Genomic DNA, 230,686 nt, shown 5'->3' with positions numbered 1-230,686 from the left:
TCTTGCTCGCCCTCCTGGCCCTGAGCGGTTGCCAGACGGCACCGCAGAAAGGCCTGACCCCGGCGCAAATTGCCGTGCTCAAACAGCAAGGCTTCGAATTGACTGACGATGGCTGGGCCTTCGGTCTGTCGGGCAAGGTGTTGTTTGGCAGCGATGTGGAAAGCCTTAACCCTGCCAGCACCGAGATCGTCGAGCGAATTGGCAAGGCGCTGCTAGGGGCCGGTATCGAGCGGGTGCGGGTCGACGGACATACCGACGCATCGGGATCCCAAGCCTATAACGAACAACTGTCGATACGTCGGGCCGACAGCGTGAGCAAGGTGTTGATCGGCGTCGGCATGCGCCAAGAAAACGTTCAATCGCGCGGTCTTGGTAGCAGCAAGCCAGTCGCTTCCAACGACACGGTCGAGGGCCGCACCGAAAACCGCCGCGTCGCCATCGTGGTCATCGCCGACTAGTCGGCGAACACCATCTCCCGGCTGTCGCCCATCAGCAGTGGCTGATTCTGTTCAGTCACTTCGCGAATGTAATCCCACAACAGCGTAATCCGCTTGAGCTTGCGCAAGTCCTCCCGGCAATACATCCAGAACTGCCGGGTGACGGTGATTTCCTCCGGCAACACTGGCAACAGCCGTGGGTCCTGGGCGGCGAGGAAGCACGGCAGGATCGCCAGCGAGCGGCCTTGCTGGGCCGCGACGAACTGCGCGATCACGCTGGTGCTGCGCAGGTGGGCGTGGGCGCCGGGCAGGACGTTGGCCAGGTAGAGCAGCTCGGAGCTGAACGCCAGGTCGTCCACGTAGCTGATGAATGAATGCTTGCTCAGGTCCGCCGGGCGCTGGATAGGTGGGTGGTTGTCCAGGTATGGCTGGGTAGCGTAGAGCTGCAGCCGGTAGTCGCACAGTTTGCAGCACACGTATGGGCCGTGTTCGGGACGTTCGAGGGCGATGACGATGTCGGCCTCGCGCTTGGACAGGCTGATGAAGTGCGGCAGCGGCAGGATGTCTACCGAAATGGCCGGGTAGGCGTCGACGAAGTGGCTCAGCTGCGGAGTGATGAAGAAGCTGCCGAAGCCTTCGGTGCAACCCATGCGCACGTGGCCGGACAGTGCGACCCCCGATCCTGAAACCTGTTCGCAGGCCATGTGCAGGGTGCTTTCGATCGATTCGGCGTAACCCAGCAGGCGCTGGCCTTCGGCGGTCAGGACAAAACCGTTGGTCCGGGATTTTTCGAACAGCAGCGTGCCCAACGAGGCTTCCAGCGAACTGATGCGTCGCGACACCGTGGTGTAGTCGACGGCCAGGCGTTTGGCGGCCGTGCTGGCCTTGCGAGTGCGGGCCACTTCGAGGAAGAACTTGAGGTCGTCCCAATTCAGCGACCCCAGGGAGGTGATGTTTTTTTGCATGATGGACCGGCTTTTATGTGCATTCTTATTAGAAGTTTGCACATCTATACTCCAAAAACCGTCTCATCACCAACGTGCTCCTGCATCTTGGTCTTTGCTGAACCAGCGCTCTCTATAAGAACAATCCCGGAGGCCAGCATGAATGTTTCCCTTACGCCCAGCGACACTGCCCTGCAAACCGTCAAACTGTTGATCGACGGCGAATGGGTTGAATCCCAGTCCAGCGAATGGCACGACATCGTCAACCCGGCTACCCAGCAGGTGCTGGCGAAAGTCCCGTTCGCCACGGCCTCGGAAGTCGATGCCGCCATTGCCGCCGCCCAGCGTGCCTTCCAGACTTGGAAACTGACCCCCATCGGTGCGCGGATGCGCATCATGCTCAAGCTCCAGGCGTTGATCCGCGAGCATTCCAAGCGCATCGCCACCGTATTGAGCGCCGAGCAGGGCAAGACCATCGCGGACGCCGAGGGTGATATTTTCCGTGGCCTGGAAGTGGTCGAGCACGCCTGCTCTATCGGCACCCTGCAGATGGGTGAGTTCGCCGAGAACGTCGCCGGTGGCGTCGATACCTACACCCTGCGCCAGCCGATCGGTGTGTGTGCGGGCATTACCCCGTTCAACTTCCCGGCGATGATTCCGCTGTGGATGTTCCCGATGGCTATCGCCTGCGGCAACACCTTCGTGCTCAAGCCCTCGGAGCAGGACCCGCTGTCGACCATGCTGCTGGTGGAACTGGCCATCGAGGCCGGCGTGCCAGCCGGTGTGCTCAACGTGGTGCATGGTGGCAAGGACGTGGTGGATGCGCTCTGCACCCACAAGGACATCAAGGCGGTTTCCTTCGTCGGCTCGACGGCCGTCGGCACCCACGTGTACGAGTTGGCGGGGCGTCATGGCAAGCGCGTGCAGTCGATGATGGGCGCCAAGAACCACGCGGTGGTGCTGCCTGATGCCAATCGCGAGCAAACCCTCAACGCCTTGGTCGGCGCCGGTTTCGGCGCGGCGGGCCAGCGCTGCATGGCCACTTCCGTGGTGGTGATGGTGGGCGCGGCCAAACAGTGGCTGCCGGAACTCAAGGCCCTGGCACAGAAGCTCAAGGTCAACGCCGGCAGCGAGCCGGGCACGGACGTCGGCCCGGTGATTTCCAAGCGGGCCAAGGCGCGGATTCTCGAGTTGATCGAGAGTGGCGTGCAGCAAGGTGCGAAGCTGGAACTCGATGGCCGTGGCGTCAGCGTGCCGGGCTTCGAGCAAGGCAACTTCGTCGGCCCGACCCTGTTTTCCGGCGTGACCACCGACATGCGCATCTACACCGAAGAAATCTTCGGTCCGGTGCTGGTGGTGCTGGAAGTCGACACCCTGGACGAGGCGATTGCCCTGGTCAATGCCAACCCGTTTGGCAACGGCACCGGCCTGTTCACCCAGAGTGGCGCGGCGGCGCGCAAGTTCCAGAGCGAAATCGACGTCGGCCAGGTGGGCATCAACATCCCGATTCCGGTCCCCGTGCCATTTTTCAGCTTCACCGGTTCCCGCGGTTCGAAGCTCGGCGACCTCGGTCCATACGGCAAACAGGTGGTGCAGTTCTACACTCAAACCAAGACCGTTACCGCGCGCTGGTTCGATGATGACAGCGTCAACGACGGTGTGAACACCACCATCAACCTGCGTTAAGGAGCCGGACATGAAGATCGCATTTATCGGCCTGGGCAACATGGGGGCGCCCATGGCGCGCAACCTGCTCAAGGCCGGCCATTCGTTGAATCTGTTCGACCTGAACCAGACGGTATTGGCCGAGCTGGCGGCGCTGGGCGGCACGATCAGCGCATCGCCGCGCGATGCGGCCCAGGGCGCCGGGTTGGTGATCACCATGTTGCCGGCCGCCGCCCATGTACGCAGTGTCTGGCTGGGTGAAGATGGCGTGTTGGCCGGTATCGCCGCCGGCACGCCGGCTGTGGATTGCAGCACCATCGATCCACAAACCGCCCGCGACGTGGCGGCTGCCGCTGCGAAACAAGGGGTGGCGATGGCCGATGCGCCGGTCTCCGGTGGCACCGGTGGTGCGGCTGCGGGCACGTTGACTTTCATGGTTGGCGCCACGGCCGAGTTGTTCGCCACCTTGCAACCGGTGCTGGCGCAAATGGGCCGCAATATCGTGCACTGTGGTGAAGTGGGCACCGGGCAGATCGCCAAGATCTGCAACAACCTGCTGCTGGGTATTTCCATGGTCGGCGTCAGCGAAGCCATGGCCCTGGGCGATGCCTTGGGGATCGACACCCAAGTGCTGGCCGGCATCATCAATAGTTCTACGGGCCGTTGCTGGAGTTCGGACACCTACAACCCATGGCCCGGCGTGATCGAAACGGCACCGGCGTCCCGTGGCTACACGGGTGGCTTTGGCGCCGACCTGATGCTCAAGGACCTGGGCCTGGCGACCGAAGCCGCGCGGCAGGCCCATCAGCCGGTGGTGCTGGGGGCGGTGGCGCAGCAGTTGTATCAGGCGATGAGCCAGCGGGGCGAGGGCGGCAAGGACTTTTCGGCGATTGTTAACAGCTATCGCAAGCCGCAGTAAGGCCCGCTTTGGATTGTGCCGAGGAGCTTTTGTGGCGAGGGGATTTATCCCCGCTGGGTCGCGAAGCGGCCCCAAAACAGTCAGTTCTATTCATCTGGCACACCGAGGCGTCAGATTTCAGGGCCGCTTCGCGACCCAACGGGGATAAATCCCCTCGCCACAGGGGCTGCATTTCCAGAAGTTGTTTCCGAGAGACCATGTCGGGTGGTCTCTCGGTTTTTTGCTTCAGGCAAACACGAAATACTTGCGCACGGTCTCGACTACTTCCCAAGTGCCTTTCATGCCTGGTTCGATGACGAAGATGTCACCGGCCCGCAGATGGATCGGCTCCATGCCTTCCGGGGTGATGATGCAGTAGCCTTCCTGGAAGTGGCAGTACTCCCATTTCACATACTCCACATACCATTTGCCGGGTGTGCAGATCCAGGTGCCCATGATCTTGCTGCCGTCTTCGCTGGTGTAGGCGTTGAGGTTGACGGTATGCGGGTCGCCTTCGAGTTTTTCCCATTTGCAGGCGTCGAGTACGGGCAGTGGATGGGTGTCGCGCAGGACGGTGATGGGTGCGGTCATGTGAGCTCCGAAAGGGGGCAGAAGAGAACAGCACCCTACCGCGCGACATGAGCGAGTAGATGCCTGTGGTCGACACCGGCCTATCCAGAAGCGCGCATCAGTCGGCCAGATGCCGGGCCAGGGCCCTGGCGTAGGCCGGCAAACCTTCGAAGTTGCGGGCGCATAACAGCAACGCCCGATGGGTCCAGGACTCTTGCAGCGACACACATTGATACGAAGGCTCGGGCGGGCGCCGTTCGACGGCCGCCTTCGGCACGATGGCGATGCCTGCACCATGGGCCACCATGCGAATCATGCCGTCGAAACCATCGGCGCGAATGCGGATTCGCATGCGCGAGCCGATGTGCAGTGCCTGTTCTTCCAGGTAAATCGCCAAGGCACTGGATGCGTTCAGGCCAACGTAGTCGTGGCTGAGGGTCTCGCTGAAACGTACGGCTCGCCCGTCAGCCAGGGGGTGCCCGGTCGGTAGGATCAACACCAGTGGATCGTCGCGAAACGGCCAGGCTTGAAGGCCATCGGTGTCCACTGCGTCGGAAACGATCCCCAGGTCTGCCGCGCCCTGGCGCAGCGCGTGGGTGATCCGTGAGCTGGGCAGTTCCTGCAGGTCGATGTCGAGGTTGGGGTGGGTGTTGAGGAAGCCGGCCAGCAGTTCGGGCAGGTACTCGGTCATGGCGCTGGTGTTGCACAGCAGCCGCACCCGGCCTTTGACGCCCTTGGCATATTCGGCCATGTCCTGTTGCAGGCGTTCGGCTTGTTGCAGCAGGACCCGGGCGTGCTCGGCCAGGGCTTTGCCGGCCGGAGTGGGGGTTACACCTCGCCGTCCGCGTTCAAGCAGGTCGATGCCCACGGAGGCTTCCATGGCACGGACTCGCGCACTGGCCGCGGCCAGGGACAAATGGCTGCGGGCCGCACCGGCGGTGATGTTGCCGGTGTCGAGGATGTTCAGGTAGAGGCGCAGGTCGGTGAGGTCGAAGTGCATGAGGGGGCCCCTCTCAAATTCTGCGGTGTTTGGTATGCCGCCTTCGCGAGCAAGCCCGCTCCCACAGTTTGAAATGCATCCCCTGTGGGAGCGGGCTTGCTCGCGAAGGCGCCAGTAGCACCAAAAAGTTTCAGCCTCTTGCCAGAAGAGAGGCAGCCTCAGTATATGGCAGATTTCAAAACCAAGGCCCAGGGTGCACGATAGCCCCATGGACACACTCATCGCTTTCTATCAAAACCTCGGCCTGGCCCTTTCCCTGCTGGTTATCGGCACCTTCCTGCTGGCTGGTACCGTCAAAGGGGTGATCGGCCTCGGCTTGCCGACCATTTCCATGGGCTTGCTCGGGCTGGCTATGGCTCCGGCGCAGGCTGCGGCGTTGCTCATCATCCCGGCAACCTTGACCAATCTCTGGCAACTGGCTTTTGGTGGCCATCTACAAGCCCTGATCCGGCGCCTGTGGCCGTTGCTGCTGGCGATTTTCCTCGGCACCGGTCTCGGTACGTTGTGGATCGGCATGACGGGCGGCGCTTGGGTGGTGCGGGCCTTGGGCGGGGCGTTGGTGCTGTATGCATTGAGTGGGTTGTTGCTGCCAACGCTGCGGGTCGGCACGGATGCTGAGCGGTGGCTCGCCCCGTTCTGCGGTTTGCTCACCGGCATCATTACCGCCGCCACGGGCGTGTTCGTCATTCCGGCGGTGCCCTACCTGCAAGCGCTGAGCTTGAACAAGGATGAGCTGGTGCAAGCCTTGGGGCTGTCATTCACCGTATCGACACTGGCCCTGGCCGCCGGCCTGCTATGGCGCGGCGCCTTGGGGGCTGGCGAATTGAGTGCTTCGATGCTGACGTTGGTGCCGGCGCTGCTGGGGATGTGGCTGGGGCAATGGCTGCGTCAGCGGATCAGCGCCGTGTTGTTCAAACGGGTATTTTTCATTGGCCTCGGCGTGCTCGGCGGCCATTTGCTGATCAGCGGCTAGCCGAGGACGGGCTGAGCATGTCGACGCGGCGGATCTCGAAGTCGCGCTCCAGGTAATCCATGCGTTGCTCGAAGAACTGCTTCATGTGCGGCAGGTTCGAATGCACATCCAGGTGCGCCTGGGACGCCCAGATCTCGTAAAAGATAAACAGCGTCGGGTCTTGCTGGTCCCGCAGCATGTGGTACTCGATGCAGCCGGGCTCGGCGCGGCTCGGTTCGACGTAGGCGCGAAACAGCGCTTCGAAGGCTTCGGCTTTTTCCGGACGGGTCTTGGCGTGCAGGATGAAACCGTGCTGTTCACTCATGGGGCTGGCTCCTGAAATAAAAAGTGCCTAAGAGCCTACGGCAATAATCGGTCTATCATTCGTGCGTATAGGTCAAATGAGTTTTGCCGTTGCGGTGCTTATTCCGCGCGACGCTCATCGCTACGCTGCCGCCATCGTTTTCAACCTTTCCATTCGGCGGCCATTCAAATGGCTTGCGCCGTGGAACCCGATGAGGCTCCCCATGAAAAAAGTCCTGTTGCTCAATGGCGGCAAACAATTCGCCCACTCCGACGGTCGCTACAACGCCACCCTCCACGACACGGCGGTCAGCGTGCTGGACCGTGGCGGTTTCGATGTCAAAACCACCTTCATCGACGGTGGCTACGACATCAAGGAGGAGGTCGCCAAGTTCCTCTGGGCCGACGTGATCATTTACCAGATGCCAGGTTGGTGGATGGGCGCGCCGTGGACCGTGAAAAAATACATCGACGAAGTCTTCACCGAAGGCCATGGCAGCCTCTACGCCAGCGACGGTCGGACCCGTTCCGATGCATCGCAGAAATACGGCAGCGGCGGCCTGATTCACGGCAAGCAGTACATGTTGTCCCTGACCTGGAACGCCCCGCAGCAAGCCTTCGACGACCCGACCGACTTCTTCGAAGCCAAGGGTGTGGATGCGGTGTACTTCCCGTTCCACAAGGCCAACCAGTTCCTCGGCATGACCGGCCTGCCGACCTTCCTGTGCGTGGACGTGATGAAGCGCCCGAACATCGAGGCCGATGTGGCGCGCTATGAGCAGCATTTGATGGAGGTGTTCGGCCTGAAGGCGTGACCTGTCTTTTGCTACGTATCCCGATACTATCTGTTTGGTCCGGGGGCATGGTTTCCTGTGGCGAGGGGATTTATCCCCGCTCGTCTGCGAAGCAGACGCCAGGGCTGCCGACGCAGCTATTCAGCTGTACCACGCTCTTAACTCAGGTCCGCTTCGCGGCCCAGCGGGGATAAATCCCCTCGCCACAAGAACTCAGCCGACAGGGGGATACGTGAAAGCCAGATCCGACGAATTGCAGATTTTCGTCTGCGTGATCGAGTGCGGGTCTATCTCCGCTGCCGCCGAGCAGGTCGGGCAGACGCCGTCGGCCGTCAGCCGCACGTTGTCGCGCCTGGAGGCCAAGCTCGAGACCACGCTGATCAACCGCACCACGCGGCGCATGGACCTGACCGAAGAGGGCAAGTATTTCTTCGAGCAGGCCAAGGGGATCCTCGACCAGATGGACGACCTGGAAGAGCGCCTGTCGTCCCGTCAGAAGAACCCTGCGGGACGGTTGCGGATCAACGCGGCCTCGCCGTTCATGCTGCATGCCATCGTCCCGCACATCGAAGAATTCCGCAGGCTCTACCCGGACATCCAGCTCGAACTCAACAGCAACGATCTGATCATCGACCTGCTGGAGCAAAGCACCGACATCGCCATTCGCATCGGCACCCTCAGCGACTCGACCCTCCATGCCCGCGCCCTGGGCTGCAGCCCGTTGCACATCCTGGCCAGTCCGGCCTATTTGAAGCAGCACGGCACACCGACAAGCGTCGCCGAACTGACGGACCATGCGCTGCTGGGCTTTGCCCAGAACGAGGGGCTCAACCAGTGGCCGCTGCGTCATGTGCACGGCGATCGCTGGGCGATCCAGCCAGCCATCAGCGCTTCCAGCGGCGAAACCGTGCGCCACCTGGCGCTGCAAGGGCAGGGCATTGCCTGCCTGTCGGATTTCATGACCCGCGAAGATATCCAGACCGGTCGGTTGAAGGTCCTACTGGCCGACGCCAACAGCGGATATCGCCAACCGATCAATGCCGTGTACTACCGCAACTCCCAACTGGCGCTGCGGATCCAGTGCTTCCTGGACTTCATCCAGGGCAAGCTTGCCGAATACGCCTCGCGAGAATTCAAGGGCTGATTCGTGACTTCAAGGCAAGAGTGATTTGGGCAATGTGGACTGTTTCGCCAAGGAACGCTCCTCGATACTCGTTCAATCAATGATGCAGCCAAGAGGTTTTCCATGAACGTATTCGTCACCGGCGCTGCCGGTTTTATCGGCGGCTCCATCGCCACCGGCCTGGTACGCGCCGGGCATCACGTCACCGGTCTGGTGCGCAACCCCGAACAGGCGAGCGAACTGACCGCGCTGGGCATCCAGCCGGTCATTGGCACCCTGGAAGACAGTGCGCTGCTCACCGCGCTGGCACGTGCCGCCGACGCCGTGATCAATGCTGCCAGCAGCGACCATCGCGGTGCGGTCGAAGCCTTGATCGAAGGGCTCAAAGGTTCGAACAAAGTGTTGTTGCACACCAGCGGTTCGAGCATCGTCGGCGACGCTTCGGGCGGTCGTTCCAGCGAGGACATCTACTACGAAAACAAGCTGCCGCAACCGACCGCCGACAAGGCTGCCCGCGTCGCGATCGACAACCTGGTCCTGGCGGCGGCGAAGCAAGGCGTGAACTCGGCGGTGATCTGCAACACCTTGATCTACGGCCACAGCCTGGGCGTCAAGCGTGACAGCGTGCAACTGCCGCGGCTGCTCAAGCAGGCGCGTAAAAGTGGGGTGGTGCGGCATGTGGGGGCGGGGCAGAACATCTGGTCCAACGTGCACATCGAGGATGTGATCGAGCTGTACAAACTGGCCCTGACCCGCAACCAGCCGGGCACGTTCTACTTCGTCGAAAGTGGCGAAGCCTCGTTCATCGACATGACCACCGCCATGGCCCGCGCCTTGAAGCTTGGCGAACCGCAGGATTGGCCGTTGGCCGATGCCGAAGCCGAGTGGGGCTATGAAATGGCCAACTATGGCCTGGGCTCCAACAGCCGGGTACGAGGCAAGAATGCCCGTGAGTTGCTCGGTTGGGCGCCCAAGCGCACTTCGGTGGTGGAGTGGATTCTTAACGAAATGGTGTAAATCGAGGCCCGATCGACGGGCGCGAAGGTGACCCTGTGGCGAGGGGATTTATCCCCGCTGGGCTGCGTAGCAGCCCCAAAAGCAGTAGGGCCGCTGCGCGCCCCAGCGGGGATAAATCCCCTCGCCACAAGATGTTCACCCAGGATCTTCGCCAGCCATCAGTCGGGGTGCACACCCGCGCGCTTGAGCATTTGCTTGCAGCGCTCGGACAGGTGGAACACCCGCAGGTGCTTGTCGGCCTTGGCGTAGCGCTCGCGCAGAGTCTTGAGCGCGGCAATGGCCGAGTAGTCGACGAAGCGCAAGTGACGGCAATCGAGGGTCACCAAGGCCGGGTCGTTGGCCGGGTCGAACTGGTTGAGGAACGGCGTCGTCGAGGCGAAGAACAGCGTGCCGTGCAAGCGATAGAGTTTGCTGCCATCGGCTTCCAGGTGCATGTCGGCGTACAGCTCCCGGGCCTGTTGCCAGGCGAAGTTGAGCGCCGCGATGACGATGCCGCAGAGCACCGCGACGGCCAGGTCGGTGAATACCGTGATGACAGTCACCGCGATGATGACCAGCACATCGTTTGCCGGCACCTTGTTGACCACCCGCAACGAGGCCCAGGCAAACGTCTGCTGTGACACCACGAACATCACACCCACCAGCGCCGCCAGCGGGATACGCTCGATCAGCGGCGACAGGAACAACACGAACAGCAACACCATCACTCCAGCCACCACACCCGACAGCCGCCCGCGCCCGCCCGAACTGAGGTTGATCATCGTCTGGCCGATCATGGCGCAACCGCCCATGCCGCCGAACAGGCCGGAGGCGATGTTGGCCGCGCCCAACGCCACGCATTCACGGTCCGGGTAACCACGGCTCTCGGTGATTTCATCGGTCAGGTTCAGGGTCAGCAGGGTTTCCAGCAAACCGACCATCGCCATGATCACCGCATAGGGCGCGACGATCTGCAAAGTCTCGAGGTTCCAGGGAATGTCCGGCAGGGCAAAGGCTGGCAAACCGCCGGCGATGTGAGCCATGTCGCCCAGGGTCCGGGTCGGCAGGCCGAGCAGGTCGACCGCCAGGCCAACACCGAGGATGGCTACCAGGGCCGGTGGCACGCTACGGGTCAGGCGTGGCAGTAGATAGACGATAGCCATGGTCAACGCCACCAGGCCGGCCATCAGGTACAGCGCCGAGCCGCTCAGCCAAGTGTCGCCGTTCTTGAAGTGTTCCAGTTGCGCCAGCGCAATGACGATCGCCAGGCCGTTGACGAAGCCGAGCATCACCGGATGCGGGACCATGCGCACCAGCTTGCCCAACCGCAACAACCCGAACGCCATCATGATCAGCCCACCCAGCAGCACGGTCGCCAGCAGATACTGCACGCCGTGCTGCACCACCAGCGCAACGATCACCACGGCCATCGACCCCGCCGCGCCTGACACCATCCCGGGCCTGCCGCCAAACAACGCGGTCAGCGTGCAGAGGATGAACGCGCCATACAGCCCCATCAACGGGTTGAGGTGGGCCACCAGGGCGAAGGCGATGCACTCGGGGAGCAAGGCGAAAGAAGTGGTGAGGCCGGCGAGGGCGTCGGCGCGAAGGCGTGCTGGTTTCATGGTTTACCTGAACTGGGCGCCGGTGGAGCGTCGGCTGCCGGGGAGTGGTGCAAAAAAACAGGGGGCGATGGTACGGAATTGAGTGCGGAGCGGCCAGCGGTCTGTGGCGAGGGGATTTATCCCCGATGGGCTGCGCAGCGGCCCTAGGGCATTGGCTCAATCTTACTGGACACCGAGTTGCCTGGTTTGGGGCTGCTTCGCAGCCCATCGGGGATAAATCCCCTCACCACAGGAGGTCAATTGCGGGATGAAAGTCCGGGGGGGGGATTTTCATAGCCGCTGCTTCGCGATGTCCGTCAGCGACAAATTTTATCTGTGAGCGAAAATTACTTTCAGTGAGTTTGAAGATTTCTCCTCGAAATGATTTATGAGTTTCACAACACATCGACGTGACCCCATTCGAGGAGTAACGCATGGCACCTGCTTTCGGTTATTGGCTATTGGTCTACGCGGCCATCGCGATCATTGCGCTGATCGTTCTGATCGCCCGGTATCGGCTCAATCCGTTCATCGTGATTACCCTGGTGTCCATTGGCCTGGCGTTACTGGCCGGGATGCCGCCGTCAGGTGTGGTGGGCGCATACGAGGCGGGTGTCGGCAAGACGCTGGGGCACATCGCGCTGGTGGTGGCCTTGGGCACGATGCTCGGCAAGATGATGGCCGAGTCCGGCGGGGCGGAGCGAATGGCACAGACGCTGATCGAGCGTTTCGGCGAGCGCAATGCCCATTGGGCGATGGTGTGCATCGCGTTCCTGGTCGGGCTGCCGTTGTTTTTCGAAGTCGGTTTTGTGCTGCTGGTGCCCATCGCGTTCACCATTGCCCGCCGCGTCGGCGTGTCGATCCTCATGGTCGGGCTGCCGATGGTCGCCGGGCTTTCGGTGGTCCACGCGCTTGTTCCTCCGCACCCGGCGGCGATGCTGGCAGTGCAGGCGTTCCAGGCCTCGGTGGGGCAGACCTTGCTGTATGCGATCCTGATTGGCATCCCCACCGCGATCATCGCCGGGCCCCTGTACGCCAAATTCATCGTGCCGCGCATCCAATTGGCGGCCGACAATCCGCTGGAGCGACAATTTCTCGAGCGCGAGCCGCGGGCCAACCTGCCAGGTTTCGGCGTGACCCTGGGGACGATCCTGCTGCCGGTGATCCTGATGCTGATCGGTGGCTGGGCCAACCTGATCTCTACACCGGGCAGTGGTTTCAACCAGTTCCTGTTGTTCATCGGCAACTCGGTGATCGCCCTGTTGCTGGCGACCATCCTGAGCTTCTGGACGCTTGGCCTGGCCCAGGGCTTCAGCCGTGAATCGATCCTCAAGTTCACCAACGAATGCCTGGCCCCGACGGCCAGCATCACCTTGCTGGTGGGCGCGGGTGGCGGTTTGAACCGGATCTTGGTGGATGCCGGTGTCACGCAACAGATCGTTGGCCTGGCCCAGGAATTCCAGCTGTCGCCGCTGGTCATGGGCTGGTTGTTCGCCGCCCTGATGCGTGTCGCCACGGGCTCGGCCACGGTGGCGATGACCACCGCCTCGGGCATTGTCGCGCCGGTGGCGATCGGCCTGGGTTATCCCCATCCCGAACTGCTGGTACTGGCCACCGGGGCCGGCTCGGTGATCTTTTCCCACGTCAATGACGGCGGCTTCTGGCTGATCAAGGAATACTTCAATATGACCGTTGCCCAAACCTTCAAGACCTGGACGGTATTGGAAACGCTGATCTCCGTGGTCGCGTTCGCCTTGACCCTCGGGCTTTCGCGCTTGCTCTGAGCGCACCGCAACGCCACAGGAGCCGCCATGGACATCCTCTACCAGATCCGCTCCCGCCAGGATTCTTTCAGCGCTGGCGAAGGAAGAATCGCCCGGCTGATGCTCGACGACGTAGGCTTTGCCGCCTCCGCCAGCCTCGATGAACTGGCCCAACGGGCCGAAGTCAGCAGCGCCACGCTGTCGCGTTTCGCCCGCACCGTCGGCTGCCGCGACCTTCGCGACTTGCGCCTGCAACTGGCCCAGGCCAGCGGCGTTGGCAGCCGTTTCCTCGATCCGGCCGGGGCGCCGGAACAATCGGCGTTTTATGGGCAGATCGTCGGCGATATCGAGTCGACCTTGCGCCAGCATCTGTCGGGGTTCGAAGAGTCGCGGTTTGGCGATGCGGTACGGATGATCGGCAAGGCACGGATGGTTCATGCATTCGGCCTCGGTGGTTGGTCGGCCTTGTGCAGTGAGGAGTTGCAGGTGCGGCTGGTGCGTTTCGGCTACCCGATTGCCGCGTGCCGCGACCCAGTGATGATGCGCATCACGGCCACGTCCCTGAGTGAACATCACCTGGTCATTGCCTGCTCGCTCACCGGCATCACCCCGGAATTGCTCGGCGCGGTGGAATTGGCCCGCAGCTACGGCGCGGCGATCCTGGCCATCACCCGCGCCGAATCGCCGCTGGCCCGACTGGCGGATGTGGTGCTGCCCCTGCAAGGCGCCGAAACCTCGTTCATCTATAAACCCACGGCGGCGCGCTACGGCATGCTGCTGGCCATCGACGTGCTCGCCACCGAGCTGGCGTTGGCTCACCCTGAAGACAATCAAGAGCGCCTGCGGCGGGTCAAGCTCGCTCTGGACGATTACCGCGGCGGCGACGATGACTTGCCGCTGGGAGACTGACATGCCCTACGACACCCTTATCCGCAACGCACTGGTCATCGATGGCCGGGACTGCCCCGGCTACAACGCCGACGTGGCGATTCGCGCCGGTCGCATCGAGCGCATCGGTGACCTGGGCGATGCCCCGGCGCTTGAAGAAATCGACGCCGCCGGCCGCGTGTTGGCGCCGGGCTTCATCGATGTGCACACCCACGACGACACGGTGGTCATTCGCCAGCCGCAAATGCTGCCCAAGCTCAGCCAGGGTGTGACCACGGTCATCGTCGGCAACTGCGGCATCAGCGCCGCACCGGTCAGCCTGCGGGGCGATCCGCCGGACCCGATGAACCTGCTTGGCAGCGCCCAGGCGTTCGCCTACCCACGTTTCGCGGATTATCGCGGGGCGGTGGAAGCGGCCATGCCGGCGGTCAACGTCGCCGCATTGGTGGGCCACACGGCGTTGCGCAGTAACCACATGGACGATTTGTTGCGCACCGCCAGCGTCGGAGAAATCGCCGCCATGCGCCAGCAGTTGCGCGAAAGCCTGGAAGCCGGCGCACTTGGCCTGTCCACCGGGCTGGCCTATGCCAACGCATTTTCGGCCTCCACCGACGAAGTCATGCAGTTGAGCGAAGAGTTGAAGGCCTTCGGTGCGATCTACACCACCCACCTGCGCAGCGAATTCGAGCCGGTGCTCGAAGCCATGGACGAAGCGTTTCGCATTGGCCGCCACGCGCAAAGCCCGGTGATCATTTCTCACCTCAAGTGCGCGGGTGCCGGTAACTGGGGGCGTAGTCCACAGGTGTTAGCGGCGTTGGAAAACGCTGCAAAAAACCATCCGGTCGGCTGCGACTGTTATCCCTACGCGGCCAGCTCCTCGACCCTGGACCTCAAGCAGGTGACCGATGCCCATCGCATCACCATCACCTGGTCGACCCCGCATCCGCACGTGGGTGGTCGCGATCTCGCCGACATCGCCGGCGAGTGGGGCGTGTCGTTGCTGGACGCAGCGCGTCGCCTGCAACCGGCCGGCGCGGTGTACTACGGCATGGATGAAAGCGACGTACGACGCATCCTCGCCCATCCGTTGTCGATGGTCGGTTCCGACGGTTTGCCCGAGGACCCGTTTCCCCATCCGCGCTTGTGGGGCGCCTTTCCACGGGTGCTGGGACATTTCAGTCGCGATATCGGGCTTTTTCCGTTGCATACCGCCGTGCACAAAATGACCGGCCTGTCGGCAGCGCGTTTTGGCTTGAAGGATCGGGGGGAAATTCGTGAGGGGCACTGGGCGGACCTGGTGTTGTTCAACCCGCAAACCATCCGCGACGTCGCCGATTTCAACCAGCCACAACGAGCCGCCGAAGGCATCGACGGGGTGTGGGTCAACGGTGTCCTGAGTTATGGCGAGGGGCAGGCGAATGGGCGCAGGGCAGGGCGGTTCCTGGCGCGCGAAGGCGATCTGCGCCAAGGGTTCGGCCCATCGGATAGCGTTTGAGGAAGGGCCGGGTGGCTGAATTTATTTTTAATTGACGCCACAATAATGGCACTTCGATACTAAAGAACCCGGGGCCTAAGCCGAAGCACTAGGGTCAACCCATCTACACTGGGTCTTTTCAGCCAGGGAGCAACCCATGAGCTTCGGTAAAACCACTCCGATCCTGCGGATCTTCGATGAAGCCAAGACGTTGGCGTTCTATGTCGATTTCCTGGGGTTTACCGTCGACTGGCAACATCGTTTCGGCGACGACTACCCGCTGTACCTGCAAGTCTCCCGTGGGGACTGCGTGCTGCACCTGTCCGAACACCATGGTGATTGCACACCGGGCTCGGCGCTGCGGATCGAGACCGATGAGCTGGAAGCCTTCCAGGCACAACTGCTCGCCAAGCAATACCCCTTCGCCCGCCCGCAAATCCAGGCCATGCCCTGGGGGAGCCAGGACATGGCGGTGATCGATCCGTTTGGCAATCGGTTGGTGTTTACCAATGCGATCTGTGTGTAGCAGCGACTGTTCGGGGTCGAGATGATCAATCCGTGGAGCGCATGAATGACGGATTGATCATCTCCTGGTTGGAGCGCTCATGACGGCTAGGGAATGGAGTATCGGCCTAACGATTGGTTGTATTTGTTAAGCCGGAACAGCAGTTCCCGTCCACGTTGTATCGTCGCCCGGGTGGCGTGGATCTCACGTTGTATTTCCGCGCGGCGTAGTGTGCGGGCCCCCGTCTTATTGGTCATCCGGTCCAGGGTTCGATTCAGGGATCCTTTTGCACCGGGGGCATAGAATTCCTCCACGCCGAGGGTATCGAATGCCGTGTTTATGGCGTTGGAGTCATGCTCCAGATTGTCATCGAGCTTCAGTAACGCGTCGTTCAATCGTTCGATTTTCTGTCCCGGGACACCATTCGAGTTTTTGGTTGCCTGGGTAGACGCTTCGAAGTTCGGAATCCACGCGCCCGGGATCCGAAGGCCCTTTGTCAGGATAAAACTGGTCACCAACAACGATATTTTTTTTTGTCCTTTGGAGGTGCGTGGGTTCAGATCGTTCATGGCCTTATGGGACTTCCTGATCAGGTCATAGGAGGCGGTCCTGCCGTCATGCTCTATCTCCTCGGGGTCCAGTCGGCTGACCTGTGGATAGATCGATTCCGGCAGGTGCCGTGTTGCCTCTATTTTGCTGGCGACTGCGTGAATCGCTTGAGAGCTGCCGCACATGGCGGCCAGTGCTGCGACCCATCCGCCAGGCGCTGCCAGCACGCCGGCCCCGAGCGAGACCAGGTTATTGAGTGCGTTGTAGGCGTAGGTTTGAAAAACCCTTTTGGTGATGTCCTTTGTGCGCATGCTGTTGTAGAGCTGATAGTTCAGCGTGCCGACCCGGTTGTTCACCTCGGCCAGAATACCCGGGTAGGCGGCTATTTCGGCCTTGAGGTCATTGAATTCTTCTCTGTCGTGGCCGTTCGGATCGGTGTAGCGCAACGGGTTGTTTCCCACCATGCGATACAAGTTCAAGCCGTCGACCGCCCCCGCCGGATCTGGGCTGATCCAGCGTTGCAACCATGGCGCGTAGTAGCGGTGCCCGTAGTAATACAGGCCGCTGGCGTCGCGTTCCTTGCCGGAGTAGCGAATGGTCCGGTAGTCGGCCTCCACGGCCGAGCGGGAGGCCGCCCAGGCAGTTCCACCATAGGGCAAGTAGCTTTCCTGGCTGATCAGCCAACCCTCATCGTCGAGCTCCAATGAGCTGGAACCCAGATGGTCTTCTAGGCTGTAGCGCAGTTGGTCGGTGGCGATGCCGGATGGCCGGCCTTCAGTCCAGTTCAGGTAACGGACGTTGCAGCGGCCGGCTTGCAGGGTGATGACTTCCAGGCGCTCGTTGTATCGGGTGCGGATCTCCAGGCCCGGCAGATAGCGGACCTCCCGGGTGTGAGTCACCGCCGACGCATAGGTCGTTTGTATCTTGCGCACTCGTTGACCCGCGCTGTCGTAGCCATAGCGCTCGATGTCATCGCGCCCGTCTTCGCGGCGGACCAAGACCACGCTGGCGAGTTGGTTGCGGGTATTCCATTCCAGCGTTTGGCCCGGGGATAACAGCTGCAGATTGCCGTGGGCATCGAAGTCCGCCGTCACGTCGGGCATCGAGTGGCCCTTGTTCCAGGACAGGAGACGATTGCTGGTCGCGGCAATGTTCAGTGTCCGGGTGTAGTGGTTCCGGTCACGAACGTGGCGCAGTTCGATCAGGTTACCCCCCGCGTCGTACTCGTAGTGCTCGGTAAACTTGAACAGTTGCCGAGCGTCGAACGGTGTTCGGCTGAAGGCGGGAATATCGGGGTTGCTGGTCAGTCCCGCCGCTTCGCGGCCCGTCGAGCTGCTCAACTGATAGAGGCTGTCGTAGGTGAATGTGCTGATGGCTTCGACCCGCTGGTTACTGCCGAACTGCACCGGTTGGGCGCGGTCCTCGATTTGCGTCACGTTCCCCACTGCGTCGTAGGTGTAGTGCAGGTCTTGCAAGGTGCTGGCAGACACTGTTGCATTGAGCGAGGTCAGTCGACCATTGGCTGGATCGAACACGGCGCGACTGACCACGCCATTGCCGGCAACCTGGGATTCGACCTGGCCAAAGGCGTTGTAGACCAGATCCTTCACGATGACTTTCTCGGTCGCCGCGTCTTTTAATTTCAGGCTCACGGACTTGAGCTGGCCTGCGACATCAAATGAATAACGTTGCTGGTGCTGGGCGGCGTCGAGTTGCACGATAGGCTCTGCGAGGGCGTCGTAGCGCCAGCGCGTCGTGTAGCCCTGCCCCTGTTCCAGCAAGGCATCGCGAGCTTTCTCATCGACGGGCCAGTCCGGCTGGGTGACATCGACGAGGAAGTGCCGGGTTTGCTCCAGAGGTTTGCCGCAGAGCGCATACCCATTGATGAGCAGGCTACCTGCGCTGTCATCGTGACGGATCAGTACACCACACAGGTTTCGCGCTGCCGACTCTGGCGAACTGTCGCCGTAGCGCAGGCATTCGACTCGACGCGGATCTTGACCAGGCACTTGCTCGTGGATGACGGTCGGCCTCAGTTGATCATCGTAGGTGGTCCGCCATTGGGTGCCGCGCTGATCCCAGCTGCGCCGGATCTGTCCCGCAGCGCCAGGCAGGGTCAGGCGCCAGCCGGCGTCGACACTGTTCACCAGCAGTGGTTTGCCGGAAAAGCTGTAGACCGTGGTCAGATTGGCCTCAGATGTGTTGCCGGACTGCCGAGGATCCCACTGCGCAACTTGCCTGCCGCTCGTGTCGTGGCGTTGGCGAGTAATGCGCGCTTGGGCGGCTTCGTCTGCGCTACGCCGGCAATAAGCGACCTGTCGCACGGGCCGGCCTCGGCTGTCGACAACGCTGATCGTCGGCGTCTTGCGATGAAGGCGTGGGTTCATGCTTCACCTCCGGTGGCCGTGGTTTGTTCGGACATGTCTTCTTCCAGTGTGTCGTTCTCGTCCTCGTCCAGGGTGTACCAGGCATGGCGGGTACACCGCCGCATAGGGCTGCGACCCTCCTGTGCGGCAAGACATGTGCGGGTGGGGCGGCCCAGCGCATCGTAGAACTGCCGGTCGCAATGACCGAACTGGCGCAGGGACTCGTCGTTGATGCGGTGAGGCTGATCGGCGAAGTAAGGGCGGTAGCGGCGGATCGGCAAACCCTTGTTGTTGTATTCCACCCGTTCGCTGACACGCCAGCGTTTAGCGGCGGTCTGCTCCAGTGGCTTGCCGTCCTTGAGTGTCAGTGCTCCCTGCGCATTGACGACGTAGGCCATGCCCGGTTCGACCTGCTGCTTGCTTTGCAGTGTTCGACCGAAACCATCGAAGCAGGTCATGGCGATGCGGATTTGTTGCTGCTCGTCGTCGGGATAACGGTCGGCGACCAGTACGGCGAGGTGCACCGGCTCACGGGTTGAAGCCTCGATCTGGTTCTTCAGTTTTACATCGTCGGCAGGCGGTACTTGCAGAGCCGACAACCGGGTTCGAGCCGACGCGCGGATATGCCCGCTGGGCAGCAGGTCACGGTTGGCCACGCACCGTGCCAGCCAGTCGGTGTCGGCCAATGCGGCGTCCGATACGCAACCCATCCAGCTGAAGGGCGCGTAATAGAAGGCGCTGGCGGCGTGCTGCAGGGCGTCCTTGCTCTGATTGATCGCTTGCGTCGGACTGTCGAATAACGACCGCTTGAACTGCTCGATGGGTTTGAAACCGATCGGCGCGTTGTTCTCGTTACCGTAAAACGTCGTGGCCAGGACTTGGCCGAAAGCATCGACGAGGCCTTCCTGTACGTTGCCGTTGGGATCGCTAATGCGCCGTGGCAGCAGTGAGCGGTAATCGTGGATCGCCCGGGTGACACAACCATCGGGTCGCTTGAACGCGGTGATAAAACAATGGCAGTTGTCGTAGCTGCACTCGGTCACGCCATGGCTTTCACTCGCTTGCAGGGTCTGGATTTTGTAGAAACCTTGCAAGGGCGCGTAGGTCGCGAAGCCACCTTTGACGGACCAGAGTTTTTTCAGCGATGGGGCCGCCGGCAGGAAGCTGTCCATGCGGTGATAGCCGAGCCTTTCCAGCAGTCTGCCCTTGGGGCGGGCGTCCTGCGGCAACAGATGAAAGGCTTTGAGGGCGGTTTCGTCCAGCTCGGCGCTCTCCAGATGGTCGGCCAGGGCTTCGAAGTGAGCGATGCCGTCCGGCAGGGTTTCTGCGGTTGTGGCGTCCTTGTAGCGTTGCACGGACAGACCCGTAAGCATGCTTTGGGTTTCCCAGGTGCTTTCCCGGGTGAGTTCGATGAGTGTCTCATACGTCATATCTTGCATGGCCAACCCGCCGGCTTCAGGGGCCTTGGGGCGTTCCTGCGCATTGGTCCGCTGGCGATAGGGCAAGCCCAGGCGCCAACCCTGAGGGGCTTGCAGATGGATGAATTCGGCGCGGGTTTCGTTCAGGTAGTAGACCTGTTGCGCCGGATCATGGGCGTCGCGCCACCATTGCTGTTGGTCGGCATCGCTGAACGGCGGGGTGTCGCTGGCGGTTTTGCGGCGGGCGTAATGAACGTTGACGCTGTGAGTCAGCGCGCCAAACAGGTCGTGCTGCAGATTGAAGGTGTGCTGGCATTGCGGGTCGTCGCTCAGGCCTTCGTACTGATAGCTGATGGACTCCAACAGCAATGGCAACATCCGGGCATAGCGTTGTTTGCCTCCGGGTGCCTGGAGCAAACGTATCGCGTAGCGGTTTTCCTGGACCGAATACAACGTCTGGCTGTTCAGGTGAGGATCGATTGCGAAGACCTCGCTTCGCAGCAAATGACCGCTCAGGGCGCGGGACATTTCCAGAGTCGTCGCTGCGCTGGGCGGGGCCATGGGCGTGTCATTGCCGGTCTCGGGCTGGTACTGGCAAGGCAGGGTCTTGCCCAATGGCACGGCCAGTGGGTCGACTCGGCTGCAACCGATTCGAGGCAGGTCCAGCGCTTGCCCGGTGTGAAACCAGGTTTTGGTCAGGCAAGGCGCGCTGAAGCCTGATGGGCCGGCGTCGTCAGGGGTGGTTTCAGTGTCGCTTTGCAACAGCAGGCCAAAGCCACGAAATTCCCGTTCGGCACCGTCGTAGTAGCCTTGGCGGTAAGCGAATGTCTGCGACAGACGATTGCCGGTAATCTCGTCCACCTGGGTCTGGCTCGAAACCAGGTGCAGGACCAGTGGCACATGACAGGCAGGGGACGTGTCGGTGGCTGATCTTTCGGCTTTTTCATCCAGCCATTCCTGCGCCGAGCTGCGGTAGCCGATGCTGTTGGCGGCGCCCATATTGTTATTGGTGCCGGTGAGCAGATACGGTTTTTCCCTGACGAAGTCGTAGCGCCAATGTTGTTGGGGGTTCATGTGCGGCGCACTCAGGATCAGGCTGGAACAGCCGAGCCCTTGCAGGTCGGCGATACTCACCTGGCACAAGCGGTCGTAGCGCAGACCCGGTGGCCAGGGCAGCGCGACCGGAGGACTGAAGCCATTGCCGCCGCGGTTCATGAAGATCAGCGCCTGATCGGCTTGCAGGTAGATCAGGTCGGCGGCGCCGGAGCCATCCAGGTCCGCCAGGCGGATCCGCGCGGCGTCGAAGTTCTCGTAGGCAAGGCCCGGCGAGCCCAGCACGATGCCTCTGCCGAAGCGTCCACGGCCCAGGTTGGGCCAGCACTTCACTTCGTCATGACGAATACGCACCAGGTGCGGCTCTCCACTGCCCAGCATGTCGCTGAAGGCCACCAGCTCGCTGGGTGATGAGCTGAGCAGCGCCAGGGCGTCGTCATCTTCGTCACGGGGCACTTCTCGCGCTGGCGCAAACCCCTGTTCGCGCTGATTGGCGTACAGGCGCACGCTGCGTGGGCCGATCAACGCCAAGTCACTGAGACCGGCGCCCATCAGGTCGGCCAACTGCCCTTGTGGCTGGAAAAACTCCGCAGGGAACGCCTTGAACGTGGCGAAGTTCGACCAGTCTCGATTGGGGCCCAGGGAGAAAAAACCGCTCAACCCTGGCTCGGCAATGACCCAGTCCAAGCGACCATCGCCGGTCAGGTCACTCAGTGACTGGCCCATGGGTTTGACAGGATCGGCCACGGGAATGCGCGGCAACGACCGCCATTGGCCGTAAGCCACTTCATTGCTTTGGGCCTTGGCCCGAATGGGTTCGCGGTAATACCAACCGGCATCGCTTCGACAGAGCACGCCCGGCAGACCTTCGCCGTACAGGTCCACCAGTTGATAGCCTTGCGCTTCGTTGAGCGGTGGCATGTTGTGCCAGGATTGGGGTTCGAACGGGGGCTTGAACTCGCTGTAGCTGAACTCCACAGGAGGACGATTGGCAATGGTCGGCGAGTCGTCGAACGCTTGGTCATGGGCTGCGATCAGGTGGTGATAGCCCAGGGGCGTCTGGCGGTATTCGAGTAACAGGCGGCGCACCAGAACGGGGGGCTCTCCCAACTCATCGGGAAAACGGTGAAACATCAACACCTGGTGGCACAACCGTTGTGTGCGGAGCTCAAAGCCGTAGGCGAAGCTGGAAAATGCATCGCTGCGGGTTTGCCACTGCTGGCCTTCATAGCGTGGTTGCTGCGAGTACTCCGTGCTGCGCTCGCCATAGTCGAACAGCAATTCGAAGTGCCATTGCACCGGCTTCAACCGTTCGCTGGTCCACGAATAGAGGTTCGCATCGGCCGCGAAATTGCCATAGCTCACCCGGCTCAGGTAGCGCTGGGCCGTTGCGTCTGCCTGGTATTGGTAGAGGATGTGCTCGCCGTGGGCGTTCAGGCTTTCTTCCAGCAACCATTCGCCTACCCGACTCGCATCCTTGGGATCGGCCCGGCGCGATGCAGGATTTTTTCCGAACACATGGAGGCTGCCATCGGCGCCGTGTATCAGCCAGAAACCCGCTTTGTCATGGTCCGATGCCCAGCGCTCAATGCGGTCGAAGCTGCTTTCAATGCTCGGGAAGTGGCGCGTCACTGTATAGGCCTCGTCCAGCTCCAGCGTGTTGTAGCGGTCGATGCGGGTTGAGCGGATGACGCCTTGTGGATCTCGTTCGGGCAACCACACGACGCCGCTTGGGCCGAGGATCTCGTCATCTTCGGTGTAGGCCGGTACACCGTGGCTGGTGCGGCGAGCCACGCAGGGGAGTGACAGCCCCCAGCCGATGCCGAACACGCTATTGCCGGCCGAGCTGGTGTACCCCAGCGACAAGGAGGGCGCAAAGCCGCGCCCCGGCGAAATCGGCAGGGCGATCTCATAGGACGCCGTGCCGTGGGCGCCGATGGTGCCCCAGCCTTTGCCAATGCTCTGGATGGCGCCGCCGCCCTTGGGCAGCGCTGGCGTGTTCACAGGCAATGCATTGGGCTCAGTCATAGCGAACCTCCACCGGCCCTGGCCGTGTAGCTCACATGCACGATGATGTCGGTCAGGGATTCAAGCAGATCCTTTTGTGCTTCGGGGTTTGGGAAGGTCAGGCACCAGGTGGAGATCGCCCCGGTGTATTCGAAAGGCAGATAGCGTTCATCGTTGAAAGCCAGGGTGAACAGGCCGTTATCGTCGACCCCGGTGGAAAGCGCAATCTGTTGGTTGGCGCGGCGGCTTTCCAGGGCCGGGCCCTCTGCCGACAGGAACACTTTGCTGGCGGTCTGGGTCAACGTGGCCCGGATGTTTTCATACGGGCCGACGATGGTCGGCAAGGAGACGCTGATGGTTTTGATGCGTCGCAGGTAATGCTGCTGATCCTTGTAGTCGTCTTCGAACAGCTCGTGGGTCAGCTCGAATTCGCACTTTCCCGCCATCAGGTCGGCGTGAAGCTGTGCCCAGTCTTTGTTGATCGTGCTGGTCGCGGTTTTGCTCTTCAACTGGCGCAGCGATACTGTCTTGCGAATTTCCAGCTCGCGGGCGTTGGCTCGCAAGTATTCGGCCTGCATGTTCAACAGGTTCAGCTTCAATTGCTCGCCCGCGCCGAGCCCTCGATAGGTGGCGTTCCAGTTGCCGGGTTGAATGAAGCGCCTGTTGAAGTCCGCCAGTTCATACTGCCAGCAGGCTTCGGCGGCCAGGCACAGTGCCAGTGTCGCGTCGTAGGCTTGGCGGTAGAGTGTGGCAAATTGGCTGTTCAGCCATTGGTACAGTTGCGTTTTGGTAAAGCGCTTGCGGAAAAAGTCGTAGTTGGCCTTGGCCTGGTTCAGGCTCGATTCGGCCAGGCGTAGCTGCAGGCGCGTGGCCGTTTCCTGCTCGGCGAAATGCCCCAGTTGCGCATCGATCTGGTTCAGTTCCAGCAAAGCCTGATGGCGAGCCAGGATCCACTCTTCCCGGCGACGACTGAACTGTGCCGTACGGTCGAGATGGGCTGCCGAGGTCCGATGAGAGACGGCGGCGCCTTGGGCGAGGGCAGTGGTCGCGTGCAGCGCACCCTCCCAGCGACAGCCGCCATTGCTGAAACCGAAAATGTTGGGCGTCACCATGAGGCCGCCAGCCACGACCTGGGCGCGGGATACATCGAGCTCGAATGCGCCGCTGCGCAGGTAGAGGTGACTGGCCTGCCGCTCGGCCTCACTGATACCTTGCTCCAGCAAGTGATGGTAGTGGCTGGCCCGGTTCTGGATGATCGCTTTACTGGCCAACAGCGCCTGGCGGTTATGGCGATCGACGTTCAGTGCCTGGCGTTGCAGGTCGACGGAGATTTTCGCCAGGTCCCAGACTTGCTGTTGTTGAAGCTCCTGCAATTGCGCCTGTTCCTTGCGTTCGATCAGCGAAAGCAGCGTGGCGCCGAACTGGCTGAGGCTTTCAACCGCACCCAGGGCCTGGCTGTGCATGACCGTGAAACGATAGTGCGCATGGTTTATATCTGGCAGTCCTTGCGCGGCATTGCCCGGGATGTTCAGGGGGGTGGCGCCGGGTAAGGCGCGAGGGTCCAGCGGGGCCGCGAATATCGGCAAGTGCAGCGGTTTGCCGGCGATGTCGAGGTTATGCCGCAGGTTGTACAAGCGACTTTCGGTAATGTCCCAGCGCTTGAGCAGCTCGGGGTTGAACGGCAAGCGCAACTGCGGACTGTCGATGCTCGGCAACGTGGGCTGTGAACTGTCTTTGCGAATCAGCAACGTGGGGGTGGCGCTTGAGCGAGCCAGTGAGCGTTCAAATGTGCGCAGGTGGCGGTTGGTTGTTTCGCTCAACGTCTGCAGGCTGACGGTGTTCCACTGATCGACCGGTTGCACGACCGGCCGTGGGCCCAGCAGGTCCAGTGCTCGCACGTACCATAGCTTCGCCTCGCTAAGGCTATCGGCGGTCTGCTCGCGGTAGGCGGCGTCGCCACGATTGATCAGGATGTCCAGGTAAAGAAAGTACAGCGCCTTGCGAAAGTGCACCGGATGACTGAGGGCAATCTGGTGCGGGTCATGGGGGGCCTGATCGGCATAGGCAGAGGTGTGAGTGCCGACCAGCGGGACACTCTTCCAACACTCATCACGCCCACGCCCCGGATCGAAGACATAGCGCAGCCAGCGTTCGGCCTCCTCGTAGCGGTGCTCGCTGCTCAACCGTTCGGCGACCAGCCACGGTACGTAGAGGAATAGCTCCGTGAAGTAACGACCATAAGGCCCGTGGAAGTCCATCCGCGCGCTGGGAGCACCTGGCAAGACGGGTTCCGGCAGGTGTTGCGTCTCCCAATCGAACAGTTCATCCAGGCTGTTTTCGGTTCGCCGGATCAGTTCTGCGGCGAACACGGTGTTCAACCTGATCGGCTGGCGTGGTTGGTCTTTGGCGTCGCTGTCACTGATCGCGGAGTTGGAAAAATCCAGCAATTGGCTGGTGCCCAGGCTTGATGTCACATAGGTGATGTCGGGTGTGAGGCGCTTGGCAGGAGGATCCTGGTCCAAGCGGATACCCGTTTCCGTTGCTGTTTCAACGCTCGCTTCTTTGGTGTTCCGGTGAGCGTTAGTGGCTGCGGCCTCGGTTTGTTCGCTGTAGTAAACATCGGTGACAGGCAGCTTGCCTTGTGCACCGGCGTAAACATCAGTGACCGGAGACTCTTCTTTCGTTTGCAGGGGCACCTTGGCCTGAATGCGGTGGGCACTGCTGTCCAGGAGCGCTTGCTCAGCGCTTGGGTACTGCAGGTACTTTTTGGCCCCTGGTGCTTTTGTTGTGTCTGAACGCTCAACTTCGTGGCTGAGGTTTTTATCGATGCAAGTCGTTTCAATGAAAATGAAGCGGCTGGCCGAGTCAGTCTGGGAGCCCCTGACACACAACGCGAGGAAGAGAAAATGCTGCGAGCCTTTGCGCTGGTGTGTTGCAACGCTACCCAACAGCGGCTTGATGGCCTGTACGTCCTTGTCGCGCAACGCTGTGTCCTGGCAATAACCTTGCAGGCAAACACGCGGAGTACTCCAACTGCCATCCTGTTTTCTGTAACACAAGCTCAGGCGCAACAGCGGCGCGCTCGGGCCAGGCTGGGCGGTGCTGGAGTTCGTGTGGGCAATGCGGGTGGCCGGATCCTGATGGATGCATTCGGCCCATATGACGAACAAGCGATTGTTGAACCAGACCGGACGTACCGAGTGTTCGGCGGCACTGTCGGGGATAGGCACGTCGGCCTTTTCCCAGTCGGACCAGGCGTATGGGGCCGGCGGGTCAAGTTTGGCTGGGGTGGCGGGCGGTTGCGGCGGGGGACCGTCGAGGGGGCGTTGAGCCATGTCCAGGGAGCGCCAGAAGTAGGTGTTTTCGGACCTTGATTTGGCAATGAAGTAATAGGTGCTGTTGGCAAAGTCCTCGCCGTCGACGTAGCCATTGAGAATATTCAGGTTGGCGACTTCTTCGAGTCGGTTCAGGTAGGCCAGGACTGCCGACTGAACCGCTTCGGGTTGGAGTCGATGCTGGTTGAGGTCGTTTTCCAGTTGTCGGAAGTTGTCGCTCTTGTTGGTCCTGAGCGATGGCTCCAGATACGTGGCGGGAAAGTAGAGCAGCTTTTGATGGGCCGCCCAGGTCGGGTACTGATGCATCTCGTTGCGCCACGTGCGCAGGTGTTCGGCGGTTATGTCGTTCGAGTCGTAACCGGGCTCCATGTTCATCAGGATGCGATGGATGTATTGCTGCAGGCTGGCGATGGCACACGCCACAGGCGTGGTGGGTACATCCTGGCTGACCAGGACGTCGAGCAGCCAGTATTCGTAGAGGTCCTGGGCCGTCTTGAGCTTCAGGTTCCTTGTCTTGGCGTTATTGGGCACGACCTTGTTCAGGTAGAACGCCAACTGTGCGTCGCGCAGGCTTTCATCGAGCTGCTTTTTAAGGGCAACGGTCATATTCAATCCTTGAATGTCGAAGAGGGTGTGGATGTCAGTGACAGGCCGCGATCAGTGCTTCACCGACGGTCTTCCAGTCCGTGGTCGCGCTGTCGGCGTTCAGTGCGGTTGCCTTGAGCAAGAGGCTGGCCGACAGTCCGGTGCTTTTGCAGCAGGCCTGGCAACGCATGACCCAATCCACGGCTTCCATTGATGTGGCGCGTTCGTGCTGCAATTGCGCGGTCAGGCAGCTCACTTCGTCGGTGCTCCAACCCAGCAGCCTGGCCAGCAGGCGGTTGGCATCCTCTTCCGGGTCCTGCGTTCGTTGGTTGGCAAGGTGCAAGTAATGCAACAGGCTTTCTTCTGACTGCGCGTGATGGCGAGTGCAGTGGCTGAAGCGTTCGAGCAGGTACAGCATGTGCGGCGTCAACGTTCCCGAACTCTTGGAAGCCAGCCACTTTGGCTTGTTCAACAACTGCTGGAGCGTGCTGCTGCCCAGGTGCAACCCATGGCAGGCCTGGGCCGCGCGAAGCACCGTCGCCAACAGAGACGGCATTTTCCCCGGCGAGGCCTTGATGGCCTCGACAATCGCCAGGGCGCTGGTGTCGGCCATTTGCAGCACGGCGGGCACATATTCGGCGGACATGTCCGCCATGTCGTGCAGCAGGGTTTCCACCAGGCGTCGCTCATCGCCAAGGTTGGCGTCTGCCAGCAGTGTCGCCAGTCGCTTTTCCAGGTTCTGATTCAGCGGCAGGTCATTTTCCGCGCTGTCGAACAGGCGACACCATTGCAGCACATCACGGTTGTTTTGCCTGAGCCAGTCGACGGCCCAATCCAATGCCATCAGCACATCGAGCATGTCGGGGCTCGGGGATTTATACGTGCGCAGTGACCCGGTCACCAAGGTCTTGCAGAAATGTTCCCCGCCCAATAAATGGGCCAGTTCTGTGCACTCCAAGGGCGTGAGCCCGAACATCCGCGCGATACGGGCCTGGCGATAGAGTGACGAGACAGTGGATAAATCATGTTTCAACGGCGAAAGGTGTTTCTCGGTCTGCTTGGCCAGCAACAGCAGCGAATCCTGTGTGATGGGAAGTCCAAGGCCGGCACTGAGATAGCTGAGGGGCTTGAGGTCCGTCGTGGCAAGGTCTTCAACCTGAGGGTGTTCAAGCAGTTCAGTACGATTGAACACTTGGTCGAACAACGGAGTCCGCTCACCACAAGCATGGGTCGGTATGTCATGCAGTAGCGAAGCAAATTCTTCAGGCGCGATGCCATGGCGCTGATTCAGGTACCGATAGACCCCCAGTGTGCGCAAGGTATTGGTGTTGAGCGCCATCGTTGTGCTGCCTTCGGCACGCAGGGCACTGACGATCAGCGTATCCAGTTCGGCAACGGGGATACCGGTCCAGCGGTGCAGTCGGATCATTCGCTGCAAGCGGGCCAGACGTTCACGGGATACGTTGGTAAAGGTCTTCGCTGAATCGAGGAACGCCACGGCTGGCGTCGAGGCCGGCCAGTTGATGTAGGCGGCCCCATAATTGGAATGATTGGAGGATGGGCTGTTGGTTGACGGGCGAGGGCGGTAGCTGCCTTGCGCCAGCAGTTGTTCCAACTGGTCGGTCGTCAGCCCGGTGCGTGCCTTGAAGAACTCGGGATCATCCAGCAGGTTGATATTTTCAATGCCATAGCTTTTCCTCAGGACGCCGATGTTGGCATCTAGACCGGGCGGCTCGACCAGGAGTTTCTGTTGCTCTGGACTGAGCCCGGACAGCAGTTTTTGCGCCTCGATACGCGATTGCGAAACGACCCCGTAAACGGTGTCGCCTGGGGCAAACGGCAACTTCAGGCTCACCCAATAATTCAACTCGCCGAGGGCCGGTTTGCCTGCGCCCAGCCCAAGCAGGCACTGGTGATGATGCAGGTCGTAGGGCAGGGAGAAGGGGTAGTGTTCGCTGGCCAGTACTTCGTGGACGGTCTTGCCGGTGGTTGCCAGGTGCGCCTTGATCTGGCTGCGCAAGGTTTCATTGACGATACCGAGCATCGGTTGTGCAACGAAAGCACTCTGCCGATTGATCTCTAACCCTTTGAGATCCGGTCGACGTTGTTCCAAGGTGATTTTGTCGGCGGACGGGGAGGCTTTTTCCAACTGCCCGGCAAACAGATACAGCGCCCGCAGATAGGCCACGGGGGAATCGAATGCGGCGATATCGCCTTCCTTGCAGAACTGGTCCCAGTTCTCGTTGAACAGCACCTGATAGCGAGTGGACTCCGATAGCGTGTTCGAGCCCAGGCTGCGGCGCACGCGCCGGCTGGTGTTGCTGGAGGATATTTGCTGCTCCTGATACAGGCGACTGATCTGGCGGGCATAACACGCCGCGTTATCGTAGACCTGCCCGGCATCGATGTCCGTGTGCTTGCCGAGCTCAAGGGCGAACTGCGCCTTGCCCATGCGCATGATGTCGAATACCGATTCCAGTCCCATGCGCTGCAAGGCGGTTCTGACATCGGTGTGGGTATTGTCTTTGCCGATGGGGGCTTCGATGAGCCTGTTCAACAAAGAGTCGTCGCTTACGTCCATGTGTCGTCCATCTCCTGTTCGAACGAAATGTTCGGGTTCAGGAAACGTACAGGAGCGCGCAATAAAAGGCGGTAGGACGAGGGCGGAGGATTTGTACGAAAGGGCGATGCGTTGCTTGTTTCTGCTCGCCAGGGCAATGCACCGTGGCTGGACAAAGTGGTCGGTTCTGACCTAGCCTGCAATCAATGATTGCATTGATTGCGGAGGCATTATGGCCAGCATCACTATTCGAAACCTTGATGATCAAATCAAGGAGCAACTGCGTATCGCGGCGGCTCACAACGGCCATTCCATGGAGGAGGAGGCTCGTCTGATCTTGGGGCGAGCATTGGCGACGGTCAGCCCTGCGGGAGGATTGGGGAGTCGCATCAAAAACAGGTTTAGTGCCTTAGGGGGCGTTGAGCTGGATCTGCCTTCACGTGACGAACGAGCCAGGGCGGTGGATCTTTCTGAATGATATTGCTCGATACCAACGTTATTTCAGAGTTCATGCGTGCCGAGCCGGACGCGAACGTCCTGGCCTGGGTCGATTCGCAGCCGGCCATGGATCTGGTCATTTGCGCGGTCACGGTCGCTGAGATTTTTCATGGCATTGCCCGGCTGCCGTTGGGCAAGCGCAAGCAAAAACTCCAGTCCCATGCCATGGCAATGTTCGAAGAGGATTTTGCCGGCAGGATCCTGCCCTTCGATGCTCACGCAGCTGTTGAGTACGCAACCCTCGTTGCATCGTGCGAGGCCAAGGGGAGGGCGGCGAGCATGGCCGATGCGCAAATTGCAGCTATTTGCCGTGTTCACGGCGCTCTGATTGCAACTCGCAATACCAAGGATTTCGAGTTTCCAGGTGTTGAGGTTATCAACCCCTGGAACGCCTGAGTCATGGCCTCACGTCAAGCGCTCATTCCCCGCCGGAAACGAGCGCTTGTCAGGCTCAAACCCTGAAGTGACTCACCATCATCTGCAACTGATTCCCCAACCGCGCCAGTTCAACGCTGGAAGCGGCGGTTTCTTCGCTGGCGGCGGCGGTCTGTTCGGAGACGTCGCGCACGTTGATGATGCTGCGGCTGATTTCCTCGGCGACGGCGCTTTGCTGTTCGGCGGCAGCGGCGATCTGCTGGTTCATCGACTGGATGTTCGACACTGTGCGGGTGATGTTGCCCAGTGATTCCCCAGCCTTGCGAGTCAGGGCCACGCTGCTGTCGGTGAGGCTGCGACTGTTGTTCATCACGGCCGCCACTTGCTGGGTGCCATTTTGCAAGCCGGCCACCAGGCCTTCGATTTCCTCGGTGGATTTCTGCGTGCGTTGGGCCAGGCCACGGACTTCGTCGGCCACCACGGCGAAACCACGGCCGGCTTCACCGGCGCGGGCCGCTTCGATAGCCGCGTTGAGGGCCAGCAGGTTGGTCTGCTCGGCCACGGCCTTGATCACGTCCATGACGCTGCCGATCTTGTCGCTTTCCTGTTGCAGCACGGTCATGGCGTCGGTGGAACGAACCACCTCGCTGGCCAGGCGTTCGATCTGAGCGATGGCTTCGCTGACCACCTTGTCACCGGCACGGGCTTCGCCATCAGCGGCGGCGGCTGCCTGGGAGGCTTCTTCGGCGTTGCGTGCCACTTCCTGGACCGTGGCGGTCATCTCGTGCATGGCGGTCGCAACCTGGTCGGTCTCGACTTTCTGGTTGTTGACCCCGGCGCTGGTCTGCTCGGTCACGGCAGACAGTTCTTCGGCGGCGCTGGCGATCTGGGTCACGCCATCGCGGATGCCGCTGATCAGGTCGCGCAGGGTCACGCCCATGCGCGCGATGCCTTGTTGCAGCACGCCCAGTTCATCGCGGCGGGTGACGATGACCGTGTGCGACAGGTCGCCGCTGGCGATGCGTTCGACCACGGCCAGGGTTTCGCGCAGCGGACGGGTAATCTGGCGCGTGATGATCACGGCCGCAATGATGCCCATCAGCAGCGCCAGCAAGGTGCTGGTTAGTTGCAGGGTGCGCGCCTGGGCACTTTCGGCGTCGCGTCGGTCGAGCTGGATCTGATACAGCTGTTCGCTCAGGGAAACGATGCTCGCGCCCTGGTCAGTCATTTCCTTGCGCGCCTGGACCACATCGGCGGTGGCCAGCTTGAAGGCCTGCAAGGCGCTGCGGTATTGGCCCAGGGCGTTTTCCAACTGACGCAGTTCATTCTGGCGGGTGCTGGCGAAATGCTCATTCAGCGGCTGGAGCGAAGCGATGGCGGCGTCCAATTGGACAACGGCCTTGCGTTCGGTATCAGCGTTGCTGTTGGCGGTGTAGCCGCGCACTTCATAGCGGGCCAGCATGAAGGCCTGCTTGGCCTGGGTGATGGCCTGGAACTGCGCGAAGCGCTCATCGCTGAGGGCCATTTGCCGCACGTCGGAATCGATGGTCTCGATCAGCTTGTAGGCGATCTCGGCGTTCGTGCCCATGGCGTCACGGGCGGTGTTGCCGGTGCGATAGGCACTGCGCATTTTATTCAGGGACACCTGATAGGCGCTGATGACTGCGCTCTGCTCCTTGAGCAGCCTGACGTTTTCCGGGCTCTTGAAGCTGCTGAGCAGGGCGTTTTGTTGCGCCACGAAACCATCGAGGGTGGTTTGCACATTTTGTGCGGCGGTCTCGTCACCGTTGGTCAGCATGTATTGCAGACGCGTGACACGCAGTTTGGTCAGGCCGGCGTTGAGTTGGGTGATGTCGCTCATCCAGTTGCTACGGTCGATCAGACCGCCCAGGCTGGTCCAACTGGTCAGGGCCAGCAGGCAGGTCAGTACCAGCACCAGGCCGAAGCCCAGGCCCAATTTCATGTTGACGCTAATGTTGCCAAACCAGCTGTTCATCAATTCCTCCAGGAACGTTGTGCTGCTTATCGTTGGTACGCTGGAAGATTGTTGTTGTTAAGAGCCAGCAAGAGCATGTAACAGGGCTATATCGGCGACGGGTTCGATATCTGTAAGTTTTTTTCCGGGCATCAGGATGGCGCTGAGTATTCAGGCGCGCGTCGGTCAGTCATCAAGCTTTTTTTCACATCGGTTTCACTGCCTGCCTACGTTGGCCTCTCTACTGTCGCGCCATCGAATGATTGGGTGGATGCCGTCGGGGCGGCTTGATGTGGAACTGAGACTGAGCCTTTTCGGCCTGACGCGCTCGATCGATACGCGCCGGTTTTCCCGTTACCGAAACGCCGTGGTCGTGCTGGCGTCGGCGCTGCTGGTCATCCCGTTGACTCTCTGGCTGCTCAGCCCGGCGGCGGTGCCGGACCTGGCACATGGCAATGTCGCTGGCGCCCGGGCCTTGGCCGATGGCTGGGCCAAGGGCGAGATGATCGTGCTGGTGCGCCATGTCGAGCGCTGCGATCACTCCAAGGCCGCGTGCCTGAGCGATCGTGAAGGCATCACTGACCGGGCCCGTGCCGTTGCGGTGGGCCTCGGTGCCCGCTTCGAACAACTGGGCCTGGACAACGCCGACCTCTACAACAGCCCGTTGGTGCGTGCGACCCAGACGGCGGGGTACATGTTCAACAAGGTGAGCAGCGGTGACGATTGGCTGATCAATTGCCGGCATGACCTTCTGCGTAATGCCCTGGCCCATAAAGTGGCCGGGCGCAACCTGATCCTGGTCACCCACAGCGAATGCATGCAAGCGATGGAAACCGCGCTCCAGCGTCCGACCTCGGCGTTTGGCTACGGGGCTTCGTTGTTCGTTTCCACCGCCCAGCCACAAGCGCCACGGCTGCTCGGATTTATCGAGGCGTCTGACTGGCGCTCGATGACTTTTCCGTAACTCCTCCCACGATTAGGACCGCCCATGCTGACGTCTGCTCGCGCCCGTTTCTACGGATTCAACCTCGGAATTCCACTGGTCTGTGCGGTCGTGGTGTTCTTGCTGTTCGACCTGACCCGCATCGATATCGCCATCAGCGATCTTTTCTACGATCCGTTGCACCAGGTGTTTCCGTTGGAGCACGTACGACTGTTCGAGCAAATCACCCACAAATGGGCGAGGGTCATCCCGAACTGGACCGGCGAGGCGGCCATCGTCGGTGCGCTGCTGTCGTTTTTCTGGCCGATCTTCAAACCGCAAACGCGCCCTGGACTGCTTCGCCTATTGGATAAAACCCGACTGAGCAAGCCTCTACGTTTTGCCCACGAGCACCGTCGCGATTTTCTCTACGTGGTCTTTGCCTTTTCCCTCAGCACCGGGGTGATCCATTACCTCAAGGGCCATACCAGCGTGTATTGCCCGGTGGAAACCACCCAATACGCTGGCAAGATCGAGCACAAGGAATGGTTCCAGAATTTCAATCTTTTGAAAGTCGCCGGTGACGGGCGCTGCTGGCCAGGCGGCCATGCGTCTGGCGGCTTCACGATGTTGGCGTTGTATTTCGTTGCCCGCCGTTACCGTTGGCGTCATTCCAAAGCCTTGATGCATGGGGCGCTGGCCTTGGGGTTCGTCTACGGCACGACGCGGGTCTTGCAGGGTTGGCACTACATGTCGCACACGTTCTGGGCGGGGATTTTCGTCTGGTTGAGTTGTTGGCTGATGGCGTTGCTGTTTTATGGGCGAGCGGCCCTGGAGCAGCCAGTGTTGAAACCAGCGCAAGCGCCGGTGGCGCCTGTCTTGCCTGCGTTGGGCAACGCACGTTCGTCAAGCTGAATGCCAGGCAAAAAAAAGCCCGCTGGGAGAGCGGGCTAAAACCTTAGTTTCTTGAATGAGCGAGGCGACTGTACCCAATCACGCGGGGGCGTGGGGTGAAGAAAAGTTCATGAGGTCGCTTCCTTGCCAGACCTCATGCCTAGATTCTTCTCACCTGAGATCAAACCGATCCAGGTTCATCACCTTGACCCACGCGGCGATGAAGTCGTTGACGAACTGCTCCTTCGCATCCGCGCTGGCATAGACTTCGGCCAATGCCCGGAGCTGGGCGTTGGAGCCGAAGACCAGGTCGACGCGAGTGCCGGTCCATTTGACCTGGCCGGTCTTGCGGTCACGGGCTTCGAAGGTTTCCTGGGTGTCGGAGAGCGGTTTCCATTCCACGCCCATGTCGAGCAGGTTGACGAAGAAATCGTTGGTCAACGCTCCTGGCCGTTGGGTAAAGACACCATGCGCAGTGTGGCCGACGTTGGTATCCAGTACCCGCAGACCACCGATCAATGCCGTCATCTGCGGTGCGCTGAGGGTCAGCAATTGTGCCTTGTCGATCAACAGTGCTTCGGCGGACACGCGGTACCGGCCCTTGAGGTAGTTGCGAAAGCCATCGGCGATGGGCTCGAGAAAGCCGAACGACTCGACATCCGTCTGCTCCTGGCTCGCGTCCATGCGTCCCGGCGAGAACGGTACCGTCACGTTGAGTCCGGCATTTTTCGCCGCCTGTTCGATGCCAGCACTGCCGCCCAGCACGATCAGGTCCGCCAGGGAGATTTTCTTGCCACCGGACTGGGCACTGTTGAACTCGTCGCGGACCTTTTCCAGGGTCGCCAGCACTTGAACCAGTTGGTCCGGCTGGTTGGCCGGCCAATCCTTCTGCGGGGCCAGGCGCAGGCGGCCACCGTTGGCGCCGCCGCGCTTGTCGGAACCGCGGAAGGTGGAAGCCGCAGCCCACGCAGTAGACACCAGCTGTGAAACCGACAGGCCCGAGGCCAGCAGCTTGCCCTTGAGGGCGCTGACGTCGCTGTCGTTGACCAGGGCATGGTCGACCGGCGGGATAGGGTCTTGCCACAGCAGTTCTTCATTCGGCAGTTCCGGGCCCAGATAGCGCGAGAGTGGGCCCATGTCACGGTGGATCAGCTTGAACCAGGCGCGGGCGAAGGCGTCGGCCAATTGGTCCGGGTTCTCCAGGAAACGCCGCGAGATCTTTTCGTAGATCGGGTCGAAGCGCAGCGCCAGATCGGTGGTCAGCATGGTGGGGTTACGCCGTTTGGACGGGTCATGGGCATCGGGGATGATGCCCGCGCCTGCGCCATTTTTTGGTGTCCATTGGTGCGCACCGGCCGGACTCTTGGTCAATTCCCACTCAAAGCCAAACAGGTTTTCCAGGTAATTATTGCTCCAGCGGGTGGGCGTGGTGGTCCAGGTCACTTCCAGGCCGCTGGTGATGGTGTCGGCGCCTTTGCCGGTGCCGAAAGTGTTCTTCCAGCCCAGGCCTTGCTGTTCCAGGCCGGCGGCCTCGGGCTCGGCACCGACGTTGTCGGCGGGCCCGGCGCCGTGGGTCTTGCCGAAGGCGTGGCCGCCAGCAATCAATGCTACGGTTTCTTCGTCGTTCATCGCCATGCGGCCGAAGGTTTCGCGAATATCCAGCCCGGCAGCAACCGGGTCCGGCTGGCCCTCGGGGCCTTCCGGGTTGACATAGATCAGCCCCATCTGCACGGCGGCCAGCGGGTTCTCCAGGTTGCGCCCCAGGTCGGTACGGCTTTCTTCGTTGCCAGGTTCGGCCACCAATTGGCCTTCGCCGGGCTCCTGCATGGCGGCTTTATCCGGTTTGCCGTAGCGGACATCGCCCCCCAGCCATTTGTTTTCGGAGCCCCAATAGACATCTTCATCCGGTTCCCAGACGTCGGCGCGACCACCGGAAAAACCGAAGGTCTTGAAGCCCATGGATTCCAGCGCGACGTTGCCGGTAAGGACGATCAGGTCGGCCCAGGAAATGTTGCGGCCATACTTCTGCTTGATCGGCCACAGCAACCGACGGGCCTTGTCGAGGCTGACGTTGTCCGGCCAGCTGTTGAGCGGGGCAAACCGCTGCTGGCCGGAGCCTGCGCCACCGCGCCCGTCACCGGTGCGATAGGTGCCGGCACTGTGCCAGGCCATGCGGACAAAGAGCGGTCCGTAGTGGCCGAAATCCGCCGGCCACCAGTCCTGGGAGTCGGTCATCAGCGCCCGCAGATCTTCCTTCAGGGCTTGAAAATCCAGGCTTTTGAAGGCTTGGGTGTAGTTGAAGTCCTCGCCCATGGGGTCGGACAGCGAGGAGTGCTGGTGCAGGATTTTCAGATTCAGTTGGTTCGGCCACCAGTCGCGGTTGGTCGTGCCGCCGCCGGCGGCGTGATTGAACGGACATTTCGATTCGTTTGCCATGAGGAGCTACCTTTGGTCGTATTCATCCAGCTATCCAGCCCGGCCGGGTCCCGAATAGCGACAGGCGAAATAAATGACACAGGGCGCAGGGCTCACAGTTCGCTCAACTGATCGTCATGACCACGCGGCAACGCGAGAGTGCGGTCTAGCTGCCAGTACGGTGGCCCACGGCAAGCCCAGTACGTTCTGAACGCTTCATATCTGTTTGTCAGGTTTCACGGGCCGGATTACACCAGCCTGAATTCAGGCTAGTCCCGCTTTGGCAGATAGCTAATAGGCGCAGTATTAACGGTCGATAGGGATAATCTTTTATCGAGGCCCAACGGCGAGGCAGATGATATGAATGGCGCCTGTCGTGACGGACCCAATAATGAACAAATACCCGCGCAGCACGGCCTTCCACGAAGCGGGTCATGCCCTGGCCTTCTGGTGGAACGGCCAACCGATAAAACGCATCACTGTGCGTACCAAGGTCGAGGCCTGCGCGGGGCCCCTGTTCGACCTGCGCGGCAATCCGCAATACGCAGAAGGGTTGGTCGAAGCTGACTACCTTGTCCCACGTCCCGCCTTCGACGCGCCGGGGATCGCTGAATACCTGCCCTCGATGGTCGATGCCATTGAGCGTGACCTGCTCCATTGCTTCGCGGGGCCCGTGGCCGAAGCGGTCTACCGGCACCGCAGGTCCGACCGGCTGATCAGGGGTAGCGGCCGGGGAGACCTGGACCGTGGGCAGGAGTTGATCAGCCTGCTGCCACCGCGCAAGCTGCTCGACGCCCAAGCCCTGGCCATCGCCCGTTGCAGCCGCTTGATACATCGGTACTGGCCGGCTGTCAGCGCCGTGGCGGGCTTTCTGCAAGAGCACGGCACGGTTGAGGGGAGCGCCGTCACAGCGCTGCTGTGCGAGATGACCGGGGAGCGACCGATGTTGCTTGGCCATCAAGTGGCAAGCCTCGACTCGTGATCAAGGCGTTGCCACCGGCCCTATCCGATACGGATGAAAGCCACTGCTCGCTAGCGCTTCACCGTTTCCTCGAGAGAGAAGCGCCCCAGTGGGTTTTGTTGGAAGTGCTCGATGTTCTTGCGCGAAATATTGATGTACGGGCTGTAGTAGAGATCGATCCAGTTGACGTCCTGCTTGGCGATCGCCTGAAGGTCGGTATACATCTGCTTGCGCTTGGTCGGGTCCACTTCGACCCTCGCGGCCGCGACCAGATCCTTGACCTTGTCGTTCTTGTAGCGGGTCATGTAATTCATGTTGGTGTCATGTCCCAGCACGAAGGTGGTCTTCTGGTCCGGGTCGAGGATGTCGTTGGTCCAGTACATCACGGACAGATCGTAATTGCCGTCGATCAGCATTTGCCAACTCTGGGTTGGGTCGACTTTCTGCAACGTGGCTGTCACGCCAACCGCTGCGAGCTGTTGCTGGACCAGCACGGCGATCTGCTCGTCGGCTTCATTGCCCGCATTGACCACATAGTTGAGCTTCAGGCCCGAGGCGCCTGCATCCGCCAGCATTTTCCGGGCTTTTTCCGGGTCGTACGGGCGCTGCAGATTATCGGCATTGTGATAAAGCGCTCCTTTAGGGATGTAGGAATAAGCCACCTGGCCATGGCCGAACGTCACGGTGTCGACCAGGGATTTTTTGTTGATCGCAAAGTCCAGGGCCTGACGCACTTCAGGCTTGCCCAGCAGTCCGTGCTCATGGTTGATCAGCAGATGATCCTCACGGGTGGAGGGATCCATGTGCACGACCAGGTTGGGATCTTTCTTCAAGGTTTCGACGCGCGAGAAGGGCACGAAGATCGCCGAATCCAGTTCACCGGCCTGTACCTTCAACATCCGCGTATTGTCATCCGGGATGGAGATCCATTCCACGCCATCCAGGCTCACCTTGTCGGCCTGCCAGAAGTTGGGGTTCTTCTCCAGCACCACGCGATCACCGCGTAGCCACTCCTTGACGATAAAGGCGCCGGAGGCAACGGGGTCTTGGGCGTAGGCTTCCTCACCCATTTTTTCCATGGCCTTTTGCGACAGGATGGAGACGTTGGGCAACGCCAGCTGCGCGAGGAAGGGTACTGAAGGGCTCGTGAGTGTCACCACCAGTGTCTGCGGGTCGGGTGCTTGGGCCTTGTCGATAATCTTGTAGGAGTCGCTCCACAGCGACCCTTTGTTGTCGCGAATGCGCAATAGACTGAACGCTGCATCGCTGGCGGTAATCGGTGAGCCGTCGGAGAACTTGGCCGAGCGTAGTTTGAAGGTATAGGTCAGGCCATCGTCGGAAACGTGCCAGCTTTCGGCCAGCCCCGGTACCAGCTTGGTGCCGGTGTTGTCGACGCGCACCAATACGTCGTAAACATTGGAGAACACCCAGTTATCACGGTTCTGCGCGCTTTTGATCGGGTCGAACGTCGTACTTTCTTCACGGCAACCGATGGTCAGCACGCTTGCTGCCTGGGCGACACCGGCCGCCAGTGTACAAACGGTCAACGTCGCGGCGGTCAGCAACTTCAAATGTTTCGATCGCATGGTCAACTCCCTATTGATGAATGTTTTTTAGAGCAATGGCTCTCCGAGCACACAGCTATAGCGATGCCCACTGATGTCATGGACGGGGGGCGGCGCTTTTGCGCAGATGGGTTGTGCATACCGGCAACGCGGGTGAAAAGCGCAGCCGGATGGAAGGTTCAGGGGGCTGGGTGGCTCGCCAGGCAGGGGTTCGCTCAGCAACGATCGAGTCGGGTCGATGTGTGGAATGGACTGAATCAGCGCGACGGTATAGGGATGCCGCGGGCTGCTGAACACGGCCTCCGTGGGGCCTTGCTCGACGATCTCGCCGAGGTACATCACGGCGACCCGATCACATAGCCGTCGAACGATCGCCAGGTCATGGGCAATGAACAGAATCGCCAGGTTCATGCGCTGCCGCAGCTCCAGCAGCAGGTTGATGATCTGTCCCTGGATGGAAACGTCCAGCGCGGCCACGCATTCATCGGCGATGATCAACCGTGGCTCGATGGCCAGTGCCCGAGCGATTCCCACACGTTGGCATTGACCGCCACTCAACGAACCCGGTTTGCGGTTGGCCAGCTCCGGCCGCAGGCCGACCAGGGTCAGCAATTCATCGACCCGATGGCGAATCAGCGATGCAGGGATCGCACATCGCACTCTCAGCACTTCAGCCAGGGTGTCGCCAATGCTCAATCGCGGATTGAGAGCGGTAAAAGGATCCTGGAAAATCATCGCGGTTTCGTGGCGCAGTCGCTCGATGTCGATTCGCTTGCCTTGAACCATATCCACGCCATCGAACAGGATTTGTCCGGCGCTGACTTCAGTGAGGCGCAAGATGGCCCGGCCCAGGGTGCTCTTGCCGCTGCCCGACTCACCCACCAGCCCAAGCACTTCCCCGGTGGCCAGACTCAGCGACACACCGTTGACGGCTTTCACCCATTGCCTGTGGATCCCGAACGGACCACTGCCAGGGGCGGCGAAGCGCACCTGTAGATCCTTGACTTGCAACAGGGTCATGACGAGGCCCCCTCAGGCAGCGGGTAATGGCAGGCGATTCGGTGTGTCTCGGTCGTGACTTGCATCTGTGGCAACAGCCGCGTGCACTGGCTGCCCTGCTGAAGGCAACGTGGATTGAAGCGGCAACCGGTGGGCAGCGCATCCAGCAGAGGCGGCTGGCCAGCGATGGTTTTGAGCATGGCATGGCCGGTGCTGGTAGCCGGTTGGCAGTCGATCAGGGCCGCCGTATAGGGATGTCGGGGATGAGCCAGCAGATCAAGCTTGGTGCCGTGCTCGCAGAGCCGACCGGCGTACATCACCGCGATCGAGTCACAGGTCTGGGCGACGACTCCCAGGTCGTGGGTGATCATGATGATTGACAGGCCACGCTGGTCGCGCAAATCCAGGAGCAGGCGCAGGATCTGTGCCTGTACCGTGACATCCAGGGCGGTAGTCGGCTCATCGGCGATCAGCACCTGGGGGTTGCAACCTAATGCCACGGCGATCATGGCGCGTTGACGCATGCCACCGGAAAACTCATGGGGATAACTGTCGACCCGCCGTAGCGGATCGGGAATGCCCACCTGGCGTAACACATCAATGGCCTTCGCCCGTGCTTCGCGTTTGGACGCCCCCTGATGCAGGCGTATGCCCTCGCCGATCTGTTCGCCGATACGCATCAACGGGTCAAGATGACTGCCGGGATTCTGAAAGATCATCCCCAGCCGCCGACCTCGTATGCCCCGCATGCCGGCTTCATCCAGCGACAGCAGGTCCTCACCGGCAAGGCGCACGGCCTTGCCCTGGACCCGGAGGTTTGAAGAGGGTAGCAAGCGCATCAAGGCCCGGCAGGCCATCGTCTTGCCTGAGCCGCTTTCACCCACCAGACCGAGGATTTCGCCTTCGGCCAGGTCAAATGACACACGATCCACCAGCGTGACTTCGCCCTCACCGTGGCCGGCGATCACACTGAGGTCCTCGACGTGCAACACCGGTGTGCTCATGGACGCTCTCCGAGGTGCTCGGCGACACCGTCGGCCAGTAGACTGAAGCCCATGGCCAGGGTGACGATCGCCAGTCCCGGGAAGGTGCAGATCCACCAGGCATTGGTGATAAAACTCTGGCCCTCGGCGACCATCGTGCCCCACTCGGCGGTGGGTGGCTGAACCCCCAGGCCGAGGTAGCTGACCGCCGCGCCATTGAGCAGTACCAGCACCGCGTCGGACATGGAGAACACGATCGAACCGAACATGGCATTGGGCAACAGGTGCCGAAACAGAATGCGTCCATGACCGAAGCCCAGGCTTTTTGCTGCCAAGGCGAAATCGCTTTCCTTGAGCACCAGAACCTGCGAACGGATCAGCCGTGCATAGGACACCCAACCCACCAAAGCCATCGCGATATAAAAGCTGCCCAGGCCGGGGCCGAGGATGGCCATGATCGCCAACATCAGCACCAGGAAGGGGAAGGCCAGGATAATATCGATCAGGCGCATGCAGATCGTGTCGAACCGGCCACCGATATAGCCGGCCAAGGCGCCGACGCAAGTGCCGATCAAGAACGGGAAAATCACCCCGATCACGGAAATCTGCAAGTCGATGCGCGCGCCCCAGATCACTCGGGAAAGAACGTCGCGGCCGAAATTATCCGTGCCGAACGGATGGGCCAGGCTCGGCCCCAGCAGGCGGATATCGGTGTTCTGGGCAATCGGATCGAAGGGCGCGACCCAGGGGGCGAAGAGTGCGAGCAACAGCCAGCCAAACAGAATCGCCAGGCCCAGCACGGTGGCCGGGCGACCGTTGCGCAAGCCGAAACGCAGCGCAAGACGCCAGGTAGGACTGAGAGTCTGGCCGCTCATCGCATGTTCACCCGCGGATCAATCATCACGGTCAGCACATCGGCGAGGAAATTGACCGTGACGGTGGCGAGGGCCAGCACCATGGCCACGCCCTGGACCACCATGTAGTCACGGGTAAAGATGCCGCGTACCAGCAATTGGCCGATGCCGGGAATGGCAAACAGACTTTCGATGACCACCGTGCCGCTGATCAACCAGCCGATGTTCACCGCCAGCAGGTTGACCGCCGGCACCAGGGAGTTGGGTAGCACATGCCGATGAAATATCGCCCGCTCGGACAAGCCCCGGGCCCGTGCGGCGGTGGCATGATCGGCTTGTAGCTCCATGAGCATGCTGGCGCGCAGATTGCGCACCAGAACGGCGGAGAGTGCCAAGGCAATGGTCAGGCACGGCAAAATCATGTGGTGCAGTTTGTCCCATCCTGTACGTCCATAGCCTGAGACCGGGAACAGCCCCAACTGCACGCTGAGCAGCAGGATCAACATGATGCCTAGCCAAAACGCCGGCATGCCAAGCCCTGCCGTGGTGAACAGGCGAATCAGGTGATCCGGCCAGCCGCCCTTGTTGCGCGCCGCCACCGTTGCCAGCGGCACGGCAATCAGCAGCGCCAACAGTACGCTGCCGAGCACCAGGAACAGGGTTGGCTCAATGCGGGTGCTGATCAACGTCAAGGCATCGACTTTGTAGAGCAGCGATTGGCCGAGATCGCCTTTGAGCAGGTTCTTGAGAAAGTAGAAGTACTGCATCCACAGCGGCTGGTCGAGACCGTACTGGGCACGAATCCTGATCAGCGCCTCCGGTGTGCTGCGCGAGCCCAGCAGTGCCCGGGCGGGATCCCCGGGGATTGAGCGCACGAGCACAAAGGTGATCATGCTGATGCCAAACAGCACCGGCAATAGCTGTAGCGGGCGCGACAGTATGAAACGGTAGCGCGCCAGGTTCATGGGCTAGTTCCGATGGCTGTGCAGGAAATCCAGCAGGACTGGGAAATAGGCTTGGGGCTCTTCGTAGAACGGCATGTGGCTGCTGTTGGGGAACACATTCAGTTGTACATCCTTGAGCGCCATTTTCATGCGCATTGCGCAGGCTGGCGTCAGTTCATCATGTTGACCGGTGGTGATCAGCACAGGCATTTCGAAGCCGGCCATCTGCTCGATGCGATTCCAGTCCTTGAGATTGCCGGTATAGAGAAATTCGTTGGGGCCCTGCATGGTCATGTAGGGCCCCATGTTCCAGTCGCCCAGGGAGCGTGTCACCGGTGCTGGCCACTCGTCCAGACGGCAGACATGGCGATAGTTGAGCAGGGTGATGGCCGCCTGGTATTGCGGATGATCCAGGGTGCCCAAGGCTTCATGGCGCTGCATCATCGCGACGGTCTCACTGCCCAGGGCCGCCCGCAGACGCTCGAGCTCCAGGGACAGGTGAGGGATATCGCCGGCGGTATTTTCCAGGATTAGGGTTTTCAGCGACTGGGGGTGATGAATGGCGTACTCGATCGCCAGCCAGCCACCCCAGGAGTGCCCCAGCAGGTGCACTTTGCCCAGGTCGAGGGCTTGGCGGACGGTCTCTACCTCCGCCACATAACGGGTGATGTCCCACAGGGATTCGTCAGTAGGCCTGGCCGAGGCACCGGTACCCAACTGATCGAAAGCGATGACCCGCAAGCCTTTTTCCTTGAGCCAGCCGTGGCTGTCACGCAGATAATCGCAAGGCAATCCCGGGCCGCCATTGAGACACAACAGCACCTCATCGCCGTCGCCAAAGCCATAGGCCACCAGATGATGACCATCGACTTCCAGGTCGTACCGCTGGTCCGGCTCGATCTCACGCCACATCATTGCTCTCCTGCTCAGGTGCCGCCCTTTGGCTAAACCTTACCGAGGAAGCTACGTGCCCATAAGCTAGCAATTCTTATAGGTTTGATCTGGCATTCCCTCGCTCAGGCGTGGCATTCTACTTGCACGATTTCAGGATTGAAATTAATAGGGAGCTGAATGGATGCAGGCCAAGCTGTCTGACTTCAATACCCGTCTTTTGTCTGGCAGGAGCCTGGACGAGCAGATGGATAACGCCCTGGGAATGGTCCAGGCGTTAGGCTTTGACGCATTGGTGTACGACTACAGTCCGGTGCCGCTGGATCATGATGGGGCACTGATTACCCCGACTGTGCTGAAGTTGCGCAATACTCCCCGTGATTGGCACTCGCTCTGGTGTGAAGAAGGTTATTACCAGATCGACCCCGTCCAGCATCTGGCAATCAATGCCATTTCTCCTTTTGTCTGGTCCTATCGACCGGAGGCCGACACGGTACTGCAGCCGTTCATCGGCCAGAGCCATGCGCCGGTGGTGAGCTATCTGCAGGATTCGCGCATGACCTGTGGCGTGACGGTGCCGATGCATTTGCCCAAAGGCGGCTTTGCGACATTGACCGGGCTGCGCGCCGATACGAAGGGGAGCACCCTGCAGGAGGTCCGGCAAACGCTGGGCGACTTCAGCCTGATTTCCCATGCCCTGCAAGAGGCGGCTTTTCCGCTGCTCGTCAAGGAAGCCCGCACATGCCCGGTGCGCCTGACCAAACGCGAGCGTGAGTGCTTGAGATTAGCCGCTGAGGGGTTGACGGCAGCGGACATCGCCAGGCAACTGAATCGCTCCTTGGCCACCATCACCCTCCACCTGACTTCTGCAATGCACAAGCTCGGCGCCAGGAATCGGGTCCAGGCCGTGGTCAGGGCAGTGCATTATCGCTTGCTCGATAGCTGAAGTCGGGCAAAAACCTATCTGTTTCTCTAGTTATTTCGCCGGCCAGTCCCCGGTATCGTGTGCCGCAGGGTTTCTAGGAGGCGGCACGAAATGGATCTTCCCGTAACACACGAAGGCTTTGCGCCTTTCGGTCCGTATCAGACCTGGTATCGCGTCACTGGCGATTTCAGCAGTGGCCGTACGCCGCTGCTGATCCTGCATGGCGGCCCGGGCTGTACACACGATTATGTCGATGCCTTCAAGGATATTGCCAACAGTGGCTATCCGGTGGTTCATTACGACCAACTGGGTAATGGGCGTTCCACTCATCTTCCGGAAAAAGACCCCTCGTTCTGGAACGTGGCGCTCTTTCTCGATGAGTTGGAGAACCTGCTGGATCATCTGGGCATTCGTGACAATTACGCACTTTTGGGGCAATCCTGGGGCGGCATGTTGGCCAGCGAACATGCGGTACTCCAGCCTGCGGGCTTGCGCGCGTTGGTCATCGCCAACTCCCCGGCGGACATGTCCACCTGGCTCCTTGAAGTCAATCGCTTGCGCCAGCTTCTACCCATTGAGGTGCAGCAAACACTGCTCAAGCACGAGCGGGCTGGAACCTTGACGTCTACCGAGTACTTTGAGGCCGCTCGGGTTTTCTACGACCGTCATGTCTGCCGTATCACGCCCTGGCCCGACGAAGTCGCCCGTACCTTTGCCCAGATCGATGCCGATCCTACCGTTTATCACGCCATGAATGGCCCCACCGAGTTCCATGTGATCGGCAGCATGAAGGACTGGTCCATCACCGATCGCTTGCCTCGCGTCAGGGTGCCGACCCTGTTGATTTCAGGCCGATACGATGAAGCGACGCCGTTGGTGGTCAAGCCCTATGTGGATCATGTTCCCGACATTCGCTGGGCGTTGTTCGAACACTCCAGCCATATGCCCCATATCGAGGAGCGGATGGCTTGCATGGGAACTGTGGTGAGTTTCCTGGATGAGTGTTTGTAGGCCGTCTGCGCAATCCGAGCCGTCGTTTTTGTTGTTGTTTTCGACGCGTCCTGTGAGACGCGTCTCTTTTTTTGAAAGGAAAATTCCGCTCTCTTGAACCGAAAGCGATATGCAGGGTTTGGTATGCGCGCATTGCTGTGCATGCCCGCTGTCATTTCTGTATCGAGGGATCGAACATGTCCGTATTTGCCTTAGGGACGAGCTAGTTGTTGCGTCGCTGTGTTTTCTGGCGATGAGCGTTGCTGTCGCTGCGTCAACCCCTGGTGACACTCATGTAGGACCGTTGGCTTTTCAGCGGCTGTGTTCCTACATTTGATGAGCCGATATCAACGGGTTCGAACCAGCCGCCCATTCGGCACATCGTCATGACTGGAGAAGCGCCCTCGCCACGAAAGATGAAGACGACTTGGCACGACCCAACCCTGGCAGGCTCTTCAGCAAGCCCCTTTTTTATGCTTCCCTAGCGGTCATATTCTCTTTTCGCAGATTCCTAGGCCGTGCAGACCCCCAACCGCAGCGCTCTAATCACCCAACTCACCACCAATCCCGATGACATCACCGCACGCGCATCGCTCTATCGCGACCTGCTCGACAGCGGGGAGGCGTCACTGGAAGGTCTACGTGTCGCGGCGGGCCTGGGCGATCCGGCGGCTAACGTGGTGATGGCTCACCTGAACACCACGGCCCATACAAATCGCCCTGGCCCTTTGTTGTCGCAACTGCGTGGCCTGCCGGTAGACCATCTGGAGTTGAACAACGCCGAGCCGCAGTGGTGTGACGCCCTGGCCGGGCTGCCCTTGCGCACGTTGGTGCTCAACAGCCCGAGGTTTATCTGCGGCCCGCAGATGTGGCAGCGTTTGCCCGCCAATGCCCTCGAAACCTTGGAGGTCAGCAACTTTTCCCGCGACGACAACGCCAACTGCCTCCCGTCGCCCACACGCTTGCGCCGGCTGAAGTTGCAAACCTACGGTGAGGACTTCGACGACGGTTTTCTCCGTCAACTGAGCGATAGCCCGTTGCAGGAATTGTCGTTGAACCGTTGCGATGAGATGACCGACGACGGCCTTCGCGCACTGTCACGCCTCGAGTTGCGATCCCTGACGTTGCAACGGGTGGGTGAATTGACGTCCCGTGGCATGGCGCACCTGGCAAGTCACCCCCTCGAACAATTGTCCCTCAGTGGCAGCGGCGCAATCCTCGACGATCCGTCCTGGCTTCGCGACCTGACGGGGTTGCGCTCGTTGAGTCTGGATGATTGTTACGCAAGCGAGAGCGTGTTGCAGGCGATTCGGGAGCTGCCTCTTGAAAGGCTTTCGCTCCAATCTGCGTTCATCTGCGAAGACGATCTGGAAATACTGGAAGGCATGCCGCTTGCGGACCTGGACCTCAAGTGCCTACGACAGGTGATCGAGCGGCTCGACGTGCTGCACGGGTTTCCACTGAAGCGGCTGGGACTTTCCGATGTGCAAGGTGTCTGCGCAGATACGTTGAGCGACCTTCGCGGTCTGGAGTTGGAGTCCCTGGACCTGTCCTTGAACGACATCACCTGGAAGGAACTGAAACAACTGGCCGGGCTACCGCTGAAGCGGCTCAATCTGAGTTTTTGCCGAGGCGTCGACGGCAAGGTTTTGCGCAAGCTCGCCGAGTTGGGATTGCCGTTGGAACAACTTGAAATAAGTGGTCTGGACCTGCGCGATAGCGACCTTGCCTGCCTGCGGGATCTGCCGTTGCAGCGCCTGGGCCTGTATGACAGCCCATGGCTCACCGACGCCGGCGTGGCCCACCTCGCGCGTATGCCGTTGCAAGACCTGACGCTCGGCGCTGACCCAGGGGAATCACAAATCACCTCGGCCGTGGTGACGGTGCTGGAGCGATTGCCGTTGCGCACATTGTGGTTGCCTAACTGTGCCGGAATCGATGCAGGCGGTTGGGATCGTTTGGCCAGGTTGCCAGCTCAAGTAACGGGGCCCGGTATCTGATGCGCTGATAGGAATAGGCAATGTTCCAAGGCGAACCGGCATAGGTGAGCCCGTTTTCGATAGCTACCATGGCCTTGTACCTACAGATGGGAACCTCGCCATGCACAGCAGAAAAACCTTATTCATCACGGGCGTGAGCAGTGGCTTGGGCAACGCCCTGGCGCAAGAAGCACTCGCAGCGGGCCACCGTGTCATCGGTACCGTGCGCAGTGAGGCGGCGTTACAGGCCTTCGAAGCGCTCGCCACGGAGCGGGCCCGTGGCGTGATCCTGGATGTCACCGAGTTCGACCGGATCGACAGCGTCGTGGCGGCGACAGAAGCCACTCACGGTCCGGTCGATGTCCTGGTCAACAATGCCGGCTACGGTCATGAAGGCATCTTCGAAGAGTCGCCGCTGGAGGAGATGCGTCGTCAGTTCGACGTCAACGTATTTGGCGCGGTGGCGGTGACCAAGGCCTTCGTGCCGTACTTTCGCAAACGCCGTGCCGGTCATATCCTCAATATCACCTCCATGGGCGGCACCATCACCATGCCAGGTATCTCCTACTACTGCGCGAGCAAGTTTGCGCTCGAAGGGATCTCCGATACGCTGAGCCAGGAACTGCGACCGTTCAACATCTTCGTCACCGCCGTGGCGCCTGGCTCGTTTCGTACTGACTGGGCGGGGCGTTCAATGCAGCGCACGCCGCGCAGCATTGCCGACTACGACGCCAGTTTCGACCCGGTGCGTAAAGCGCGGGAAGAGAAAAGCGGCAAGCAACTGGGCGACCCGCGGAAAGCGGCGCAAGCAATGTTGCAGATCATCGCCAGCCCGACGCCACCTGCACACTTGCTGCTGGGCAGTGATGCACTGAACTTGGTACGCGACAAACTCAGTCGTGCCGCCAGTGAAATCGATCAATGGGAAGCGCTGAGCCGTTCGACTGACGGTTGAACGGCCAGCAAAAGGGGCATCAATGACTCAGGCCTCAAACACATCGACCATGGTGCAGTTGATGGAGCAGCTCGCGCCGGTGGAGGGCTACAACCTCAGCGCGCTGGACGACGTCCGCTTTCTGCGTTCCAACCGGCCACTGACGCGCACGCCGGTCTTGTACGACCCGGGCATCGTCATCCTCTGCCAGGGGCGCAAGCGCGGTTATCTGGGGGATGACGTCTATGTGTATGACGCTCAGCACTATCTGGTGGTGTCCGTTCCCGTGCCCTTCACCATGGAGACCGACGCCAGCGCTGCCGAGCCGATGCTGGCGATCTACATGCGGCTCGACTTTCAATTGGCCAGCGAGTTGATACTGCAAGTCGATGAGGTGCTGGGCCCAAGCGATGCCCTGCCCAAGGGCATGTATGCCTCACCCATGGACGATTTGCTGCGCGCCTCGACCCTGCGTTTTCTTGAAGCCATGAGTCGCCCGGGCGAAGCGCAAATACTCGGGCCATCGCTGGTACGAGAAATCTACTACCGCATCCTCACCGGCGAGCAGGGCGGCTCACTGCGTGCCGCACTCAATCGCCAGGGGCACTTCGGCAAGATCACTCGCGTGATCCGCAAAATCCACAGCTGTTACCAGCAGCGCCTGGACGTCGAGTCGCTGGCTCACGAAGCCGGCATGAGCGTGCCCAACTTTCACCGGCACTTTCGCGGCGTGACCGACTCTTCGCCCATGCAGTACTTGAAGTCGACGCGCCTGCACCAGGCACGCCTGCTGATGCTGCGCAACGCCATGAGTGCTTCGGCGGCGGCGTTCAGCGTGGGTTACGAAAGCGCCTCGCAATTCAGTCGCGAATTCAAACGCTTCTTTGGCCGCACGCCTCAGGCCGAGATTGAGTGGATGAAGGCGACCTATGCGTTGCCGGCGCCCGTTGCACCGTCGATGTATGTTTCGTCGCACTAGCGGTCGGGCGATTTATTGCGTCGATGGCTGGCAGGGACGGTAAACCCGATCCTTCAGGCACAAAAAAAGGCACTTGCGATAATCGCTAAGTGCCCTTTTTGGAACGCTAGGCGCAGTGAAGAATTCTTTCCACTTCCTTATGGATCTGTTCCCCTTTCGCAATCTCTGCTGTACGTAAATCATACGCAGTCTGCAAGTTCAGCCAAAACTGCGCTGACGTGTCCAGTGCTGCTGCCAGGCGCAAGGCCACATCCGCACTGACGCTACGGCGCATCAATACGATGTCATTTACGGTGGGGGCAGACACGTGCAAAGCCCTCGCGAGCGCAGCGGCCGTAAGGCCAAGCGGTTCCAGATACTCTTCCTTGAGAATTTCTCCAGGGTGGACGGGCCTCATGTCGTTCTTAAACATGGCTCACCTCAGTGATAATCTACGATCTCTACAGCGCCGTGTACCAGGGACACTCTATAAGGTGGCCCTACGGTTTCTCCAGTAATGGCGTTATACATAGAGTCTATGGTCACTTACAGCATTATTTCCCCTCTTGTTGCATCAAGGCTTTGCGTAGCTTCCCCGGTGACAGGCCAAACATGCTCTGAAAGTGTCGAATAAAATGCGGCGCATCCGCGAAGCCACATTCAAAGGCGATCTCGCCGATCTGGCGATCGGAACTCACGAGCAACCATCTGCCGAACCTGAGTCGGACCTGGCGGTAGAACTGGGCCGGGCTGTTGTTGGTTTCAGCGACGAACAGGCGTTCCAATTGCCGCTTGCTGGTGCCGACCAGATGCGCAATGGCCTCAATATCCAGGGGTTGGGCCATGTGTTTTTCCATCAACATCACGGCTTCGTGCAGCCGACGGTTGGAGGAGCTGGCGTAGCCGAGCGCCTTGCGTCGGTCGACGAAACTGTTGGACGTGTTCTTCGCCACCGTCATCTGATGCACGACTTTGCCCGCACGATCCGGTCCGCAATGCAGGCCGATCAGGTGAAGGGCCAATTCGATCACTGACACGCCGCCCGCGCAGGTGATCCGGTCCTGGTCGATCAGAAAGTCCCTGTTGATGACAAAGCGCAACGACGGAAACAGCCGCTTCCAGTCGTCGCCATGGTAGGCGTGGACACACGCCGTTCGCCCCTCCATCAGGCCATGTCGCGCGAGCACGAAGCTGCCGGTGCACAGGCCGATCAACGGCACCTGTGCCGCCGCGGCCTGGTGAAGGAACGCGGGATAGGTTTTCGGCACCGCCTCGATGGAGTCGAGCAGTCCACCAATCACCACGATGTAGTCGAAACGCGTCGGGTCAGCGAGTTCACTGTCGATCGGCACGTCCAGTCCGCTACTGGAAATGACTCTTTGCCCGGGCGTGCCAAGTACTTTCCATTGGCAGCGGATGGGGCGGCTTTGATCACCGGTATCGGCGGCGTGCCGCAAGGCATCGGTCAGGCCTGAGAGTGAGAGCAAGGGGAAGCGGGGCCATAACATGATGCCAATAGACAGCTCGGCGGTGCCGCGGCGGATGGGCGGGTGACGCGCCTGCCCATGATCGAGCCCGTCCACGAGGCTTTCCTGGGGTGTCCCGTTCTCTGCACCGCCAGAATGTCGCAAATGTTCAATCATTCGTGCAAAGCATCCAACCAGTTATAGCGCCGGTCCCACTACGATGGGGCCATGCGAAACGTTCTGCTGCCACAATAAAAACTATCGAGGAGCATCCGATGAAGACGTCCAAGGTTCAGCATTTTTCCAGTATTTGTACCGGTTTTCTGGTGTGCGTTCTGGCTGCGGCACCGGTGTTCGCATTGGAGACAGTAGAGCCGGGAAGCCTGACCATCGCCTTCAGTGGTGATATGCCGGGGACAGGGTATCAAGATAGCCGGATGGTCGGCTATGACGGTGAAATCCTTCAACAAATTTCCGAAAAGCTGGGGCTCAAGGTCAAGCCGGCATTGATGGAGTGGTCGGGGACGATTGCGTCGGTGCAGTCCAAGCGGGTGGATGTCATGGCAGGCACCATGGGCTGGACCGAGCAACGCTCGAAAATCATGGCCTTGAGCGATCCTATCCACTACTTCAAGAACGGCATCACCCAGACAGACAAGACCAACTGGAACAGCCTCAAGGATTTGCAAGGCAAGAAGGTCGGGACCATCACCGGCTTTTCGTTCATCCCTGAGATGCGCAAGATCGAGGGCCTGCAAGTCGCCCTGTACGACACGTCCGACGCGGCCGTTCGCGATCTGCTCGCCGGACGTATCGATGCGGTGATCGGCGATCCACCGGTCATGCAATACGCCATTTCCCGCAATGAGCAATGGCATCTGCATTTCAACGCCTTTGTCGACAACGATCCGAATTTCCCACTGTTGACGGGCTTGGGTCAGGTGGTATTCGGCTTCAACAAGGCCAGTCCGGAACTGGTGACGGCGGTCAATGCGCAGATTCAGACGCTCTGGAAAAACTGTGAGATGCGCAAGATCGGCGCTCGCTACGGCCTGACCCAGGACGTCTGGTTCATGCCCGAAGGCAAGGACTTGCGGCTCGGCGTCGATCGCCCGGCAGGCTGGACGTTACCTGGCTGCAAATAAGTGTGTGAGGCGATGGGGCGGACTCCTGCGGAGGTACCGATTCATCGCCACGCCTACAACAAAAAGAGGTTAGCCGAAATGTCGAACCCGTCTGACGCCGCGTTGCTGCGCGTGCACGAACTACACAAGAACTATGGCGACCTGGAAGTGCTCAAGGGCATCAGCCTGGAGTTGAAGCCCGGTGAGACCCTGTCGCTTATTGGCCCGAGCGGATCTGGAAAGTCCACCTGTCTGCGTTGCATCAATTACCTGGAAAAACCTACTCGTGGCGAGATCTGGCTGGGGGACGAGCTGATCGGGCAGGTCAAGGACGGTCAGCGTTCGCGTCTGATGAGTGACCGGGAGATGGCCCCGCAGCGCCGCGAGATCGCCATGGTGTTCCAGTTGTTCTACCTCTGGCCGCACTTGAACGTGCGCGATAACGTCGCCCTCGGTCCCATCAAGGCCCAGGGTATGCCGCGCAAGCAGGCGTATGAGTTGGCCGACGCGATGTTGGAAAAGGTCCATCTGCGGCACAAGGCCGAATCTTATCCCGAGCAATTGTCGGGTGGGCAGCAACAGCGGGTCGCCATCGCCCGGGCCTTGGCTCAGCAACCGAAAGTGATTCTGTTCGACGAACCGACCTCGGCGTTGGATCCCGAGTTGGTGGGCGAAGTGCTGGCAGTGATTCGCGAGCTAGCGGAAGAGGGCCGCAGCATGATCATGGTCACCCACGAAGTGCGGTTTGCCCGCGATGTGGCGGATCGGGTGATCTTCATGGACGGTGGGCGCATTGTCGAACAGGGGCCGTCGGCGCAAGTCATCGACAGCCCTCGTCACGAACGTACCCGCAGCTTTCTTGGGCGTATGGCTGTGGAGAGCGCTTGATGGCGAATCTGGAAGCTTTCCTCGGGCTGTTGCCCTTGCTGTTGAACGGCGCAATGAGTGCGCTGGAAATTGCCCTCTGCACCTTGGTGCTGGCCAGCGCCGGTGGCCTGGTGCTGGCGGTTTTACTGACGTTCAGCCGATCGCGACTGGTGCACGGCGCCATTGCCTGTTTCATCGAGTGGATGCGCAATGTGCCCGCGCTGGCGCACCTGTTTCTGATCTACTTTGGGCTGTCCTACCTGGGCATCAATTTGCCCGCGTGGCTGGCGGCCATCGTCGGCTTGAGTCTGGTGGGCAGCGCAGTGCTGGCCGATACTTTCCGCGCCGGCTTGCAATCGTTGCACGTCGGTCAGCATGAAGCCGGGCAGGCCATCGGCCTGAGCCGTATGCAGATTCTGCGCTACATCCTCTTGCCCCAGGCCCTGCGCGTTGCGTTGCCGGCGTATGCCAACTATGTCACCCAACTGATCAAGGATACGTCCATCGCCTCGGCCATTGCCGTGCCGGAAATCATGTTCCTGGCCCGCAATCTGGTGACCTCCACGTTCCAGACCTCGCTGATTTATCTGGCGGTGATGTGCATCTATGCAGCGATGATCCTGCCAATCGGCGCGGGATTCATCCGACTTGAACGTCATCTGGGGGCGGCGCGATGATCGGTTTTTTCCAGCAATACCCGGAGTACTGGAGCGACTGGGTCGCTCGCCTGCTGCTCGGCGCACGGGTCAGCGCCGAGTTGTCCCTGACAGGCTTCGCCCTGGCGGCGCTGTTGGGCGCGTTACTGGCCTGGGCGATGAGGAGTCCCAGCGCATTGCTCAAGCGTCTGGCCGTGTTTTTCATCCAGGGGATGCGTGCGGTGCCGCTTCTGGCGTTGCTGCTGGCGCTGTACTTCACCTTGCCCAGCCTCGGGCTGACGTTGTCCGGTTACTGGGCCGGCGCCATCGGTTTGGGGTTGCAGGGCAGCGCCTACGTCGCGGAGATCCTGCGCGGAGGACTGGATTCCTTGCATCGAGGCCAACGTGAGGCGGCCATCGCCACCGGCCTGACGCCATTGCAAGCCTTCACCGCAGTGATCTTTCCGCAAGCCATTCGCGGCATGCTGCCGCCGTTGCTCAATGCCTACGTGTCGATCCTGAAGGACAGCTCCCTGTGTGCCCTGATCGCCACCGATGAGTTGATGCTGGCGGCCAGGGCCATCGCCTCCGAGTCCTTTTTGCCCATGCATATTTTCCTGCTGGTGGGGCTGTTCTATTTCGTCATCGCTTTCCCTCTTTCTCTGTTGTCGCGAGCGCTGGAAGTACGATTTTCTCGCGGACGCAAAACCATTCGAGGTTGAACACATGAGCATCATGGATCGAACCGCTTCCCACAGCATTGGCCAGTTGCGGCAAGCACTGGATTCCGGAACGCTGACTAGCGAGTCCCTGGTTTGCGCGCAACTGGAGCGGATCGAGCGCTTCAACGGGCAACTCAATGCTTATGTCGAGGCCTATCCTCAGCGCGCGCTCGGTGCCGCCATCGCAGCCGATCGGCAGCGGGCCGCAGGTATCGACCTGGGCCCGTTGCATGGCATTCCGGTTGCGATCAAGGATTTGTTCGAGATCGACGGCAAGGCCATAACCGGTGGTTCGCTGGCGCAGACGCCGCGTATCTCGCGGCTCACCGCCACGGCGGTCCAGCGCCTGGAGCGCGCCGGTGCGATCATTATGGGCAAGACCCACACCGTCGAATTCGCTTTCGGCGGATGGGGCACCAATGCGGTGATGGGCACGCCGTGGAACCCATGGGATCGCGACGTGCATCGTGCTCCAGGGGGTTCCAGCAGTGGTTCAGCGGTGGCCGTGGCCGGCGGGTTGGCAAGCGCGGCATTGGGCACCGACACCGGCGGCTCGGTGCGGATTCCTGCGGGCATGTGTGGTCTGGTTGGGTTGAAAACCACGCGTGGGTTGGTCAGCCGTCACGGTTTGATTGAGTTGTGCCCATCGCTGGATTCGGTGGGGCCGATTACGCACACCGTCGAAGACGCTGCGTGGATGCTTGACGCGCTGCTGGGGCCGGACCCGCTGGACCCGGTCTCGGCCAAATCGCCAGTTTTCAGCGCCGCAGCAGGCTTGAATCTTCCGGTGGCCGGTCTGCGCATCTGGGTGCTGCCACAGGCCGAGCGCGTACACATCGCGCCTGGCGTATTGGCAGCCTATGACCGGGGGCTGGAGCAATTGGCCGCACTGGGCATGCACCTGGTCGAACAGCCACTACCGACTTCGCTGGAACAATGCATGCGCGTCGCCGGTGGCCTTATGAGCGCCGAAGGCTACGCCAGCCTTGGCAGTTTGTTCGAGCGCGATGATCTGCGCTTCGATCCTCATGTGCAGCGTCGGGTGCTGAGCGGACGCTCCGTCGGCGCGGCGGCTTATATCAATTTGCACAACCAGCGACGCGTTGCCCGTCGAGCCATGGACGAGGCCATGTCCAATGTCGATGCCTGTGCGTTTCCGACCAACGCCATTGGCAGTGTGCCGTTGAGTCAGGTCGATGAGTACGGGACGCCGCTGGCCCTGCTCGGCCGTTTCGCCAACCTGCTCAATCTCTGTTCAGTGGCGCTGCCGGTGGGCTTCGACGAGCAACACATGCCGGTCTCGATGCAGATCGTCGGTCGCGCTTTCGCCGAACCATTGGTCCTGCGGATCGCCCACGCCTATCAGCAAGTCAGTGATTGGCACCTACAGCGGCCTGTAGGTTGGGACCTGTCGGACAGGGTGGTGGCGTAATACGGTTGATCGGCGGCACAGCCCCTTAACTTTCTCATTTCATGGATTAAACCCGATGGCAACGATTCAACGTTTTCAGAGCAACGCGCGGATGTCCGGCGTGGTCAGTCACGGCGATCTGCTCTACCTCTCCGGCCAAGTGCCCACTGATCTACAGTCTGGCATCGAAGAGCAGACACAGCAGGTGCTGGCCAAGATCGAAGCCTTGTTGGCGTTGGCGGGCAGCGACAAGGGGCAGCTTTTGAGCGCACAGATCTGGCTCAAAGACATTGACCGTGATTTCGCTCCGATGAATTCGGTGTGGGACGCGTGGCTACCACCCGGTAGCGCTCCGGCACGGGCCACTGTTCAGGCAAATCTGGCGCGGCCTGATGTGCTGGTCGAGATCATGGTTATAGCCGTGAAACCTGCTGCTGGTGTTTGAGAGGGCAGGGCCGACTCTTTCTTTCAGGCCTCAAAGGGGGATTTGGGTGGTCGACAAGACCTGACGCAACCCCATGAACGAGCGAATCTGGCGAACCCCGGGCAGGTAAAGCAATTGCTCGGCGTGGAGCCGGTTGAAGCTGTTGCTGTCCTTGGTTCGTATCAACATGAAGTAGTCGAACTCCCCTGTCACCACATGGCATTCCATGCAGCCGGACACCTTTTGCGCCGCGGCTTCGAAGGCTGCGAAGGATTCCGGCGTCGAGCGGTCCAGCACCACGCCGATCAACACCACCATTCCTGCATCGAGCGCTTGATTGTCCAGCAACGCGACAATGCCCTTGATCAGGCCCACTTGCTTGAGGCGTTCGACGCGTCGCAGGCAGGCCGGCGCGCTCAGCTTCACCTTCTCGGCGAGCGCCACGTTGGAGATAGAGGCGTCTCGCTGCAGGGTCTTGAGAATGGCGCGGTCGGTCCGGTCCAGCGGGTGCGGTTCTGCGCCTTGGGTGCCGGGTTTCTTGTGGTTGTTTGTTGCGTTCATATTGGCCTACGAACAATAAAAATATGTTTTAAATGCTGGATGGTGATTTATGTTTCTTTAATTGATTGAAACTTGCAACACATATTTTTGGCTTTGTTCTTAATATTGAACTCATCGAAGCCCCTCTGAAAGAACCTGGAACGCAGCCTTTTTTTGCCTTTCGGTCTGGCGCTTGGATATCCATAAACAAGGAGCAGAGTCATGAACCTGAATCGTTTCAAACGTTATCCGCTGACCTTCGGTCCTTCTCCTATCACGCCCTTGAAACGCCTCAGCGAACACCTGGGCGGCAAGGTCGAGTTGTATGCCAAACGTGAAGACTGCAACAGTGGCCTGGCCTTCGGCGGCAACAAGACGCGCAAGCTCGAATACCTGGTTCCCGAGGCTCTTGAGCAGGGTTGCGACACCCTGGTGTCCATCGGTGGGATCCAGTCGAACCAGACCCGCCAGGTCGCTGCCGTCGCCGCGCACCTGGGCATGAAGTGTGTGCTGGTCCAGGAAAACTGGGTGAACTACTCCGATGCGGTGTATGACCGCGTAGGCAATATCGAGATGTCTCGCATCATGGGCGCGGACGTACGACTGGACGCTGCGGGGTTCGACATCGGCATCCGGCCCAGTTGGGAGAAGGCCATGAACGATGTGCTGGAGCGCGGTGGCAAGCCGTTCCCGATACCGGCGGGTTGTTCCGAACATCCCTACGGTGGCCTTGGGTTCGTCGGCTTTGCCGAGGAAGTGCGGGAGCAGGAAAAACAGCTGGGGTTCAAGTTCGACTACATCGTGGTCTGCTCCGTGACCGGCAGTACCCAGGCCGGCATGGTCGTCGGTTTCGCCGCGGACGGCCGTTCGAAGAACGTTATCGGCATCGATGCCTCGGCCAAGCCAGAGCAAACCAAGGCACAGATCCTGCGCATCGCCCGGCACACCGCTGAGTTGGTGGACCTGGGGCGCGAGATCACCGAAGACGACGTGGTGCTCGATACACGCTTCGCCTACCCCGAATATGGTTTGCCCAACGAAGGTACGCTGGAAGCCATTCGTCTGTGCGGCAGCCTTGAAGGTGTGTTGACCGACCCTGTGTATGAAGGCAAATCCATGCACGGGATGATCGAAATGGTCCGCCGTGGCGAATTCCCCGAAGGCTCGAAAGTGCTTTACGCACATCTGGGCGGGGCACCTGCGTTGAACGCCTACAGTTTCCTGTTCCGCAATGGCTGATCAGCGCCAGTAACCTGTAGCAGCAGGCTTGCTCATGAAGCGGTGGGTCGGTCGGCATCAATGTTGATGTCGCGGCCTCATCGCCGCCCGGAGCAAGCTGCTCCTACCAAGCTGCCGGGAATACCGCCATGCATGCGATATCGCAATCCGCAGTCTGGATCAAGGAACCTTCGGCGGATGCCGGAGTGGTCATCGTTACCAGCGCTGCGTTGCCCAAATACATGATCGACAAGCTGCACGTAGCGATAGATGACTGGGACCAGGTGGCTTATCTGGCCGTCCAGCAATCCGAGGCGTTGATGGTCGACTGGTTGCGGGGCGGGTCTGGCCCTGAGCAATCTGTTGGGGCGGACGCGTGTTATGCCAGCCAACTGTTGCGCGCTGTCGCCCACGGCAGTTTTTTACTGGGTGTCGGAGTCGGCACGGTTCTCGGCTTGAACTGGCTGGGGTCCGTGCACGGTCACCCGTTACGCATCGTCGAGCTGGGAACGATAGGCTCATCCACCGCAGCGATGGATCAACAGGTAGAGCAAGTGCTCTCGGCAACCCGCAGTCTGGCGAAAAGCGTGCTGCAGGCGTACGGCCTCATTTAGCCGGTGTCCGCGCCAATTCGCCTGTTGAATCAACCGCTCCAAACAACAAAGGCAACGCCTATGAGCCAAGCTGCCGACTGTCGTACCAAGGCCCTGAAGTGGATGCGCGAGCCTTCAAATTGCACAAGTATCGTGGTCATCGCGTGTGGGCTTGATAGCGACCATATTGATTTGATCCATCAGGGCTTCAGCTGTTTTGACAATGTGGCACTGATCCATGTCGATACGGCGGCCCCGGTGCCTGGCCAGCTCGCTGAAGTGCGAGTGGCCAAGGGTGACTACTGTTTTGTCGTGCTCGGTGAACTGGATGAGCGGTTATTACACGACCTTTCCATCAGTCCGCCCTGCATCTACCCGATTGCTTCGGACGGGGCGGCCGAACGTTCGGTCATTGCCGCGGTAGAACAGGTGAAAAGCCTCGCCCGAGTGAACCGTTCGCACCACCTTGAAGTGTTACCCGACACCTGCAGGAGTTGCTCATGAGCCGGTCCGATAGCCAGGCCCAATTGCCGGGCCAGACAGATGAAGATGCACAGGAAATGGCCGAGTGGCAGGAGGCGTTGCTGTCCGTCATCGCCCACGGCGGCGCGGTTCGGGCAAAACAGATCCTCGACATGCTGGTGACCGTGGCCAGCACTTCCAGGATCGGTTGGCGGCCCAGCCACGGCACGCCCTATATCAATACGATCAGCGTCGAGCAGCAGCCGGTGTTTCCGGGCGACCTGGCGCTGGAAGAGCGACTGGCTTCGATCATGCGTTGGAACGCGCTGGTCATGGTCGCCAGGGCCAACCAGGCCTATGGGGAACTGGGTGGCCACATTGCCAGTTATGCCAGCGCTGCGGATTTGTTCGAGGTGGGCTTCAACCACTTCTTCAAGGCGCGCACCGACACCCGTGGCGCAGACCTGGTGTTCTATCAACCGCACTCGGCGCCGGGCGTCTATGCACGGGCCTTTCTGGAAGGACGCCTCGAGGAACAGGACCTGCAGCATTATCGGCAAGAGATCGGCGCACGTGCCAATGGCGCCCGGGGTTTGTCGAGCTACCCGCACCCGTGGTTGATGCCGGACTTCTGGCAGTTCCCGACCGGATCGATGGGCATCGGTCCGATCAGTTCGATCTACCAGGCGCGGTTCATGCGTTACCTGCAGCACCGTGGTTTGCAGGACACCAGCGGGCGCACTGTGTGGGGGGTATTCGGCGACGGTGAAATGGATGAGCCGGAAAGCATGTCGGCACTGACCCTGGCGGCGCGTGAAGGGCTGGATAATCTGGTGTGGGTGGTCAACTGCAACCTGCAGCGCCTGGACGGTCCGGTGCGTGGCAACGGTCGCATCATCGATGAGCTGGAGGCGCTGTTCGGCGGGGCCGGCTGGAACGTCATCAAACTGGTCTGGGGTTCCGACTGGGACGGATTGTTTGCCCGGGATAAAGACGGCGCGCTGGTCCGTGCATTGTCGGCCACGGTCGACGGCCAGTTCCAGACGTTCGCGGCCAAGGATGGGCGCTTCAACCGCGAGCATTTCTTCGGCCAGGACGAAGCCCTGGCGCATTTGGCCCAAGGCTTGACCGATGAACAGATCGATCGCCTCAAGCGGGGTGGTCATGACCTGGTGAAAATCTTTGCCGCGTACCAAAGCGCAATGCTCGAGGGCAAGAAGCCTACGGTGATCCTGGCCCAGACCAAGAAGGGTTTCGGCATGGGCGACGCCGGGCAGGGCAAGATGACCGTGCACCAGCAGAAGAAACTCGACAAGGACGCCTTGATCGCCTTCCGTAACCGCTTCAATTTGCCGTTGACCGATGAACAGGCCGCCTCGCTGAGCTTCTTCAAACCCAGCGACGACAGTGCCGAAATGCGTTACCTGCATGAACGTCGCCGGGCGTTGGGCGGGTACATGCCGTCGCGGCCCACCACTTCGGCGTCGTTGGCTGTGCCTGACGTCAACAGCTACGCCGGGTTTGCCCTCACCTCCGAAGGCAAGGAAATGTCCACCACCATGGCCTTTGTGCGCATGCTCAGCGGTTTGCTGCGGGACAAGCAACTGGGGCCGCGAATCGTACCGATCGTGGCGGATGAAGCGCGTACTTTCGGCATGGCCAGCCTGTTCAAGCAGATCGGCATCTACTCCAGCGTGGGGCAGCGTTATGAGCCGGAAGACATTGGTTCGATCCTGAGTTATCGAGAAGCCCTGGACGGGCAGATTCTCGAAGAGGGCATCAGCGAGGCCGGCGCCATCAGTTCCTGGGTGGCTGCCGCGACCAGCTACTCGGTGCATGGCCTGCCGATGTTGCCGTTCTACATCTACTACTCGATGTTCGGCTTCCAGCGCATCGGCGACCTGATCTGGGCCGCGGCCGATCAGCGCGCTCGCGGGTTCCTGCTCGGCGCCACCGCGGGGCGTACCACGCTGGGCGGCGAAGGTTTGCAGCACCAGGATGGCAACAGCCATTTGATGGCGTCGATGGTGCCCAACTGCCGTGCTTACGACCCGGCGTTCGCCAGTGAGTTTGCGGTAATCCTGGATCACGGCATGCGCCAGATGCTGGAGCGTCAGGTCGACGAGTTTTACTACGTCACGTTGATGAACGAGAACTACCCGCAGCCAAGTCTTGCCGACGGTGTCGAGCAGGCGATCATCAAGGGCATGTATCGGTTCGCCCGGCATGAAGGCAAAGACGCGCGCGGCAGCGTCCGCCTGTTGGGCTCTGGCGCGATCCTGCTCGAAGTGATCGCGGCGGCCGAGTTGTTGGCCCGCGATTGGAATATCGGCAGCGAAGTCTGGAGCGTCACCAGCTTCACCGAACTGGCTCGGGATGCACGGGAAGTGGAGCGCTGGAATCGCCTGCACCCCGGACAACCCGCGAAATGCAGTCATGTTCAAGAATGCCTCGACGACTCGGCGCCGATCATTGCCTGTACCGATTACGTGCGGGCCTTGCCTCAGTTGATCGCCAGTTACCTCGATGCCCGTTACACCGTGCTCGGCACCGATGGGTTTGGCCGTAGTGATACCCGCAACCAGTTGCGCAGGTTCTTCGAAGTGGACCGTCACCAGATTGTCTTGAGTGCGCTGACCTCACTGGTGCATGAGGGGCGCCTGGACGCCAGTGTCTGTGCCGAGGCGATTGCGCGTTACGCCATTGACGTTGACGCAGTAGTCCCTTGGGACGCTTGAAACCGGCTTCAGACAGAATCGAATTTTCAGGAAATGGTCATGAAGAATGTGCATGAAGTTCGAATGCCCGACATCGGCGATGCCAAGGATGTCGGGGTCATTGAAATCCTGGTCAGCGCGGGCGATACGGTGCTCGAAGGACAGGCCCTGATCATCGTCGAGACCGACAAGGCGTCCATGGAGATTCCTTCGCCGCAAACGGGGGTGTTGCAATCGTTGACGGTCAAGCTGGATGACAAGGTCAGCGAAGGATCGTCGATCGCCTTTATCGAGATTGATCGGCCATTGTCAGTGCTTTCACAACCGGATGTCGCACCTGTAGCCGAAGCCGTTGCAACCTGCGCCGAACCCGAGCGGGTCGTTGCGCCCCCATCGCCAACTGAAACCAATGGTTCACTAACGGACTTGCCGCTGGCATCGCCCTCGGTGCGCAAGTTCTCTCGGGAGCTGGGTGTTTCGCTCAGGGCCATTCAGGGCACGGGAGCGCGTCATCGCATCACTAAGGATGATGTCCTGGCCCATGTAAAAGGGGTGCTGACCGCCCAGGCGCCGGCGGCCAATTCTCAGCCGTTGGGTGGTTTATTACCTTGGCCGGCGGTTGATTTCGCCAAATATGGGCCGGTGGAAAGCAAGACGCTGTCCCGGATCAAGAAAATCAGCGGCGCTAACTTGCACCGAAACTGGGTGATGATTCCTCACGTTACCAATCATGACGATGCGGATATCACATTGCTGGAACAGTTCCGTGTGCAGATGAACCAGGAAAAAGCGCAAGGAGGAATAAAGATCACGTTGTTGGCCTTGTTGATGAAAGCCTGTGCGGCGGCGCTGAAAAAGTTTCCGGAGTTCAATGCCAGCCTCAATGGCGATCAACTGGTGTTTAAGCGTTACTTCCATATCGGGTTTGCCGCCGATACGCCGCAAGGGTTGGTCGTCCCTGTGATCAAGGATGTCGACCAGAAAGGCGTGCTGGCGATTGCGCAGGAAATGTCAGCGCTTGCCGAGAAGGCTCGTGCAGGTAAGTTGAGCGTTAGCGACATGAGTGGCGGCTGCTTTTCCATCTCATCGTTGGGCGGGATTGGCGGGACCTATTTCACGCCGATTATCAATGCGCCCGAGGTCGCCATATTGGGGGTGGGTAAAAGCAGGGAAAGACTGGCGATGGAAGATGGGCAAGTGGTCACGCGGAAGATTCTGCCATTGAGCCTGAGTTGGGATCATCGCGTGATCGATGGCGCCGCCGCCGGGCGTTTCAATGCCTATCTGGGCAGTGTGCTGGCGGATTACCGCAGGCTTGTCTTGTAGTATGAAAGTGACGGTTTGGTTGACCCGTTTACCTTCAACGCCGGGGCGTGAGTGCGTGAACACCCTATCCCCGGCGATTCGTAGATACTCATTACCTCAACTGCCCTCGCCGACAGCCAGAATGGTTGCCACCAAGGCCTGAGCACGGGGCACCAGCGTGTCCAGTTCCAGATATTCACGATCGGTGTGGACCTTGCCACCCACCGGCCCGAGGCCGCACAGGGTGGGAATGCCCAGGCTGGCGGTGAATCCGGAGTCGGCGCAACCGCCGGTGAACTCGCCTTCGACGCTGAAACCCAGCGCCAGCGCTTGTTGTTGATAGATGCGCAGCAGCCGTTCGCTGTGATGGGCTTCCATCGGTAGAAAGGTTGTCGCTTCCTTGAGGATGGCGCTGGTGCCGATCAGTTCTTCTTCTGCGACGATGGCCAGGATTGCGCTAAGGATCTGATCCCAGTGCTTGAGTTCGATGAAGCGCACGTCCAGCCGCGCGCAGGCGCTGGGTGCGACGGTGTTGCTGGACGTGCCACCGGATATCAGGCCAACGTTAGTGGTGATGCCTGCCGAGTAGTCGGTCAAGGCATGGAGCTTGACGATCTTGCGTGCCAGGGTCTCGATGGCGCTGGCTCCGTCGGCATGATTGACCCCGGCATGCGCCGCGCGGCCGCTGACTTCGATGATCAGCGTGGCACCGCCTTTGCGTGCGCTGACCACGTTGCCGCTGGCTCGGCCGGGTTCGGTATTGAGCACGGCACGCGCGCCACGGGCGGCTTTTTCGATATGGGTCCTGGCGCTGCCGGAACCGATTTCTTCGTCACCGGTGTACAGAACCTGTACCGGATAGGGCAACTGACCGGCGCGTTTGAGAGCCTTGAGGGCGAAGCAATTGAGCACCAGGCCGCCTTTCATGTCGGCGACGCCGGGGCCATAGGCGAGGTTGGCGTCGCGGCTGTAGCCGCGAGTCGTGGCGGTGCCTTTGGGAAACACCGTGTCGCGATGGCCGAGCAACAGCACCGGATTTCCTGCGGCGCCCGGCACTTCGGCGAGCATCACGTCGCCAAAACCATCGACCGGCATGCGCTTGAGCGGGATGCCGTCGGCTTCCAGTTCAGCCGCGAGCAGCGCGCCCACAGCGTCGACGCCGGCCTTGTCATAGCTATTGGAGTCGGTGTCGACGATACGCTGCAGCAGCGCTTCCATGGCTGGGCGCTGGTCGGCGAGCCAGTCCAGCGCCTGTTGTGGATTGGCACTCATTGCGCCTGCTCCCGTAACTGATGTTCCTGGGTCAGGCGCGCCGCGTCGTTGCCCAGGTCCCAGAATAGCCCTGCCATGATTTGCAGGCTTTCCTTGACCACCGGTGCCAGCAAGTGCTCGTTCGGCGCATGTTGTGAGCAGGCCGGGTACGAGTGCGGCACCCACAGGGTTGGCAGGCCGAGCACGTCCGCGAACACATCGTTGGGCAGCGAGCCACCGAGGTTTGGCAGCAGCGCAGGTTTTTTGCCGGTGGTCTGGGCCAAGGAGCTGAGTGCCCAACTGACCCACGGGCTTTGCGGATCCAGCCGAGTGGCATGCATCACATCGATGCGGCTTTGCCTGACCTCGACATTGCTGAAGCCGTGAGCATCCAGGTGGGCACGAACAGCCGGGATAAAGGTCGTGTAGTCGCTGTTCACCACGAAGCGGATATGGCAGTGGGCATTGGCTTTACCCGGGATCGCATGCACGGGGGCGTCCGGGTTGCCGGTCTTGAAGGCGATGACGTCGAGGGTGTTCCAGCCGAACACCTTTTCGCTCAGCGAGAGCTGCGGGTTACCCCAGTTGGCGTCGATTTCCGGATCGCCCGGCCCGCCACCCACGTCAATATCCGCCAGTGCCTGGCGAACCGGCTCCGGCAGTGTCTCGGGCTGCAGGCCTGCGACTTTCACCCGACCGTGTTCATCGACCATGCTCGCGATGGCATTGGCCAGAATGATGCCAGGGTTAGCCAGCAATCCGCCCCAGTTGCCAGAGTGATGGGCGCCCTCGCGCAAATTGACCACCAGCTCGAAGTTGAACACCCCACGTGAACCCAGAAAAATCGTCGGTCGTGATGCCGCCAGGCGCGGGCCGTCCGAGGCGATGAAAATATCCGCCGCGAGCTCTTTGCTGTGCGCGGCACAGAACGCATTCAAGCCCGGCGAGCCTTCTTCTTCGCCCATTTCCAGCAGCAGCTTGACGTTGAAACCCAACTTGCCGTCGCGAGCCTTGAGCGTTTGTTCCAGCGCGGTCAGGTTGATCAGGTGCTGGCCTTTGTTATCCGCCGTGCCACGGCCGTACCAGCGATCGCCTTCGACCGTGACCTGCCACGGCGACAGGCCTTCACGCCATTGCGCTTCATAGCCGCGCACCACATCACCGTGGCCGTAGCTGAGCACGGTCGGCAGCGCCGGGTGCTCAATGCGTGTGGCGATCATGAACGGGCCCCGCTCTGCCACCGGGTTGTCATAGATTTTGACGCTGAAGCCCATCGCCTCGACGTGGGGGGTGATGAAGTCATTGAGGTAGCGATACAACTCGGGCTGGCTGTCCGCTGCCTGGCTTTCGGTGGGCAAGGCGACGCTGCGTTCGAGCAGATTGAAAAATGCGCCGTTGTTAAATTGCTCTGTGGTGTTGCTGATGGCCAGTGAGCGACTCATGAGTGGACAAGCTCCAGTGTTTGGGCAGGATTGTCGTGAAGGTGGCAACGCACGTTGCCCCCGATAATCGAATCATTGGCCGGGTAGGCCGTTTTGCAGGGTGCGAAGCAGCTCGGGCAGCGCGGGTGGAAGGCGCAACCGGACGGCGGCGACATCGGATTGGGGAAGGTGCCGTGCAGGCCGATTTCGGGAATGCCCAGGCGCGGATCGGGCGTGAGCACCGAATCCAGCAAGGCGCGGGTATAAGGGTGGCCGGGTTTGGCGAACAGCGATTCGCGAGTGCGTTCTTCGACGATGCGCCCCAGGTACATCACCGCGACCCGGTCGGCGAGGTGTTCGATGACCGCGAGGTTGTGGCTGATCAGCAGATAGGTCAGGCCGAATTCGCGCTTGAGGTCTTGCAGCAGGTTGAGAATCTGCGCCTGCACCGACACATCCAGTGCCGATGTGGGCTCGTCGCAAATCAACACATCGGGGCGCATGATCAGCGCCCGTGCGATCGCGACCCGCTGACGTTGGCCGCCGGACAGCTGGCTCGGGTAGCTGTCGATCACCCGCTTGGGCAGGCCGACCACATCGAGCATCTCTTCGGTCTTCTTGCGGCGCTCGGCAGGGTTGCCGATGTCATGCACGATCAGCGGCAGGGTAATGATTTCGCGCAGGGTCTTGCGTGGGTTCAGCGAGGAATACGGATCCTGGAATATCGGCTGAATGTGCCGGGACATTTCCTTGCGATCAGTCGCCGCCAGATGTTTGCCATTGACCAGCACATCGCCGCTGGTAGGCGGCAACAGGCCGAGCAGTAGTTTTGCCAGGGTACTTTTTCCGCAACCGGACTCACCTACCAGGCCGAGGGTCTCGCCACGCATCAGGCGCAGGGAAACGCCATCCACGGCCTTCAGGGTGGCGGCGGGTTTGAAAAAGCCCTTGTTGATCCGAAACTCGCGACGGATGTCACACAGCTCCAAAGCGATGTCTTTTTTCATGACCATGCACTCTTCTGATGGCGAATCGGTGCTGGGTCCGGAGCGGCGAACAGGCAGCGCGCCATGTGTCCGTTCTGCTCGACTTCGGGGATGTCTTGCGCACAGGCCGGTATCGCCTGAGCGCAACGATTGCGGAACGCGCAACCTTGCTGTTCGCCAACCAGGCTTGGCACCAGGCCTGGAATCGAACCCAGCGCCTCACCCGGTTTGGTCCGGCCAGGGATAGGAATACTGGCCAGCAGACCACGGGTATACGGGTGCTGCGGGTTCTCGAACAGTTGCAGGGCAGGGGCCGTCTCGACGATTTCCCCGGCATACATCACGGCGACCCGATCGGCGATCCGTGCCACCAGCCCAAGGTCGTGGGTGATGAAGATCACCGCCAGGCCGAGTTCTTTCTGGATATCGCGGATCAAGCGCAGGATCTGTGCCTGGATGGTCACGTCCAATGCAGTGGTGGGCTCATCGGCGATGATCAGGTCCGGTTCGCACATCAACGCCATGGCAATGATCACCCGCTGGCGCAAGCCGCCCGAAAGCTGATGCGGATACTGACGCAAGCGCTCGGTGGCATTGCTGATACCGACTTTCTCCAGCATCTGCGCGGCGCGAGCCAGGGCATCCTTGCGGGACACCTTGCGATGCTGAATCAGCACTTCGCTGAGCTGATCGCCAATGCTGTAGGCCGGGTTCAGCGAGGTCATCGGTTCCTGGAAGATCATCGCCAGACGGTTGCCGCGCAGGTCGCACATGCGCCGCTCGCTCTGGCCCAGCATGTCGATACCGTCCAGGGTCAGCCGGGATGCAGTGCGTTTGGCCTTGCGTGGCAACAGGTCCATCAGCGCCAGCGAGGTCAGGGATTTGCCGCAGCCGGACTCGCCGACGATGCACAACATTTCACCGCGCTCGACTTCAAAGTTCAGACCGCGCACTGCATGCAGCATGTCATCCGGCGTCGGGCTGTTGCCCATGGGGATATCCACGCGCAGGTTTTCTACATGGAGTAGTGCCATGTTCAGTACCTTCTATCAGTTACGGCCGTCGGGCAGGATCAGATCGCGCAGGCCATCGCCGACCAGGTTGATGCCCAGCACCAGAATCATCAGGGCGACACCGGGAATGGCGATGACCCACGGGGAAAAGAACATGTAGGGTTTGCCTTCGGCGATCATCAAACCCCAGGACGGTGTCGGCGGCTGCACACCCACGCCGAGGAATGACAACGCCGACTCCAGGAGGATCGCGTGGGCCATTTCCAGCGTCGCGACGACGATCAGCGCACCGACCAGATTGGGCAGGATTTCGCTGACCAGAATGCGCAGGGTCGAGCAGCCAAGCGCCTGGGCCGAGGCCACATATTCAGCATCGCGAATCTGTTGCACCGAAGCCCTGACCACCACCGCGAAGCGATCCCATAACAGGCAGCCGAGCAGCACGATCACCACTTTCAACGAGCCGCCCATCAGCGAGGCCGAGGCCAGCGCGACCATCACGACCGGCATCGCCAGCCGGGTGGTGATCAGGTAGCTGATAAGCGCATCGACCTTGCCGCCGTAGTAACCGGCCAACAGCCCCATGACGGTGCCGATAAAGCCGGAAATCAGCGCCGCCGCAATGCCGATGAACAGCGAGATACGTGCGCCGTAGAGCAGTCGCGACAGGTAGTCACGGCCCAGCTTGTCGGTTCCCAGGGGGTATTCCCAGGTGCCGTTGGCCATCCATGCCGGCGGTTTCATACGCAGCATCACGTCTTGCGCATAAGGGTCGTAAGGTGCCAGCCACGGCGCGAACAATGCACCGGCGAAGATGATCAGCAACAACACCGCGCCGATGGCGAAACCCCGATGACGGAAGCTCTTGCCAAGTACTCGGCTCAGGCTGCTCGGTGGTGGCAGGTAGTCATTGATCGCGAGGGTCGTGGGGGTGCTCATGTAAACCTCCTAGCGCACGCGAATGCGCGGGTCGAGCAGTGCGTTGAGCACATCGGCCAGCAAGGTGAGGATGATGTAGATCACCGCAATCAGCAGGACCACGGCCTGTACCACCGGAAAGTCATCACGGGCGATGGCGTCCCAGGCAAGCTGTCCGATGCCTTGCAGGGAGAACACGGTTTCGATCACGACCGAACCGCCGAGCATGAAGCCAAACTCCACCGCCGCCAGTGCGACGACCGGAATCAAGGCATTGCGCAGTGCATGCTTGAACAACACGCGGGCAGGGCGCAGGCCCTTGGCGCGCGCGGTGCGGATGTAATCGGAGCTGAGCACATCAAGCATGCCTGCGCGCGTCAGGCGCATGATCGCCGGAGTCGCGTAGTAGCCCAAGGCAATGGCCGGCATGACGAAGTGCAGCATGGTCGAGTTACCGGATACCGGCAGCCACTTGAGCGTCACCGCAAACACCACGATCAACATCAGCGCAAACCAGAAACTGGGCATTGCCTGACCCAGCACCGCAATGCTCAAGGCCAGTCGGTCAACCCAGGTGTCGCGTTTGACCGCAGCCAGCACGCCCAGTGGAATCGCCACCAGCAAGGCGATACCCAGCGCCATGGCGCCTAGCCCGAGGGTAATCGGCAAGCGGCTGGCGACGAGGTTGTAGACCGATTCCTGAAAGAAAAAAGAGTTGCCCAGGTCCAGCTGCAACAAATCTCCCAGCCAGTTGAAGTACTGGGTCGGTAGCGGTTTGTTCAAACCGTACTGCACGCGGATCTGTTCGATCTGTTCGCTGGTGGCTTCCGGCCCACCAATAGCCGTGGCCAGGTCGCCGGACAGATGCAAAAGCGAAAAGCTGATCACCGACACGGTAATGGCAACGCAAACAGCGATGCCCAGACGGCGCAGAAGGAATCCAAGCATGGCAAGTTTCCTCGTATCCAATGGATGACAGGTGTGAGGACGTGTCCGTGGTGCGGCTTAGTCCACACCACGGCACTTCTCGATCAATCCGCTCGGTTGCGGATTACTTCCAGCTGGACTGAACGAAACGCGGCAGCTCATCCGGGTACGACGTGAACGCGAGTTCGGAGGTGTAGGCGTAGTTCATCGAGTAGTTGAACAGCGGCGCCCAGTACGCCTGTTCGCTGATGCGTTGCAGCGCCTTGCGGTAGTTGTCCTTGCGCAGTTGCGGGTCGAGGGCGTTGTCAGCGGTCTGCAACCAGCTCTGGACTTGCGGGTCCTTGATGTTGTCGTCCGGATTGCCCTTGAACCAGGTGCCGGCCGATGCCGAGGTGTCGAGGATCGAGAACGAGCCCCAGGCTTGAAACGACATGGGCACCTTGCCGCCACGTTGCTGATCGCGCAGTGCGGCGTACTTCAAGAAGCGCAGCTTGGCGTTGATGCCCACGGCACGTAGGTTGCCGATGATGGCTTCGACGTAATCACGGTCGCGATAAGCGAAGATTTCTGTCTCGAAGCCATTTGGGTAACCGGCTTCGGCGAGCAGTGCCTTGGCCTTGGCCGGGTCGTAGTCGTAGACCGTGGCCGCAGTGGTATCGCAGCCGAACTGGCCTGGATAACAGGCAACCTGCAAGGGTTTGGCTTCGCCACCCACCATTTGCGTGGCCAGTGCATTGCGGTTGATCGCATGGTTGATGGCCTGACGCACCTTGAGGTTCTTCATCGGCGAGTTTTCAGTGGAGGTGCCCCGGGCATCGAGAATCAGGAAGCCGATGCGCATGGTTTCGCCGCTGGTCACGGTCAGGTTCGGCATACCTCTAAGGTCGACGGCCTGATCCGAGGTCACACGCCAAGTCCAGTCGACACCGTCGGTCATCAACTCGGCCAGGCGGGTTTCTGCATCCGGAATCACCCGGAACTTGAGATGGCCGATATGGGGCTTGCCTTGAGGGCTGTCCGGAAAGTAGTCCTTATTGATCTCCATGGTCACGCCTTCGCCAGCCACCACCGACGTCGCTTTATATGGCCCGGTACCCACTGGCTTGCGGCTGAATTCGGCCAGGCCGACCTTTTCGAAGTACTGCTTGGGGAACATCGGGACGGCGTTGGACAGATATTCCAGCGCCGGAGGGAAAGGCTTCTTCAAATACAGGCGGACGCTGTAGTCGCCGGTTTTTTCGGCGCCCTTGATCCAGTCTACGTTTTGCACGGTAACGACTTTCGCTTCGGGCGACACCACGTAGTTGAGGGTGAACACCACGTCGTCGGCGGTGAAGGCGTCGCCGTTGTGAAATTTGACGCCTTTGCGCAGCTCAAAATCGATGGTGGTGTCGTCGACCTGTTTCCAACTGCTGGCCAGCATGGGTTTGTATTCGCCATTGCTGGGGTCGCGGTAGATCAGGTTGTCCCAGATCAGCCGGCCGAGAATCACACCTTCGCGTAAATCGTTGTGATAGGGGCTGATGTTTTCAGGTTCGCTGTCGGAAGCGTAAACCAGGGTGTCGTTGGCTTTACCGGCATGCGCCGGAAAACTGCTGATGAGGCCCAACAGCGCAATGCTGCAGGCGAAACCTTTGATGCCCATGCCGTCGTCTCCGTTGGCGAGAGTGGTTGAATCAAAGGGCAGCGAATCGCAAATGCGTAAAGGAGGGGGAGAAGCTCAGGTCATGTTTTTGGTCTAGACACGAATGTAGGGAAAGGCTATCAATGCCACAAGAATAATATTTCGATACTTGCGTTGCCGAAAAGGCAATCCTTGGGGGCGCCGATGCAGTTGTATGGTGTGCAGTCCACGGCACTGCGTTATTTCCTGGAGGTAGCGCGATGCGGATCGATCAGCGAAGCCTCCGTGCGCTTGAACGTTGCAGCGTCAGCGGTGAGCCGACAAATCGCCAAGCTTGAGTTGGCCCTGGACGCCAGCCTGTTTGAGCGTCGGGCCAGAGGCATGGTGCTCAGCGAGGCGGGGGCGCGATTGGCGGCCTATGCGCGCAAGTCGCAGCTTGAGGCCGAGCAGGTGGTACTGGAAATTACCGAGCTGCATGGCTTGCAGCGAGGCCATGTGCATGTGGCCTGTTCGGAAGGATTTGCTCTGGAATACATGCCCAGGAGCATCAGCGCGTTCAGGCGCGAGTACCAGGGCATCCATTTCACCTTGGAGGTTTGTGCACCCGCCGAAGCGACCGAGAAAGTGCGCTCCGGCGAAGCCGATCTGGCGATGACCTTCAGCCTGACGCCGCAAAAGGAAATCAAGGTCGAACATGTCCTGAGCGGGGCGATTTTTGCCGTGGTCGCCAACTCCCATCCCTTGGCCGAGCGTGAAGCGGTCAGCCTCGCAGAGCTACAACCCTGGCCCATTGCGTTACCCAAGGCCGACACGACGATACGGCAACTGTTCGATATCTGTTGCGGCGTACAGGGGTTGTTGTTCGACCCTGTGTTGACCACCAACTACGTTGCCGCGCTCTATAGCTTCGTCCGCGAGGAAGGCGTCATCAGCCTGGCCAGCGAGATGACCTTGCAAAAGCAGGTGGCGGACAAGGCCCTGCGCTGCATACCGATCCTCGACGAAGGCATGCAGGCACGACGCATCGAACTGCAAAGCATGGCTGGCCGCAATCTACCGGCCGCGGTTTCTGCGTTCAGGGATTTTTTGATTGCTGATTTGGGGAAGGCGAAGGGGCGTTGAAAGGGTGGGGTTGCTTGAGGGTTTGGGTTGGTGGGCATCTGGATGCAAGTATCGTTGAAGCCTCGAGCTTATTGGGTTTCAGGCACAAAAAAAGACGTCCGTGGACGTCATTGTGGTTTCAGCTCCATAGGTGGATTCGCCTATCTGTCGGGTTCCGTGTGGGTTCTGCGCGCAACGATATCAAGGGTTGCTGAAAAGTCGCTGAGACATGGAATTATTCACATGAATCCACAACAACTCTCAGCGACATTCTGATCTCCAGATACAGCGAAGCCCGCACTGGGCGGGCTTCTCTGGGATTTCAATTGGTGGAGCCGGGGGGATTTGAACCCCCGTCCGCCAGTACTCCGCTGTCGGTACTACATGCGTAGCCGTGTCTATTAAGTTAACCCTCAGCGACCCGACGGGCAGGGTGCTTTGGGCGAGTTGTGTAAGTTTTAGCCGCTTCGTCCACAACGTACTGCACGGCGATTCTGTTCTATATGACAATCACTTTGGGTTTACAGACATCCCCTGGTGATTGCTGGGCCCGAAGGCGCCAGAAGTGTTTTAGGCAGCAAACGCCATTTGGTCGTTCGAAGCTTCAACACCGTAGGTTTCGTCATTGGCAACTATAGGAAGTTGCAACAGTGGATTTACGAGTTCTGTTACCAACTCGGCATGCACCTAAAGTTTCGCAACCGGCGTCGAATCCTAAACGGCCCCGAGCCTGGCGCTTCTTGAAGCTGTTGAAGCGGCAAGCAGCTGCAGTGTACGCCAATCCGCGTCCGAGGCCAACCCGAAGGTTGGCCCACGGCGGTCAGGAGCTTTTACCGTCTTTGCTGACCTTCTGGATCTCCTGGATGGTCTGGGTGGTTTCGGAGATGCATTTTTCGGTGCCTTCCTTGGTGTTCAGGGCTTGATGGGCCTTGGCTTGCTGGATGCTGGCCTCGACTTTAGCCTCGATATCCGAGCCCTGATACTGGGTCTTCGCGTTCTCAAGGGTTTTCAGGTTGGTATCACAGAGATCGGCGGCAAACGAAGACGACGCCAGCATCGAGGCAGTAACGAACAGACCGAGCAGTACAGAGCGTTTCATGTGTCTCTCCTTGAACCGAGGGCTCAGGCTTCGCTGGCCATCAGTACTACCAATTTGAGGGAGGTCCCGCATTTGCGGGACTTGATCAATGGACTGCCGGCGTTCGTCAGGGTTCTATTTTTCTTTATCGCGTCCTGGCCTGGGTCACCCGATCCACCAGGTAGACCAGCCCGTGGTAGTCAATGGCACCGTATTGCGTAAGACCGATCTCACATGTACGGCTCGTAGATATCCCTTCGCTGCAATGCTGCACCGCGTCCTTGAGCGTACGCAGCGAATGGGCATTCAGCTCCGGCGTGGTGAAGCCCTTGTCGCCAGCGAAACCGCAGCAATGAATGCCTTCCGGAATGACCACGTTCTTGCTGCACTTGCGCGCCAGATCGATCAGCGCCTGGCTTTCGCCAAGGTGCTGTGTGCTGCACGTGACGTGCACCGCGATGGGCGCCTCTTGGGGGGTGAAGTCGAGACGATCCATCAAATGGGTGCGAATGAAGCGCACCGGGTCGTACAGGTCCAGTCGTACATCGCCAAGGTCCTGGACCAGTCGCAATGTGCAGGGACTGGTGTCGCAGTAGATCGGATCGAGCCCGCCGCGGCTGGCGTGCAGCAGTGCGCCGATCAGTTCCTGGCGCTTGTGTTCGGCCTGTTCTACGTAGCCTTTGGAGGCAAAAGGCTGGCCGCAGCAGAGGCTGTCCACGTTGTCGGGAAAGACGACCTGGTAGCCTGCCTTTTCCAGCAGCCGTTGGGTTTTTTCGTACAGCGACATTTGCTCTTTATCCCCTGCCGCCGGGCCCATCACCCGCGACACGCATGCTGCCAGGTAGACCACTCTGGGGCGTTCGTCGGATACCGCAGGGCTGAAGCGGATGGCCTTTTCCGGCTGGGGCATGGCGTTGCTCCACTGCGGAACCTGGCCTTTGGACAGACGCGTCAACGAGGCCGACAGTTTCGCCAGGCGGGGCGCGCCTAGCAGCATGCGCGCACCGTTGGCGACGTGCAGGGCAAAGCGTGCGCCTTGCAACGTGGTGGCGAAATTTCCTTCAATCCAGTCGGCAGTTTTCGTCTTCGTCGCGTCACGGCTGCGCAGCTTTTTCACCAGCTCGCCGGTATTGATGCCTACCGGGCAACGTTGTGCGCACAAACCTGTGGCGGCGCAGGTATCGATGCCCTGGTATTGGTAGGCGCGTTCCAGTTCGGTGGTGTCGGTGCCGGCGCGTTTCTTCGCCTGGATATCCCGCCAGATCACGATGCGCTGGCGCGGGCTCAAGGTCAGGTCCTTGGAAGGGCACACCGGCTCGCAGAAACCGCACTCGATGCACTTATCCACGATCTCATCGGCGGCCGGCAGCGGTTTGAGGTGCTTGAGGTGGATCTGCGGGTCTTCGCTGAGTACCACGTCCGGGTTGAGGATGCCGTTGGGATCGAGCAGGCGTTTGAGTTGCCACATCAATTGATAGGCATCGCTGCCCCATTCCAGCTCGACGAACGGTGCCATGTTGCGCCCGGTGCCGTGTTCGGCTTTCAGCGAGCCGCCGAACTCCACCGCCACCAACTGTGCGACGTCATCCATGAACGCCTGGTAGCGTGCGACTTCTTCTGGGTTGTTGAAGCCTTGGGTGAAGACGAAGTGCAGATTGCCTTCCAGTGCGTGTCCGAAAAGGATCGCTTCGTCGTAGTGATGTTTGTCGAACAGCTCGATCAGGCGGTTTACGCCGATGGCCAGTTGTTCCACCGGAAAGGTCACGTCTTCGATGATTACAGTGGTGCCGGTTTTGCGTACCGCGCCCACGGCTGGGAAGGTGTCTTTACGGATCGCCCAGAGCCGGGCGTTTTCCCGTGGGTCTTCGGTAAAGTCGACCTGTTTTTCCACTGGGAAGCCGGCCAGCGAGGCCATGATTCGGGTCAGCTGCTCTTGTAGCAACGACGAGGAGGCAGCGCGGGATTCGATCAGCAGGGCGCAGGCATTTATCGACAGGTGCTGTACGAAATCCGGCATGCCTGGCTTGTCCTGCACCGAGCGCAGGCTGCGGCGGTCCAGCAGTTCCACGGCCGAGACCGGCTGGCTTTTCAGCACGGTGACGGCGTTGCAGCAGGTTTCCACATCCGGGAAGACGATCAATGCCGAGGCTTTGTTCGGGTGGTCGATGACCGTGTTGTAGGTCACCGCGCTGATAAAACCGAGGGTACCTTCGGAGCCCACCAGCAGGTGGCTCAAGATATCCACAGGCTCGTCAAAATCCACCAGGGCATTGAGTGATAGGCCGGTGGTATTTTTCAGACGGTATTTGTGGCGAATTCGTGCAGCCAATTCGGTGTTGGCGCGGGTTTCGCGACCCAGAGTGGCCAGGCGTTCCAGCAGTTCGCCATGACTTGTACGAAAAGCCGCCACGCTGGCTTCGTCTTCGGTATCCAGACGCGTGCCATCGGCCAGTACCAGGCGGATGCCGGCCAAGGTGTGGTAGGTGTTCTGCGCGGTGCCGCAGCACATGCCGCTGGCGTTGTTGGCGACAATACCGCCGATCTTGCAGGCGTTGATCGAGGCTGGATCAGGGCCGATCTTGCGCCCGAACGGCGCCAGCCAGGCGTTGGCCTGGGCGCCGATCACGCCGGGCTGCAAGCGGATCTGCGTGCCTTGTTCGCGAATCTCACGGCCGTTCCAGTTATCCCCAAGCACAATCAGCACCGAATCGCTGATGGCTTGCCCGGACAGGCTGGTGCCGGCGGCGCGGAAGGTGACCGGGACCTGGTCCCGTTGGGCCAGTTTCAGCAGGGCGATCACTTCATCTTCGGACTCGACCCGTACCACCAGTTTCGGAATCAGCCGATAGAAACTGGCGTCGGTGCCGAAAGCCAAAGTCGACAGCGGATCGTCGAAACGTCGTGTTTGCGGAATCAGTTGCTGTGCATCACGCAGGAAAGAGGCCGGAAGGGTCATTGGTCCTCCAGAATCAAAACCACCAGATCCTTCGGACCATGGGCACCGTAGGCCAGGACTTGTTCGATGTCGGCGGTCTTCGACGGGCCGGACACCAGCAGGGCGTTGGTGGGCATGCCTTGGGCCCATTCGAATTCCTGTTGCACTTCATAGAAGTTGTCGCGGATTTCGCTGGCCTTGAGCAGAGCGAAATGTACGGGTGGCACCAGGCTCATCAGTCGCGGCTCCTCCCGCGTTGGCCAAAGAATCAGGCTACCGGTGGCGGCGATGGCGCCGAGGGTTCCGGTCAGGCTGGCCGGGGTGTCATTGAATAACTCGGCCTTCCATTCCTCTACCGGGCGGTTGTAGGCCTTGAGAGTTGGCAGGTCTGGATTGTTCGCCCAGAACTGTGTGATTTTTTGCCCGTGCGGCGTGGTCGGGGCGATGAGCAGGCTCGGCAGCTGGCGGTCACGCAGCAACTGCGCCAGCAGCGCGGGCCAGCCGTCACCGGACGTCAGATGGATTTCGGTGTGCACCGCCTCCATCAGCTTGCGCAATTGCGGGATGCGTTCTTCGGGCGCATAGCGGTAGGTTTGCGTCACCAGGTCGACATCGAAGTTGTCGGCAACCGGTGTGGCTCCGGTCAGGCTTTTACGCAGCTTGGCGAGGATATTGTCCTTGGCGCTCATCAACGGTCTCCCTGCTGGTTCAGGTGTTCGCGGGCCAGGTCATGCAATGAGCGGGCGGCGGGTTTGGGGGCGCTGTGGTTCTGGGTCCATGGGCCGACGTTTTTAGGCGTCAGGGCGCGCAAGCGCGTGGCGAGGAAACCGAACAACCGATACAGCCGCGGCGAACTGTTGAGCCGGGCCCAGGCATTCCAGATGAAGCGTTCCTTGGGTGAGTATTTGCTGCCCTGGCCGCGCATCACTGGGTTCGGGCTGTCCGGCGCCTTGACGTTTTCTTCTCGTAGCCGCCGCAGCAAAGCCGGGATTGGGATTTTTACCGGACACACCTCACCGCAGGCGCCGCACAGCGAAGACGCGCTCGGGTGGTCCGGTACCTTGGCCAGGCCGACCATGTGCGGCGTGATGATTTTTCCGATAGGCCCCGGGTAAACCTCGCCGTAGGCATGACCGCCGATTCGGGTATAGACCGGGCAATGATTCATACAAGCGCCGCAGCGGATGCAGTTCAGGGTCTGGCGCAGTTCGCTGTCGGCAAACGCCTGGCTGCGACCGTTGTCCAGCAGCACCAGGTGAACCTCTTGGGGGCCATCCAGTTCGTCAGGCTTGCGCGGGCCGGAGATCATGTTGACGTAAGTGGTGATCGGCTGGCCGAGGGCCGAGCGGGTCAGCAGTGAAAGCAGTGGCACGACATCGCGCAGGTTTTCCACGACTTTTTCGATGCCGGTCACGGCGATGTGCACCGGCGGTACGGTGGTGGACATCCGCCCGTTGCCTTCGTTTTCCACCAGCAGCAGCGTGCCGGTTTCGGCCACGGCGAAGTTGACGCCCGAGACGCCGATATCAGCCTCGAAGAATTTCTGCCGCAATACCTTGCGACCGATCTGAATGAGTTGGTCGACGTCCTTGGTGTACTCCACGCCGAGTTTGTCGTGGAACAAGGACGCGACCTGACCGGCGTTCTTGTGGATCGCCGGCATAATGATGTGTGAAGGCTTCTCGTGGTCGAGCTGGACGATGTACTCCCCCATGTCGGACTCGAGACATTCAATGTCCCGCACCTCGAGGAAATGGTTCATCTCCATCTCTTCGCTGACCATCGATTTGCCCTTGATCACTTGCCGCGCCTCGTGAGCCCGGATGATCGAGAGGACGATGCCATTGGCCTCGTCCACCGTCTCCGCCCAGTGCACGTTCACACCGTTGCGGGTCAGGTTGGTTTCAAGTTGCTCGAGCAGGTCGGGCAGCTTGGATAACGCACGGGCGCGGACAGCATTGCCCAGCACCCGCAGGTGTTCTCTTTCGTGGGCATCGCTGAAGGACGTTGCCCGCTTGGTCATCAGTGAATCCATCGCGCTGCGAAAGTTGTTTCGCAGTTGCGTGTCGTCCAAAGCCTTGTGGGCCCGGGCGCGAAAATCTTCCTGCACCTCAATGGTCGGGATCAGCGTCGGCGTGCTCATGCTGCACCTCCGGTACGCTGCCAGAGGAAACTCGCCAGATGCTGACCGCGTAACGCCTCCTGTTGTTTTTCCAGCGCGCCGTTGATGTTCATCAAGCAGCCGCAGTCGGCGCTGACGACCTGATGCGCGCCGGATTCCTTCAGCGCTCGGGTCTTGTCGGCCACCATCGCACCGGAAATATCCGGCATGCGCACGCTGAACGTCCCACCAAAGCCACAGCATTCACTTTCATGGCTGTGCTCGACGCGCTCCACGTTGCGCAGCTGTGCCAACAACGCACGGCCATGCAGGTGGGTATTCATTTCACGCCGTGCCGAGCAGGACGTGTGCAGCGCGATTTTTACCGGTTTGCCGCTGTCCTGAAGCTGCACCTTGCAGACAAACAGCAGGAATTCGGCCAGTTCATAGGTCCGGGCCGCCAGGGCCTGGACTTGCTTGAGCGTCTCCGGCTCGTCCTTGAACAAGTCAGCGTAATGCTCGCGCAGCATGCCGGCGCAGGAACCCGAGGGCACCACCACCGGATAATCTTCGGCAAACAAGGCCAGTTGCGCCCGCGCCACCGTCCGCGCCTGCTCGGTGTAGCCCGAGGTGTAGGCCGGTTGGCCGCAGCAACTTTGCCCTTGCGGGTAGTCCACCCGGATCCCTTCGCGCTCCAGCAGATGAATCGCATCCATCCCCGCTTCGGGATAGAACAGATCCACCACGCACGTTCCGAACAGGTAGACCCGACGAGGTTTCTCGCTGGGGTACTGCCGAGGCTCGGGCAATGGTGGGGCGACGCGGGTCGCGTTGGGTACGGCGTTGTAAAAAAGCTCGCTCATCAGGCGTGTCTCCGGGTGGTCCCGGTTATCCGTCCGCTGAGGCCGCTGAATATAGCCAGGAAATCTTTCAGCAGCCTTGCAGACCCGGTTGTGAATAGCTGACGCCGAATCACGGTTCGGCGTCGGTTTTTCCAATATTTCGTGTAGGACTTAATGAACCAGCATGCCGGTAAACCAGTAGGCCTGGGCCAACGTGATCAGACCGACAATCGTTGCAAAGAATAGGCTGTGTTTGAGGGTGAAACGGAACAGATCCGATTCCTTGCCCACCAGCCCGGTCGCAGCGCAAGCCACGGCGATCGATTGTGGCGAAATCATCTTGCCGGTCACGCCGCCACTGGTGTTCGCCGCGACGAGCAAGGTGTCGTTGACCCCGATCTGGTGCGCGGTGGTGGCTTGCAGCGAGCTGAACAGCGCGTTGGACGAAGTATCGGAACCGGTCAGGAACACACCCAGCCAACCCAGGAACGGCGAGAAGAACGGGAACGCCGCGCCTGTGCCGGCCAACACCAGGGCCATGGTCGACGACATACCCGAGAAGTTGGTAACGAAGGCGAACGCCAGCACCATACCGATGGACAGGATCGGCCAGCGCAGTTCGAAAAAGGTCTCTTTAAAAGTGGTAAGACCAGTTTTGATGTTGATCTTCAGCACCAGCATCGAGATCAGCGCGGAGAAGAAAATCGCCGTGCCGGTAGCGGAAACTGGATCAAGCTTGAAGACCGCCGGAATGGCTGTCGGATTGACCACGATCGGCGCGACCTTGATCACCATCTGGTCCAGGTGCGGGATGGCGAAGTTGAACACCCAGCCGTACATGGACCCGCCTGCGGCGAACATCGCCTTGAACGGTTTCAGGGTCCAGATCGTCACCAGCACGGTCAGGATCAGGAACGGCGACCAGGCCTTGATGATTTCCCCCAGGCTGTAGGGCGAAGCCACGGTGCTGCGCGGCTGGCCGAAACCGCCGGCGCTGGCGGTAACCGCTGCGCTGGACGTGGCGCCGGCAATCTGCGCGCCGGCGGTGCGCTTGGGCTGCCAGACTTTCAGGAACAGGGTCAGGGAAATCAGGCTGGCCAGGGCCGAGGTGATGTCCGGCAGTTCCGGGCCGATGAAGTTGGAGGTGAAGTACTGGGTGACGGCGAAGCTCAAGCCGGCAACCAATGCTGCCGGCCAGGTTTCCCGCACGCCGCGCAGGCCGTCCATCATGAACACCAGCCAGAACGGCACGAACAGCGACAGCAGTGGCAACTGGCGACCGGTCATGGCGCCGATCTTGAAGGCGTCGATCCCAGTGACCTGGCCGGCCACGATAATTGGAATGCCCAGCGCGCCGAACGCCACCGGGGCAGTGTTGGCGATCAGGCACAGGCCCGCGGCGTACAGGGGGTTGAAGCCCAGGCCGACCAACAGCGCGGCAGTGATTGCCACCGGTGCACCGAAACCGGCGGCGCCTTCCAGGAATGCGCCGAAGCAAAAACCGATCAACAGCACTTGCAGGCGTTGGTCATCGGTAATCGACAGCACCGAGCTGCGAATCACCTCGAACTGGCCACTCTTGACCGTCAGTTTGTAGAGGAACACGGCGGCGACAATGATCCAGGCGATGGGCCACAGGCCATAGGCAAAACCATAGCCGGCGGCGGCAAAGGCCATGTCTGCCGGCATGTTGAACGCAAAAATCGCCACCGCGATGGCCAGGGCCAAGGTGATGCTGCCGGCCACGTGCCCCTTGAGGCGAAACACCGCCAGGGCCAGGAAGAAAAACACGATGGGAATAACGGCCGCGAGTGCGGACAAGCCGAGGCTGCCGAGCGGGCTGTAGAGCTGTTGCCAGGTTTGCATGGTGGGTGGGCCCCTAATTGTTGTTGGTCAGGCACTGTCAGCGTTTTTGGTTAATTGGTAATACCAATTTACAATCGCCGTTGGCTAGGGTAAAAGCCTTGGTTGTCGTGTGTCAATTTGCCGCCCTGAAACTTTCGTCGAATAAGCGGTGCAGATGGCATCTGATCCGTTGATGCAAACGGTTTTTGATGGGTGTGGATAAGCCTCGGATGGGCCAGAATAGAGAGCCCGGCGAGCCGTCGGGATCGTGGAGAATCGAGTTATGGGGTTTGATCAGATTCGTCAGCGCCGTTTGTCTGACGATATTGTCGAGCGACTTGAAGGAATGATCCTCGAGGGCACGTTGAAGTCCGGTGAGCGGTTGCCGGCTGAGCGGGCTCTGGCTGAACAATTCGGCGTGTCACGCCCTTCGTTGCGCGAGGCGATCCAGAAACTGGCGGCCAAGGGCCTGCTGGTCAGCCGCCAGGGCGGCGGCAATTATGTGGTGGAGTCGCTGGGTTCGACGTTCAGTGATCCGCTGTTGCAATTGCTGGAAAGCAATCCCGAGGCACAGCGTGACTTGCTGGAGTTTCGCCATACGCTGGAGGCGTCCTGTGCCTACTACGCGGCGCTACGGGCTACGGATGTGGATCGCGAGCGACTGACGGCGGCTTTCGATGAGCTGCAGGATTGCTACTCGCGGCACGACGAGGTGAGCCGGGCGGAGGAGGGCGCGGCGGATGCCCGGTTTCACCTGGCGATTGCCGAAGCCAGTCACAACGCGGTATTGCTGCACACCATTCGTGGGTTGTTCGACCTGCTCAAGCGCAACGTGGTGACCAACATCGGCGGTATGTACAAGCAGCGCAGTGAAACCCGCGACATGCTGATCAGTCAGCACCGAGAGTTGTATCAAGCCATTATGGATGGGCACGCCGAGCAGGCGCGGGAAGTGTCCAGCCGGCATATCTTGTATGTGCAGGAGGTCTTGGAAGAGGTGCGCCAGGAAGTGCAGCGGGTGGCGCGGGCGGAGCGGCGTAAAGGCATGTAGCTGTGGGTTCTTGGAGTGAATGCGGAACCTGTGGGAGCGAGCCTGCTCGCGAAGCGGTGTGTCTGGCACATCAATGTTGGATGTGACACCGTCATCGCGAGCAGGCTCGCTCCCACACTAGATGCTGTAGAGCGGGCTAGTCTTCCTTGCCCTTGTTGCGCACCGCGCGCTGCAACTCGCGACCGGCGTCGCGTTCGCGTTCGGTATCGCGCTTGTCGTATTCCTTCTTGCCCTTGCCCAGCGCAATTTCGCACTTGATCAAGTGCTTGCTCCAGTACAGTGACGTACAGACGCAGGCGTAGCCTTTCTGCTGCACGGACGCGAAGAGTTTTTCCAGCTCGCGCTTGTTGAGCAGCAGTTTGCGCGAGCGCACCGGGTCGGCGATCACGTGGGTGCTGGCGGTGGTCAGCGGCGTGATATGACTGCCCAGCAGCCAGGCTTCGCCGTCCTTGAGCAGCACATAACTGTCGACCAGTTGCGCCTTGCCGGCACGCAAGCTCTTTACTTCCCAGCCGGCCAGGACCATGCCAGCCTCGAAACGTTGTTCGATGAAGTAATCGTGTCGCGCCTTTTTATTTTGCGCGATGGTCCCTGTGGGGTGTTTCTTCTGTTTAGCCATAGGGGCGGCATTATAGGCAGTTGCGTGCGTGTCGGCTACGGTGAAGCTGCGTGCTTGAGCACGTTGAGTGAATCCCGGACAATGCGGCCTCTTTTTTGAACGCTTGGGCGTGATCACGATGTCGACAGACAAGGTTTCTGTCCACGGCAGTTGGGCTAGCCGTTGGGTCTTCATACTCGCGGCGACCGGTTCTGCCGTGGGGCTGGGTAGTATCTGGAAGTTTCCGTACATGGTCGGCGTCTACGGTGGCGGCGCCTTCGTACTGATGTTCCTGGCGTGCATTGCGCTCATCGGCGCTCCGGTGATGCTGGCTGAAACCCTGATTGGTCGGCGGGCCCGGCAAAGCCCGGCCAATGCCCTGAAGGTGCTGGCGGTGGAAGCGGGGCATTCGACCAAATGGTCGTGGGGCGCCTTCGCCGGGATGATCACGGCGCTGTTGATCCTGTCTTTCTATAGCGTGGTCGGTGGCTGGTCGCTGGACTACATCATCGACATGGGGCGCGGGGACTTCCAGGGGGCCACGCCGGATCAGGTGGGCGCCTACTTCGGCAACGTGATCTCCGATCCCTGGAGGCTGACCCTCTGGCACACGATCTTCATGGTGCTCTCGGCGGTGGTGATTGCCCGGGGCGTGGTCGCCGGGCTTGAGCGCAGCCTGCGGATCATGATGCCGTTGCTGTTCGTGATGATCCTGGTGCTGCTGGGCTACAGCATGACCACTGGGCATTTCATGGAAGGCGTGCATTTCATGTTCGACTTCCAGCCAGAGAAAGTCCTGGATGGCCTGTTACCGGCGATGGGGCACGCGTTTTTCTCCCTGAGCGTCGGGGTCGGCTCGATCATGATTTACGGCGCCTACATGCCCAAGAACGCATCCTTGACCCGGACCGTCTTTGGCGTTGCACTGCTGGATACCTTCGTGTCGCTGTTGGCGGGCGTGGCATTGTTTCCGATTGTGTTCGCCGCCGGCCTGAACCCGAGCGAGGGGCCGGGGTTGATGTTTGTCAGCCTGCCCTTCGCTTTCGGCAGCATGGCCTTCGGCCAATTGATGGGCGTGGTGTTTTTTGTCCTGGTGGCCATCGCGGCCTGGAGTTCGGCCATTTCCCTGCTGGAGCCCATGGTGGCCTACTTGGTTGAACGGACCCGTATCAGTCGCGCCTGGGTGACCTTCTGGTTGGCTTTTACCTGCTGGTTTGTCGGCCTGGGCACGGTGTTTTCCTTCAATATATGGAAGCAAGCGAAGTTTTTCGTGAACGAAGGCGGGCTGTTTCATCTCTACCAGTGGGGCGCAACCGAAGGGCTGGATTTCTTCGGCGTGATTGATTTCTTCACATCACGGATCATGCTGCCATTGGGTGGTTTATGTTTCGTGGTGTTTGCAGGATGGGTGATGGGGCGTGAGGCGGTGCGTGATGAACTGTCGCTGCGCAGCCCGGTTTTGTTTGCCTTGAGCCTGTTCTTGATGCGCTATGTGGCGCCCATCGGCATTCTCGTAGTGTTTGCCGCCCAGCTGTGGAAGTGACGCTTACATGACGACACATATTCAACGCTCGGCCTTGCTGCCCTACCCGGCGCAGGCGCTGTATGACCTGGTCAACGATGTGGCGAGCTATCCGGAGTTCCTGCCGTGGTGCGCATCCGCCGAGGTGCTGGAGAGCTCCGAAACTCATATGCGCGCCAGCCTCAACATTGCCAAGAGCGGTTTGAGCCAGCGTTTCGTCACGCGCAATACGCTGGTGCCTGGGCAATCCATTGAGATGAACCTGGAAGAGGGGCCCTTCAATCAGCTCCACGGCGTCTGGGTGTTCAAGCCTCTGGGCGATAAGGCCTGCAAGATCAGCCTGGACCTGTCGTTCGACTACGCCGGCCCATTGGTGCGTGCAACGTTGGGGCCGCTGTTCAATCAGGCCGCCAACACCCTGGTTGACGCGTTCTGCCAGCGGGCCAAGCAGAATGCAGAGCTCAAGCGTTGATTGAGATAGAAGTGGTGTATGCCAGTGTCGACCGCCAGGTCTTGCGCACATTTGCCGTGCCGCAAGGCACGAGTGTTCGCGCAGCGCTGAAGGCATCGGGTATTACTGATGCATTCCCCGAGCTGGATCTGGCGACCTGCCCGGTGGGGATTTTTGGCAAGGTGGTCGCCGATCCTGATCGGCAGGTAGTCCAGGCGGCTGATCGGCTGGAGATTTATCGACCTTTGCTGGCCGATCCTAAAGAAATTCGTCGATTGCGGGCGGCCAAGGCTGCTCAAGCGCGCCAATCCGATCAGTAACCCGCTTGAATCGCAGGCAATAAAAAACCCGGCATGCCGGGTTTTTTTACGTCGCGGTTTATTGCGGCGAGGTATCCAGAGGTTCTGGCGTCGGGACTGGTACGGTCTCGACTTTGTCCACGTCCTTCTGGATCTGGTCCAGCAACGAACCTGGCTTGGCCGGTTTTTCCGGTTTCTGCTGTTCGGCGTTCTGGGTCGGCTCGGTAACGGTAGTGCCGCTGTCCTTGCCCATGATGGCCTCGTCGCGGCTCACGCCGGGCATGAAATCGCCCGACAGGCTGACGAGTTGGTCGTTAGCGTTGAAAATGACGCTGATGCGTTCCTGTTGGCGCTCGCCGCCACCTGGCTGCAAACTGTACAGATAATCCCAGCGATCGGCGTGGAACGTGTCGGTCAACAGAGGGTTACCCATGATAAACCGTACTTGCCGGCGGGTCATTCCCGGGCGTAACTGGTCTATCATGTCCTGCGTGACGACATTGCCCTGCTGGATGTCGATTTTGTAAACCCCGGGGAATGAACAACCGGCGAGTGCGAGCAGTCCCACAAAGGTGAAACTGGTTAGCAAGAGCTTGGTGTTTTGCATCGGTGGGCGACTTCCACTATCTTGGCTGGGACAACGTAAACGCCGATCATACCCGCATTAAGAGAAGCTGCGAAGCAGCATCGCGAGAAAGCTGACCATGGTTGAAAATAGCGAACTACGCAAAGCCGGCCTCAAAGTGACCCTGCCACGGGTCAAGATTCTACAAATGCTCGATTCCGCCGAGCAACGCCACATGAGTGCCGAGGACGTCTACAAGGCGCTGATGGAGGCTGGTGAGGACGTCGGTCTGGCCACGGTTTACCGTGTTCTGACCCAGTTCGAGGCAGCTGGCCTTGTGGTGCGGCACAACTTCGACGGAGGCCACGCGGTCTTCGAACTGGACGACGGCAAGCATCACGACCATATGGTCAACGTCGAGACCAGTGAAGTGATCGAATTCTTCGACGAAGAAATCGAGCGGCTGCAGAAAGCAATTGTCGACAAGTATGGCTTCGAGATGGTTGATCACAACCTCGTGCTGTATGTACGTAAGAAAAAGTAAGCATGTCGCGCGGACTTAAGGTTCGCGAAACGAACGAAGGCGACCCTAGGGTCGCCTTCGTGCTTTCTGCCGTTCTCAGATTTTCGCGGTAACGACCATTTTTTTCGCGTGGGCCAGGGATTCCTTGGTGAGGTCGATACCTCCGAGCATTCGCGCCACCTCTTCCACGCGCTCATTTTTGTTGAGTTTGGACACAGCGGTGCGAGTGGCGTCCTCGCCACGCACCTTGTGCACAAACAAATGCTGGTGTCCCTGGGCGGCGACCTGGGGTAAGTGAGTAACGGTCAGCACTTGGCCACGCTCACCCAGTCGGCGCAGCAGTTGGCCGACAATTTCCGCGGTTGGGCCGCCGATGCCTACGTCCACTTCGTCGAATACCAGCGTCGGCACGCGAGAGGTTTGTGCGGTGATGACCTGGATGGCCAGGCTGATTCGTGACAATTCGCCGCCGGAGGCGACTTTGGCCAGGGCCTTGAGTGGTTGCCCGGGGTTGGCGCTGACCAGCAGTTCTACTTGCTCAAGTCCATTGGGCTGGAGCTCGTCGCCGGCGTTGGGGCGCAATTCGATGGTGAAGCGCCCGCCGGGCATACCCAGGCGCTGGATTTCCTGCTCCACGGCGTTGGCCAGCGCTGTGGCGGCCTGCCGTCGCAGTTCACTGAGTTCCTTGGCCTTTTCCTGGTAATGACGGGCATAAGAAGCCAGTTCGTCCCCCAGGCGTTCGATGGATTCATCGTTGGCGTTCAGGGTTTCCAGCTCTTCCAGTAGCCGCTGTTGGAGTTCGGCAACATCGGTCGGCTGGATGCGGTGCTTGCGCGCCAGCGTATAGATGGTGTCCAGGCGTTCTTCCAGGTACTGCAGGCGTGCCGGGTCGGCATCGAAATGGTCGAGGAAGCGGTTCAGCTCCCCGACGGCCTCTTCGACCTGGATCTGCGCGCTCGTCAGCAGGTTGGTCGCTTCGTTCAACGCGCCCACCGAATTGTTCACGCTGGAGAGTCGGTTCAGGCTCGCTGTCAGTGCATTGAGCACATTGCCCGAATCGCTCTCGCTGCATTGTTCGACCACTTGTCGGCAAATGCCCAGCAGGGTTTCGGCGTTGGTCAGGTTCTTGTGTTCCTGCTCCAGCTCTTCCAGTTCATTTTCACCCAGTGCCAGGTTCTCCAGCTCTTCGAGCTGGTAGCTCAGCAACTGGTGACGGGCACGCTGTTCGTCGCCAGAGTTGGAGAGTCGATCCAGTTCCTGTCGGGTCTGGCGCCAGCGTTGGGCCGCCAGTTGGACCTGTCGTGCCAGATCCGTGGCGCCGGCGTACTCATCCAGCAAGCGGCGGTGGGTGTCGGTCTTGAGCAGGGATTGGTGTTCGTGCTGGCTGTGAATGTCGATCAGCAGCTCACCGAGGGCCTTGAGATCGCCCAAGGGGCAGGGCGTGCCGTTGATGTAGCCTCGGGAGCGGCCTTCGGCGGTGATGACCCGGCGAAGGATGCACAGGCCGTCGGTGTCCAGGTCGCGCTCGGCCAGCCAGGCGCTGGCCTCGGGGATGTCGATCAGGTCGAACGTCGCCAGGATGTCGGCCTTGTCTGCTCCGGGGCGCACTACGCCACTGTCGGCGCGGTCGCCCAGCGTCAGGCCCAGGGCATCGAGCATGATCGACTTGCCCGCGCCGGTTTCACCGGTGATCACGCTCATGCCTCGGTCAAGTTCGAGGTCGAGATGTTCGACGATGGCGTAGTTGTGTACGGACAGGTGCACCAGCATAAGGCCGCTCCCAGGCTTTAGGTCTGGTTATTTATACAGTGTTTTGTTTCGGCCTGACAATGCCCTCGCTTAGCTCGATTTGCTTGGGCGGAGGGTTTTCTTAGCGCTGCGAGGAATGACTATGCAGCTGTTTTTTGTAAGGTTAATTCGTCAAATGGCCCTTGAAGCTGGAAAACCCGACCCCATATACCGGGGCAGAAGCGCGAGTCGAGCTCGCGGACGAAGTTGAGAGGAGAAATCTATGGCTGACGAACAGACGCAGGATACGCAAAATCTAGACGCCAACCAGGCTTCCCAGGATTCCGGTGAAGACCTGGCGGCACGTGTACAAGTGCTCGAGGAGCAACTGGCCGGTGCGCAGGATCAGGCGTTGCGTGTAGCAGCCGACCTGCAGAATGTCCGCCGTCGCGCCGAGCAAGATGTAGAGAAGGCTCATAAATTCGCCTTGGAGCGTTTCGCCGGCGACCTGCTGCCGATCATCGACAGCCTGGAGCGCGGCCTGGAACTGTCCAACCCGGATGACGAAAACATCCGTCCGATGCGCGAAGGCATCGAGCTGACCCTGAAAATGTTCCAGGACACCCTCAAGCGTTATCAGCTCGAAGCCCTCGATCCGCATGGCGAACCCTTCAATGCCGAGCACCATCAGGCCATGGCGATGCAGGAAAGTGCCGACGTCGAGCCGAACAGTGTCCTGAAGGTTTTCCAGAAGGGTTACCTGCTTAACGGTCGTCTGCTGCGCCCGGCCATGGTCGTGGTCAGCAAGACGCCTGCACCGGTTTCGCCTTCTATTGATGAGCAGGCTTGAAATCGGTCGTAGTGGCCCCATCTATTAAGTCAAGCGTTTAAGTGCTACCGCAGTTAGCCACCACTGCTGCGGCAACAAAATCCAAGTTCCGGGAGAGTTAACATGGGCAAGATTATCGGCATCGACCTGGGGACCACCAACTCGTGCGTCTCCGTGCTGGAAAACGGCAAGGCCAAAGTTATCGAGAACGCTGAAGGCGCGCGTACCACGCCGTCGATCATCGCTTACGCCAACGATGGCGAGATTCTGGTTGGCCAGTCGGCCAAGCGTCAGGCAGTGACCAATCCGCATAACACCCTGTACGCGGTGAAGCGTCTGATCGGTCGCAAGTTCGACGAAGAAGTCGTTCAGAAAGACATCAAGATGGTGCCTTACAAAATCGCCAAGGCTGACAATGGTGACGCCTGGGTTGAAGTGAACGGCCAGAAAATGGCTCCGCCACAGATCTCGGCTGAAATCCTCAAGAAAATGAAGAAGACCGCTGAGGATTATCTCGGCGAAGCAGTGACCGAAGCGGTCATCACCGTTCCTGCGTACTTCAACGACAGCCAGCGCCAGGCGACCAAAGACGCCGGCCGCATCGCGGGCCTGGACGTAAAACGTATCATCAACGAACCGACCGCAGCCGCTCTGGCCTACGGTATGGACAAGGCCAAGGGCGATCACACCGTGATCGTTTATGACCTGGGTGGCGGTACCTTCGACGTTTCCGTGATCGAGATTGCTGAAGTTGACGGCGAGCACCAGTTCGAAGTGCTGGCGACCAACGGCGACACTTTCCTCGGTGGTGAAGACTTCGACATTCGCCTGATCGACTACCTCGTCGACGAGTTCAAGAAAGAAAGCGGCATGAACCTCAAGGGTGACCCGCTGGCGATGCAGCGCCTGAAAGAAGCCGCTGAAAAAGCCAAGATCGAACTGTCCTCGAGCCAGTCGACCGACGTGAACCTGCCGTACATCACCGCAGATGCCACCGGTCCTAAGCACCTGAACGTAAAAATCTCCCGCGCCAAGCTTGAAGCGCTGGTGGAAGACCTGGTTCAGCGCACCATCGAACCTTGCCGCATTGCGATGAAAGATGCCGGTATCGACGTTGGTTCGATCAACGACGTGATCCTGGTTGGCGGCCAGACCCGTATGCCGCTGGTTCAGAAGCTGGTCACCGACTTCTTCGGCAAAGAAGCGCGTAAGGACGTGAACCCGGACGAAGCCGTTGCCATGGGTGCTGCCATCCAGGGCGCCGTTCTGGCTGGCGACGTGAAGGACGTCCTGCTGCTCGACGTCAGCCCGCTGACCCTGGGTATCGAAACCATGGGCGGTGTGATGACCGCGTTGATCGAGAAAAACACCACGATTCCTACCAAGAAATCCCAGGTGTTCTCGACTGCCGACGACAACCAGAGCGCCGTGACCATCCACGTGCTGCAAGGTGAGCGCAAGCAGGCTGCCCAGAACAAATCCCTGGGCAAGTTCGACCTGGCCGAGATTCCACCGGCTCCACGTGGCGTGCCACAAATCGAAGTGACCTTCGACATCGACGCCAACGGCATCCTGCACGTCGGCGCGAAAGACAAGGCCACCGGCAAGACCCAGTCGATCGTGATCAAGGCCAACTCCGGTCTGTCCGAGGAAGAAATTCAGCAGATGGTTCGCGATGCTGAAGTCAACGCCGAGGAAGACCGCAAGTTCGAAGAGCTGGCTAGCGCCCGCAACCAGGGCGACGCCCTGGTGCACTCGACCCGCAAGATGATCGCCGATGCTGGCGAGAAAGTGACCGCGGAAGAGAAAACCGCTATCGAAGCGGCTGTGGTTGCCCTTGAGGCTGCCGTAAAAGGCGACGACAAGGCTGCCATCGAGGCGAAGATCGAAGAGTTGTCCAAGGTCTCCGCTCCAGTGGCCCAGAAGATGTACGCCGAGCAGGCTCAGCCCGCTGAAGGCGCAGCTGCCCAAGGCGACTCGGCCGAAAAAGCCGATGACGTCGTTGACGCTGAGTTCGAAGAAGTGAAAGACCACAAGTAATCGCTTGTTGGTCGGCCGGTTGACTGCATTTGTGCGGTGACTGGTAGGATGTCGCCGCGCGGGGGCTTGCTCCCGCGTTGGCGTGTCTGGAGCTAATGAATTTTTACAGCATGCGACAGTGTTCGGATGTTGGCGGTGTGTTCGGGAATGCTCCTGCTTTCCGGCGATGGACGCCGCGTTTTGGCCGGGTCCCTGGCTGAAAGATATGGATTTGTAGGAGAAGTTGCGCAGGCACTTCTCCTGCAAGCCCAAGACCAGGATCGTTGAATTGACGTGAGTTGGGTCCGGGCCTGTATTGGGGCTCAACGAGTTTGGCAAGGCTCAGGAGAGGTTCGCCGAACGTCCTATAAGAGTGCAAAGACTAATGGCAAAGCGTGACTTTTACGAAGTATTGGGTGTCGAGCGGGGGGCCAGCGAGGCAGACCTGAAAAAGGCTTATCGTCGCCTGGCGATGAAGCACCACCCGGACCGTAATCCCGGCGACAAAGCGTCGGAAGAGATGTTCAAGGAGGCCAACGAGGCCTACGAAGTACTGTCCGATTCCAGCAAGCGCGCGGCTTACGACCAGTACGGTCATGCCGGTGTCGACCCAAGCATGGGCGGCGGCGGTGCCGGTTTTGGCGGTCAGAATTTCTCCGATATTTTTGGCGATGTGTTCAGCGATTTCTTCGGTGGCGGTCGCGGCGGTGCCCGTGGCGGCGCCCAACGTGGCAGTGACCTGCGCTACACATTGGAGTTGGACCTGGAAGAGGCGGTGCGCGGTACTACCGTGAATATCCGTGTTCCGACGCTGGTCAATTGCAAGCCGTGCGATGGCTCGGGGGCCAAGAAGGGCTCCTCGCCTGTTACGTGCCCAACCTGCGGCGGCATCGGTCAGGTCCGCATGCAGCAGGGCTTCTTCTCGGTGCAGCAGACCTGCCCGCGTTGCCATGGCCAGGGCAAGATCATTTCCGACCCGTGCGACTCCTGCCACGGCGAAGGGCGTGTCGAAGAGTACAAGACGCTGTCGGTGAAAGTGCCGGCCGGTGTCGATACCGGTGACCGCATTCGTCTGTCCGGCGAAGGCGAGGCGGGTGCCCAGGGTGGTCCGACTGGTGATCTGTACGTTGTGATCAATGTGCGTGAGCACGCGATTTTCCAACGCGACGGCAAGCATCTGTTCTGCGAAGTGCCGATCAGTTTTGTCGATGCTGCCTTGGGTGGTGAGCTTGAGATCCCGACCCTCGACGGTCGCGTCAAGTTGAAAATCCCCGAGGGTACGCAAACCGGCAAGCAGTTCCGGATTCGCGGCAAGGGCGTTGCGCCAGTGCGTGGTGGCGGCGCGGGTGACCTGATGTGCCGCGTGGCGGTGGAGACTCCGGTCAACCTGAGTCGGCGCCAGCGTGAGTTGCTGGAGGAGTTTCGCAGCTCGCTGGCCGATGACAACAGTCACTCCCCGAAAACCACCGGCTGGTTCGAAGGCGTGAAGCGCTTCTTCGGCGACCTGTAAGGAGTTGGCATGCGACGTATAGCTGTGATGGGCGCTGCGGGGCGCATGGGTAAGGCGCTGGTCGAAGCGGTACAGCAGCGCTCGCCGCTCTCCGGCCTGACGGCGGCCATCGTTCGTCCCGACAGTACGCTGGTAGGGGCTGATGCTGGCGAGCTGGCCTCGCTGGGGCGTATCGGTGTGCCGATGTCCGGCGGCCTGGAGAAGGTGCTCGACGAGTTCGATGTGCTGATCGACTTCACCCTGCCGGACGTGATGCTGAAAAACCTCGCGATTTGCCGCAAGCATGGCAAGGCCATGGTGATCGGCACCACGGGGCTGGATGCCGCGCAAAAGCAGCTGCTGGCCGAGGCGGGTAAAGACATTCCGATCGTGTTCGCGGCGAACTTCAGCGTGGGTGTGAACCTGTCGCTGAAGCTGCTGGAGATGACGGCCCGGGTCTTGGGTGACGATGCGGATATCGAAATCATCGAGGCGCATCACCGCCACAAGATCGATGCGCCTTCAGGAACGGCCTTGCGCATGGGCGAGGTGATTGCCGATACGCTGGGTCGCGATCTGCAGGAAGTGGCCGTGTATGGGCGCCAGGGGCATACCGGTGCTCGTGAGCGCGATACTATCGGTTTCGCTACTGTGCGCGGCGGCGATGTGGTGGGCGATCATACCGTGCTGTTCGCCACTGAGGGCGAGCGCCTGGAAATCACCCACAAGGCGTCGAGCCGGATGACCTTCGCCAAGGGTGCCGTACGTGCTGCGCTGTGGCTGGATGGCCGCGAGCCAGGTTTGTACGACATGCAGGACGTGCTCGACCTGCGTTGATGCCATTGAACGCGGGGTTCAGGTTATACTGAGCCCCGTTTTACACCGCTTCGCGACGGCCTGTCGCATTCCCCTGCCTTTAAGGCTCATTAGCGGTGGACCAAAAAAGCCTTTTTCTGTAAGCTACAGCTTTAGTGTGTCCACTAAAAGCGCGCAGAATAATTCAGTGAAGAAGCGGGGTGACGTGTCCATACGTCACTCCGCTTTTTTACAACCTGCGATCGCCCTTTCAGGCTTTATTTACGGGAGGTCTTCTTGACTAAGCCAGCCATACTCGCCCTTGCTGATGGCAGCATTTTTCGCGGCGAAGCCATTGGAGCCGACGGCCAGACCGTTGGTGAGGTGGTGTTTAACACCGCAATGACCGGCTATCAGGAAATTCTTACCGATCCTTCCTACGCCCAGCAAATCGTTACCCTGACTTACCCACACATCGGCAACACGGGCACCACGCCGGAAGATGCCGAGTCTGATCGTGTCTGGTCCGCCGGCCTGGTCATTCGTGACTTGCCGCTGGTAGCGAGCAACTGGCGTAACACGATGTCCCTGTCCGATTACCTGAAAGCCAACAACGTTGTGGCGATCGCCGGTATCGACACCCGTCGCCTGACCCGCATCCTTCGGGAAAAAGGCGCGCAGAACGGCTGCATCATGGCCGGTGACAACATTTCCGAAGAGGCCGCTATCGCCGCCGCCCAGGGCTTCCCGGGTCTCAAGGGCATGGACCTGGCGAAAGTCGTCAGCACCAAGAAACAGTACGAATGGCGCTCCACGGTCTGGGACCTGAAGACCGACAGTCACGCGACGATCGAGGCTTCCGAGCTGCCATACCACGTGGTTGCGTACGACTACGGCGTCAAGCTGAACATCCTGCGCATGTTGGTCGAGCGCGGTTGCCGCGTGACCGTGGTGCCGGCGCAAACCCCGGCCGCCGACGTCCTGGCCCTCAAGCCCGATGGCGTGTTCCTGTCCAACGGCCCTGGTGACCCCGAGCCTTGCGACTACGCGATCCAAGCGATCAAGGACGTGCTGGAAACCGAGATCCCGGTATTCGGTATCTGCCTCGGCCACCAGTTGCTGGCCCTCGCCTCGGGCGCCAAGACCTTGAAGATGGGTCATGGCCACCACGGTGCCAACCACCCGGTGCAGGACCTGGACACTGGCGTGGTAATGATCACCAGCCAGAACCACGGTTTTGCGGTAGATGAAGCGACCCTGCCAGCCAACGTGCGTGCGATCCATAAGTCGTTGTTCGATGGCACGCTGCAGGGCATCGAGCGTACCGACAAGAGCGCGTTCAGCTTCCAGGGCCACCCTGAAGCCAGCCCGGGCCCGAACGATGTGGCGCCGCTGTTCGATCGCTTCATCAATGAGATGGCCAAGCGACGCTGACCGCGTGAAGCCCGAGGGCGGCCCCGAGTGCGGCGGCCCCCTCGGGCGCTTCAAAGATTGTTCGACGGCCTAGCCGACTGACCTGCGGATTTGAGTGACAAACCCATGCCAAAACGTACAGACATAAAAAGCATCCTGATTCTCGGCGCTGGCCCGATCGTGATCGGCCAGGCCTGCGAATTCGACTACTCCGGCGCCCAGGCCTGTAAAGCCCTGCGCGAAGAGGGCTACCGCGTCATCCTGGTGAACTCCAACCCGGCCACCATCATGACCGACCCGGCCATGGCCGACGCCACCTACATCGAGCCGATCAAGTGGCAGACCGTTGCCAAGATCATCGAGAAAGAGCGCCCGGACGCACTGCTGCCGACCATGGGTGGCCAGACCGCGCTGAACTGCGCCCTGGACCTGGAGCGCGAAGGCGTCCTGGAGAAGTTCGGTGTGGAAATGATCGGCGCCAACGCCGACACCATCGACAAGGCCGAAGACCGTTCGCGCTTCGACAAGGCGATGAAATCCATCGGCCTGGACTGCCCACGCTCGGGTATCGCCCACAGCATGGAAGAGGCCAATGCGGTCCTGGAACGCCTGGGCTTCCCATGCATCATCCGTCCATCCTTCACCATGGGCGGCACCGGTGGCGGCATTGCTTACAACCGTGAAGAATTCGAAGAAATCTGCGCCCGTGGCCTGGACCTGTCGCCGACCAAAGAGCTGCTGATCGACGAATCCCTGATCGGCTGGAAAGAATATGAAATGGAAGTTGTCCGCGACAAAAAGGACAACTGCATCATCGTCTGCTCCATCGAGAACTTTGACCCGATGGGCGTGCACACCGGTGACTCGATCACCGTCGCGCCGGCCCAGACCCTGACCGACAAGGAATACCAGATCCTGCGTAACGCCTCCCTGGCGGTATTGCGCGAGATTGGCGTGGAAACCGGCGGCTCCAACGTCCAGTTCGGCATCTGCCCGAACACCGGTCGCATGGTGGTCATCGAGATGAACCCACGGGTGTCCCGTTCGTCGGCCCTGGCCTCCAAGGCCACCGGTTTCCCGATTGCCAAGGTCGCTGCCAAGCTGGCCGTGGGCTACACCCTGGACGAGCTGTCGAACGACATCACCGGTGGCAAGACCCCGGCGTCCTTCGAACCGTCCATCGACTACGTCGTTACCAAGCTGCCACGCTTCGCCTTCGAGAAGTTCGCCAAGGCCGACGCCCGCCTGACCACCCAAATGAAGTCGGTCGGTGAAGTCATGGCCATCGGCCGGACCTTCCAGGAATCCCTGCAGAAAGCGCTTCGCGGCCTGGAAGTGGGCGTTTGCGGCCTCGATCCGAAGCTGGACCTGAATGATCCGGAAAGCATGAGCGTGCTCAAGCGCGAGCTGACCGTGCCGGGCGCCGAACGTATCTGGTACGTGGCCGATGCCTTCCGCGCCGGCATGACCGTCGAGCAGATCTTCGGCATGAACATGATCGACCCTTGGTTCCTGGTGCAGATCGAAGATCTGATCAAGGAAGAAGAGAAGGTCAAGACCCTGGGCATGTCCAGCATCGACCGCGACACGATGTTCCGCCTCAAGCGCAAAGGCTTCTCCGATATGCGCCTGGCCAAGCTGCTGGGTGTGACCGAGAAGAGCCTGCGCGCTCATCGCCACAAGCTGGAAGTGTTCCCGGTCTACAAGCGCGTCGACACCTGCGCGGCCGAGTTCGCCACCGACACTGCTTACCTGTACTCCACGTACGAGGAAGAGTGTGAAGCGGCGCCATCGACCCGTGACAAGATCATGATCCTGGGTGGCGGTCCTAACCGGATCGGCCAGGGCATCGAGTTCGACTACTGCTGCGTACACGCGGCACTGGCCCTGCGCGACGACGGTTACGAGACCATCATGGTCAACTGCAACCCGGAAACCGTGTCCACCGACTACGACACCTCCGACCGCCTGTACTTCGAGCCAGTGACCCTGGAAGACGTGCTGGAAATCGTCCGCGTCGAGAAGCCTAAAGGCGTGATCGTCCAATACGGCGGCCAGACTCCGCTGAAACTGGCGCGCGCCCTTGAAGCCGCTGGCGTGCCGATCATCGGTACTAGCCCGGATGCGATCGACCGCGCTGAAGACCGCGAGCGTTTCCAGCAGATGGTCGAGCGCCTGAACCTGCGTCAACCGCCAAACGCCACCGTGCGCAGCGAAGACGAAGCGATTCGTGCCGCGGCCAAGATCGGCTATCCGCTGGTGGTGCGTCCGTCCTACGTACTGGGCGGCCGTGCGATGGAAATCGTCTATCAAGAGGACGAACTCAAGCGCTACCTGCGCGAAGCGGTCCAGGTGTCCAACGACAGTCCGGTGTTGCTGGACCACTTCCTCAACTGCGCCATCGAAATGGACGTGGACGCGGTCAGCGACGGCAAGGATGTGGTGATCGGCGCGATCATGCAGCACATCGAGCAGGCCGGTGTTCACTCCGGTGACTCCGCCTGTTCGCTGCCGCCTTATTCGCTGCCGGCGCACATCCAGGACGAGATGCGCGAGCAGGTCAAGAAAATGGCCCTGGAGCTGGGTGTTGTCGGCCTGATGAACGTGCAACTGGCCTTGCAGGGCGAGGACATCTACGTCATCGAAGTCAACCCGCGCGCTTCCCGGACCGTGCCATTCGTCTCCAAGTGCATCGGTGTTTCCCTGGCGATGATCGCGGCACGGGTCATGGCTGGCAAAACCCTGAAAGAGCTGAATTTCACCAAGGAAATCATTCCGAACTTCTACAGTGTGAAAGAGGCGGTGTTCCCATTCGCCAAGTTCCCTGGCGTGGACCCCATCCTCGGCCCGGAAATGAAGTCCACCGGTGAAGTAATGGGCGTGGGCGATACCTTCGGTGAAGCCTTCGCCAAGGCCCAGATGGGTGCCAGCGAAGTATTGCCGACTGGCGGTACGGCGTTCATCAGCGTGCGTGATGACGACAAGCCACTGGTTGCAGGCGTAGCCCGTGATCTGATCAACTTGGGCTTCGAAGTGGTCGCCACTGCCGGTACTGCCAGACTGATCGAGGCGGCAGGCCTGAAAGTGCGCCGCGTGAACAAGGTGACCGAGGGGCGTCCGCACGTGGTCGACATGATCAAGAATGACGAAGTCACACTGATCATCAACACCACCGAGGGTCGCCAGTCGATCGCTGACTCTTACTCCATTCGTCGCAATGCGCTGCAGCACAAGATCTACTGCACCACGACCATTGCTGCGGGCGAAGCGATCTGCGAAGCGCTCAAGTTCGGTCCCGAGAAGACCGTGCGTCGCTTGCAGGATCTACATGCAGGATTGAAGGCATGAGCATAACCAAGTACCCGATGACGGTTCAGGGCGCGAAGGCCCTGGAAGAAGAACACGCTTTCCTGACCAAGGTCGAGCGCCCGCGCTTGAGCCAGGCTATTGGTGAAGCGCGCGAGCTGGGCGATCTCAAGGAAAACGCCGAATACCACGCTGCCCGAGAGGAGCAGGGGATGGTCGAGGCGCGTGTCCGTGATATCGAAGGCCGCATGCAGAATGCGGTGATCATCGATGTCACGACGATCCCGCACACCGGCAAGGTGATCTTTGGCACTACCGTGGAAATCGCCAACGTCGAGACCGATGAAAGCGTCACTTACCAGATCGTTGGTGAGGACGAGGCAGACATCAAGCTCGGCAAGATTTCCGTTGGTTCGCCCATCGCCCGCGCCTTGATTGCCAAGGAAGAGGGTGATGTGGTGGCGGTGAAGACACCTGGCGGTGTCATCGAGTATGAGATTGTCGAAGTCCGTCACATCTGAACGAAGGCGCCCGCTTCGAGCAGGCGCCATGATCTGGCAGCTCACCCAGATGTTGTGGGTGGGCGGCGTCTGGTTGTTGCACATCGGTTTGCTGCCGGTGCTGGGTCGAGTCGGCCTGGCACCGCTGCTTATCGATGAAATCGCAGGCATGCTGACGGCGCTGCTGGTGGGTTTTTCCGCGGCGTGCGTGATGTTCCAGGCTCTGGTGCTGGTTCAGGCCGAGGGCCTTGCCAGTCTATGGCGCGACATTCGTGGGCAATTGTTGCTCATGTCGTTGTATGCGTGCGGGATGTTCTTCGCAGTGCGTCTCGGCTGGCCGGATGCGAGCCAATGGCAGGTATTCAGTTACCTGGTGCTGGGTTTTTCCGGGTTGGTGCTGGTGTTGCAGCCGGTTCCCGGATGGGGCGGCAGGGTGCGCGAGGCACACCCTTGACCCTTTGACATCACTTGAAGCGGTGAACGTTCGACAGTTGCTTGTTGACGCTGAAATTCTTGCGATAAATCAGCGCCATCTTGCCGATGACCTGCACCAGGTCGGCCTTGCCGGTCTTGCACAGTTCAGCAACGGCAGCCAGGCGGGCTTCGCGGTCGAGGATGTTGAGCTTGATCTTGATCAGCTCGTGATCGCCCAAGGCGCGTTCCAATTCGGCGAGTACACCTTCAGTCAAACCGTTGTCAGCCACAGTCAAAACCGGTTTCAGATGGTGGCCAATGGATTTGTATTGTTTCTTCTGCTCTTGAGTGAGCGGCATAATCTGACCCCTGCGTCTGATCTTGTAAAAAGCGGCGGCCAGTTTACCCGAGCAAGTCCGGGACCGCCCACTTAATCACGACCCGTTTTATTTTTAGAGGTGGCCCGTGGCCCGTTCCAAGACTAGCCAGAACTGGCTCAGAGAGCATTTCAACGATCCATACGTCAAAATGGCGCAAAAAGACGGCTATCGCTCGCGTGCCAGCTATAAATTGCTGGAGATCCAGGAAAAGGATCGCCTGATCCGTCCAGGCATGACCGTGATCGACCTCGGCGCGGCGCCTGGCGGCTGGTCCCAGGTAACCAGTCGTCTGATTGGCGGCCAGGGGCGCTTGATCGCATCCGACATCCTGGAAATGGACAGCATCCCCGATGTGACCTTTATCCAGGGCGATTTCACCGAAGACGCCGTGTTGGCGAAAATACTGGAAGCCGTCGGAAATACGCAGGTTGACCTTGTGATTTCCGATATGGCCCCCAATATGAGTGGATTGGCGGCTGTCGACATGCCTCGTGCAATGTTCCTCAGCGAGCTGGCCCTGGATCTTGCCGGGCGGGTTTTGCGTCCAGGTGGTGATTTCTTGATCAAGGTCTTCCAGGGTGAAGGCTTCGACGAATACCACAAGGGCATCCGCAAATTGTTCGACAAGGTGCAGATGCGCAAGCCATTGTCGTCCCGTGACCGCTCTCGCGAGCAGTATCTGCTGGCGCGGGGGTTTCGCGGTGTTGAAGGCGCAGCCAGTGATGAGCGTCTTTGACGGGGCCGATAGTTTTTTTTGTCTCGCATTGAAGAAGCCGTGTAACGAAAATTATGCGGTCAAAGTTTCACAAAGGGTTACAGACGGCGCCTGCCAGAGTCGTAGGTAATGTAGTAAGTTAGGCCGGTGAATATCATGCGAAGCGCGCGCCAGTAGCGGAGCTTGCTTCAGAGGGTAGTTAATTGAACGACATGGCAAAGAATCTGATCCTGTGGTTGATCATCGCCGCTGTCCTTGTGACCGTGATGAACAACTTCTCCAGCCCTAACGAGCCGCAGACCCTCAACTATTCCGACTTCATCCAGCAGGTCAAGGATGGCAAGGTCGAGCGCGTAGCCGTTGATGGCTATGTGATTACCGGCAAGCGCACCGATGGCGACAGCTTCAAGACCATTCGTCCGGCAATCCAGGACAATGGCCTGATCGGCGACCTGGTGGACAACCATGTCGTGGTCGAAGGCAAGCAGCCTGAGCAGCAAAGCATCTGGACCCAGCTCCTGGTCGCCAGCTTCCCGATCCTGGTGATCATCGCTGTGTTCATGTTCTTCATGCGCCAGATGCAGGGTGGTGGCGGAGGCAAGGGCGGGCCGATGAGCTTTGGCAAGAGCAAGGCCCGGCTGCTTTCCGAAGACCAGGTGAAAACCACCCTGGCCGACGTTGCGGGCTGCGACGAAGCCAAGGAAGAAGTGGGCGAACTGGTTGAGTTCCTGCGTGATCCGGGCAAGTTCCAGCGCCTGGGCGGTCGTATTCCACGCGGCGTGCTGATGGTTGGCCCGCCAGGTACCGGTAAAACCTTGCTGGCCAAGGCGATTGCCGGTGAGGCCAAGGTTCCGTTCTTCACGATTTCCGGTTCCGACTTCGTCGAAATGTTCGTCGGCGTGGGCGCCAGTCGTGTCCGCGACATGTTCGAACAGGCCAAGAAACACGCTCCATGCATCATCTTCATCGACGAAATCGACGCCGTCGGTCGCCATCGTGGCGCCGGCATGGGTGGCGGTCACGACGAACGTGAACAGACCCTCAACCAGTTGCTGGTCGAGATGGACGGTTTCGAAATGAACGACGGCATCATCGTGATTGCCGCCACCAACCGTCCTGACGTGCTCGACCCTGCGCTGTTGCGTCCGGGGCGTTTCGACCGTCAGGTCGTGGTGGGGCTGCCGGACATTCGCGGTCGCGAGCAGATCCTCAAGGTCCATATGCGCAAGGTGCCAATGGGTGATGATGTCGCTCCGGCAGTCATCGCGCGTGGCACGCCGGGCTTTTCCGGTGCCGACCTGGCGAACCTGGTCAACGAAGCGTCGTTGTTCGCCGCTCGCACTGGCAAGCGCGTCGTGGAAATGAAGGAATTCGAGCTGGCCAAGGACAAGATCATGATGGGCGCGGAGCGCAAGTCCATGGTCATGTCGGAGAAAGAAAAGCAGAACACCGCGTATCACGAGGCGGGTCACGCGATCGTCGGTCGTGTCGTGCCCGAGCACGATCCGGTCTACAAGGTCTCGATCATCCCGCGCGGTCGCGCCCTGGGCGTAACCATGTTCCTGCCGGAAGAGGATCGCTACAGCCTGTCCAAGCGTGCGTTGATCAGCCAGATCTGTTCGTTGTACGGTGGCCGTATCGCTGAGGAAATGACCCTGGGCTTCGACGGTGTGACCACCGGCGCGTCCAACGACATCATGCGCGCCAGCCAGATTGCCCGGAATATGGTCACCAAGTGGGGCCTGTCCGAGAAGTTGGGGCCGCTGATGTATGCCGAAGAAGAGGGGGAGGTGTTCCTCGGACGTGGTGGCAGTGGCCAGCATGCAAGCTTCTCCGGTGAGACAGCCAAGCTGATCGACTCGGAAGTGCGCAGCATCATCGACCAGTGCTATGGCACTGCCCGGCAGATTCTCACGGACAACCGTGACAAGCTCGATGCCATGGCCGATGCCCTGATGAAGTACGAAACCATTGATGCCGAGCAAATCGACGATATCATGGCGGGTCGCGAACCTCGCGAGCCTCGTGACTGGTCGGGCGGTGGTACCGGTACCTCCGGTACACCACCGGCGGTACAGGGTGAGCGTCCGGAAACACCGATTGGCGGTCCGGCCGCTGATGTCTAAGGCTTGAAATGACTTCTGTTCAGTCCTCGACCCGGTTGCCTTGCGGCAACCGGGTTCTTGATTTGGCCCATGCGCACGTCATGGGCATTCTCAATGTCACGCCTGATTCCTTTTCCGATGGTGGTCGATTCAGCCAGCTCGATGCTGCGTTGCGGCATGCCGAGGCCATGGTGGCTGCCGGCGCCACGCTGATCGATGTGGGCGGTGAGTCGACCCGGCCGGGCGCGCGGGCGGTCTCGCCTACCGAAGAGCTGGAGCGGGTGGCGCCGATTGTCGAGCGTATTCATCGCGAACTTGATGTCATTATCTCGGTCGATACGTCCACGCCGGCGGTCATGCGCGAGACTGCGCGACTGGGGGCGGGCCTGATCAATGATGTTCGCTCCCTGCGGCGCGATGGTGCCCTGGACGCTGCGGCGGCCACGGGGTTGCCGGTGTGCCTGATGCATATGCTCGGCGAGCCGGGGACTATGCAGAATGACCCTCGCTATGATGATGTAACCAGGGAGGTGGGTGAATTCCTGGTAGAGCGTCTGGATCAATGTGTCGCCGTGGGTATTCCCGCCGAGCGGATCATTCTTGATCCCGGCTTCGGTTTTGCCAAGACACTGGCTCACAACCTGAGCCTGTTCAAACATATGGAAGCCTTACATGCCCTTGGGCGGCCCCTGTTGGTTGGGGTTTCGCGAAAGAGCATGATAGGCAATGCCTTGGGCCGACCGGTGGGAGAGCGCCTGTATGGCGGTCTCGCCCTTGCGGCCTTGGCCCTTACCAAAGGCGCGCGCATATTGCGTGTGCACGATGTAGCCGAAACGATGGATGTCGTGCGGATGATCACAGCTGTGGATTCAGCCGAATAAGAATGACGGAGCACTTATGAGCAAGAAATACTTTGGCACCGACGGTATTCGTGGTCGGGTCGGCGAGTACCCTATTACCCCTGATTTCATGCTCAAGCTCGGCTGGGCGGCCGGCATGGCGTTCCGCAAGATGGGCGCCTGCAAGGTGCTGGTCGGCAAGGACACGCGAATTTCCGGCTACATGTTCGAATCGGCACTCGAGGCTGGCCTGACGTCGGCGGGCGCCGATGTGATGCTGCTGGGCCCGATGCCGACGCCGGCCATTGCCTACCTGACGCGTACGTTCCAGGCCCAGGCAGGCATCGTGATCAGTGCCTCGCACAATCCTCATGACGACAACGGCATCAAGTTCTTCTCCGGTCAGGGTACCAAGCTGCCGGATGATATCGAGCTGATGATCGAAGAGTTGCTGGACACGCCGATGACTGTGGTTGAGTCGAGCAAGATCGGCAAAGTGTCGCGGATCAACGATGCGTCGGGTCGCTACATCGAGTTCTGCAAAGGCAGCGTGCCCACGGGTACCAGTTTTTCCGGCCTGAAAATCGTTGTCGACTGCGCCCACGGGGCAACCTATAAAGTCGCGCCGAGCGTCTTTCGCGAGCTGGGAGCCGAGGTGGTGGTGCTTTCCGCCCAGCCTAATGGTCTGAACATCAACCACAACTGTGGCTCCACCCATACCGAGGCGTTGCAGGCAGCGGTGCTGGCCGAGCAGGCCGATCTCGGGATCGCCTTCGACGGCGACGGTGATCGGGTCTTGATGGTTGATCACACTGGTACGGTCGTCGATGGTGATGAACTGCTGTTCATTATTGCTCGCGACCTGCATGGGCGCGGCAAGCTGAAGGGCGGCGTAGTCGGCACGCTGATGAGCAACCTCGGGCTGGAGCTGGCCCTGGCGGACCTGGATATCCCGTTCGTGCGGGCCAATGTGGGTGACCGCTACGTGATCTCGGAGTTGTTGGAGCGCAACTGGGTGATCGGGGGCGAGAACTCCGGCCACATCGTATGTTTCGACCATACCACCACGGGTGATGCGATCATTGCGGCCCTGCAAGTGCTAATGGCGCTCAAGGCGCGTAACGAAGGGCTCGCACAATCGCGCCAGGCATTGCGTAAATGCCCGCAAGTGTTGATCAACGTGCGTTTCGGGGGCGGTGTGAATCCTCTCGAGGATGCCAAGGTCAAGCAGGCCAGTGAGCGTGTGACGCAGGCGATGGCGGGTCGTGGGCGTGTATTGTTGCGCAAGTCCGGCACAGAGCCTTTGGTGCGTGTCATGGTCGAAGGCGAGGATGAAGCGCAAGTTCGCGGTTATGCCGAAGAGCTGGCAAAACTGGTTACTGAAGTTTCTGCCTGAATTCGGCTTGCCAGTCATGAATCGGTTGGGTAACATCTGCGCCCACTTTGACCGACGAGGTACAGCATGCGTCGCCCTATGGTAGCTGGTAACTGGAAGATGCACGGTACCCGCGCCAGCGTCGCTGAGCTGATCAATGGCCTTCGTCATCTGGCCTTGCCAAGCGGTGTTGATGTCGCGGTATTCCCGCCTTGCTTGTATATCAATCAAGTGATTGATGGCTTGAAAGGTAAGTCGATTTCGGTCGGCGCGCAGAACTCTGCGGTGGAGCCCATGCAAGGCGCATTGACCGGTGAGATTGCGCCGAGTCAGTTGGTGGATGCAGGTTGTTCCCTGGTCTTGGTCGGGCACTCTGAACGTCGCCTGATCATGCATGAGCAAGACAGCACCCTGATCCGCAAATTTGCTGCGGCTCAGGCCTGTGGTCTGGTTCCAGTGCTGTGTGTAGGGGAAACCCTCGAGCAGCGTGAGGCCGGGAAGACCCTTGAAGTTGTCGGGCGTCAGCTGGGCAGCATCATCGAAGACCTGGGTGTCGGTGCTTTTGCAAAGGCAGTCATCGCTTACGAGCCGGTCTGGGCCATTGGCACCGGGCTGACTGCTTCGCCGCAACAGGCGCAGGATGTGCACGCAGCCATCCGCGCGCAGTTGGCGGCAGAGAATTCTGAAGTGGCACGAGGTGTGCGGCTTCTATACGGCGGCAGCGTGAAGGCGGCCAATGCGGTCGAACTGTTCGGCATGCCGGATATCGATGGGGGGCTCATTGGTGGAGCGTCCCTGAATGCAGATGAGTTCGGTGCGATTTGTCGCGCCGCGGGAAACTGAAAAAATGCTGGAAACAGTCGTAGTCGTTTTTCATCTGCTGGGTGCATTGGGTGTAGTTGCCCTCGTATTGCTGCAGCAGGGTAAAGGTGCGGATGCTGGTGCGTCTTTCGGTGCAGGTGCTTCAAATACTGTGTTCGGAAGCCAAGGTTCCTCTACCTTTCTTAGTAAGTTTACTGCTATACTTGCCGCCGGTTTCTTCATGACCAGCTTAGGGTTAGGTTACTTTGCTAAAGAGAAAGCTCACGAGCTGACTCAAGTAGGTTTGCCAAACCCAGCAGTTCTGGAGGCGCCAAAGCAACAACCGGCTTCTGATGATGTCCCGGTGCTTCAAGAGCAAAAGTCGGCCAACCCGGCGACTGACGTGCCTCCAGCTCAAGAGCAGAAGTAAGAAGGTTTCAAACGCTGTATTGCCGAGGTGGTGGAATTGGTAGACACGCAACCTTGAGGTGGTTGTGCCCATAGGGTGTAGGGGTTCGAGTCCCCTTCTCGGTACCAATTATCAGGAGAGCCCGCGATTGCGGGCTTTCTTGTAGGTGGAAGGGTTACATTGACCCTGTAAGGGATCGGTCGTATACTTCCGCCCCAGCTTTGTCGCGGGATGGAGCAGTCTGGTAGCTCGTCGGGCTCATAACCCGAAGGTCGTCGGTTCAAATCCGGCTCCCGCAACCAGTTTCAGGGGCCCCTTCCAAGGGGCTTTTTGTTAGCTGGACACTTTATAACGCCGCTATTCGACGGCGTTTCAGGGATGGGCGATTCGCCCATTTTTTTTTATTTGCACAGCATGCACAAACATGCACGAGGGGGTTCAGGTGTCGAGCAAGCTAGAACAGTTGCAGGCCTTGTTGGCCCCGGTGGTCGTGGCCCTTGGCTATGAATGCTGGGGTATTGAGTTTTCGGCTCAAGGGCGCCACTCACTGTTGCGCGTTTATATCGATAAGGAAGGCGGTGTGTTGGTGGATGATTGCGCCATCGTCAGCCGTCAGATCAGCGGTGTACTGGATGTTGAAGATCCAATCACCTCCGAATACACCCTTGAAGTTTCCTCGCCTGGCATGGAGCGCCCCCTGTTCACTCTTGAACAGTTCGCTTTGTTTGCCGGTGAACAAGTGAAGATCAAGTTGCGCTCGCCTTTCGAAGGTCGACGCAACTTCCAAGGCCTTCTGCGCGGTGTAGAAGAGCAGGACGTCGTGGTGCAGGTAGATGACCATGAGTTCCTGTTGCCGATCGATATGATCGACAAGGCCAACATTATTCCCAGTTTTGACTGATACGTGCCAGATACTGCGGATCCCGCGGATCCAATGGCTTGCGAAAGGCGAGGCGTACGATGAGCAAAGAAGTACTGCTGGTTGTTGAGTCGGTATCCAATGAAAAGGGCGTACCGGCTAACGTTATTTTTGAAGCGCTGGAGCTGGCCCTGGCCACTGCTACCAAGAAGCGGTTTGAAGACGAAGTTGATTTGCGTGTGGAAATCAATCGCCACACGGGTGCCTACGAGACTTTCCGTCGCTGGACGGTGGTCGAGGAAGCCGACCTGGACGATCCGGCTATCGAAACCTGGCCGAGCAAGGTTGCAGAAACGCATCCGGGCGCCAAGGTCGGTGATGTAGTAGAAGAAAAAATCGAGTCCATCGAGTTCGGTCGCATCGCTGCACAGACTGCCAAGCAGGTTATTGTGCAGAAAGTTCGCGAAGCCGAGCGCGCGCAAGTCGTCGACGCTTATCGCGAGCGCCTGGGGGAAATCATCTCCGGCACCGTGAAAAAAGTCACTCGCGACAACGTGATCGTCGACCTGGGCAACAACGCCGAAGCGTTGCTGGCCCGTGAAGACATCATTTCTCGCGAAACTTTCCGGGTTGGCGTGCGCTTGCGTGCGCTGCTCAAGGAAATCCGCACCGAGAACCGCGGCCCGCAGTTGATCCTGTCGCGTACAGCGCCGGAAATGCTGATCGAGTTGTTCCGCATCGAAGTGCCGGAAATTGCTGAAGGCCTGATCGAAGTCATGGCCGCCTCCCGTGATCCGGGATCGCGTGCCAAGATCGCGGTCCGCTCCAAGGACAAGCGCATCGACCCGCAAGGTGCTTGCATCGGCATGCGTGGTTCGCGTGTCCAGGCCGTATCCGGCGAGTTGGGCGGCGAGCGCGTGGACATCGTCCTGTGGGACGACAACCCGGCTCAGTTCGTGATCAACGCCATGTCGCCTGCTGAAGTGGCGGCAATTATCGTCGACGAAGATGCCCATGCCATGGACATCGCCGTTGGCGCAGACAATCTCGCTCAGGCTATCGGTCGTGGTGGTCAGAACGTGCGTCTGGCCAGCCAGTTGACTGGCTGGACCCTGAACGTGATGACCGAATCGGACATCCAGGCTAAGCAACAAGCGGAAACCGGCGATATCCTGCGCAACTTCATCGAAGAGCTCGAAGTCGATGAAGAACTGGCGCAGGTGCTGGTGGACGAAGGCTTTACCAGCCTGGAAGAGATTGCCTACGTACCGGTGGAGGAAATGCTCAACATCGACGGCTTTGACGAGGAAATCGTCAACGAGCTTCGCGCTCGGGCCAAGGATCGTTTGTTGACCAAAGCCATCGCTACTGAGGAAAAGCTGGCAGACGCCCATCCGGCCGAAGACCTGCTCTCGCTTGAGGGCATGGACAAGGATTTGGCGATGGAACTGGCGGTGCGCGGCGTAATTACCCGCGAAGACCTGGCCGAGCAGTCTATTGACGATCTGCTCGACATCGACGGCATTGACGATGATCGTGCCGGCAAGTTGATCATGGCCGCCCGAGCCCACTGGTTCGAGTAATTAGGCGCGGCCTGAGGAGAGAAGTGCATGACGCAAGTCACGGTGAAACAACTGGCCGATGAGGTCAAAACACCGGTAGAGCGCCTGTTGCAGCAGATGCGTGAGGCAGGTCTGCCGCACACCGCCGCCGAGGAACATGTGACCGACAGTGAGAAGCAGTCCCTGCTGACTCACTTGAAGAGCAGTCACAAGGCAAAAGTGGAAGAACCGCGCAAGATCACTCTGCAGCGTAAAACCACCAGCACCCTGCGTGTTGCCGGTAGCAAAAGCATCAGCGTTGAAGTACGCAAGAAGAAAGTCTTCGTACAGCGCAGCCCGGAAGAAATCGAAGCCGAGCGCAAACGCGAACAGGAAGAACGTCGCGCAGTAGAAAATGCTGCTCGTCAGAAGGCTGAAGAAGAAGCCAAGCGCCGCGCCGAAGAAGAAGCGCGCCGCCAGCCTGCTGCTGCGCAAACCGCTCCGGTAGAAGCTGTCGAGGCTGTTGCCCCGGTAGTCGAACCTGTGCGTGAAGCGGCTCCAGTCGTGGCGCCAGCTCCGGCTCCAGCCGATACTCGCAAGCGTGACGAACAGCGTCGTCCGGACAAGCCACGTGCCGACGACAACCGTCGTGGCAGCGGCGATGGCGAGCGCAAGAACGCGCCCCATCGTGCTTCGGTCAAGGAAAAGGCTCCAGCACCACGTGTTGCGCCACGTACTACCGATGAAGAAAGCGATGGCTTCCGTCGCGGCGGTCGCGGCAAGGCCAAGCTGAAGAAACGCAACGCCCACGGTTTCCAGAGCCCTACCGGTCCTGTCGTGCGTGAAGTGAAGATCGGCGAGACCATCACTGTGGGCGATCTGGCCCAGCAGATGTCGGTCAAGGCTGCTGAAATCATCAAGTTCATGTTCAAGCTGGGTACGCCAGCCACCATCAACCAGGTACTGGACCAGGAAACTGCCCAACTGGTTGCTGAAGAGCTGGGCCACAAAGTGACCCTGGTCAGCGACACCGCCCTGGAAGATTCCCTGGCCGAGTCGCTGAAGTTTGAAGGTGAGGCGGTTTCCCGTGCACCGGTCGTGACCGTCATGGGCCACGTCGACCACGGTAAAACCTCCCTGCTCGACTATATTCGTCGTGCGAAGGTTGCGGCAGGTGAGGCTGGTGGTATTACCCAGCACATCGGCGCCTACCACGTTGAAACCGACCGCGGCATGGTGACGTTCCTCGACACCCCGGGTCACGCCGCGTTTACCGCGATGCGTGCCCGTGGTGCCAAGGCGACCGACATCGTGATCCTGGTGGTTGCAGCGGACGACGGCGTGATGCCGCAAACCATCGAAGCCGTTCAGCATGCCCAGGCAGCTGGCGTGCCTCTGGTGGTCGCGGTGAACAAGATCGACAAGCCGGGCGCCGATCTCGATCGCATCCGCAGCGAACTGTCGGTCCATGGCGTGACTTCCGAGGACTGGGGTGGCGACACTCCATTCGTTCCGGTCTCGGCGAAGATGGGTACCGGCGTTGACGAACTGCTCGAAGCCGTTCTGTTGCAAGCCGAGGTCCTGGAACTGACCGCGACGCCTTCGGCTCCTGGCCGTGGTGTGGTGGTTGAGTCCCGTCTCGACAAGGGCCGTGGCCCGGTTGCGACCGTTCTGGTTCAAGACGGTACCCTGCGCCAAGGCGACATGGTGCTGGTCGGTTCGAACTACGGCCGTGTACGTGCCATGCTCGACGAGAACGGCAAGTCCATCAAGGAAGCCGGTCCGGCCATTCCGGTCGAGATCCTCGGCCTGGACGGCACCCCGGACGCTGGCGACGAGATGAGCGTTGTGGCTGACGAGAAGAAAGCCCGTGAAGTGGCTCTGTTCCGTCAAGGCAAGTTCCGCGAAGTCAAACTGGCTCGTGCTCACGCCGGCAAGCTGGAAAACATCTTCGAGAACATGGGCCAGGAAGAGAAGAAGACGCTCAACATCGTCCTCAAATCCGACGTCCGTGGTTCGCTCGAAGCGTTGAACGGCGCCTTGAATGGCCTGGGTAACGACGAAGTGCAAGTGCGCGTGGTCGGTGGCGGTGTCGGTGGTATCACCGAGTCCGACGCTAACCTGGCACTGGCTTCCAATGCTGTACTGTTCGGCTTCAACGTGCGTGCCGATGCCGGCGCTCGCAAGATCGTCGAGCAGGAAGGCCTGGATATGCGTTACTACAACGTGATCTACGACATCATCGAAGACGTCAAGAAAGCCCTGACCGGTATGCTGGGCAGCGACGTGCGGGAGAACATCCTGGGCGTGGCCGAAGTTCGCGACGTGTTCCGTTCGCCGAAGTTTGGCGCCATCGCCGGTTGCATGGTGATCGAGGGTGTCGTTCACCGTAACCGTCCGATCCGTGTACTGCGTGAAGACATCGTGATCTTCGAAGGCGAGCTGGAATCCCTGCGCCGCTTCAAGGATGACGCTTCCGAAGTACGTGCCGGCATGGAATGCGGTATTGGCGTCAAGAGCTACAACGACGTCAAGGTCGGCGACAAGATCGAAGTCTTCGAGAAGGTCCAGGTTGCTCGCAGCCTCTGACTCGCGCACTTCAAGAGCCGCACCGGGCAGCCGCATGAATATGCGCCGCCTCGCTGCCGGACTCTAAACGCAACGCCCGGTCTGGCTTTTGCCAGGCCGGGCGTTTGCCGCTTTCAGACCTCCCGGGTTTGACCGTGAGGCAGTAACAGGTAACAAGACATGGCAAAAGAATACAGCCGTACCCAACGAATTGGCGATCAGATGCAGCGTGAGCTGGCCCAACTGATCCGTCGCGAAGTCAAAGACCCGCGCGTCGGCCTGGTCACCATTACCGCTGTGGAAGTCAGCCGTGACGTTGGTCACGCGAAGATTTTCATCACCGTGATGGGCCAGGACAGCGCCGAAGAAATCGCCCAGAGCATCAAGGTGCTCAACTCGGCCGCTGGCTTCCTGCGTATGCAGTTGGCCCGGGAGATGAAGCTGCGCAGCGTCCCACAGTTGCACTTCCACTACGACGAAAGCGTCGTGCGCGGTGCGCATCTGTCGGCCCTGATCGAGCGCGCCGTGGCTGAAGACAGTCAGCACCCGGTTGCGGCTGAACCCGAAGACACCAAGGAGTAATCGGTGGCTCAGGTCAAACGCATCCGTCGTAACGTCAGCGGTATCATCCTGCTCGACAAGCCGCTGGGGTTCACCTCCAACGCGGCGTTGCAGAAGGTTCGCTGGCTGCTCAATGCCGAAAAGGCCGGGCATACCGGTAGCCTCGATCCGCTAGCCACCGGCGTGCTGCCGCTGTGCTTTGGCGAGGCGACCAAGTTCTCCCAGTACCTGCTCGATTCCGACAAGGGCTATGAGACCCTGGCGCAACTGGGCAAGACCACAACCACGGCGGATGCCGAGGGTGAGGTTTTGCTCGAGCGCCCGGTGACCGTTGGTCAGGCCGATATCGAGGCTGTATTGCCGGCTTTTCGTGGGCAAATCAGCCAGATACCGCCGATGTACTCGGCCCTCAAGCGTGATGGGCAACCGTTGTATAAACTGGCCCGTGCCGGCGAAGTAGTGGAGCGCGAACCGCGTTCTGTTACTATTGCGCGCTTGGAATTGCTGGCCTTTGACGGTAATACTGCGCGGCTGGCCGTGGATTGCAGCAAGGGCACCTATATCCGCACCCTGGTGGAGGATATTGGTGAACGGCTCGGCTGTGGCGCGTACGTGGCAGAATTGCGACGGACCCAGGCCGGGCCTTTCACGCTGGCCCAGACGGTCACGCTCGAAGAGCTCGAAGCGGTGCATGCCGAAGGTGGTAACGAAGCGGTCGACCGTTTCCTGATGCCTTCGGACAGCGGGTTGCTGGATTGGCCGCTACTGCAATTCTCGGAACACAGCGCGTTCTACTGGCTCAACGGCCAGCCGGTACGTGCCCCGGATGCGCCGAAGTTCGGCATGGTTCGGGTACAGGATCACAATGGTCGCTTCATCGGTATCGGTGAAGTGAGCGAAGACGGGCGCATTGCGCCGCGTCGACTGATTCGGTCGGAATGACCGGAACCAGCCTGCGTAACAGCAGGTTGGCGAGTGTGGCTGTTAACAGGCACGGTCACTACTCATTTATAGATACAGGGATTTGTCCCTGGCCTGTTGGTACGGTTTCCCTGGAAACGGTACCTCACAAGAGGAAAGCCACATGGCACTCAGCGTTGAAGAAAAAGCTCAGATCGTGACCGACTACCAGCAAGCTGTTGGTGATACTGGTTCGCCAGAAGTGCAAGTTGCACTGCTGACCGCCAACATCAACAAACTGCAAGGTCACTTCAAGGCCAACGGTAAAGATCACCACTCCCGTCGTGGTCTGATCCGCATGGTAAACCAGCGTCGTAAGCTGCTGGATTACCTCAAGGGCAAAGACGTTAATCGTTACAGCACCTTGATCGGTCGCCTGGGCCTGCGTCGCTAATCAGCGATTGCGCTATGAGGTTGGTTGTCTGCCAGTTGCCCGCGTTTTGCGCTGGCAGCCGGCAGGCTCCCAGCCTCAAGTTTTATCTGGACAGTCGTTGGGCCGATTCCCCGCACTGCCCAAGAATTTCGCAAGAAGACAAGTTCCCCAAGAGCCACAAAGAAGGTAGGACACCGTGAACCCGGTAATCAAAAAATTCCAATTCGGTCAGTCGACCGTTACCCTCGAGACTGGCCGTATCGCCCGTCAGGCCTCCGGCGCAGTGCTGGTCACCGTTGACGACGACGTCAGCGTATTGGTGACCGTTGTCGGTGCCAAGCAAGCCGATCCAGGCAAGGGCTTCTTCCCTCTGTCTGTTCACTACCAGGAAAAGACTTACGCTGCCGGTAAGATCCCTGGCGGTTTCTTCAAGCGCGAAGGCCGTCCTTCCGAGAAAGAAACCCTGACTTCCCGACTGATCGACCGTCCGATCCGTCCGCTGTTCCCAGAAGGTTTCATGAACGAAGTGCAGGTTGTCTGCACCGTCGTTTCCACCAGCAAGAAAACCGATCCGGACATCGCTGCGATGATCGGTACCTCGGCTGCCCTGGCCATCTCCGGCATTCCTTTCGATGGCCCGATCGGCGCTGCCCGCGTGGCATTCCACGAAAGCACCGGCTACCTGCTGAACCCGACCTACGAGCAACTGAAGGCATCGAGCCTGGACATGGTCGTGGCCGGTACTTCCGAAGCCGTGCTGATGGTTGAATCCGAAGCCAAGGAACTGACCGAAGACCAGATGCTGGGCGCCGTGCTGTTCGCCCACGACGAGTTCCAGGTGGTGATCAACGCCGTCAAGGAACTGGCCGCCGAAGCCGCCAAGCCAACCTGGGCCTGGGCTCCACAAGCCGAAGCCACCGAACTGCTGGGCGCGATCCGTGCCGAGTTCGGCGAAGCGATCTCCCAGGCCTACACCATCACCGTCAAGGCCGACCGTTATGCGCGCCTGGGCGAGCTGAAAGACCAGGTCGTTGCCAAGCTGTCCGGCGAAGAAGGCCAGCCATCGGCCAGCGACGTCAAAGCCGCTTTCGGTGAAATCGAATACCGTACCGTTCGCGAAAACATCGTCAACGGCAAGCCGCGTATCGACGGTCGCGACACCCGCACCGTTCGTCCGCTGAATATCGAAGTCGGCGTCCTGCCGAAGACCCACGGTTCGGCTCTGTTCACCCGTGGCGAAACCCAGGCCCTGGTCGTTGCCACACTGGGTACCGCCCGTGACGCGCAACTGCTCGACACCCTGGAAGGCGAAAAGAAAGACCCGTTCATGCTGCACTACAACTTCCCTCCGTTCTCGGTGGGCGAGTGTGGTCGCATGGGTGGCGCCGGTCGCCGCGAAATCGGCCACGGCCGTCTGGCCCGTCGTTCGGTCCAGGCCATGCTGCCAGCCGCTGACGTGTTCCCGTACACCATTCGCGTGGTATCGGAAATCACCGAGTCCAACGGTTCGAGCTCGATGGCTTCGGTCTGCGGCGCTTCCCTGGCCCTGATGGACGCCGGTGTGCCGATGAAGGCGCCGGTTGCGGGTATCGCCATGGGCCTGGTGAAGGAAGGCGAGAAATTCGCCGTCCTGACCGACATCCTGGGTGACGAAGACCACCTGGGCGACATGGACTTCAAAGTGGCCGGTACCGCCAAGGGCGTCACCGCACTGCAGATGGACATCAAGATCAAGGGCATCACCGAAGAGATCATGGAAATCGCCCTGGGCCAGGCCCTGGAAGCGCGCCTGAACATCCTCGGCCAGATGAACCAGATCATCGGTCAGTCCCGTACCGAGCTGTCGGAAAACGCTCCGACCATGATCGCGATGAAAATCGACACCGACAAAATCCGTGATGTCATCGGTAAAGGCGGCGCGACCATCCGTGCGATCTGCGAAGAAACCAAGGCTTCGATCGACATCGAAGACGACGGTTCGATCAAGATCTTCGGCGAAACCAAGGAAGCGGCAGAAGCAGCACGCCAGCGCGTCCTGGGCATCACCGCAGAAGCCGAGATCGGCAAGATCTACGTCGGCAAGGTTGAGCGCATCGTCGACTTCGGCGCCTTCGTCAACATCCTGCCGGGCAAGGACGGTCTGGTTCACATCTCCATGCTGAGCGATGCTCGCGTCGAGAAAGTGACCGACATCTTGAAAGAAGGCCAGGAAGTGGAAGTGCTGGTGCTGGACGTGGACAACCGCGGCCGTATCAAGCTGTCCATCAAAGACGTGGCAGCAGCCAAGGCATCGGGCGTTTAATCACCCCGTCGCCTGACCGCTGAACAAGCAAACGCCCCGACTGGTTCGGGGCGTTTTGCTGTGTGGTGAAAATCCCTGCCAGGCAGGTTGCCTGGCCACCGGGGACGGTGCTAGTTTTAGCCACCGCCCGTGTAGCTCAGCCGGTAGAGCAGCGCACTCGTAACGCGAAGGTCGCAGGTTCGATTCCTGTCTCGGGCACCACCCCCCCCTCGTTATTTCACCTTCCTGCTCAGTTCCTCGACCGTGCGTTTGAGCTGGTCCATCTGACTGTCCTGATCGCTGAGCTCCCGTTTCAGGGACGAGATCTCGCTGTTGCTCGAACTCGAACTGGAGCCGCTATTGCGCTTGAGTTCTTCCACTTGCTTGCCAAGGTCCTTCAGATCGTCTTGCTGTTCCTTGATCGTGCGCTTGAGCTCGTCAATCTCCTTGTTGCTGGAGGTGGAACTGGACCCACTGTTGCGCTTGAGTTCTTCGATCTGGCGGGCCTGCTCGCTGAGGGTGCGCTTCTGGTTTTCCAGTTCGTCAGCGTTGTTCTTCACGGTTTTTGGCAGGTCTTCCAGGGCGCTGGCGTTGACGTTGGTCTTGACGAGTACGTACTTACCAAATTGGTCATAACGAAGGGCAGGAATGACGTCGGCGTAGGACAGCCCATCGGAGGAGACTTCGACAGCCGCTTGAGCAAGGCCGGCCAAGGTCAGGCTGGCGAGCAGCAAGGTCGCGGTAGCAAGCCGGGTCGACGAACGTTTCGAAAAGCTGTGCATCACTAGGGTTCCTTGTGAAGTGCCGATATAGCACATCGCTATGACTGGTTATTTTGACAGATGTTCCCAAGCCCCCCTGGTTTCTCATGCGCATGGTTTTTTGTGGGATAGATGTAAAGAACCGTGTAAATCCCCGGCAAAACGTCCTATATTCGTTGCCTGCATGTGCATCGCCCAGCAGTTTTCAGATGATCCCCGAATGGTTCTGAAGGCCAGATAAACCGGGCTTCACACGGTTTTTTGCGTCAGAGAGATCCTTGATGATCCAGATCCATCTTCCATTCCCCAGATCAACGAGAACGCCATGACCGTTAAAGCATTGACCCAGGAAGCCAGGCACGAAGAAGCGCTGAAGAAGTACGTGCTGGATGCGCCCCAACTGCTGGAAGAGATCAAGGACTTGCCTGCCGACGATCAAAAAGACCAGATCCAGTGGGCGTTCGAGGATGAGGCCGAAGCCCAGGGCCTGCAGCCTTGGGAGTTGACGCTCAAGTACACCTGTACACCTGAAGAGTTCGAGGCGCAGCGCCTTGCATTGCACAAGGAAGCGGCCGAGGTGCTGGGTGTGGAATGGGATGAGTACTGCGAGATGAATAATCTGGTGGTCTGAAAAAAACGCCAGCCTTTCGAGGCTGGCGTTTTTCGTTGTCAGAGGCTCAAGCGCATCGACAGATCCACCGCCTTCACATCCTTGGTCATCGCCCCGATCGAGATGTAGTCCACCCCGGTCTCGGCAATCGGGCGCAACGTGCTTTCGTTGATCCCGCCGCTGGCTTCCAGCTTCGCCTTGCCGCCGTTCAGGCGTACGGCTTCCCGCATGTCGTCCAGGCTCAGTTCGTCGAGCATGATGATGTCGGCGTTGGCCGCCAGCGCTTCTTTCAATTCCGCCAGGCTTTCCACTTCGATTTCCACCGGCTTGCCAGGCGCGATCTTGTGGGCGGCAGCGATGGCCTGGGCGATCCCGCCGCAGGCGGCAATGTGGTTTTCCTTGATCAGGAATGCATCGTACAGGCCGATGCGGTGGTTATGGCAGCCGCCGCAAGTGACTGCGTACTTCTGGGCCAGGCGCAACCCGGGCAGGGTCTTGCGGGTGTCCAGCAGCTTGACCTGAGTGCCGGCGACGAAATCGGCCAGGTAACGGGCCCGAGTGGCGACCCCCGAGAGCATTTGCAAAAAATTCAGTGCGCTGCGTTCGCCAGTCAACAGCGAGCGGGCCGGGCCTTCGAGGTGGAACAGTGCCTGATCGGGTTTGACCCGGTCACCGTCGTGCACTTGCCAATGCACCGCGACACGTGGGTCCAGTTGCCGGAATACGGCATCGACCCAGGCCGTGCCGCTGATGATCGCCGCGTCGCGGGTGATGATGGTGGCCTTGGCCAGGCGTTCGGCGGGGATCAGTTGCGCGGTGATGTCGCCGCTGCCGATGTCTTCGAGCAACGCACGGCGCACGTTGGCTTCGATTTCGGCGGTCAGATCGGCGAGGCGTAGATTCGGCATAACGGGCTCCACAAACAAAGTGGCCTGATTATAGGGTGTCGAAACCTGCATTTGGTCGCGTCCTCGCAACATTTCCTCTTTTCTCCGGTCACTAATTGCGCCGTATTTCGAGCTGTATCACAGAGTCTACTGGTACGACGGGGTTCTTTTACCCGATAATCCGCCTTTCGATTGACGTCATGACTTTGACGTTGCGAGCCGAAGAAAGCCGTTTCAGGAGGCCAGGATGCACAACGACGGGAATGTAGTGCCTTTACACAAGGTGGCTACCGATCAGGCGAATCGTTCGCCGCTCGCCCGCCTGCCTGTGATTCTGCTGCAGGTTCGCGACAAGGCTGCCCAGCAGCTGCGCCTGGGTTTACAGGGGCTGTTCGATAATGCCGACGACACCTTGTTTGAAATGGCCGACCGGGCGCGCGACGACGTCGAGCAGAACCTGTACTTCGAGGCCATGCGCGACCTGCGCCTGAAGCGCAAAAGTATCGAGCGGGAATTTATCGAGCAGTTTTTCGAGACCTTCGTCAGCCTTGCCCAGTACGACCTGACCCACGTCACCTTGACGCCCAGCCTGGCGCCGGACAGCCAGACCCAGCGCTCCCAGGACGAGCTGGAGCGGCAGCTGGCGGTCGAGGCGATGGTCACTCGGGTGCTCAGGCGCGATGGCGTGGCGCTGGAACAACTGACGGCCCGGCTCGGTGTGCTGCTGGCCCGACCGTTGTCCAGCCAGCACAATCCCCTGAGCCCGGCACTGCTGTGCGAGAAGTTCCTGCAGGCTGGGCGTAACCTGGGGGTGGGTATCAAGGTCAAGCTGATCCTGCTCAAGCTGTTCGAACGTTATGTGCTCAGCGAGTGCGACCAACTCTATACCGAGGCCAACCAGTTGCTGGCCGCCACTGGCATCTTGCCGGAGCTCAAGGTTACGCCGGCGCGGCGGGCCTCGGACCGGCCCGAGGATCAGCCAAGGCCCAACGCCGAGATCGCTGCCACGCCCAGCGATACGGAGGTCGATGACAGCGTCCAGGAAGTGTTCGCCGCCTTGCAGAAACTGCTGATGCAGGTGCGTGGCAGCGTGGCACCGACCCTGGAGCCCAGCGTGCCGCCCCAGCCGATTTCCACGCGTGACCTGCTGCGGCTACTCTCTCATTTGCAGCAATACGTACCGGCGCCTACCGTTCACGACGAGTTCGATTTGCGTAGCCAGCTCGAGCAGCTGTTGACCCGGGTCAGCGTCAGGAGTGGCAAGTCCCGGGTGGTCGAAGGCGCCGATGAAGACGTGATCAACCTGATCTCGATGATGTTCGAGTTCATCCTTGACGATCACAACCTGCCAGACTCCTTCAAGGCCCTGATCGGCCGCCTGCAAATCCCGATGCTCAAGGTCGCGGTGCAGGACAAGAGCTTCTTCAGCCGCGGCAATCATCCGGCCCGGCGACTGCTTAATGAAATCGCGGCCGCCGCCATGGGCTGGGGCGATTGCGACGATCATCAGCGCGACAGTCTGTACCTGCGCATCGAGCAGGTGGTGCAGCGCTTGCTGAATGATTTCGTCGACGATCCCGCCATTTTCTCCGAGCTGTTGGCCGACTTCCTGGCTTTCACCAGTGACGAGCGGCGTCGTAGCGAATTGCTTGAACAGCGTATCCGCGACGCTGAAGAGGGCCGGGCCAAGGCCGAACTGGCGCGCCAGCGAGTCGAAGGGGCGCTGAACCAGGTGATGATGGGCAAGGTCTTGCCACAAGCCGTGGTGGAGTTCGTGCAACACGCCTGGAGCCAAGTGTTGCTGCTGACCTGCTTCAAGCATGGCAAGTATTCCGCCGAGTGGCAGGCCGACGTCTTGACCCTGGAACAATTGATCTGGAGCGTTCAGCCCCACGACGAACCCGACGCCGGCCTGCATTTGCTGGCGATGGTGCCGGAACTGCTCAAGGCCCTGCGTGAAGGACTGAGCCGCTCGGCGTTCGACCCGTTCGCCACCAGCGAATTTTTCAGTGAGCTGGAAGTCCTGCATGTGCAGGCGCTCGAACGCATGGGCCAGGCAACGGAACAGCCCCAGTCGTTCAGTTCACCGGTCATGGTCGAAATATCGGAAAAAATCGTCCTGCGCACCCCGCAAAAATCGGCAGGAGAAAGTGTGACGGTGCATTTGCCCGCCGATGACGTCGGCCTGCTGCAGGTCGACCAGTTGCACCTGGGGAGCTGGGTCGAGTTCCAGGAGGACGATGACAACGCGCTGCGTTGCAAGCTGGCGGCGATCATCGAGGCCACGGGCAAATACGTCTTCGTCAATCGCACCGGCCTCAAGGTGCTGGAGCACAGCCGCACCAGCCTGGCCCTGGAGTTTCGCCGGGGAGCGGCGCGGCTGTTGGACGACACCCTGTTGTTCGACCGGGCGCTGGAGTCGGTGCTGGGCAATCTGCGCCAGCTCAATCGCGGCAAGTGATCGCGCAGCCCGGTCCGATCACGGCATACTGGCGGCATTCACCGTCGTCATCGAAGGAACCTGTATGCAGTTGGACTCCGCGAGCGGTTGGTGCGAGGGGGTGCGTCATTGCCCATCGCCCAACTTCAATGCGCGCCCCGAAGGCGAAATCTCCCTGCTGGTGATCCACAACATCAGCCTGCCACCGGCACAGTTCGCCACGGGCAAAGTGCAGGAATTCTTCCAGAATCGTCTGGATGTCACGGAACATCCCTACTTTGCCGGTATCGCCGACCTGCGCGTCTCTGCGCATTTTCTGATCGAGCGCGACGGCACCGTGACCCAGTTTGTCTCTTGTCTGGATCGTGCGTGGCATGCGGGCGTCTCGTGTTTCGAGGGACGTGAGACCTGTAACGATTTTTCCCTGGGCATCGAGCTTGAGGGCACGGATGATCTGCCGTTCACCGACGCGCAATATGCCGCATTGGTGGACCTGACCCGGCAGTTGCAAGCGGCGTTCAAGGCGATCACTGTGCAGCGTATCTGCGGGCACAGCGACATCGCGCCGGGACGCAAGACCGATCCGGGGCCGGCATTCGACTGGGTGCGCTATCGCGCGGCCCTGACAGAAGGGGAAGGACAATGAGTTTTCTGGTGTTGCTGCTGGCCGTCTGGATCGAGAAGTTCTCGGCCTTGCGCCAGCGGGTCCAGCGCGACGGCGGTTGGCTGCGCGAGCTGAACAAGCTCGAGGCGAGCCCACGTTGGGTCGACCGGCCCTGGCTGGTGCTGGTGGTGATGGTCCTGCTGCCCGTGGCGCTGCTGGCGTTGCTGCTGTGGGTACTGGAGCCGGTGGCCTATGGCCTGTTGGCGCTGCCGGTGCATTTGCTGGTGGTGATTTACAGTTTGGGGCGCGGTGATCTGCTGGCGGACCTGGGACCGTTTCGCGACGCGTGGCGCCGGGAAGATCTGCAAGCGGCGGTTCATGTGGCCAAGCGCGACCTGGACATTGAAGCCGATGATGGCGAGCGGTTGTTGGAGCGGGTCCAGGGACATTTGCTGTGGCAGGCCTACCAGAGCTTTTTCGCGATGATTTTCTGGTACTTCCTGCTGGGGCCGGTCGCGGCCCTGAGTTATCGACTGCTGGCCCTGGCTGCCGAGCACAGCCAGAACCCCGGCGTGGCCGAGCGGGCCGCGCAGATGCGCCATGCCTTCGACTGGGTGCCAGTGCGGCTGCTGGCGGCGAGCTTCGCCCTGGTGGGCAATTTCGTCGCGGTCAGCCGGATCATGCTGCATGAGCTGCTGAACTGGAACATCAGTGCCGCCGACCTCATCGACAAGGTTGGCTTGGTGGCCGGCGAGATTCCGGCGCCTGTCGCCGGGCCGGATGGCATCAACAGCCTGGACCGCCTCTGGGAATTGCTGCTGCGTGCGGCGGTGCTCTGGTATGCCGGGTTTGCGTTATGGACGGTGTTGGCCTGAGAACACCAACACACTTCCTTGTGGCGAGGGATTCTGTGGGAGCAAGGCTTGCCCGCGATACGAGCGATGCGGTCTTTCAGAAATCACGGCGCCTGCATCGCGGGCAAGCCTTGCTCCCACAGATAAATCCCCTCGCCACAGGGAACGGGCGATGTACCTCGTTAACCTTAAGTTACAAATCTCCCCGCCGATTTAGGCTATACAGAGACAGCGCCCGAATAGTGGCTTTCTGCTGTCTCCGTGCGCGAGCTCATAACAATAAGAACACTACCGGGAGACTTCCTTGTGAAGAGTTTGCTCTGGCCCGCCGTCGCGCTGATGAACCGCCTGAGCTTCGGCATGAAGTTCAGCCTGATCAGCGTGCTGTTCCTGCTTCCCATGCTGGTGACCAACTTCTTTCTGGTGCGCGATTCCTATCGGGAATTTCAGGGCACACAAGTGGAGCTGCAAAGCCTCGATTTGCTCGGCAGCAGCCTGACCTTGCGTCGGGACCTGGAAACCCTCAACAACCTGGTGCAGATCAACGCCAGCCTGGGCCAGTCCGGCAAGGCCGGTGATGTGGAAGCGAAGATCGGCAGCCTGGAGCAACAGGTCCTCGCGCGCCTGCAAGGCATGACTGCCATGGCCGTCGAGCCGGAGCAGGTCAGTGCCTTCGATGCCAAGCGCGATGAGATGATCGGCGCTTTCAAGGCCCAGCAGGCCGAAAGCTCCCTGCAGAGCAAAAGTGCGCTGATCGGCAAGTTGCTCAACAGCGCCCAGATGTTCAGCCAGATCATCGCCAGCCAGGCGGGGCTCAGCCGCGACAACCAGAGTGACATCCGCCAGCTCAGCGAGCTGATCGTCGGCACGACCCCCAAGGTCACCCAGATCCTCGGAGAGGGACGGGCACTGGGGGCATCCTCATTGGGGCTGGGGTTTCTCAATTCGGCGTCGAGCACCCGTTTCGACGAGTTGCTGGCGCAGATCGAAAAGCTCCAGGGCGAGTACGACTTGAAACTGCAAGACGCCCTCGGTTCCAGCAAGGCCGCCGGACAAGCCCTGGCCGTCCAGGCCGACGGCAGCAAGAGCAGCCTCAAGAAAGCCTCGGAACTGATCGAGGAGCAGGTGGTGATGGCCGACACCCTTGATGCGCCTTGGCCGGCATTCTTTGAGCAGGTCAGCGGCCTGATGGCGCAAACGTATCGGCTGAACGAAGCGACCCAGGAATTTCTCGGCGTGCAATTGCAGCAGCGCCTGGAGCAGAACCGCAGTCACATGGTGCTGCAAGCCGTGGCACTGGTGCTGGTGTTCCTGTTGATTTTTTACCTGTACGCCGGCTTCTACGCATCGACCCGCACCACCCTCCAGCACTTGGGCCAGATGATGGACAAGGTGGCGGCAGGGGACATGACGGTCAATTTCGTGGCTCGCAGCAAGGATGAGCTGGGCGAGTTGGGTGAGGTGTTCAATGGTACGGTGGCGAAGATCCATGACCTGATCGAACAGGTCGGCCGCACCGTCGCGGAAGTCGAACGTCAGGCCGGGCAAGTGGAAACGGTATCGGCCCGAAGCAACCAGGCCGTCGCCGGTCAGCGTAGCCAGATTGAGCTGGTGGCCACGGCGATGAACCAGATGTCCGCCACGGCCCAGGAAGTGGCCCGCAGTGCCGCCGCTGCGGTCAGCAGCGCCCACAGCGTGAATGACGAAACCCTCAGCGGGCGTGGGCTGGTGGAATCCCAGCAGGGCAGCATCGCTCGCCTGGCCGGCGAGATCGATCAGTCGGTGCAGGTGATCAATCAACTGGCGACCGACAGCCAGGCCATCAGCCGCGTGTTGGATGTGATCAAGAGCATTGCCGAGCAGACTAACCTGCTGGCGCTCAATGCCGCCATCGAGGCGGCCCGGGCCGGTGAGCAGGGGCGCGGTTTTGCGGTGGTGGCCGATGAAGTACGGACCCTGGCCAAGCGCACCCAGCAATCGACCGAAGAAATCGAAGCGATGATCAGCCGCCTGCACGGCGGTGTCGGCGCCGCCGTCAAGGCCATGGGCTCCAGCCATGAGATGGCCAGCGGCACGGTTAGTCAATCGGAAAAGGTCCAGCAGGCCCTGGAAAACATCCTGGGTGCGGTCGGCATGATCGTCGACCAGAACCAGCAGATCGCCGCCGCTGTGGAGCAGCAAACGGCCGTGGCCCATGACATCGACCAGAACATCGTCGAGATCAACCGCGCTGGCGAACGTACGGCCGAAGGCGCCCACCAGACCGAAAACGCCAGCCGTGAGCTGTCCGCCCAGGTGGTGCAGCTCAAGCAACTGATCAATGCATTCAGGGTTTAGCTACACAATGATGTGCACTGCCGAACCAGTGTGGGAGCGAGCCTGCTCGCGATAGCGGTGTATGAGTCGACAAATATATTGTCTGGCACACTGCAATAGCGAGCAGGCTCGCTCCCACAGGAGACTGTCACCAGTTGAACAGTTCGCGGGCGTTGGCCGTGCTGGCCTCGGCCAGCCGCTCCGGGCTCACCGCCATGAGCCCCGCCAGCGCCTCACAAATCGCCGGCAAATGCGCCGGGCTGTTGCGCTCGCCGGGAAACATCGCCGGGGCCATGTCCGGTGAATCGGTTTCCAGCACCACCGCTTCCAGCGGCAATTTCGCCAGCACCCGGTGCATGCGCAGGGCCTGGGGCCAGGTGGCGGCGCCACCGAGGCCGAGCTTGTAGCCGAGCTTGATGTACTCGCGGGCCTCCTCAAAACTGCCGGCGAAGGCGTGAATGATTCCCCCGCGCTTGAGACCAATGCGCTTGAGGGTGGCAATTACAGCGGCATGGCTGCGGCGCACGTGGATCAGCGCCGGCAGTTCGAACTCCGCTGCCAGTTGCAGTTGCGCTTCGAACAACGCCTGCTGGCGCTCACGGTCGAGGGTTTCGATGTAGTAATCGAGGCCGATTTCCCCCACCGCACACAGCTGCCGATGCCCGGCCAGGCGGCTCAGCCACTCGCGCAATTGCGTCAGGTCTTCGGGGCTATGCTGATCAAGATAGACCGGATGCAGGCCCAGGGCGGCGTGCAGGTCGGGGTCGCTTTGCACCAGGTCCCAGACCCGCTGCCAGTTGTCCCGATACACGCCCAGTATCACCATTTGTCGCACACCCAGGGCACGGCTTTCGGCCAGCAGCGCCGGGCGGTCCGCATCGAAGTCCGGGAAGTCCAGGTGGGTGTGGGTGTCGATCAACTCCATGCATCAATCCTGAGGAATCTTCAGCCCTGGTGGATACGCTGCTTGAACGTCCGTGCGATGGCCTGCACGCCTGGCTGGTAGTCATCGCTTTCGATGGCCGCCAGCGCCAGCTCCAGGGCTTTGTCGGCGATCAGTTGATGCTGCTGGGACATGGCATTGACCGGCAGCGGCAGGAAGTCGAGCAATTGCGTATCGCCAAACGTGCCCAGGCGCAGCGGCCGCGACTTGAGCGGGAAATCGTGCAGGGCGTCGAACACCCCTTGCAGCAGCACGTAGGAGGTGGTGATCAGCGCATCGGGCAGATGCCCCAGGCGCGTGAGCATTTCATCCATCAACTGGCGGCCGCATTCACGGCTGAACGACTCGCCATGCTCGATCAGCACCTGGCCCTCGAACCCCGTCAGTGCTTCGCGAAAGCCTGCGGTCCGTTCCTGGCTGATGCTCAACTCGGGACGAGCGCTGATCAGCGCGATTTGCCGAGGGTGGGTCTCCAGCAGGCTGCGAGTCAGTTGCCGGCTGGCCTCGCGGTCGTCGCTGATCACCGAGCAGAACCGCGCCGGGTCCATCACCCGGTCGATGGCGATGATGGGAATGCCCTTGGCCTGCAATTGCAGGTAGCTGTCGTCTCCGGCCGGCAGGCAACTGGCGACGATCAGCGCGTCGCAACGCCGGGCGCGGAACAACTGCAACAGTTGTCGTTCACTGTCGGGCGCGTCGTCGGAGCTGGCGATCAGCAGTTGGTAACCCCGCGCCCGTGCGCCTTGCTCCAACAACTTGGCAATGCGTGCGTAACTGGGGTTTTCCAGGTCGGGCAGGATGAAACCCAGGGTGCGGGTATGCCGGCTGCGCAGCCCGGCGGCCTGGGGGTTGGGCGTGAAGCCATGTTCCTCGACCACCGCCCGCACCCGTTCGACGGTGGCGCTGCTGATGCGTTGCTGTTCGGCCTTGCCGTTGATGACGTAGCTGGCGGTGGTTACGGACACACCGGCCAGTTGGGCAATATCACTGAGTTTCAACCCGGTTTTCCTTGTTTTTTCGAGTTAGCCCTGACGATAAGGGCCATCCTACCCGATTCAAGAGGGTGGTCACCGTCCAAGCGCTTACGACAAGTTGCACTTCAAGGATGAGAGATTATCGAGTAACGTGCCAATCTTTCTAGATTAAACGTTTCAGCAAGCGTATTTTCAAGGCCGGCGGAGTTTTTGGCGCTTCTGCCGCGATAACGCCAAAAGCTGTCCTGCAACGCTAAGCTGATTCATTCAAAACAATACCTGGCGCCAACCGGACGCCAAAAAGGAGAAAGCATGCTCGAGCTCACTCTAGAGCAGATATCCATGGCTCAGACGGCTGTGGATAAAGACGCTGCGCTGCAATTGCTCGCCGACAAACTGGTGGCCGATGGCCTGGTAGCCGAAGGTTACCTCGCCGGCTTGCAGGCCCGCGAAGCCCAGGGCTCGACCTTTCTTGGCCAAGGTATTGCCATCCCCCACGGTACCCCGCAAACCCGCGACCTGGTCTATTCCACCGGCGTGCGCCTGTTGCAATTCCCCGAGGGCGTGGACTGGGGCGATGGTCAGATCGTCTACCTGGCCATCGGCATTGCAGCCAAGTCCGACGAGCACCTGCGCCTGCTGCAATTGCTGACCCGCGCCCTTGGCGAGACTGACCTGGGCCAGGCCCTGCGCCGTGCCGGTTCCGCCGAAGCCTTGTTGAAACTGCTGCAAGGCGCGCCACAGGAATTGGCCCTCGATGCTCAGATGATCGGCCTCGGTGTGTCGGCTGACGATTTTGAAGAGTTGGTATGGCGCGGCGCCCGCCTGCTGCGCCAGGCCGACTGCGTGAGCAACGGCTTTGCCGGGGTGTTGCAGCAAGTCGATGCGCTGCCCTTGGGCGATGGCTTGTGGTGGCTGCACAGCGAACAGACGGTCAAGCGTCCCGGCCTGGCTTTCGTCACTCCGGACAAACCCATCCGTTATCTGGGGCAACCTTTGAGCGGCCTGTTCTGCCTCGCCAGCCTCGGCGAGGCCCACCAGGCCTTGCTGGAACGGCTCTGCGCCTTGCTGATCGAAGGTCGCGGCCACGAACTGGGCCGCGCCACCAGCAGCCGCAAGGTGCTGGAAGTGCTCGGCGGCGAATTGCCCGCCGATTGGCCCAGCGCGCGCATCGGCCTGGCCAATGCCCACGGCTTGCATGCCCGTCCGGCGAAGATTCTTGCCCAGTTGGCGAAAAGCTTCGAAGGCGAGATCCGTGTGCGCATTGTCGACGGCCAGGACAGCGCCGTGTCGGCCAAGAGCCTGAGCAAACTGTTGAGCCTGGGCGCCCGTCGCGGCCAGGTCCTGGAGTTCATCGCCGAACCGAGCATTGCCAACGACGCGTTGCCGGCGCTGTTGGCGGCCATTGAGGAAGGTCTCGGCGAAGAGGTCGAACCATTGCCGCCGCCCAGTGCGCCGCGGGAAACCGTGATGGCCGAAGTCGCGACCGTCATGTTGGCCCCCGAACCCGGCAGCCTGATCCAGGCCGTCGCCGCGGCCCCGGGCATCGCCATCGGCCCGGCGCACATCCAGGTCTTGCAGGCCATCGACTATCCGCTGCGCGGTGAATCTGCAGCCATCGAGCGCGAGCGCCTGCAAAACGCCTTGAACCAGGTTCGCCGTGACATCCAAGGCCTGATCGAACGCGCCAAGGCCAAGGCCATCCGCGAGATCTTCATCACTCACCAGGAAATGCTCGACGACCCGGAACTGACCGACGAAGTCGACACCCGCTTGAAGCTGGGCGAGAGTGCGCAAGCGGCATGGATGGGCGTGATCGAAGCCGCCGCGAAAGAGCAGGAGGCCTTGCAGGATGCCTTGCTGGCCGAACGGGCCGCTGACCTGCGGGATGTCGGTCGTCGGGTGCTGGCGCAGCTGTGTGGCGTCGAAACCCCGAACGAACCTGATCAACCCTACATCCTGGTGATGGATGAAGTCGGCCCATCCGACGTGGCCCGCCTGGACCCGACGCGCGTGGCGGGGATTCTCACCGCCCGTGGTGGTGCCACCGCCCACAGCGCCATTGTCGCCCGTGCCCTGGGCATTCCGGCGCTGGTGGGTGCCGGTGCGGCGGTGCTGCTGCTGGCGCCGGGCACGTCCTTGCTGCTGGATGGCCAGCGCGGTCGCCTGCACGTGGACCCTGACGCCGCCACTTTGCAGCGAGCCAAGGAAGAACGCGACACCCGCGAGCAGCGCCTCAAGGTCGCCGCCGAGCAGCGCCACGAACCGGCGCGGACCCGTGACGGTCATGCCGTGGAAGTGTTCGCCAACATTGGTGAGAGCGCTGGTGTCGCCAGCGCGGTGGAACAGGGCGCCGAAGGTATTGGCCTGTTGCGCACCGAACTGATTTTCATGGCCCACACCCAGGCGCCGGACGAAGCGACCCAGGAAGCCGAGTACCGCAAGGTCCTCGATGGCCTGGGCGGTCGGCCGCTGGTGGTGCGCACCCTCGACGTGGGCGGCGACAAACCGCTGCCGTACTGGCCGATCGCGAAAGAAGAAAACCCGTTCCTCGGTGTGCGTGGCATTCGCCTGACGCTGCAACGTCCGCAAGTCATGGAAGCGCAACTGCGTGCCTTGTTGCGCTCGGCGGACAACCGTCCGCTGCGGATCATGTTCCCGATGGTCGGCAGCGTCGATGAGTGGCGCCAGGCCCGGGCCATGACCGAGCGCCTGCGCCTGGAAATCCCCGTGGCAGACCTGCAACTGGGGATCATGATCGAAGTACCGTCCGCCGCGCTGCTGGCGCCGGTGCTGGCCAAGGAAGTCGACTTCTTCAGCGTCGGCACCAACGACCTGACGCAATACACCCTGGCGATCGACCGCGGTCACCCGACGCTTTCGGCCCAGGCCGATGGCTTGCACCCGGCCGTGCTGCAATTGATCGACATCACCGTGCGCGCCGCCCATGCCCATGGCAAATGGGTCGGTGTGTGCGGCGAATTGGCGGCCGATCCGCTGGCGGTGCCGGTGCTGGTGGGCCTGGGCGTGGACGAGTTGAGTGTTTCGGCCCGCAGCATTGCCGAGGTCAAGGCGCGCGTGCGCGAATTGAGCCTGGCGCAAGTACAAACCTTGGCCCAAGAGGCCTTGGCCGTGGGCAGCGCCGATGATGTGCGCGCATTAGTGGAGGCGCTGTAATGGCGAAGATTCTTACCCTGACCCTCAACCCGGCGCTCGACCTCACGGTGGAGTTGGCGCGCCTGGAGCCGGGCCAGGTCAACCGCAGCGACGCCATGCACGCCCACGCCGCCGGCAAGGGCGTGAACGTGGCCCAGGTGCTGGCCGATCTCGGTCATACGCTGACGGTCAGTGGTTTTCTGGGCGAAGACAATGCCCAGGTGTTCGAGACGCTGTTCACCCAGCGCGGTTTTGTCGACGCCTTTATCCGGGTCCCCGGCGAAACCCGCAGCAACATCAAGTTGGCCGAGCAGGACGGGCGCATCACTGACCTCAACGGGCCCGGCCCGGTGGTCGATGAAGCCGCACAACAGGCCTTGCTGGCACGACTGGAGCAGATCGCCCCCGGCCATGACGTGGTCGTGGTAGCGGGCAGCTTGCCTCGGGGCGTCAGTCCGCAATGGTTGCAGGCCTTGATCACTCGCTTGAAAACGCTCGGCCTGAACGTGGCCCTCGACACCAGTGGCGAAGCCTTGCGCGTCGCCCTGGCGGCGGGGCCGTGGCTGATCAAGCCGAACACCGAGGAACTGGCCGATGCGCTGGGTTGCGAGGTGGTGAGTGAAATGGCCCAGGCGCAAGCGGCGCAGCGCCTGCATGCCCAGGGCGTCGAGCATGTGGTGATTTCCCACGGTGCCGATGGTGTGAACTGGTTCAGTGTCGGCGCGGCGCTGCATGCCTCGCCGCCCAAGGTCAGCGTTGCCAGTACCGTGGGCGCCGGGGATTCGCTGCTGGCGGGCATGCTGCATGGCCTGCTCAGTGCCGACACCCCGGAACAGACGCTGCGCACCGCCACGGCCATCGCCGCCATGGCGGTCACCCAGATCGGTTTTGGCATCCACGACACCGGGTTGCTGGCGTCGCTTGAACAGGGCGTGCGCGTGCGCCCCCTGACAGAACAATAAGAGGGTTCGCAAGATGAAACTAGCCATTGTGACGGCCTGCCCCAACGGCATGGTCACCAGTGTGTTGTGCGCCCGCCTGCTGGACGCCGCGGCTCAGCGCCAGGGTTGGAGCACCAGTGTCGAAGTCCATGACGCCGCCCATCCGGAACGCCAGTTATCAGCCGCGACTCTCGAAGCGGCCGAGTGGGTCTTGCTGGTCGCCAGCGGCCCGGTGGATATGTCGCGTTTCGTCGGCAAGCGTCTGTTCCGCAGCACGCCGGCCCAGGCCCTGCAAGACGTCGATTCGGTGCTGCGGCGCGGTGCCGAAGAGGCCAAGGTCTTTCTCGCCTCGGACGTCGTGGAGCAGGCGCCGACGGTGTCGAGCGAACGCGCGCCACGCCTGGTCGCCATCACCGCCTGCCCGACAGGCGTTGCCCATACCTTCATGGCCGCCGAGGCATTGCAGCAGGCAGCGAAGAAGCTGGGCTACGACCTGCAAGTGGAAACCCAGGGTTCGGTGGGCGCACGCAACCCGCTGAGCCCCGAGGCCATCGCCGAGGCGGACGTGGTGCTGCTGGCGACCGACATCGAAGTCGCCACCGAGCGTTTTGCCGGCAAGAAAATCTACCGCTGCAGCACGGGCATTGCCTTGAAACAGGCCGAAGCGACGCTGAACAAGGCGTTGGCCGAAGGTCGCCAGGAAAGTGCGTCGAGCAGCGCCGGCGCCCCGGCCAAGTCGGAGAAGACCGGCGTCTACAAGCACCTGCTGACGGGCGTGTCGTTCATGCTGCCGATGGTGGTGGCCGGTGGTCTGTTGATTGCCTTGTCGTTCGTGTTCGGCATCACCGCCTTCAAGGAGCCCGGCACGCTGGCGGCCGCGCTGATGCAGATCGGCGGTGACACCGCGTTCAAATTGATGGTGCCGCTGCTGGCCGGTTATATCGCCTACTCCATTGCCGATCGTCCGGGCCTGGCGCCGGGCATGATTGGCGGAATGCTCGCGAGCACCCTGGGCGCCGGTTTCATTGGCGGGATCATCGCCGGTTTCCTGGCCGGTTACGTGGCCAAGGCGATCAACCGCTACGCGCGCCTGCCCCAGAGCCTGGAGGCGCTCAAGCCGATCCTGATCATCCCGCTGTTGGCGAGCCTGGTCACCGGCCTGGTGATGATCTACATCGTCGGCAAACCGGTGGCGGGCATGCTCGAAGGGCTGACCCATTTCCTCGACAGCATGGGCACCACCAATGCGATTCTGCTGGGTGTGCTGCTGGGGGCGATGATGTGCGTCGACCTCGGCGGGCCGATCAACAAGGCCGCCTATGCGTTTTCGGTCGGGCTGCTGGCGTCGCAGAGTTATGCACCGATGGCCGCGACCATGGCCGCCGGCATGGTGCCGCCGATTGGCCTGGGCATCGCCACCTTCATCGCCCGGCGCAAATTCGCCCAGACCGAGCGCGAAGCCGGTAAAGCGGCGCTGGTGCTGGGGCTGTGCTTCATCTCCGAAGGGGCGATCCCGTTCGCCGCCAAGGACCCGCTGCGGGTGATCCCGGCCAGCATCGCCGGCGGCGCGCTGACCGGTGCGCTGTCGATGTACTTCGGCTGCAAGCTCATGGCCCCCCACGGCGGCCTGTTCGTGATGCTGATCCCCAACGCCATCAACCATGCGTTGTTGTATCTGCTGGCGATCGTGGCGGGGAGCCTGCTGACGGGAGTCGCGTATGCGTTGCTCAAGCGGCCTGAGGTGGTGGAGATGGCGTTGGAGCCGGCGAAGGCTTGATCACTTTTATTTGAGCAATGAAATTCCCTGTGGGAGCGAGCCTGCTCGCGATAGCGGTGTGTCAGTCGACAAATGGGTTGCCTGACACTCTGCAATCGCGAGCAGGCTCGCTCCCACAGTGGTTTTGGGGTGGTTATAAAATTCCTGTCACAGCCATTTCACAGAGCCATGCTTAAGTTTTCCCATTTCAAGGGAGAACACCATGAGCGAATTCGACCTGGGCCGTCGCCGCGTGATGCAAGCCGTGGGAGCGGGGTTGTTGTTGCCGGGGCTGGCGCCGGCGGTGATGGCTTCGGTCAAGGATCGGCCGGTGCTCACCGAGGGGGTGCAGGCCGGCGACTTGCAGGGCGACCGGGCGATGATCTGGAGCCGCAGCGACCGCCCGGCGCGGATGGTGGTGGAGTGGGACACCCGCAGCAAATTCAGCAATCCGCGCCGCTTCGTCTCGCCACTGGCCGACTCGCGCAGCGATTTCACCGCCCGGGTCGAACTCACCGGCCTGCCGCCCGACCAGGCGATTTTCTACCGCGTACATTTCGAAGACGCCCAGAGCGGCGTCGCCAGCGAGCCCTGGCTTGGCCACCTGCGCAGCGTGCCGCAGTTCAAGCGCAACATCCGTTTTGTCTGGAGCGGCGATACCGTCGGCCAGGGTTTCGGGATCAACCCGGACATCGGCGGCATGCGCATCTACGAAGCCATGCGCTTGCGCCTGCCGGACTTTTTTATCCACAGCGGCGACACCATTTACGCCGACGGCCCGGTGCCGGCGCAGATCACTGTCGGGGGCGGTCGCGTCTGGCGCAACCTCACCACCGAAGCCAAGAGCAAGGTCGCCGAGACCCTGGATGAATATCGCGGCAACTATCGCTACAACCTGATGGACGAAAACGTGCGCCGCTTCAACGCCGAGGTGCCGCAGATCTGGCAGTGGGACGACCATGAAGTGGTCAACAACTGGTCGCCGGGCAAGCAACTGGACGAGCGCTACCAGACCAAGGATATCCACAGCCTCGTCGGCCGGGCGCGACAGGCCTGGCTGGAATACGCACCGATGCGCCGGCAGAAGGCCGACGGTGGTGGACGCATTTACCGCAAGCTCGGTTACGGGCCGATGCTGGATGTGTTCGTGCTGGACATGCGCAGTTACCGTGCAGCCAATGACGCCAACCTCGGCGCGGCCAAACCGTTCCTGGGGCGTGAGCAATTGAACTGGCTCAAGCGCGAATTGAAGCACTCCCGTGCCCAGTGGAAAGTCATCGCCGCCGACATGCCCATCGGCCTCGGCGTGCCGGATGGCGAGGTCAGCCCCGGCGTGCCGCGCTGGGAAGCGGTCGCCAACGGTGACCCGGGCGCGGCCCAGGGGCGCGAGCTGGAAATCGCCGAATTGCTCGGCTACCTGCGTAAGCACCAGGTGCGCAACTGCGTCTGGCTCACCGCTGACGTCCACTATTGCGCCGCCCACCACTACCACCCGGAACAGGCCGCGTTCCAGGATTTCGAACCGTTCTGGGAATTCGTCGCCGGACCACTGAACGCCGGCAGCTTCGGGCCCAATGCCCTGGACAAGACCTTCGGTCCCGAGGTGGTGTTCCAGAAAGCCCCACCGGCCCAGAACACTTCGCCGTTTGCCGGGTATCAGTTTTTTGGCGAGGTGAACATCGACGGGCAGAGCGGGGAGATGAGTGTGGTGTTGCGGGACTTGGAAGGCGTGGCGGTGTTTGAGAAGAAATTGCAGCCGGTTTGATTATTGGCTGTAGTTATCTTCTGTGGGAGCGAGCCTGCTCGCGATGCGGTTTGTCAGCCGACACATAGGCTGTCTGATACTCCGCTATCGCGAGCAGGCTCGCTCCCACAGGGGATGGTGTGTGGCTGTGGATGAGGGGCGGTCAGTAGACATCCCGCCGATACCGTCCCTGCTCGATCAGCCGTTCCACTTCCTCGCGCCCCAGCACCAGGTTGAGCACGTGATCCACACCTGACGCCATGCCCTGCAAGCTGCCGCAGACATAGATCACCGCGCCGTCGGCCAGCCATTGCTTGAGCAGTGCGGCCGATTCCAGCAGGCGATCCTGGACGTAGATTTTCTGCTTCTGATCCCGGGAGAAGGCCAGGTCCAAGCGCTCCAGATCGCCGGAAGTCACCCACTCCTGCAGCTCATCGCGGCAGTGGAAGTCGTGTTCGCGGTTGCGCTCGCCGAACAGCAGCCAATTGCGTTGCATGCCCTCGGCGACGCGGGCCTTGAGCAGGCTGCGCAAACCGGCCAGGCCGGTGCCGTTGCCCAGCAGGATCATCGGCACGCCCTGGGCCGGCAGATGGAAGCTACTGTTGCGGCGCAGCCGCAGGCTGATGGCGCTGCCCAGCGGGGCGTGTTCGGTCAGCCAGCCGGAACCGACACCCAGGCTGCCGTCGGCATGGCGCTCCTGGCGCACGATCAGCTCCAGCACACCGTCGGCCGGGATCGAGGCGATGGAATACTCGCGCATTGCCAGTGGCGCCAGCGCATCCACCAGTGCCTGGGCATGCAGGCCAACCAGATGGGCGCGGTTCTCCGGCAGTTGGCGGGTCGCCAGCGCCTGATCGAGGCTCCGGGGCAGACCATCGACTTGCACGCGTGCGTTGCCGGAGATGCCCAGGCCATCGAGGAAGTGCTCGATGGCCAACAGGTCATTGCGCGGCAGGATTTCCACCAGGTCACCGGCCAGCCAACTGCTCGGGCCGGGGGCGGTGAGGCCCAGCAGGTACACGCCCGAGCCGCTGCTGTCGGGGTTGAGCAGGGTGCGTTGGCTGAGGGTCCAGTTTTCGAAGCTGGGTGCCTGCCAGGTGTCCACTGGCGCCTGGCCGGTCAGTTCGGCCAGTTGTTGTTGCCAGTGACGCAGGGCGTAAGGGTCGCCGCTGTCGACTTCCACCGGCGCGAACAGGGTCTTGCCGCCGTGTTCCGCCAGCCAGGTGTGCAGGCGTCGGGCGAAACCACAGAAGTGTTCATATTGCCGGTCGCCCAGGCCCAGCACCGAATATTGCAGGCGCTCCAGGCTCAAGGCCTGGCCCAGCACCTTGCGTTCGAAACCGCGGGCACTGTCAGGCCCTTCGCCGTCGCCAAAGGTGCTGACGACAAACAGCGCGTGGGTGGTGTCGTTCAAATCCTGCTCACGAACATCAGCCAGCGGTTGGACCTTCACCGGCAAGCCGGCCGCCTGGAGTTGGCCGGCGGTCTGCCAGGCCAGGCGCTCGGCGAAACCGCTTTGGCTGGCGAAGCCGATCAACCAGGCCGGCGCATGGTCCGAGGGCGCGATGAATGCCTGGCGGGCTTGCCGGACTTGGCGTTTCTTGCGGCGACGGTCCAGGTACAACAACCAGCCGGTGATGAAGAACAGCGGCATGGTCAGCGCGGCGACGGTCACCAGGATCCGCCCGACCAGGCCGAAGTAACTGCCGACATGCAGGGCATAGACACTGGTCAGCAATTGCGCCTTGAGGCTCTTGTCGCTGTAGCGGCTGTGCCGGCTGACAACGCCGGTGGTCGGGTCGAGGGTGAGCTGGTTCAGTGCCCGGTCATGGGGCGAGTTTTTCAGCAGGTAGAACACGGTGGCCGGCTGCCCGGCCACGGGCGGCATGCGCACGTTATAGGCGGACAAGCCCGGGCCGGCGGCGCTGTAGATGCTGCTCCACATCGCCCGGTAATCGGCGATCGGCGGCGGGCCCTCAGGAGCCGGGCCGCGATTGCGCACCCGTTCTTCCTTGGGCGAGTCCGAGAGCAGGCGGGTCACGCCTTTGTTGTACCACTCGTAGGACCAGGTCAGCCCGGTCAGTGCCGCCAGCAGATAGAACACCAGGCACCAGGTACCCGCCACCGAGTGCAGGTCCCAATTGAAGCTACGGCCTTTTTTCCCCCAGTCGAGGGTCAGCCAGGCGCGCCAACTTTTCCATTGGCGCGGCCAACGCAGGTACAGCCCGGACAGGCAGAAAAACACCAGTATCAACGTGCAGGCGCCGGTGATTTGCCGGCCCACGTCATCCAGGGTCAGGACGCGGTGCAGCCTGAGCACCAGGCCGAAGAAATCCTGGCCCACCACATCACCCATGAACTGAGCGTTGTACGGATTGAAATAGCGCATTGGCCCGCGCTTTTCCCCAGGCGGTGCCGCGAAGATCACCCGCGCGGCGTTGCCGCTGTCAGTCTCGACCCAGAGCATGGCGACGGTCTTGCCGGTGACGGCCTCGATCTGTTCCACCAGTTCGGCGGGCGGCAGGACGCCGGCCGGTTGCTTCTCGACCGTCAGTACCTGCGGATTCAAGGCTCGCAGGATTTCATCCTGAAACGACACCATCGCCCCGGTAACGCCCATCAACGCCAGGACCAGCCCGGCACTGATGCCGAAAAACCAGTGCAACTGGAACAGGGTTTTCTTCAACACGTCGCCCGCCTTTGAGTCATTACTGTTCATCACGGCGCGCATGTTATCGAGAATCATTAATAAACACACATAAAAAGCCATGCACTATGGGGATGAACGTGGCTATTTTTGTGGCCGATTGTCTAAGTGGATGATGTATCGAACACCTCCTTGTGGCGAGGAGATCTATCGAAACGTCGCATCGCCCCGCTGGACTGTGGGAGCAAAGCTTGCTCGCGAAACAGGCGCCTCGACTTCTGGAAAACCGTATTGCTTCCATCGCGGGCAGGCCTTGCTCCCACAAAAAAGCCCGTGACACAGTCACGGGCTTTCGGGGCCGGCGATCAGCGCGTTATACGTAGAACGACTTCAGCGGCGGGAAGCCATTGAATTCCACCGCGCTGTAACTGGTGGTGTAGGCACCGGTCGACAGCCAGTACAGGCGGTCACCGATGGCCAGGTTCAGCGGCAAACCGTACTTGTAGTTTTCGTACATGATGTCGGCGCTGTCGCAGGTCGGGCCGGCGATGACCACTTCTTCCATCTCGCCTTTTTTCTCGGTCCAGATCGGGAACTTGATGGCTTCGTCCATGGTTTCGATCAGGCCGGAGAACTTGCCCACATCGGTGTATACCCAACGCTCGACGGCGGTACGGGACTTGCGCGCCACCAGCACCACTTCGCTGACCAGGATGCCGGCGTTGGCGATCAACGAACGGCCCGGCTCCAGGATGATTTCCGGCAGATCGTCGCCGAAGTCTTCCTTGAGGAAGCGGATGATTTCCTCGGCGTAGGTTTCCAGGCTGTTGGTGCGGGTGATGTAGTTGGCCGGGAAGCCGCCGCCCATGTTGATCAGCTTCAGGACGATGCCGTCTTCTTCTTTCAGGCGCTCGAAGATCACCTTGACCTTGGCGATGGCCGCATCCCAGACGCTGATGTCGCGCTGTTGCGAGCCAACGTGGAACGAAATGCCATATGGCACCAGGCCCAGGTCACGAGCCAGGATCAGCAGGTCCATGGCCATGTCGGTCTGGCAGCCGAACTTGCGCGACAACGGCCAGTCAGCGGTGGTCGAGCCTTCGGTGAGAATACGCACATAGACCTTCGAGCCCGGCGCGGCCTTGGCGATGTTGCGCAGGTCGGCTTCGGAGTCGGTGGCATACAGGCGCACACCCTTCTCGTAGAAGTAGCGGATGTCGCGGGATTTCTTGATGGTGTTGCCATAGCTGATCTGATCCGGGCCGACGCCGCGGCTCATGACCTTGTCCAGCTCGTAGATCGAGGCGATGTCGAAGTTCGAGCCTTTATCCTTGAGCAGGTCGATGATTTCCACCGCCGGGTTGGCCTTGACGGCGTAGTAGACCTTGGCGAATTCGAAACCGGCGCGCAGGTCGTCATAGGCCTGGGCGATCATCGCGGTGTCGATCACCACGAACGGGGTTTCCTGCTTGTCGGCGAACGCTTTCATTTTCTGGAAAGTTTCGCGCGCGAAATAATCTTCGACCTGGATCGACATACTTGGGACTCCTACTGGCAAACATCAGGATCAATGGGTGTGAGGGCAAGCAGCCCTCGTGAACGTCCTCCGTATCCCCACTTTGGTTCGCCTACTTCCCAAGGCATGTCGCCGAAAGCAAAAAGGCCATGGGATGCATGATTCCCTTGGCCTTGCTGTCTCGTCGTCAGTACTTGAGCCGGATGGATCGTTTCCAGCATGGACGTTCGGCGCGAACTTTAGGGCGTGAGGGGCCTGAGATCAACTAAAAATGTCGCGTTTTCGCACACATCCGTCGTGTGGCCCGCGACAGCTCATGATGTAACCGACCGGCGTGACAGATTGATGTTCCCGTTGAAGTTGTTTTTGAGGTGTTTCAGGGGTATTTGTGCAGCCCCATTCGCGAGCAAGCCCGCTCCCACACTGGGCTGTGTTCAACCACAAATTGCCGGTCGATGCAGATCTAATGTGGGAGCGGGCTTGCTCGCGAAGGCGTCAGTCAAGCCAACGCTGTCTCGGCCGGCGAGACAATGCTGGTCTTGCCCCCACGGGACTTGCCCGAACTCAGGTACTCGGCAATCGATTCCTGGGTCACTTCGCCGAGGAACACCCGCTCGGCGTCCATCACCGGCAACCACGACCGGTTGAACTCGTACATGCGCGACAACAGGATCCGCAGGTGTTCGTCGTAGGCGGCGGTGGCGTTGAACTCGCGCAGGTATTGTCCGCACGTGCCGGTCTGGCGGTACAGGTCGCGACGACGGACATAGCCCAGGGCCTTGTTCTCGGCGCAGGTGACCACCACGTAGCGACGGTCATGTTCGTCCATCAGCTCCAGGGCCTCATTCACCGGCGTCTCGGGGCTGACCGACGGGGCGTTGTCCGCCGCGTCTTCGGCCTTGACCAGCAACAGGCGCTTGAGGGTGCTGTCCTGGCCGACGAAGCTGCTGACGAACTCGTCGGCTGGATGCGCGAGCAAGGTGTCCGGGTGATCGAACTGGACCAGCTTGCCGGCGCGGAAGATCGCAATCTTGTCCCCCAGCTTGATGGCTTCGTCGATGTCGTGGCTGACCATGATCACGGTCTTGTTCAGCGCTCGTTGCATCTCGAAAAACTCGTTCTGGATCATCTCGCGGTTGATCGGGTCCACCGCGCCGAAGGGTTCGTCCATCAGCAGCAGTGGCGCATCGGCCGCCAGGGCGCGGATCACGCCGATCCGTTGCTGCTGGCCGCCGGACAGTTCACGGGGGTAGCGATGCAGGTATTGCTTGGGCTCGAGCTTGATCATGCTCATCAACTCGCGGGCACGGTCGTGGCATTTCTGCTTGTCCCAGCCGAGCAGGCGCGGGACCACGGTGATGTTTTCCTCGATGGTCATGTTCGGGAACAGGCCGATCTGCTGGATCACATAACCGATGTTGCGGCGCAGGGTCACTTCGTCCAGGCCGGTGGTGTCCTCGCCGTTGATCAACACCTTGCCCGAGGTGGGCGGGATCAGGCGATTGATCATCTTCAGCGTGGTGCTTTTGCCACAGCCCGACGGCCCGAGGAACACACAGATCTCGCCTTCGTTGACGATCAGGTTCACCGAGTCCACGGCCTTGACGTCCTTGCCGTTGCTCTTGAAGGTTTTGCTGAGGTTTTGAAGTTCGATCATTTGAGGAGTCCTTTTGGGGTCAGCGAGCGTTGCAGCCATTGCAGAAGCAGGTCGGCGAAGATGGCCAGGAGACTGACCAGCACGGCGCCGACGATCAGCATCGACATGTCGCTGCGGCTGATGGAAGCGAGGATGAGTACGCCCAGGCCACCGGCACCGATGGTGGCGGCGATGGTCATGACACCGATGTTCATGACCACGGCGGTGCGCACGCCGGCCAGGATCACCGGCACGGCGATGGGCAGTTCGACCATGCGCAGGCGCTGGCCGAAGGTCATGCCAATGCCACGGGCGGCTTCACGGATGCCCGGTTCCACGCCGGTCAGGGCCAGGTAGGTGTTGCGCATGATCGGCAGCAGGGAATAGAGGAACACGGCGGTGATCGCCGGCATCGGCCCCAGGCCCTGGCCGAATTTGGAATAGAACGGCAGCAGCAGGCCGAACAGCGCAATCGACGGAATCGTCAGCAGCACCGTGGCGCTGGCCTGTAATGGGCCGGCGAGCGTCGGGAAGCGGGTCATGAAGATGCCCAGCGGCACGCCGACCACAATCGCCAGGGTCACGGCGATGCCCACCAGGGTGATGTGCTGCCAGGTCAGGTGCAGTACCAGCGGCCAGTCCAGATGGGAAAAGGCGTCAAGAAAGTCCATGGCTTTTCCTCCAGGTCATTGGGTTGAGAGCAGGGAATGCTGGCGCAGGAAATCGGCGGCAACGGTGGAAGGGCTTTCGTGGTTGACGTCCACGCGGGCGTTGAGCTGGCGCATGGTTGCATCGTCGAACAGTTCGGCCAGGGGCTTGAGCTGTGCCGCCAGTTGCGGATGCGCGTCGAGGAATGCCTGGCGCACCACTGGCGCGGCGGTGTAGTCGGGGAAGTAATGCTTGTCGTCTTCCAGCAACTTCAGCTTGAACGCGTTCAGCCGGCCGTCGGTGGTGTACACCAGCCCGGCGAACACCTGGCCGTTGCGCAGGGCGGTGTAGACCAACCCCGCATCCATCTGCCGGATGTTCTTGCGGGTCAGGTTCATGCCGTACTGCTCGACCATGCCCGCCAGACCGTCGGAGCGATTGGCGAACTCGGTGTCCAGGGCCACCAGGTGATTGTCATCGGCTTCGGCCTGCAGCACCGTGTTCAATTGGCTGATGCTGTTGATCTGCGGGTATTGGCGGGCGATTTTCTCTGGCAGGGCCAGGGCGTAGGTGTTGCTGAACTTCGACGGCGCCAGCCAGACCAGGCCTTTTTTCGCGTCGAGTTCCTTCACTCGGGCGTAGGACTGGGCGCTGTCGAGTTTCTCGGTGACGTGGTTGTAGGCCACCAGCGACACGCCGGTGTATTCCCACAGCAGGTCCAATTGCCCGGTTTCATGAGCGCTGCGGGCCAGGTTACTGCCCAGGCCACCGGTGATCTGCGCGTCGTAGCCCTTGCTGCGCAGGTATTGCGCGGTGATTTCCGCCAGCAATGTCTGCTCGGTGAACACCCGGGCGCCGAGGCGGATCAGGGGTTTTTCAGCGGCTTGGGCCAATCCTGCGAACAGCAGGACACAGCCCAGTATCAAGCTCAACTTCTTCATAACGATTTCCTTTATCCGGCCTGGCTTATGACGGGCGTAGACCGCGTTCCAGCCAGAGGCGGCTGGCCAGTGTCACCAGGCCGTCGAGCAGCAACGCCAGCAGGGCGGTGCAGGCCGCGCCGAGCAGCAGCTGCGGCTGGTTGTTCAAGGCGATGCCGGGGAAGATCAGGCTGCCGAGGCTGTTGGCGCCGATCAGGAACGCCAGCGGCGCGGTGCCGACGTTGATCGCCAGCGCCACCCGCACGCCACCGATGATGATCGGCACGGCATTGGGCAATTCGACTTTCCACAGCACCTGGCGCGGGGTCATGCCGATGCCGACGGCGGCTTCCTTGAGCGAACCCTGGACGTTTTTCAGGCCTTCATAGGTGTTGCGCACGATGGGCAGCAACGAGGCGAGGAACAGGGCGAAGATGGCGGGCCCGCTGCCGATGCCCAGGATGCCCAGGGCGATGGCCAGTACGGCCAGGGGCGGTACGGTGTTACCAATGTTGAACACTTGCATGAAGCGTTCGGCGCGCCCGACCAGGCTGGGGCGGCTTAAGGCGATGCCGGCGGGGATGCCAACAATCAGGGCCGCCAGCATGGAGGCCAATACAAGCATCAGGTGCGCTTGCAGGTAGAACAGTAGGTCGTCGTGGTAGCGTTGGATCGTATCGATGCCGATCCAGTGGACCAACAGGGCCAGGAGAGCGACGACGACCGCCCCCCCGATAAGCCCTTTGCCATAGCGGATAGCCACAGGCGGACTCCTTTGTCTTTCAGTCGGCGCACGCTTTCCCGGGCGGCGAACCATCACTGGTTGCCGGGAAAACGTTCGCGAGAAGCAGCTCTTTGGATGCCGGTAAAACGGCAGCCAAATCGAGCCATGAGCGCAGCCTCGTCAGGCTAACTTGCTGATTTTTCAGACCCTGACGAATAGCCGTAACAGGGTGGTGGACGCCTCCACGCGGCAAAAGGTTCCCATGCCAGGGAAGATCTGGCCACCCTGGATGTGCTCAACGGTTCGGTTCCTGGCGCAAGTTGAGCTATAATCGCCGCCCTTTTTTGAATCACCTGCCAGGCGATTTCCCATGACCAAACAGGCCGCCGAAGTCGCGAAACGCCGCACTTTCGCCATTATTTCCCACCCCGATGCCGGTAAGACCACCATCACCGAGAAGCTCTTGCTGATGGGCAAGGCGATTGCGGTCGCCGGCACGGTGAAATCTCGCAAGTCCGACCGCCATGCCACCTCCGACTGGATGGAAATGGAAAAACAACGGGGTATTTCCATTACCACGTCGGTCATGCAGTTCCCGTATCGCGATCACATGATCAACCTGCTCGACACCCCGGGCCACGAAGACTTCTCCGAAGACACCTACCGCACCCTCACGGCAGTGGACTCGGCGCTGATGGTCCTCGACGGCGGTAAAGGCGTCGAGCCACGGACCATCGCGCTGATGGACGTCTGCCGTCTGCGGGACACGCCGATTGTCAGCTTCATCAACAAACTCGACCGCGACATCCGCGATCCGATCGAACTGCTCGACGAGATCGAAGCGGTCCTGAAGATCAAGGCGGCGCCGATCACCTGGCCGATCGGCTGCTACCGCGACTTCAAGGGCGTGTATCACCTGGCCGACGACTACATCATCGTCTACACCGCCGGTCACGGCCATGAGCGCACCGAAGTCAAGATCATCGAGAAGCTCGACTCCGACGAAGCCCGCGCGCACCTGGGCGACGAGTACGAGCGCTTTGTCGAGCAACTGGAACTGGTGCAGGGCGCCTGCCATGAGTTCGACCAGCAGGAATTCCTCGACGGCCAACTGACCCCGGTGTTCTTCGGTACCGCGTTGGGCAACTTCGGTGTCGACCATGTGCTCGACGCCGTGGTCGATTGGGCCCCGCGCCCGCTGGCCCGCGTCGCCAACGAGCGCACCGTGGAACCGGTGGAAGAGAAGTTCTCGGGCTTCGTGTTCAAGATCCAGGCGAACATGGACCCCAAGCACCGCGACCGCATCGCCTTCATGCGCATCTGCTCCGGCAAATATGAAAAAGGCATGAAGATGCGCCACGTGCGCACCGGCAAGGACGTGCGCATCGGCGACGCCCTGACTTTCTTCTCCTCGGAACGCGAGCAACTGGAAGAAGCCTTCGCCGGCGACATCATCGGTTTGCATAACCATGGCACCATTCAGATCGGCGATACCTTCACCGAAGGCGAAGCCCTGGGTTTCACCGGCATCCCGCACTTCGCCCCGGAACTGTTCCGCCGCGTGCGCCTGAAAGACCCGCTCAAGTCCAAGCAATTGCGCCAGGGCCTTCAGCAACTGGCCGAAGAGGGCGCCACCCAGGTGTTCTTCCCGGAGCGCAGCAACGACATCATCCTCGGCGCTGTCGGTGTGCTGCAGTTCGACGTCGTCGCCAGCCGCCTGAAAGAGGAATACAAGGTCGAGTGCTCCTACGAGCCGATCACCGTGTACTCCGCGCGTTGGGTCGAATGTGGCGACAAGAAGAAGCTCGAGGAGTTTTCCAACAAGGCCGTGGAAAACCTTGCTTTGGACGGCGGCGGTCACCTGACCTACCTGGCGCCGACCCGGGTCAACCTGGCGCTGATGGAAGAGCGCTGGCCGGATGTGAAATTCCGCGCGACCCGCGAGCATCACTAAACATCAAGTGTTAAAACCGAAGACCCCGCGGCGAAAGCCGCGGTTTTTTTTGGTGGGCGAAAAAGTCGTTTCAATCTCCCAATCATCCGGCAACAGGAAGCATGCTGCCCTTCTTGCTATCGGGCACTTCTGGCATGGGTGGCGATGCATGTTATGGGTATCAGAACTGCGATGGATTTCCTACAGAACCTAACAGTTCTGTTAGTGGTTGAAGGTGGATAACTAGGCTATACATCCGGTCAAGTTTCAATGTTGCGGTGAGCGACATGTCTTCAAAAGAACAAGGTGTTCAGGTTGTCTATAGCTATGACCCGCTTGACCGGCACACACACACCAAAAACTCAGACGGTACGCGCGTCCAGATATTTTACTGCGGCGATCGTGTCGCTACTGAACTAGCGGGCGATACTGTACGTACGGTATTTGAAGCCGAAAGCGCTGTCCTCGCCCAACAGACCACGAACGAGGGCGACCAGGAAACCACGTTGATCGCCCACGATGACAAACGCTCGACCCTTCTCAGCCTGAGGACGAACGAGGCAGAGCCTGAAACCACGGCATATACCGCGTTCGGCCACAGCCCTGTCGACAAATCCTCGCAGCGGGTGTTGGGCTTTAATGGGGAGCGTCCCGATAAAAACAGTGGTTTCTATTTGTTGGGCAATGGTTACCGCGCTTTTAATACGGTGCTGATGCGCTTTAATAGCCCGGACAACCGAAGCCCATTTGGTGACGGGGGTATTAATGCCTATGCGTATTGTGCGGGCGACCCGGTTAATAAAACGGATCCGTTTGGGCATTCCTGGATGTCGCTCTTCAAGGGTATAGCTAATCTTGCTGGACGGCAGCGTCCGACGATGCTGTACGTTGGTAAGTATGTCCAAGCGACGTCCTCCAAGACCCAGTTCAAAATTTATGCAAGGTCATCTGTCGACGATACCTTTAAGCGTGTGGGCCGCTTCCCCCGAAGCAAAGGGTACACGCAAGCAGAAATCGTTGAACTGGCCGCGAAAGATAATGCAACAATGATCACTAGGGACAACAACATTTCGGCAATACGGGCGGCCAATAAACAAATGTTAGACGCCGCTGCTGCAAGGGAAAGAGCAGTAAACAATAAGATGAGTGCTGATCCGCGCGTTCAGGCGCTTAAATTGGATTTACGAAACGCTGAGTTGGATGTTGCCAGCGCCCGTAGGGCGTTTAAATCACGTGGAGGTAGGCATAATCACAAAAATGATTTTACTCGCCGCGAAGAAGACGCGTTCTCTAGGGTGGAAGATATACAAGTTCAGCTGAGAACTATAAGAAACAACTATGAAGACGAAGTGTGGCTAAAGGAACTCCTGAAATAGACTTCCTGAGTTTGCAAGCTGTCCGGACACCCGTCATTGAGCTTTTCGATGATTAAACAGATGACCTTCGCCGACGCCGAGTACGTCGGCAAGCGCAAGCAGACCCGCAAGGAATTGTTCCTGACCGAGATGGATCAGGTGGTGCCCTGGATGGGTTTGATCGCCCAGATCGAGTCCTATTATCCGAAGGGCGCAGGTGGTCGTCCCGCCTACTTGTTGATGGCGATGCGGCGTGTTCATCTGATGCAGAACTGGTTTGGCTACAGCGATCCGGATGAAACGACCATCCTGCGTCAGTTTTCGGGCCTGACACAACCTGTGGGAGCGGGCTTGCTCGCGATAGCGGTGGGGCAGCCGAGCTGGCGGCCTGAGTGCCACCAGCCCTTTCGGTTTGGGGCGAGTTGCTAGCGTGGATCGGCGATATCCAGTGCCCGATTCGCCAACAGTTCGCTCAGCTCAATCACTTGCTGGATACCCAGAGCAACATGTCGACGAGAACCCTCGAGGTCGAACGCCAAGTCGCTGATCATGGCGTTGGCCGAGGCCAGGTTTTCGCTGAGGTTGGCGAGCAGGCTTTCGCTGTCGATGCCCTCCACGATAGTGACGCTCCTATGGGGAATGGGAGCCGCCAAGACCTGTCGCTAAACAGAATGGTAGCGACTGCACGCAGGTTAGCGAACCGGACATAGGCACCCGGCACACCCGAAGGTCTTCTACATACAGCCGCCATGACGTAATTGCGGTTAGATCCCGCAATGAAGCATGGTTGCTTATGTGCCTATGGTTCGGGTCGCTAAACCCGACCGCTGATTCGTCAGCGACCAGGAAACGATTGAGCCCGGCCCCAAGGCGCACAAGCGGGCGGATTCTGGCTTAGTTGTAGGCAAAGGCGCAAGGCGACGTAGCCTCAGGACGAACGCTCCTTGTTACTGGGTATTTGTCTGTAAGGCTCAATGCCTGCCGTTAAGGGGGCGGGTGTTAACACCATGTCATGCGGCCCCAACCTGTGGGAGCAAAGCTTGCTCGCGAAAGCGGCGGGCCAGTTTGCCTGGATGTTGGATGTGCCGGCCTCTTCGCGAGCAAGCCCGCTCCCACACTGAATCTTCAGTGGGCAAAAAAAAATTGTGTTTGGCACAGACCCCACATTGGTCTTGTGCCAGTCCTTAATCTCCCGGTCACTCTTAATCCCCTGTGGGGCGGGCTTGCTCGCGAAAGCGGTGTATCAGCTTGCATGGATGCTGAATGTACCGCCGTCATCGCGAGCAGGCTCGCTCCCACACTGTATGTTGGGTGTTAGTTGGATTGGAGATAACGCTTATTCGAAACCATTCTGTCGGATGGCGGCATTTCTGCTGCTTCTGCGGCGTCCTATCTGGTGAACCGGCCTGTTCAGAACTAGATTTCTTGAGCGCCGTCAGGCCCCGGCTTTATCCGGAAAAGAAGGAAATGGCTATGAATAAGCTGCTACGCATGATGTTTTTGCTGAAGGTGCTGGTGATGCTGTCCCTGGGTTCTACGGCTGCGTGGGCGGAATGCGATGAGCATGAGCAGCACGCGTCGAGTGGGCAAGTGGTGCAGGGTGAGTTGATGCTGGCAGCGTCCGATTCGGATGCTGGTGATCCGGACGATGGCGAGGATGATGATGGCTCGCCAGTCGATCCGCCGGACGGTGATGAAGATGAAGAGGGTGAAGGCGATACCCAGACGTAAATTTCTGACCTAAAGAAAACCCCTCCAGCCCCAACTGAGACTCAGTCGGGGCTGGAGGGGTTTTTTATGCAGGGTGCATGACCCAAGGCGAAGACTTACCCCTGTGGCGAGGGGATTTATCCCCGCTGGGCTGCGCAGCAGCCCCCAAACCAGGCAACTCGGAGTGCCAGGAGCATTGCATTTCACTGCTTTAGGGCTGCTGCGCAGCCCAACGGGGATAAATCCCCTTGCCACAAGTGCTCTATCTGCTTTGCCTTACACCTTACGCCGCGCCGTCGAGGAACTGCTCAGCGTAGTGACACGCCACCTGCCGGTTATCCAGCAAACGCAAGGCCGGTTCTTCGGTCTTGCAGCGCTCGGTGGCGTAGGGGCAGCGCTTGTGGAAGGCGCAGCCGGGCGGTGGGTTGAGCGGGTTGGGCAGTTCGCCGACGATCTTGATCTTCGGCTTGTTCGGGTCCGGGTGGATGGTCGGGGTAGCCGACAGCAGCGCCTGGGTGTACGGGTGCAGCGGGCGGCTGTAGATCGACTCGTTGGGGCCCATTTCCACCGGGCGACCGAGGTACATCACCATCACGTCGTCGGCCACGTGTTGCACCACCGCCAGGTTGTGGGAAATGAACACGTAGGCGGTGTTGAATTCCTCCTGCAAGTCCATGAACAGGTTCAGCACCTGGGCCTGGATCGACACGTCCAGCGCCGACGTCGGTTCGTCCGCCACCAGCACCTTGGGTTGCAACATCATGGCGCGGGCCAGGGCGATGCGCTGGCGCTGGCCGCCGGAAAACATGTGCGGATAGCGCTGGTAATGCTCGGGGCGCAGGCCCACCTGCTTCATCATCGCCTGGACTTTTTCCCGCCGCTCGGTGGCCGACAGGCTGGTGTTGATCAGCAGCGGCTCGGCCAGTTGATCACCGATTTTCTGCCGTGGGTTGAGGGATGCGTACGGGCTCTGGAACACCATCTGCACGTCTTTGCGCAATTGCTTGCGCTCGGCCTTGTTGGCGCCGGCCACTTCCTGGCCGGCGATTTTCAAGGAGCCGGAGGACGGTTCTTCGATCAGCGTCAGGGCCCGGGCGAGGGTGGATTTGCCGCAACCGGATTCACCCACCACGGCCAGGGTCTTGCCGGCCTCCAGTTCGAACGACACACCGTTGAGGGCACGTACGGTGGCATGGCCCTTGAACATGCCACGGGACACTTCGTAATGACGGGTCAGGTCACGGGCGGTAAGTACGACGGCCATCACGCCACCTCCTGGTTCAACGGGTAGAAGCAGCGGGCGAGGCTGTTGGATTTCGGATCGAGGGCCGGGCGTTGCTGGCGGCAGTTATCCTGCACGTACGGACAGCGCGGCGACAGCAGGCAACCCTGCGGACGGTCGTAGCGACCGGGGACGATGCCGGGCAAGGTCGCCAGGCGCTCGGCGCCCATGCTGTGCTCCGGAATCGCCGCCAGCAGTGCTTCGCTGTACGGGTGGGCGGGGATGTCGAACAACTCCGGCACCTTGCCCACTTCCACCGCTTGGCCGGCGTACATCACGCACACGCGCTGGGCGGTTTCAGCCACCACGGCCAAGTCGTGGGTGATCAGTACCAGGCCCATGTTCTGCTCTTTCTGCAACGCCAGCAGCAGGTCCATGATCTGCGCCTGGATGGTCACGTCCAGGGCGGTGGTCGGTTCGTCGGCGATCAGCAGTTTCGGCTCGCCGGCAATCGCCATGGCAATCGCCACGCGCTGGCTCATGCCGCCGGACAGTTGGTGCGGGTAGGCGTCCATGCGGCTGGCGGCACCAGGGATCTCGACTTTTTCCAGCAGTTCGATGGCGCGCTTGCGGGCGGCCTTGCCGGACATTTTCAGGTGCAGACGCAGCACTTCTTCGATCTGGAAACCCACGGTGTAGCTGGGGTTGAGCGCGGTCATCGGGTCCTGGAAGACCATCGCCAGGTCCTTGCCGACGATCTGCCGGCGCTGGCGGCTGCTCAGCTTGAGCATGTTCTTGCCGTCGAAGTTCAGTGCATCGGCGGTGACGATGCCGGGGTGCTCGATCAGGCCCATCAGCGCCATCATGGTCACGGATTTGCCCGAGCCCGATTCGCCGACGATGGCCAGCACTTCGCCTTTTTCCACGGTCAGGTCCAGGCCGTCGACCACCGGCACGGCGGTGGCGTCGCCGAAGCGAACGTTGAGATTCTTGATTTCTAGCAGTGACATGGGAATCTCCTCAGGCGGCATTCTTGAGTTTCGGGTCCAGCGCATCGCGCAAACCGTCGCCCATCAGGTTGATTGCCAGCACGCTGAGCAAAATGGTCAGGCCAGGCAGGCTCACCACCCACCAGGCGCGTTCGATGTAGTCGCGGGCCGAGGCCAGCATGGTGCCCCACTCCGGGGTTGGCGGTTGTACGCCGAGGCCGAGGAAGCCCAGGGCGGCGGCGTCGAGGATCGCCGAGGAGAAGCTCAAGGTCGCCTGGACGATCAGCGGTGCCATGCAGTTGGGCAGCACGGTGATGAACATCAGGCGTGGCAGGCCGGCACCGGCCAGGCGGGCGGCGGTCACGTAGTCGCGGTTCAGTTCGCCCATCACGGCGGCGCGAGTCAGGCGCACGTAGGACGGCAGCGAGACGATGGCGATGGCGATCACGGTGTTGATCAGGCCTGGGCCGAGGATGGCGACGATCGCCACGGCCAGCAGCAGCGAAGGCAGGGCTAGCATGATGTCCATCAGACGCATGATGGTCGGGCCGAGCAGGCGCGGGAAGAACCCGGCGAACAGCCCCAGCAGGATGCCCGGGATCAGCGACATCACCACCGACGACAAGCCGATCAGCAGCGACAGGCGCGAGCCCTGGATCAGGCGCGAGAGCAAGTCGCGGCCCAGCTCGTCGGTGCCCAGCAGGAACTGGATCTGCCCGCCTTCAAGCCACGCCGGCGGCGTCAGCAGGAAGTCGCGGTACTGCTCGCTCGGATCGTGAGGGGCGACCCACGGCGCGAAGATGGCGCAAAACACCACCAGGATCATGAACAGCAGCCCGGCCACGGCGCCCTTGTTGCGGGAAAACGCCTGCCAGAATTCTTTGTACGGGGACGGGTACAGCAGGCTTTGATCGACTGCTACCGCGGTAGTTGGAGTACTCATGGTTTTGATCTCAGCGCTGGTGACGGATGCGTGGGTTGGCAAAGCCGTAGAGGATGTCCACGACGAAGTTGACCAGAATCACCAGGCAGGCGATTAACAGGATGCCGTTCTGCACCACGGGATAGTCCCGGGCGCCGATGGCTTCGATCAGCCACTTGCCGATGCCCGGCCAGGAGAAGATCGTTTCGGTCAGGACCGCACCGGCCAGCAGCGTGCCGACTTGCAGGCCGACCACGGTCAGCACCGGGATCAGCGCGTTGCGCAGGCCATGCACGAATACCACGCGCGAAGGCGACAGGCCCTTGGCGCGGGCGGTACGGATATAGTCTTCGCGCAGTACTTCGAGCATCGAGGAGCGGGTCATGCGGGCGATCACCGCCAGCGGAATGGTGCCCAGCACGATGGCTGGCAGGATCAGGTGGTGCAGGGCATCGAGGAACGCACCGGGCTCATCGGCCAGCAAGGTGTCGATCAGCATGAAGCCGGTTCGCGGCTCGATGTCGTAGAGCAGGTCGATCCGCCCCGACACCGGCGTCCAGCCCAGGGACACCGAGAAGAACATGATCAGGATCAGGCCCCACCAGAAGATCGGCATCGAATACCCCGCCAGGGAGACGCCCATCACCCCATGGTCGAACAGGGATCCTCGCTTGAGTGCCGCGATCACCCCGGCCAAGAGGCCCAGGATGCCGGCGAACAACAGGGCGGCCATGGACAGTTCCAGGGTCGCGGGAAACAGAGAGCTGAACTCGGTCCATACGCTTTCACGGGTACGCAGCGATTCGCCGAGGTCGCCGTGGGCCAGTTTGCCGATGTAGTCCAGGTACTGGGCATACAGCGGTTTGTTGAGGCCAAGGCGTTCCATTGCCTGTGCATGCATTTCGGGATCGACCCGACGTTCGCCCATCATCACTTCCACGGGATCGCCGGGGATCATGCGAATCAACGCGAAGGTCAGCAAGGTGATGCCGAAGAACGTGGGGATCAGTAATCCCAGTCGGCGGGCAATAAAACTAAACATCTTCAGGTGTACCTCATCAGCCGGTTAGGCGTGCCCGGCAACTCTTGGGTCAAGAGCGGCCGGGCGTTTTCTTATCTACTTCACCTGGGTGGTGGCGAAGTTGTTGGTGGTGAGCGGGCTAATCACATAACCCTCTACGTTGTTGCGCATTGCGGTGAACATGCGGGTGTGGGCCATGCTGATCCACGGTTGGTCCTGGTTGAAAATCACCTGGGCCTGCTCATAGAGCTTGATGCGCTCCTCAGGGTTCACTGTGGCGCGAGCCTGGTCGATCAGCGCCTGGAATTTCTCGTTGCACCAGCGCGCGTAGTTTTCGCCGTTCTTGGCCGCCTCGCAACTGAGCATAGGCGTCAGGAAGTTATCCGGGTCGCCGTTGTCGCCCGCCCATCCGGCGGAGACCATGTCGTGCTCGCCGTTTTTCGCGCGCTTGAGCATTTCGCCCCATTCCATCACGCGGATGTCGACCTTGATCCCGACCTTGGCCAGGTCGGCCTGCATCATCTGCGCGCCGAGCATCGGGTTGGGGTTGGTCGGGCCGCCGCCGTTGCGGGTGAACAGGGTGAACACGGTGCCTTCCGGCACGCCGGCTTCCTTGAGCAGCTCGCGGGCCTTGTCCAGGTTGCGAGGTGGGTTCTTCAGGTCGTGGTTGAAGCCCAGCAGGGTCGGCGGATACGGGTTGACCGCCACGGTGGCGTTGCCCTTGCCGAACAGTGCGTTGACGTAGGCTTCCTTGTCGAAGGCCAGGTCGATGGCTTTACGCACCCGCACGTCGCTCATGTATTTGTGGCTGGTGTTCAGGGCGGTGTAGGAGACCGTCATCGCGTCCAGCTCAGTGACCTTCAGGTTCGGGTCTTTCTTGATGCTGGGGATGTCATCCGGTTTTGGATACAGCGCGATCTGGCACTCGTTGGTCTTGAGCTTTTGCATGCGCACGTTGTTGTCGGTGGCGATGGCCAGTACCAGGGCATCGGCCGGCGGCTTGCCACGGAAGTAGTCCGGGTTGGCCTTGAAGCGCACCTGGGCGTCCTTGTTGTAGCGCTGGAAGATGAACGGCCCGGTGCCGACCGGCTTGCTGTTGAGATCGCCGGCCTTATTGGCCTTGAGCAATTGGTCGGCGTATTCGGCCGGGTAGATCGAGGAGAAGGCCATGGCGATGTCGGCCAGGAATGGCGCTTCGCGACGGGTCAGGCTGAACTTGACCGTGTGTTCGTCGACTTTCTCGACGCTTTTGAGCAGTTCTTTGAAGCCCATGCTTTCAAAGTACGGGAAGCCCACGCTCGACAGTTTGTGCCACGGGTGATTCGGGTCCAACTGACGCTGGAAGCTCCAGACCACGTCGTCGGCGTTCATGTCGCGGGTCGGCTTGAAGTATTCGGTGGTGTGGAACTTGACGCCCTTGCGCAGGTGGAAGGTGTACGTCAGGCCATCGTCGCTGATGTCCCAGGATTCGGCCAGGGCCGGAATCACTTCGGTGGTACCGGGCTTGAAGTCGGCCAGGCGGTTGAAAATGGTTTCTGCCACGGCGTCGGCAGTGACTGCAGTCGTGTACTGGACCATGTCGAAACCTTCCGGGCTGGCTTCTGTACAAACCACCAGGGGTTTGGCCGCGGCGCCAACGGCGACACTCAGCAAGGCAGCGGCGATGGCTGCGCGTAGGGGGATCATGTTCATCGTCAATCCTCTGCAATCGGGTAAATGGCAAAAGACCGGGCGGTTGACCTTGTGAGTCGACCGCCCGGTGGGAGTTTAGAGAATGTTGAACGGAATGGTGGTGACCAGGCGGAACTCGTTGAGGCTGCCGTCGGCCTGGTTTTCGCTGGCGCGGTGTGCGGTGTAGGTCGCACGGATCGCGGTGGCTTTCAGAGGACCGCTCTGTACGGCATAGGACGCGCCGACGCCGTATTCGTAGTGGTGCTCACCGTCCATGGCCCGCACGTCGCTATAGCCAGTGCTGTTGTAGTGGGTACCGTCGATGCCCCAGCCGCGCGCCTGGTAGATGTTGAACTTCAGGCCAGGCACGCCGTATTCGGCCATGTTCAGGCCGTAGGCGATCTGGAAGGATTTCTCGTTCGGGCCGTTGAAGTCCGACAGCAGGGAGTTGGCCAGGTAGATGCCGTTGGTTTCGTGCAGGTAGTCGAAGTACTCGTTGCCGTTCACTTCCTGGTACGAGAAGGTCAGGCTGTGGGCCTGGTGCGTCAGGCCGAACGACAGGGAATAGGTGTCGTTGTCGATCTCGCCGAGTTTGCTTTTGCCCGAGTCCACGGTCTTGTAGTAGTTCAGGCCGGTGGTCAGGCTCAGCACCGAGCTGTCGCCCAGTTCATGGGTGGCGCCGAAGTAGTACTGGTTCCACATGTCCTCGGCCTGGGTCGCCCAGAGGCTGGTCTTCAGGCTGGCCAGAGGCTGGTAGGTGATACCGGCGGTGTTGACGTGATCGGTTTCAACGCTGCTGTCGCCGTATTCGGAGCGGAATTTGCGCAGGCTCTCTTCGGTACGCGGCGAGTTGCGGTCGAAGGTGGCGATATCGAGCGCCAGGTTTTCGAATTCTTCGCTGTGCAGGCTCACACCCTGGAAGCTGGAGGGCAGGGCACGGTTGCCGATGACGTCGACCATCGGGCTGCTGAAGTTCTGGCGGCCGGCGGTCAGGGTGGTGTTGGAAACGCGGGCCTTGATGTTGGCCAGGCCCAGTTTGCTCCACTGGCCTACGGCGTCGCCGCCTTCGCGGGTCAGGGTACGGTTGTTGCCGGCGCCAGGACGGGTGGTCGGTGCGCCGCCATTGTTGGACGCCAGGTCCTTGCGGTCCTGATCCAGGGCGATGGCGTTGTAGGCGGCCAGTTCGGTGCTGAAGCCTACGGTGCCTTCGGTGAAGCCCGAGTTGTACTTGATGATGGTGCCTTGCAGCCAGTTGATACGTCGGTCGGTCTCGCGTGCTTCGCCGTTCTTGCGATAGGTGAGTTTCGCGCCGCGCTTGAATTGCTCGTTGGCGTACCAGTTGCGAGTGGTGCCACTGATGGACTGGCCTTCGATGAAGCCCTTGGCTTCGCTTTGCTCGCTGGTGGTCTTGAGGGTCACAGGAGTGACCGCCTGGCTCTGCGATTCGGCATAGGCCGTCGCGGTGATGCTGCTTATGGCCAGGGCCAGTATCGCGGTGCTGCTCAGTTTCATGGGTAACGCTCCTTTCTTTCTTTTAATGCCGTTCTTTTTTGGTGATACGGCTATTGGTTTTTGCAACTCATTCACAGCTGGCAAACGTTTGCATGGCGCCTGATCGGCGAATTCAGGCAAGACGTCTGCGTGAGGGCTTCCAGAGGAAACCCTCGCTGCGTGGCTATACGGTTATGGGTTCAGGCTGACGCCCGAGAACACGTTGCGACCGAAGGGGCTGACTTTGAACCCTTCGACTTTGGCACTCAGCGGCTGGTTGACCGTCGAGTGGGCAACAGGAGTGATCGGCACTTGCTGCTTGAGCAACTGCTGGGCCTGTTTGTAGAGCACGGTGCGCTGGTCGCGGTCGGTGACGACCTTGGCCTGCTTGATCAGCTTGTCGTAATCCTGGTCACACCACATGGAGTAGTTGTTGCCACCAATGGCGTCGCAGCTGTACAGCGTGCCCAGCCAGTTGTCCGGGTCGCCATTGTCGCCGGTCCAGCCGATCAGGCTGATGTCGTGCTCGCCGTTCTTGGTGCGCTTGATGTACTCGCCCCATTCGTAGCTGACGATCTTCACTTTCAGGCCGATCTTCGCCCAGTCGGCCTGGAGCATCTCGGCCATCAGTTTGGCGTTGGGGTTGTACGGGCGTTGCACGGGCATGGCCCAAAGGGTGATTTCGGTACCTTCCTTGACCCCGGCGGCCTTGAGCAATTCCTTGGCCTTTTCCGGGTTGTAGGCGGTGTCCTTGATGGTGTCGTCGTAGGACCATTGGGTCGGCGGCATAGCGTTCTGCGCCAGTTGCCCCGCGCCCTGGTACACGGCATTGAGAATGCCTTGCTTGTTCACCGCCATGTCCAGCGCTCGCCGCACTTCGACCTGGTCGAACGGCTTGTGGCGGGTGTTATAGGCGATGTAGCCGAGGTTGAAGCCGGGCTTCTCGATCAGTTGCAGCTTGGGGTCGTTCTTCAAGGCCGGCACGTCGGCCGGGCGCGGATGCAGGGTGACCTGGCATTCGTTGGCCTTGAGCTTCTGTACCCGTACCGAGGCATCGGTGTTGATGGAGAAAATCAGGTTGTCCAGCTTGACCCGTTCCGGTGCCCAGTACTGCTTGTTGGCGACATAGCGGATGTTGGAGTCTTTCTGGTAGCTCTTGAATTCGAACGGCCCGGTGCCGATCGGCTTCTGGTTGATGTCGCTCGGCTTGCCGTTCTTGAGCAACTGGTCGGCGTATTCGGCCGACAGAATCGCGGCGAAACTCATGGCGATGTTCTGGATGAAGGCCGCGTCCACGCTGTTAAGGGTCATGACCACGGTCAGCGGCCCGGTCGCTTCTACCTTGGCGATGTTCTTGTTCAGGCTCATGCCGTTGAAGTACGGGAACTCGGTGGGGTAGGCCTTGCGGAACGGATGCTGCGGATCGAGCATGCGGTTGAAGGTGAACAGCACGTCGTCGGCGTTGAAGTCCCGGGTCGGGGTGAAGTAGTCGGTGGTATGAAATTTCACGCCTTCACGCAGGTGAAAGGTGTATTTCAGGCCGTCCTCGGAAATATCCCAACTGGTCGCCAGGCCCGGGACGACATTGGTCGCGCCTTTTTCGAACTCGGCCAGGCGGTTGTACAGCGGTTCAGCAGCATCGTTGTCGGTGGCCGTGGTGTATTGCGCGGTGTCGAAACCGGCGGGGCTGCCTTCGGAACAGAACACCAGGCTGCTGCCAGCGGCCTGCGCTGCGGATGTCGCGGCCAGCAGGCCGGTGCCCAGCAATGCGGATAAAACCAAGGTATGGCGCATGACGCTCCCTCTCTCGTTCGGGGTGTTTTAACAGTGAACCGGTGTCCTTCCGGGAACAGGTCCGGAGCACTGGGCTCATTCCATTGCGTAGCGATGCCGCAGGGCTGGCAAGCCGTCCAGGCCTCGACGGTATGAGTCGTGGACCGGGCGGTAAATGCGTAATGCCTGAAAGACTTGTGGGAAAAGGCGATACGTCCTAAACCAACTGCTGTGGTACGCAGTGTTTTTGGATGTAGGCGATTTCCTGAGTCTTGGTCTCGGCCGATAAAGCAACGGCGACGTTGAAGACGCCGCCGTTGCCTATCTTTAGTTGCTGACGCTGACGCCGTAGAAGGAGTTCAAGCCGAATGGGCTGATCTTGAAATCCTGCACGTTGGCGCGCATGGGTTGATACACCGTCGAGTGAGCGATAGGTGTCATTGGCACGGCATCCTTGAGGACGTGTTGTGCCTGTTTGTACAGTTCGGTGCGCTTGGACTGGTCGGTGGTGCGCTTGGCTTCCTTGACCAGGCCGTCGAACTTCTTGTCGCACCATTTGGAGAAGTTGTTGCCGGCCAGCGAGTCGCAGCCAAACAGCACGTTGAGCCAGTTGTCCGGGTCACCGTTGTCACCGCTCCAGCCGATGATCATCGCCTGGTTCTCGCCGCCTTTGGAGCGCTTGATGTACTCACCCCATTCATAGCTGACGATGTTGACGTTCAGGCCGATCTTCTTCCAGTCGGACTGCAGCATCTCGGCCATCAACTTGGCGTTCGGGTTATACGGACGCTGGACCGGCATCGCCCACAGGGTGATGTTGGTGCCTTCCTTGACGCCGGCTTCCTTGAGCAGCGCCTTGGCTTTCTCAGGGTCGTACTTGGCGTCCTTGATGGTGGTGTCGTAGGACCATTGGGTCGGCGGCATGGCGTTGACGGCCAACTGGCCGGCACCCTGGTAGACCGAATCGATGATCTGCGGCTTGTTGACCGCCATATCCAGCGCCTGACGGACTTTCAGGTTAGCCAGCACGTTCGGCTCGTTGCTGCCCTTGATCTTGTCCATCACGTTATAGGCGATGTAGCCCAGGTTGAAACCCGCCTGGTCAGGCATTTTCAGCGCTTTGTCTTCCTTCAGGGCCTTGAGGTCGGCCGGGCGTGGGAAGAGGGTGATCTGACATTCGTTTTTCTTGAGTTTCTGCATGCGCACCGACGGGTCGGTGGTGATGGCGAAGATCAGGTTGTCGATCTTCACGTCCTCAGGCTTCCAGTAGTCCTTGTTCCCGGTGTAGCGGATGTTGGAGTCTTTCTGGTAGCTCTTGAACACGAACGGGCCGGTGCCGACCGGCTTCTGGTTGATGTCGGGTGCCTTGCCTTCCTTGAGCAACTGGGCGGCGTACTCGGCGGACTGGATCGAGGCGAAGCTCATGGCCATGTTCTGGATGAACGCGGCGTCGACATCCTTGAGGGTGAACTTGACGGTGTGGTCGTCGACTTTGTCGATCTTGGTGATGTTGGTGTCCATCCCCATGTCGGTGAAGTACGGGAATTCGGTCGGGTACGCCTTACGGAACGGGTCGTCCTTGTTGATCATGCGGTTGAAGGTGAACAGCACGTCGTCGGCGTTGAATTCGCGGGTCGGCTTGAAGTACGGGGTGGTGTGGAACTTGACGCCTTCACGCAGGTGGAAGGTGTAGGTCAGGCCGTCTTCGGAAATATCCCACTTGGTCGCCAGGCCAGGAATCACAGCGGTGCCGCCGCGTTCGAACTGGGTCAGGCGGTTGAACATGGTCTCTGCAGAGGCGTCGAAGTCGGTTCCGGTGGTGTACTGACCAGGGTCAAAACCGGCCGGGCTCCCTTCGGAGCAGAACACCAGGTTAGTCGCGGCTTGGGCGAAAGGTGCGCTGGCTAGTAAGCTGGCGCCGACTAAAAACGGAATGACCGCTTGTTTAAGCATGTTGGCCTCATGATTTGTTGTCATTTTTGGATTTGAGGGCGACCTCGTGAGTCGTCCTGCGGATACTTATGCAGGCCCCATACCCAATGCAAGATCCAGAGCGGTCACAAGTCCGAAACAGTGGCACGAACGTACCTTAATGTCGCATCTGTGTAACTTCCGACGCATTTGATCGTTTGCGGGCGTTTTTTTGCGGTAAATCACGCCCTTTCCCGGTGCGCTGCGCAGCCGAAACGCACCGGAAATGGGCGGGTGTTACTTCTTCAAACCCACGCCGTAGAAGGGTGTGAGGCCGAATGGGCTGAGTTTGAAATCCACCACTTGCCTGTTTATCGGCTGGAATACCGTGGAGTTGGCGATCGGGGTGATCGGCACCTGTTGCTTGAGGATTTTCTGCGCTTGTCGGTACAAGTCGATGCGTTGCTGGCGGTCCGTCGAGACCTTGGCCTGCTGGATCAAGCGGTCATACGCCGGGTCGCACCACTTGGCGTAGTTGCTGCCCTTGACCGCCGCGCAGCTGTACAGCACGCCCAGCCAGTTGTCGGGGTCGCCGTTGTCGCCGGTCCAGCCGTAGATCATTGCATCGTGTTCGCCATTTTTTGCACGCTTGATGTACTCGCCCCATTCGTAGCTGACGATGTTGGCCTTGATCCCGATCTTGGCCCAATCCTGCTGGATCATCTGCGCAGACATTCGCGCATTGGGGTTGGAGGCACGCTGCACCGTCATCGCCCATAAATCGATGGTGGTACCCGGTGCAACCCCGGCTTCCTTGAGTAGCGCCTTGGCCTTGGTTATGTCGTGGGGCGCGTCCTGGATGCTCGGGTCGAACGACCACTGTGCTGGCGGCAAGGCGTTCTGTGCCAACTGTCCGGCGCTCTGGTACACGGCCTTGATGATCGCCGGCTTGTCGATGGCCATGTCCAAAGCCTGGCGGACCTTGAGCTGGTCCAGGGGCGGGTGCGTGACGTTGTAGGCGAGGAAGCCCAGGTTGAAGCCGGGCTGCTTGAGCACTTGCAGGTTCGGGTCCTGTTCGATGATCTCGATGTCAGCCGGACGTGGATAGCCGCTGACCTGGCATTCGCCGCGCTTGAGCTTTTGCAGGCGTACGGCGGCGTCCGGGGTGATGGAGAAAATCAGGTTGTCGAGCTTCACATCCTCGGGTTTCCAGTATGCCGTGTTGGCGGCGTAGCGGATCTGCGAGTCCTTCTGGTAGCGCTTGAACACGAACGGTCCGGTGCCGACGGGTTTCTGGTTGAGCTCGCCGGCCTTGCCTTCCTTCAGCAACTGCGCTGCGTACTCGGCGGATTGCACGGATGCAAAACTCATCGCCAGGTTTTGCACGAAGGCGGCGTCGACGTTGTTCAGGTTGAAGCGCACGGTGTGCTCGTCGACTTTCTCGACGCTTTTGATCGTGGTGTTCAGGCCCATGTCGGTGAAGTACGGCGATTCGGTGGGGTAGGCCTGGCGAAATGGGTGTTGCGGATCGAGCAAGCGCTGGAAGGTGAACAGCACGTCGTCGGCGTTGAACTCGCGGGTGGGGGTGAAGTAGTCGGTGGTGTGGAATTTCACGCCTTCACGCAGGTGGAAGGTGTAGGCCAGGCCGTCGGGTGACACGTCCCAGCTCGTGGCCAACCCGGGTTCGACCTCGGTGCCGCCGCGCTTGAATTGGGTAAGACGGTTGAAGACGGTTTCGGCCGAGGCATCGAAGTCGGTGCCGCTGGTGTATTGGCTAGGGTCGAATCCGGCGGGGCTGGCTTCGGAGCAATAGACCAGGGTGGTGGCGGCCTGGGCCATTGGGGCGCTGCTGATCAGGGCTAGGGTGAGTAGGAGTGGTTTGAAGGTGGTTCTGTCCATGAAATCCCTTGGGGGGTGGCGAGGTTTTCAGGAGAGTAGCGTTGTGGGTGGGGGGGTGGAAATATCGAAAAGTGAGGGGGACTGTTGGGTTTGGGTATAGCGCTTTGGACGAGGCGGCCTTATAGCCGGCCAGGATTTTGTTGACCGGGGACATATCCATTGCTGCGGTAACGGCTACTTAGGGTTCCGCCCTGACGGCGGGTCACTTTCGAAAAGCCGGAATGCCGGCCCAGGCGAAAGTAACCAAAGCGCTCCTGCCCCACCACTCGGCACCTCGCCTAGGCTCGGTGTGCCCTCACTCCGGCATTGCTCCGTGGGCCCGCCGCGAAGGACCATCCATGGTCCAGCGCGGCTATCCCGGCATCCATGCCGGGATGCCCACTCCACAATGCCTGCGTTCGGCCATCGTGGTTAACGGGGCGCCAAAATCTACGTCCTACGCGAGGCGGCCTTATAGCCGGCCTGGTTCTTGATGGGACCGCGTTCTCCCTGTGGGAGCGGGCTTGCTCGCGAAGGCGGCCTAACAGCCGACCTATCTCTCCGGTCGTACCTCGATCCAATGGTGGGAGCGAGCTTGCTCGCGATGGCGGTCTAAAAGAGATGCTTGTTAAACCCGGATCTGCACGACTATCCAGGAGACATCATCATCGACATGGGTGGGATCAAGCATCTCGACTTCCAGCAACTGGGTCTGTGTCGCATCGCTCAAGTCAGCCCAGAAACCATCGGTTGCAAAAACCAGTTTTTCACCTTCGATAATCTTTCGAGTGACGATCTCTGGATCTGGTTTATTCCGTGCTTTGAAACACCGACTTATCCGATGCCGGCCTGGATCTGCTGCCAGTTGTCGGTGGTCGCGATCGCGCTTCCAGTTGGCAAGACAGTGAGGTGCTGTGAACCAGGTGATCGGGCTGTTTGAAGAAGCCACGCCAGCGCAGCAGTCGCCTTCGTAAGCGATTGTGAGAAGTCCTGCGGCGGCTACACCGACCAGGTAGCTCGCCGACCCTGTGAAGGCTGTCGAAAAGAGCTGGTCGTGTACCTCATTCAATACTTCCTTGAGTAACGCTGCCGCTTCTTCATGGCTGTTATCGGAACAACCCTGCGCGATTTTCTCGCAATACAATGTGAGTATCTGGTCGGCCAGCGCCTGTGCGAGCTGACCGCTCCCTGGTCTTGACGTGCCGTCTACGACGACAAATAGCCCCCGTGCTCCGTCCAGCCTTGCTCCTACACAGTCCCGGTTTTCATCCCTTGCCTGTCCTTTAACGGACCTGGCTGAGTGAATCATTTGATATCGCTCAGTTGTTTCAGGCGCTGATAAATCAGTTTGCCTCGGCCTGGGCTCGCGCTGACTGAATGCAGGCTTTCTATCAAATAATCCAATGAGTTGAGTGCCAGCAGTTCGGTAATACCGGTCGCAATATATGTTCGTAGTACCTGATCTGCCTGGCTGACCTCCTCTAGCAAACTCTCTCGGCCGTCTACAACGAGAACGATATCCTCGACATCTTGATGGTAGGTGTATCCGTTGCCGCGGCCTTTGAACGCTTCGAGCTTTGTCGCGATAAAGTAGGCGGGTTTGAAAATTTTGATTGCCACCCCGCTGGGTAGAGTGATGGTGTCTGCGTTCGCCAGGCCATCCACAAACCAGCGGTTTTCATAGCCGAGCACCTCCTTCACGGAGGGCATCACGTCGACAGTCACATCGTTGAACCTGAATCGACACGTTACATCGCTGTGCTCGGCGGTAATCTTGAAGCCCTTGTCGGCCAAGCGTTCTGTCAGTCTTTGCCAGTCAGCAATGCCACCTAGCTCAATGACCAGGTCAACGTCGTCAGTGCTGCGGATATCGTCCAGCACAATGTCGTCAGTGCACAGAAGCCAGGTGGTAGAACCGCCAACGAAGGCGACCTCCTGTAACAGCTCGTCGCCCAATCCCTGCGCTACGGCGCTTAACATCTCGTAGTTGTGATCGGAGGCAATGCTCAAAGGCCCATACCTTTTTTAAGCAGTTGGATGGCCACGCTGGTTTCGCGCGGTCCGCCCAACCGTATCGAGTCAACCAAGGCTAAGTAGTGATAGAGGGTTCGATCGTTCTTCACGGCCTCGGGCACTGTCTTGTAAATCGGTTCGATGGTTTGGCCGCGTTCTGTGCCGTGTGGGTCGGGCCAAACGTGGATATTTCCCCCGGCGCTTTTAAGGTATTTGGACAGCACCGGTGATGCAAAGCCTGTTGGAATTCCCCGCGCCAGGGCGCCGGGTTTGACGGGGAAAAAGTACTTCAACGCATGTTCGGTGATCTTTAAAAGCGCCAGGCGGTTTACTTTGGGCAAGGAGGTTTCATAGTCGTTTGTCACCAGTCCAGCCTCCCGACACCGGGCGATTGAGTTTGATATTTCGCTTTTGCTCAAGCCCAAGGATTCAGCCAGGGCTCTGAGGGTGTAGCGGTCCTCCCATTTGGCTGAGGCCCTTTTCTGGGGGGGATCATCGTCGGCGTCCCAGCCTTCCCACTGGAACGAGTCTGCGTCGATGATGCGTTTTATGGCGACCTCTAAGTTGTCCCAGGATTTTTCAGGCGGCGGGGAGGTGATCAATTTGGGTTCGGGGCTGTAGTCATCTGGCAGCAAGTCAATTTGGGATAAGCCGCCCCATGCCACTGTTTGGCTGCCCATCGGAGACACTTCTTCCTGCGCGTGAAGGCTGGCCATTTTGTACATGAGCAAAATATCTTGACTTTTCACGGAGATTAAATCTCTGACTGTCCACATTCCATAAAACGTGGACAAGTGTTGCGCGCTGTTTTTTGTAATGTCAAAACTTATTTTGTAAGCCTGCTCTGAAGAAGATCTGCTGAGGTCAAAACACGCGCCGCCGGACACGAAACCCGTGGCGACCCAGGAAACGGCACAAATCATTCATGTGCGTAGGAACGATCACCTGCTTCACAACGAAACATCCCACGACTTTTTAAGGTTGTCCCTCGGAAATGCGCGCTCTAACCTTTTTCTTGTCGCTGCGAAACAGCGATCGGGAGTGGGAACTCGAAATTAATAGGTCGTAAGCCTCACGACCATAACGGCAAGTGATGGCTCCAATTTTTTATCAGGAGCATGCACATGAATGAAGGAAAAACCGACGCCATCGAAGACCTGCTCAAAGACCGCGCCGCCGCCGAGCGCGCCCTCAATCACTACCTCAACCCAAGGCCTCCAGAGCCAAGCACCGATCAGCGCATCGACAGTCTGTTTTCAGTCACGGCCAAAGCCGACACCGACACGCTCCTGACCAGCACTTCCGAAACCCTGGCCTCGGTAAAAGCCATGGCCGAAGACCTGGCCTTTGAAGTGGAGGGCACGCGGCGCAGTGTGGCGTTGGGGATTCATCAGTTGGTGGAGTTGTGCCAATTGCTGGTGGACAAGGCGTTGGATCAGCTTGAGGCACCGGCCAGCCCGGCCGAAGTGTAGCGAGAGGAGGGATGCGTCCGACCGGTCAACTCAAGTCGGACATACCTGTGGCGAGGGGATTTATCCCCGCTGGGTTGCGCAGCAACCCCAAAAGCAGCGACTCGATAGACCTGACACATCGAGGTGTCAGGGTTGGGTCTGCTGCGCAGCCCAGCGGGGATAAATCCCCTCGCCACAAGGTTGTTTCACTGAGCTGGACGTCTCTATCAGCCCATCATTACGGTATCGACACCTCAATCACCCCATCCGCCGTCATCGTCACTTGGCTGGTGCCTGGTTCGACTTCCGGCGTGACCGACTCAGCATCCATGGACGCCGCTTTCATCATCATCTGCGGGCGCATGAACGGTTGTGGATAACCGTTGGTGTTGAAGTTCAGGTTGACGATTTTGTAGCCCTTGCCGCCCAGGGCGTCGGTGGCCAGTTGGGCGCGGGCCTTGAAGGCGTTGACGGCGTCCTTGAGCAGGGCGTCTTCGCTGCTTTGGCGCACGGCGGTGGAGATGGCGAAATCCATGCCGCCCATTTTCATATCGGTGAGCAATTCGCCAGTGAGCTTGGACAGGGCGGCGAAGTCGGCGCTTTCCAGGCGCAGTTCGGCGCGTTCACGCCAGCCGGTGATTTTCCCGCCTTTGTTGTCGTAGATCGGGTAGCTGCTGCGGCTGCCCTGGCGCAGGGTGATGTCTTTGACCTGTTTGGCCTGGCCGATGGCTTTGTTCAGTGTGGTGCTGACGGCTGCGGCGAGTTTGGCCGGGTCGGTGTTCTGTTCCTCGGTGTAGAGGGTGACGATCATCAGGTCGCGCGCTACGTCCTTGTTGACTTCGGCGCGCAGGGAAATCTGGTTGTAATGCAGCTCATCGGCGGCCAGGGCCGGCAGGCTGGCGAGGGTGCCGAGGCTGAGGGCGAGCAGGGCGGCGGGGCGACTGAACGTGTGCATGAAAGCTCCTTGGGATGAGGCGCAGGGGTAAGGTCCGGGCCTGCGTGAACGGTAAGACTCTAGCTTTTATGGGCGGGTTCGCACAGTTACAACTTCTATACAGATTGCGGGTGAGAGGCTTTTTGTGGCGAGGGGATTTATCCCCGCTGGGGCGTGAAGCGCCCCCCAGAAGATCAGCCATCACACTGAACCAGCGTCATGACACTATTGGGGCTGCTGCGCAGCCCAGCGGGGATAAATCCCCTCGCCACAAGGGACGCAGCAAGGCCGGAGGCTGTGGCGCTTTGCCGCATATCTGCCGCTGCAACCCATGCCTTGGTTATACTCCGTGCGATCCGCCTGGAGCGCTCATCAGGAGAGCTCATGCTCGCCCCTTTGCAAATGACTTCCGCCTCTCGCCAGAACCTCTGGCGCCTGACGTTTATCCGCATTCTGGTCCTGGCGGCCCAGGCCGGTTCCGTGGGGCTTGCCTATTGGTTCGACCTGTTGCCGTTGCCCTGGCTGCAATTGGCGATCACTCTGGCCTGCTCCAGTGTGCTTTGCGCGCTGACGGCGATTCGCCTGCGCACGTCGTGGCCGGTGACCGAACTCGAATACGCCGTGCAACTGGCCTGTGACCTGTTTATCCACAGCGCGCTGCTGTATTTTTCCGGCGGTTCCACCAATCCCTTCGTGTCCTATTACCTGGTGCCGCTGACCATCGCCGCAGTGACGTTGCCGTGGCGGTTTTCGCTGATCCTTTCTGGCATCGCCCTGGCGCTGTACACCTTGCTGCTGGCGCGCTTCTACCCGCTGGAAACTTTCCCCATCGCCCGGGAAAACCTGCAGATCTACGGCATGTGGCTGAGTTTCGCCCTGGCTGCGGCGGTGATCACGTTTTTTGCCGCGCGCATGGCCGAGGAGTTGCGCCGCCAGGAGGAGCTGCGGGCCATCCGCCGTGAAGAGGGCCTGCGGGACGAGCAATTGCTGGCGGTGGCAACCCAGGCCGCTGGCGCCGCCCATGAATTGGGCACGCCGCTGGCGACCATGAGTGTGCTGCTCAAGGAGATGCGCCAGGATCATCACGACCCGGCACTGCAAGAAGACCTCGGGGTATTGCAGGATCAGGTCAAGCTCTGCAAGGAAACCCTGCAGTACCTGGTGCGCGCCGCCGAGGCCAATCGCCGGCTGGCCATCGACATGCAGGATGTCACTGACTGGCTCGACGAGGCGCTGAACCGCTGGCACCTGATGCGCCCGGAAGCCAGTTACCGCTTCCAGCGCCTGGGCCAGGGCCCGGTACCGCGCATGGCGCCGCCGCCGGATCTGACCCAGGCGTTGCTGAACCTGTTGAACAACGCTGCTGATGCCTGTCCCGAAGGGCTGGAGGTGACGCTGGATTGGAACGCTTATGAGCTGACCATCAGCATCCGTGACCATGGCGCCGGTGTACCGCTGGCGATTGCCGAGCAGATCGGCAAGCCGTTCTACACCACCAAGGGCAAAGGTTTCGGCCTCGGCCTGTTTTTGAGCAAAGCCAGCGTGACACGCGCCGGCGGCTCGGTGAAACTCTACCCCCATGAGGAAGGCGGCACGCTCACCGAGCTGCGCCTGCCCCATGCCGACCGAGGAGACGAAACATGAGTGACGAGATCCAAGTCGACGGCGAAGAACTGCCGCACCTGTTGCTGGTGGATGACGACGCTACTTTCACCCGCGTGATGGCCCGGGCCATGTCCCGTCGCGGCTTTCGCGTGAGCACCGCCGGCTCCGCCGAGGAGGGTCTGGCCCTCGCCCAGGCCGACTTGCCGGACTACGCCGCCCTGGACCTGAAAATGGACGGCGATTCCGGCCTGGTGTTGCTGCCCAAGTTGCTGGAGCTGGATCCGGAGATGCGCGTGGTGATCCTCACCGGCTATTCGAGCATCGCCACCGCAGTCGAGGCGATCAAGCGCGGTGCGTGCAATTACCTGTGCAAACCGGCGGACGCCGATGACGTCCTGGCGGCGCTGTTGTCCGAGCACGCCGACCTCGACACCCTGGTGCCGGAAAACCCCATGTCGGTGGATCGCCTGCAATGGGAACACATCCAGCGGGTGCTGACCGAACACGAAGGCAACATCTCCGCCACGGCCCGCGCACTGGGCATGCACCGGCGGACCTTGCAGCGCAAATTGCAGAAGCGTCCCGTGCGTCGCTGAACCTGCGCTGAACAAATGTTGTCCACCCTCGCGATAAATCGGGCCGTTGCTCTATGATCGGCCCGAGTTCTTTTCTCTATTGAGCCTTAACCATGAATCAGAACGCTGAATATTCCGCGGTCAATGACGCGGTGCGCGGGCAGTTTTTCCGTCGTGTCTGGCAAATGACCACGCCATACTGGCGCAGTGAGGAGAAGGGCAAGGCCTGGACGTTGTTGATCGCTGTCATCGCGCTGTCGCTGTTCAGCGTGGCGATCTCGGTGTGGATCAACAGTTGGTACAAGGATTTCTACAACGCCCTGCAAGAGAAGGACAGCGCGGCGTTCTGGCAGTTGATCCTGTATTTCTGCGGCATCGCGGCGGTGGCGATCCTCGGTGCGGTGTACCGCTTGTACCTGACGCAGATGCTCACCATTCGCTGGCGGGCCTGGCTGACGGAGCAGCACTTTGCCCGTTGGCTGAATGACAAGAACTATTACCGGCTGGAGCAGGGCGGTTATACCGATAACCCGGACCAGCGGATTTCCGAAGACCTCAACAGCTTCACCACCAATACCCTGAGCCTGGGCTTGGGGCTGCTGCGTACCGTGGTCAGCCTGGTGTCGTTCTCGATCATTTTGTGGGGCGTTTCGGGCAGTATCGAAGTGTTTGGCTACACCATCCCGGGCTACATGTTCTGGTGCGCCCTGGTGTACGCGGCGGTGGGCAGTTGGCTGACGCACCTGATCGGTCGTCGCCTGATCACCCTGAACAACAACCAGCAACGTTTCGAAGCCGACCTGCGTTTCTCCATGGTACGGGTGCGCGAGAACGCCGAAAGCATTGCGCTGTACAACGGCGAACCGAACGAGAACCGTCGCCTGAGCGGGCGTTTCGGCCTGGTCTGGCATAACTTCTGGGACATCATGCGGGTGTCCAAGCGCCTGACGTTCTTCACCTCCGGCTATGGCCAGATCGCCATCATCTTCCCGTTCATCGTCGCCGCGCCGCGTTACTTTGCCGGCAAGATCCAGCTGGGCGAACTCATGCAGATCAACTCGGCGTTCGGCAATGTGCAGGAGAACTTCAGCTGGTTTATCAGTGCCTACGCCGACCTCGCCGCGTGGCGCGCCACCTGTGATCGTCTGCTGAGCTTCCGTCAGGCCATGAGCGACAACGAAGACCGTGTGCCGGCCATCGATGTGCAAAACCAGGGCGACGCATTGAAGGTGCGCAACCTGGGGCTGGACCTGGCTGACGGTCGTCATCTGCTCAGCGACGCCGACATGACGGTGGAGCCAGGTGAGCGGGTGATGCTCAGTGGGCGTTCGGGCAGTGGTAAATCCACGCTGTTTCGCGCAATGGGGCATTTGTGGCCCGCTGGGCATGGCCATATTCTTCTGCCGGCGGCGCGTTATCTGTTCCTACCGCAAAAGCCTTATCTGCCGATTGGCAGCCTGCGAGAAGTGCTGAGTTATCCACAGGCCGGGGATATCTACCCCAACGAACGTTATGCACAGGTGCTGGAAACCTGCCGCCTGCCGCACCTGATCCCACGGCTGGATGAAAGCAACCACTGGCAGCGCATGCTCTCGCCCGGCGAGCAACAACGCCTGGCCTTTGCCCGTGCATTGCTTTACGCACCGCAATGGTTGTACATGGACGAAGCCACGTCGGCGATGGATGAAGAAGACGAGGCGACGCTGTACCAGGCGCTGATCGACCAGTTGCCAGGCTTGAGCATTGTCAGCGTCGGCCACCGAAGCAGTTTGAAACGTTTCCACCCGCGACATGTGCGGATCGAAAGTGGCCAACTGGTGGAGCGCACCGTGACCGCCTGAACACCGTAAAACCTGTGGGAGCGCGAAGGCGGTAGGTCAGTTGGTATTGATGTATCGGACACACCGCTTTCGCGAGCAAGCCCGCTCCCACACTGGATTTGTGTTGATCATGATATTTAGCTGCGCAACCGATCCAATGTGGGAGCGAGCCTGCTCGCGATGAAGGCGACTCGGTGTCAGCATCCGACTCGCCACCGCACTCACGGTGATCATACAACCACGTTGCGCTATGATGATGTCATTCAGCCGCTTGCCGAGACACAGACACAATGGAAAACCCGATCGACGTACCCCGCCTTCCCCGCAAGCGCCGCAGCCTGGCGCAGGAGCTGGTGACGGTGCTGACCGAGCAGATTCGCGACGGTCTGCTCAAGCGTGGCGATAAACTGCCCACCGAGTCGGCGATCATGGAAGCCCATGGCGTCAGCCGCACCGTGGTGCGCGAGGCGATTTCCCGGTTGCAGGCTGCCGGCCAGGTGGAAACCCGCCACGGCATCGGCACCTTCGTGCTGGACACCCCGAGCCCGAGCGGTTTCCGCATCGACCCGGCCACGGTGGTCACCTTGCGGGACGTGCTGGCGATCCTGGAGTTGCGCATCAGCCTGGAAGTGGAGTCCGCCGGGCTGGCGGCGCAGCGCCGTAGCGACCAGCAACTGGCGACGATGCGCGCCGCCCTCGATGCCTTGAAGGAAAGCGCCGCCCACGCCAGCGACGCGGTGGCTTCGGACTTCGCCTTCCACCTGGAAATCGCCCTGTCCACCGGCAACCGTTACTTCACCGACATCATGACCCACCTGGGCACCAGCATCATTCCGCGTACCCGGCTGAACTCGGCGCGCCTGGCCCACGACGACCACCAGCACTACATGGATCGCCTGAGCCGCGAACACGAGGAAATCTACGAAGCCATCGCCCGCCAGGACTCCGACGCGGCCCGAGCGGCCATGCGCCTGCACCTGACCAACAGCCGTGAGCGGCTGCGCCAGGCCCATGAAGAGGCGCAGGCGCAGGGTTAGGTTCTGCCAGTTGAGAAGAGGTGAGTCACTGTTCTGTCTGGACCGGGGCTTGATTTCTGTGGCGAGGGGATTTATCCCCGCTGGGCTGCGAAGCAGCCCCAAAGCAGTCGACCCGATCCTGATATCCAGAGATGTCAGTTTGGGAGCGCTTCGCGCCCCAGCGGGGATAAATTCCCTCGCCACAAGAGAATGGTGTCTGGCTTTGTATCTGGGTGTCTGTCTGATAGTAGGCGATCAGCCTTATGCCTCAACCCGCAACATTTGCGGCTCGGATTGATCGTTGTCCCAGCCGGCCTCGTAACTGACCTCGTAACGAAGCTCAACCAATTTGCTTTCGAATGCCATCAAGTCGGCGTTGGTTAAAGTCAATGTCACATCCTTGCGTGGCGTAGACTCCTCGCCCTCAGTCAGGGCGGCAAAAGTGCCCACATGCTTGGAGTCGAGGGTCAATCGGGCTGACGAGTTCGGTTCGAAATCTGCATTCGGAATCTCTATGGTCAACGTCTCGATCTTCGACAAGCTGATCGTGACCTCTTCATTGGCTGGAAAATCCTGAAGAGTGGGCTTCGCATACGTCGTCATGATGTCACTCCCTGTGAGGCGGCCCTGATCGTCGCGTACGGGCGGGCTCACTCAAAAGATTGAGAAGAACTACGGCCAGGCATTGCACGGCCATGTCTGGGTTATGCCCCCTTGCCGTGACGGCGCCAACTGGCAGAGTTGACAGTGGCGATGAATGGTCCCGTGGCTCGACCTGCGAGTTCCATCCTCTTCCAATCCTCTTCAAAGCCCCGATTTACAAGGATTCGCGGCAACCCCTCGACGCATCGGCACCCGACAAAAGATGAAATGCAGTTGACGTTCCTATTTTAAGTTGTACGATGACCTACAACTTCTGGCCGAAGCTTAACCATTTCATACACATCATTTGCGTCCCAGGGTGTTCGAATAATGAATCCACAAGAACTGAAGTCCATCCTCTCGTCTGGCCTGCTGTCGTTCCCGGTCACCGATTTCACGGCCCAAGGCGATTTCAATCGCGACAGCTACATCAAGCGCCTCGAGTGGCTGGCCCCGTATGGCGCCTCTGCATTGTTCGCAGCGGGCGGCACCGGTGAATTCTTCTCCCTGGCCGCCAGCGAGTATTCGCAAGTCATCAAGACCGCTGTCGATACCTGCGCCACCAGCGTGCCAATCCTTGCCGGTGTCGGCGGTGCGACTCGCCAGGCCATCGAATACGCCCAAGAAGCCGAGCGCCTGGGGGCCAAAGGCCTGTTGCTGCTGCCGCATTACCTGACCGAAGCCAGCCAGGACGGCGTTGCCGCCCACGTTGAAGCCGTGTGCAAATCGGTAAAAATCGGCGTGGTGGTGTACAACCGCAACGTCTGCCGCCTGAACGCCACTCAGTTGGAACAACTGGCCGAGCGTTGCCCGAACCTGATCGGCTACAAGGATGGCCTGGGCGATATCGAACTGATGGTGTCGATCCGTCGTCGTCTTGGCGATCGCTTCAGCTACCTGGGCGGCCTGCCGACCGCCGAAGTCTATGCCGCGGCTTACAAGGCCCTGGGCGTACCGGTTTACTCCTCGGCAGTGTTCAACTTCATCCCGAAAACCGCGATGGACTTCTACCACGCCATTGCCCGCGACGATCACCAGACCGTCGGCAAGATCATCGACGACTTCTTCCTGCCATACCTGGACATCCGCAACCGCAAGGCCGGTTACGCGGTGAGCATCGTCAAGGCCGGCGCGAAGATCGTCGGTTATGACGCTGGCCCGGTGCGCACCCCACTGACCGATCTGCTGCCAGAAGAATACGACGCCCTGGCCGCGCTGATCGACAAGCAAGGCAAGCAGTAACCGACCCGACAAGGCCGCTGATCAATCAGCGGCTTTTTGCAAGGCTTGATCGTTCCCACACCCCGCATGGGAATGCAGCCAGGGACGCTCTGCGTTCCTAGACAGCTTTTGTAAAAGGAGTAGCTCCGTGGCAGATGCAAAGCGTTTCGATAACTACATCAACGGTCAGTGGGTGGCCGGTGCCGACTATTGCGCCAACATCAACCCGTCTGACTTGTCCGATGTCATCGGTGAATACGCCAAGGCTGACGCAGCGCAAGTCAATGCCGCCATCGAAGCCGCCCGCGCCGCCTTCCCGGCCTGGTCGACCTCGGGCATTCAGGCCCGTCACGATGCGTTGGACAAAGTCGGCAGCGAGATCCTCGCCCGCCGTGAAGAACTCGGCCAACTGCTGGCCCGGGAAGAGGGCAAGACCCTGCCCGAAGCCATCGGCGAAGTGACCCGCGCCGGCAACATCTTCAAATTCTTCGCCGGCGAATGCCTGCGCCTGTCGGGCGATTACGTGCCGTCGGTGCGCCCGGGCGTCAACGTCGAAGTGACCCGCGAAGCCCTCGGTGTGGTCGGCCTGATCACCCCGTGGAACTTCCCGATCGCCATCCCCGCCTGGAAAATCGCCCCGGCCCTGGCCTACGGCAACTGCGTGGTGATCAAGCCTGCCGAGTTGGTGCCGGGCTGTGCCTGGGCCCTGGCCGAGATCATTTCCCGCGCCGGTTTCCCGGCCGGTGCGTTCAACCTGGTCATGGGCAGCGGCCGTGTGGTTGGTGAAGCGCTGGTCAACAGCCCGAAAGTCGACGGCATCAGCTTCACCGGTTCGGTGGGAGTGGGTCGGCAGATCGCCGTCAACTGCGTGTCGCGCCAGGCCAAGGTGCAGTTGGAGATGGGCGGCAAGAACCCGCAGATCATCCTCGATGACGCCGACCTCAAGCAGGCCGTCGAACTGGCGGTGCAGAGCGCCTTCTACTCCACCGGCCAACGTTGCACGGCTTCGAGCCGCCTGATCGTCACCGCCGGCATCCACGACAAGTTCGTCGCGGCCATGGCCGAGCGCATGCAGTCGATCAAGGTTGGTCATGCCTTGAAGGCGGGCACTGACATCGGCCCGGTGGTTTCCGAAGCCCAGCTCAACCAGGACCTGAAGTACATCGACATTGGCCAGAGCGAAGGTGCGCGACTGGTCAGCGGCGGTGGCCTGGTGACGTGCGACACCGAAGGTTATTTCCTGGCGCCGACCTTGTTCGCCGACAGCGAGGCCTCGATGCGCATCAGTCGCGAAGAGATCTTCGGCCCGGTGGCCAACGTTGTACGTGTGGCCGACTACGAGGCGGCGCTGGCGATGGCCAACGACACCGAGTTCGGTCTGTCCGCCGGTATCGCCACCACCTCGTTGAAGTATGCCAACCACTTCAAGCGCCATTCCCAGGCGGGCATGGTGATGGTCAACCTGCCGACCGCCGGCGTGGATTACCACGTGCCATTCGGCGGGCGCAAAGGCTCGTCCTATGGTTCGCGTGAGCAAGGTCGCTACGCGCAAGAGTTCTACACCGTGGTGAAGACCTCTTACATCGGATCATAAACGCAACACCGGCCGGCGCTGGATTTCCAGCCCCGGCCGTACAATCTGCTGACCCGCATAAAAATAAATAGTGGGAGTACTTTTACATGCAAGCGACCAAGCCGACTCACGTCCGCTATTTGATCCTGCTCATGCTGTTTTTGGTGACGACGATCAACTATGCCGACCGTGCCACCATCGCCATCGCAGGCTCCAGCCTGCAAAAAGACCTCGGCATCGACGCCGTCACCCTCGGTTATATCTTCTCCGCTTTTGGTTGGGCCTACGTGGCCGGGCAGATTCCCGGCGGCTGGCTGCTCGACCGTTTCGGGTCGAAGAAAATCTATGCCTTGAGCATTTTCACCTGGTCGCTGTTTACCGTGCTGCAAGGCTATGTCGGTGAATTCGGCCTGTCCACGGCCGTGGTTGCGCTGTTCATGCTGCGCTTCCTGGTAGGGCTGGCCGAAGCGCCGTCCTTCCCCGGCAACGCGCGGATCGTCGCCGCCTGGTTCCCAACCGCAGAACGCGGCACCGCCTCGGCGATCTTCAACTCGGCGCAGTATTTCGCCACTGTGTTGTTCGCACCGCTGATGGGCTGGATCGTCTACCGCTTCGGCTGGCAGCACGTGTTCATCGTGATGGGTGTGATCGGCATCGTGTTCTCGCTGATCTGGCTGAAAGTGATCTACAGCCCGCGCCAGCACCCGATGATCAACGAGGCCGAGTTCAATCACATCGCCGCCAACGGCGCGATGGTCGATATGGACCAGGACAAGGGCAAGGATAAGAAAACCGACGGTCCGAAGTGGGACTACATTCGCCAACTGCTGACCAACCGCATGATGCTCGGCGTGTACCTGGGCCAATACTGCATCAACGGTATCACCTACTTCTTCCTGACCTGGTTCCCGGTGTACCTGGTGCAAGAGCGCGGCATGACCATCCTCAAGGCCGGTTTCATCGCGTCCTTGCCGGCGATCTGCGGTTTCATCGGTGGTGTGTTGGGCGGGGTGATTTCCGACTACCTGTTGCGCAAGGGCCACTCGCTGACCTTCGCCCGCAAGACGCCGATCATTGCCGGCCTGCTGGTGTCCAGCAGCATCGTGGCGTGCAACTACGTCGACATCGAATGGATGGTAGTGGGCTTCATGGCCCTGGCCTTCTTCGGTAAAGGCGTCGGCGCACTGGGCTGGGCCGTGGTCTCCGATACGTCGCCAAAACAGATCGCTGGCCTGAGCGGTGGCCTGTTCAACACCTTCGGTAACCTGGCATCGATCACGACGCCAATCGTCATCGGCTACATCATCAGCGCCACCGGTTCGTTCAAGTGGGCACTGGTGTTCGTCGGTTGCAACGCGCTGGTGGCGGTGTTCAGCTACTTGGTCATCGTCGGGCCGATCAAGCGTGTCGTGCTCAAGGAACCCACGGCCAAGGATGCCGAGATCTCCAGCCTGTCTGAAGCTAAATCCTGAAGGAGCGGCATCGATGCAACTGATTGAACATGCCGATTCGCCTCGTTACATCCGCCTGCACGAGCGGGACAACGTGGTGATCGTCGTCAATGACCAGGGCGTACCGGCCGGGACCGAGTTCCCGGATGGCCTGGTCACCGTCGACTTTGTGCCACAGAGCCATAAGGTCACCCTGGAAGACATTCCCGAGGGCGGCGAGGTGATCCGCTACGGCCAGGTCATTGGCTACGCGCTGCAACCGATCCCCCGTGGCAGCTGGGTCAAGGAAGACCAGCTGCGCATGCCCACCGCGCCGCCGCTGGATAGCCTGCCGCTGTCCACCGACGTGCCAGCGGCCGATGCGCCGCTGGAGGGCTACACCTTCGAGGGTTATCGCAACGCCGACGGTACCGTCGGCACGCGCAACATCCTCGGCATCACCACCACGGTGCAGTGCGTGACCGGGGTGCTGGACCATGCGGTCAAGCGCATCAAGGACGAGCTGCTGCCCAAGTACCCGAACGTCGATGACGTGGTGGCGCTGACCCACAGCTACGGCTGCGGCGTGGCGATCACCGCCACCGACGCCTACATCCCGATCCGCACCGTGCGTAACCTGGCGCGCAACCCGAACCTGGGTGGCGAAGCATTGGTGATCAGCCTGGGCTGCGAGAAATTGCAGGCCGGGCAGGTGATGCATGAGAACGACAGTTCGGTGGATCTCAGCGAGCCGTGGTTGTATCGCTTGCAGGATTCCAGTCATGGCTTCACCGAAATGATCGAACAGATCATGGAACTGGCCGAGACCCGCTTGAAGAAGCTCGACCAGCGCCGCCGCGAAACCGTGCCGGCCTCGGAGCTGATCCTGGGCATGCAGTGCGGCGGCAGCGATGCGTTTTCCGGCATCACCGCCAACCCGGCGCTGGGCTATGCCTCGGACTTGCTGTTGCGCGCGGGGGCGACGGTGATGTTTTCCGAAGTCACCGAAGTGCGTGATGCGATCTACCTGTTGACCTCCCGGGCACAAACCCGGGAAGTCGCCCAGGAATTGGTGCGCGAGATGGACTGGTACGACCGTTACCTGGCCAAGGGCGAGGCCGATCGCAGCGCCAACACCACACCGGGAAACAAGAAGGGCGGGCTGTCGAACATCGTCGAAAAATCCCTGGGCTCGATCGTCAAGTCGGGCAGTAGCGCGATCAATGGCGTGCTTGGCCCGGGCGAGCGGTTCAAGCAAAAGGGCCTGATCTTCTGCGCCACACCGGCCAGTGATTTCGTCTGCGGTACGCTGCAACTGGCGGCGGGGATGAACCTGCACGTCTTCACCACCGGCCGTGGCACGCCGTATGGTTTGGCCATGGCCCCCGTGGTGAAGGTTTCGACCCGCACCGAACTGGCCCAGCGCTGGCCGGACCTGATCGACATCGACGCCGGCCGGATCGCCACCGGACGCGCGACGATCGAAGAGCTGGGCTGGGAGCTGTTCCACTATTACCTGGACGTGGCCAGCGGCAAGAAACAGACCTGGGCTGAACGGCACAAGCTGTACAACGACATCACGTTGTTCAACCCGGCGCCGATTACTTGATCCGTTGACCACTGAGCCAGTGTGGGAGCGAGCCTGCTCGCGATAGCGGAGGTTCAGCTTGCATTGATGTTGGATGTGCCGACGTCTTCGCGAGCAAGCCCGCTCCCACAGGGAATGTGAGGTGAATGCGGATTCTGTACCCGCCGCCGATCCAGTGTGGGAACGAGCTTGCTCGCGATAGCGGAGGTCCAGCTTGGATTGATGTTGCATGTGCCGCCGCTATCGCGAGCAGGCTCGCTCCCACAGGGACTGGAGTGAATTCAGTTTCTGTGAGCACCCTGGAAAAATGTGGGAGCGAGCCTGCTCGCGATAACGCTCTACCAGACGCCAATGCCGTGAGTGGCTTATCATTAGCCACCTAACGACGCCCCTCTGAAGGTCCCCGGCATGCTGGCAATTTTCCTCGAAACCCTGAACGTCACCGCGCCGGTGTTTGCCATGCTGTTTCTGGGGGTGTTGCTCAAGCGCATCGACTGGATCAACGACAACTTCATCCACATCGCCTCGTCCCTGGTCTTCAACGCCACCATGCCGGCGTTGTTGTTCCTCGGCATCCTCCATGCCGACTTGCACGCGGCGTTGCAGCCTGACCTGCTGATCTATTTCTCCGTCGCGACCCTGGCGAGTTTTGCCATGGCGTGGGGCTGGGCTATCTGGCGTTGCCCGCGCGAGGATCGCGGCATCTATACCCAAGGCGCGTTTCGCGGCAACAACGGGGTGATCGGCCTGGCGCTGGCGGCGAGCATGTACGGCGACTACGGGATTTCCCTGGGGGCGATTCTCGCGGCGCTGGTAATCCTGTTCTACAACACCCTGTCGACCATCGTGCTGGCGGTCTACAGCCCGGTGATCAAGTCCGACCCATGGAGCATCTGCAAAAGCGTGATCAGCAACCCGTTGATCATCAGCGTGATTGTCGCCACGCCGTTCGCCTATTGGCAGATCGGCCTGCCGAACTGGTTCGAGACCTCGGCCAACTACCTGTCGCAAATGACCTTGCCCCTGGCGCTGATCTGCATCGGCGGCACGCTTTCGCTGGCGGCCTTGCGCAAGAGCGGCAAGATGGCCTTGAGTTCGAGCCTGGTGAAAATGGTCGGTTTGCCGCTGCTGACGACTCTGGGCGCCTGGCTTTGGGGCTTTCGTGGGGCAGAGTTGGGGATCCTGTTCCTGTACTTCGGCAGCCCCACCGCTGCCGCCAGCTTCGTCATGGCCCGGGCGGCCGAGGGCAACCATGAGCTGGCGGCGGCGATCATCGTCATCACCACGTTGATGGCGGCGATTACCACCAACCTGGGGATTTTTGTGTTGCAGTGGGGTGGGTGGATTTAATTCCGCGGCTTGTTCGTGTTGTAACGGCAGAATGGCCTGGGTGGTGGCTCATTGGTATCATTGTCGCAGGACTTAACCACGCAGCCACAAGGAAGACCCTGTGATCTCTTTTAAAGAGGCTTTTTCATCCCTCGGGTACGAACCCCGCTCCATTCTCCTGGCCAATGGATTCTCCCAGGCCTGGAACAGCAATATCTTCAGTTATAAAAGCCTCTTTTCCAGTGCTCAGTTCGGTGTAAGAGAACGGATCGTCAGGCGCATTTTTGACACGTTCAAGACGTATGACTTTGAGAAAATCATGAAGAAGCTGATTGCGACTGAAGAGATCCTCAAGGTTTACAACGCCGATCCTGCCCTGATAAGCGAAGTCCAAATGGATCAGGAGGTCATCAAGAACGCCCTGATAGAAGTGATCTCCAGGACCCATCCCGAGCTACCCCACGACGTCACCGATGCGCAGTATGTGGCGGTCCGAAAGTTTCTCCAGCCATTCAATGAAGTATTTACCCTTAACTACGACCTGCTGTTTTATTGGGCCAGGAACAAGGCTGGTCTCGAGCCGGAAGACTACGAGACAGACGACGGCTTTCGCTGGGGCCAGGTATGGGAAGGACCTGCTACGCAGAATGTGCATTTTCTTCACGGGGGGCTGCATATCTACGATACTCAAGCCGGTGTGAAGAAACATGCTTTTACCGAGCAGGGCGAGTCGATTATCGAGCAAGTGAAATGGAACATGGGGAACAAGCGCTTTCCTACCTTCGTTTCAGAGCCCACCCATGAACGAAAGCGCGTCAGGATCCAGCACAACCCTTATCTCAGTTACTGTTTTGATCGGTTGGGCGAATTGGAAGGTGCATTGTTCATCTATGGGCATTCCTTCGATGTAAATGACCGGCACATCTTTGATCAGATAAGAAATAGCCGGGTGCATAAAGTTTTTGTGAGTGTCTATGGTGACGAGCACAGCGAGGACAATGATTTGATGAAGGGGCGGGCCCAGGCTTACCTGGGGGCGCACCGGGTCGAGTTTTTCCAGGCTGAAAGTGCTCGGGTCTGGCGCTGATCCAGAGAACCGGGACAGGCGTGACACACCACGCCTGTCACTTGTTTTTCCTTCTACGGCTCATACGCCTCGATCACTTCCTGCGCCGCCCGAAACGCATCGATTGCCGCCGGCACGCCCGCATACACCGCGCAATGCAGCAGCGCCTCGCGAATCTCTTCTACCGTGCAGCCATTGTTCAGCGCGCCACGCACGTGGCCTTTCAATTCCTGCGGGCATTTGAGGGCGGTGAGGGCGGCCAGGGTGATCAGGCTGCGGGTCTTCAGCGGCAGGCCTTCGCGGCTCCAGACGCTGCCCCAGGCATGTTCGTTGACGAAGTCCTGCAACGGTTGGGTGAATTCGGTGGCGTTGCCCAGGGCGCGGTCGACGAATGCGTCGCCCATGACCTGGCGACGCATGTCCAGGCCGGTCTTTGGAGTGTCGGTCATGGCAAATCCCTCTTGTGATGTTGGCGGCGCCAGGCGCGCAGGGAGGTGAACAGCAAAAACGCGAGCAGGGCCGGCAGCACATAGAACAGCATCAGCCGTTCCAGTTGGCCGGCCAGGGGCATGCCGGTGGTGAACGACACCACGTGCAACCCATAGGCCAGGTACAAGCCCAGGAACAACAGGCCTTCGGCGCGGGTGACACGATAACCGGAATAGAACACCGGCAGGCACAACACGGCGACGCCGAGCATCACCGGCAGGTCGAAATCCAGGGCGTTGGGCGAGACCGACAGTGGCGTGGGCGCGGCCAGGGCCGTCACCCCCAGTACGCCCAGCAGGTTAAACAGGTTGCTGCCGATCACGTTGCCTACCGCGATATCCCGTTGGCCCCGCAGGGCGGCGATCAGCGAGGTGGCGAGTTCTGGCAGCGAGGTACTGATGGCGACGATGGTCAGGCCGATGACGCGTTCCGACAGCCCCAGGTCCGTCGCCACTTCCACCGCCGCCCCCAGCAGCAGGTGCCCGGCGAAAACCAGCATCGCCAGGCCCGGCACGATCATCGCCAGGCTTTTTGGCCAGGATATCTGCGCCACGTCGATACCCACCGCGTGCGGTCGCCCCGAGTGCCGCGATTGGCGCAGTAACAGGCCCAGGTACACCGCCAGGGCTATCAGCAGCAGAACGCCGTCCAGTCGGGTCAGTTCCTCGTTCCAGGCCAGCACGAACACCAACAGGCTGGCACCGATCATCAACGGGATGTCCAGGCGCACCAGTTGGCGTGAGACACGCAACGGAATGATCAGCGCCGACAGCCCGAGGGTGACGAGGATGTTGAAGATGCCGCTGCCGATCACGCTGCCCACGGCGATGTCGGCGTTCTGCGCCAGGGTTGCCTGCAGGCTGACGGCCATTTGCGGCGCGCTGCTGCCGAAGGCGACGACGCTCAGGCCGATGATCAGCGGCCGGACTTGCAAGCGTGCCGCCAGGCCCACGGCGGCGCGCACCAGCAGTTCGGCGCCGCCAATCAACAACAGCAGGGCGCCGAACAATTCGATCAGGCTGAGCAGCGGTAGGGCGGTGAGTAGGGAAATGGCCGGGCTCCGTCTATCAATCGTCGAGGGCTTGCACGCGCACCCGTGCGGTGCCGCTGCGCAACATGCCCAGTTGCTCGGCGGCTTCGCGGGACACGTCGATCAAACGGCCTCGGGAGTATGGGCCACGGTCGTTGATGCGCACCACCACGCTGTTATTGTTGCCCAGGTTGGTGATCTTCACCCGTGTGCCGAACGGCAACTGGCGATGGGCGGCGGTCAGGCCGTGCTGGTCGAAACGCTCGCCGCTGGCGGTGCGCTTGCCGTGGTGCCTGGAGCCGTAATAAGAGGCGACGCCGGTCTGGTCGTAGCCGTGTGGATCGACCGTCCCGCTCTGGCTGGCGCAACCGGCCAGCAAGGACAGCAGGGCGCAGGCGCCGAGCAGACGCTTCATGTAGGGTTTTCCAACTACAGATAGGGGAACTGGCCAGTGGGAGTAAAGCCTGTGGGAGCAAAGCTTGCTCGCGACGAACGATAACGCGGTCCACTGATGGATCGAGGTGTCTTCATCGCGAGCAAGCTTTGCTCCCACAGGCTCGCTCCCGTAAGGGCGAAGGGAGCCAGGCTTGAAATCTGGCTCCATGGCAATCAGCCCTCGAGCTTGCTTTTGAGCAGTTCGTTGACCTGTTGCGGGTTGGCCTTGCCCTTGGAGGCTTTCATGGCCTGGCCGACGAAGAAGCCGAACATCTTGCCGCGCTTGGCTTCGTCTGCCGCACGGTACTGTTCGACCTGCTCGGCGTTGGCCGCGAGCATTTCATCGAGCACGGCGCTGATCGCACCAGTGTCGGTGACTTGCTTCAGGCCGCGCTTCTCGATGATCTCGTCGGCGCTGCCCTCACCATTGGCCATGGCTTCGAAGACCATCTTGGCGATCTTGCCGGAGATGGTGTTGTCCTTGATCCGAACCAGCATGCCGCCCAGTTGCTCGGCCGAGACCGGCGACTGGTCGATTTCCAGGCCCTGTTTGTTCAACAGGCTGCCTAACTCCACCATCACCCAGTTGGCCGCCAGCTTGGCGTCACCGCCGATGCTCACGACTTTTTCGAAGTAATCGGCTTGTTCGCGGCTGGTGGCCAGGACGTTGGCGTCATAGCTCGACAGCCCGAACTGCGCCTGGAAGCGCTCGCGTTTCTGCGGCGGCAGTTCCGGCAGGGTGGCGCGCACGTCATTGAGGAACGAGTCCTCGATGACCACCGGCAGCAGGTCCGGGTCGGGGAAGTAACGGTAGTCGTTGGCTTCTTCCTTGCTGCGCATCGGACGGGTCTCGTCCTTGTTCGGGTCGTACAGGCGGGTCTGCTGGATGACCTTGCCGCCGTCCTCGATCAGTTCGATCTGGCGCTGGATCTCGCTGTTGATCGCCTTCTCGATGAAGCGGAACGAGTTGACGTTCTTGATCTCGCAGCGGGTGCCGAATTCGACCTGGCCCTTGGGCCGGATCGACACGTTGCAGTCGCAGCGCAGCGAGCCTTCGGCCATGTTGCCGTCGCAGATGCCCAGGTAACGCACCAGCGCGTGGATCGCCTTGACGTAGGCCACGGCTTCCTTGGCGCTGCGCATGTCCGGTTCGGAGACGATTTCCAGCAGCGGCGTGCCGGCACGGTTCAGGTCGATGCCGGTGGCGCCGTTGAACTCTTCGTGCAGGCTCTTGCCGGCGTCTTCTTCCAGGTGCGCCCGGGTGATGCCGACGCGCTTGACCGTGCCGTCTTCCAGGGCGATGTCCAGGTGGCCCTTGCCGACAATCGGCAATTCCATCTGGCTGATCTGGTAGCCCTTGGGCAGGTCCGGGTAGAAGTAGTTCTTGCGGGCGAACACGTTGTGCTGGCCGATTTCGGCGTCAATCGCCAGGCCGAACATCACCGCCATGCGCACCGCTTCGGCGTTGAGCACTGGCAGCACGCCGGGCATGCCCAGGTCGACCAGGCTGGCCTGGGTGTTGGGCTCGGAGCCGAACGTGGTGGAGCTACCGGAAAAGATTTTCGACCGGGTGGTGAGCTGGGTATGAATCTCCAGCCCGATCACGACTTCCCATTGCATGTGTTTCTCCTCAGAAGCCGGTTGGGGTGCGGGTGTGCCAGTCAGTGTTCAACTGATACTGATGGGCAACGTTCAACAGGCGGCCTTCCTGGAAATACGGCGCGAGCAGCTGTACGCCCACCGGCAGGCCATCGACGAAGCCGGCCGGCATGGACAGGCCCGGCAAGCCGGCGAGGTTGGCGGTGATGGTGTAGACGTCTTCCAGGTACTCGGCCACCGGGTCGCTGTTCTTGGCGCCGAGTTTCCAGGCCGGGTTCGGCGTGGTCGGGCCGAGGATGATGTCGACTTCGTTGAAGGCGGCCATGAAGTCGTTCTTCACCAGGCGGCGGATTTTCTGCGCCTTGAGGTAGTAGGCATCGTAGTAGCCGGCGGACAGCGCGTAGGCGCCGACCATGATCCGGCGCTGCACTTCGGCGCCGAAGCCTTCGCCACGGGAACGCTTATACAGGTCCATCAGGTTTTCCGGGTTCTCGCAGCGATAACCGAAGCGCACGCCGTCGAAGCGCGACAGGTTCGAGGACGCTTCCGCCGGGGCGATCACGTAGTACGCGGGAATCGCATGCTGCATGTTCGGCAGGCTGATTTCCTTGATGACCGCGCCGAGCTTCTCCAGCTCCTTGACGCTGTTGTGGACCAGCTCGGCGATGCGCGGGTCGAGACCGGCGCTGAAGTATTCCTTCGGTACGCCGATGCGCAGGCCTTGCAGCGAGCCATTGAGGCTGGCGCTGTAGTCCGGCACCGGTTCATCGATGCTGGTGGAATCGTTCGGGTCGAAGCCAGCCATGCCTTGCAGCAGGATCGCGCAGTCTTCGGCGGTGCGCGCCAGCGGGCCACCCTGGTCGAGGCTGGAGGCGTAGGCGATCATGCCCCAGCGCGAGACGCGACCGTAGGTCGGCTTCAGGCCGGTGAGGTTGGTGAACGCGGCTGGCTGGCGAATCGAGCCACCGGTATCGGTGGCGGTGGCGGCCGGCAACAGGCGCGCGGCCACGGCGGCGGCGGAACCGCCGGACGAACCGCCCGGTACGTGTTCCAGGTTCCATGGGTTCTTCACTGCGCCGTAGTAGCTCGACTCGTTGGCCGAACCCATGGCGAATTCGTCCATGTTGGTCTTGCCCAGGGTCACGGTGCCGGCGGCGGCCAGCTTGGCGACCACGGTGGCATCGTACGGGGCCTTGAAGTTGTCGAGCATCTTCGAGCCGCAGCTGGTACGGATGCCCTGGGTGCAGAACAGGTCTTTATGGGCAATCGGCGCACCGAGCAGGGCGCCGCTCTCACCGTTGGCGCGCCGGGCGTCGGCGGCCTTGGCCTGGCCCAGGGCCAATTCTTCGGTGAGGCTGATGAAGCTGTTGAGCTGCGGGTCGAGCTGGGCGATGCGCGCCAGCAGGACCTTGGTCAGTTCTTCGGAGGAAAACTTCTTGTCGGCGAGTCCGCGGGCGATCTCGGCCAGGGTCATGTGATGCATGAGAGGCTCTTTCCCTTTAGTCGATGACTTTCGGAACCAGGTACAGGCCGTTTTCGACCGCTGGTGCGATGGACTGGTAGGCCTCGCGGTGATTGGACTCGGTCACGACGTCGGCGCGCAGGCGCTGGCTGGCTTCCAGTGGGTGAGCCAGTGGTTCGATGCCGTCGGTATTGACCGCCTGCATCTCGTCGACCAGCCCCAGAATGCTGTTCAGGGCAGAAGTGATGTGTGGAAGATCGGCTTCATTGAGGCCCAGACAGGCCAGATGAGCGATTTTTTCCACGTCGGAGCGTTCAAGCGCCATGGGATTCTCCAGTGGAAAACAAAACGGACGCAGTCTGTCCGTGTGTTAGATTGTCGGAACACTACCGCATTTCTACGGCCTTACGGCCGCGATTGTGGGGTTTGGTGCACAGAAAAGCGGCCAATTTAACATATTGGCGCCTTGCCCAAAATCCCTGTCGTTGTTAGAGTTTGCCGCACTTTTTTACCCACGCGTTGCCTAGGGTCCCTTTCCCATGTTCAAGAAACTGCGTGGCATGTTTTCCAGCGATCTCTCCATTGACCTGGGCACTGCCAACACCCTTATTTACGTGCGCGAGCGCGGTATCGTCCTGAATGAACCCTCGGTCGTGGCCATCCGCACCCACGGTAACCAGAAGAGCGTCGTGGCTGTCGGCACCGAAGCCAAGCGCATGCTGGGCCGTACACCGGGCAACATCGCGGCCATTCGCCCGATGAAAGACGGCGTGATCGCCGACTTCAGCGTCTGCGAAAAGATGCTGCAGTACTTCATCAACAAGGTTCACGAAAACAGCTTCCTGCAGCCCAGCCCTCGTGTGCTGATCTGCGTTCCATGCAAGTCCACCCAGGTCGAGCGTCGCGCTATCCGTGAATCGGCCCTCGGTGCCGGTGCCCGTGAAGTGTTCCTGATCGAAGAACCCATGGCCGCTGCCATCGGTGCCGGTCTGCCGGTGGAAGAAGCCCGCGGCTCGATGGTCGTCGACATCGGTGGTGGTACCACTGAAATCGCGCTGATCTCCCTCAACGGTGTGGTCTATGCCGAATCCGTGCGTGTGGGCGGCGACCGTTTCGACGAAGCGATCATCACTTATGTGCGTCGCAACTACGGCAGCCTGATCGGCGAATCCACCGCCGAGCGTATCAAGCAGGAAATCGGCACGGCCTACCCGGGCGGTGAAGTGCGTGAAGTCGACGTACGCGGTCGCAACCTGGCCGAAGGCGTTCCACGGGCCTTTACCCTCAACTCCAACGAAGTGCTCGAAGCGCTGCAAGAGTCGCTGGCGACCATCGTCCAGGCCGTCAAGAGCGCCCTGGAGCAGTCGCCGCCGGAGCTGGCATCGGATATCGCCGAGCGCGGCCTGGTGCTGACCGGTGGTGGTGCATTGTTGCGCGACCTCGACAAACTGCTGGCCCAGGAAACCGGCCTGCCGGTGATCGTGGCCGAAGACCCGTTGACCTGCGTTGCTCGCGGCGGTGGCCGTGCATTGGAAATGATGGACAAGCACACCATGGACCTGCTCTCCAGCGAGTAAGTTGGCTGGATCGTCTATGTTGTTCGCTCCCGGGCAGCACTTTGCAGTGCTGCCCGTTGGCGTTTATCTTCTGTCATTCGTATCCAGGCCGGTTTGATGCCGTATGAATAAAGAAAACATTTGCCTGGGAGGAGCGGCCTATTAAACCGCTTTTCGCCAAAGGCCCCTCATTGGGTGTGCGCCTGTTGGTGCTGACCGTGCTATCGGTCGCGCTGATGGTGGTCGATGCCCGTTTCACGGTGCTCAAGCCAGTGCGCAGCCAGATGTCGCTGGTGTTGATGGAATCCTACTGGATCACCGATCTGCCGCAGCGGTTGTGGCAAGGTGTGGCCAGTCAGTTTGGCAGCCGGACCGAGCTGGTCGCCGAAAACGAAAAACTCAAGACCGAAAACCTGCTGTTGCAGGGACGCATGCAGAAGCTGGCGGCCCTCACCGAGCAGAACGTTCGGCTGCGCGAGTTGCTCAACTCTTCCGCGCTGGTCAACGAGAAGGTCGAAGTGGCCGAGTTGATTGGCATGGACCCCAATCCCTTCACCCACCGCATCCTGATCAACAAGGGCGAGCGTGACGGCGTGGTCCTCGGCCAACCGGTGCTCGATGCCCGTGGCCTGATGGGCCAGGTGGTGGAGTTGATGCCCTATACCTCCCGCGTCCTGTTGCTGACCGATACCACCCACAGCATTCCGGTGCAGGTCAACCGCAACGGCCTGCGGGCGATCGCCAGCGGCACCGGCAACCCGGAACGTCTGGAGCTGCGGCACGTGGCCGATACCGCCGACATCAAGGAAGGCGACCTGCTGGTCAGCTCCGGCCTTGGCCAGCGCTTCCCGGCTGGGTATCCGGTGGCGACGGTCAAGGAAGTCATTCATGACTCCGGCCAGCCGTTCGCCATCGTGCGCGCGGTGCCGACGGCGGCCCTGAATCGCAGCCGCTACCTGCTGCTGGTCTTCAGCGACAACCGTACCCCGGAAGAGCGGGCCAACGATGCCGCCGCGGCCCAGGAAGCCCAGGACCGGCAGGGCGGTGATTCGGTCGCCCCGGCGCCAGCAGTTCCGGTGCCAGTCCCTGCCACCGTGCCAAAACCACAAGCGCCTGCATCGGCTGCACCGGCACCCGCGCCGGCTGCTGCACCGGCTACACCCGCTGCGAAACCGACCCGTTCGAGCACTCACGCGCCGGCGTCCCAGCCTGCCCGGCCCGCCGCCAAGCCGCCAGCCTCCACGCCGGACACCGCGCCAGCCACCAGGGGAGCACGAGAAGAATGAGCAGTACCCAATCCGGTAACGGCTGGATGGTCTGGCTGACCTTCGCCATCGGCCTGTTGCTCAGCGTTTCACCGCTACCACAGTTCATGGAAATCCTGCGCCCACTGTGGCTGGCCCTGTTACTGGCCTTCTGGGCACTGGCCTTGCCGCACAAGGTCGGCATGGTCACCGCCTGGTGCCTGGGCCTGGCCGAGGATGTGCTCTATGGCACGCTGTTGGGGCAGAACGCGCTGATCCTGACGCTGATCACCTTCCTGGTGCTGTCGCTGCAACAACGCCTGCGGATGTTCCCCATGTGGCAACAGTGCCTGGTGATCCTGGTGATCTTCGGCCTGGCGCAACTGGTGCAACTGTGGCTCAGCGCACTGACCGGCAATCGTCAGCCGACCCTGGCCCTGGTGCTGCCAGCCCTGGTCAGTGCCTTGCTCTGGCCTTGGGTCAGCTTCGGTTTGCGTGGCCTGCGCCTGCGTTTCAAAATCAACTGATTCGGTCAGGCATTGGCCTTGATAGGGAGATGTCTTGATGAAGCCGCTTTACCTCGCCTCTGGCTCGCCGCGTCGGCGTGAGCTGCTCACGCAGATCGGCGTGCCGTTCACCGCCGTCAGCGCGGACATCGACGAAACTCCTCTGGCTCACGAAACCCCATCGGCTTATGTCGAGCGCCTGGCGCGCAGCAAGGCCGAGGCCGGGCGACGCGCCTTGCACGCCGATGTGGATGGCTGCGTGCTAGGCGCGGACACCGCCGTGGTGCTGGACGGACGGATTCTCGGCAAGCCACTGGACCAGGCCGAGGCCATGACGATGCTCTTGAGCCTGTCCGGTCGCGAACATGAAGTATTGACCGCCATCGCGGTGCTGGATGGGCAACGTTGTGAGTCCCGCGTTGTCAGCAGTCGAGTGCGCTTTCGCTCCATCACTGAACAAGAGGCCGCCGCCTATTGGGCCAGCGGCGAACCCCGGGACAAGGCTGGCGGCTACGGTATCCAGGGGCTGGGCGCGGTGTTCGTCGCCGGGCTTGAAGGCAGTTATTCGGCCGTGGTCGGCCTGCCGCTGTGCGAAACCGCAGAACTACTGGGCCATTTCGGCATACCCTGTTGGCAAACCTTGAGCGCGCTGAGCGCCGTCTGACTGATGCGGCCATAATCGTGAACATGCCTGAACGAGACCCTGCCATGAGTGAAGAGATCCTGATCAACATCACGCCGATGGAATCGCGCGTGGCGGTGGTTGAAAACGGTGTGCTGCAAGAGGTCCACGTCGAGCGCACGCAAAAGCGTGGCATCGTCGGCAATATCTACAAGGGCAAGGTGGTACGGGTGCTGCCGGGCATGCAGGCGGCCTTCGTCGACATCGGCCTGGACCGCGCGGCATTCATTCATGCCTCGGAAATTTCCATGCGCGAAGGGCCGGCCGTGGAGAGCATCAGCGCGCTGGTCCATGAGGGCCAGAGCCTGGTGGTGCAGGTCACCAAGGACCCCATCGGCTCCAAGGGCGCGCGCCTGACCACGCAACTGTCGATTCCGTCGCGCTACCTGGTGTACATGCCGCGTACCGCCCACGTTGGCATTTCCCTGAAGATCGAAGACGAAACCGAACGCGAGCGCCTCAAGCAGGTGGTCAGCGACTGCGTGGAAAAAGAAGGCATCAAGGAAGCCGGTGGTTTCATCCTGCGCACCGCCGCCGAAGGGGCCGGGGCCGATGAGATCCTCATGGACATCCGCTACCTGCGCAGGCTTTGGGACCAGATCGCCGCGCAGATCAAGACCATCGCCACTCCCAGCGTGATCTACGAAGACCTGGGCCTGGCGCTGCGTACGCTGCGGGACCTGGTCAGCCCCAAAATCGAGAAAATCCGCATCGACTCCCGGGAAACCTTCCAGAAGACCACCCAATTCGTCGCCGAACTGATGCCGGAAATCGCCGACCGCCTCGAGCATTATCCTGGCGAGCGGCCGATTTTCGACCTGTATGGCGTCGAGGACGAAATCCAGAAAGCCCTGGAGCGCAAGGTTCCGCTCAAGTCCGGCGGTTACCTGGTGGTCGATCCGGCCGAAGCCATGAGCACCATCGACGTCAACACCGGGGCATTCGTCGGCCATCGCAACCTGGAAGAAACCATCTTCAAGACCAACCTGGAAGCCGCCACCGCTATCGCCCGGCAACTGCGCCTGCGCAACCTGGGCGGGATCATCATCATCGACTTCATCGACATGGAAGATGAAGAGCACCAGCGCCAGGTGCTGCGGACCCTGGAAAAACAACTCGAACGCGATCACGCCAAGACCAACATCATCGGTATCACCGAGCTGGGCCTGGTGCAGATGACCCGCAAGCGCACCCGTGAAAGCCTCGAACAGGTGCTGTGCGAACCGTGCAGCAGTTGCCAGGGCCGCGGCAAGCTCAAGACCCCGGAAACCGTGTGTTACGAAATCTTCCGCGAAATCCTCCGGGAGGCGCGCGCCTATCAGGCGACAGGCTATAGAGTGTTGGCCAACCAGAAAGTGGTGGACCGCCTGCTCGACGAAGAGTCAGGTAATGTCGCGGAGTTGGAAGCATTTATCGGGCGCACGATTCGCTTCCAGGTGGAAACCATGTATTCCCAGGAACAATACGACGTGGTGTTGCTCTGAAGAGCTTGGGAAGCGGCGGGCCCGCGGATTTGATTGTTTTTGCCAGGGGAGCCCACTGACATGGAGCGTCTGACACGCATGATGGCGACGCTGACCCGTTGGGGGCTGGGCCTGTGCGCGCTGCTGTTGGTGCTGCTGGCGTTGTACGTCAGCCTCGGTCGCGAGCTGGTCCCGCTGGTCGCCGAGTACCGCGTCGAGGTCGAGAACCGGGCCGGCGCAGCCCTCGGCATGCCCGTGCACGTCGGCAGCCTCGACGGTAGCTGGAGCGGGCTGGCGCCGATCCTGGCGGCACGCGATGTAGTGGTTGGCGAGGGCCCCAACGCCTTGCACCTGGACCAGGTGCGGGCTGTACCTGACCTGTGGGACAGCCTGTTGGCACGTCAGGTGCGCATCGCCCACCTGGAAGTCAGTGGCCTGAAGATCAGCCTCAAGGAGGGTGCCGACGGCAAATGGGCCCTGGAAGGCTTGCCGGTGCAGGATGATCAACCCCTAGATCCGCAGCAATTGCTCGAACGCATGCAAATGGTTTCCAAGCTCTCGGTGCTCGATAGCCAGGTGACCTTGCAACCCGTCGAGCAACCACCGCTGACCCTGACCTACGTCGGCTTGAGCCTGCGCATCGGCGCCACCCGCCAGCGCCTGGATGCCCGCCTGACCCTGCCGGACGGCCAGCCGGTGGCGATCAACCTGCGTACCCGCCTGCGCGCCAGCGACTGGAAGAATGGTCAGGCCGATGCCTACCTGAGCCTGCCGCAAAGCGACTGGTCCAAATGGTTGCCGAAACGCCTGACCCAGCAATGGAATTTCTCCCAGATCAAGGCCGGCGGCGAGTTCTGGCTCAGTTGGGCCGAGGGGACGGTGCAAAGTGCGGCCATGCGCTTGAACGCGCCGCAGCTCCAGGGCGCCTATGGCGAACGCAAGCCTGTGCAGATCCACAACCTGGCCCTCAACGGCTATTTCCAGCGCGGCAGCCAAGGGTTCACCGCAACCTTCGATTCCCTGGCGATGAACCTGGGCGAGACCCGCTGGGAATCACGCCTGCAACTGCAGCAGAGTGCCGCCACCGAAAAGACCGAGGAGCGCTGGCATCTGCAGGCCGACCGCCTCGACTTGACCCCTCTCACACCTTTGCTCAATGCCCTGGCACCGCTGCCCGAGGGCTTGGCGACGACCATTGACCGTCTCAAGGTGACCGGTGGCCTGCGCAACGTGTTGCTCGACTACCGGCCGCAGAACACCGGTGACCAGAAAATCAGCTTCGCCACCAACCTGGACACCGTGGGCTTTGATGCCTATCGCGGTGCCCCGGCGGCGCGCAACGTCTCCGGGAGCCTGAGTGGCGACCTGGGCGGCGGCGAGCTGCGCATGGACAGCAAGGACTTTTCCCTGCACCTGGACCCGATCTTCGCCAAGCCCTGGCAATACCTGCAGGCCAACGCCCGGTTGACCTGGAAGCTCGACAAGCAAGGCTTCACCCTGATCGCGCCGTATTTGAAGGTGCTGGGCGAGGAGGGCCGGATTGCCGGCGACTTCCTGATCCGCCTGCATTTCGACCACAGCCAGGAAGACTACATGGACCTGCGGGTCGGCCTGGTGGACGGCGATGGACGCTACACCGCCAAGTACCTGCCGGCGGTCCTCAGCCCGGCGCTGGATGAGTGGCTGCGCACGGCAATCGTCAAGGGCGCGGTGGACGAGGGCTTTTTCCAGTATCAAGGCTCGCTCAATCACGGTGCCGGGGATGCGGCGCGCAGTATCAGCCTGTTTTTCAAGGTGCATGACGCCGAACTGGCGTTCCAGCCGGGCTGGCCTTCGGTCAGCAAGGTCAGCGGCGATGTCTTCGTCGAAGACAGCGGCGTGCGCATCTTCGCCAGCCAAGGGCAACTGCTCGATACCCAGGTCAAGGATGTGTCGGTGAACATTCCCCATGTACCGGCCGGGCAGAGTTCTCATCTGCTGCTGGACGGCGGGTTCGCCGGAGGGCTGGGCGACGGTCTGAAAATCCTCCAGACGGCACCGATCGGGACCGCCGAGACGTTCGCCGGCTGGGAGGGCGAGGGCGACCTGCAAGGCAGCGTGAAGCTCGACATCCCGCTGGTCAAAGGCGAGCAACCGAAGATCCTGGTGGACTTCGCCACCGACAAGGCCCGCCTCAAGCTCAGCGAACCGGCGTTGGAACTGACTCAGCTCAAGGGCGATTTCCGCTTCGACAGCAACAAGGGCTTGAGCGGCAAGGGCATCAGCGCCCGGGCATTCGACCGGCCCGTAACTGCGCAGATTTTCGCCGAGGGCCGTGCCGGTGCGCTCAATACACGGGTCACCGCTTCCGGGCAGGTGGAGATCAAAAAGCTCAGCGATTGGCTGAGTGTCAGCCAGCCGTTGCCGGTATCCGGTGTCGTGCCCTACCAATTGCAAGTGATCCTCGACGGCGCCGACAGCCAGCTGTCGGTCAGCTCCAACCTCAAGGGTGTGGCAGTCGACCTGCCGGCACCTTTTGGCATGGCCGCCGATGTCGGGCGCGACACGGTGTTTCGCATGACCCTGCAAGGACCGGAGCGGCGTTATTGGGTCGATTATGGCGATCTGGCCAGTTTCACTTACGCCGCGCCGAGCGGGAAAATCGCCGACGGTCGCGGCGAGTTGTTGCTGGGGGCCGGTGATGCGGTCCTGCCAGGGGCCAAGGGGGTGCGACTGCGCGGCAAACTGTCGGAACTGGACGTAAGCCCCTGGCAGGACCTGGTGAACAAATACGCCGGTCAGGACCCTGGCGGCAGCGCCAAGCAACTGCTCAGCAGCGTCGATCTGAGCGTCGGCAAGCTCACGGCCATGGGCACCACCCTGGACCAGGCGTCGGTGCAACTGGACCGCAAGGCGGACGCCTGGGCCTTGCGCCTCGACAGCCAGCAGGCCAAGGGCAACGTCAGCCTGCCGGATGCGAAGGCCGCCCCGATTGGTATCAAGCTTGATTATGTTCGCCTGCCGGCCACAGATCCGACGGTCCAGGCGGATGAAAACGCACCGGACCCCTTGGCGTCGGTCGATCCCGGAAAAATCCCGGCCATGGATATTGCCATCGATCAATTGTTCCAGGGCCCCGATATTATCGGCGCGTGGTCGTTGAAAGTACGCCCGACCGCCAAGGGCATCGCGCTGAACAATCTGGACATGGGCCTCAAGGGCATGGTGTTGAACGGCAGTGGCGGCTGGGAAGGCGTGCCCGGTTCCACCAGTAGCTGGTACAAGGGCCGTATCAGCGGCAAGAACCTGGGCGATGTGCTCAAGGGCTGGGGCTTTGCCCCGAGCGTGACCAGCCAGGAATTCCGCCTGGATGTCGATGGTCGCTGGCCCGGTTCGCCGGCGTGGGTTGCCACCAAGCGCTTTTCCGGCAGCCTCGACGCGTCGCTGAGCAAGGGTCAGTTCGTTGAAGTCGAAGGCAGCGCCCAGGCGTTGCGGGTATTTGGCCTGCTGAACTTCAACTCCATCGGCCGACGCTTGCGCCTGGACTTCTCCGACCTGTTCGGCAAGGGCTTGAGCTACGACCGGGTCAAAGGGCTGCTGGTGGCGAGCGACGGGGTGTACGTGACCCGCGAACCCATTACCTTGACCGGGCCGTCGAGTAACCTGGAACTCAACGGCACACTGGACATGGTGGCCGACCGGGTCGACGCCAAGCTGCTGGTGACGCTGCCGGTGACCAACAACCTGCCGATCGCCGCGCTGATCGTTGGCGCACCGGCGGTAGGTGGGGCACTGTTTCTGATCGACAAACTGATCGGTGACCGCGTTGCGCGATTTGCCAGCGTAAGATACGACGTCAAGGGGCCGTGGAAAGAGCCGAAGATTACCTTCGATAAGCCGTTCTAATGGACGATGGGTATCCCTTTTGTGGGAGCGGGCTTGCTCGCGAAAGCGTCGGCACTTTCAATATTGATGTGACAGACACACCGCTTTCGCGAGCAAGCCCGCTCCCACAGGGAACTATGCAAAAGTGAGGGAAGCACCATGCCAGTCGCAGTGATTCAAATGGTCAGCCAGAGCGATGTGCTCGCCAACCTGGCCCGTGCCCGGGTGCTGCTGGAGCAGGCAGCCGCTGGCGGCGCACGGCTGGCGGTGCTGCCAGAGAACTTCGCGGCCATGGGGCGACGGGACATCGCCGACATTGGTCGTGCCGAAGCCTTTGGTCAGGGACCGATCCTGCCCTGGTTGAAACAGGTCGCCCGCGACCTCAAGTTATGGATTGTGGCCGGCACGTTGCCGTTGCCGCCGGTGGACCAGCCCGAGGCCAGGTCCCATGCCTGTTCGTTGCTGGTGGACGACCAGGGCCAGATCGTCGCGCGCTACGACAAGCTGCACCTGTTCGATGTGGATGTGGCGGACAATCGCGGGCGCTATCGCGAGTCTGATGACTATGCTTATGGCGCTAACGTGGTGGTTGCCGATACTCCCGTGGGGCGGGTGGGCCTGACGGTCTGTTATGACTTGCGGTTCCCGGAGCTGTACAGCGAGTTGCGGGCTGCCGGGGCCGAGCTGATCACCGCGCCCTCGGCGTTCACCGCGGTGACTGGTGCGGCCCATTGGGACGTGCTGATCCGCGCCCGGGCCATCGAGACCCAGTGCTATGTGCTGGCGGCCGCCCAGGGCGGCGTGCATCCGGGGCCGCGGGAAACCTTTGGCCATGCCGCGATTGTCGACCCGTGGGGCCGTGTGCTGGCACAACAGGATCAAGGCGAGGCCGTGCTGCTGGCCGAGCGCGACAGCAATGAACAGGCGTCCATCCGGGCGCGCATGCCGGTGGCCAGCCATCGGCGCTTTTTCTCGCAGGGCGCTCGACAGCGACCTGTCCAAGACGACGAATTCAAGGCGTAAATCATATGAGCGGGTTGTTGTCCTCAGTCAGTGAACACCTTCTAGCCCCCGGCGGCGTAACCCTCGAAAGCCTGCAAGGCGTGCTGGGCGACCTGGCCGGCCCGGGTATCGATGCCGCCGACCTGTATTTCCAGGGGCAGATCTCCGAGTCCTGGTCGCTGGAAGACGGCATCGTCAAGGAAGGCAGTTTCAACCTTGACCAGGGCGTGGGCGTGCGCGCCCAGTCCGGGGAAAAGACCGGTTTTGCCTACAGCAACGCCATCACCCTCGAAGCCCTCGGCGCCGCTGCCCGTGCCGCCCGCTCGATCTCCCGCGCCGGGCAGAACGGCACGGTCCAGGCGTTCAGCAGTCAGGACGTGGCGCAGTTGTATGCGCCGGATAACCCGCTGGAAGTCATGAGCCGCGCCGAAAAAGTCGAGCTGCTCAAGCGCATCGACGTCGCGACCCGTGCCCTCGACCCACGCATCCAGCAAGTAACGGTGAGCATGGCCGGGGTCTGGGAACGGATCCTCGTGGCCTCCACCGACGGCGGCCTGGCGGCGGACGTGCGACCACTGGTGCGGTTCAACGTCAGCGTGATCGTCGAGCAGAACGGTCGCCGTGAGCGTGGTGGCCATGGCGGCGGTGGACGCACCGACTACCGTTATTTCCTCAATGAAGATCGCGCCATGGGTTACGCCCGCGAAGCGCTGCGCCAGGCGCTGGTCAACCTGGAGGCGATCCCGGCGCCGGCTGGCACGTTGCCAGTGGTGCTGGGTTCCGGCTGGTCCGGCGTGCTGCTGCACGAAGCGGTGGGCCACGGCCTGGAAGGCGATTTCAACCGCAAGGGCAGCTCGGCCTACAGCGGGCGCATGGGGGAAATGGTTGCCTCCAAACTCTGCACCATCGTCGATGACGGCACCCTGGCCGGACGTCGCGGCTCCCTGAGCGTCGATGACGAAGGCACGCCGACCGAATGCACCACGCTGATCGAGAACGGCGTGCTCAAGGGCTACATGCAAGACAAGCTCAACGCCCGGTTGATGGGCGTGGCCCGCACCGGCAACGGTCGTCGTGAGTCCTACGCGCACCTGCCGATGCCGCGCATGACCAACACCTACATGCTGGGTGGCCAAAGCGATCCGGCGGAAATCATCGCCTCGGTGAAAAAAGGCATCTATTGCGCCAATCTCGGCGGCGGTCAGGTGGACATCACCAGCGGCAAGTTCGTGTTCTCCACCAGCGAAGCCTACCTGATCGAAGACGGCAAGATCACCGCGCCGGTCAAGGGCGCGACCCTGATCGGCAACGGGCCGGAGGCGATGAGCAAGGTGTCGATGGTCGGTAACGACCTGGCGCTGGACAGTGGCGTGGGGACGTGTGGCAAGGATGGGCAATCGGTGCCGGTAGGCGTCGGCCAACCGACCCTGAAGATCGATGCGATTACCGTGGGTGGCACGGGCGCATGATGGGAGCGCTGGGTGGAGTGCGAGGCCTCCACCCACGGTCGTTACTCAGCGCAGGCCGCGTTGAGTCTCGTCCAGCTCACGGATGTACTTGAAGATTTTACGGCTCGAGGCTGGTGGCTTGTTTTGCGCCAGTTCGTGCTGGGCCTGACGGATCAGGGAGCGCAATTGCTGGCGATCAGCCTCCGGGTAGTCGATGACGAATTTTTCCAGCACGCCGTCATCGCCTGCGATCAAGCGATCGCGCCAGCGTTCCAGGTTATGGAAGCGTTCGTTGTACTGCCGGGTAGAGGCATCGAGTTGATCGAGCAGGACCAGGATGGCGTCAGTGTCCTGATCGCGCATCAGTTTGCCGATGAATTGCAGGTGCCGTTTACGCGCGATATTCGCGGTGTGCTTGGGCGCATCGGCCAGGGCCCGGCGCAAGGCGTCGGTCAAAGGCAGTTTGGCCAGCAAGTCAGGCTTGAGTGTTGTCAGGCGCTCGCCGAGGTCAACCAGAGCATGCAGCTCGCGTTTGACCTGGGATTTGCTTTTTTCACCCTCGTAGAGGGAGTCGTCGTAAGAATCAACCATGGTGGCAGTCCGCAAAGAAACGCCGCCATGATAACCAGTCGGGGGCCGCTTGTCCGGCCCGGTCGCTCGAAGGCCATTACCGAGAGCAGAATTTGAGTGGAGAACACCATGAGTGCAGTTCAGAGCGTCGGCCCGCAAGCATTGCCGGCACTGCAGGAACAAGTCGAGCAGATCCTTGCCGAAGCCAAGCGACAGGGCGCCAGTGCCTGTGAGGTGGCGGTGTCCCTGGAGCAGGGGCTGTCGACCTCGGTGCGCCAGCGCGAGGTGGAAACTGTCGAATTCAATCGCGACCAGGGCTTCGGCATCACCTTGTACGTGGGCCAGCGCAAGGGCTCGGCCAGCACCTCGGCCAGCGGCCCGGAGGCCATTCGCGAAACCGTCGCCGCCGCACTGGCGATTGCCAAGCACACCTCCGAAGACGAAGCCTCGGGCCTGGCCGATGCCGCACTGATGTGCAAGGAGTTGCGCGACTTCGACCTGTTCCACGCCTGGGACATCACCCCTGAGCAGGCCATCGAGCAGGCGCTGCGTTGCGAAGCGGCGGCGTTCGATGCCGACCCGCGGATCAAGAACGCCGACGGCACGACGCTCAATACCCATCAGGGCTGCCGGGTCTACGGTAACAGCCACGGTTTCATCGGCGGTTATGCATCGACCCGCCATAGCCTCAGTTGCGTGATGATCGCCGAAGCCGACGGCCAGATGCAGCGCGATTACTGGTACGACGTGAACCGCCAGGGCACCTTGCTGGCGGACCCGGTCAGCATCGGCCAGAAAGCCGCGCAACGGGCGGCCAGCCGCCTGGGCGCGCGGCCGGTGCCAACCTGTGAAGTGCCAGTGCTGTTTTCCGCCGAGCTGGCCGGTGGCTTGTTCGGCAGCTTCCTGTCGGCGGTGTCCGGCGGCAACCTGTACCGCAAGTCGTCGTTCCTCGAGGGCGCGTTGGGCCAGAAACTGTTCCCGGAGTGGATGACCATCGACGAGCGTCCGCACCTGATGCAGGCCATGGGCAGCTCGGCGTTCGACGGCGATGGCCTGGCCACCTACGCCAAGCCGTTCGTGGAAAACGGCGAGTTGGTGTCCTATATCCTCGGCACCTATTCGGGCCGCAAGCTCGGCATGCCGAGCACGGCCAATGCCGGTGGCGTGCATAACCTGTTCGTGACCCATGGTGATGAAGACCAGGCGGCCTTGCTGCGGCGCATGGGGCGTGGCCTGCTGGTGACCGAACTGATGGGCCACGGCCTGAACATGGTCACCGGGGACTATTCCCGTGGCGCGGCGGGTTTCTGGGTCGAGAACGGCGAGATCCAGTTTCCGGTCCAGGAAGTGACCATCGCCGGGAACATGCGCGACATGTTCAAGCAGATCCTGGCCGTGGGCAACGACCTGGAACTGCGCAGCAACATCCGCACCGGCTCGGTCCTGATCGAGCGGATGACGGTGGCGGGGAGCTGATACCCATCCCATAAAAAAGGCGCGTCATCCGCTGGGTGACGCGCCTTTTTTGTGTCCGCGGAAATCCTTGTGGCGAGGGGATTTATCCCCGCTGGGGTGCGTAGCGCCCCCAAAAACTGGCACAGCGGTGTGTCTGGAAGATTGTCAGAGGGCTGCTTCGCACCCCAACGGGGATAAATCCCCTCGCCACAATGTGATCTTCATCAGGCTTGTGTTGGTTCTTATTATCATCTAATAATGAATCTCATTTGCCGAGTGAGCCCCGGTCATGAGTTTTGCCCTGCACGAGCAACCCTACCTTGAAAGCTGGCGCTGGATGAGTCGCCAGATCCGCTGCGCGATGAACCCTGACGAGCCGCGGCTGATCGAGCACTACCTGGCCGAGGGCCGCTATCTGGCCTGCTGCACCACGACATCGCCGTGGATGATTTCCGAAACCGCCTTCCGCTTGTTGCTCGACACCGCCTCCGACGTCGCGCTGCCCTGGCATTGGCGCAATCTCTGCCTGGACCAGGCCTGGCGCCCTTTGCGTGACCTCGAACGCCAATCGCTGTGCCGCTGCCGCCTCAAGCGCTGGCAGAGCCATGCCTGGGCGCTGGCGACCTGCGCTCTGGAGCCGTCGATCCCTCTTATTGAACTGGTGCAAGGATTTCCCGATGAGTAATACCCGTATCGAACGCGACAGCATGGGCGAACTGCAAGTCCCGGTGGACGCCCTCTACGGCGCCCAGACCCAGCGTGCCGTGGACAACTTTCCGGTCAGCGGCCAGCGTATGCCGGCGCAGTTCATCCGCGCCCTGATCCTGGCCAAGGCGGCCGCCGCCCGGGCCAACGTAGAGCTGGAACAAATCAGCGCGGCCCAGGGCAAGGCCATCGTCGATGCGGCCCTGGGGCTGCTCGAAGGCCGTTTCATGGACCATTTTCCGGTGGACATCTTCCAGACCGGCTCCGGCACCAGCTCCAACATGAACGCCAACGAAGTGATCGCCACCCTCGCCAGTCGCCTGCTGGGGGAGACGGTCAATCCGAACGATCACGTCAATTGCGGCCAGAGCAGCAACGACATCATCCCCACCAGCATTCACGTCAGCGCTGCGCTGGCCTTGCATGAGCAACTGTTGCCGGCGCTGTTGCACCTGGTGCAGGTGATCGAGCGCAAGGCCGAACAGGTCCACCCCTTCATCAAGACCGGCCGCACCCATCTGATGGATGCCATGCCGGTGCGCCTGAGCCAGGTGCTCTACGGTTGGGCACAGCAACTCAAGGCCAATATCGGTCACTTGCAGGATTTGCTGCCGAGCCTGCAATCCCTGGCCCAGGGCGGCACGGCGGTCGGTACCGGGGTCAACGCCCATCCACGTTTCGCCGAGCTGTTCAGCCAGCAACTGACGCAATTGACCCAGGTGCAATTCACCCCGGGCAAGAATCTGTTCGCGCTGATCGGCTCCCAGGACACCGCCGTCGCGGTTTCCGGGCAGCTCAAGACCACCGCCGTGTCGCTGATGAAAATCGCCAACGACTTGCGCTGGATGAATTCCGGGCCGCTGGCGGGCCTGGGGGAGATCGAACTCGAAGGCTTGCAGCCGGGTTCCTCGATCATGCCCGGCAAGGTCAACCCGGTGATTCCGGAAGCCACCGCGATGGTCGCGGCCCAGGTGATCGGCAACGACACGGTGATCACTATCGCCGGTCAATCGGGCAACTTCGAATTGAATGTGATGCTGCCGATCATCGCCCAGAACCTGCTGAGCAGCATCGCCCTGATGTCCACCGCCAGCCGCTTGCTGGCGGACAAGGCCATCGCCACGTTCAAGGTCAACGAGGCCAGGCTCAAGGAAGCGTTGTCGCGCAACCCGATCCTGGTGACCGCCCTGAATCCGATCATCGGTTACCAGAAGGCCGCTGAAATCGCCAAGAAGGCTTACCAGCAAGGCCGGCCGGTCATCGATGTCGCTCTGGAACACACCGACCTGACGCGCAGCGAACTCGAAGTCCTGCTGGACCCGGAGAAGCTCACCGCCGGCGGCGTGTAACCCCCGACACCTGTGTGGAGGACTCATCATGGAACACTGGAAACGTACGATCGAACGGGCCAATCGCTGTTTCATGCAGGGTGAGCTGGTAGATGCCCGCGAAGCCTATCTACAAGCCCTGGCCCTGGCGCAAGTGCTGTTCGAGCGCTGGGCGGACGCCGACGAAGCCGTGGCCGCCTGCGTTGTTTCCCACCATAACCTGGCGGACCTGCACTTGCGCCTGAACCAGCCGGAGGAGAGCGCCGAGTACTTGTGTGCGATCCACCAACGGTTGTTGCAGACGATCCAGGACGAACGCCTGGCGCCGGCCCTGCGCGCCGCCGCGCTGCGCCAGAGCCACAAGACCTATGTCGAACTGCTGAATTTCATCAGCGAGCACGGTGAATACCCTCGCACCCAGCGCCTGCTGCATTGCGACGCCGCTGCGCCCCGGCAGCGCAATGCCCCTCTCTACCATGGAGTTCATTGAAAATGGCTTTTACCTTGCCTGCATTGCCCTACGCCTACGACGCCCTGGAACCGCATATCGATGCGCAAACCATGGAGATCCACTACACCAAGCACCACCAGACCTACATCAATAACCTCAACGCGGCGGTGGACGGCACCGAATACGCCGGGTGGCCCATCGAAAAGCTGGTGTCCTGCGTGGAACAGCTGCCGCCAAGCCTGCAGGCCGCAGTGATCAACCAGGGCGGTGGTCATGCCAACCATTCGTTGTTCTGGGAAGTGATGACGCCCCGGGGCGGCGGCCAGCCCGATGGCGCCTTGGCGGCGGCAATCGACGCGCAACTGGGCGGTATCGAGCGTTTCAAGGAAGCCTTCACCAAGGCGGCGCTGACCCGTTTCGGCAGCGGCTGGGCCTGGTTGAGCGTGACCCCGCAAAAGACCCTGGTGGTGGAAAGCAGCGGCAACCAGGACAGCCCGCTGATGAACGGCAACACACCGATTCTTGGCCTGGACGTCTGGGAACACGCCTATTACCTGCGCTATCAGAACCGTCGTCCGGAATACATCAGTGCTTTCTACAACGTGATCAACTGGCCCGAGGTCGCCCGGCGCTACCAGGCTGCGCTGGCTACGAGCCCTTCCTGAAAACAACCCAAGGCTGACTATGGATACTCAAACACTGGCGATTGGAAGCGGACGGATGTTCCGCTATGCCTTGGGATCGTTGCTGCTGTTGGCCGGGATGACGTTGTTGGCGGCGCAGGGCCTGGCGTGGCTGGACCTGGAGCCAAGGCTGTTGCGGGCGCTTGAAGGCGGCGGGCTCTGCGCCCTGGGCACCGCGCTGGGGGCCGTGCCGGTGTTGGTCATCCGGCGCATGCCCCAGGCCGTCAGCGATTCGTTGCTGGGCTTCGGTGCCGGGGTGATGCTCGCCGCCACGGCATTTTCGCTGATCGTGCCGGGCATTGCCGCGGCCGAGGAGCTGGGGTTAACGCCTTGGGCGGCCAGCGGCCTCATCAGTTTCGGCATTCTATTGGGCGCGTTCGGGCTGTACCTGGTGGACCGCAAGGTCTCGGCCAGTCCCGAAAGGCTGGTCGCAGCGCCAGGCCGGCCGATCATTGCGCCGCGGATCTGGTTGTTCGTGTTTGCCATCATCGCCCACAACATTCCCGAAGGCATGGCGGTGGGTGTGTCGGCGGGTGGTGGTATGCCGGATGCCGACAGCCTGGCGATGGGCATCGCCTTGCAGGATGTACCCGAGGGGCTGGTGATCGCACTGGTGCTGGCTGCGGCGGGGATGTCGCGGGTCAAGGCATTCCTGATTGGCGCGGCGTCAGGGCTGGTCGAGCCAGCGTTCGCGCTGCTGTGCGCCTGGTTGGTGAGCCTGGCCGAGATGCTCTTGCCCCTGGGGCTGGCGTTGGCGGCCGGAGCGATGTTGCTGGTGGTGACTCACGAGGTCATTCCCGAATCCCGTCGCAATGGTCACGAGAAACTGGCGAGCCTGGGGCTGTTGGTGGGGTTTTGTTTGATGATGGTGCTGGATACGGCGTTGGCGTGACAAGCGAAGGCGTTGCGAGCACCGGCACTGGGGAGCAGGGATTTTATTCTGTGGCGAGGGGATTTATCCCCGGTGGGTTGCGAAGCTGCCCCAAAAAAAGTTCAGGCAACCTGATCCTCGGCGGTGACAGATATCAGGGCTGCTTCGCAGCCCAGCGGGGATAAATCCCCTCGCCACAATAAATCCGCCTTGGAGTCAGGAGGCGGTTACTCGCCTTCGTCGAAGTACCTGTTGATCAGGTCCACCAGGGCATCCATCGCTTCTTGCGCCTGCTCCCCTTCAGTGTTCAGGTGAATCTTGGTGCCCTTGCCGGCGGCGAGCATCATCATCGCCATGATGCTTTTACCATCGATCATCGACTCAGTTTCGGGCGTACGTCCGACCCGGATGGTGGCATCCTTGAACTGGCCGGCAACCCCGACGAACTTGGCCGACGCTCGGGCATGCAAACCCAGCTTGTTGATGATTTCAATTTCCCGAGCAGGCATCGCGATGTGAATCCTTTAGCTGAGGTCGCGGTGGCGAACCTGGACATTCTTCAGGGATTGTTGCAGGTGTTGACCCAGGCGTTCGGTCAGGTAGACGGAGCGGTGATGGCCGCCGGTGCAACCGATGGCGATCGTGACATAGGCCCGGTTGCTTGCGGCAAAGCGGGGCAGCCACTTGAGCAGGTAGCTGGAGATGTCCTGGTACATTTCCTCGACATCCGGCTGTGCGGCCAGGTAGTCGATCACCGGTTGGTCGAGCCCGGACTGCTCGCGCAATTCCGGTTTCCAATAAGGGTTGGGCAGGCAGCGCACATCGAACACCAGGTCGGCGTCTACTGGCATGCCACGCTTGAAACCGAACGACTCCACCAGGAACGCCGTGCCCGGCTCTGGCTGGTTGAGAAGGCGCAGCTTGATCGTGTCGCGCAACTGATACAGGTTCAGGTGCGTGGTGTTGACCTTCAGGTCGGCCAGGTCGGCGATTGGCCCCAGTAGCTGGCTTTCATCCTCGATGGCTTCGGCCAGGGAGCGATTGGCATTGCTCAGCGGATGGCGTCGACGGGTTTCGGAAAAGCGCTTGAGCAGTGTCTCTTCATCGGCATCCAGGTACAGCACGTCGCACTGGATATGCCGGCTGCGCACTTCCTCGAGCAGTTCAGGAAAACGCGACAGGTGGCTTGGCAGGTTACGCGCATCGATGGACACCGCCACCAGTGGCTGCGCCAGCTCGGTATGGATCAGGGCGCGCTCGGCCAGTTCCGGCAGCAGGCCGGCGGGCAGGTTGTCGATGCAATAGTAGCCGCTGTCCTCAAGCACATTGAGGGCCGTGCTTTTACCGGAGCCGGAACGGCCACTGACGATGATCATGCGCATTTTTAATGACCGTTCTGCTCGTCCAGGACCACCTGGTACAAAGCTTCGTTACTCGGTGCGCTGCGCAGTTTTTCGCGCACTTCCTTGCGGTCCAGCATGCTGGCAATCTGGCGCAGCAGCTCGAGGTGCGCATCGGTCGCCGCTTCCGGTACCAGCAATACAAACAGCAGGTCGACCGGGGCGCCGTCGATGGCGTCGAAATCTATGGCGGCTTCAAGGTGCAGCAACGCGCTGATCGGCGCGGCACAACCCTTGAGGCGGCAATGGGGGATGGCGATGCCGTTGCCAAAACCGGTAGAACCGAGTTTTTCACGGGCAACCAGGGCCTCGAAGACGTCCTGCATTTCCAGATCCGGTACCTCGCGGTGGATCAGGTTGGCAATTTGTTCGAGGGCTTTCTTTTTACTGCCACCCGGCGCGTTCACCAGGGAACGGCCGGGGGTCAGGATGGATTCTAGTCGGATCATGGATTGGGGGGGTTAACGACCGGTTGCGCCTTGAAGGAGGCTCTGGGTCTTTTCCTTATGCTTTTTGAGTTGGCGATCCAGCTTGTCGGTCAGCAGGTCAATCGCGGCATACATGTCTGTGTGCTCTGCGTTGGCAACCACTTCTCCGCCGGGGATATGCAGCGTGGCTTCGATTTTCTGCAGCAGCTTCTCGACGTTCATCGTGACTTGCACGTTGGTGATCTTGTCGAAATGCCTCTCTAATCGTTCGAGTTTTTCGCCGATGTAGGTGCGCAGGGGTTCGGTCACTTCCAGTTGGTGTCCACTGATGTTGACTTGCATACAGCTTCTCCTTCGTTGCCAGTGCATAAAGCGGCAGGCAGAAATGCCTGCCACTGGAACGCTGTGGCGTGGCCTGTTACATCAACCGCTTGCGTTCGCTCGAAGGCGCGATCCCGAGGGATTCGCGGTACTTGGCGACGGTACGACGGGCCACCTGAATGCCTTGTGCCTCCAGTAAACCAGCGATCTTGCTGTCACTCAACGGCTTTTTCTGATTTTCCGCGGCCACCAGTTTTTTGATGATCGCGCGGATGGCCGTGGACGAGCATTCGCCGCCTTCGGAGGTGCTGACGTGGCTGGAGAAAAAGTATTTCAATTCATAGATGCCCCGGGGGGTATGCATGAATTTCTGGGTGGTTACCCGGGAGATCGTCGACTCGTGCATGCCCACTGCCTCGGCAATGTCATGCAGGACCAACGGCTTCATCGCTTCGTCGCCGTACTCCAGGAAGCCGCGCTGATGCTCGACGATCTGGGTGGCCACTTTCATCAGGGTTTCGTTGCGGCTTTGCAGGCTCTTGATGAACCAGCGCGCTTCCTGCAACTGGTTGCGCATGAAGGTGTTGTCGGCGCTGGTGTCGGCGCGCTTCACGAAACCGGCGTACTGGGCGTTGACCCGCAGCTTGGGCACCGACTCCTGGTTGAGCTCCACCAGCCAGCGATCATTGTGCTTGCGCACGATCACGTCGGGGACCACGTATTCGGGTTCGGTGGATTCGATCTGTGAGCCGGGGCGTGGGTTGAGGCTCTGCACCAGTTCGATGACCTGACGCAGCTCATCTTCCTTGAGCTTCATGCGACGCATCAGTTGGCTGTAGTCGCGGCCGCCCAGCAGGTCGATGTAATCGGTGACCAGCCGCTTGGCTTCGGCCAGCCATGGCGTCTTGGCGGACAACTGGCGCAGTTGCAGCAACAGGCACTCACCCAGGTTGCGGGCGCCGATGCCGGCCGGCTCGAACTGCTGGATGCGATGGAGGACCGCTTCGATCTCGTCCAGCTCGATGTCGAGCTCGGGGTCGAAGGCTTCGAGGATTTCTTCGAGCGTCTCGTCCAGGTAGCCCTGGTTGTTGATGCAATCGATCAGGGTCACGGCGATCAGGCGATCGGTGTCGGACATCGGCGCCAGGTTCAGTTGCCACAGCAAGTGGCTTTGCAGGCTCTCGCCGGCCGAGGTGCGAGTGGTGAAGTCCCACTCGTCGTCATCGCTGCTCGGCAGGTTGCTGGCGCTGGTCTGGTAGACGTCTTCCCAGGCCGTGTCCACGGGCAGTTCGTTGGGGATACGTTCGTTCCATTCGCCATCCTCGAGGTTATCCACCGTCGGGGCGGCTTCCTGGTAGGACGGTTCCGGGATTTCGGTGTTGGTTTTCTGCTCGACGTTGTCGGCCAGCGGATCGGTGTTGTCGAAGTCGTCGCCTTCTTCCTGGCGTTCGAGCATCGGATTGGACTCCAGGGCCTCCTGGATTTCCTGTTGCAGGTCCAGGGTCGACAATTGGAGCAGGCGGATGGCCTGTTGCAGCTGCGGTGTCATCGTCAGCTGCTGGCCCATTCTCAAGACTAGCGATGGTTTCATGGCAGGGGCTTAACACCTTATTCGCCGGCGCACATGCGCCATCCACTACAGGGCGCCGAAGCGCCAAACTTAAGCAAATTATATGCCTGAAACTGAAGTGTTTGCCTAGAGCGTCGCCATAATAAAATTAAACGACGCCCAGGCGATTCGCCAGACACTTGTGCTTACAGGCGGAACTCGTGGCCCAGATACACTTCCTTGACCAGGTCATTGGCCAGGATGGCTGCGGAGTCGCCTTCGGCGATCAGCTGGCCGTCATTGACAATGTAGGCGGTTTCGCAGATATCCAGCGTCTCGCGCACGTTGTGGTCGGTGATCAGCACGCCGATCCCCTTGGCCTTGAGGTGATGGATGATCTGCTTGATGTCGCCCACCGAGATCGGGTCCACGCCGGCGAACGGTTCGTCGAGCAGGATGAACTTCGGTGCGGTGGCCAGGGCGCGGGCGATTTCCACGCGACGCCGTTCGCCACCGGACAGGCTCATGCCCAGGTTGTCGCGAATGTGGCTGATGTGGAACTCCTGCAACAGGCTTTCCAGCTCTTGGCGACGACCGGCCTTGTCGAGTTCCTTGCGGGTCTCGAGGATCGCCATGATGTTGTCGGCAACCGACAGTTTGCGGAAGATCGACGCTTCCTGCGGCAAATAGCCGATGCCGGCCTTCGCCCGGCCGTGCATCGGCTGGTGGCTGACGTCCAGGTCGTCGATCAGCACGCGACCCTGATCGGCCTGGACCAGGCCGACGATCATGTAGAAGCAGGTGGTCTTGCCTGCGCCGTTGGGGCCGAGCAGGCCGACGATCTGGCCGCTGTCGATGGACAGGCTGACATCACGCACGACTTGGCGGCTCTTGTAGCTCTTGGCCAGGTGCTGAGCTTTCAGAGTTGCCATTACTGGGCCTTCTGCTCGGTTTTCTTTTTCGGCTGGATCACCATATCGATCCGCGGACGCGACTCGGTCACCTTGCTGCCGGTGGCGCGACCGGCGCTGGCGAGTTTCTTGTTGGTGTCGTAGACGATTTTCTCGCCTTGGGTCACGTTATTGTCCTTGTCGACCACCTTGGCGCGGTCGATCAGCACGACGCGATCCTGGGAGGCGTGGTACTGGATAGTTACCCCGTAGCCCTGTACAGGCTTGGTGTCGCCCGCAGTTTGCAACTGTTCGAAATAGGCCAGGTTGCCCACCGAGGTCACTACATCGATATCACCGGAAGGGGTGCGGGTAATGGTCACGGTGTTGCCGGTGACCTTCATCGAACCTTGGGTGATGATCACGTCGCCTTTATAGGTGGCGACGCCATTCTTGTCGTCCAGTTGCGCGTCATCGGCCTGGATGCGGATAGGCTGGTCGCGATCGTTGGGAAGAGCCCAGGCGCTCGCGCTTCCCAGTGCTGCGCCCAGACTGAGCAAAATAGGGAGGGTTTTAGCGAGCTTCATACTGTCCTCTTACGTTCGATAGCAGGTGTATCCTGCTTTCCTTCAAATACGCTTTCATTCCCGTGCCGGTCGATACACCCCCGGCGCCGTCGATTCTAACGGGTTGCTCGGTCTGCGCATATTCTTGCTGTGGGAACACGGTCATACGACTGCTGGTGATGATGGTCGTCCGGTTTTTCTCGTCGGTTCGAGCGACGCGTACCGAGTCGATCAGTTCCACTTCGGTGCCCCCGGAGTTGACTTCGGCGTGCTCGCTCTGCACATGCCACGGAAACTCGGTGCCGCGGAACATGTTCAGGTCCGGCTTGGTCACCAGGGTAATATCGGTGGCCTTCACGTGGTCGACCTTGTCGGAGGTCATCTCATATTGCACTTTGCCGTCGGGCAGGTACTGCAGGGTATGCGTGTTGGTCGCGTACCAGTCGATCTTTTCCTCGACCTGGGCCGCAGGCTGGTCGAGAAACCGTTCGGGGCTGATGTTCCAATAGCCCACCGCCGCAAAAATCGCCGCGATACAGCCGAACACCATAATGGTGCGAATCTTCTTGCTCAGCATAAATGGCTCACAGGTACGCGGCGTTGGCCGCTTCGAGGCGGCCCTGGGCGCGCAGGATCAGTTCACAGAATTCGCGGGCCGCACCTTCGCCGCCTCGCGCCGTGGTGACGCCGTGGGCATGCTCGCGTACGAAGCTGGCCGCGTTGGCGACCGCCATGCCCAGGCCGACCCGGCGAATCACTGGCAGGTCTGGCAGGTCGTCACCAAGGTAGGCCACCTGTTCATAGCTTAGGTTGAGTTGCCCCAGAAGTTCGTCCAGCACCACCAGTTTATCTTCGCGCCCCTGGTAAAGGTGCGGGATGCCGAGGTTCTTCGCGCGCCGCTCGACCACCGGGGTCTTGCGGCCGCTGATGATAGCGGTCTGCACGCCAGCAGCCATCAACATCTTGATGCCTTGGCCGTCGAGGGTGTTGAAAGTCTTGAACTCACTGCCGTCTTCGAGGAAATACAGGCGCCCGTCGGTCAGTACACCGTCCACATCGAAAACCGCCAGCTTGATGGCTTTGCCGCGTTGCAACAGGTCTGTGTTCATTTACATGACTCCGGCACGCAGCAGATCGTGCATGTTCAGGGCGCCCACCGGACGGTCTTCGTCGTCGACGACCACCAGGGCGCTGATCTTGTGGTCTTCCATGATTTTCAGGGCCTCGGCAGCAAGCATCTCGGCGCGGGCGGTCTTGCCGTGAGGCGTCATGACTTGCTCGATGGTCGCGCTGTGGATGTCGATGGTGCGGTCCAGGGTGCGGCGCAGGTCGCCGTCGGTAAAGATCCCGGCGAGCTTGCCATCGGCTTCGAGCACCACCGTCATGCCCAGCCCCTTGCGAGTCATCTCCATGAGCGCGTCCTTGAGCAGCGTCCCGCGCTGCACCTGCGGCAACTCCTGGCCGGCGTGCATCACGTTCTCGACTTTCAGCAACAGGCGACGGCCGAGGGCGCCACCGGGATGGGAGAAAGCGAAGTCTTCGGCGGTGAAGCCCCGGGCTTCCAGCAGCGCCACGGCCAGGGCATCGCCCATGACCAGGGCGGCGGTGGTGGAGGAGGTCGGTGCCAGGTTCAACGGGCAGGCTTCGTGCTCGACATGGACATTGAGGTTCACTTCGGCGGCCTTGGCCAGTGGCGAGTCCGGGTTGCCGGTGATGCTGATCAGCTGGATGCCCAGGCGCTTGATCAGCGGCAGCAGGGTGATGATCTCATTGGTGGAGCCGGAGTTGGACAGGGCCAGGATGATGTCGTCCCGGGTGATCATGCCCATGTCCCCGTGGCTGGCTTCGGCCGGATGGACGAAAAAAGCCGTGGTGCCGGTGCTGGCGAGCGTGGCGGCGATCTTGTTGCCGATGTGCCCGGACTTGCCCATGCCGACCACGACCACGCGGCCCTTGCTGGCCAGAATCATCTCGCAGGCGCGTACGAAATCAGCGTCGATATGGGGCAGCAAGCCTTGTACGGCTTCGAGCTCGAGGCGGATGGTACGTTGTGCCGATTGAATCAGGTCGCTGGATTGGCTCATGTCAGAAATCGTATAGCCCGATGAAAAGGCGGCGATTATAGCGGCAATGAACAATTCCCTCACGTAAGTTCGTCATGCTTTGTTCGAAGACCCACAAGGTTCGACATAAAATGTGGCTTTTACCTTAAGCCAGGCTTAACGGGCGGGGCGTTGGCCTTGGGCGCTTGGCTGTTGCAGTGATATAGTTCGCCGCCGGTTCTCGTGCCCGGCGGTGCCGGCGCTTGTCGGCTGCCCAGGGCATTCGAATGTGAGGCTGCATCGCAAGGAGTTTAGATGAGTGCCGACAACGCCTACGCGGTCGAGCTGAAGGGATTGTCCTTCAAGCGAGGGACGCGCAGCATTTTCAATGACATCGATATTCGCATTCCGCGCGGCAAGGTCACCGGCATCATGGGGCCTTCCGGGTGTGGCAAGACCACGCTGCTGAGGCTGATGGGCGCACAGCTGCGGCCCAGCGCCGGCGAAGTCTGGGTCAATGGTCAGAATCTTCCCGAGTTGTCCCGCAGCGACCTGTTCGACGCGCGCAAGCACATGGGCGTGCTGTTCCAGAGTGGCGCGCTGTTTACCGATCTCGACGTATTCGAGAACGTGGCGTTCCCGCTGCGGGTCCATACCGACCTGCCGGAAGAGATGATCCGCGACATCGTGCTGCTCAAGTTGCAGGCAGTCGGGCTGCGGGGTGCCCTCGACCTGATGCCCGACGAACTGTCCGGTGGCATGAAGCGTCGGGTCGCGCTGGCGCGGGCGATTGCCCTCGATCCGAAGATCCTCATGTACGACGAACCCTTCGTCGGCCAGGACCCGATCGCCATGGGTGTGCTCGTGCGCCTGATCCGCCTGCTCAACGATGCGCTGGGCATCACCAGTATCGTGGTCTCCCACGACCTGGCCGAAACCGCCAGTATCGCGGACTACATCTATGTGGTCGGCGATGGCCAGGTGCTGGGGCAGGGCACGCCCCAGGAACTGGCGGATTCGGACAACCCGCGTATTCGCCAATTCATGAAGGGTGATCCGGACGGCCCCGTGGCGTTCCATTTTCCGGCCACGGATTACCGTACCGATCTGTTGGGGAAGCGCTGATGCGCAAGAAATCGCTATTGGAAAGAATTCGCCTGTTCGGCCGCTCCGGCATCGACGTGGTGGCGGTACTGGGTCGTTCTTCGCTGTTCCTGATGCACGCCTTGCTCGGTCGCAACTCGACCGGCGGCGGCTTTGGCCTGCTGGTCAAGCAGCTGCACTCGGTGGGTGTGATGTCCCTGGTGATCATCGTGGTCTCCGGGATCTTCATCGGCATGGTGCTGGCGCTGCAAGGCTTCAGCATCTTGTCCAGCTACGGTTCGGAACAAGCGGTCGGGCAGATGGTTGCGCTGACGCTGCTGCGTGAGCTCGGCCCGGTGGTGACCGCGCTGTTGTTCGCCGGGCGTGCCGGTTCGGCGTTGACGGCTGAAATCGGTAACATGAAGTCCACCGAGCAGTTGTCCAGCCTGGAAATGATCGGTGTCGACCCGCTCAAGTACATCATCGCCCCGCGCCTGTGGGCCGGCTTCATTTCCCTGCCGGTGCTGGCGATGATTTTCAGCGTCGTGGGGATCTGGGGCGGCTCGTGGGTAGCCGTCGACTGGCTGGGGGTCTATGAGGGTTCCTACTGGGCCAACATGCAAAACAGCGTCGATTTTCTCGACGATGTCCTCAATGGCGTGATCAAAAGTGCCGTATTCGCTTTCGTCGTGACCTGGATCGCCGTGTTTCAAGGCTATGACTGTGAGCCCACGTCAGAGGGGATCAGCCGTGCCACAACCAAGACCGTGGTGTACGCCTCGCTGGCGGTCCTGGGCCTTGACTTTATTCTGACCGCCTTGATGTTTGGAGATTTCTGATGCAAAACCGCACCCTGGAAATCGGTGTCGGCCTTTTCTTGCTGGCTGGCATCCTGGCTTTGCTGTTGCTGGCCCTGCGGGTCAGTGGACTGGCGCCGACGGCAAGCACCGATACTTATAAACTTTACGCAAACTTTGACAATATCGCCGGTTTGACGGTCAGAGCCAAGGTGACCATGGCCGGTGTCACTATCGGCAAGGTCACGGCAATCGATCTGAATCGCGAGGATTTCACCGGTCGGGTGACGCTGCAGCTGGAAAAGCGCGTGGATAACCTGCCGACTGACTCCACTGCATCTATCCTCACGGCTGGGCTGCTGGGTGAGAAGTACATTGGCATCAGCGTGGGTGGGGAAGACACCGTGCTCAAGGACGGTGGCGTCATCCACGACACGCAGTCGTCCCTGGTGCTCGAGGACCTGATCGGTAAATTCCTGCTCAATACCGTTAGCAAAGACGCCAAATGAGGAGCTTTTGAATGATCTCTATCTTGCGACGTGGCCTGTTGGTGTTGCTCGCGGCGCTGCCGTTGATGGCTAACGCCGTGGCGGCGCCTTCGGCCCATGACATCATCCAGGACACGACGACCCGGCTGCTGGCGGACCTTGCCGCCAACAAAGAGAAATACAAGCAGGACCCAAGCGCGTTCTATGACGCCCTCAACGGCATCGTCGGCCCTGTGGTCGACGCCGACGGCATCTCCAAGAGCATCATGACCGTCAAGTACTCGCGCAAGGCAACCCCGGCGCAGATGACCCGCTTCCAGGAGAACTTCAAGCGCAGCCTGATGCAGTTCTATGGCAATGCCTTGCTTGAATACAACAACCAGGGCATCACCGTTGCGCCGGCCAAGGACGAAAGCGGTACCCGCACCAGTGTCGACATGCAGGTCAAGGGCAACAACGGCGCGATCTACCCTGTGTCCTATACGCTCGAGAAAATCAACGACGAGTGGAAAGTGCGCAACGTGATCATCAATGGCATCAACATCGGCAAGCTGTTCCGCGATCAGTTCGCCGACGCGATGCAGCGCAATGGCAATGACCTGGACAAGACCATCAACGGCTGGGCCGGTGAGGTCGCCAAGGCCAAGGAAGTGGCCGAAGATGCCCAGGAGAAGCAGGCACAATGATCGAGTCGGTAAGTGAGTCGGCCGTTCGTCTGGGCGGGGCGGGTGAGCTGCTGCTCAGTGGCGTGCTGGATTACCGCACCGGCCCGGCCCTGCGCAAGCAGGGCCAGGCGCTGATCAAGTCCGTCAGCGGCGCCGAGGTGGTCATTGACTGCTCGGCGGTGCAGAAGTCCAGCAGCGTCGGCTTGTCGCTGCTGCTGTGCTTCATGCGCGACGCCAAGGCTGCCGGTAAAACGTGGAGCATCCGTGGGATGCCCGAAGACATGCGCGAAATAGCCCAGGTCAGCGAACTGACCGAGTTGTTGGCGCACCCCTGACCCACATCGTTGGAAAAGTCCCCCCGTCAGAGTCCTGCTTCGCGGGGTTCGCAGGCGCGGGGCTTTTTTGTATGATGTGCGACCCGCGCGCACAGGGCGCCGATTGAGGTTGAGCATGCAGGCTGTAGAAGTGAAGAGCTTCCTTGAAGGAAAGCTGCCTGGTACGCAGGTGGAAGTTGAAGGCGAAGGCTGCAACTTCCAGTTGAACGTGATCAGCGATGAACTGGCGGCATTGAGCCCAGTGAAGCGTCAGCAGAGCATCTATGCCCATTTGAACCCATGGATCGCCGATGGCAGCATCCACGCGGTCACGATGAAATTTTTCAGCAGCGCGGCCTGGGCCGAGCGCACCTGAGCCCAAGGGCCTCGAGATTCTTATGGATAAACTGATTATTACCGGCGGCGTTCGTCTTGATGGCGAAATCCGTATTTCCGGGGCAAAGAACTCCGCCCTGCCGATCCTGGCGGCGACCTTGCTATGCGATGGCCCGGTGACCGTGGCCAACCTGCCGCACCTGCACGACATCACCACGATGATCGAGCTGTTCGGCCGCATGGGCATCGAGCCGGTGATCGACGAGAAGCTCAGCGTCGAGATCGACCCGCGCACCATCAAGACCCTGGTCGCCCCGTACGAGCTGGTGAAAACCATGCGTGCGTCGATCCTGGTATTGGGCCCGATGGTCGCCCGCTTCGGTGAAGCCGAAGTCGCCTTGCCTGGCGGTTGCGCCATTGGCTCGCGTCCGGTGGACCTGCACATTCGCGGCCTGGAAGCCATGGGCGCGGTGATCGACGTCGAAGGCGGCTACATCAAGGCCAAGGCGCCGGAAGGCGGCTTGCGCGGCGCGCACTTCTTCTTCGATACCGTCAGCGTGACCGGTACCGAGAACATCATGATGGCCGCCGCGCTGGCCAAGGGCCGCAGCGTGCTGCAAAACGCCGCCCGCGAGCCTGAAGTGGTCGACCTGGCGAACTTCCTGATCGCCATGGGCGCCAAGATCAGCGGTGCCGGCACCGACACCATCACCATCGATGGCGTCGAGCGCCTGCATTCGGCCACCTACAAAGTGATGCCCGACCGGATCGAAACCGGTACCTACCTGGTCGCCGCCGCCGTCACCGGTGGCCGCGTCAAGGTCAAGGACACCGATCCGACCATCCTCGAAGCCGTCCTGGAAAAACTCAAGGAAGCTGGTGCCGAAGTCACCTGCGGTGAAGACTGGATCGAAGTGAACATGCACGGCAAGCGGCCAAAAGCCGTCAACGTGCGGACCGCTCCGTACCCGGCGTTCCCGACCGACATGCAGGCGCAGTTCATCTCCCTCAACGCCATTGCCGAAGGCACGGGCGCAGTGATCGAGACGATCTTCGAAAACCGCTTCATGCACGTCTACGAACTGCACCGCATGGGCGCCAAGATCCAGGTCGAAGGCAACACTGCCATCGTTACCGGCACCGAGAAGCTCAAGGGCGCGCCCGTCATGGCCACCGACCTGCGGGCCTCGGCCAGCCTGGTCATCTCGGCCCTGATTGCCGAAGGCGATACCCTGATCGACCGCATCTACCACATCGACCGTGGCTACGAGTGCATCGAAGAAAAACTGCAGATGCTCGGCGCCAAGATCCGCCGCGTACCGGGCTAGTCCTGGCTGCATGGGCACAAGGATGTGCCTGTTGAATAGTTTCAAATCGAGGGTGTTTGCACCCTCGATGTGTGTCCGGCGCCGCTTGCGACCGGGCATGAGTACCTTGATAAGGACTGACGTTTCCCATGTTGACCATCGCACTGTCCAAGGGCCGCATCCTTGACGACACCCTGCCGCTTCTGGCTGAAGCGGGCATCGTGCCGACCGAGAATCCGGACAAGAGCCGCAAGCTGATCATCCCCACGACCCAGGCCGATGTGCGCTTGCTGATCGTGCGTGCCACCGATGTGCCGACCTATGTGGAACATGGCGCCGCCGACCTGGGCGTTGCCGGCAAGGACGTGTTGATGGAATACGGCGGCCAGGGCCTGTACGAGCCCCTGGACCTGCGGATCGCCCGCTGCAAGCTGATGACCGCCGGTAAAGTCGGCGCGCCGGAGCCCAAGGGGCGTTTGCGCGTGGCGACCAAGTTCGTCAACATTGCCAAGCGTTACTACGCCGAGCAGGGCCGCCAGGTCGATATCATCAAGTTGTACGGTTCGATGGAGCTGGCGCCGCTGATCGGCCTGGCGGACAAGATCATCGACGTGGTCGACACCGGTAATACCCTGCGGGCCAACGGTCTGGAACCCCAGGATTTCATCGCTGACATCACCTCCCGGCTGATCGTCAACAAGGCGTCGATGAAAATGCAGCATGCTCGTATCCAGGCTCTGATCGATACCCTGCGCAAGGCAGTGGAATCGCGACACCGCGGCTGATTCACCTGCGCGACCTTGAGTCGCGCCCGTCTATCCGTGTCATAGCCAATTTTCTCAGGTGCCCACGCGAATGGACTGGTAGCTTAGGGCGCCTGAGCATTTGCCATTAATGAGGCCCTCGCTATGACCGCTCCCACTTCGATTCGCCGACTCAACGCTGCCGACCCGGATTTCGCACATCATCTGGATCATCTGCTGAGCTGGGAAAGTGTGTCTGACGACTCGGTCAATCAGCGGGTGCTGGACATCATCAAAGCTGTGCGCGAGCGTGGCGATGCCGCTTTGGTGGAGTTCACCCAGAAATTCGATGGCCTGCAAGTGGCGTCCATGGCCGACCTGATCCTGCCGCGCGAGCGCCTGGAACTGGCCCTGACCCGGATCACCGTGCCCCAGCGCGAAGCCCTGGAAAAAGCCGCGACGCGGGTGCGCGACTATCACGAGAGGCAGAAACAGGACTCCTGGAGCTACACCGAAGCCGACGGCACGGTGCTGGGCCAGAAGGTCACGCCGCTGGATCGCGCCGGCCTGTACGTACCGGGCGGCAAGGCGTCCTATCCATCCTCGGTGCTGATGAACGCCATTCCGGCCAAGGTCGCCGGCGTGACCGAAGTGGTCATGGTGGTCCCGACCCCGCGCGGTGAAATCAACGAGCTGGTGCTGGCCGCTGCCTGCATCGCTGGCGTGGACCGGGTGTTCACCATCGGCGGCGCCCAGGCCGTGGCTGCGTTGGCCTATGGCACCGAGAGCGTGCCGAGGGTCGACAAAGTGGTCGGGCCGGGCAACATCTACGTCGCCACGGCCAAGCGCCACGTGTTTGGCCAGGTCGGCATCGACATGATCGCCGGGCCTTCGGAGATCCTGGTGGTGTGCGACGGCCAGACCGACCCGGACTGGATCGCCATGGACCTGTTTTCCCAGGCCGAGCACGACGAAGACGCCCAGGCGATCCTGGTCAGCCCGGACGCCGAGTTCCTCGACAAGGTCGCTGCCAGCATCGACAAGCTGCTGCCGACCATGGACCGTGCCGAGATCATCAACACGTCGATCAATGGCCGTGGTGCGCTGATCAAGGTCGATGACATGGCACAGGCCATCGAGGTCGCCAACCGCATCGCGCCGGAACACCTGGAATTGTCGGTCGCTGACCCGCAGGCCTGGTTGCCGCAGATCCGCCATGCTGGTGCGATCTTCATGGGCCGTCACACCAGCGAAGCCCTGGGCGACTACTGTGCAGGTCCCAACCACGTGTTGCCGACGTCCGGCACCGCGCGTTTCTCGTCGCCGCTGGGGGTGTATGACTTCCAGAAGCGTTCGTCGATCATCTTCTGCTCCGAGCAGGGCGCGTCCGAACTGGGCAAGACCGCTTCGGTGCTGGCCCGCGGCGAGTCACTGAGCGCCCACGCCCGCAGCGCCGAGTACCGCATCCTTGATGAGAACTCCATTGACGGGCAGGGGAACTGAAATGAGTAAATTCTGGAGCCCGTTCGTCAAGAACCTGGTGCCCTACGTGCCGGGTGAACAGCCGAAGCTGACTCGCCTGGTCAAGCTCAACACCAACGAGAACCCCTACGGCCCATCGCCCAAGGCCTTGGCGGCGATGCAGACCGAGCTGAATGACAACCTGCGGCTGTACCCGGATCCCAACAGCGATCTGCTGAAAAACGCCGTGGCCCGGTATTACGGGGTGCAGAGCAATCAGGTGTTCCTGGGCAACGGTTCGGATGAAGTGCTGGCGCACATTTTTCACGGCCTGTTGCAGCACGATCAGCCGCTGTTGTTCCCGGACATCAGCTACAGCTTCTATCCGGTGTATTGCGGGTTATACGGCATCAAGTACGATGCCGTGCCGCTGGATGCGCAGTTCCGGATCGACCCGGCGGACTACGCCAAGCCGAATGGCGGGATCATTTTCCCCAACCCGAACGCGCCGACCGGTTGCCTGCTGGCGCTGGAAGCGGTCGAGCGGATCCTCAAGGCCAGCCCGGATTCGGTGGTAGTGGTCGACGAGGCCTATATCGACTTCGGCGGCGAGACGGCCATCAGCCTGGTGGACCGTTATCCGAACCTGCTGGTGACCCAGACCCTGTCCAAGTCCCGCTCCCTGGCGGGGCTGCGAGTGGGCCTGGCGGTGGGGCATCCGGACCTGATCGAAGCGCTGGAGCGGATCAAGAACAGCTTCAACTCCTATCCGCTGGATCGCCTGGCGAATGTTGGTGGCGCGGCGGCGTTCGATGATCGTGAGTATTTCCAGCGGACCTGCCAGTTGGTCATCGAGCACCGTGAATGGGTCGTGGCGCAACTGCAAGCCAAGGGCTTTGAAGTGCTGCCCTCGGCGGCCAACTTCATCTTCGCCCGCCACCCCCGGCACGATGCGGCGGGACTGGCAGCGAAATTGCGGGAGCAGGGCGTGATCGTGCGGCATTTCAAGCAGGAGCGGATTGCCCAGTTCCTGCGGATCAGCATTGGCACGCCGGAGCAGAACCAGGCACTGATCCAGGCTCTCGGCGAACTCTAAAGTCGCAAATGAAACCTGATGTGGGAGCGGGCTTGCCCGCGAAGGCGTCATGTCAGTCACTGCTATGTTGGCTGACCCGACGCCATCGCGAGCGGGCTCGCTCCCACAGTTGTTTTGGGGTGTTCACAAGATCGGCATTCCACCGCAAATCCCCCTGTGGGGGCGGGCTTGCTCGCGAAGGCGGTGTATCAGTCAGACTCTATGTGGCTGACCCGACGCCTTCGCGAGCAGGCTCGCTCCCACAGTTGTTTGGGGGTGTTCACAAGATCGGCATCTACCGCAAGCCCCCTGTGGGGGCGGGCTTGTCCGCGAAGGCGTCATGTCAGTCACTGCTATGTTGGCTGACCCGACGCCATCGCGAGCAGGCTCGCTCCCACAGTTGTTTGGGGGTGTTCACAAGATCGGCATTCCACCGCAAATCCCCCTGTGGGAGCGGGCTTGCCCGCGAAGGCGTCATGTCAGTCACTGCTATGTTGGCTGACCCGACGCCATCGCGAGCAGGCTCGCTCCCACAGTTGTTTGGGGGTGTTCACAAGATCGGCACTCCACCGCAAGCCCCCCTGTGGGAGCGGGCTTGCTCGCGAAGGCGGTGTATCAGTCAGACTCTATGTAGCTGACCCGACGCCATCGCGAGCAGGCTCGCTCCCACAGTTGTTTTGGGATGTTCACAAGATCGGCATTCCACCGCAAATCCCCCTGTGGGAGCGAGCCTGCTCGCGATGAGGCCTTTGGATCAGACCCTGAACTGATTGATCAACCGCCGCTGCTGCTCCGCCAGTTTGGTCAGCCCGGCGCTGGCCGCGCTGGACTCGTCGGCACCGCTGGCCACTTCGTTCGCCACTTGCCCGATGTTGATCACGTTGCGGTTGATATCATCGGCCACCGCGCTTTGCTCCTCGGCAGCGCTGGCGATCTGGGTATTCATGTCGTTGATCACCGACACGGCCTGGGTGATCGTCTCCAGGGCCTGGGCCGCTTTCGCCGCATGCTGCACGCTTTCATCGGTACGGTGCTGGCTGTCTTCCATCACGCGCACCACGTCCCGGGTGCCTTGTTGCAACTGCTGGATCATCGCCTGGATTTCTTCGGTCGCCTGCTGCGTCTTCTGTGCCAGGTTGCGCACTTCATCGGCGACCACCGCGAAGCCACGGCCCTGTTCACCGGCCCGTGCGGCTTCGATGGCGGCGTTGAGGGCCAGCAGGTTGGTCTGCTCGGCAATCCCGCGGATGGCGGTGAGGATCGCGTTGATGTTCTCGCTGTCCTTGGCCAGGGTCTGTACCACACCCACCGCTTTGCCGATTTCCACGGCCAGGGCACCGATGGAGCTGGAGGTGTCCCGCACGATCTGCATGCCCTGGTTGGCGGCCTGGTCTGCATGACTGGCGGCCTGGGCGGCTTGGGTCGCGTTGCGGGCCACGTCCTGGGCGGTGGCAGTCATTTCTTGCACGGCAGTGGCGACCTGATCGATCTCCGACATTTGCTTGTGCACGCCTTGGTTGGTGCGGATCGCGATATCGGCGGTGTGCTCCGATGAATCGCTGACGCTCTGCACCGAAGTCACTACCTGAGTGATCATGCCCTGCAATTTGCTCAGGAACGTGTTGAAACCCCTGGCGATCGCTCCCAGTTCATCGGCGCGGTCGCTGACCAGGCGCCGGGTCAGGTCGCCTTCGCCCTGGGCGATGTCATCGAGCATCGCTACCATTTGCTTGAGTGGCCGGGCAATGCCGTGGCCCACCAGCCAGATCACCAGCAGACCGATGCCGGCAATCACCAGGCCCACCACCGCCATGCCGAAGATATCGGACTGGTGCTGATGGTCGAGGTCTTTTTGCAGGGCTTGCAGGTCGGCCATGACCGCATTCAGCGGCAGTTGCAGCATCAACGTCCAGCGGGCGTCGGTCTCACCGATGCCGAACGGCATGTACACCTCGATATGCCCGTGTTCTTCATCGATGTCGTAGCGCATTTCGCCGACGCCCAGCTTGGCCAGGTTATCCAGTTCGCTGGCATCGAGCAGGTCGCTGGCCTTTTCCCCGAGTTTGCTCGGGTCCTTGGTGAAGGCCACCAGTCGGTTGTTGCTCGAGAGCAAGGCCATTTCCCCGGCGCCGTCGTACAGCTTGCCGTCGGCGGCCACGAGCATGTCCTGGATGAAGTTCACCGACAGGTCGGCACCGACGATGCCCTGGAACTTGCCATCGATCATGATCGGTTCGATGAACGAGGCGAGCATGGTCATCGTGTTGCCAACGCGATAGGGCGCCGGGTCGATCACGCAGGCTTTCTTGCTGTCCTGGGAGCACAGGTAGTATTCACTGGCGCGGATGCCGGTGGAGAGCAGTTTCTGATCGGCCACGTCGGCGAGTTTTTCCAGGCCCAGGGAGCCGTCCTGGTTACGAAACCACCACGGCAGGAAACGCCCGTTGGTTTCCATGCCCACCACCTTACTGTTCACATAATTGGCGTCGTCGTGGTCGATGGCGTTCGGTTCCCAGGCAATGTAGGCGCCGAGGACCTTCGGGTTGCGCACCACGGTTTCGCGCAACAGGTTGATCATTTGCTCGCGGGGTACCTTCAGTTGCGGGTTGCCGTCCGCGCCGTTCATGCCCATCAAGGCGTTGCTGGTGGCCAGGCCACGGGCGAGCAAAAGCGGTGCTTCCAGTTCCCGCTGGATCAGGCTGGCCTGGGTGTGGGCCAGGGCGCTGAGACGTCGTTCGATGAGATGTTCGAACTGCGCCTTGGTCCGCTGTTGCACCATCTCTTGGGTGCGCGCGCCGGCAAACAGCGCGTACAGCACAAGAGCCCCCACCACGCTGAGCACGATGGCTCCGGCCAGGGCGGCAACGGAAAACTGGATCGATCTGAATTTCATAGAGGCTCCGGGCGCGGAATGAGGTCTGGAGTCTTTATCGGCGTTTGCGCGCCTTGGCATGAGGCGCTGTTTGTCGGGTGACTGTTTTAGCTGCGTGGGTGTCGCAAATGGACAGGGTGGGCTCTGTCCGAAAAACCTGTAATCGCGCGTTGTGTATCTGGCGCCGATACAAATCAAGGCCTAGGATACGCCCACGTTTCCAGGGAGCTTCTTTTACATGAACAAGACATTGATGGTGAGTGCTCTGAGCGCGGCTCTGCTGCTCGCCGGTTGCCAGTCGGTCAATACCACCAGCGGCGGAGCCGTGGGCGTGGAACGCAAGCAGTACATGTTCAGCATGCTGTCGACCGAGCAGGTCAACCAGATGTACGCCCAGTCCTATCAAAAGACGATGGGTGAGGCGAGCGCCCAGGGCGCGCTGGACAAGACCAGCAATGATGCCAAGCGCATCCAGGTCATTGCCGACCGCTTGATCGCCCAGGCACCGGTGTTCCGCCCGGATTCGGCGCAGTGGAACTGGGAAGTGAACCTGATCAAGAGCGATGAGCTCAACGCCAATTGCGGTCCTGGTGGCAAGATCATGTTCTACACCGGCCTGATCGACCAATTGAAGCTCACCGACGCTGAAATCGCCGCGATCATGGGCCATGAAATCGCCCACGCCCTGCGCGAGCACGGGCGCGAAGCGATGTCCAAGGCCTACGGCATCGAGATGGCCAAGCAGGGCGCTGGCGCCTTGTTCGGCCTGGGCCAGGACAGCCTGGCATTGGCCGACACCGTCGCCAACTATGGCATGACCTTGCCCAACAGCCGTAGCAACGAGAACGAAGCCGACCTGATCGGCCTCGAACTGGCCGCTCGCGCCGGCTACGACCCGAACGCGGCGATCACCTTGTGGAACAAGATGGCCAAGGCCTCGGAAGGCGCGCCGCCGGAGTTCATGAGTACCCACCCTTCGTCGGGCAGCCGTATCGCTTCGTTGCAGGCGGCGATTCCGAAGGTGATGCCGCTGTATCAACAGGCCAGGAAGTAAGCTTCATCCTGCGGTGAGGCGACAGGCCTCATCGCGAGCAGGCTCGCTCCCACAAGGGATTTGCAGTGTTCCATATTTTTGTGAACACCCGCGGCCAATGTGGGAGCGAGCCTGCTCGCGATGAACGATAACGCGGTATCCGATCAAACCCACCCACTGCTCTGCATCGCCTTGTACACCGCCACGATCGCCAGGACGAAGAATGCCAAGGCGGCCAGGCGGCGGATCAGGGTCAGGGGGAGTTTCTCAGCGGCGAAATTGCCGGCCAGGACCACCGGCACGTTGGCAATCAACATGCCCACGGTGGTACCGATGATCACCAACCACAACTCCGGGTATTGCGCGGCGAGCATCACCGTGGCGATCTGTGTCTTGTCGCCGATTTCCGCGAGGAAGAACGCAATCAGCGTGGTCAGGAACGGTCCGAACTTGCGGGCCGTGTTCGCTTCTTCATCGTCCAGCTTGTCCGGGACCAGGGTCCACAGTGCCGTGGCCGTGAAGCTGGCCGCCAATATCCAGTGCAAGACCGCGTCGGAGAAAAAACCGCTGACCCAGGCCCCCACCGCGCCGGCAGCCGCGTGGTTGGCGAGCGTCGCGGCCACGATGCCGGCGATGATCGGCCAGGGTTTGCGAAAGCGAGCCGCCAGGATGAGCGCGAGCAATTGCGTCTTGTCGCCGATTTCGGCCAGCGCAACGATAGCGGTAGGTACGAGGAGTGAGTCCAGCATCAGGAATTCCTAAAGGGGCGGGTCGACACGGCTATGACACGTACAGCCTTCCCGCCCCGGGTAAGGTGTGCGTGTCATAGGTCTTGTCAAACCCAGCGACCATCTGCGTGGACGCTTGGGCCGCATACGCCATGGTCTGCTGACCAAGTATGTTGACGTATGCCGGGCGAGCATGGCGCTCGCGGGAGACTACTCCCCTAGGACGGAGCGGATTCTGCCTAGGCAAATCCGATTGAGCAAGTGCTGTTTCCTAAAAAAACTCAACCGCGCTTGGCCCGGTAGATGCGAAAGCCCTGGCCTTCGGCCTTGATCGCACACACGCCCAAATGCTCTTCGATCAACGGCTGGTACTTGAGGAAGCTGTTGGCAACCAGCCGAAGTTCGCCGCCGTTTTTCAGATGTTTGGCCGCTTTTCGCAGCAGGTTCTCCGTAGCGTGGTAATCGGTGTGCACGCCGACATGGAACGGCGGGTTGCTCAGGATCGCGCTCAAGCCCATCGGCGCGGCGTCGATGCCATCGCCGGTCAGCACGTCGGCTTCCAGGCCATTGGCAGCCAGGGTCAGGCGACTGCTGGCGGCGGCGAAAGCGTCCACATCCAACAGGGTGACGGTGTTGTGCGGATAGCGCCGCTTGACCGCCGCTCCCAGCACGCCGGCACCGCAGCCGAAGTCGAGCAAATGCCCGCTGGGCAGTTTATCCAGGTGCTCCAACAGCAGCGCACTGCCGCGATCCAGGCGACCGTGGCTGAACACCCCCGGCAGGCTGATGACCTTCAGCGGGCCTTCGGCCAGGGGCAGCTCGTAGGTATGGGCCAGGCTTTCCAGAGGCTTGGCCTCGGGCGCGTTGGCGACCGTGACTTGCCACAGTTGGCAGTGCCGCGCGCTGTCGAGCTTGCGTGGCTTGCCGAACGGGTTGAGCTGCTTGGACGCACCTTCGATGCCGCTGCGCTTTTCCCCCACCAGATACACCTCGCGACCAGCCAGGCGCGCCGCCACGGCATTGAGGATGTAGTCGGTCAGGTCCTTGGCCTTGGGCAGGAACACCACGGCCGTGTCGAACCCAGACTCGGGCACGTTCACGCCAAAGTGGCTGCGCTCTGGGAAACGGGCGTCCAGCGCTGCCTGGTCACCGGCATGCCAGCACCAGCCGTGGGCCTCTGGCAAACGGCCGAGCAGATCGTCGGCGGGCAGGCCGGCCAACAGCACCGAACCCTGGAATAACTCGGCCTGACGAAGCAGTACTTCACTGCGCGGATCCATGGTCTGCTCCTTGAAAAAAAGTGCGGCAGTTTATCAACTGACGACACGCCGCGCTGTACCGCTGAAAAAGCCTTGGGCGTTTTCGCTCATTTGGCCGACGATCCGTTGCCGCGCCTCGCGGCTGCCCCAGGCGTTGTGCGGTGTGACGATCAACCGTGGAATATCGCCGGCCAGCAGCGGGTTGCCTTGGACTGGCGGCTCCACGCTGAGCACGTCGGTGGCGGCGCCGCCCAAGTGACCGCTGCGCAGCGCCTCGGCCAGGGCCTGTTCATCGATCAGGCCGCCACGGGCGGTATTGACCACGAACGCACCCGGCTTGAGCAGCGCCAGCTCACGGGCGCCGATGAAGTTCCGGGTGTGTTCGTTGAGCGGGCAATGCAGGGTCAGGGCATCGACTTGCGGCAACAATTGCTCCAATGGCAAACGGTCGGGGCGGGCCGGGCGCCCGGGGATCTGCCCCAGCACCACGCGCATGCCAAAGGCTTCGGCCAGCCGCCCGACGGCGCTGCCCAGTTCTCCATGGCCCAGCAAGCCCAGGGTCTTGCCTGCCAGTTCGACAATCGGATAGTCCAGCAGGCAGAACTGCGAAGCCTGCTGCCAGCGACCTTCGCCCACCGCTTTTTGGTAGTCGGCCAGGCGCGTCGCCAGGTTCAGCAACAGCATGATCGTGTGCTGGGCCACCGACGGTGTGCCGTAGCCCTGGCAGTTGCACACCGTGATGCCGTGTTGGCGCGCGGCTGCCAGATCGACATTGTTGGTGCCGGTGGCGCTGATCAGGATCAGCTTCAGCCCGGGGCTGGCCGCCATGGCCTGCGCATCGATCACGACCTTGTTAGTGATCGCCACGGTGGCGCCCTTGAGCCGCTCGATGACCTGATCCGGGGTGGTCCGGGCGAACAGTTGCAGGTCGCTGAAGCAACTGCGCAGCGGGTCCAGGTCGAGGTCGCCGAGATCCAGGGAAGGGTGGTCGAGGAAAACTGCGCGGGCGGTGTTCGTCATCAGCTGTACCTTTTATCTCAAGAATCGAAGGCGTAATGTGGCGAGCCTATCAGATGCGTTACAGCCATGGCTTGGCCCGAATGTTGGGGCCTATGAAGAACTTTGTGGCGAGGGGATTTATCCCCGCTGGGCTGCGAAGCAGCCCTGAAACCTGGACGCTCGGTGCGTCGGGCAAAAATCATGTCTGAAGTTTGTTGGACTGCTTCGCCGCCCAACGGGGATAAATCCCCTCGCCACAGATTCACTTGCCACACAGTTGATGTTTGTTTTGAGATTGCGTTAGCCAAGGAGCTCCACCATGTACCTCACCGAATTCCTCACCGTCGCCCTGATCCACCTGCTGGCCGTTGCCAGCCCCGGGCCGGATTTTGCCGTGGTGGTGCGTGAAAGCGTGACCCATGGCCGGCGCGCCGGGACCTGGACGGCGCTGGGTGTCGGCACGGCGATTTTCCTGCATGTGGGCTATTCGTTGCTGGGCATCGGCCTGATCGTGTCGCAATCGATCGTGCTGTTCAACGCGCTGAAATGGGCCGCCGCCGCGTACCTGCTGTACATCGGCTTCAAGGCACTGCGGGCGCAACCGGCCAAGCCCACCGAGGAAAACCTGCACAAGGACGTCGGTGAACGTACCGCTCGCGGCGCGTTCACCTCGGGCTTTGTTACCAATGGCCTGAACCCCAAGGCGACGCTGTTTTTCCTGTCGCTGTTCACTGTGGTGATCAACCCCCATACGCCGTTGGCGATCCAGGCCGGTTACGGTGTGTACCTGGCGGTCGCCACGGCCGTCTGGTTCTGCCTGGTGGCGCTGCTGTTCAGCCAGCAACGGGTGCGCGCCGGTTTCGCGCGCATGGGCCACTGGTTCGACCGGACCATGGGCGCGGTGCTCGTGGCTATCGGGGTGAAGCTGGCGTTTACCGAGGCGCACTGACTGTTGCGGTCTTTCCTTTGATCGCACCCACGCGGATGTGGGGCGATCAATGCCGTTGGCGGACGTAATCCAGAAAAGCGTCGATGTTGTCACTGCATAGCAGGGGGGACACCGCCTTGACCTCTTCCATCGGCCATTCCCACCAGGCCGACTCAAGCAGGGCCTGACGCACCGGCTCGTCGAAACGCCAGCGAATGAACCGACATGGATTGCCGCCCACCATGGCGTAAGGCTCGACATCGCGTGTCACCACCGCGCCGGCCGCGACCACGGCGCCATGGCCGATGGTCACGCCCGACAGAATCATCGCTTCAGCGCAGATCCAGCAATCGCTGCCAATCACCACGTTGCCCTTGGTCGGGTTGCTGCCGGGAATGTCCCGGGCTTCGTCGATCATCAGCGGGAATGGAAACGTGCTGACCCAGTCGGTGCGATGCCCACCGCCCAACAGGATCTTCACCCCTTCGGCGATCGACGTATAGGAACCGACCTTGAGGACCGTGTCGTCGCCGAACTCCATCACCTCGGGAATGCCATACGTGCCTACCCCAACCTGGTATTTCGGATAGCGCAGGCGGATTTTTTCCGGCGCTCGTTCGAGTTTTTCCAGGCGCTTGAGGTGCTTTCGTACTTTGCGCTCCTTGAGTTTCTGCAAGAACTTCATGAGCGGAACCTTGCCATCGGCAATCGCAAGACCAGCCGCTTGAGGCGCTTGAAACTGGTTTTGTTCCAGTGGCGCCAGGGGATGCTGCGCAACAGTTGCCAGGCCTCTTTGCGGTCTTCGACCACAGCGTACTTCAGCGCTTTGTGCACCAGTACCGTGCGGGCCGACTCGTAGGCGGGGTGGTCCCGATAGGGCTCGATGGTCTGCAGGTCCGTCTTGAGCATCAAGCGGTATTTCCTCGACAGGTTATTGGGGTGGCGCCGATAGCGTGTGACGCAGATCGGTAGTTCATGGATTTGATAACCCCGGTGGGCGATCCGCAGGGTGATCTGGAAATCCTGGACCCTTAGCTGCGGATCATAAAAACCGGCGTCCCGCAGGGCGCTCATGCGGTACAGGGCCGCGGGCGCGCCTATGACGGTGGCGTTGCGCAGCAGTTCATCGAAGGTGTAGACCCGGATGTGGTCGCGCTGTTGCTCCTTGATGGTCCGGCCTTCGCTGTCCATGTAGATGACCAGCGCGCCGACACAGCCCACCTGCGGATGCTCGTCCAGGTATTGGGCGCGGACCCGGATCGAATGGGGCAGCATCACATCGTCAAGGTCCGGGGTGGCGACATAAGTGCCCTTGGCATACTTCAGCCCATGGTTGAGTGCCGCACTGACGCCCTGGTTCTCCTGGGCGTAGAGTTGGAAATCGTAGGTCTGCTGCAACTGCCGGAGCCTGGCGAGGCTGTTGTCGGTGGAGCCATCGTCGACCACGATGACCTCAACGTTCCGGTAATCCTGGGCAAAGAGGCTGTGGAATGCTTCTTCCAGGTATTTTCCGGCGTTGTAGCAAGGGGCCACGATCGACACAAGCGGCGCACCTTGAGGCGCGGTGGCCTGGGAGGAGGTCAGTTCGGTGTTCATTATTTTCTGTCAAAAAGTGGTGGCATGCTGGAAACCTGCCAGGGCATTCCCCACAGGCTTTTGTAACAAGCGTGATACCTATGCTCGCTGTTGGATCCCGATCTGACAAGGTTTGGTTGCGCACTGCTTGCGAAACCTGGGTGTTAGATGGCTCAAGGCTAGTATTTGCGCACGGATCAAATCATTCCTTTGGCTGATTTGATCCGTGTATAAGCGCTCTAGAGTGCTTACTTCCAGCCAAGACCGTGCAGTCAGAAAAGGGACTCTTATGTTGCAGACTCGCGTTATTCCTCCAGCCGAAGGCGCTTATCAATACCCGCTGCTGATCAAGCGGCTGCTGATGTCCGGCACGCGTTACGAGAAAACCCGCGAGATCATCTACCGTGACCAATTGCGCTACAGCTATCCGACGCTGATCGAACGGGTCGCACGGCTGGCCAATGTGCTGACCGAAGCCGGGGTCAAGGCCGGTGATACCGTGGCGGTGATGGACTGGGACAGCCATCGTTACCTGGAATGCATGTTCGCGATCCCGATGATCGGCGCGGTGATCCACACCATCAACGTGCGCCTGTCACCGGAGCAGATCCTCTACACCATGAACCACGCCGAGGACCGCTTCGTGCTGGTCAACAGCGAGTTCGTCGGCTTGTACCAGGCGATTGCCGGGCAGCTGACCACGGTGGACAAGACCCTGCTGCTGACCGACCTGCCGGAAAAAACCGCCGACCTGCCGAACCTGGTGGGTGAATACGAGCAACTGCTCGCCGCTGCCAGCCCTGTCTACGACTTCCAGGATTTCGACGAAAACTCCGTCGCGACCACGTTCTACACCACCGGCACCACGGGCAACCCCAAGGGCGTGTATTTCACCCATCGGCAACTGGTGCTGCATACCATGGGCGTGGCGACCATCATGGGGTCCATCGACAGCGTGCGGTTGCTGGGTACCAACGACGTGTACATGCCCATCACGCCGATGTTCCATGTCCACGCCTGGGGCCTGCCGTACGTGGCGACCATGCTCGGGCTCAAGCAGGTCTACCCGGGTCGCTACGATCCCGAATTCCTGGTCCAGCTGTGGCGCAAGGAAAAGGTCACCTTTTCCCATTGCGTGCCGACCATCCTGCAAATGGTCCTCAATGCCAAGGGCGCCCAGGACACCGATTTCGGCGGCTGGAAAATCGTCATCGGTGGCAGCGCCCTGAACCGCAGCCTGTACGAAGCGGCCAAGGCCCGGGGTATTCAGCTCACCGCCGCCTATGGCATGTCGGAAACCGGCCCGCTGGTGTCCTGCGCCCACCTCAACGACGAGTTGATGGCCGGCAGCGAGGACGAACGCACCACCTATCGGATCAAGGCCGGCGTGCCGGGGCCGTTGGTGGAAGCGGCGATCGTCGACACCGAGGGCCGCTTCCTGCCGGCCGATGGCGAGACCCAGGGCGAGCTGGTGCTGCGCGCGCCGTGGCTCACCGAGGGCTATTTCAACGAGCCGCAGAAGGGCGCCGAGCTCTGGGCCGGCGGCTGGCTGCACACCGGCGACGTTGCCACCCTGGACAACATGGGCTTCATCGACATCCGCGATCGCATCAAGGACGTGATCAAGACCGGCGGTGAATGGATCTCCTCGCTGGACCTTGAGGACCTCATCAGCCGTCACGTGGCGGTACGCGAAGTAGCAGTGGTCGGCATTCCCGATCCACAGTGGGGCGAGCGGCCGTTTGCCTTGCTGGTGATTCGCGAAGGGCATCAGATCGGGGCTCGTGAGCTCAAGGAACACCTCAAGCCGTTCGTCGAGCTGGGGCACCTGAGCAAGTGGGCGATCCCGAGCCAGATCGCCCTTGTTACTGAAATTCCCAAGACCAGCGTCGGCAAGCTCGACAAGAAGCGCATCCGCGTCGACATCACCGAATGGCAGAGCAACAACAGCACCTTCCTGTCCACGCTTTAGGCCTTTTTGCCGTGCCCGAAAGGGCACGGCAGCCCCACCAAGCAAGCGCTTGCCTTGTCAAACCGCAAATTTCAGCCATCCTTGCCGTGCCGGCATCTGTCGGCCTGGCGAAAGGACTGTTCCAGAGTGGTCGAGGGCTGCAAATCACACTTTAGAGGGATCAAGCCGTACTACCTGCTGGCTATAGTCCGCTCACGGATTCTCAAGAACGGGGCGCACGCACGAAAGGGCGATGCGACCTTGATGGATGTCGGGACGCTGCCGCTCCCAGCCATCGAGGTGTTCTCGAAATGTCCACTGCCATAACAATAATGCACATGGAGTAGCGTCGATGACCTCAGCAACCACGTTCTGGCGCCGGGCAAAACTGCCTCTGGCGGTCAGTCTCGCCTCTTCGCTCGCCGGGCCTGCATTCGGCGTCAGTTTCAACATCGGTGAAATCGAGGGCCAGTTCGACTCGTCCCTGTCGGTCGGCGCGAGCTGGTCCACGGCCAAGGCCAACAAGGACCTGATCGGTGTCAACAACGGCGGCAAGGGCCTGTCGCAGACCTCCGATGACGGTCACTTGAACTTCAAGCGAGGGGAAACCTTCTCGAAGATCTTCAAGGGCATCCATGACCTGGAACTGAAGTACGGCGATACCGGCGTGTTCGTGCGCGGCAAGTACTGGTACGACTTCGAACTCAAGGACGAACACCGCCTGTACAAGGACATCAGCGACAGCAACCGCAAGGAAGGCGCCAAGTCCTCCGGCGGGCAGATTCTCGATGCATTCGTCTACCACAACTATTCCATCGCCGATCAGCCGGGCTCGGTCCGCCTGGGCAAGCAGGTGGTCAGTTGGGGTGAAAGCACCTTCATCCAGGGCGGTATCAACTCCATCAACCCGGTCGACGTGTCCGCGTTCCGTCGCCCTGGTGCCGAGATCAAGGAAGGCCTGATCCCGGTCAACATGTTCTACGTCTCCCAGAGCCTGACCGACAACCTGTCGGCCGAGGCGTTCTACCAGATTGAATGGGACCAGACCGTGGTGGATAACTGCGGTACGTTCTTCTCCCAGCCGGATGTGATTGCCGATGGGTGTACCGATAACCTGCGGGTGCTGAACAAGCGTTCGTCCGTTCCACTGCCGGGCGTCATTCTTCCAATATTGGAAGGCCAGGGTGTCGATATCAACGAAGAAGGCGTGCTGGTACGCCGTGGCCCGGACCGCGATGCCCGCGACAGCGGCCAGTGGGGCGCATCGTTGAAGTACATGTTCGAACCGCTGGACACCGAGTTCGGTGCCTACTTCATGAACTACCACAGCCGTGCGCCGATTTTCAGTGCCCAGGGGGCTGCGCAGCAGTTCTATACCGCAGGGCCAATCGCGGCACTGCGTCCTCTGATCGTGGCAGGTAACTCCAACTACTTCGTCGAATACCCGGAAGATATCCGTCTCTATGGCTTGAGTTTCTCCACGACACTGCCTACCGGCACGGCGTGGAGCGGTGAGATCAGCTATCGCCCGAATGCGCCGGTGCAACTGAGCACCACCGACATTCTCTTCGCCGGTGTGACGCCGCTCCCCGGATTTGGCAATGCATCGGTGCTCCAGGGCACGCCCGGCCAAGACCTGCATGGCTATCGTCGTAAAGAGATCACTCAGTTCCAGACCACATTCACACACTTCCTGGACCAGGTCATGGGCGCCAGCCGCCTGACCCTGGTGGGTGAAATCGGGGTGACCCATGTCGGTGGCCTGGAAAGCAAATCCGACGCTCGCTACGGCCGCGACCCAGTGTTCGGGCCGGGCGAACTGCCCAACGGTTTCTGTAACTCGCTCAATACCTCTACGGCGTCGGGTGGCGGCCAGACCATCAACGACGTGAACAGCAACTGCAACAACGACGGCTTCACCACCTCCACATCCTGGGGCTACCGTGCGCGCGCCATCTGGGAATACCCGGACGTCTTCGCCGGTGTGAACCTCAAGCCCAACGTGGCCTGGTCCCATGACGTCAAAGGCTACTCGCCAGGCCCTGGCGGAAACTTCGAAGAAGGCCGCAAAGCCGTCAGCCTCGGGCTGGATGCTGAGTACCAGAACACCTACAACGCCAGCCTGGCCTACACCAACTTCTTTGGTGGCGACTTCAGTACCGTGGACGATCGTGACTTCCTGGCGCTCAGCGTCGGCGTGACCTTCTAAGCACCGAATTTCAGGACGAGACACTATGAAAATAACAAAGAATCTGTTGCAGGTCGGTGTTCTGGGGCTATCCCTGCTGGCTGCCAGCGTCATGGCGGCAGTGCCTGCGGCCGAGGCCGATAAACTGGGCAAGAGCCTGACACCGATGGGCGCCGAGATGGCCGGCAATGCCGACGGCTCGATCTCGGCCTGGAAACCCATGGCCAAGAACGCCGGCGCCGTGGACAGCAAGGGTTTCCTTGCCGACCCATTCCCGACGGAAAAACCGCTGTTCACCATCACCGCGCAGAACGTCGAGCAGTACAAGGACAAGCTCGCCCCGGGCCAGTACGCGATGTTCAAGCGCTACCCGGAAACCTTCAAGATGCCGGTCTACCCGACCCATCGTGGCGCCACCGTGCCGGATGAGGTGTTCGCCTCCATCAAGAAAAACGCGGTCAACACCAAGCTGGTTTCCGGCGGCAACGGCCTGGAGAACTTCGAGACGGCCGTGCCGTTCCCGATTCCCCAGAGCGGTGTGGAAGTCATCTGGAACCACATCACCCGCTATCGTGGCGGCAGCGTGACACGCCTGGTCACCCAGGCCACCCCGCAGCCCAACGGTTCGTACAGCCTGGTGTACTTCCGTGACCAATTCGTGTTCCGCGACAAGATGAAGGATTTCGATCCAACCAACCCTGGCAACATCCTGTTCTACTTCAAGCAGCAAGTAACCGCGCCGGCGCGCCTGGCCGGTGGCGTGCTGCTGGTGCACGAAACCCTCGACCAAGTGAAGGAGCCGCGTTCGGCGTGGGTCTACAACGCTGGTCAGCGCCGCGTGCGCCGTGCCCCGCAAGTGTCCTATGACGGCCCGGGTACGGCCGCCGACGGCCTGCGTACCTCCGACAACCTGGACATGTACAACGGCGCACCGGATCGCTACGACTGGAAGCTGGAAGGCAAGAAAGAGATGTACATCGCTGCCAACAGCTACAGGATCGATTCGCCGCAACTCAAGTACGCCGACATCATCAAGGCCGGCCACATCAACCAGGACCTGACCCGCTACGAGCTGCGGCGTGTCTGGCACGTGATCGCGACCCTGAAGGAGGGCCAGCGCCATATCTACGCCAAGCGTGACTTCTACATCGACGAAGATACCTGGCAAGCCGCAGTGATCGACCACTACGACGGTCGTGGCCAGCTGTGGCGCGTGGCCGAGGCCCATGCCGAGAACTACTACGACAAGCAAGTGCCGTGGTACGCCCTGGAAACCCTCTACGACCTGCAGTCCGGCCGCTACCTGGCGCTGGGCATGAAGAACGAAGAGAAATCGGCCTACGACTTCGGCTTCACCGCCACCACCGCCGACTTCACCCCGAACGCACTGCGCCAGGACGGCATCCGCTAAACCGCTGCACCCGAGGCCGCATCCTCGAAACAACGCCCCGACTGGTTCGGGGCGTTGTTTTTGGGGCCAACACAAAACCCCTGTGGCGAGGGGATTTATCCCCGTTGGGTTGCGAAGCGACCCCCTAAGCCATTACCTCGGAACATCAGCCGGATAGCCTTCAAGCTTTTTGGGCTGCTTCGCGGCCCAGCGGGGATAAATCCCCTCGCCACAAAAACGCCCCCTGCAAGGGCCATTGGCTTGTAGTCTTTTTGTAGCCATTTGTAGCACTCCCTTCAATACGTCCTCGTTTACCGCTAGTCTGCGGACATCTGCAACGCCGCCACCCGCATCTCAACAAGAGCCGGCCATGACTGATTTGTCTTCACTTCCGGATTCTGCCCGCGCAGCCATCGCGGTACAGGACGGGCGTTTCTACCGCCCGCCCTTGCCCGACGGTCACGTTGTGCGGCCGCGGTTGTGCGAGCGCTTGAGCGCGGGGCTCGGGGGGCGGTTGCTGTTGGTCAGTGCCCCGGCGGGGTTCGGTAAAAGCTCCCTGGCGGTGGAGTTCTGCCAGAGCCTGCCCGCCCATT

Annotated in this window: 196 protein-coding genes, 3 tRNA genes, 1 other RNA gene, 5 pseudogenes and 1 riboswitch (2 of these 206 cut by a window edge); of the genes and pseudogenes, 117 read left to right on the top strand and 88 right to left on the bottom strand. The window is 60.8% G+C overall.

The features are described from left to right. A protein-coding gene (yfiB, locus tag AC30D9_RS13520) for an outer membrane lipoprotein YfiB (protein ID WP_490144193.1) crosses the window boundary here: on the top strand, positions 1–458 show its 3' portion. 46 nt of this gene lie to the left of the window's left edge; the window shows 458 of its 504 coding nt (coding positions 47–504); its start codon lies beyond the left edge, outside the window; its stop codon occupies positions 456–458. Here yfiB and AC30D9_RS13515 read toward each other — a convergent pair. Next, positions 455–1,402 (bottom strand): LysR family transcriptional regulator, encoded by a 948-nt coding sequence (locus AC30D9_RS13515; protein WP_134922731.1) that lies wholly within the window; start codon positions 1,400–1,402, stop codon positions 455–457. The genes yfiB and AC30D9_RS13515 overlap by 4 nt on opposite strands. Positions 1,403–1,540: 138 nt before the next feature. On the opposite strand from AC30D9_RS13515, the gene AC30D9_RS13510 reads away from it, so the two are divergent. Both AC30D9_RS13510 and mmsB read left to right on the top strand, forming a co-directional pair. Beyond that, a complete protein-coding gene (locus AC30D9_RS13510) occupies positions 1,541–3,067 on the top strand; it encodes a CoA-acylating methylmalonate-semialdehyde dehydrogenase (RefSeq protein WP_490144192.1) in 1,527 nt (508 codons plus the stop codon). A 10-nt stretch (positions 3,068–3,077) separates the two neighbouring features. Next, on the top strand, positions 3,078–3,965 hold the full coding sequence (gene mmsB / locus AC30D9_RS13505; RefSeq protein WP_109753405.1) for a 3-hydroxyisobutyrate dehydrogenase: 888 nt from the start codon (positions 3,078–3,080) through the stop codon (positions 3,963–3,965). 225 nt (positions 3,966–4,190) lie between these two features. On the opposite strand, the gene AC30D9_RS13500 is transcribed toward mmsB, so the two are convergent. Both AC30D9_RS13500 and AC30D9_RS13495 read right to left on the bottom strand, forming a co-directional pair. After that, complete coding sequence (locus tag AC30D9_RS13500) at positions 4,191–4,535, bottom strand: cupin domain-containing protein (RefSeq protein WP_024781087.1); 345 nt, start codon at positions 4,533–4,535, stop codon at positions 4,191–4,193. Between the two features lie 97 nt (positions 4,536–4,632). Next, on the bottom strand, positions 4,633–5,514 hold the full coding sequence (locus AC30D9_RS13495; protein ID WP_134922733.1) for a LysR substrate-binding domain-containing protein: 882 nt from the start codon (positions 5,512–5,514) through the stop codon (positions 4,633–4,635). A 208-nt stretch (positions 5,515–5,722) separates the two neighbouring features. On the opposite strand from AC30D9_RS13495, the gene AC30D9_RS13490 reads away from it, so the two are divergent. Then, positions 5,723–6,487, top strand: coding sequence for a sulfite exporter TauE/SafE family protein (locus AC30D9_RS13490; RefSeq protein ID WP_490144191.1), 765 nt, complete (start codon positions 5,723–5,725; stop codon positions 6,485–6,487). Here AC30D9_RS13490 and AC30D9_RS13485 read toward each other — a convergent pair. After that, on the bottom strand, positions 6,477–6,791 hold the full coding sequence (locus tag AC30D9_RS13485; protein ID WP_134922735.1) for a putative quinol monooxygenase: 315 nt from the start codon (positions 6,789–6,791) through the stop codon (positions 6,477–6,479). The genes AC30D9_RS13490 and AC30D9_RS13485 overlap by 11 nt on opposite strands. Positions 6,792–6,993: 202 nt before the next feature. On the opposite strand from AC30D9_RS13485, the gene mdaB reads away from it, so the two are divergent. From mdaB to AC30D9_RS13470, 3 genes are all read left to right on the top strand, one after another. Next, positions 6,994–7,584 (top strand): NADPH:quinone oxidoreductase MdaB, encoded by a 591-nt coding sequence (gene mdaB, locus AC30D9_RS13480; RefSeq protein WP_134922736.1) that lies wholly within the window; start codon positions 6,994–6,996, stop codon positions 7,582–7,584. 211 nt (positions 7,585–7,795) lie between these two features. After that, complete coding sequence (locus tag AC30D9_RS13475) at positions 7,796–8,707, top strand: LysR substrate-binding domain-containing protein (protein ID WP_490144190.1); 912 nt, start codon at positions 7,796–7,798, stop codon at positions 8,705–8,707. Positions 8,708–8,809: 102 nt separating this feature from the next. Beyond that, positions 8,810–9,703: an NAD-dependent epimerase/dehydratase family protein gene (locus AC30D9_RS13470; protein WP_490144189.1), complete on the top strand. Its 894-nt coding sequence runs from the start codon at positions 8,810–8,812 to the stop codon at positions 9,701–9,703. A 158-nt stretch (positions 9,704–9,861) separates the two neighbouring features. Here the strand turns inward: AC30D9_RS13470 and AC30D9_RS13465 are convergent, their stop codons facing one another. Next, on the bottom strand, positions 9,862–11,307 hold the full coding sequence (locus AC30D9_RS13465; protein WP_490144188.1) for a SulP family inorganic anion transporter: 1,446 nt from the start codon (positions 11,305–11,307) through the stop codon (positions 9,862–9,864). A 413-nt stretch (positions 11,308–11,720) separates the two neighbouring features. On the opposite strand from AC30D9_RS13465, the gene AC30D9_RS13460 reads away from it, so the two are divergent. From AC30D9_RS13460 to AC30D9_RS13445, 4 genes are all read left to right on the top strand, one after another. Next, a complete protein-coding gene (locus AC30D9_RS13460; protein WP_490144187.1) occupies positions 11,721–13,070 on the top strand; it encodes a GntT/GntP/DsdX family permease in 1,350 nt (449 codons plus the stop codon). Between the two features lie 27 nt (positions 13,071–13,097). Then, a complete protein-coding gene (locus tag AC30D9_RS13455; protein WP_134922741.1) occupies positions 13,098–13,958 on the top strand; it encodes a MurR/RpiR family transcriptional regulator in 861 nt (286 codons plus the stop codon). Between the two features lies 1 nt (position 13,959). Beyond that, positions 13,960–15,432, top strand: a complete 1,473-nt coding sequence (locus AC30D9_RS13450) for an N-acyl-D-amino-acid deacylase family protein (protein ID WP_490144186.1) — start codon at positions 13,960–13,962, stop codon at positions 15,430–15,432. A 136-nt stretch (positions 15,433–15,568) separates the two neighbouring features. Further along, positions 15,569–15,937, top strand: a complete 369-nt coding sequence (locus AC30D9_RS13445; protein ID WP_490144185.1) for a glyoxalase superfamily protein — start codon at positions 15,569–15,571, stop codon at positions 15,935–15,937. An 86-nt stretch (positions 15,938–16,023) separates the two neighbouring features. Here the strand turns inward: AC30D9_RS13445 and AC30D9_RS13440 are convergent, their stop codons facing one another. Genes AC30D9_RS13440 through AC30D9_RS13425 form a run of 4 tightly spaced genes read right to left on the bottom strand, consistent with a single transcriptional unit; the run spans position 16,024 to position 29,810 of the window. Continuing rightward, positions 16,024–18,852 carry an RHS repeat-associated core domain-containing protein gene (locus tag AC30D9_RS13440; RefSeq protein WP_490144184.1) on the bottom strand — a complete coding sequence of 943 codons (2,829 nt, stop codon included), beginning with the start codon at positions 18,850–18,852 and terminating at the stop codon, positions 16,024–16,026. Beyond that, the gene (locus AC30D9_RS13435; protein WP_490144183.1) at positions 18,849–23,330 is read right to left on the bottom strand and encodes a SpvB/TcaC N-terminal domain-containing protein; all 4,482 of its coding nucleotides are present in this window, start codon (positions 23,328–23,330) and stop codon (positions 18,849–18,851) included. Before AC30D9_RS13435 ends, AC30D9_RS13440 begins: the two co-directional genes overlap by 4 nt. Further along, complete coding sequence (locus AC30D9_RS13430; protein ID WP_490144182.1) at positions 23,327–27,250, bottom strand: Tc toxin subunit A-related protein; 3,924 nt, start codon at positions 27,248–27,250, stop codon at positions 23,327–23,329. Before AC30D9_RS13430 ends, AC30D9_RS13435 begins: the two co-directional genes overlap by 4 nt. 34 nt (positions 27,251–27,284) lie before the next feature. Then, positions 27,285–29,810 (bottom strand): Tc toxin subunit A, encoded by a 2,526-nt coding sequence (locus AC30D9_RS13425; protein WP_490144181.1) that lies wholly within the window; start codon positions 29,808–29,810, stop codon positions 27,285–27,287. A gap of 211 nt (positions 29,811–30,021) precedes the next feature. Between AC30D9_RS13425 and AC30D9_RS13420 the strand changes: the two genes are divergently transcribed. Together AC30D9_RS13420 and AC30D9_RS13415 are read left to right on the top strand one after the other, a co-directional pair. Continuing rightward, entirely contained in the window at positions 30,022–30,267 is a 246-nt protein-coding gene (locus AC30D9_RS13420) for a FitA-like ribbon-helix-helix domain-containing protein (protein ID WP_307575799.1), read from the top strand. After that, entirely contained in the window at positions 30,264–30,683 is a 420-nt protein-coding gene (locus tag AC30D9_RS13415; protein ID WP_490144180.1) for a type II toxin-antitoxin system VapC family toxin, read from the top strand. The genes AC30D9_RS13420 and AC30D9_RS13415 overlap by 4 nt, the downstream gene beginning before the upstream one ends. 55 nt (positions 30,684–30,738) lie before the next feature. Here the strand turns inward: AC30D9_RS13415 and AC30D9_RS13410 are convergent, their stop codons facing one another. Together AC30D9_RS13410 and AC30D9_RS13405 are read right to left on the bottom strand one after the other, a co-directional pair. Beyond that, positions 30,739–31,443, bottom strand: coding sequence for a methyl-accepting chemotaxis protein (locus AC30D9_RS13410; RefSeq protein ID WP_371919212.1), 705 nt, complete (start codon positions 31,441–31,443; stop codon positions 30,739–30,741). 201 nt (positions 31,444–31,644) lie between these two features. Beyond that, positions 31,645–32,523, bottom strand: a pseudogene (locus tag AC30D9_RS13405) (methyl-accepting chemotaxis protein); the annotation flags it as partial. 406 nt (positions 32,524–32,929) lie between these two features. On the opposite strand from AC30D9_RS13405, the gene pmrG reads away from it, so the two are divergent. Further along, positions 32,930–33,601 (top strand): lipopolysaccharide core heptose(II)-phosphate phosphatase PmrG, encoded by a 672-nt coding sequence (gene pmrG / locus AC30D9_RS13400; protein WP_490144179.1) that lies wholly within the window; start codon positions 32,930–32,932, stop codon positions 33,599–33,601. Positions 33,602–33,625: 24 nt separating this feature from the next. Next, positions 33,626–34,474: a phosphatase PAP2 family protein gene (locus AC30D9_RS13395; protein ID WP_134922750.1), complete on the top strand. Its 849-nt coding sequence runs from the start codon at positions 33,626–33,628 to the stop codon at positions 34,472–34,474. Between the two features lie 150 nt (positions 34,475–34,624). Here AC30D9_RS13395 and katG read toward each other — a convergent pair whose 3' ends face one another. Further along, entirely contained in the window at positions 34,625–36,889 is a 2,265-nt protein-coding gene (gene katG, locus AC30D9_RS13390) for a catalase/peroxidase HPI (RefSeq protein ID WP_134922751.1), read from the bottom strand. A gap of 370 nt (positions 36,890–37,259) precedes the next feature. On the opposite strand from katG, the gene AC30D9_RS13385 reads away from it, so the two are divergent. Next, positions 37,260–37,850, top strand: coding sequence for a hypothetical protein (locus tag AC30D9_RS13385; RefSeq protein WP_490144178.1), 591 nt, complete (start codon positions 37,260–37,262; stop codon positions 37,848–37,850). 50 nt (positions 37,851–37,900) lie between these two features. Here the strand turns inward: AC30D9_RS13385 and AC30D9_RS13380 are convergent, their stop codons facing one another. The 6 genes from AC30D9_RS13380 to AC30D9_RS13355 are packed head-to-tail and all read right to left on the bottom strand — an operon-like array spanning position 37,901 to position 44,086. Further along, positions 37,901–39,415 carry an ABC transporter substrate-binding protein gene (locus AC30D9_RS13380; RefSeq protein ID WP_490144177.1) on the bottom strand — a complete coding sequence of 505 codons (1,515 nt, stop codon included), beginning with the start codon at positions 39,413–39,415 and terminating at the stop codon, positions 37,901–37,903. 27 nt (positions 39,416–39,442) lie between these two features. Next, positions 39,443–40,414, bottom strand: a complete 972-nt coding sequence (locus tag AC30D9_RS13375) for an ABC transporter ATP-binding protein (protein ID WP_307575785.1) — start codon at positions 40,412–40,414, stop codon at positions 39,443–39,445. Next, on the bottom strand, positions 40,411–41,397 hold the full coding sequence (locus AC30D9_RS13370; RefSeq protein ID WP_134922755.1) for an ABC transporter ATP-binding protein: 987 nt from the start codon (positions 41,395–41,397) through the stop codon (positions 40,411–40,413). The genes AC30D9_RS13375 and AC30D9_RS13370 overlap by 4 nt, the downstream gene beginning before the upstream one ends. Continuing rightward, positions 41,394–42,251, bottom strand: coding sequence for an ABC transporter permease (locus tag AC30D9_RS13365; protein WP_490144176.1), 858 nt, complete (start codon positions 42,249–42,251; stop codon positions 41,394–41,396). The genes AC30D9_RS13370 and AC30D9_RS13365 overlap by 4 nt, the downstream gene beginning before the upstream one ends. Next, a complete protein-coding gene (locus AC30D9_RS13360; RefSeq protein ID WP_490144175.1) occupies positions 42,248–43,195 on the bottom strand; it encodes an ABC transporter permease in 948 nt (315 codons plus the stop codon). The genes AC30D9_RS13365 and AC30D9_RS13360 overlap by 4 nt, the downstream gene beginning before the upstream one ends. Positions 43,196–43,198: 3 nt before the next feature. Beyond that, entirely contained in the window at positions 43,199–44,086 is an 888-nt protein-coding gene (locus AC30D9_RS13355; RefSeq protein ID WP_307575782.1) for a proline iminopeptidase-family hydrolase, read from the bottom strand. A 163-nt stretch (positions 44,087–44,249) separates the two neighbouring features. Between AC30D9_RS13355 and AC30D9_RS13350 the strand changes: the two genes are divergently transcribed. The 5 genes from AC30D9_RS13350 to AC30D9_RS13330 all read left to right on the top strand — a co-directional run bounded on the left by AC30D9_RS13350 (position 44,250) and on the right by AC30D9_RS13330 (position 49,872). Next, positions 44,250–45,011 (top strand): LuxR family transcriptional regulator, encoded by a 762-nt coding sequence (locus tag AC30D9_RS13350; protein WP_490144174.1) that lies wholly within the window; start codon positions 44,250–44,252, stop codon positions 45,009–45,011. Positions 45,012–45,101: 90 nt separating this feature from the next. Then, entirely contained in the window at positions 45,102–46,001 is a 900-nt protein-coding gene (locus AC30D9_RS13345; protein ID WP_490144173.1) for a proline iminopeptidase-family hydrolase, read from the top strand. Positions 46,002–46,498: 497 nt separating this feature from the next. Beyond that, positions 46,499–47,980, top strand: a complete 1,482-nt coding sequence (locus AC30D9_RS13340; protein ID WP_490144172.1) for a leucine-rich repeat domain-containing protein — start codon at positions 46,499–46,501, stop codon at positions 47,978–47,980. Positions 47,981–48,080: 100 nt separating this feature from the next. Then, on the top strand, positions 48,081–48,914 hold the full coding sequence (locus tag AC30D9_RS13335; RefSeq protein WP_490144171.1) for an oxidoreductase: 834 nt from the start codon (positions 48,081–48,083) through the stop codon (positions 48,912–48,914). A 22-nt stretch (positions 48,915–48,936) separates the two neighbouring features. After that, a complete protein-coding gene (locus AC30D9_RS13330; protein WP_490144170.1) occupies positions 48,937–49,872 on the top strand; it encodes an AraC family transcriptional regulator in 936 nt (311 codons plus the stop codon). A gap of 106 nt (positions 49,873–49,978) precedes the next feature. Here the strand turns inward: AC30D9_RS13330 and AC30D9_RS13325 are convergent, their stop codons facing one another. After that, positions 49,979–50,284, bottom strand: a complete 306-nt coding sequence (locus AC30D9_RS13325; protein WP_490144169.1) for a HigA family addiction module antitoxin — start codon at positions 50,282–50,284, stop codon at positions 49,979–49,981. A gap of 121 nt (positions 50,285–50,405) precedes the next feature. Beyond that, the gene (locus tag AC30D9_RS13320) at positions 50,406–51,434 is read right to left on the bottom strand and encodes a GlxA family transcriptional regulator (protein ID WP_490144168.1); all 1,029 of its coding nucleotides are present in this window, start codon (positions 51,432–51,434) and stop codon (positions 50,406–50,408) included. Between the two features lie 158 nt (positions 51,435–51,592). Between AC30D9_RS13320 and AC30D9_RS13315 the strand changes: the two genes are divergently transcribed. The 6 genes from AC30D9_RS13315 to AC30D9_RS13290 all read left to right on the top strand — a co-directional run bounded on the left by AC30D9_RS13315 (position 51,593) and on the right by AC30D9_RS13290 (position 56,521). Next, the gene (locus AC30D9_RS13315; protein WP_307575769.1) at positions 51,593–52,462 is read left to right on the top strand and encodes a substrate-binding periplasmic protein; all 870 of its coding nucleotides are present in this window, start codon (positions 51,593–51,595) and stop codon (positions 52,460–52,462) included. Between the two features lie 78 nt (positions 52,463–52,540). Continuing rightward, positions 52,541–53,329 (top strand): amino acid ABC transporter ATP-binding protein, encoded by a 789-nt coding sequence (locus AC30D9_RS13310; protein ID WP_490144167.1) that lies wholly within the window; start codon positions 52,541–52,543, stop codon positions 53,327–53,329. Continuing rightward, positions 53,329–53,985, top strand: a complete 657-nt coding sequence (locus AC30D9_RS13305) for an amino acid ABC transporter permease (protein ID WP_490144166.1) — start codon at positions 53,329–53,331, stop codon at positions 53,983–53,985. The genes AC30D9_RS13310 and AC30D9_RS13305 overlap by 1 nt, the downstream gene beginning before the upstream one ends. Next, the gene (locus AC30D9_RS13300; RefSeq protein WP_490144165.1) at positions 53,982–54,665 is read left to right on the top strand and encodes an amino acid ABC transporter permease; all 684 of its coding nucleotides are present in this window, start codon (positions 53,982–53,984) and stop codon (positions 54,663–54,665) included. Before AC30D9_RS13305 ends, AC30D9_RS13300 begins: the two co-directional genes overlap by 4 nt. Positions 54,666–54,669: 4 nt before the next feature. Further along, positions 54,670–56,097, top strand: coding sequence for an amidase (locus AC30D9_RS13295; RefSeq protein ID WP_490144164.1), 1,428 nt, complete (start codon positions 54,670–54,672; stop codon positions 56,095–56,097). Between the two features lie 55 nt (positions 56,098–56,152). Next, positions 56,153–56,521 (top strand): RidA family protein, encoded by a 369-nt coding sequence (locus AC30D9_RS13290; RefSeq protein ID WP_490144163.1) that lies wholly within the window; start codon positions 56,153–56,155, stop codon positions 56,519–56,521. A gap of 30 nt (positions 56,522–56,551) precedes the next feature. Here the strand turns inward: AC30D9_RS13290 and AC30D9_RS13285 are convergent, their stop codons facing one another. Next, positions 56,552–57,061, bottom strand: coding sequence for an Lrp/AsnC family transcriptional regulator (locus AC30D9_RS13285; protein WP_134922763.1), 510 nt, complete (start codon positions 57,059–57,061; stop codon positions 56,552–56,554). 201 nt (positions 57,062–57,262) lie between these two features. Here AC30D9_RS13285 and AC30D9_RS13280 point away from each other — a divergent pair, with 201 nt between their 5' ends. From AC30D9_RS13280 to AC30D9_RS13260, 5 genes are all read left to right on the top strand, one after another. Next, positions 57,263–58,279 (top strand): 1-aminocyclopropane-1-carboxylate deaminase, encoded by a 1,017-nt coding sequence (locus AC30D9_RS13280; protein WP_490144162.1) that lies wholly within the window; start codon positions 57,263–57,265, stop codon positions 58,277–58,279. Positions 58,280–58,407: 128 nt separating this feature from the next. Next, the gene (locus AC30D9_RS13275; protein ID WP_134922764.1) at positions 58,408–58,872 is read left to right on the top strand and encodes a transketolase; all 465 of its coding nucleotides are present in this window, start codon (positions 58,408–58,410) and stop codon (positions 58,870–58,872) included. A 60-nt stretch (positions 58,873–58,932) separates the two neighbouring features. After that, on the top strand, positions 58,933–59,355 hold the full coding sequence (locus AC30D9_RS13270) for a hypothetical protein (RefSeq protein WP_134922765.1): 423 nt from the start codon (positions 58,933–58,935) through the stop codon (positions 59,353–59,355). Then, the gene (mdeB, locus tag AC30D9_RS13265; RefSeq protein ID WP_490144161.1) at positions 59,352–62,051 is read left to right on the top strand and encodes an alpha-ketoglutarate dehydrogenase; all 2,700 of its coding nucleotides are present in this window, start codon (positions 59,352–59,354) and stop codon (positions 62,049–62,051) included. Before AC30D9_RS13270 ends, mdeB begins: the two co-directional genes overlap by 4 nt. A 39-nt stretch (positions 62,052–62,090) precedes the next feature. Then, entirely contained in the window at positions 62,091–63,356 is a 1,266-nt protein-coding gene (locus AC30D9_RS13260) for a dihydrolipoyllysine-residue acetyltransferase (RefSeq protein ID WP_307575748.1), read from the top strand. A 96-nt stretch (positions 63,357–63,452) separates the two neighbouring features. On the opposite strand, the gene AC30D9_RS13255 is transcribed toward AC30D9_RS13260, so the two are convergent. From AC30D9_RS13255 to AC30D9_RS13225, 7 genes are all read right to left on the bottom strand, one after another. Continuing rightward, positions 63,453–64,607, bottom strand: coding sequence for a M20 family metallopeptidase (locus AC30D9_RS13255; protein WP_490144160.1), 1,155 nt, complete (start codon positions 64,605–64,607; stop codon positions 63,453–63,455). Then, positions 64,604–66,028, bottom strand: coding sequence for a M20 family metallopeptidase (locus AC30D9_RS13250; protein WP_307575744.1), 1,425 nt, complete (start codon positions 66,026–66,028; stop codon positions 64,604–64,606). The genes AC30D9_RS13255 and AC30D9_RS13250 overlap by 4 nt, the downstream gene beginning before the upstream one ends. Then, positions 66,025–67,014 carry an ABC transporter ATP-binding protein gene (locus tag AC30D9_RS13245; RefSeq protein WP_109753716.1) on the bottom strand — a complete coding sequence of 330 codons (990 nt, stop codon included), beginning with the start codon at positions 67,012–67,014 and terminating at the stop codon, positions 66,025–66,027. Before AC30D9_RS13245 ends, AC30D9_RS13250 begins: the two co-directional genes overlap by 4 nt. Beyond that, positions 67,011–68,027: an ABC transporter ATP-binding protein gene (locus AC30D9_RS13240; RefSeq protein ID WP_109753453.1), complete on the bottom strand. Its 1,017-nt coding sequence runs from the start codon at positions 68,025–68,027 to the stop codon at positions 67,011–67,013. Before AC30D9_RS13240 ends, AC30D9_RS13245 begins: the two co-directional genes overlap by 4 nt. A 15-nt stretch (positions 68,028–68,042) precedes the next feature. After that, positions 68,043–68,945, bottom strand: coding sequence for an ABC transporter permease (locus AC30D9_RS13235; protein ID WP_134922771.1), 903 nt, complete (start codon positions 68,943–68,945; stop codon positions 68,043–68,045). A 9-nt stretch (positions 68,946–68,954) separates the two neighbouring features. Beyond that, complete coding sequence (locus tag AC30D9_RS13230; RefSeq protein WP_109753455.1) at positions 68,955–69,872, bottom strand: ABC transporter permease; 918 nt, start codon at positions 69,870–69,872, stop codon at positions 68,955–68,957. A gap of 103 nt (positions 69,873–69,975) precedes the next feature. After that, positions 69,976–71,496, bottom strand: a complete 1,521-nt coding sequence (locus AC30D9_RS13225; protein WP_134922772.1) for an ABC transporter substrate-binding protein — start codon at positions 71,494–71,496, stop codon at positions 69,976–69,978. Positions 71,497–71,679: 183 nt separating this feature from the next. Between AC30D9_RS13225 and AC30D9_RS13220 the strand changes: the two genes are divergently transcribed. Continuing rightward, positions 71,680–72,597 carry a LysR substrate-binding domain-containing protein gene (locus AC30D9_RS13220; RefSeq protein WP_490144159.1) on the top strand — a complete coding sequence of 306 codons (918 nt, stop codon included), beginning with the start codon at positions 71,680–71,682 and terminating at the stop codon, positions 72,595–72,597. A 306-nt stretch (positions 72,598–72,903) separates the two neighbouring features. Here AC30D9_RS13220 and ssrA read toward each other — a convergent pair. From ssrA to AC30D9_RS13185, 7 genes are all read right to left on the bottom strand, one after another. Continuing rightward, positions 72,904–73,302, bottom strand: a transfer-messenger RNA (tmRNA) gene (gene ssrA / locus AC30D9_RS13215). Positions 73,303–73,396: 94 nt separating this feature from the next. Next, positions 73,397–73,675, bottom strand: coding sequence for a PA2433 domain-containing protein (locus AC30D9_RS13210; protein WP_307575704.1), 279 nt, complete (start codon positions 73,673–73,675; stop codon positions 73,397–73,399). Positions 73,676–73,799: 124 nt separating this feature from the next. Beyond that, the gene (locus AC30D9_RS13205; RefSeq protein ID WP_490144158.1) at positions 73,800–76,610 is read right to left on the bottom strand and encodes an FAD-binding and (Fe-S)-binding domain-containing protein; all 2,811 of its coding nucleotides are present in this window, start codon (positions 76,608–76,610) and stop codon (positions 73,800–73,802) included. Then, positions 76,607–77,278, bottom strand: coding sequence for a LutC/YkgG family protein (locus AC30D9_RS13200; RefSeq protein WP_490144157.1), 672 nt, complete (start codon positions 77,276–77,278; stop codon positions 76,607–76,609). Before AC30D9_RS13200 ends, AC30D9_RS13205 begins: the two co-directional genes overlap by 4 nt. Beyond that, positions 77,278–78,732, bottom strand: coding sequence for a LutB/LldF family L-lactate oxidation iron-sulfur protein (locus tag AC30D9_RS13195; RefSeq protein ID WP_490144156.1), 1,455 nt, complete (start codon positions 78,730–78,732; stop codon positions 77,278–77,280). Before AC30D9_RS13195 ends, AC30D9_RS13200 begins: the two co-directional genes overlap by 1 nt. Next, complete coding sequence (locus tag AC30D9_RS13190) at positions 78,729–79,553, bottom strand: (Fe-S)-binding protein (protein WP_134922789.1); 825 nt, start codon at positions 79,551–79,553, stop codon at positions 78,729–78,731. The genes AC30D9_RS13195 and AC30D9_RS13190 overlap by 4 nt, the downstream gene beginning before the upstream one ends. Positions 79,554–79,703: 150 nt before the next feature. After that, positions 79,704–81,398: a lactate permease LctP family transporter gene (locus AC30D9_RS13185; RefSeq protein WP_134922790.1), complete on the bottom strand. Its 1,695-nt coding sequence runs from the start codon at positions 81,396–81,398 to the stop codon at positions 79,704–79,706. A 262-nt stretch (positions 81,399–81,660) separates the two neighbouring features. Between AC30D9_RS13185 and AC30D9_RS13180 the strand changes: the two genes are divergently transcribed. Continuing rightward, entirely contained in the window at positions 81,661–82,428 is a 768-nt protein-coding gene (locus AC30D9_RS13180) for an FCD domain-containing protein (protein WP_307575697.1), read from the top strand. A gap of 136 nt (positions 82,429–82,564) precedes the next feature. Here the strand turns inward: AC30D9_RS13180 and smpB are convergent, their stop codons facing one another. After that, positions 82,565–83,047, bottom strand: coding sequence for an SsrA-binding protein SmpB (gene smpB / locus AC30D9_RS13175; protein WP_030139770.1), 483 nt, complete (start codon positions 83,045–83,047; stop codon positions 82,565–82,567). A gap of 118 nt (positions 83,048–83,165) precedes the next feature. Here smpB and AC30D9_RS13170 point away from each other — a divergent pair, with 118 nt between their 5' ends. The 3 genes from AC30D9_RS13170 to AC30D9_RS13160 are packed head-to-tail and all read left to right on the top strand — an operon-like array spanning position 83,166 to position 85,319. Further along, complete coding sequence (locus AC30D9_RS13170; protein ID WP_490144155.1) at positions 83,166–84,569, top strand: sodium-dependent transporter; 1,404 nt, start codon at positions 83,166–83,168, stop codon at positions 84,567–84,569. Between the two features lie 7 nt (positions 84,570–84,576). Beyond that, positions 84,577–85,020: a type II toxin-antitoxin system RatA family toxin gene (locus AC30D9_RS13165; protein WP_134922792.1), complete on the top strand. Its 444-nt coding sequence runs from the start codon at positions 84,577–84,579 to the stop codon at positions 85,018–85,020. Next, positions 85,017–85,319 (top strand): RnfH family protein, encoded by a 303-nt coding sequence (locus AC30D9_RS13160; protein ID WP_307575694.1) that lies wholly within the window; start codon positions 85,017–85,019, stop codon positions 85,317–85,319. Before AC30D9_RS13165 ends, AC30D9_RS13160 begins: the two co-directional genes overlap by 4 nt. A 58-nt stretch (positions 85,320–85,377) precedes the next feature. Here the strand turns inward: AC30D9_RS13160 and AC30D9_RS13155 are convergent, their stop codons facing one another. After that, the gene (locus tag AC30D9_RS13155) at positions 85,378–85,905 is read right to left on the bottom strand and encodes an outer membrane protein assembly factor BamE (protein WP_134922794.1); all 528 of its coding nucleotides are present in this window, start codon (positions 85,903–85,905) and stop codon (positions 85,378–85,380) included. A gap of 97 nt (positions 85,906–86,002) precedes the next feature. Between AC30D9_RS13155 and fur the strand changes: the two genes are divergently transcribed. Further along, positions 86,003–86,407, top strand: a complete 405-nt coding sequence (fur, locus tag AC30D9_RS13150; RefSeq protein WP_003197684.1) for a ferric iron uptake transcriptional regulator — start codon at positions 86,003–86,005, stop codon at positions 86,405–86,407. A 75-nt stretch (positions 86,408–86,482) separates the two neighbouring features. Here the strand turns inward: fur and recN are convergent, their stop codons facing one another. Beyond that, positions 86,483–88,156, bottom strand: coding sequence for a DNA repair protein RecN (recN, locus tag AC30D9_RS13145; RefSeq protein ID WP_490144154.1), 1,674 nt, complete (start codon positions 88,154–88,156; stop codon positions 86,483–86,485). Positions 88,157–88,397: 241 nt separating this feature from the next. Here recN and grpE point away from each other — a divergent pair, with 241 nt between their 5' ends. From grpE to AC30D9_RS13105, 8 genes are all read left to right on the top strand, one after another. Beyond that, positions 88,398–88,964 (top strand): nucleotide exchange factor GrpE, encoded by a 567-nt coding sequence (gene grpE / locus AC30D9_RS13140; RefSeq protein ID WP_109753477.1) that lies wholly within the window; start codon positions 88,398–88,400, stop codon positions 88,962–88,964. Positions 88,965–89,066: 102 nt separating this feature from the next. Beyond that, positions 89,067–90,983 (top strand): molecular chaperone DnaK, encoded by a 1,917-nt coding sequence (gene dnaK, locus AC30D9_RS13135; RefSeq protein WP_134922796.1) that lies wholly within the window; start codon positions 89,067–89,069, stop codon positions 90,981–90,983. Between the two features lie 364 nt (positions 90,984–91,347). Next, entirely contained in the window at positions 91,348–92,472 is a 1,125-nt protein-coding gene (gene dnaJ, locus AC30D9_RS13130) for a molecular chaperone DnaJ (protein ID WP_134922797.1), read from the top strand. 9 nt (positions 92,473–92,481) lie between these two features. Beyond that, a complete protein-coding gene (gene dapB / locus AC30D9_RS13125; RefSeq protein WP_134922798.1) occupies positions 92,482–93,288 on the top strand; it encodes a 4-hydroxy-tetrahydrodipicolinate reductase in 807 nt (268 codons plus the stop codon). 255 nt (positions 93,289–93,543) lie between these two features. After that, complete coding sequence (gene carA / locus AC30D9_RS13120) at positions 93,544–94,680, top strand: glutamine-hydrolyzing carbamoyl-phosphate synthase small subunit (protein WP_003197697.1); 1,137 nt, start codon at positions 93,544–93,546, stop codon at positions 94,678–94,680. A 105-nt stretch (positions 94,681–94,785) separates the two neighbouring features. Beyond that, entirely contained in the window at positions 94,786–98,007 is a 3,222-nt protein-coding gene (gene carB, locus AC30D9_RS13115) for a carbamoyl-phosphate synthase large subunit (RefSeq protein ID WP_109753481.1), read from the top strand. Positions 98,008–98,009: 2 nt separating this feature from the next. Then, a complete protein-coding gene (gene greA, locus AC30D9_RS13110) occupies positions 98,010–98,486 on the top strand; it encodes a transcription elongation factor GreA (protein ID WP_030139783.1) in 477 nt (158 codons plus the stop codon). 28 nt (positions 98,487–98,514) lie between these two features. Next, on the top strand, positions 98,515–98,919 hold the full coding sequence (locus tag AC30D9_RS13105) for an MFS transporter (RefSeq protein ID WP_134922799.1): 405 nt from the start codon (positions 98,515–98,517) through the stop codon (positions 98,917–98,919). Positions 98,920–98,929: 10 nt separating this feature from the next. On the opposite strand, the gene AC30D9_RS13100 is transcribed toward AC30D9_RS13105, so the two are convergent. Further along, positions 98,930–99,238, bottom strand: coding sequence for a YhbY family RNA-binding protein (locus AC30D9_RS13100; RefSeq protein ID WP_003177852.1), 309 nt, complete (start codon positions 99,236–99,238; stop codon positions 98,930–98,932). 106 nt (positions 99,239–99,344) lie between these two features. Here AC30D9_RS13100 and rlmE point away from each other — a divergent pair, with 106 nt between their 5' ends. The 16 genes from rlmE to AC30D9_RS13020 all read left to right on the top strand — a co-directional run bounded on the left by rlmE (position 99,345) and on the right by AC30D9_RS13020 (position 114,868). Next, on the top strand, positions 99,345–99,995 hold the full coding sequence (gene rlmE, locus AC30D9_RS13095; RefSeq protein WP_060739222.1) for a 23S rRNA (uridine(2552)-2'-O)-methyltransferase RlmE: 651 nt from the start codon (positions 99,345–99,347) through the stop codon (positions 99,993–99,995). A 191-nt stretch (positions 99,996–100,186) separates the two neighbouring features. Continuing rightward, entirely contained in the window at positions 100,187–102,100 is a 1,914-nt protein-coding gene (ftsH, locus tag AC30D9_RS13090) for an ATP-dependent zinc metalloprotease FtsH (protein WP_092202121.1), read from the top strand. Positions 102,101–102,108: 8 nt separating this feature from the next. Further along, the gene (folP, locus tag AC30D9_RS13085) at positions 102,109–102,960 is read left to right on the top strand and encodes a dihydropteroate synthase (protein WP_490144153.1); all 852 of its coding nucleotides are present in this window, start codon (positions 102,109–102,111) and stop codon (positions 102,958–102,960) included. Between the two features lie 16 nt (positions 102,961–102,976). Then, complete coding sequence (gene glmM / locus AC30D9_RS13080) at positions 102,977–104,314, top strand: phosphoglucosamine mutase (protein WP_134922801.1); 1,338 nt, start codon at positions 102,977–102,979, stop codon at positions 104,312–104,314. Positions 104,315–104,380: 66 nt separating this feature from the next. Continuing rightward, complete coding sequence (gene tpiA, locus AC30D9_RS13075) at positions 104,381–105,136, top strand: triose-phosphate isomerase (protein ID WP_134922802.1); 756 nt, start codon at positions 104,381–104,383, stop codon at positions 105,134–105,136. Positions 105,137–105,140: 4 nt separating this feature from the next. Further along, the gene (secG, locus tag AC30D9_RS13070; RefSeq protein ID WP_003197714.1) at positions 105,141–105,524 is read left to right on the top strand and encodes a preprotein translocase subunit SecG; all 384 of its coding nucleotides are present in this window, start codon (positions 105,141–105,143) and stop codon (positions 105,522–105,524) included. A 21-nt stretch (positions 105,525–105,545) separates the two neighbouring features. After that, positions 105,546–105,631: transfer RNA gene (locus tag AC30D9_RS13065), tRNA-Leu, on the top strand. Positions 105,632–105,728: 97 nt separating this feature from the next. Then, positions 105,729–105,805: transfer RNA gene (locus AC30D9_RS13060), tRNA-Met, on the top strand. A gap of 140 nt (positions 105,806–105,945) precedes the next feature. Continuing rightward, positions 105,946–106,404, top strand: a complete 459-nt coding sequence (gene rimP, locus AC30D9_RS13055) for a ribosome maturation factor RimP (protein WP_053118762.1) — start codon at positions 105,946–105,948, stop codon at positions 106,402–106,404. A gap of 59 nt (positions 106,405–106,463) precedes the next feature. Next, positions 106,464–107,945 carry a transcription termination factor NusA gene (nusA, locus tag AC30D9_RS13050; RefSeq protein ID WP_003177868.1) on the top strand — a complete coding sequence of 494 codons (1,482 nt, stop codon included), beginning with the start codon at positions 106,464–106,466 and terminating at the stop codon, positions 107,943–107,945. A 27-nt stretch (positions 107,946–107,972) separates the two neighbouring features. Next, on the top strand, positions 107,973–110,492 hold the full coding sequence (infB, locus tag AC30D9_RS13045) for a translation initiation factor IF-2 (protein ID WP_134922803.1): 2,520 nt from the start codon (positions 107,973–107,975) through the stop codon (positions 110,490–110,492). Between the two features lie 159 nt (positions 110,493–110,651). After that, entirely contained in the window at positions 110,652–111,053 is a 402-nt protein-coding gene (rbfA, locus tag AC30D9_RS13040; protein ID WP_003177871.1) for a 30S ribosome-binding factor RbfA, read from the top strand. A 3-nt stretch (positions 111,054–111,056) separates the two neighbouring features. Next, positions 111,057–111,974 carry a tRNA pseudouridine(55) synthase TruB gene (truB, locus tag AC30D9_RS13035; protein WP_109753489.1) on the top strand — a complete coding sequence of 306 codons (918 nt, stop codon included), beginning with the start codon at positions 111,057–111,059 and terminating at the stop codon, positions 111,972–111,974. Between the two features lie 142 nt (positions 111,975–112,116). Further along, positions 112,117–112,386: a 30S ribosomal protein S15 gene (rpsO, locus tag AC30D9_RS13030; RefSeq protein WP_039592311.1), complete on the top strand. Its 270-nt coding sequence runs from the start codon at positions 112,117–112,119 to the stop codon at positions 112,384–112,386. 175 nt (positions 112,387–112,561) lie between these two features. Next, positions 112,562–114,667: a polyribonucleotide nucleotidyltransferase gene (gene pnp / locus AC30D9_RS13025; protein ID WP_058543783.1), complete on the top strand. Its 2,106-nt coding sequence runs from the start codon at positions 112,562–112,564 to the stop codon at positions 114,665–114,667. A gap of 125 nt (positions 114,668–114,792) precedes the next feature. After that, a tRNA-Thr gene (locus tag AC30D9_RS13020) sits at positions 114,793–114,868 on the top strand. 11 nt (positions 114,869–114,879) lie between these two features. On the opposite strand, the gene AC30D9_RS13015 is transcribed toward AC30D9_RS13020, so the two are convergent. Then, positions 114,880–115,428: a WXG100 family type VII secretion target gene (locus AC30D9_RS13015; protein ID WP_490144152.1), complete on the bottom strand. Its 549-nt coding sequence runs from the start codon at positions 115,426–115,428 to the stop codon at positions 114,880–114,882. A 304-nt stretch (positions 115,429–115,732) separates the two neighbouring features. On the opposite strand from AC30D9_RS13015, the gene AC30D9_RS13010 reads away from it, so the two are divergent. After that, positions 115,733–116,038 (top strand): DUF6388 family protein, encoded by a 306-nt coding sequence (locus AC30D9_RS13010; RefSeq protein WP_109753495.1) that lies wholly within the window; start codon positions 115,733–115,735, stop codon positions 116,036–116,038. Positions 116,039–116,076: 38 nt separating this feature from the next. Here AC30D9_RS13010 and nadC read toward each other — a convergent pair whose 3' ends face one another. After that, positions 116,077–116,925, bottom strand: a complete 849-nt coding sequence (nadC, locus tag AC30D9_RS13005; protein ID WP_134922805.1) for a carboxylating nicotinate-nucleotide diphosphorylase — start codon at positions 116,923–116,925, stop codon at positions 116,077–116,079. A 226-nt stretch (positions 116,926–117,151) separates the two neighbouring features. On the opposite strand from nadC, the gene AC30D9_RS13000 reads away from it, so the two are divergent. From AC30D9_RS13000 to AC30D9_RS12980, 5 genes and pseudogenes are all read left to right on the top strand, one after another. Further along, on the top strand, positions 117,152–119,365 hold the full coding sequence (locus AC30D9_RS13000; protein ID WP_490144151.1) for a DUF1631 domain-containing protein: 2,214 nt from the start codon (positions 117,152–117,154) through the stop codon (positions 119,363–119,365). 64 nt (positions 119,366–119,429) lie between these two features. After that, a complete protein-coding gene (gene ampD / locus AC30D9_RS12995) occupies positions 119,430–119,990 on the top strand; it encodes a 1,6-anhydro-N-acetylmuramyl-L-alanine amidase AmpD (RefSeq protein ID WP_307575665.1) in 561 nt (186 codons plus the stop codon). Further along, positions 119,987–120,823: a regulatory signaling modulator protein AmpE gene (gene ampE, locus AC30D9_RS12990; protein ID WP_490144150.1), complete on the top strand. Its 837-nt coding sequence runs from the start codon at positions 119,987–119,989 to the stop codon at positions 120,821–120,823. Before ampD ends, ampE begins: the two co-directional genes overlap by 4 nt. A gap of 318 nt (positions 120,824–121,141) precedes the next feature. Next, positions 121,142–122,233 (top strand): annotated as a pseudogene (locus tag AC30D9_RS12985) (methyl-accepting chemotaxis protein); the annotation flags it as partial. Continuing rightward, positions 122,210–123,139, top strand: a complete 930-nt coding sequence (locus tag AC30D9_RS12980) for a methyl-accepting chemotaxis protein (RefSeq protein ID WP_490144201.1) — start codon at positions 122,210–122,212, stop codon at positions 123,137–123,139. The pseudogene AC30D9_RS12985 and the gene AC30D9_RS12980, both read left to right, overlap by 24 nt. A 127-nt stretch (positions 123,140–123,266) precedes the next feature. Here the strand turns inward: AC30D9_RS12980 and AC30D9_RS12975 are convergent, their stop codons facing one another. After that, complete coding sequence (locus tag AC30D9_RS12975; RefSeq protein WP_307575659.1) at positions 123,267–124,043, bottom strand: TatD family hydrolase; 777 nt, start codon at positions 124,041–124,043, stop codon at positions 123,267–123,269. A gap of 20 nt (positions 124,044–124,063) precedes the next feature. Continuing rightward, complete coding sequence (gene cra / locus AC30D9_RS12970) at positions 124,064–125,059, bottom strand: catabolite repressor/activator (RefSeq protein WP_490144149.1); 996 nt, start codon at positions 125,057–125,059, stop codon at positions 124,064–124,066. Positions 125,060–125,347: 288 nt separating this feature from the next. On the opposite strand from cra, the gene ptsP reads away from it, so the two are divergent. The 4 genes from ptsP to AC30D9_RS12950 all read left to right on the top strand — a co-directional run bounded on the left by ptsP (position 125,348) and on the right by AC30D9_RS12950 (position 132,653). After that, positions 125,348–128,212 carry a phosphoenolpyruvate--protein phosphotransferase gene (gene ptsP / locus AC30D9_RS12965; RefSeq protein ID WP_307575655.1) on the top strand — a complete coding sequence of 955 codons (2,865 nt, stop codon included), beginning with the start codon at positions 125,348–125,350 and terminating at the stop codon, positions 128,210–128,212. Further along, positions 128,212–129,153, top strand: a complete 942-nt coding sequence (pfkB, locus tag AC30D9_RS12960; protein WP_307575653.1) for a 1-phosphofructokinase — start codon at positions 128,212–128,214, stop codon at positions 129,151–129,153. The genes ptsP and pfkB overlap by 1 nt, the downstream gene beginning before the upstream one ends. 13 nt (positions 129,154–129,166) lie before the next feature. Further along, positions 129,167–130,909 (top strand): PTS fructose-like transporter subunit IIB, encoded by a 1,743-nt coding sequence (locus tag AC30D9_RS12955; RefSeq protein ID WP_490144148.1) that lies wholly within the window; start codon positions 129,167–129,169, stop codon positions 130,907–130,909. A gap of 202 nt (positions 130,910–131,111) precedes the next feature. Next, on the top strand, positions 131,112–132,653 hold the full coding sequence (locus AC30D9_RS12950; RefSeq protein WP_490144147.1) for an alkaline phosphatase D family protein: 1,542 nt from the start codon (positions 131,112–131,114) through the stop codon (positions 132,651–132,653). A 142-nt stretch (positions 132,654–132,795) separates the two neighbouring features. On the opposite strand, the gene AC30D9_RS12945 is transcribed toward AC30D9_RS12950, so the two are convergent. The 6 genes from AC30D9_RS12945 to AC30D9_RS12920 all read right to left on the bottom strand — a co-directional run bounded on the left by AC30D9_RS12945 (position 132,796) and on the right by AC30D9_RS12920 (position 140,762). Beyond that, entirely contained in the window at positions 132,796–135,321 is a 2,526-nt protein-coding gene (locus tag AC30D9_RS12945; RefSeq protein WP_490144200.1) for a PepSY domain-containing protein, read from the bottom strand. A gap of 331 nt (positions 135,322–135,652) precedes the next feature. Further along, a complete protein-coding gene (locus tag AC30D9_RS12940; protein ID WP_072341133.1) occupies positions 135,653–136,816 on the bottom strand; it encodes a type III PLP-dependent enzyme in 1,164 nt (387 codons plus the stop codon). Positions 136,817–137,294: 478 nt separating this feature from the next. Next, complete coding sequence (locus AC30D9_RS12935; protein ID WP_490144146.1) at positions 137,295–138,452, bottom strand: osmoprotectant ABC transporter ATP-binding protein OsmV; 1,158 nt, start codon at positions 138,450–138,452, stop codon at positions 137,295–137,297. Then, entirely contained in the window at positions 138,449–139,102 is a 654-nt protein-coding gene (locus AC30D9_RS12930; RefSeq protein ID WP_024616353.1) for an ABC transporter permease, read from the bottom strand. Before AC30D9_RS12930 ends, AC30D9_RS12935 begins: the two co-directional genes overlap by 4 nt. Positions 139,103–139,117: 15 nt before the next feature. Further along, positions 139,118–140,020, bottom strand: a complete 903-nt coding sequence (locus AC30D9_RS12925) for a glycine betaine ABC transporter substrate-binding protein (protein ID WP_490144145.1) — start codon at positions 140,018–140,020, stop codon at positions 139,118–139,120. A 25-nt stretch (positions 140,021–140,045) separates the two neighbouring features. After that, the gene (locus AC30D9_RS12920) at positions 140,046–140,762 is read right to left on the bottom strand and encodes an ABC transporter permease (RefSeq protein WP_134922816.1); all 717 of its coding nucleotides are present in this window, start codon (positions 140,760–140,762) and stop codon (positions 140,046–140,048) included. 331 nt (positions 140,763–141,093) lie between these two features. Between AC30D9_RS12920 and AC30D9_RS12915 the strand changes: the two genes are divergently transcribed. From AC30D9_RS12915 to AC30D9_RS12905, 3 genes and pseudogenes are all read left to right on the top strand, one after another. Next, a complete protein-coding gene (locus AC30D9_RS12915) occupies positions 141,094–142,677 on the top strand; it encodes a peptide chain release factor 3 (RefSeq protein WP_109753512.1) in 1,584 nt (527 codons plus the stop codon). Between the two features lie 266 nt (positions 142,678–142,943). After that, positions 142,944–144,032, top strand: coding sequence for an RHS repeat-associated core domain-containing protein (locus tag AC30D9_RS12910; protein ID WP_490144144.1), 1,089 nt, complete (start codon positions 142,944–142,946; stop codon positions 144,030–144,032). A gap of 51 nt (positions 144,033–144,083) precedes the next feature. Further along, positions 144,084–144,344: pseudogene (locus AC30D9_RS12905) on the top strand (transposase); the annotation flags it as partial. A 92-nt stretch (positions 144,345–144,436) separates the two neighbouring features. Here AC30D9_RS12905 and AC30D9_RS12900 read toward each other — a convergent pair. Then, positions 144,437–144,634: pseudogene (locus AC30D9_RS12900) on the bottom strand (DUF6124 family protein); the annotation flags it as partial. A gap of 850 nt (positions 144,635–145,484) precedes the next feature. On the opposite strand from AC30D9_RS12900, the gene AC30D9_RS12895 reads away from it, so the two are divergent. Beyond that, complete coding sequence (locus tag AC30D9_RS12895) at positions 145,485–145,742, top strand: hypothetical protein (protein WP_307575636.1); 258 nt, start codon at positions 145,485–145,487, stop codon at positions 145,740–145,742. A gap of 262 nt (positions 145,743–146,004) precedes the next feature. Here the strand turns inward: AC30D9_RS12895 and AC30D9_RS12890 are convergent, their stop codons facing one another. The 12 genes from AC30D9_RS12890 to AC30D9_RS12835 form a co-directional block, all read right to left on the bottom strand. Next, entirely contained in the window at positions 146,005–146,985 is a 981-nt protein-coding gene (locus tag AC30D9_RS12890) for a peptide ABC transporter ATP-binding protein (protein WP_134922818.1), read from the bottom strand. Next, complete coding sequence (locus AC30D9_RS12885) at positions 146,985–147,953, bottom strand: ABC transporter ATP-binding protein (protein ID WP_134922819.1); 969 nt, start codon at positions 147,951–147,953, stop codon at positions 146,985–146,987. The genes AC30D9_RS12890 and AC30D9_RS12885 overlap by 1 nt, the downstream gene beginning before the upstream one ends. Before the next feature lie 10 nt (positions 147,954–147,963). Continuing rightward, entirely contained in the window at positions 147,964–148,875 is a 912-nt protein-coding gene (locus tag AC30D9_RS12880) for an ABC transporter permease subunit (RefSeq protein ID WP_109753516.1), read from the bottom strand. A gap of 10 nt (positions 148,876–148,885) precedes the next feature. Further along, positions 148,886–149,896, bottom strand: coding sequence for an ABC transporter permease subunit (locus AC30D9_RS12875; RefSeq protein WP_109753517.1), 1,011 nt, complete (start codon positions 149,894–149,896; stop codon positions 148,886–148,888). A gap of 75 nt (positions 149,897–149,971) precedes the next feature. Further along, positions 149,972–151,567, bottom strand: a complete 1,596-nt coding sequence (locus tag AC30D9_RS12870; protein ID WP_134922820.1) for an ABC transporter substrate-binding protein — start codon at positions 151,565–151,567, stop codon at positions 149,972–149,974. Between the two features lie 75 nt (positions 151,568–151,642). Beyond that, on the bottom strand, positions 151,643–153,058 hold the full coding sequence (locus tag AC30D9_RS12865) for an OprD family porin (RefSeq protein ID WP_307575629.1): 1,416 nt from the start codon (positions 153,056–153,058) through the stop codon (positions 151,643–151,645). A 171-nt stretch (positions 153,059–153,229) separates the two neighbouring features. Next, the gene (locus tag AC30D9_RS12860) at positions 153,230–154,831 is read right to left on the bottom strand and encodes an ABC transporter substrate-binding protein (RefSeq protein WP_134922822.1); all 1,602 of its coding nucleotides are present in this window, start codon (positions 154,829–154,831) and stop codon (positions 153,230–153,232) included. A gap of 306 nt (positions 154,832–155,137) precedes the next feature. Then, positions 155,138–156,763 (bottom strand): ABC transporter substrate-binding protein, encoded by a 1,626-nt coding sequence (locus AC30D9_RS12855; RefSeq protein ID WP_134922823.1) that lies wholly within the window; start codon positions 156,761–156,763, stop codon positions 155,138–155,140. A 255-nt stretch (positions 156,764–157,018) separates the two neighbouring features. Beyond that, complete coding sequence (locus tag AC30D9_RS12850) at positions 157,019–158,620, bottom strand: ABC transporter substrate-binding protein (RefSeq protein WP_490144143.1); 1,602 nt, start codon at positions 158,618–158,620, stop codon at positions 157,019–157,021. 607 nt (positions 158,621–159,227) lie between these two features. Continuing rightward, positions 159,228–159,908 (bottom strand): PP2C family protein-serine/threonine phosphatase, encoded by a 681-nt coding sequence (locus AC30D9_RS12845; protein WP_307575623.1) that lies wholly within the window; start codon positions 159,906–159,908, stop codon positions 159,228–159,230. Then, positions 159,905–160,609: a hypothetical protein gene (locus AC30D9_RS12840; protein WP_307575621.1), complete on the bottom strand. Its 705-nt coding sequence runs from the start codon at positions 160,607–160,609 to the stop codon at positions 159,905–159,907. The genes AC30D9_RS12845 and AC30D9_RS12840 overlap by 4 nt, the downstream gene beginning before the upstream one ends. Next, complete coding sequence (locus AC30D9_RS12835; protein WP_307575836.1) at positions 160,606–161,388, bottom strand: MarR family transcriptional regulator; 783 nt, start codon at positions 161,386–161,388, stop codon at positions 160,606–160,608. Before AC30D9_RS12835 ends, AC30D9_RS12840 begins: the two co-directional genes overlap by 4 nt. Before the next feature lie 348 nt (positions 161,389–161,736). Here AC30D9_RS12835 and AC30D9_RS12830 point away from each other — a divergent pair, with 348 nt between their 5' ends. Continuing rightward, a complete protein-coding gene (locus AC30D9_RS12830; protein WP_307575619.1) occupies positions 161,737–162,084 on the top strand; it encodes a DUF6124 family protein in 348 nt (115 codons plus the stop codon). A gap of 217 nt (positions 162,085–162,301) precedes the next feature. Here the strand turns inward: AC30D9_RS12830 and AC30D9_RS12825 are convergent, their stop codons facing one another. After that, positions 162,302–163,018, bottom strand: coding sequence for an SIMPL domain-containing protein (locus AC30D9_RS12825; RefSeq protein WP_134922826.1), 717 nt, complete (start codon positions 163,016–163,018; stop codon positions 162,302–162,304). Positions 163,019–163,381: 363 nt separating this feature from the next. On the opposite strand from AC30D9_RS12825, the gene AC30D9_RS12820 reads away from it, so the two are divergent. The 4 genes from AC30D9_RS12820 (at position 163,382) to AC30D9_RS12805 (ending at position 168,034) form a co-directional block, all read left to right on the top strand. Further along, a complete protein-coding gene (locus AC30D9_RS12820; protein ID WP_307575615.1) occupies positions 163,382–164,641 on the top strand; it encodes an ATP-binding protein in 1,260 nt (419 codons plus the stop codon). Next, positions 164,638–165,198: a response regulator transcription factor gene (locus AC30D9_RS12815; protein WP_042732380.1), complete on the top strand. Its 561-nt coding sequence runs from the start codon at positions 164,638–164,640 to the stop codon at positions 165,196–165,198. Before AC30D9_RS12820 ends, AC30D9_RS12815 begins: the two co-directional genes overlap by 4 nt. Positions 165,199–165,290: 92 nt before the next feature. Then, entirely contained in the window at positions 165,291–167,018 is a 1,728-nt protein-coding gene (locus AC30D9_RS12810) for an ABC transporter ATP-binding protein/permease (RefSeq protein ID WP_307575614.1), read from the top strand. 269 nt (positions 167,019–167,287) lie between these two features. After that, positions 167,288–168,034 carry a FadR/GntR family transcriptional regulator gene (locus AC30D9_RS12805; RefSeq protein ID WP_134922829.1) on the top strand — a complete coding sequence of 249 codons (747 nt, stop codon included), beginning with the start codon at positions 167,288–167,290 and terminating at the stop codon, positions 168,032–168,034. Positions 168,035–168,274: 240 nt separating this feature from the next. Here AC30D9_RS12805 and AC30D9_RS12800 read toward each other — a convergent pair whose 3' ends face one another. Continuing rightward, the gene (locus tag AC30D9_RS12800) at positions 168,275–168,616 is read right to left on the bottom strand and encodes a hypothetical protein (RefSeq protein ID WP_490144142.1); all 342 of its coding nucleotides are present in this window, start codon (positions 168,614–168,616) and stop codon (positions 168,275–168,277) included. 369 nt (positions 168,617–168,985) lie between these two features. Here AC30D9_RS12800 and kdgD point away from each other — a divergent pair, with 369 nt between their 5' ends. The 6 genes from kdgD to AC30D9_RS12770 all read left to right on the top strand — a co-directional run bounded on the left by kdgD (position 168,986) and on the right by AC30D9_RS12770 (position 176,883). Continuing rightward, positions 168,986–169,897 carry a 5-dehydro-4-deoxyglucarate dehydratase gene (gene kdgD / locus AC30D9_RS12795; RefSeq protein ID WP_307575610.1) on the top strand — a complete coding sequence of 304 codons (912 nt, stop codon included), beginning with the start codon at positions 168,986–168,988 and terminating at the stop codon, positions 169,895–169,897. Positions 169,898–170,024: 127 nt separating this feature from the next. Further along, the gene (locus AC30D9_RS12790) at positions 170,025–171,470 is read left to right on the top strand and encodes an aldehyde dehydrogenase family protein (protein ID WP_134922833.1); all 1,446 of its coding nucleotides are present in this window, start codon (positions 170,025–170,027) and stop codon (positions 171,468–171,470) included. 86 nt (positions 171,471–171,556) lie between these two features. Beyond that, entirely contained in the window at positions 171,557–172,921 is a 1,365-nt protein-coding gene (locus AC30D9_RS12785; protein ID WP_134922834.1) for an MFS transporter, read from the top strand. Between the two features lie 13 nt (positions 172,922–172,934). After that, positions 172,935–174,488 carry a galactarate dehydratase gene (gene garD / locus AC30D9_RS12780; RefSeq protein ID WP_210642836.1) on the top strand — a complete coding sequence of 518 codons (1,554 nt, stop codon included), beginning with the start codon at positions 172,935–172,937 and terminating at the stop codon, positions 174,486–174,488. A 387-nt stretch (positions 174,489–174,875) separates the two neighbouring features. Next, positions 174,876–175,817 (top strand): AEC family transporter, encoded by a 942-nt coding sequence (locus AC30D9_RS12775; protein ID WP_134922836.1) that lies wholly within the window; start codon positions 174,876–174,878, stop codon positions 175,815–175,817. Positions 175,818–175,917: 100 nt separating this feature from the next. After that, the gene (locus AC30D9_RS12770; protein ID WP_490144141.1) at positions 175,918–176,883 is read left to right on the top strand and encodes a DUF4917 family protein; all 966 of its coding nucleotides are present in this window, start codon (positions 175,918–175,920) and stop codon (positions 176,881–176,883) included. 53 nt (positions 176,884–176,936) lie between these two features. Here AC30D9_RS12770 and AC30D9_RS12765 read toward each other — a convergent pair whose 3' ends face one another. From AC30D9_RS12765 to gatC, 6 genes are all read right to left on the bottom strand, one after another. After that, complete coding sequence (locus AC30D9_RS12765) at positions 176,937–177,311, bottom strand: carboxymuconolactone decarboxylase family protein (protein WP_490144140.1); 375 nt, start codon at positions 177,309–177,311, stop codon at positions 176,937–176,939. Beyond that, positions 177,308–178,369, bottom strand: a complete 1,062-nt coding sequence (locus AC30D9_RS12760) for a calcium/sodium antiporter (RefSeq protein WP_307576200.1) — start codon at positions 178,367–178,369, stop codon at positions 177,308–177,310. Before AC30D9_RS12760 ends, AC30D9_RS12765 begins: the two co-directional genes overlap by 4 nt. Positions 178,370–178,418: 49 nt before the next feature. Beyond that, positions 178,419–178,796 carry a septal ring lytic transglycosylase RlpA family protein gene (locus AC30D9_RS12755; protein WP_490144139.1) on the bottom strand — a complete coding sequence of 126 codons (378 nt, stop codon included), beginning with the start codon at positions 178,794–178,796 and terminating at the stop codon, positions 178,419–178,421. Between the two features lie 194 nt (positions 178,797–178,990). Further along, a complete protein-coding gene (gene gatB, locus AC30D9_RS12750; RefSeq protein WP_134922838.1) occupies positions 178,991–180,436 on the bottom strand; it encodes an Asp-tRNA(Asn)/Glu-tRNA(Gln) amidotransferase subunit GatB in 1,446 nt (481 codons plus the stop codon). A gap of 10 nt (positions 180,437–180,446) precedes the next feature. Then, positions 180,447–181,898 carry an Asp-tRNA(Asn)/Glu-tRNA(Gln) amidotransferase subunit GatA gene (gatA, locus tag AC30D9_RS12745; protein WP_490144138.1) on the bottom strand — a complete coding sequence of 484 codons (1,452 nt, stop codon included), beginning with the start codon at positions 181,896–181,898 and terminating at the stop codon, positions 180,447–180,449. A gap of 16 nt (positions 181,899–181,914) precedes the next feature. Next, positions 181,915–182,202: an Asp-tRNA(Asn)/Glu-tRNA(Gln) amidotransferase subunit GatC gene (gatC, locus tag AC30D9_RS12740; RefSeq protein WP_003197816.1), complete on the bottom strand. Its 288-nt coding sequence runs from the start codon at positions 182,200–182,202 to the stop codon at positions 181,915–181,917. A 214-nt stretch (positions 182,203–182,416) separates the two neighbouring features. Between gatC and mreB the strand changes: the two genes are divergently transcribed. The 8 genes from mreB to tldD all read left to right on the top strand — a co-directional run bounded on the left by mreB (position 182,417) and on the right by tldD (position 193,663). Beyond that, positions 182,417–183,454, top strand: coding sequence for a rod shape-determining protein MreB (gene mreB / locus AC30D9_RS12735; RefSeq protein WP_002555108.1), 1,038 nt, complete (start codon positions 182,417–182,419; stop codon positions 183,452–183,454). Between the two features lie 170 nt (positions 183,455–183,624). Next, the gene (mreC, locus tag AC30D9_RS12730) at positions 183,625–184,719 is read left to right on the top strand and encodes a rod shape-determining protein MreC (RefSeq protein ID WP_490144137.1); all 1,095 of its coding nucleotides are present in this window, start codon (positions 183,625–183,627) and stop codon (positions 184,717–184,719) included. Then, positions 184,716–185,204: a rod shape-determining protein MreD gene (mreD, locus tag AC30D9_RS12725; RefSeq protein WP_003197820.1), complete on the top strand. Its 489-nt coding sequence runs from the start codon at positions 184,716–184,718 to the stop codon at positions 185,202–185,204. The genes mreC and mreD overlap by 4 nt, the downstream gene beginning before the upstream one ends. Before the next feature lie 37 nt (positions 185,205–185,241). Continuing rightward, a complete protein-coding gene (locus AC30D9_RS12720) occupies positions 185,242–185,847 on the top strand; it encodes a Maf family protein (RefSeq protein ID WP_490144136.1) in 606 nt (201 codons plus the stop codon). Positions 185,848–185,891: 44 nt separating this feature from the next. After that, positions 185,892–187,349, top strand: a complete 1,458-nt coding sequence (gene rng / locus AC30D9_RS12715) for a ribonuclease G (RefSeq protein ID WP_134922842.1) — start codon at positions 185,892–185,894, stop codon at positions 187,347–187,349. Positions 187,350–187,409: 60 nt separating this feature from the next. Then, positions 187,410–191,213: a YhdP family protein gene (locus AC30D9_RS12710; RefSeq protein WP_490144135.1), complete on the top strand. Its 3,804-nt coding sequence runs from the start codon at positions 187,410–187,412 to the stop codon at positions 191,211–191,213. A 138-nt stretch (positions 191,214–191,351) separates the two neighbouring features. After that, on the top strand, positions 191,352–192,215 hold the full coding sequence (locus tag AC30D9_RS12705) for a carbon-nitrogen hydrolase family protein (protein ID WP_134922843.1): 864 nt from the start codon (positions 191,352–191,354) through the stop codon (positions 192,213–192,215). Between the two features lie 5 nt (positions 192,216–192,220). After that, positions 192,221–193,663: a metalloprotease TldD gene (gene tldD / locus AC30D9_RS12700; RefSeq protein ID WP_307576186.1), complete on the top strand. Its 1,443-nt coding sequence runs from the start codon at positions 192,221–192,223 to the stop codon at positions 193,661–193,663. A 45-nt stretch (positions 193,664–193,708) separates the two neighbouring features. On the opposite strand, the gene yjgA is transcribed toward tldD, so the two are convergent. After that, positions 193,709–194,233: a ribosome biogenesis factor YjgA gene (gene yjgA, locus AC30D9_RS12695; RefSeq protein WP_003197830.1), complete on the bottom strand. Its 525-nt coding sequence runs from the start codon at positions 194,231–194,233 to the stop codon at positions 193,709–193,711. A 108-nt stretch (positions 194,234–194,341) separates the two neighbouring features. Here yjgA and pmbA point away from each other — a divergent pair, with 108 nt between their 5' ends. From pmbA to AC30D9_RS12665, 6 genes are all read left to right on the top strand, one after another. Next, positions 194,342–195,688: a metalloprotease PmbA gene (gene pmbA / locus AC30D9_RS12690; RefSeq protein WP_134922844.1), complete on the top strand. Its 1,347-nt coding sequence runs from the start codon at positions 194,342–194,344 to the stop codon at positions 195,686–195,688. 268 nt (positions 195,689–195,956) lie between these two features. After that, entirely contained in the window at positions 195,957–196,352 is a 396-nt protein-coding gene (locus AC30D9_RS12685) for a FagA protein (RefSeq protein WP_490144134.1), read from the top strand. Next, positions 196,345–197,721, top strand: coding sequence for a class II fumarate hydratase (locus tag AC30D9_RS12680; protein WP_490144133.1), 1,377 nt, complete (start codon positions 196,345–196,347; stop codon positions 197,719–197,721). The genes AC30D9_RS12685 and AC30D9_RS12680 overlap by 8 nt, the downstream gene beginning before the upstream one ends. A gap of 28 nt (positions 197,722–197,749) precedes the next feature. After that, positions 197,750–198,190: a DUF2753 family protein gene (locus AC30D9_RS12675; protein WP_134922847.1), complete on the top strand. Its 441-nt coding sequence runs from the start codon at positions 197,750–197,752 to the stop codon at positions 198,188–198,190. Between the two features lie 2 nt (positions 198,191–198,192). Beyond that, the gene (locus tag AC30D9_RS12670) at positions 198,193–198,816 is read left to right on the top strand and encodes a superoxide dismutase (RefSeq protein ID WP_134922848.1); all 624 of its coding nucleotides are present in this window, start codon (positions 198,193–198,195) and stop codon (positions 198,814–198,816) included. A 19-nt stretch (positions 198,817–198,835) separates the two neighbouring features. Beyond that, positions 198,836–199,726, top strand: a complete 891-nt coding sequence (locus tag AC30D9_RS12665; RefSeq protein WP_307576178.1) for a ZIP family metal transporter — start codon at positions 198,836–198,838, stop codon at positions 199,724–199,726. Positions 199,727–199,932: 206 nt separating this feature from the next. Here the strand turns inward: AC30D9_RS12665 and AC30D9_RS12660 are convergent, their stop codons facing one another. From AC30D9_RS12660 to AC30D9_RS12615, 10 genes are all read right to left on the bottom strand, one after another. Beyond that, the gene (locus tag AC30D9_RS12660; protein ID WP_307576176.1) at positions 199,933–200,214 is read right to left on the bottom strand and encodes an HPr family phosphocarrier protein; all 282 of its coding nucleotides are present in this window, start codon (positions 200,212–200,214) and stop codon (positions 199,933–199,935) included. A 15-nt stretch (positions 200,215–200,229) separates the two neighbouring features. Next, on the bottom strand, positions 200,230–201,087 hold the full coding sequence (rapZ, locus tag AC30D9_RS12655) for an RNase adapter RapZ (protein ID WP_307576174.1): 858 nt from the start codon (positions 201,085–201,087) through the stop codon (positions 200,230–200,232). A 2-nt stretch (positions 201,088–201,089) separates the two neighbouring features. Continuing rightward, positions 201,090–201,554 (bottom strand): PTS IIA-like nitrogen regulatory protein PtsN, encoded by a 465-nt coding sequence (gene ptsN / locus AC30D9_RS12650; RefSeq protein ID WP_109753550.1) that lies wholly within the window; start codon positions 201,552–201,554, stop codon positions 201,090–201,092. A 12-nt stretch (positions 201,555–201,566) separates the two neighbouring features. Next, complete coding sequence (hpf, locus tag AC30D9_RS12645) at positions 201,567–201,875, bottom strand: ribosome hibernation-promoting factor, HPF/YfiA family (RefSeq protein WP_039010540.1); 309 nt, start codon at positions 201,873–201,875, stop codon at positions 201,567–201,569. A gap of 76 nt (positions 201,876–201,951) precedes the next feature. Beyond that, entirely contained in the window at positions 201,952–203,445 is a 1,494-nt protein-coding gene (locus AC30D9_RS12640; RefSeq protein ID WP_307576171.1) for an RNA polymerase factor sigma-54, read from the bottom strand. 164 nt (positions 203,446–203,609) lie between these two features. Beyond that, on the bottom strand, positions 203,610–204,335 hold the full coding sequence (lptB, locus tag AC30D9_RS12635; protein WP_018614004.1) for an LPS export ABC transporter ATP-binding protein: 726 nt from the start codon (positions 204,333–204,335) through the stop codon (positions 203,610–203,612). Next, positions 204,335–204,880, bottom strand: a complete 546-nt coding sequence (gene lptA / locus AC30D9_RS12630) for a lipopolysaccharide transport periplasmic protein LptA (protein ID WP_134922850.1) — start codon at positions 204,878–204,880, stop codon at positions 204,335–204,337. The genes lptB and lptA overlap by 1 nt, the downstream gene beginning before the upstream one ends. After that, on the bottom strand, positions 204,867–205,436 hold the full coding sequence (gene lptC / locus AC30D9_RS12625) for an LPS export ABC transporter periplasmic protein LptC (protein ID WP_134922851.1): 570 nt from the start codon (positions 205,434–205,436) through the stop codon (positions 204,867–204,869). The genes lptA and lptC overlap by 14 nt, the downstream gene beginning before the upstream one ends. A gap of 7 nt (positions 205,437–205,443) precedes the next feature. Beyond that, the gene (locus AC30D9_RS12620) at positions 205,444–205,968 is read right to left on the bottom strand and encodes a KdsC family phosphatase (protein WP_109753554.1); all 525 of its coding nucleotides are present in this window, start codon (positions 205,966–205,968) and stop codon (positions 205,444–205,446) included. Continuing rightward, complete coding sequence (locus AC30D9_RS12615) at positions 205,969–206,943, bottom strand: KpsF/GutQ family sugar-phosphate isomerase (RefSeq protein WP_134922852.1); 975 nt, start codon at positions 206,941–206,943, stop codon at positions 205,969–205,971. It lies immediately after the preceding gene. A 273-nt stretch (positions 206,944–207,216) separates the two neighbouring features. On the opposite strand from AC30D9_RS12615, the gene AC30D9_RS12610 reads away from it, so the two are divergent. The 10 genes from AC30D9_RS12610 (at position 207,217) to hisC (ending at position 215,191) form a co-directional block, all read left to right on the top strand. Then, a complete protein-coding gene (locus AC30D9_RS12610; protein WP_024618943.1) occupies positions 207,217–208,026 on the top strand; it encodes an ATP-binding cassette domain-containing protein in 810 nt (269 codons plus the stop codon). Then, complete coding sequence (mlaE, locus tag AC30D9_RS12605; RefSeq protein ID WP_079302654.1) at positions 208,026–208,823, top strand: lipid asymmetry maintenance ABC transporter permease subunit MlaE; 798 nt, start codon at positions 208,026–208,028, stop codon at positions 208,821–208,823. Before AC30D9_RS12610 ends, mlaE begins: the two co-directional genes overlap by 1 nt. Further along, positions 208,823–209,290 (top strand): outer membrane lipid asymmetry maintenance protein MlaD, encoded by a 468-nt coding sequence (gene mlaD / locus AC30D9_RS12600; protein WP_003178020.1) that lies wholly within the window; start codon positions 208,823–208,825, stop codon positions 209,288–209,290. Before mlaE ends, mlaD begins: the two co-directional genes overlap by 1 nt. Before the next feature lie 11 nt (positions 209,291–209,301). Continuing rightward, complete coding sequence (locus AC30D9_RS12595) at positions 209,302–209,955, top strand: MlaC/ttg2D family ABC transporter substrate-binding protein (protein ID WP_134922855.1); 654 nt, start codon at positions 209,302–209,304, stop codon at positions 209,953–209,955. Then, positions 209,952–210,269 carry an STAS domain-containing protein gene (locus AC30D9_RS12590; RefSeq protein WP_134922856.1) on the top strand — a complete coding sequence of 106 codons (318 nt, stop codon included), beginning with the start codon at positions 209,952–209,954 and terminating at the stop codon, positions 210,267–210,269. The genes AC30D9_RS12595 and AC30D9_RS12590 overlap by 4 nt, the downstream gene beginning before the upstream one ends. A gap of 115 nt (positions 210,270–210,384) precedes the next feature. Beyond that, entirely contained in the window at positions 210,385–210,624 is a 240-nt protein-coding gene (locus AC30D9_RS12585; protein ID WP_007953556.1) for a BolA family protein, read from the top strand. A gap of 22 nt (positions 210,625–210,646) precedes the next feature. Beyond that, positions 210,647–211,912 carry a UDP-N-acetylglucosamine 1-carboxyvinyltransferase gene (murA, locus tag AC30D9_RS12580; protein WP_041020860.1) on the top strand — a complete coding sequence of 422 codons (1,266 nt, stop codon included), beginning with the start codon at positions 210,647–210,649 and terminating at the stop codon, positions 211,910–211,912. A 128-nt stretch (positions 211,913–212,040) separates the two neighbouring features. Continuing rightward, a complete protein-coding gene (hisG, locus tag AC30D9_RS12575) occupies positions 212,041–212,676 on the top strand; it encodes an ATP phosphoribosyltransferase (RefSeq protein ID WP_047228656.1) in 636 nt (211 codons plus the stop codon). Between the two features lie 123 nt (positions 212,677–212,799). Next, the gene (gene hisD, locus AC30D9_RS12570) at positions 212,800–214,137 is read left to right on the top strand and encodes a histidinol dehydrogenase (protein ID WP_134922857.1); all 1,338 of its coding nucleotides are present in this window, start codon (positions 212,800–212,802) and stop codon (positions 214,135–214,137) included. A 1-nt stretch (position 214,138) separates the two neighbouring features. Beyond that, positions 214,139–215,191, top strand: a complete 1,053-nt coding sequence (gene hisC / locus AC30D9_RS12565; protein WP_490144132.1) for a histidinol-phosphate transaminase — start codon at positions 214,139–214,141, stop codon at positions 215,189–215,191. Between the two features lie 733 nt (positions 215,192–215,924). On the opposite strand, the gene AC30D9_RS12560 is transcribed toward hisC, so the two are convergent. Beyond that, positions 215,925–216,668: a methyl-accepting chemotaxis protein gene (locus AC30D9_RS12560; RefSeq protein ID WP_373459259.1), complete on the bottom strand. Its 744-nt coding sequence runs from the start codon at positions 216,666–216,668 to the stop codon at positions 215,925–215,927. A gap of 114 nt (positions 216,669–216,782) precedes the next feature. Further along, positions 216,783–216,983, bottom strand: a pseudogene (locus tag AC30D9_RS12555) (HAMP domain-containing protein); the annotation flags it as partial. Between the two features lie 1,297 nt (positions 216,984–218,280). On the opposite strand from AC30D9_RS12555, the gene AC30D9_RS12550 reads away from it, so the two are divergent. Next, a complete protein-coding gene (locus AC30D9_RS12550) occupies positions 218,281–219,096 on the top strand; it encodes a M48 family metallopeptidase (protein ID WP_134922860.1) in 816 nt (271 codons plus the stop codon). A gap of 143 nt (positions 219,097–219,239) precedes the next feature. On the opposite strand, the gene AC30D9_RS12545 is transcribed toward AC30D9_RS12550, so the two are convergent. From AC30D9_RS12545 to AC30D9_RS12535, 3 genes are all read right to left on the bottom strand, one after another. Continuing rightward, positions 219,240–219,824 (bottom strand): TMEM165/GDT1 family protein, encoded by a 585-nt coding sequence (locus tag AC30D9_RS12545; protein ID WP_307576157.1) that lies wholly within the window; start codon positions 219,822–219,824, stop codon positions 219,240–219,242. A gap of 88 nt (positions 219,825–219,912) precedes the next feature. Next, a riboswitch (yybP-ykoY riboswitch) is annotated at positions 219,913–220,035 on the bottom strand. 49 nt (positions 220,036–220,084) lie between these two features. Next, positions 220,085–221,083, bottom strand: a complete 999-nt coding sequence (locus AC30D9_RS12540; protein ID WP_490144131.1) for a methyltransferase — start codon at positions 221,081–221,083, stop codon at positions 220,085–220,087. Positions 221,084–221,116: 33 nt separating this feature from the next. Further along, positions 221,117–222,082, bottom strand: coding sequence for a 2-hydroxyacid dehydrogenase (locus AC30D9_RS12535; protein WP_490144130.1), 966 nt, complete (start codon positions 222,080–222,082; stop codon positions 221,117–221,119). A gap of 298 nt (positions 222,083–222,380) precedes the next feature. Between AC30D9_RS12535 and AC30D9_RS12530 the strand changes: the two genes are divergently transcribed. After that, positions 222,381–223,010, top strand: a complete 630-nt coding sequence (locus AC30D9_RS12530) for a LysE family translocator (protein WP_134922864.1) — start codon at positions 222,381–222,383, stop codon at positions 223,008–223,010. Positions 223,011–223,056: 46 nt separating this feature from the next. On the opposite strand, the gene AC30D9_RS12525 is transcribed toward AC30D9_RS12530, so the two are convergent. Then, complete coding sequence (locus tag AC30D9_RS12525; protein ID WP_134922865.1) at positions 223,057–223,674, bottom strand: CatB-related O-acetyltransferase; 618 nt, start codon at positions 223,672–223,674, stop codon at positions 223,057–223,059. Further along, positions 223,671–224,585 (bottom strand): glycosyltransferase family 2 protein, encoded by a 915-nt coding sequence (locus tag AC30D9_RS12520; protein ID WP_134922866.1) that lies wholly within the window; start codon positions 224,583–224,585, stop codon positions 223,671–223,673. The genes AC30D9_RS12525 and AC30D9_RS12520 overlap by 4 nt, the downstream gene beginning before the upstream one ends. A 268-nt stretch (positions 224,586–224,853) precedes the next feature. Here AC30D9_RS12520 and AC30D9_RS12515 point away from each other — a divergent pair, with 268 nt between their 5' ends. The 4 genes from AC30D9_RS12515 to AC30D9_RS12500 form a co-directional block, all read left to right on the top strand. Beyond that, positions 224,854–226,536: a fatty acid--CoA ligase gene (locus AC30D9_RS12515; RefSeq protein WP_307576151.1), complete on the top strand. Its 1,683-nt coding sequence runs from the start codon at positions 224,854–224,856 to the stop codon at positions 226,534–226,536. A gap of 331 nt (positions 226,537–226,867) precedes the next feature. Next, complete coding sequence (locus tag AC30D9_RS12510; protein ID WP_134922868.1) at positions 226,868–228,724, top strand: DUF1302 domain-containing protein; 1,857 nt, start codon at positions 226,868–226,870, stop codon at positions 228,722–228,724. Between the two features lie 25 nt (positions 228,725–228,749). Continuing rightward, entirely contained in the window at positions 228,750–230,114 is a 1,365-nt protein-coding gene (locus AC30D9_RS12505) for a DUF1329 domain-containing protein (RefSeq protein ID WP_307576149.1), read from the top strand. A 349-nt stretch (positions 230,115–230,463) separates the two neighbouring features. Beyond that, positions 230,464–230,686: the beginning of a winged helix-turn-helix domain-containing protein gene (locus AC30D9_RS12500; protein ID WP_490144129.1), read on the top strand. Its footprint extends 2,513 nt past the window's final position; 223 of the gene's 2,736 nt are visible here — the first part of the coding sequence; the start codon lies at positions 230,464–230,466; the stop codon falls past the right edge of the window.

The sequence above is a fragment of the Pseudomonas sp. DF11 genome, from assembly GCF_058148565.1.
Note: the sequence above shows the minus strand (reverse complement) of the source record. Positions and strands in the feature narration are given on the sequence as shown.

What these genes read in the sequence shown, in the direction of transcription:
- AC30D9_RS13240 (WP_109753453.1), bottom strand. Translation starts at nt 68,027, where the DNA reads ATGGCACTACTCCATGTAGAAAACCTGCGCGTGGATATCCCCATGGGC.
- hisG (WP_047228656.1), top strand. Translation starts at nt 212,041, where the DNA reads ATGTTGACCATCGCACTGTCCAAGGGCCGCATCCTTGACGACACCCTG.
- AC30D9_RS12885 (WP_134922819.1), bottom strand. Translation starts at nt 147,953, where the DNA reads ATGTCACTGCTAGAAATCAAGAATCTCAACGTTCGCTTCGGCGACGCC.
- grpE (WP_109753477.1), top strand. Translation starts at nt 88,398, where the DNA reads ATGGCTGACGAACAGACGCAGGATACGCAAAATCTAGACGCCAACCAG.
- AC30D9_RS12940 (WP_072341133.1), bottom strand. Translation starts at nt 136,816, where the DNA reads ATGTCGATCCAGGTCGAAGATTATTTCGCGCGCGAAACTTTCCAGAAA.
- AC30D9_RS12675 (WP_134922847.1), top strand. Translation starts at nt 197,750, where the DNA reads ATGGAACACTGGAAACGTACGATCGAACGGGCCAATCGCTGTTTCATG.
- hisC (WP_490144132.1), top strand. Translation starts at nt 214,139, where the DNA reads ATGAGTAAATTCTGGAGCCCGTTCGTCAAGAACCTGGTGCCCTACGTG.
- lptC (WP_134922851.1), bottom strand. Translation starts at nt 205,436, where the DNA reads ATGCTGAGCAAGAAGATTCGCACCATTATGGTGTTCGGCTGTATCGCG.
- AC30D9_RS12800 (WP_490144142.1), bottom strand. Translation starts at nt 168,616, where the DNA reads ATGACGACGTATGCGAAGCCCACTCTTCAGGATTTTCCAGCCAATGAA.
- mreD (WP_003197820.1), top strand. Translation starts at nt 184,716, where the DNA reads ATGAGCAGTACCCAATCCGGTAACGGCTGGATGGTCTGGCTGACCTTC.
- mmsB (WP_109753405.1), top strand. Translation starts at nt 3,078, where the DNA reads ATGAAGATCGCATTTATCGGCCTGGGCAACATGGGGGCGCCCATGGCG.
- mlaE (WP_079302654.1), top strand. Translation starts at nt 208,026, where the DNA reads ATGCGCAAGAAATCGCTATTGGAAAGAATTCGCCTGTTCGGCCGCTCC.
- AC30D9_RS13170 (WP_490144155.1), top strand. Translation starts at nt 83,166, where the DNA reads ATGTCGACAGACAAGGTTTCTGTCCACGGCAGTTGGGCTAGCCGTTGG.
- AC30D9_RS13430 (WP_490144182.1), bottom strand. Translation starts at nt 27,250, where the DNA reads ATGACCGTTGCCCTTAAAAAGCAGCTCGATGAAAGCCTGCGCGACGCA.
- AC30D9_RS13280 (WP_490144162.1), top strand. Translation starts at nt 57,263, where the DNA reads ATGAACCTGAATCGTTTCAAACGTTATCCGCTGACCTTCGGTCCTTCT.
- AC30D9_RS12860 (WP_134922822.1), bottom strand. Translation starts at nt 154,831, where the DNA reads ATGCGCCATACCTTGGTTTTATCCGCATTGCTGGGCACCGGCCTGCTG.
- hpf (WP_039010540.1), bottom strand. Translation starts at nt 201,875, where the DNA reads ATGCAAGTCAACATCAGTGGACACCAACTGGAAGTGACCGAACCCCTG.
- AC30D9_RS12815 (WP_042732380.1), top strand. Translation starts at nt 164,638, where the DNA reads ATGAGTGACGAGATCCAAGTCGACGGCGAAGAACTGCCGCACCTGTTG.
- AC30D9_RS12830 (WP_307575619.1), top strand. Translation starts at nt 161,737, where the DNA reads ATGAATGAAGGAAAAACCGACGCCATCGAAGACCTGCTCAAAGACCGC.
- AC30D9_RS12880 (WP_109753516.1), bottom strand. Translation starts at nt 148,875, where the DNA reads ATGAGTACTCCAACTACCGCGGTAGCAGTCGATCAAAGCCTGCTGTAC.
- AC30D9_RS12520 (WP_134922866.1), bottom strand. Translation starts at nt 224,585, where the DNA reads ATGAACACCGAACTGACCTCCTCCCAGGCCACCGCGCCTCAAGGTGCG.
- gatA (WP_490144138.1), bottom strand. Translation starts at nt 181,898, where the DNA reads ATGCATCACATGACCCTGGCCGAGATCGCCCGCGGACTCGCCGACAAG.
- AC30D9_RS12560 (WP_373459259.1), bottom strand. Translation starts at nt 216,668, where the DNA reads ATGTCGGAGATCGATCAGGTCGCCACTGCCGTGCAAGAAATGACTGCC.
- AC30D9_RS13200 (WP_490144157.1), bottom strand. Translation starts at nt 77,278, where the DNA reads ATGAGCGCCAAGGACAATATCCTCGCCAAGCTGCGTAAAAGCCTGACC.
- AC30D9_RS13220 (WP_490144159.1), top strand. Translation starts at nt 71,680, where the DNA reads ATGCAGTTGTATGGTGTGCAGTCCACGGCACTGCGTTATTTCCTGGAG.
- AC30D9_RS13285 (WP_134922763.1), bottom strand. Translation starts at nt 57,061, where the DNA reads ATGAACGCAACAAACAACCACAAGAAACCCGGCACCCAAGGCGCAGAA.
- AC30D9_RS13335 (WP_490144171.1), top strand. Translation starts at nt 48,081, where the DNA reads ATGCACAGCAGAAAAACCTTATTCATCACGGGCGTGAGCAGTGGCTTG.
- AC30D9_RS13190 (WP_134922789.1), bottom strand. Translation starts at nt 79,553, where the DNA reads ATGAGCGAGCTTTTTTACAACGCCGTACCCAACGCGACCCGCGTCGCC.
- AC30D9_RS12510 (WP_134922868.1), top strand. Translation starts at nt 226,868, where the DNA reads ATGACCTCAGCAACCACGTTCTGGCGCCGGGCAAAACTGCCTCTGGCG.
- pmbA (WP_134922844.1), top strand. Translation starts at nt 194,342, where the DNA reads ATGAGTGCAGTTCAGAGCGTCGGCCCGCAAGCATTGCCGGCACTGCAG.
- ftsH (WP_092202121.1), top strand. Translation starts at nt 100,187, where the DNA reads ATGGCAAAGAATCTGATCCTGTGGTTGATCATCGCCGCTGTCCTTGTG.
- AC30D9_RS12915 (WP_109753512.1), top strand. Translation starts at nt 141,094, where the DNA reads ATGACCAAACAGGCCGCCGAAGTCGCGAAACGCCGCACTTTCGCCATT.
- rbfA (WP_003177871.1), top strand. Translation starts at nt 110,652, where the DNA reads ATGGCAAAAGAATACAGCCGTACCCAACGAATTGGCGATCAGATGCAG.
- AC30D9_RS12590 (WP_134922856.1), top strand. Translation starts at nt 209,952, where the DNA reads ATGATCGAGTCGGTAAGTGAGTCGGCCGTTCGTCTGGGCGGGGCGGGT.
- lptA (WP_134922850.1), bottom strand. Translation starts at nt 204,880, where the DNA reads ATGAAGCTCGCTAAAACCCTCCCTATTTTGCTCAGTCTGGGCGCAGCA.
- AC30D9_RS13420 (WP_307575799.1), top strand. Translation starts at nt 30,022, where the DNA reads ATGGCCAGCATCACTATTCGAAACCTTGATGATCAAATCAAGGAGCAA.
- AC30D9_RS13395 (WP_134922750.1), top strand. Translation starts at nt 33,626, where the DNA reads ATGCTGACGTCTGCTCGCGCCCGTTTCTACGGATTCAACCTCGGAATT.
- dnaJ (WP_134922797.1), top strand. Translation starts at nt 91,348, where the DNA reads ATGGCAAAGCGTGACTTTTACGAAGTATTGGGTGTCGAGCGGGGGGCC.
- AC30D9_RS13515 (WP_134922731.1), bottom strand. Translation starts at nt 1,402, where the DNA reads ATGCAAAAAAACATCACCTCCCTGGGGTCGCTGAATTGGGACGACCTC.
- AC30D9_RS13345 (WP_490144173.1), top strand. Translation starts at nt 45,102, where the DNA reads ATGGATCTTCCCGTAACACACGAAGGCTTTGCGCCTTTCGGTCCGTAT.
- AC30D9_RS12505 (WP_307576149.1), top strand. Translation starts at nt 228,750, where the DNA reads ATGAAAATAACAAAGAATCTGTTGCAGGTCGGTGTTCTGGGGCTATCC.
- AC30D9_RS13185 (WP_134922790.1), bottom strand. Translation starts at nt 81,398, where the DNA reads ATGCAAACCTGGCAACAGCTCTACAGCCCGCTCGGCAGCCTCGGCTTG.
- yjgA (WP_003197830.1), bottom strand. Translation starts at nt 194,233, where the DNA reads ATGGTTGATTCTTACGACGACTCCCTCTACGAGGGTGAAAAAAGCAAA.
- AC30D9_RS12925 (WP_490144145.1), bottom strand. Translation starts at nt 140,020, where the DNA reads ATGAAGAAGTTGAGCTTGATACTGGGCTGTGTCCTGCTGTTCGCAGGA.
- AC30D9_RS13275 (WP_134922764.1), top strand. Translation starts at nt 58,408, where the DNA reads ATGCATGCGATATCGCAATCCGCAGTCTGGATCAAGGAACCTTCGGCG.
- recN (WP_490144154.1), bottom strand. Translation starts at nt 88,156, where the DNA reads ATGCTGGTGCACCTGTCCGTACACAACTACGCCATCGTCGAACATCTC.
- AC30D9_RS12775 (WP_134922836.1), top strand. Translation starts at nt 174,876, where the DNA reads ATGCTGGCAATTTTCCTCGAAACCCTGAACGTCACCGCGCCGGTGTTT.
- AC30D9_RS12670 (WP_134922848.1), top strand. Translation starts at nt 198,193, where the DNA reads ATGGCTTTTACCTTGCCTGCATTGCCCTACGCCTACGACGCCCTGGAA.
- AC30D9_RS12720 (WP_490144136.1), top strand. Translation starts at nt 185,242, where the DNA reads ATGAAGCCGCTTTACCTCGCCTCTGGCTCGCCGCGTCGGCGTGAGCTG.
- AC30D9_RS13445 (WP_490144185.1), top strand. Translation starts at nt 15,569, where the DNA reads ATGAGCTTCGGTAAAACCACTCCGATCCTGCGGATCTTCGATGAAGCC.
- secG (WP_003197714.1), top strand. Translation starts at nt 105,141, where the DNA reads ATGCTGGAAACAGTCGTAGTCGTTTTTCATCTGCTGGGTGCATTGGGT.
- AC30D9_RS13360 (WP_490144175.1), bottom strand. Translation starts at nt 43,195, where the DNA reads ATGAACCTGGCGCGCTACCGTTTCATACTGTCGCGCCCGCTACAGCTA.
- AC30D9_RS12850 (WP_490144143.1), bottom strand. Translation starts at nt 158,620, where the DNA reads ATGGACAGAACCACCTTCAAACCACTCCTACTCACCCTAGCCCTGATC.
- kdgD (WP_307575610.1), top strand. Translation starts at nt 168,986, where the DNA reads ATGAATCCACAAGAACTGAAGTCCATCCTCTCGTCTGGCCTGCTGTCG.
- ampD (WP_307575665.1), top strand. Translation starts at nt 119,430, where the DNA reads ATGCAGTTGGACTCCGCGAGCGGTTGGTGCGAGGGGGTGCGTCATTGC.
- AC30D9_RS13325 (WP_490144169.1), bottom strand. Translation starts at nt 50,284, where the DNA reads ATGTTTAAGAACGACATGAGGCCCGTCCACCCTGGAGAAATTCTCAAG.
- AC30D9_RS12640 (WP_307576171.1), bottom strand. Translation starts at nt 203,445, where the DNA reads ATGAAACCATCGCTAGTCTTGAGAATGGGCCAGCAGCTGACGATGACA.
- AC30D9_RS13490 (WP_490144191.1), top strand. Translation starts at nt 5,723, where the DNA reads ATGGACACACTCATCGCTTTCTATCAAAACCTCGGCCTGGCCCTTTCC.
- AC30D9_RS12530 (WP_134922864.1), top strand. Translation starts at nt 222,381, where the DNA reads ATGTACCTCACCGAATTCCTCACCGTCGCCCTGATCCACCTGCTGGCC.
- AC30D9_RS13270 (WP_134922765.1), top strand. Translation starts at nt 58,933, where the DNA reads ATGAGCCAAGCTGCCGACTGTCGTACCAAGGCCCTGAAGTGGATGCGC.
- AC30D9_RS12810 (WP_307575614.1), top strand. Translation starts at nt 165,291, where the DNA reads ATGAATCAGAACGCTGAATATTCCGCGGTCAATGACGCGGTGCGCGGG.
- AC30D9_RS13355 (WP_307575782.1), bottom strand. Translation starts at nt 44,086, where the DNA reads ATGTGGCGTGAGATCGAGCCGGACCAGCGGTACGACCTGGAAGTCGAT.
- tpiA (WP_134922802.1), top strand. Translation starts at nt 104,381, where the DNA reads ATGCGTCGCCCTATGGTAGCTGGTAACTGGAAGATGCACGGTACCCGC.
- AC30D9_RS13375 (WP_307575785.1), bottom strand. Translation starts at nt 40,414, where the DNA reads ATGACCCTGTTGCAAGTCAAGGATCTACAGGTGCGCTTCGCCGCCCCT.
- AC30D9_RS13295 (WP_490144164.1), top strand. Translation starts at nt 54,670, where the DNA reads ATGAGCATCATGGATCGAACCGCTTCCCACAGCATTGGCCAGTTGCGG.
- AC30D9_RS13155 (WP_134922794.1), bottom strand. Translation starts at nt 85,905, where the DNA reads ATGCAAAACACCAAGCTCTTGCTAACCAGTTTCACCTTTGTGGGACTG.
- AC30D9_RS13460 (WP_490144187.1), top strand. Translation starts at nt 11,721, where the DNA reads ATGGCACCTGCTTTCGGTTATTGGCTATTGGTCTACGCGGCCATCGCG.
- dapB (WP_134922798.1), top strand. Translation starts at nt 92,482, where the DNA reads ATGCGACGTATAGCTGTGATGGGCGCTGCGGGGCGCATGGGTAAGGCG.
- carB (WP_109753481.1), top strand. Translation starts at nt 94,786, where the DNA reads ATGCCAAAACGTACAGACATAAAAAGCATCCTGATTCTCGGCGCTGGC.
- nusA (WP_003177868.1), top strand. Translation starts at nt 106,464, where the DNA reads ATGAGCAAAGAAGTACTGCTGGTTGTTGAGTCGGTATCCAATGAAAAG.
- AC30D9_RS12785 (WP_134922834.1), top strand. Translation starts at nt 171,557, where the DNA reads ATGCAAGCGACCAAGCCGACTCACGTCCGCTATTTGATCCTGCTCATG.
- AC30D9_RS12535 (WP_490144130.1), bottom strand. Translation starts at nt 222,082, where the DNA reads ATGACGAACACCGCCCGCGCAGTTTTCCTCGACCACCCTTCCCTGGAT.
- AC30D9_RS12595 (WP_134922855.1), top strand. Translation starts at nt 209,302, where the DNA reads ATGATCTCTATCTTGCGACGTGGCCTGTTGGTGTTGCTCGCGGCGCTG.
- AC30D9_RS13440 (WP_490144184.1), bottom strand. Translation starts at nt 18,852, where the DNA reads ATGAACCCACGCCTTCATCGCAAGACGCCGACGATCAGCGTTGTCGAC.
- AC30D9_RS12515 (WP_307576151.1), top strand. Translation starts at nt 224,854, where the DNA reads ATGTTGCAGACTCGCGTTATTCCTCCAGCCGAAGGCGCTTATCAATAC.
- AC30D9_RS13385 (WP_490144178.1), top strand. Translation starts at nt 37,260, where the DNA reads ATGAACAAATACCCGCGCAGCACGGCCTTCCACGAAGCGGGTCATGCC.
- AC30D9_RS12950 (WP_490144147.1), top strand. Translation starts at nt 131,112, where the DNA reads ATGAGCGAATTCGACCTGGGCCGTCGCCGCGTGATGCAAGCCGTGGGA.
- AC30D9_RS12540 (WP_490144131.1), bottom strand. Translation starts at nt 221,083, where the DNA reads ATGGATCCGCGCAGTGAAGTACTGCTTCGTCAGGCCGAGTTATTCCAG.
- ptsN (WP_109753550.1), bottom strand. Translation starts at nt 201,554, where the DNA reads ATGATCCGACTAGAATCCATCCTGACCCCCGGCCGTTCCCTGGTGAAC.
- mdeB (WP_490144161.1), top strand. Translation starts at nt 59,352, where the DNA reads ATGAGCCGGTCCGATAGCCAGGCCCAATTGCCGGGCCAGACAGATGAA.
- fur (WP_003197684.1), top strand. Translation starts at nt 86,003, where the DNA reads ATGGTTGAAAATAGCGAACTACGCAAAGCCGGCCTCAAAGTGACCCTG.
- AC30D9_RS13495 (WP_134922733.1), bottom strand. Translation starts at nt 5,514, where the DNA reads ATGCACTTCGACCTCACCGACCTGCGCCTCTACCTGAACATCCTCGAC.
- hisD (WP_134922857.1), top strand. Translation starts at nt 212,800, where the DNA reads ATGACCGCTCCCACTTCGATTCGCCGACTCAACGCTGCCGACCCGGAT.
- mreB (WP_002555108.1), top strand. Translation starts at nt 182,417, where the DNA reads ATGTTCAAGAAACTGCGTGGCATGTTTTCCAGCGATCTCTCCATTGAC.
- mlaD (WP_003178020.1), top strand. Translation starts at nt 208,823, where the DNA reads ATGCAAAACCGCACCCTGGAAATCGGTGTCGGCCTTTTCTTGCTGGCT.
- gatB (WP_134922838.1), bottom strand. Translation starts at nt 180,436, where the DNA reads ATGCAATGGGAAGTCGTGATCGGGCTGGAGATTCATACCCAGCTCACC.
- AC30D9_RS13315 (WP_307575769.1), top strand. Translation starts at nt 51,593, where the DNA reads ATGAAGACGTCCAAGGTTCAGCATTTTTCCAGTATTTGTACCGGTTTT.
- AC30D9_RS12525 (WP_134922865.1), bottom strand. Translation starts at nt 223,674, where the DNA reads ATGAAGTTCTTGCAGAAACTCAAGGAGCGCAAAGTACGAAAGCACCTC.
- AC30D9_RS12895 (WP_307575636.1), top strand. Translation starts at nt 145,485, where the DNA reads ATGAATAAGCTGCTACGCATGATGTTTTTGCTGAAGGTGCTGGTGATG.
- ampE (WP_490144150.1), top strand. Translation starts at nt 119,987, where the DNA reads ATGAGTTTTCTGGTGTTGCTGCTGGCCGTCTGGATCGAGAAGTTCTCG.
- AC30D9_RS12865 (WP_307575629.1), bottom strand. Translation starts at nt 153,058, where the DNA reads ATGAAACTGAGCAGCACCGCGATACTGGCCCTGGCCATAAGCAGCATC.
- AC30D9_RS12870 (WP_134922820.1), bottom strand. Translation starts at nt 151,567, where the DNA reads ATGAACATGATCCCCCTACGCGCAGCCATCGCCGCTGCCTTGCTGAGT.
- AC30D9_RS12805 (WP_134922829.1), top strand. Translation starts at nt 167,288, where the DNA reads ATGGAAAACCCGATCGACGTACCCCGCCTTCCCCGCAAGCGCCGCAGC.
- AC30D9_RS13410 (WP_371919212.1), bottom strand. Translation starts at nt 31,443, where the DNA reads ATGACCGCCACGGTCCAGGAAGTGGCACGCAACGCCGAAGAAGCCTCC.
- AC30D9_RS12875 (WP_109753517.1), bottom strand. Translation starts at nt 149,896, where the DNA reads ATGTTTAGTTTTATTGCCCGCCGACTGGGATTACTGATCCCCACGTTC.
- infB (WP_134922803.1), top strand. Translation starts at nt 107,973, where the DNA reads ATGACGCAAGTCACGGTGAAACAACTGGCCGATGAGGTCAAAACACCG.
- AC30D9_RS13365 (WP_490144176.1), bottom strand. Translation starts at nt 42,251, where the DNA reads ATGAGCGGCCAGACTCTCAGTCCTACCTGGCGTCTTGCGCTGCGTTTC.
- ptsP (WP_307575655.1), top strand. Translation starts at nt 125,348, where the DNA reads ATGCTCGAGCTCACTCTAGAGCAGATATCCATGGCTCAGACGGCTGTG.
- AC30D9_RS13510 (WP_490144192.1), top strand. Translation starts at nt 1,541, where the DNA reads ATGAATGTTTCCCTTACGCCCAGCGACACTGCCCTGCAAACCGTCAAA.
- garD (WP_210642836.1), top strand. Translation starts at nt 172,935, where the DNA reads ATGCAACTGATTGAACATGCCGATTCGCCTCGTTACATCCGCCTGCAC.
- AC30D9_RS13195 (WP_490144156.1), bottom strand. Translation starts at nt 78,732, where the DNA reads ATGAGCACGCCGACGCTGATCCCGACCATTGAGGTGCAGGAAGATTTT.
- AC30D9_RS13165 (WP_134922792.1), top strand. Translation starts at nt 84,577, where the DNA reads ATGACGACACATATTCAACGCTCGGCCTTGCTGCCCTACCCGGCGCAG.
- AC30D9_RS13010 (WP_109753495.1), top strand. Translation starts at nt 115,733, where the DNA reads ATGACCGTTAAAGCATTGACCCAGGAAGCCAGGCACGAAGAAGCGCTG.
- AC30D9_RS13180 (WP_307575697.1), top strand. Translation starts at nt 81,661, where the DNA reads ATGGGGTTTGATCAGATTCGTCAGCGCCGTTTGTCTGACGATATTGTC.
- AC30D9_RS12660 (WP_307576176.1), bottom strand. Translation starts at nt 200,214, where the DNA reads ATGCCTGCTCGGGAAATTGAAATCATCAACAAGCTGGGTTTGCATGCC.
- AC30D9_RS13310 (WP_490144167.1), top strand. Translation starts at nt 52,541, where the DNA reads ATGTCGAACCCGTCTGACGCCGCGTTGCTGCGCGTGCACGAACTACAC.
- rpsO (WP_039592311.1), top strand. Translation starts at nt 112,117, where the DNA reads ATGGCACTCAGCGTTGAAGAAAAAGCTCAGATCGTGACCGACTACCAG.
- AC30D9_RS13235 (WP_134922771.1), bottom strand. Translation starts at nt 68,945, where the DNA reads ATGAGCACCCCCACGACCCTCGCGATCAATGACTACCTGCCACCACCG.
- AC30D9_RS12615 (WP_134922852.1), bottom strand. Translation starts at nt 206,943, where the DNA reads ATGAGCCAATCCAGCGACCTGATTCAATCGGCACAACGTACCATCCGC.
- AC30D9_RS12930 (WP_024616353.1), bottom strand. Translation starts at nt 139,102, where the DNA reads ATGGACTTTCTTGACGCCTTTTCCCATCTGGACTGGCCGCTGGTACTG.
- AC30D9_RS12755 (WP_490144139.1), bottom strand. Translation starts at nt 178,796, where the DNA reads ATGAAGCGTCTGCTCGGCGCCTGCGCCCTGCTGTCCTTGCTGGCCGGT.
- AC30D9_RS12935 (WP_490144146.1), bottom strand. Translation starts at nt 138,452, where the DNA reads ATGATCGAACTTCAAAACCTCAGCAAAACCTTCAAGAGCAACGGCAAG.
- dnaK (WP_134922796.1), top strand. Translation starts at nt 89,067, where the DNA reads ATGGGCAAGATTATCGGCATCGACCTGGGGACCACCAACTCGTGCGTC.
- glmM (WP_134922801.1), top strand. Translation starts at nt 102,977, where the DNA reads ATGAGCAAGAAATACTTTGGCACCGACGGTATTCGTGGTCGGGTCGGC.
- AC30D9_RS12680 (WP_490144133.1), top strand. Translation starts at nt 196,345, where the DNA reads ATGAGTAATACCCGTATCGAACGCGACAGCATGGGCGAACTGCAAGTC.
- AC30D9_RS13230 (WP_109753455.1), bottom strand. Translation starts at nt 69,872, where the DNA reads ATGCTTGGATTCCTTCTGCGCCGTCTGGGCATCGCTGTTTGCGTTGCC.
- AC30D9_RS12685 (WP_490144134.1), top strand. Translation starts at nt 195,957, where the DNA reads ATGAGTTTTGCCCTGCACGAGCAACCCTACCTTGAAAGCTGGCGCTGG.
- AC30D9_RS12610 (WP_024618943.1), top strand. Translation starts at nt 207,217, where the DNA reads ATGAGTGCCGACAACGCCTACGCGGTCGAGCTGAAGGGATTGTCCTTC.
- smpB (WP_030139770.1), bottom strand. Translation starts at nt 83,047, where the DNA reads ATGGCTAAACAGAAGAAACACCCCACAGGGACCATCGCGCAAAATAAA.
- rapZ (WP_307576174.1), bottom strand. Translation starts at nt 201,087, where the DNA reads ATGCGCATGATCATCGTCAGTGGCCGTTCCGGCTCCGGTAAAAGCACG.
- AC30D9_RS13000 (WP_490144151.1), top strand. Translation starts at nt 117,152, where the DNA reads ATGCACAACGACGGGAATGTAGTGCCTTTACACAAGGTGGCTACCGAT.
- AC30D9_RS13450 (WP_490144186.1), top strand. Translation starts at nt 13,960, where the DNA reads ATGCCCTACGACACCCTTATCCGCAACGCACTGGTCATCGATGGCCGG.
- AC30D9_RS13350 (WP_490144174.1), top strand. Translation starts at nt 44,250, where the DNA reads ATGCAGGCCAAGCTGTCTGACTTCAATACCCGTCTTTTGTCTGGCAGG.
- AC30D9_RS13245 (WP_109753716.1), bottom strand. Translation starts at nt 67,014, where the DNA reads ATGAAAAAAGACATCGCTTTGGAGCTGTGTGACATCCGTCGCGAGTTT.
- AC30D9_RS13225 (WP_134922772.1), bottom strand. Translation starts at nt 71,496, where the DNA reads ATGGGCATCAAAGGTTTCGCCTGCAGCATTGCGCTGTTGGGCCTCATC.
- mdaB (WP_134922736.1), top strand. Translation starts at nt 6,994, where the DNA reads ATGAAAAAAGTCCTGTTGCTCAATGGCGGCAAACAATTCGCCCACTCC.
- AC30D9_RS12855 (WP_134922823.1), bottom strand. Translation starts at nt 156,763, where the DNA reads ATGCTTAAACAAGCGGTCATTCCGTTTTTAGTCGGCGCCAGCTTACTA.
- nadC (WP_134922805.1), bottom strand. Translation starts at nt 116,925, where the DNA reads ATGCCGAATCTACGCCTCGCCGATCTGACCGCCGAAATCGAAGCCAAC.
- murA (WP_041020860.1), top strand. Translation starts at nt 210,647, where the DNA reads ATGGATAAACTGATTATTACCGGCGGCGTTCGTCTTGATGGCGAAATC.
- AC30D9_RS12890 (WP_134922818.1), bottom strand. Translation starts at nt 146,985, where the DNA reads ATGGCCGTCGTACTTACCGCCCGTGACCTGACCCGTCATTACGAAGTG.
- lptB (WP_018614004.1), bottom strand. Translation starts at nt 204,335, where the DNA reads ATGGCAACTCTGAAAGCTCAGCACCTGGCCAAGAGCTACAAGAGCCGC.
- pfkB (WP_307575653.1), top strand. Translation starts at nt 128,212, where the DNA reads ATGGCGAAGATTCTTACCCTGACCCTCAACCCGGCGCTCGACCTCACG.
- AC30D9_RS12820 (WP_307575615.1), top strand. Translation starts at nt 163,382, where the DNA reads ATGCTCGCCCCTTTGCAAATGACTTCCGCCTCTCGCCAGAACCTCTGG.
- AC30D9_RS12975 (WP_307575659.1), bottom strand. Translation starts at nt 124,043, where the DNA reads ATGGAGTTGATCGACACCCACACCCACCTGGACTTCCCGGACTTCGAT.
- AC30D9_RS12705 (WP_134922843.1), top strand. Translation starts at nt 191,352, where the DNA reads ATGCCAGTCGCAGTGATTCAAATGGTCAGCCAGAGCGATGTGCTCGCC.
- AC30D9_RS12765 (WP_490144140.1), bottom strand. Translation starts at nt 177,311, where the DNA reads ATGACCGACACTCCAAAGACCGGCCTGGACATGCGTCGCCAGGTCATG.
- AC30D9_RS13255 (WP_490144160.1), bottom strand. Translation starts at nt 64,607, where the DNA reads ATGAGTGCCAATCCACAACAGGCGCTGGACTGGCTCGCCGACCAGCGC.
- AC30D9_RS13415 (WP_490144180.1), top strand. Translation starts at nt 30,264, where the DNA reads ATGATATTGCTCGATACCAACGTTATTTCAGAGTTCATGCGTGCCGAG.
- AC30D9_RS13260 (WP_307575748.1), top strand. Translation starts at nt 62,091, where the DNA reads ATGAAGAATGTGCATGAAGTTCGAATGCCCGACATCGGCGATGCCAAG.
- AC30D9_RS13470 (WP_490144189.1), top strand. Translation starts at nt 8,810, where the DNA reads ATGAACGTATTCGTCACCGGCGCTGCCGGTTTTATCGGCGGCTCCATC.
- AC30D9_RS12710 (WP_490144135.1), top strand. Translation starts at nt 187,410, where the DNA reads ATGGAGCGTCTGACACGCATGATGGCGACGCTGACCCGTTGGGGGCTG.
- AC30D9_RS12550 (WP_134922860.1), top strand. Translation starts at nt 218,281, where the DNA reads ATGAACAAGACATTGATGGTGAGTGCTCTGAGCGCGGCTCTGCTGCTC.
- AC30D9_RS13485 (WP_134922735.1), bottom strand. Translation starts at nt 6,791, where the DNA reads ATGAGTGAACAGCACGGTTTCATCCTGCACGCCAAGACCCGTCCGGAA.
- AC30D9_RS12620 (WP_109753554.1), bottom strand. Translation starts at nt 205,968, where the DNA reads ATGAACACAGACCTGTTGCAACGCGGCAAAGCCATCAAGCTGGCGGTT.
- AC30D9_RS13290 (WP_490144163.1), top strand. Translation starts at nt 56,153, where the DNA reads ATGGCAACGATTCAACGTTTTCAGAGCAACGCGCGGATGTCCGGCGTG.
- AC30D9_RS13330 (WP_490144170.1), top strand. Translation starts at nt 48,937, where the DNA reads ATGACTCAGGCCTCAAACACATCGACCATGGTGCAGTTGATGGAGCAG.
- AC30D9_RS12980 (WP_490144201.1), top strand. Translation starts at nt 122,210, where the DNA reads ATGACGGTCAATTTCGTGGCTCGCAGCAAGGATGAGCTGGGCGAGTTG.
- AC30D9_RS13305 (WP_490144166.1), top strand. Translation starts at nt 53,329, where the DNA reads ATGGCGAATCTGGAAGCTTTCCTCGGGCTGTTGCCCTTGCTGTTGAAC.
- AC30D9_RS13465 (WP_490144188.1), bottom strand. Translation starts at nt 11,307, where the DNA reads ATGAAACCAGCACGCCTTCGCGCCGACGCCCTCGCCGGCCTCACCACT.
- AC30D9_RS13435 (WP_490144183.1), bottom strand. Translation starts at nt 23,330, where the DNA reads ATGACTGAGCCCAATGCATTGCCTGTGAACACGCCAGCGCTGCCCAAG.
- rng (WP_134922842.1), top strand. Translation starts at nt 185,892, where the DNA reads ATGAGTGAAGAGATCCTGATCAACATCACGCCGATGGAATCGCGCGTG.
- AC30D9_RS13210 (WP_307575704.1), bottom strand. Translation starts at nt 73,675, where the DNA reads ATGAAACGCTCTGTACTGCTCGGTCTGTTCGTTACTGCCTCGATGCTG.
- AC30D9_RS13380 (WP_490144177.1), bottom strand. Translation starts at nt 39,415, where the DNA reads ATGCGATCGAAACATTTGAAGTTGCTGACCGCCGCGACGTTGACCGTT.
- AC30D9_RS13500 (WP_024781087.1), bottom strand. Translation starts at nt 4,535, where the DNA reads ATGACCGCACCCATCACCGTCCTGCGCGACACCCATCCACTGCCCGTA.
- AC30D9_RS13100 (WP_003177852.1), bottom strand. Translation starts at nt 99,238, where the DNA reads ATGCCGCTCACTCAAGAGCAGAAGAAACAATACAAATCCATTGGCCAC.
- AC30D9_RS13300 (WP_490144165.1), top strand. Translation starts at nt 53,982, where the DNA reads ATGATCGGTTTTTTCCAGCAATACCCGGAGTACTGGAGCGACTGGGTC.
- AC30D9_RS12545 (WP_307576157.1), bottom strand. Translation starts at nt 219,824, where the DNA reads ATGCTGGACTCACTCCTCGTACCTACCGCTATCGTTGCGCTGGCCGAA.
- gatC (WP_003197816.1), bottom strand. Translation starts at nt 182,202, where the DNA reads ATGGCGCTTGAACGCTCCGACGTGGAAAAAATCGCTCATCTGGCCTGT.
- AC30D9_RS12825 (WP_134922826.1), bottom strand. Translation starts at nt 163,018, where the DNA reads ATGCACACGTTCAGTCGCCCCGCCGCCCTGCTCGCCCTCAGCCTCGGC.
- AC30D9_RS13015 (WP_490144152.1), bottom strand. Translation starts at nt 115,428, where the DNA reads ATGCACAGCTTTTCGAAACGTTCGTCGACCCGGCTTGCTACCGCGACC.
- AC30D9_RS12835 (WP_307575836.1), bottom strand. Translation starts at nt 161,388, where the DNA reads ATGTGGACAGTCAGAGATTTAATCTCCGTGAAAAGTCAAGATATTTTG.
- AC30D9_RS12910 (WP_490144144.1), top strand. Translation starts at nt 142,944, where the DNA reads ATGTCTTCAAAAGAACAAGGTGTTCAGGTTGTCTATAGCTATGACCCG.
- AC30D9_RS13455 (WP_134922741.1), top strand. Translation starts at nt 13,098, where the DNA reads ATGGACATCCTCTACCAGATCCGCTCCCGCCAGGATTCTTTCAGCGCT.
- AC30D9_RS13425 (WP_490144181.1), bottom strand. Translation starts at nt 29,810, where the DNA reads ATGGACGTAAGCGACGACTCTTTGTTGAACAGGCTCATCGAAGCCCCC.
- AC30D9_RS12665 (WP_307576178.1), top strand. Translation starts at nt 198,836, where the DNA reads ATGGATACTCAAACACTGGCGATTGGAAGCGGACGGATGTTCCGCTAT.
- AC30D9_RS12955 (WP_490144148.1), top strand. Translation starts at nt 129,167, where the DNA reads ATGAAACTAGCCATTGTGACGGCCTGCCCCAACGGCATGGTCACCAGT.
- folP (WP_490144153.1), top strand. Translation starts at nt 102,109, where the DNA reads ATGACTTCTGTTCAGTCCTCGACCCGGTTGCCTTGCGGCAACCGGGTT.
- AC30D9_RS13105 (WP_134922799.1), top strand. Translation starts at nt 98,515, where the DNA reads ATGATCTGGCAGCTCACCCAGATGTTGTGGGTGGGCGGCGTCTGGTTG.
- AC30D9_RS12845 (WP_307575623.1), bottom strand. Translation starts at nt 159,908, where the DNA reads ATGATTCACTCAGCCAGGTCCGTTAAAGGACAGGCAAGGGATGAAAAC.
- AC30D9_RS13250 (WP_307575744.1), bottom strand. Translation starts at nt 66,028, where the DNA reads ATGAGTCGCTCACTGGCCATCAGCAACACCACAGAGCAATTTAACAAC.
- AC30D9_RS12585 (WP_007953556.1), top strand. Translation starts at nt 210,385, where the DNA reads ATGCAGGCTGTAGAAGTGAAGAGCTTCCTTGAAGGAAAGCTGCCTGGT.
- katG (WP_134922751.1), bottom strand. Translation starts at nt 36,889, where the DNA reads ATGGCAAACGAATCGAAATGTCCGTTCAATCACGCCGCCGGCGGCGGC.
- AC30D9_RS13370 (WP_134922755.1), bottom strand. Translation starts at nt 41,397, where the DNA reads ATGAGCACACCGGTGTTGCACGTCGAGGACCTCAGTGTGATCGCCGGC.
- tldD (WP_307576186.1), top strand. Translation starts at nt 192,221, where the DNA reads ATGAGCGGGTTGTTGTCCTCAGTCAGTGAACACCTTCTAGCCCCCGGC.
- AC30D9_RS13205 (WP_490144158.1), bottom strand. Translation starts at nt 76,610, where the DNA reads ATGACCCTTCCGGCCTCTTTCCTGCGTGATGCACAGCAACTGATTCCG.